This window comes from Psychrobacter sp. 2Y5 (assembly GCF_051847375.1).
In the GTDB taxonomy this organism is placed as follows: Bacteria; Pseudomonadota; Gammaproteobacteria; order Pseudomonadales; family Moraxellaceae; genus Psychrobacter.
Genome location: NZ_JBPYDA010000001.1, coordinates 230,687 through 454,200, shown reverse-complemented (window position 1 = coordinate 454,200; position 223,514 = coordinate 230,687). Strand labels below are relative to the sequence as shown.

Here is a 223,514-nt window from a genome sequence, read left to right as displayed (position 1 = left end):
AGCGAGCTTTATCCCAACTGGTGCCACTTCTGTAGTAGGAACATCCACGGGTAGCAATGTCGTCAGTGTCGGCAGCGTTGGTAATGAGCGGCGCTTAACCAATGTAGCAGCGGGCGGCGCGGATACGGATGCGGTCAATGTGTCGCAGCTCAGCGCAGTCGATAAGCAAGTCGCGACAAACACCGGTAGTATCAATAAAGGCATCAACTTCAACGTCAACAACAAACTTAAAAAGACCTTCGCTTTAGGCGAAGAGATTAAGTTTAATACTGACGCTAACCTAACCACCACCGCGCTTGGATCAAATGATGGCATTACCCTAGGACTTGCCAACACTATTAACGTAGGTGCACCAACGGATAACCCTATCACTATCAACGGTAGTGTAGGCACTGTCAGTGGTCTAACCAATCAAAGCTTTGATCCAAGTAACTTCATCTCAGGCCAAGCGGCGACAGAAGACCAGCTAAAATCAGTCAGTGATGTCGCCAATGCAGGTTGGGGTATCACGGTTGGACAAAACGGCGGCACCACCTTTAATGGTGGTACTACCAACATCGGGCCGGGAGATCGAGTAGCGATTGACTCAGGCAAAAACATCAACTTCCTTGTAGATAGCACAGAAGGTGTCCCCACCTTAACCGTCTCCACCAAAGACGAAGTTGAATTCACCCAAGTCACTATTGGCGATACCTCAGGAGACAACACCGTTCTCACCAGCGGCGCTAACGGTCTTGACGTCGGCGGCGACAAGCTCACAAGCGTAGGCGTTGGAGCTGTTGAAGCAGGCTCAACCGATGCCATTAATGGCAGCCAGCTGTTTGACACCAACCAAAACGTTATCGGTAACACTACTGCATTAGGCGGCAGCTATGATGCGGACACCGACATTTATACCCCACCAAGCTATGTGTTAGATGATGGCACTAATAGTGGAACGAATGCTCCTGCTTTCAATAACGTAGGCTCGGCATTAGGCAACCTTGATGGTCGTACTATTAGCAACACTGCCAATATCGCCAAAGGCATCAACTTCAACGTCAACAACAAACTTAAAAAGACCTTCGCTTTAGGCGAAGAGATTAAGTTTAATACTGACGCTAACCTAACCACCACCGCGCTTGGATCGGCTGATGGTATCACTCTTAAATTAGCTGACACCATTAATGTAGGGGGTACTAAGGCTAGTGCTGTCAAAATTAATGGCAACACCGGCACAGTGTCTAACCTCTCTAACACCACTTTCGATGCTGGCGCTACTTATACTGGCGGCGTCGCAGCAACCCAAGAGCAGTTAAGTCAGCTTAGCGGCAGTGTCACTACCCTAGGTTTCGGTATCAAAGCTGCTGATGGCAAAACGGTACAAAAAAACCTAGGCGAAGCAGTAGAGGTGATCGGCTCTAACGCTAACATCACCACTCAAGAAAACGAAGGTAAGGTTGAAGTAGTACTGAGCGATACTCTCGATCTAGGGAGTAAAGGTAGCGTGACTACTGGCAATACTTTGCTTAATGATAGTGGTGTTACGCTCAAGGGTGGTAGCAATCAAGTCGTTAGACTGACCAATAACGGTCTAGATAACGGTAATAATAAGATTAGCAATGTTGCAGCTGGTGATATCGCCGCAGGTAGTACAGAGGTTGTCAATGGTAGTCAGCTGTATAATGCGGCCAATGCACTAACTAACGTTATGGGCGGCAGTACGGTCAATAACGGCGGCATCATCACTACCTCCAACATAGGAGATACTGGCAAAGACAATATCCACGATGCTATCAAGTCAGTGAATACCGCTGCTGTCCAAGCAAAAACTACAGTAGAGCAGGGTAAGAATATTACCGTGACTCAAGACAAAAACCAAGACGGCTCTACTAAGTACATTGTCGCCACAGCCGATAACCTCGATGTGACTAGCGTTAAAGCAGGTAACACTTCGCTTAGCACTAACGGTGTCACCGTTGATGATGGCAAAGGCAATAGCACCACGCTTACTACCGCAGGCAGTACGGTGACTAATGCCGAGGGTAGTACCTCTTATGGCGCTAATGGTCTAAGCGCCAGTGATAACAAGGGTAATAGCACGGTAATTAACCAAGACGGCTTGAGCTTTACAGGCAACGATGGGTCAACAGGGCCTAGCGTTACAGCGAGTGGTATCGATGCTGGCAGCACTCAGATCACCAACGTAGCAAGTGGCGGTATAGTCGGCACCAACGCGGCAAATATCAACGATGTACGAACCGCCGTCGCTAGTGCCAAACCAGTGTTTGTTAATGGCACTAATATAGCACCAGTAGTAAAAACCTTAAGTGCTGATGGCCAAGATACTTATGTCATTCATGCTGATGGAGCTAGTGCCTCAGCTGGCTCTACTGCTATGACGGTTACCGCAGGTCTCAAAGACGACAATAACATTACCAACTATGCGGTTGATCTTAGCGACATTACCAAAGCAAGCTTAGTCAGAGCCGATAGTGCTATGCAGTCCCTTGTCACTCAAATCGATGGTAAGAACGTCAAGACCGTCAATCAAAGTAGCAATACCGCCAACTTTGTGACTGGAGACAATATCGTGTTAAGTGATGATAATGGCAGTATTAAAGTCGCCACTTCTCAAAACCTAAAGGTCACTAGCGTCACGGCGAACACCCTCACCGCAGGCAACACGACAGTGAATAATAATGGCTTGTCCATTGTCAACGGGCCTAGTATTACTGCCGATCAGGGTATTAATGCTGGTGGTCAAACGGTCACTGGTGTTGCAGATGGTATAGCGCCTAAAGATGCGGTCAACGTCGGTCAGCTCAGAGCCGTTGAGAGTAACTTTGGCAGTGCGTTCAATGAGCTGGGCTATAGAATCGATGATGTCGAAAAAGAATCTAGAGCCGGTATTGCTGCGACTTTAGCACTAGAGTCAGCGCCTTACGTGCCGGGTAAGTTCACTTATGCGGTAGGAGCAGGCTTCCATAGAGGCGAAAACGCAGTCGGTGCTTCGCTACGTCATACTGCGGTTAGTGGTAGATGGAGCTTGACCGGTGGTGTCGCAGCAGACTCCGAGGGCGGTGCAAGTGTCCGCGTTGGTGTCAGTGGCGTTATTAACTAAGTGTTAATTGATTCATTAACTAAGGAATCAACTCTAGCAGAAGAATAAAAGTAATAGAGGCGATCTACGAGATAGATCGCCTCTATCGTTTTGTAGAAAACCTGAGTAATAAGCTTCAACTACCTTATTAACTGCTTCATTATTAGATGCACGTTCAAACACCTTCGTTTCAGTGAAAGTCTCTTGTACTTTCCTCCATTGCTTCTTCCATATGGCTTTGCTTTAGGCTACAACAATCTAAAATGCATTCTTTATCTAATCGACAAGATATTTATGAGTCGCTAGTCGAGCATTTTTCATGGTTTAGCCAACCACTATTTAGTTATTTTATCGAGCGATAGTTGATTAGAAGTAAAACGTATTTAGCCGTTTTGGATAATTAATTCGGCTACTAGAACGCCTCTCAAAGGTTATAAAAAGCCAATAATTATTGAGTTTTTCTCTAAGCGGTAGTCATCTAACGATGACTGGTTAGTTATAGGGATGCTAATAGTTGACTTAGTTACTATAATAGCAGGCACTAAAGCTACCATGTAAATTGCCTAATAGGTAAGGCAAGATAGTTTAGGAAAATTAACCAAAGTCTAGACTTATTATTAACGAACAATGAGCAGCTCACAATAGTAATTTTAGACAAAATACGGCGCAAAAAATCACTTTATTATAAATATAAAGCATATGTGCTTCATAAATCGTAAGTAATTAGGAAAATAAAATGTCAAATATCGATCAATCTTTAAAAGAATTAATGGAAGTAGACGGCGCTATGGGTACCTGTATTGTCGACTACATGTCAGGCATGGTACTAGGTATGGCTGGTGGCGGTGTTGATTTAGAGCTAGCAGCTGCAGGTAACTCGCAAGTGGTCAAAGCCAAAATGGCAACGATGAAATCCCTAGATATTCAAGGTGAGATTGACGATATCTTAATCACTCTAAGCTCGCAGATTCATATCATTCGTCCAGCGGCGCAGCACGAAGGTCTATTTTTGTACTTAGTGCTTGATAAAGCCAAATCAAACCTAGCTCTGGCTCGTCGTAAAGTACAAGGCATCGAAGCTAAGCTGGAAGTATAAATAAGCGATAGCCAATCCGATGTAAACAGGTTACAGCGCTACTAGGATGCTTTTTTAATATTGTTGTGCAGCCTCGCACCAGCAGTACGCCAGAAAAGTTTATCCTTGTAGCGTTTTTGATGGATGACCGTTATATCATGAATGGGCTATAGAATCACGCTTCTCGTTATTGAGTCATTGCTTGTTGCTTATACTTCAAAAAACGATGACTCAATACTTACCCTTTAACTATCAGTAGCTAGCGACATAACTGACCGAGCTACTTTATATGCCTTATTTAAGTGAGGGCAACATGAAATGTATTGCGTATGTCAGTAGAACGACTGCTAACGAGCGCGGTATCACTCTACCTGCGGGTTTGTCAAACATCGTGCAGATGTCTCGCAAACGCAATCCGGCCGCGCAAATCACTGGTATTTTATCTTATCGCCACGGCCAATACGTGCAAGTGTTAGAAGGGCCTGCTATTGAGATAGATAATCTAATGGCAAAAGTGGCGGCTGACCCTCGGCATAGAGATCTGTGGGTGTTTGTCAGCGAACAAGTGACGAATCGTAGCTTTGATAGTTGGGGAGTCAGTGTCTTTGATTTTATCGATCAAGGCCCTATTTTTAAGACATTTATCGAACATCATCAACAGACGCTGAGTACTTTTACAGATGAGCAAAAAAGACGTCTGCAAGATTTTATCACTTTAGATAAAACCAATACTGTAGCGACTCACCATTACGACGGCAAGCACCTCAGACTACTGGCATGGCCGGATCTCAACCGTACCGATCAGCCTCAGCTTATCATGAGTTTGTGCGTCAAATTGACCAAAAGCCCTTATCCCTTCGACAGCTTAGTCACAAGTGGGGAGTTTGGGACTTATCAGCAGATCACTGACATTATCAAAGATTTTGAGTCAACGGGAATACTAACGGTGAGCGAGCCTGCGATTAATACTGCGCCGAAGCCTGCAAAGCGGCAAGAGACACCAACCAAAAAACCGAGCAGGTTTTATGGTGCGATTAAAAGATTTTTAGGAATGGGATAAAAAGTGGACTATCAGAAACTAGCGATAATTGGGGAAGTAGGTGCTGGCAAAACTCGGTTGGTCAAGACTTTAAGCGAGATAAGTCCTCTTGAAACCGAAGCAAAGTCCAGTATTGATATAGGTAAAGAATATACGACCGTCGGTATCGACTATGGACGTATCACCTTAGCCGATGATATGGCATTAGGTATTTATGGCGTACCAGGGCAAGAGCGTTATTCTTTTTTATGGGAATTTGTCAATCGCTCTTTATGGGGTCTGCTTATTTTGATTAAGTACGGCGACATCCCTGATTATAATAATTTGGACAAGCTGCTTACTTTTTTTGCGCCAGAGAAAAACCAGACCACTTGTATTGTAGGGGTCACCCACTGTGAGGACGCTGACGCTATAAGCTTAGCGGCACTAGGACAAGAGGTTAGAGCCGTACTCATGCATCATAATGTAGTCGCGCCAATCATCAATACCGACCCTAGAAGCCGAGAGTCAGCTATTGGTCTATTGCAGCTATTTAATACTCTTAATAATGAACAGTAATATTAGATACGATTATGGTAAATGAAAACTCCCAAGCAAAAGTGGCACTCTCACGTTGTATCAAAGATCTTTGTGAGACTAATAGAGAGATTGCGCTCGTGACTTTGTGTACCACTGATGGCTTTCCTATTAGTTGCTTTTCTGTCAACGAGCTGAGCAATCAAGCAGATAAGTTTGCAGCGATGAGTAGTACGCTTTCGGCGCTCAGCGATTCGTCTGCTAGTCAGATGCAGCAAGGTCAGTGTGAGATTACCATTGTAGAGGCCACATCGGGCAACATGCTCTTTGTCAAAACGGACTATCTGAGTCAGCCGTGCGTGCTGACTGTGGTTGCTCAAAGCAAGATGACGTTAGCTGAAGCAAGATATAAGACCAAAAGGCTCGCTAGTGAGATATCGACTATAAGTGAATAAGGTTATTTGAGAGATATCGTCAAATAATACGGCCAATAAAAAGCGCTGACTGGATATGATAATCAGTCAGCGCTTTTTATTGGCTGGCATAAGTTAAGTGCTGTAAGTTAGGTGCTATACTCGGTAAATAGAAATATTATAAGAATCATAACAAACCCTAATCTAAAGGGTAAATATAAGGGCGTCATATTCTGGTATTAGGCGGCTTATATAAGGTGTATTATAAATCAAGGTATAAAATCAATATCGAAATAGAGGAAGAGCCATTATGGAAAGATTTCAAGATATTAGTATGTTGTTAGGTCGGGTGTTCTTATCGCTAATTTTTATCGTGTCGGGATTTAATAAGATCACTGACTATGCTGGAACCCAAGGTTACATGGAGTCTATGGGAGTACCAGCCTTGATGCTACCGTTGGTCATTATACTTGAGCTGCTCGGCGGCATTGCTATTCTTATTGGCTTTAAGACTCGAATTGTCGCTATCTTATTTATAGGGTTCAATGTGATATCCGCGCTCTTATTTCACAGCGATTTTGGCGATCAGACACAGATGACGATGTTTATGAAAAATATCGCTATTGCTGGTGGTTTTTTATTATTATTTGCGCACGGAGCAGGCTCTTACTCGGTCGATAATCATAAATACTACTAGTATAGATAGCTAGTTATAGACAGCAAATAGCATAGACCGAAAAACAGGTAAGTGCTAGCAGCGGTGTCTTTATAAAATTATCTATTGTTCTTATTATAAGAATAGTTATTTGTTGTTAGTGCTGTTTATCTGCCTATGGTTAACAATTATAATAGACCCATAGCTTAAACAAGCCACATAAATATAAGGATAATTTATGAAAACCATCTATCATGCAGCAGACTCTCGTGGTAATGCCGATCACGGCTGGCTCAAAAGCCGTCACACCTTTAGTTTCGCTAACTATCACAATCCTGAGCGTATGGGCTTTGGTGCTCTTCGCGTCATCAACGACGACCAAGTGATCGCCGGTCAAGGCTTTGGTAAGCACTCGCATCGCGATATGGAAATTATTAGTATCCCGCTAGCGGGTAAGCTTGGACATGGTGATGATATCGGTAATAACGGTATCATCGAGACTGGAGAGATCCAAGTGATGTCAGCGGGTACCGGTATCACGCACAGTGAAATGAATGCTGATAATAATGAGCCTGTGAAGTTTTTACAAATTTGGGTCATGCCGAACAAGGGCGGCGTTGAGCCACGCTATCAGCAGCTACGTATAGACGAAGAGCCAAAGCACAACGAATTTAATCAAGTGCTGTCACCTAATGCAGATGATGCTGGCGTGTGGATTCATCAAAACGCTTGGTTTCATATGGGCCGCTTCGATAAAGGCGTCACCGAAACTTATGAGCTAAAAGATACCAATAACGGGGTCTATGTGTTAGTACTAGAAGGTCAAGTGACCATTAACGGTAACACATTAGATACTCGTGATGGGCTCGGTATTTGGGATACTAAGAGCTTTACGATGGATGCCAATGAAGACGCTCGCGTACTGCTTATGGAAGTGCCCATGTAATAGTGCCCCGTGTAGTAATGCTCCATGTTGTGGTGCCTCGTGGGGCAGCGTACTTATGCGGCAGCTTAGATTATAACTTCACAACTGATGTCATTAAAATAGCTATATGCTATATCACGTCTATAGCTATTTTATCTTAATAATCGACAACGAATAATAAGAGGTGGATGATGAGTATTCAAACCCTAGAACCAAGACTAGCAGACGTTGGCGGTATTCCTATCGCCCGTTTATTACCTAATACGGGCAAAAAACCTATCGGTGCTTGGTGCTTTTTGGACCATGCTGGCCCCGCCGAATTCGGTCCTGATGAGAGCGGCATGCAAGTCGGTCGTCATCCCCATACCAATCTGCAAACCTTCAGCTGGATGCTCAATGGTGAGGTGCTGCACAAAGACAGCTTAGGTAATGAGCAAGTCATCACCAAAAACCAAGTCAACGTCATGACTGCAGGCACAGGTCTGAATCAAGGTATTAGCCATACCGAACAAAGCGTATTTCCCGATACGGGCGGCTCACCGGATGCAGCGCGCGCGTTGAGCATGGTACAGCTATGGATCGCTCTGCCTACCGATCAAAAGATCGAGCGCGGTTTTCATCATTATCCTGAGCTGCCAACTTGGACAGAGGGTAATGTCGAGATGATCCTGACGACTGGTAGCTATACTACAGCGGCAGGCGATCGTCATCAGGCGCCTACTATTCAGTACTCAAAAATGGTCGGTATTGATGTCTATTGGCTTGAGGACGGTGAAGTGACGCTAACGTTAGAGCCCGGTTTTGAGTACGGTATCTTAGTCTCAGAAGGTGAGATTGAGTCTGAAGGCAACGTTTGTAAACAAGATCAATTATTTCGCTTCCACGATAGCGATGTCGCGAATAACAGCAGCATCAAATTAGTCGCCAAAAAAGGCACTCGCGTGATGTTCATCGGTGGTGAGCCGCTCAATAATCAAGTGCTGCTCTGGTGGAACTTTGTCGCGGACAATAAAGAAGAGATTGAGCAATCTATTATTGACTGGAACAACGGCCATGAGCGCTTTGGTAACGTTGACTCAGATATGAAACGTCTGCCTGCCCCTGAATTACCAGAAGGTTTTAAGGGCTAAAGAAAAGCTAGAAAATACAATTTGTTAAATTAACTTCTAAATTGTAAGGTATTGGTTAGTTCAATTACAAAAAGAGAATATGGCTTGAGTCCAAACTTCTTTACAATACCTTCATTACATTAAGTTCCATATTTTATTTTTAATCAAATTCTTATTGGAGAAAATATATGTCAGATTTACAAACGCTAAAAAAACTAGTTGAAAAACGCCGTTCTATCTATGCTTTAGGTAGCGAGTTACCCGTCTCCAACGATGAGATCGTCAAACTCGTTGAACATGCAGTACTACATGTGCCCTCTGCATTTAATTCTCAATCAACACGCGTCGTGGTGTTATTTGGTGATGATCACAAAAAGCTGTGGGATATCACTGAAGACAAGCTACGTACTATCGTCAATGATGATGAGCAATTTGCTTCGACAAAGCAAAAGCTAGATGGTTTTAGAGCAGGTGCAGGCACAGTGATGTTCTTTGAAGATCATAGTGTTGTCCGTGATATGCAAGCGGCAGCTCCTTTATACGCTGATAAGTTCCCTATTTGGGCTCATCAAACTAGTGCAATGCACCAGTATGAAATCTGGACGGCGCTAGCTAGCCTAGATATTGGTGCCAACTTACAACATTACAATCCCGTTATCGATAAGGAAGTGGGTAGCACTTGGAACCTAAATGATGACTGGGAGTTGAACGCGCAGCTTGTGTTCGGTAGCATTGAGCAGCCAGCAGGCGACAAAGAGTTTAAGCCCTTAGATGAGCGTATGAAAGTATTTGGTGCGTAATTTTAGAATGGTTTAATAGTTAAAAATTACCAATATCTAAACCTCGCTACTGTTGCTTACAGTAGCGGGGTTTTTCATGTAGGGCTATTTTATTTGTCACAATAAATTCTTGTAGATAAGTTAGCTTAATAACGGCTTCTCTAAATCTTGATATAAACCTCTACTATTTTATCTATATTATAACTTAACCATTAACATGATTTTTTTTCATCTTATATTAAAATAGTATCGTTTTTATTCATGTCGTACTTTAGGTATGATTCATCCCATACACAAATTAGCTTTTATCTGATGCTTTGGCAGACTGCCCATCAGGGTAGCAAAGGGGACAATCATGACACAGCCATTTACCTATTCTATATCCAGCATTCGCTTCGACGAAGACTATCAGCCAGCAGATAGCACGCGGCTGACGACGAACTTTGCCAATTTAGCACGCGGTGAGAATCGTCAAGAGAATCTGCGCAAGACCTTAACTATGATAAACAATCGCTTTAATGATCTAGCGCATTGGGATAACCCAACCGCCGATCGTTACACGGTAGAGGTCGATATCATCTCCGCTGATTTGGATGTTGAGGGCAATGGCGACACTTTCCCCGTTATTGAAACCTTAAAAACCACTATTGTCGATCATAAGACTAATGAGCGTATCGATGGGATGATCGGTAATAGCTTTTCCTCTTATGTGCGCGATTATGATTTTAGTATTGTGTTACCAGAGCATTTTGATAGTCACCCAACATTGCCGCCGCCAGCAGAGTTTGGCGTGCTGCATGGCAAGCTATTTCAGCATTTACTGCGCTCAGAGGTGTACCTCGAGCAGTTTGATAAGCAGCCGGTGATTTGCCTAAGTGTCTCAAGCACCAAGACCTATCAGCGCACAGGCAATCAGCATCCGGTATTAGGTGTGGAATACAAGCAGGACGAGTATTCGCTCACCGATGACTATTTTCATAAGATGGGTCTGACCGTGCGCTACTTTATGCCAGCGGGCAGCGTTGCGCCATTGGCGTTTTATTTCGCCGGCGATTTGCTCAGCGACTACAGTGATCTTGAGCTGATAAGCGCCATTAGCACGATGGAGACCTTTCAGAAGATCTATCGCCCGGAGATTTATAATGCCAACTCGACAGCAGCTCAGGTATATCAGCCAAGCTTAAAGTACCAAGATTACTCGCTAACGCAGATTGTCTATGATCGCGAGGAGCGCAGTCAAATGGCGGTGAAGCAAGGCAAGTTCACCGAAGATGACTTTATCAAACCGTATCAAACTATCCTTGATGAGTGGGCAGCAAGCTTTGTGCTAGACAATGATAGCGTGAAAAAACGCGCGGCTTAATGATTTAAATAACAAAAAATAGAGACAGTGAATATTATGACATTATTATTACCCACCTCAACCGCAGGCAGCTTGCCAAAACCCTCTTGGCTGGCCGAACCTGAGAAGATTTGGTCGCCTTGGGCGCTAGAAGGCGAGCAATTAGTCGAGGCCAAACAGGATGCACTACGTCTGACGTTGCAGGAGCAAAGACACGCTGGCATCGATATCGTTAGTGATGGCGAGCAGACCCGTCAGCATTTTGTGACGACCTTTATTGAGCATCTCGATGGCGTGGATTTTGCGCAGCGCGAAACGGTCAAAATTCGTGACCGCTATGAGGCGAGTGTGCCGACAGTGGTGGATGCGGTGAGTCGGCCCAGAGCCGTTTTCGTTGATGATGCCAAGTTTTTGCGGGCACAAACTGATAAGCCAATCAAATGGGCGCTACCTGGTCCCATGACCATGATCGATACGCTGTATGATAGCCATTATAAAAGCCGTGAAAAGCTCGCATGGGAGTTTGCCAAAATCCTTAACGCCGAGGCGCGCGAATTAGAAGCGGCGGGCGTGGATATTATCCAGTTCGATGAGCCGGCGTTTAACGTGTTCTTTGATGATGTTAATGACTGGGGTATCGCCACATTAGAGCGCGCTATCGAAGGCTTAAAGTGCGAGACGGCGGTGCATATCTGCTACGGCTATGGTATCAAAGCCAATAATGACTGGAAGAAGACACTGGGTTCAGAGTGGCGTCAATACGAGCAAGCCTTTCCAAAGCTGCAACACTCTAATATCGATATCGTCTCGCTTGAGTGTCAAAACTCGCACGTGCCGATGGAGCTGATTGAGCTTATTCGTGGTAAAAAAGTGATGGTCGGTGCTATCGATGTTGCCACCAACGAGATTGAAACTCCGGAACAAGTCGCGGATACCTTACGTAAAGCGCTACAATTCGTCGATGCTGATAAGCTCTATCCGTCGACCAACTGCGGCATGGCGCCATTGTCTCGTGAGGTGGCGCGCGGCAAGCTAGCAGCGCTGAGCGCAGGCGCGGCAATCGTGCGGCAAGAGCTGAGCGTTTAGCAAAACTTAACAATTACGAGCTTGTTTAAGCGTGCGCGTGGCCTCAGTTATAAGCATACTAATACAAATATGCTTATCAACTTAAAATTTGGAATTGCAGCAATGATGAAAGATAGGATTGAAGCCACTGATTTTAGAGATGCCATGGCGTTATTACCCACGGCGGTCAATGTGATTACCACAAACGGCCGATCTGGAACTCATGGGTTTACCGCTTCTGCGGTATGTAGCGTCACCGATAGTCCGCCGACACTGCTGGTCTGTATGAATCAGGCGGCGCGCTCACACGGGCATTTTATAGATAATAAAGTCTTGAGCGTCAATGTACTCAGCGCCCAGCATGAACACATATCCAACGCCTTTGCTTCCAAATTGTGTTCAGATCAGAGATTCGAGCAGGGGTCTTGGACTAAGCTTGCGACAGGCGCGCCTATTTTAGAAGATGCGCTGGTCAGCTTTGATTGTGAGATTGAGCACATTCAAGAAGTAGGGACGCATAGTGTGCTTATATGCCGAGTGGTCGCCATTAAACCTCCAGAATCGCAAAGTGGGCAAGATGAGAGTTTGGTATATTTTAACCGCGCTTATCATTACGTCGGTCAAGTAGAACCCGTCTAAAGGATGAAGGTCTCCCAAACTCTTATTGTCTCTTAGCTTATAGCTGCGCACGAAATATTTTTGAAATAGCATTTGCGTATACGATGACTCTGACTGGCCCCTAATAATTACTCCATTAATCACTATTCAACTAAGAAGATGCTATCCCGTGGAACTACTCATTTTTTTAATTATAGGCGCGCTAGCAGGATTCGCAGCCGGACTGTTTGGCGTGGGCGGTGGCACCATTATCGTACCGCTGTTATTTATCGTCTTTACCCAAATGGGCTATAGCCCTGACAACATCATGCATCTCGCGCTAGGTACATCGCTGGCGACTATCATCGTCACCTCGATCAGCTCCTTAATGGCACACAATAAAAAGGGCGGCGTCATGTGGCCGGTCTTTAAAAACCTAGCACCCGGTTTAGCCTTGGGTTGTTTTTTTGGCGCTGGGATAGCAGGGCAGATATCTGGGCTATATCTTCAGCTTATCGTTGGGGTGTTTTTGCTGTGGGTCGCCTATAAGATGTTTTTCGGTGTCAAAAAGAAAGTCGCTAGTCAGACTGATAATATTGGTGGGCTTGAATATGCTCAGACTGAGTTACCGTCAAAACCTAAGCAACTCGCGGCAGGCGGCGTTATCGGTATCGCGTCTGCCATCTTTGGTATTGGTGGTGGCAGCTTAACCGTGCCTTATCTCACTCGCTATAATGTCGTCATGCAAAAAGCGGTGGGCACCTCAGCAGCGTGTGGCCTGCCGATTGCCATAGCTGGCGCGTTAGGGTTTATGTTCTTTGGGATGCAGCAGCAAGTTGATGTGCCTAATACTGTTGGCTTTGTGCATATTTATGCGTTCTTGGGTATTGCGAGCATGAGCTTTTTTACCGCGAAGCTTGGCGCAAAGGTCGCGCATATCTTATCGCCAGAGATTTTGAAAAAGTGTTTTTCGGTATTATTATTTGTAGTGGGGATTTATTTTCTTTATAAGGGTTTGGTTTAGGGGTGGCTTAGGCGTCATTGATGAAGCTCATTGCCTTAAGGTCTCGTAAAACGGGTTCCAGTAAGCGTTCTATTTTGAATGGTCTATTGATTGATTAAGGCCCTTAATTAGGTGGTTCTGTTGAGTTATAGCCTATGTATTGCGCGGTGCAAACATAATAATAGCCATGCCTAAAAGTGCCACTGATGTACCTAATAGGTCCCATGTCGTTGGTCGAATATCATCGACAGCCCATAACCATAGAATTGCCATCGTTACATATACGCCACCGTAGGCGGCATAAACTCTGCCAACGGCGGTTGGATGTAAAGTCAGCAGCCAAACGAAGGCGGCCAAACTAAGCGCGCTTGGGACAAGCAGCCATATTGACTTACCCTCTCTCAGCCATAAGTATGGCAAATAGCAACCTACAATCTCTGCTAATGCAGTAATGACAAAAAGCCCAACGGTTTTTAATTCAGACAAAAAACTTACCCCTTTAGTCATTCATAATGTAGCGCTAGAGTTTATCATCTCAATGTAAAAAACATCCTCAAAAAATACACTGCTATGTACACTGAGCTGCTATAAATAATATAGGCTATTGTTATCAGTAGCCTGTATCCTAATTTTCAATTCCTTACTAGGGACTTGAATCTTCAGCACTCTCAACCCAAGAAAACTCCTCCAAAACCTTCATCCATTGCTCATCCAATCCTGCTTTTAAGAGTAACGGCTCACCAGTAACCGGATGGCTAAGCGCTAACGTCTGCGCATGCAGTAGCATACGCGCGCAACCATATTGACTCCGAAAAAATCGATTATGCCGTCCGTCGCCATGGCTAGTATCGCCCACAATATGATGAAAGATATGCCTCATATGCCGACGCAGCTGATGCTTGCGTCCGGTCTCAGGTATTAAGCGCACGAGGCTATAGCGCGTTGTATCATGCTTTTTTGATACCGCAAAGGGTAGCTCAATTTGTGCCAAAGATTGCCAATGGGTCACCGCCTCTTGCGCGGGTTTGTCCAAGTCCGCAAACTTATCGGCAATAGCGTCAGGCTTAAAGCTTAACGCATAATCAACCACTCCTTTCTCGGGCATAAACCCGCGCACTACGGCTAAATATTGCTTAGTAACCTTGTGCTTAGTAAAAGCCTCGCCAAGGCTGCGTGCAACGTTTGGGCTTTTGGCAAAGAGCAACACGCCTGATGTTGGTTTGTCTAACCTATGCACGGGAAACACGTGGCAACCTACCGCATCACGAGTGAGCTGCATAGCAAAGCGTGTCTCGCCTTTATCCAGCCAACTGCGATGCACGAGTAGACCCGCTTCTTTATTTATCGCTACTAGAAACTCATCTTCATAGATGATCTTTATTTGGTCGGTGGTGTCATTTTCTATATTCATGCTTTCAGTGCTTTTAATCTTAGCAGAGGTCGCCATAATAGTTTGCCTACTTCATATCAAATACTAAACAAGTGGTTGTGGCATGAGCATAGAGTTTGCCATCAGGCCCTACGATGCGACCTTCAGCAGTCGCTGTCTGCCGACCGACATGGATAGTATTGGCTTCGGCACGTACTAATGGGATATTTTTAGTCAAGGCACGAATCATATTTACCTTGATCTCAAGTGTGGTATAGCCTTTGCCAGCAGGTAGGGTTGAGTGAATAGCGCAGGCAACAGCAGAGTCAAGAATAGTACAAAACCAACCGCCATGTACGCTGCCTAATGGATTGTAATGTTGTTGACCGGGTCGACCTTGAAAAATGGCACTACCATCTGCTATATGGATGGGAATAAAATCAAGCGTCTCTCCTATTGGTGGTGAAGGGAAGTGACCAGCAAACATACCATCAAAAAATGCTTTACCATTGATACTGACCATTTTATTAGGTGTTATTACTCCTGCAGAACCTAACGTAGCCCGTACTTGCAACTCGTCAGCTTCCCAAGTGGCTGTCACATCGGTAGCGTCTATTTTTACATCATCCATTTTACTATCCTTTTTTATCATGTTTATATTTAAATGAGTGGTTATTATGATCTTAAAAACTTGCTCATATACTATATATTAAAAAGCCTCGCTACTATTAAGACAGTAGCGAGGCTTTTTTACGCTCGGTTTTTATGATTTGAACTATTCGACCGTCACTGATTTTGCCAAGTTTCTTGGCTGATCGACGTCGGTTCCGCGCATTACTGCCACATGATAGGACAATAATTGTACAGGCACGCTATAGACGATAGGCGCAAGATCCTCGCAAACATCGGGAACATAGACCACATGCAGACGATCTTCCGCTACCATCTTGCTTGATTCGCCAGCAAAGACAAACAGCTCGCCGTGACGCGCGTGCACTTCTTGCATGTTGGCTTTAAGCTTATCGAACATACTATCTTTTGGCGCGAGCACAACGATAGGCATGTCCTTATCCACTAGCGCTAATGGCCCATGTTTTAGCTCGCCTGCAGCATAACCTTCCGCGTGAATGTAGGAGATTTCTTTGAGCTTGAGTGCACCTTCAAGCGCAATCGGGAACTGGAGACCGCGGCCTAAAAATAGGCAGCTTTTTCTATCTTCGAAGTTCGTACTCATCGCTTTGATATCTTCATCAAGATGGAGGCTAGCGTACAGCTGACTAGGCAGCTTGTGTAGCGCGCCGAGTAGAGTCGTTAAGCGCTCATCGTCTAAACGCGATTGGATAACGCCAATCTTGAGCACCAGTAGCATCAACGCCACCAATTGGGTGGTAAATGCCTTAGTCGAGGCGACGCCAATCTCAGGGCCTGCATGCGTAGGCAGATAAATATCAGTCTCACGCACGAGCGACGAGGTCGGTACATTACATAAAGCTAAGCTGACAAGACCGGTAGGCGCTTGCTTTTGCGTATCGCGCAGTGCCGATAGTGTGTCTGCTGTCTCACCCGATTGTGAGATGCAAATCACTAAAGAGTGATCAACGACGACCGGATTGCGGTAACGAAACTCGCTCGCCACTTCGACCGAGCAAGGCAGGCGCGTTAAGTTCTCAAACCAATATTTGGCCACCATACCCGCGTGATAACTCGTACCGCAAGCGATGACTTGAATGTGGCGGATATCGGCAAGCTTGGACTCGTGACGCTGCAGAAAGTCTGATTTTAATTGGTAGCTATTTTGAGCTTCATGGTTTGTATGCTCGCTTGTGACACTGCTCTCTAGCGCCATCTCTAAAGTGCGTGATACGGCATCGGGCTGCTCATAGATCTCTTTGAGCATATAGTGCTTGAACTCGCCTTTATCGGCATTGTGCTGCTGGGCGTCAATCTCATTGATCTGACGATTGACCTCTGCGCCATCGGCATAAACGGTAACCTTATCACGCGTAATGCTAGCGATATCGCCTTCTTCTAGGTACATAAAGCGATTGGTGACAGGTAATAGTGCCAACTGATCAGAGGCAATAAAATTCTCACCGATACCGACACCAATGACCAATGGCGAGCCGAGGCGTACCGCGACAAGCTCCTCTGGGCAATCGACATGAACGATACCTAAAGCAAACGCGCCGTGCAGCATAGGAATGACGGCGCGAACCGCTGCTAGTAAGTCCTCGTTTTGGCTATATAAATCATTGATAAGATGAGCCACCACCTCAGTATCAGTCTGTGAGGTAAACTCATAGCCTTTAGCAATGAGATCTTCTTTAAGCTCGGCGTAGTTCTCAACGATACCGTTATGAACGACAGCTATTTTACCCGAAATATGTGGATGAGCATTGCGCTGTGCCGGCTCGCCATGCGTTGCCCAGCGTGTGTGTGCAATACCGATATGACCATCAAAGAACTGCGGATTGACTGCCACGGCATTGACCAATTCTTGCACTTTGCCCACTTGGCGCTCACGATGTAGTTCGTTATTACGAATCACCGTTAGACCGGCAGAATCATAGCCTCTATATTCTAAGCGTTTAAGCCCTTCTAGTAAGATATTAGCGATATTACGCTCAGCGACCGCGCCTACGATTCCGCACATAGTAATTCCTTAAATTCGATGTTTTCATTTTAAAGTGACAATACTTTGATATTTCGATAGCTATTCTGGTAAATTTCTTTAAAACCATATAGCAGTAAGCAGCACCACAAGTGTTGTCGCGCTGCTTATTTTTGGCCGGTATCGTGTTGCAGGCCGACTATTTAGCTACTGCTACTTTTTGGTCGGACGTTGAAAATTGTCTTTTTGTACTTGGCGTCCTCGGCCCAGTGCTAGCGCATTAGCATCGACATCTTTAGTGATGACTGAACCGGCTGCTACTGTCGAAGTATGACCGATAGTCACTGGCGCGACTAAACTTGAGTTAGAACCGATAAAGGCGTTGTCCTCAATAATAGTCTGCGACTTATTGACGCCATCATAATTACAAGTGATCGTCCCTGCGCCGACATTGACATCCGTACCGATAGTGGTATCACCGATATAGCTTAGGTGGTTTACCTTACTGCCTTGACCGACGACGGACTTCTTAATCTCAACGAAATTACCGATTTTGCTATGGTCAGAGAGCACCGTATTAGGACGTAGATGCGCAAAGGGACCGATATCCACGCCTGCACCGACTTTTGCTTGATCGATGACGCAGTTTGGCTTGATATAGCAAGCATTACCGATTTGCGAGTTTTTAATCACATTGCCAGCTTCGATGTAGACGTTATCACCTAACACGCAGTCGCCTTCGAATACCACATTGACATCGACAAACACATCTTGACCAGCGCTTAAACTACCGCGAATATCGACGCGGGTAGGATCGGCAAACTGTACGCCAGCCACTTGCAGGTCATGGACTAATTTATTCTGCCAAGAGCGCTCTAAACTAGCTAATTGTTGACGGTTATTGACGCCCTCAATCTCAAACGCATGTTCAGGCTCGATAGCGGCAATAGCGATGCCATCAGCGACTGCCATTTTGACAATATCAGTGAGATAGTACTCTGCTTGCGCGTTATCATTCGACAGCTTAGGCAGATATTTATGTAGTAGGGCATTATCGACGCAATAGATACCGCTATTGATCTCAGTGATCTGTTGCTCTGCGTCGCTGGCGTCTTTTTGCTCGACGATAGCTTCGATGTTACCGGCATCATCGCGCTTGATCCGGCCAAGTCCAAACGGATTATTCACTCTCAACGTGAGCATCGACATGCCATCGGTATTAGCGGATTGTAATGCTGATAGCGTCTGACGGCTGACTAGCGGTACATCACCATAAAGAATCAGACTCTGGCCTGTTTGTGGTAATTTATCCAAAGCGACTTTTACCGCGTGACCAGTCCCTAACTGCTCAGTCTGCTCTACCCAAGCCAAGTTATAAGTGCTCATCGCTTCCTTAACTTGCTCACCGCCAAAGCCATAAACCACGATAGTCTCGTCAACTGTCAAATGATGACAAGTATCTAGTACGTGGCTAAGTAAGGGCTTGCCGGCTAGGGTCTGCAGCACTTTGGGCTTAGCCGACTGCATACGTGTGCCTTTGCCGGCAGCGAGGATAATCACAGAAAGAGAAGATGTCATAATTACTCTACAGTTGTAACAAAATGTATTTTTAGATTATAGCTTAAAGCTGAATAAAAATCACATAAGCTTTGTATGGGTTTGGCTTCAAATTTTGCAGGAGGCATCTCATTGAAACTATAGCAGCACCCCAGCCATGATAATCAGCCAGACCACGGCAGCCATGATACCGGCGATAATATCATCGAGCATGATGCCTAAGCCGCCAGCGACTTTTTTATCCGCCCAGCCAATCGGCGGCGGCTTGATAATATCAAAGAAGCGAAACAAGATGAAGGCGATAATGAGCGCAAAGATAGCGATAGGTTGGCTAATATCTGACAAAAAGCTGGTGGTACTGACGCCTAAATAAGAGAAGGGCAGTAAGGTAATCCAAATACCTGCCCACTCATCCCAAACGATATGCGGATCGTCATGGACGCCCATCAACTTAGAGCTGCGATCACAGATCCAAACTCCAATCACACAGGATAAAATAGTAACTATCAGAAAAGTGGTAAACCCTAAGCTCAATAAAGGAATAGCGACAATCAGCCCACCAACGGTGCCCCAAGTGCCCGGCGCCCGGCGCGGCAGCCCACTGCCTAAACCCAAACCGAGCCAGTAGACGATAGTATCGAGCAGACTGGCATTAGTAGGCAGAGGCGGGCAGTCATTGGCCTTGCTAATGTCAGGCTTATGATGGTGGGGATTAGAAGAATCATCAGTCATGGGCTAACCTATAAAATGTTGATAACCCGTAAATGAGGGCAGCGAAGAAAAAGGGGCAGGATGAGCTGCGGTGACGGCTAGTCCATTATAAAATAACTGCGGCTGTGGTCGCGCCGAATCAGTCGCGGCTACTTCGCCGATACAGGTCACTGGTGTATTGGTTGTATGCTCAAAAGGCGGTGCGATATCAGCGGGCATCGTGAACGCCAATTCGTAATCATCGCCGCCTGCCAACTGGCATAATAAGCGCTCAGCTTCATCCGCCTGTAATAAAGGCTCGCTAGTTGGCAGCTTTTCTATATCGATACGCATGGTGACACCGCTTTGCTGACAGATATGCGAGAGGTCCTGATACAGGCCATCGGAGATATCTATCATCGATGTAGCGTCAGTCTTTGCAAGCGATGCGCCAAGCTGAATGCGTGGTGTCGGCATATGTAACCTGTGCGCTAACTGTCGCCCCGTCTCACTATCAGGATGATTGAGTGCATAAGCGGCGTCACCAAGCGTCCCTGAGACATAAACCTTGTCACCGACTTGTGCACCAGAGCGGTAGATAGCTTTCGTATCGGCCGCCAATAGGCCTTGCGCGCTTACGCTTAATACTAAAGTATCACTACGCGTGGTATCGCCGCCGATTAAGGTGACGCCAAACTGTTGGCAGGCATGAAACAAACCTTTAGCAAAGTCGCTCAGCCATGGCTCGTTTGCTAAGCGTTCAGGTAGTGCTAACGCTAGTAAAATACTATGCGGCGTCGCGCCCATCGCGGCGATATCTGAGACATTGACCGCGACGGCTTTATAGCCAATCTGAAAGGCAAGCTCATTGACTTGGCTCCAATCAGCGCCAAAGTGGCGGCCTTGTACTAAGGTATCGATACAACTGACCAAGCGTGCGCCTGCTGGCAGACTCATAACCGCCGCATCATCACCGATGGCTTTTTCTATACCAGCAGAAGGCGACTCAGCTTGCAGAGTTCGGAATATACGCTCGATCAGCTCAAACTCGTTCATGGCTAGTCTTTATTATTTGCTTCAGTGTTTTTTGCGTCATTATCAGAGATTGACGGTTGCACAGCCGCTTTTTTAATAGCTTGTTTGGTCGCAGTACTGGCTTTATTCGGGCGGTCGCGCTTAACGTTCGTTTTATTGGCGCTGATCCGCGGCTTATTAGAAGCCGTAGGTTTATCGGTAGGACTGGCAGCTAACTCGGTATCGGTGTCCGCTTGCGACACGGCTTGCGGCTGAGCGGCAGCTTTCTGCGCAGTGCGTTTATTAGCCTTAGTATCGGCGTCAACTTCAAGCGCGCGTAACTCAATTGCGAGTCTATCGAGGACGGCATTGATCAATTTGTGCGCGTCAGTCGCGCCAAAGTGATTATTGAGCTTCATCGCTTCATCAAGCACTACTTTATATGGGATCTCAAGACGGTTTTGTAGTTCGTAAGCGCCAATCAGTAAAATCGCGTGTTCTACGGTATCGAGCTTATCGACTTCGCGATCTAGATGTTGCTCAATCAAAGCGTCTAACGCTTCTATCTGCTCTGGGATATCACGCATCATCTCATGATAGTAGCCAATGTGCACGGTATGCATAGCATTGGTCGCACGCGTGCGCGCGGCGATATCATGCGGAGCGTTGTCTTTCCAGCCAAGCTTATCTGTGGTCTCAAAACGGCGATCAGTTACTAGCCACTCATATAAGCCTTGCATGGCAAAGCGACGAGCTTTACGAACTGCAGTATGGCTAGTCTTATAAGTCGACTCACTCATATCGAAGTTTTGTTCATCACTGCTAGTACCCGCGTGATCAGTAGAATTGATAGTAGTTTTTGCCGTCTTTGCTTCATTGATAGCGCGTTTGAGTTGGTCAGTCATGAAAAATACCTAAGGTTTAAACAAAAAGTTTAACTAAGTTAAAAAATAGCCAATAGAATGTTAAATAGTAGTCGACTAGCCAAGATAGCCAGTCAGTTTTAGAGCTATAACGCTATGATCCATTATCATAGCGTTATTTATAATTTAGTTAACGAGCTAGTTTTGCTAGATTAAGTCATCTAAAACTAAGCATCATCGCTATCGTCATCGATATCTAATTGTGATAATACGGCTAACATCTCTAGCACCACCATTGCCGCCTCAGAGCCTTTATTACCAGCTTTAGTACCTGCACGCTCAATCGCTTGCTCGATGCTGTCGGTGGTCAGTACGCCATTAGCGACTGGAATGTTATAGTCGATCGCGACAGCGCTTAAGCCTTTAGCAGATTCACTCGCGACAAAATCAAAGTGCGGAGTGCTACCACGAATGATCGCGCCTAAGGCAATAATGGCGTCAAAACGATCAGACTCTGCGGCGCGCTGGGCGACCAAGGGCAGCTCAAAAGCACCAGGGACGCGCACGACCGTGATATTGCTACCTAATACACCATGACGCAGGAGCGCATCGATCGCGCCGTCGACTAAGGACTCAACGACGAAGCCATTGAAACGACCGACGACGATACCGATACGCGCGTCTTCATTCTGATGCAAATTGCCATCGATATGAGTCACATCATTGCGCTGCTGCTGTAGATTTGACATAAAAATATCCTTTGATTTTAGTAGAAGTTATAGAGTAAGTTAACTATGCTTTTTATTAATTTTTTAAAAGTAGAATGAGCTAAAATAAGTGGTTGACTATGATAGCATTTTTTCGCGTTAAGGGTTTACTTAAGCGCCGATTATAAACGCATTTTAATACCTTGCGCTGCCATATACTGCTTGGCTTCTTGTACGCTGTACTCCCCGAAGTGAAAGATGCTCGCCGCGAGCACCGCATCAACACCGCCCTCAAGTACGCCGTCGACTAAGTGCTGTAGATTACCGACACCGCCTGAAGCGATAACCGGGATATTGACCTGATCGGTAATGTGCTTCATTAGCGCTAAGTCATAGCCTTGCTTGGTGCCATCACCATCCATCGAGGTGACCAGTAGCTCGCCTGCGCCGAGCTCCGCCATTTTGCGCGCCCAGACAACGGCATCGATACCGGTAGGCTTACGACCACCATGAGTGAAAATCTCCCAACGTGGCATTTTGATACCGTTAACGTCGATGTCGGCGACGCGCTTGGCATCGATGGCGACAACGATACATTGATTACCGAATTTTTGCGCCGCCTCGCCAACAAACTCAGGCGTGAAAACTGCCGCGGAATTGATCGCCACTTTATCAGCGCCAGCATTAAGCAAATTACGAATATCGCTAATTTTACGCACGCCGCCGCCCACAGTGAGCGGCACAAAGACACTCTCCGCCATACGCTCCACCGTATGATAAGTGGTATCACGCGCATCGCTGGTAGCGGTAATGTCCAAAAAGGTAATCTCATCTGCGCCTTGCTCATTATAGCGTCTAGCGACTTCGACTGGATCGCCGGCATCTTTAATATCGACGAATTGTACGCCTTTGACCACTCGGCCATTATCCACATCCAAACAAGGAATGATACGCTTTGCTAACATAGGGCCTTTCACCTTATAATCAATGCATCCAAGGCGCTAGTCTACCAAAATCGCCGCCATATCAGGCAGGTTTTCGCTAAATTTATCTGCTTTTAGTGACTGTTGACTCAGACAGCGTATAATTACTGGCATTATCTGCCAAATTCACCTTATTTTATTGCACAAGTGAGATATCATGTCTGTCTACACCCAGTTAACTGATGATCAATTTGCGGCCTTTTGCGCAAGCTTTGGCGTGTCCTTTGTCCGCGCTATTCCTATTACTCAAGGGATCAAAAACTCGAACTGGTTTATTCAGACTACCGATGATACTGAGGGCGATTACTCTTACGTTTTCACGTTATTCGAAGAGCGTCCACCGGAAGATATTGAAAAGATGGCGGTCATTCTCAATCAGTTAGACGGCAAACTACCAGTCGCGGCGCCATTAGCTCTCGTTGAGGACAGTACTGATACTAGTGAAGATAAACGCTATGTCATTCGTTATGAAGATAAAGCGATCACTATCGTCCCTTGCTTAGCAGGCGAGCATCCTAAGCAGACCACGCCAGCGATGTGTCATGAGATTGGCGCGGCATTAGCGATGCTGCATGAGACGCTGCAAGAATTGCAACCGGCGCATGATTATGGTGTACCTTTATATCCGTGGGATGAGGTGCGCGACCGCGAAATTCAGTTTATGCCAAGTGATGAAGCCAAGCTGATGCATGATATCTGGCAATCCTATAGCGATTTACCTTTAGCTGAGCTGCCGCAAGGTTTGTGTCATCTCGATATGTTCGCTGATAATACCTTATGGAATTTAGCGAAAGATAATGAGACATTAACTGGTCTGCTAGACTTTACTGAGGTCAGTGTCGAGCATTACGTAATGGATATTGCCATTACTATCAATGATTTTTGTACCACGTGGGGCGATGCCGAACAAGGCGAATCAGTAGACTTTGATCGCCAAAAAATGAGCGCTTATTTGCAAGGTTATGAGTCAAAACGTGCGCTGACTAATGATGAAAAGCAAGCCATGCCAGTGATGCTAGCCAAAGCGGCAGTGATATTTTGGCTACTGCGCCTCAACGTCATCTACTACAATCGTTCTGAGGGACGCACCGGCGACAACATCATGGTCAAAAACCCTGATCTTATGAAGCGCTTAGCCGCTTATCACTGGGCGCAGGTCGAAAAAGCGCAAGATTCGGTATTTGTGCTAGAGCATACCCGCTATGAGGACGATAATAGCGATAACGACATCGAAGATTTTAAACTCATAGGCGTGTTTGCAAGTTTAGAGCAAGCGCAAGCAGCGATAGCGCAATTAAGCACTCAGCCCGGCTTTAAAGATTATCCTAACGGTTTTCATATCGACGAATATCCGCTAGGTCAAATCAACTGGTCATCAGGGTTTGTGGTTTATTAAATCCTAGTTTATAAACCCTTATCCGCTCATAAAAATAGCTCTAGGACAAAGGCGTAGCTAACGTGACCCTACTAGTTATCCAAGCTTTGATCACAAAAAATGTCAATAAGGCGGCGGTTCGGCCCATAAGCAAGCGCGTGGTCGCAAGCCCTACACTGCCTAATTCTTCAACCCTTCACGCGGCACCCTCTAAGGATAACTCTATGACCGACCAAGTCGATAACTGGCATAAGCTAGCGCGCTACGATACCAATATGCAAGGCGAGCTGCACGCTAACTTGCTACGCAATAATGGTATCACCGTGTCCTTGCAACCGCTAAGCGCCATCCCCGGGATGAATTCTGGCGTCGTGCTGTGGGTAGAAATGAGCGATCTGGCGCAGGCTCAACGTATCTTAAGCGGCGTCGAGGGCGATAGTGATGGCGAGGCGTTACTCAATACTATGAGCGATGCAGAATTAGGCATCGTCTCAGATACGGCGATAAGTAGTACAAATTCAGATAATCAGGGCGGTAATCGATAAATGTGTCAGCTTTTAGGAATGAACTGTAATACCCCAACCGATATCGGCTTTAGCTTTGCCGGATTTCGCAAGCGCGGCGGCATGACTGACAGCCACGAAGATGGCTTCGGCATTGCTTTTTTTGAGCGTAGTGAATGCGCGGTGCAAAACGATTCTACTGGCCTACGTCTATTCCATGATAATCGTCCGAGTCACTTGTCTCCCGTTGCCGACTTAGTCAATAATTATCCGATAAAAGCGATGAATGTGATTGCTCATATTCGTAAGGCGACGCAAGGACAGAACTGCTTAGCGAATACGCATCCGTTCACGCGCGAAGTCTGGGGCGAGCAGTGGGTTTTTGCCCATAATGGTCAGATGAATAAGGCTTTTATCGAGCGCTGTCAGCGTTTACAAGATAATGGTAACGCCGAGCACTGCCAACCTGTCGGCTCGACTGATTCTGAAATGGCGTTTTGTTATCTCATTAATCGGCTAAAAAGCAGCTTTAAGTCGCGTCCCGATGATAAAACTTTATTTAATTTTTTGACTACTCAGTGCCGTTATCTGTCTGCCAATGGGCTTTTTAATTGCTTAATATCTAACGGACGCTGGCAATTGGCTTATGCCGGAAGCTTATTGTTTTATCTCACTCGTCAAGCGCCATTTGGCGAAGCGAAATTAGCCGACGATGATTTAGCCATTAACTTCGGCGATGTCACGACCGATACGGATAAGGTGACGATACTGGTGACGGTGCCTTTAACAGAAAATGAAAAATGGCAACAGATTGCGGTGAATGAATGCCTGATATTCCAAGATGGTGAGATACTGTTTAAGGACAGTCCTAGCCTACGTAAGTTTTTGACCATTGAGGAGGGAATAGCGATTGCAAGGTCGGTTGGGGCGAGTGTTTAGGGTTTATGGTAAATAACCACCACAACACCTTTTAAACTTTTCTCCAGAGCCGCAAATGCAGGGCTGTTTTTGACTAACAGTCATCGCTACTGTCGGATCTAAGAAACACCAGCGCTCATTATTAGATTCTTCTTTCACTTTTACGAAAGTAGAGCGCTCATGATGTGCTTGCTGCCCATCGGGCGTATCAAAGTAAGCTTTAAACTCAACCTGTGCGTGACGTTTACCAAGTTTTGGCGTGTGCCTGACGATCTCCAGCCCCGCCCAAGGCGTCTGCCTTGCCCATTCTTCAATCGCTGCAACATCAAGCAAACTTTGCTGCGCGGGCACGGTAGTCTTGACGATATACTCGGGCTTTACTAGTACAAAGGCGCTATAACGGGTACGCATCAGCCGCTCTGCGGTCTCAGCTTTAATGCTATCTAATTTATCACTACTGTCGTCAAGCAAACTATCATGATACGGTTGGCAACAGTCGCTATAAGCGATAGCTTGGCTCAAAAAACTTAAATTGCTTGAGACTTGGCAAGGGCATAAAGTCATAGTTTTCTCTAATAAGTATTGGTTGGTTCTAACGTAAATAATCTTCTAACAAAGCAGGCAATATCCCCATTTTTAATTGAGCCCAAGGAGCAGGATCACGTAGCTGTTGCCAAAACTCGGTAACGGGCGGCGCAAAATAGACCAATAGCGCAATGAGTACATACAATAACAGATACCACCATTTGTCTTTATGCTGGTAGAACTTCATCGCCGTACCTGATGAGCGCTTCATTCTCATGCCCATTAGATTGACGCTATAAAGCTCATCAAGAGCCAGATGCACCATAGCCCCGCCGAATAAAAACAAGCCAAAGAACCAGCTGGCTGTCAAAGCATTGCCCAAAACATAGTAGCTCAAACTCACCATGCCCAAACCCAATACTGCCATGTAAGGCACCGAATGAATAATACCGCGATGCACGGTAATACTGGTAAACAAATGAAAGACGATATAGCGCATAAAGCCATAACCGGCTAGCCATAATGCTATCAAGGCCACTAAGCTCAAGTCATCGCGCCAGTGCATCACTAGCCCAAAAGCAAACACAAAAGACGCCATGTTAAAACCAAGCTTAATCGGGGTCGAGTTATCAGAGTCCAAATCAGGGAGCAAGCCGCCCACAGTCCCGAGCGCTACACACAATAAAAAACCTGAATCCTCAATGAGCCCTGCTTTATAAACGGTCAGCGCCATGATACCGCTTACGGCAAAAGCGCCGTTTAGATGGGTGTTAAAATTTGCCATGTTTCTTTGCTATCCATCCTCTTAATAAAAGTTATCAGGCTAGTTTGGCAGGCGTTTACCTAGCGCCAAAAAAGCGCTCTATGATAGCATAGGCCACTTTGCTATAGGCTCTTAGATAATTATTGCGATGATGCTTCTATGACTACTTCTGCTTCGATAAATCACTATTTTTCTAGTGCTCATACTGGGCGTCAACTAGATGCCAGCTTTGCTACTATCGACTGGCAAGCGCCTTGGCTATATCATTTAAGTCAGCTGGACTATCTGCGTGCAACGATAAATAAGTTAAGCCGCTCAGCTGATAAACAGGCCGATTCTGATAGTCATAGTGATAATCATCAAACAGATATTATCGCTAAAGTATTAAACCAAGCGCTAACGCAGCAAGGCGAAGCGGATCAACAGTCGTTACCAAAGATTAAACCTAGCGCTGATAATCACCCTCACACTCTGCAGTTTGTCTCGCAAGACGCTTTACTAGAAGGCCAAGGCTACGAGCAGTTTATTGGTACGACCGGCAAGATTCCGACTCGCGATAATTTGCATGATTTATTTAATGGTAGTATTTGGCTGACCTTTCCCAAGACCAAAGCATTACTCAATTATCATCATATGCTCGAGATCACTAATGATAACAGCGAGCCTAATAACAGCAAAAATCGGGGGCGCGTGCGCGATACTATCACGGTGTTCGATGAGAATGGCGCAGTTTTAGTCACCGCTGATGCTAGCATTGGCAAGGCTTTGATTAACTTCGATTGGCAAAATAGTTTGGTCAAACCGAGAAGGAGTTGGGATAAGCCGGATGCTCCTAATAAAGACGCTAAAGCTGCAGTTTACATATTCGGTCACGCGTTACTTGAGCAATTGATCGAGCCACGTAAACCCTTATGCGCACATAGCGTGATCATTAATGTTGAACCAGACTTCTTTACCTTATCAACAGATGAACGTATCCGTTATCTAGATAATAAGCTTAGCGATTATATGGATGATTTGCTCTCTCAGCAGAATATCACCCCGCGTCAGCTTGCGCCTTTACCGATCTTAGGTGTCCCGCATTTTTGGTCTGACAATAGCGAGGTAGGCTTTTATGATGATAGTTTTGTGTTTCGCAGTGGTCGCCATCGGCAAAAATGATGGTAGCGGTAAATAATAAGCCGCCGCGCGCTTTGATATAGGACTCCTCTGGTTACGATTCTGCCACCATTTGCCTACGCCTAGGCGTTAACAAACGCCTGCTTATTTGCTATGGTAAAAGAACGCTGCTATTACTAGCGAGACGTTTGCCATCAGATTTTTAAGTCAGCACGTTATCCGTCTTAACGAATGATACTGTTTTACGAAACTCTATAGCTCTGCTCTTGGCTGCTAATAGCGTAATCAACAGATAAACCCGATCAACCCATTAGCCACCGTGATAACAATAAATTCATAATTTCTATTCTGTAGATAAGGAAGCTACCCATGAGTGATATTTTTAATGTAAAAGACACCTTGAGCGTCGATGGCAAGGAGCATGCTTATTATAGCCTGCCTAAACTTGCCGAGACTTATGACAATATTAATAAACTACCCTACTGCATGAAAGTCGTATTAGAGAACCTACTACGCAACGAAGATGATGGTCAGTCTGTGGGCAAAAATCATATCGAAGCGGTCGCTAATTGGGACGCTGGTGCTGAAGCGTCAAAAGAGATCGCCTTTATGCCGGCGCGAGTGGTATTGCAGGATTTCACTGGTGTACCCTCAGTCGTCGATCTAGCCGCGATGCGTGATGCAGTGGTAGAGCTTGGCGGAAAAGCCGAGCAAATTAACCCATTCATTCCTAGTGAATTAGTGGTCGATCACTCGGTACAGGTTGATGCTTATGGCCGCGAAGATGCGCTAGATCTGAATGAAAAAATAGAATTTAAGCGTAACAACGAGCGTTATGAGTTCTTACATTGGGGCAAAAACGCCTTTGAAAACTTTGTAGTAGTACCACCAGCCACGGGTATTGTGCATCAGGTCAACCTTGAGTATTTGGCTCGTGTCGTCATGGCCGCTGATGTCGATGGTGAGCTTACCGCTTATCCTGACACCGTGTTTGGTACCGATAGTCACACTACGATGATTAATGGTATTGGTGTACTCGGTTGGGGCGTTGGCGGTATCGAAGCCGAGGCGGCGATGCTAGGACAGCCGTCTTCTATGTTGATTCCACAAGTCGTTGGTTTTGAATTAACCGGTAAGCTTAATGAAGGGGTTACCGCGACCGATTTAGTATTACGCGTGGTCGAGATGCTACGTGCTCATGGCGTCGTGGGTAAGTTTGTTGAATTCTTTGGTGAAGGCTTGCATAGCATGCCGCTTGCCGATCGTGCGACGATTGCCAATATGTCACCAGAGTATGGTGCGACATGTGGTATTTTCCCCATTGACCAAATGGCAATTGATTATCTGCGTCTATCGGGCCGCGAAGAGAGCCAGATTAAGCTGGTTGAAGAATATGCTAAAGCGCAAGGCTTATGGCATGACGCCGATACCCCTGCAGCGACTTATTCTAGCAAATTAGAATTAGACCTATCCTCCGTCCAGCCGGCACTAGCGGGTCCAAATCTGCCGCAGCAGCGTATCAATTTATCTGATATGCATGAAAAGTTTGGCGAGACTCTAGAAAAAATGACTAAAGATCGAGAAGCTGAAGTTAAAGGTAAAGTCCGTTTCGATCAAGAGGGCGGCGAGCAAGAGCAAGCCGATAGACTCTATGCCAAGCCCAATGTCTTTTCCGACGTCAATATCAATGACAAAAAGCACAAACTGCGTGATGGTTCAGTCGTTATCGCCGCGATTACCTCTTGTACCAACACCTCAAACCCTGCGGTAATGATTGGTGCAGGACTCGTCGCCAAAAAAGCGGCGGCCAAAGGTCTTACAGCCAAGCCTTGGGTCAAGACTTCACTAGCACCTGGTTCAAAAGTGGTCACTGATTACCTAGAAAAAACCAACCTAATGGATGAGCTTGAAAAGACGGGCTTTTATCTGGTCGGTTATGGTTGTACCACTTGTATCGGTAACTCAGGACCACTGTTAGAGTCTATCGAAAAAGGCATTGAAGAGAACGACTTAGTTGCCTCTGCTGTCCTTTCTGGTAACCGTAACTTTGAAGGCCGTATTCACTCGCATGTCAAGGCAAGCTATCTTGCGTCACCACCACTTGTTGTCGCTTATGCGCTAGCAGGTACGGTCGATATCGATTTGACTACGCAGCCATTAGGACAAGACCAAGATGGTAATGATGTGTATCTCAAAGATATTTGGCCGACGTCAGATGAGATCAATGAGCTGATCGCCAATAACATCGATGCTGATATGTTCCGTAAAAACTACGGCGAAGTATTCGACGGCGGTAAAGCTTGGAACGCAATCACCTCAGCCGATAGCCAGTTATATCCATGGGATGAAGGCTCAACTTACATCAAGAACCCACCATTCTTCGATGGTATGACCATGGAGCCTGAAGGTATCCCCGATATCGAAGGCGCGCGTATATTAGGTTTGTTCGGTGACTCGATTACCACCGACCATATCTCACCTGCTGGTAATATCGATCCTGATTCTCCTGCAGGCAGATACTTGCAAGAGCGCGGCGTCATGGAAGCGGACTTTAACAGCTATGGTTCGCGCCGTGGTAACGATGCGGTTATGACCCGTGGTACTTTCGCTAATATCCGTATCAAAAACCAAATGATGGATGGTAGAGAGGGCGGTTATACTTATTACTTCGAAGGCGACAAAGCGACCTTAGCGGATGGTGTTGAGATGGCTATGTACGACGCGGCGATGAAGTATAAAGAAGATAAGCGTCCGCTCGTTGTGCTTGGCGGTGCGGAGTATGGTTCAGGTTCAAGCCGTGACTGGGCAGCTAAAGGTACCATTCTGCTTGGTGTAAAAGCGGTATTAACCACTTCATTTGAGCGTATTCACCGCTCAAACTTAGTGGGCATGGGCGTGTTGCCATTGACCTTTAAAGAGGGTGAAAGCGCAGAGACTTACAAGCTTGACGGCTCAGAGGTCATTAGTATCACAGGTCTCGACAATGGCGAGAGCAAAACTGCTCAAGTGACTGCTACTCGTGCTGATGGCTCAACTGAGAACTTCGAGGTCAACGTCGGTCTACAGACGCCAAAAGAGCGCGAATACGTCCGTCATGGCGGCGTACTGCATTATGTATTACGTCAGCTAGCAAGCGAGAGTAAAGACGCGGCTTAATGGTGAAATAGAGTTAGAATGAAAGAAGGCCCAATCTTGACGATTGGGCTTTTTTTTGTCTGGTCGTTTTGTGGTGGTGGCGCTTATTCTTCTAACTCTAAACCCTCTCTGTCAACAACTTAATTCCCAAACCAATAAACACAACCCCGCTGATCTTATTTAAGATAGTCTCAATCGCTGGATTTTCCCGCAAGCGCTGACTAAATCTTGAGGCCAGTAGTGCTAAGCATAAGCACCAAACTAGACCGGTGACAGCAAAGGTGAGACCCAAGATCAAGAACGATAGCGTGCTATGCGCGTAGCTTGGATCGATAAACTGCGGAAAAAAAGCCAAGAAAAATAGCGCGACTTTTGGGTTAAAGGTATTGGTTAGTACACCTTGCTTATATATTTTTCCATAATCTAATGACTTTACTTGCGCGGCTTTGTCATTATTGAGCAAGCCGTCTGCTATGACAGCATCCGACTTTTGCGTTAACATTTTAATCCCTAGATAGCATAAGTAGATGGCTCCAATATATTTAACAATGGTGAAAGCTAACGGTGAGTTGGCTAAGATAATGGATAAGCCAAGTGCTGCTAGTACCGTATGCACCAGAATGCCAGAGACGATACCTAACACCGAATAGAGTCCCGCTTTATTGCCTTGTGCCACACTACGAGTGATGATGTACATGGTATCTGTGCCTGGGGTAATATTTAACAAAATACCAGTCAGAATAAATCCCCAGTAGTTTTCGATACCAAACATAGCACAACACCTTTTGCTTATGGTTATTATTTTAGTCTATGACACTGTCAGCTTATTTATTATACAAATGATTTATTATAGACATGATTGAGAAGATACTTTTGAAGGACGCTAGCGGCTGCTGTCAAACAGTGTGTTAGATATCCCTTAAAAATAGCAAATACTGACGCTAAATCCACAGATAAACCACCCTTTATACGCTTAAAAAGTTATCATCAACTTATTTTTATTGCTTTAAATTCTCTTTAGCAATATTGTCCATCTATCCTATCAGACAACCGCCAAGCTGAGTAGCTCATGAGTAGACGCGATCTTATTATCTTTATTAGCTTATCCTTTATGTGGTCGCTATCCTTTATATTTTATAGAGTCGGCGTACCTGAGTTTGGCTCTATGTCGTTTGCCAGCTTACGAGTTGTATTTGCCGGCGTCACGATGCTCGCTTTTGTTGCGTTCAATCCTTCCCATTTAATTGCGGTCCGACAGCACTGGAAGCTGCTTACCGTAGTGGGCCTGATCTCTACAGCAATTCCGTTTGTTTTATTCTCTTATGCCGCTCAAGCCGTCAATGCTGGCGTGCTCGCGGTGCTCAATGCCGCGGTTCCGATGATGAGCGGCTTTATCGCCAGTACATTCTTCAATGATAAGCTCTCAAAAAAGCAGACCTTAGGTTTATTTATCGGCATCGTAGGCGTCGTGATCTTAATGAGTGAAAGCTTGTTTGGCGGTGCGGCTACGGAATTAAGCTCAGGGCTGTTACCGATGGGCTATGCGCTATTAGGCTGTGTGGGTTATGCAGTAGGGGCAAACGTCACTAAGAACTATTTGCAAGACACCTCGCCTGTCGCTATTACTATTGGCGCTATGCTAATTGCTAGTGTGGTAATGCTACCAGTGGCGATTTATGAGTTTCCGTACGGTCAGAGTATTAGTGTTAAGGCTTGGGTATCTGTCGTTTGTATCGGCGTATTCTCAACCGCTATCGCTTTTATCTTTATCAATGAGCTAATAAAAAGTATTGGGCCGATGCGCGCGACTAGCATTACGCTAGTGATTCCAATCTTTGCTATTATATTTGGTTATATTTTATTAGGTGAGGCTTTAGATATGCACGCTATTATAGGCTCAGCGGTGATACTTATCGGCACTTACTTATCTTTGAACTTGTCTTTGGCTAGCTTTACTAAGTCCTCGCAGTCATTAGACGTAGAGCGTTAATAGCATTATACAAAGTGTCTTGACGCATAAAAAAGCTCAATCCCTTATTTTATTGGGATTGAGCTTTTGTTTTTTAGTAGCTAGCTTTAGTAGTTAAGTTTTAACTTATTAAATAAGTGTAATCGATTATCGAACGTTATCACCATAAGTGACGATAGGACGCTCTAAGCGATGACTGGTAGCGGCGCTTTTTGCACCTGCTATAGCAGCTACAAAGGTTAGCAAGGCACTAATCAGCCAAAATAGACCACTGTATAGGGCAGCTTTACGAGCAACCTCTTCAGCTTGTTGTAAATTCTGGTCGACAGTTTGCTGTGCTTGCGCGATATACTGCTCAGTTTTCATCTTATATTCGTTAAACGACTGAGTAGCTTCATTGCGTACTTCTAGCGCTTGAGCTTCAGTAAGACCTTCTGCCTGCAGACGCGTGATAAGCTCATCACTTTTTAGCGTTTGTTCGATTGATGCCATACGCTGTTTTGCGTAGTCATCAATGTTACGCCAAGTATCAATATTCGTGAAGTCCATATCAGCAACATCACCTCGAGTATTATTGATCATCTCTTCTAATACGTTAGTTGTCGCTGCGATTTGAGTTTCGTTCAGGCCTTGCGTGTTCTTAGCGACTAAAGCATTAAGATCTTCTTGGCTAATATTACCTGAAACGGTTTGATAAGCTTGCTGGGCTTTTTGCTGCATCTGCTCAATAGCACTATCAGGTGCGGCAACTGCTGCCGTTCCTACCGCTGAAGTTCCAGCTGCGGCAACACCGCCAGCGGTTTTAGCAACCGTACTCACCGTACCGCCAACCACATTACCTGCAGTTGCCAAGATACTAGTAGCACCGCTCATAGCAAAAAAGGTGGTAAATAGTACGATTAAAGCAGCAGTCAACATACCAGTTAAAGACGCATCTTTTTGGTCGACTTCTGTGCCATCACCAAAGATAGCTTCTGGCGCTGAGAATTTGATAGCATAGTAGCCAGCGACAAAGGCACTGACTAGAGCGGTGATAGCGGCATAAATTCCGCCAGCAATGCTAGTTCCTTTTAGATCAAAAGGTAAGAACGAGCTTAACACTAGCGCTAAAGCAACCATCGCCATAACGACGATCAATCCCATGACGAGACCTGCTAGCACACCGCGCCAAGACGGACGGCGCTGAGGGGAGTAAGTAGTAGGTAACATAGCTATTCCTTATATTTTATTCTAAATGCTAATAGGTTTCTGTGACTAGACCATCGAAATGATCTAGCCAGTGTTAGTTGTCTACAGGTTTATCTATAACTTAAATAAAAAGAGACCTTTTATAAATATAAGCCAAGCATAAGGAATTAAAAGTAATATTAATAATACAGTTAAGTATAAAAACAAAGCTATCGTGTATAGGAGTGTTAAACAATGTGAAAGAAGCAGACAGATGTAAAGTTGTGTTGATACTAAGTTAATTTATTATAAGGTATTGATATTCATAAATATGTTGATCATTAATGAATGGTATCTTAACAGCTTCGCGGTTAGCTAAAGAGATTTATAAAATAGAAGCATAAAAAAAGCTCAGTCATCCTCGATGACTGAGCTTTTAGTAGTGTATTTATTAGTCTTACCAGGTGCTTTACAGCAAAATCGCTAATAAATGACGCCGTATAGTGGCGTCCCCAGGGGGATTCGAACCCCCGTTACCGCCGTGAAAGGGCGGTGTCCTAGGCCTCTAGACGATGGGGACGCATAGAGTGTTATAGCTTAATAAATAGGGCTATAACGGTACTGCACAATATCAGAGCGCTTATTCTATATAAACAAGCCTTGCCTAGGTGCTGATACTGCCTCTTAACTGTCTTATCTAAGATAAAAGAATCTAACGATAAAAAATATGGTGGAGCTAAACGGAGTCGAACCGTTGACCCCTTGCATGCCATGCAAGTGCTCTACCAACTGAGCTATAGCCCCTCGTTAAGAGTGAGCGTATTTTAGGGAATAGCAGGATGGTTGTCAATAGCTATTTTTAGAATAGTGATAAATAATTATCTACTAAAGCCAAATGTAGGGTAAGCCTCGCGCACTATTGGTCAAGACCTTAAACTTCCGGTGCGCGAATCTCACCAGACAAAAAAGAGTAGCTTTTTGAGTCAACTATTCAGCATCAGCCAAAAAATCAGGCAGATCTGCGGCTTTTTTCTCAAGCTTTTTCATTTTTTTCTTACCAAGGCCGCCTAGTACTTCAACCGCGTGGCGCAAGCGATTTAAGGTCATATCGGCACCGATGATCCACATCGAGTTCATCACTGGCGTGGATGAGGAGCTACCGGCAATAGCGATAAAGAAAGGGGCGATAAAGTCGCGCATCTTGAGATCGAGCGCCGTAGACAAGCCTTTGATAGTGGCATAAATATTTTCTTCAGACCATTCAGGCAATGACTCAAGTTGCCATAGCGTTAACTGGAGAATCTCCATGATTTGCTCAGGTGTGAGATTTTTGTGCTCAAAGTCATCGCTGGTAATCTCAGGTAGGTTTTGGAAATAAAAACCACCCCAATTGACCGCATCAGAGAGCAGTTCAATACGCGGCTGAATTGCGGCTGCCATTGCAGTGAGCTTATCGCTATTATTAGCCCAGTCGAGAATTCTGTTTTTTAATTCTTCAGGCGTCAGCTCGCGTAGCCATTCGCTATTGAGCCAATTGAGCTTTTCGATGTCAAAGATAGGGCCACCTAAGGAGACGCGCTGAATATTGAAGCTCGCTATCATCTCCTCAAGGGTGAACTTCTCTTCATCATTCGGCATCGAGTAGCCCATACGTCCAAGATAATTGAGCAGAGCTTCTGGCAGCACGCCAGCATCACGATAATAAGTGATAGAGGTTGGGTTTTTGCGCTTAGACAGCTTTGATTTGTCAGGATTACGCAGTAGCGGCATATGGCATAGCACTGGCATCTCCCAACCAAAATACTCATATAATAATTGATGCTTAGGCGCAGAATTTAGCCACTCTTCTCCGCGCATCACGTGACTGATTTGCATCAAATGATCATCGACGACGTTGGCTAAATGATAAGTCGGCAGACCATCAGTTTTTAGCAGCACTTGCATATCGACTTGCTCCCACGGAATCTCAACCGTACCGCGTAGCATATCCTCAATCTTACAAACGCCTTCGGTAGGCACGCGCATGCGGATGACAAAAGGTTTACCCGATTCGACAAGCTTGTCCGACTCAGCGCGCGGCAGATCAGCATAACGACCATCATAGCGCGGCGTCTCACCGCGAGCCATTTGCTCCGCTCGCATCGCATCTAATTCTTCGGGTGTACAAAAGCAGCGAAACGCGTGATCATTATCGAGTAGCTTTTGCGCATGTTCTTTATAGATATTCGCGCGCTCGCTTTGACGATAAGGGGCATGTGGTCCGCCGACATCAGGACCTTCTGACCAATCAAGTCCCACCCAACGTAGCGCGTCCAAGATCATTTGCTCGGAAGCTTCAGTGGAGCGCGCCTGATCGGTATCTTCGATACGCAGGATAAACTCGCCACCATGCGCCTTGGCGAAGGCTAGGTTAAATAGCGCAATATAAGCCGTACCGACATGCGGAAAGCCAGTAGGCGAGGGCGCAATACGAGTACGCACGGGACGAGTGGAAGGAGCTGGGTTGTTTGAAGTGGTTTGCATCAGGTCGCCTTACATAGAATGATCAGTTAAGAAGTTTTTGGTTAAACAGGTCTGTTTAAAAATTGAGTCAAGAGGGTTATAACTAACCGCAAAAAATAGCGTAAAATAGAGCGCTAGTATAACAGACAGCCAAGATATTTTTAGTGAAAAGCCCAGTTGGTGCTTGACTAGCTGTGTATCCTTGCGATAATAACGCTAGCGGAGCCTAACTTGTTTATTTTTATCTTGTTTTTTTTATAACATTACTGGCCCATAGGGTCGTCATCTATTGAGTTATTTGTGTCATTATCGAAGCCAAAACCAAGTCCAAAATTAGATGCTCAAGCAGCGACGCAGTCTGCTATTCCTAATGAAGCAGAGTTTAGTCATGAAGCGGTACTGCTAGAAGAAGCGGTCGCAGCTGTACTCGGCGTCAAATCCCTGCCGAAAGCGAATAGCGACAACAGTCTACAAGCGCGCGGCATCTATGTCGATGCGACTTTTGGGCGCGGTGGTCATAGCCGCCTACTACTCTCGCAATTAGCTAACGATGCGCAGTTGATTGTCTTTGATAAAGACCCGACTGCCATTGCTGTAGCTAATGAATTGGCGGCTGCAGATAGCCGGATCAAAGTGGTGCATGACAGCTTTGCCACTTTAACTGACAGCTTAGCCGCGCTTGGTATTAGCCAAGTCGATGGCCTCATGGCAGATTTAGGCATCTCCTCACCGCAGATCGACGATGGCAGCCGCGGCTTTAGTTTTATGCGGGATGGCGCAGTGGATATGCGCATGGATACTAGCCGTGGACAGTCGGTTGGGCAGTGGCTTGCGCAAGTCGATGATGAGACTTTGGCCAATGTATTATATGAGTTTGGCGAGGAGCGACACAGTCGCCGTATTGCGCGGGCGATCAAGCAAATGGAGAGCTATGAGTCGACATTAGAGCTAGCAGAGGTTATCAAAGTAGCGCATCCCAACTGGCAACGCGGCAAACATCCGGCGACCCAAAGCTTTCAGGCGATGCGTATCTTTATCAATAACGAGCTTGGCGATGTCGATAGCTTTTTGGAGCAGAGCCTTACGGTGTTAAAGGCGGGCGGTCAGCTATCGGTGATCAGCTTTCATTCGCTTGAGGATCGCCGCATCAAGCAGTTTTTGCAGCGTCATAGTAAGGGGCAGTATCCTGAGGATGAAAACTTACCGATGCCGCCTAAGCGCCCGCGCTATTTTAGTAAGCCCAAACGCATTGGCCCTAGCAAAACTGAGATCGCTCAGAACCCGCGCTCACGTAGTGCTTGGCTGCGTGCGGCGACTCGTACTGATATCGCTTATGAGCAAAAATCTGATTGAGAGTTGATTTACTATCAGCTTTTACGCTGAGCAAATATTTAGCTAAAACTGATTATAGTAAGAATACAAAATTGTAAAAACACAAAGTTTTCAGCCACTGTTGCTTAGTATAATGTTTCAACGGATACGTAACCGTTAAAAAGCCGTAAGTAATAGCGGTTAAACTAACCGGCTAGTTACCTTTAGGTTTTACTAACTAATGGTTTTTACTGACTATTAGCTTTTTATTAAAAAGTAGCTGTTAGTTTTTCTTTATCTTTAAGTCCACCTTTTTGAGATCGTCATGGCAATATCTGGCAAACCTAAATCTGGCCGCGTAGCAAGCTCAACTCATAGCGATGTGGGCGAGATGTTTGCGCAGCGTTTTAGTGTAATAAATATCTATGTGATGGTGCTGTTATTGTTGGCGGCGGGTATTGTTTGGAGTGGTATCAAAACGGCTGAAGCGGTACAGCAATACCATCAGGACTATAAGACCTTGCAAGATATGAAAAAACAGCAGCGTAAATTACAAGTTGAGCATCAGCGCTTGCTCATTGAGCAGCAAACCTTTAGTGCGACACCGCAGATTGCCAGTCGCGCAGTCGCAGAACTAGGCATGTATTCGCCAACGCTGAAAGATAAACTCATTATTCAGCCAGGCGCTCCAGTGATAGCGGGTGACACTTTTGCTAGCGCTGATACCGATAATAGTAGCACTGATGTTGCCAACACTGACCTGAGCCCAGAAAACCCGTCCGCTGCAGACTCTAGAGGGGATGGACAATGAGTAGCAAAAAGCCATCAACCGATAAAAAATCAGCTAGCGGTAAAGTGATAAAGCCGCTACGTCCTGCTAGCAAAGCGAAAGCTCAGCAAGAAGCTAAAGGTAACTCTACTAGCGCGAGTAAAAAAATATTCTCTCGTAAGAAAAAGAGTGACTCGCAAGGCGCTTATACCAGTGTAAAGAATCGCAAATCTAAACGCACCATTATGAGTAAGGCCTCAGGCGCGTCTTCGCGTGGTGGCTTTGAATATGACAAAAACCGCTTTCGGATGGTGTGGGCTATCGCCTTAACAGTTTTGGTGCTACTGATAGGCCGTGCCTATTATCTACAAGTCGCCAACGCCCAGTTTTATCAAGACAAAGGCAATGAGCTGATCACCAGCGAGCGTACACAAAAGTCGTATCGCGGCATGATTACCGATCGTAATCAGCTACCGCTAGCGGTCAGTGCGCCATTAGCGACTGTTTCCTTTAGTCCGCATGACTATGCGCGTGAATACTATGAGCTCAATAGAGTCATCATCGAAAATCCCAGTCAACCGGTATTACGAGCACGGATGCAAAAGCGCTTGGATAATATGGATCTGACTGTGTTAGCAGCAGCGGCCAACATTCCGGTGACTGAGCTTGAAAAGGCTGCTGCTATCGACAAGAGCGTCGATGTCACCGATGATGAGGCGGTCAAAGCAGCACTACCTTCAGGTCCAGGGTCGCACTATATGCCGCTACTCAATAAAGTCACCCCTGAGATCGCCCAAAGCGTCAGCTCGCTTGACTTCCCGGGCGTATATGAGAAAAATTTCTTTCAGCGTTATTATCCGCAGCCGCAGCCCAACGCGCAGCTGCTTGGATTTATGGGTCAAAACGCCAATGACCCTGAGGGCGGTTATGAAGGCCGCGCGGGTATCGAGCGTCAGTTTGAGCAAATATTAGCAGGGGAGGACGGCAAAGTCCTAGTGCTAAAAGATGCCAAACAAAACAGTCTCAAAGAAATTAAACAATTAAAGCCAGAAGTCGCAGGTAAAAACGTGGCTTTGACTATCGATTCGCGCTTACAGTACTTGCTCTACAAGGAATTAGAAAAAGCCGGACGCTTGCAGCAAGCGCGTTGGTCAACGGGTATGGTAGTAGACGTCCAAAACGGTGAAGTGCTAGCTTTATCGACTTGGCCTTCTTTTAATTCTAATAATCTCAATGAGATGACTGGCGAGAATCAGCGCAATCGGGCACTGCTCGATGTCTTCGAGCCGGGCTCAGTGATGAAGCCTTTTACCGTAGCAGCAGCGCTTGATTCAGGAAAGTATACCGCCAACTCTTTGATCGATACTAATCCTGGCTCTATCCGCGTCCGTGGTTATACTATTCGTGATCATAATAATTTAGGTACGATTAATCTTGCGACCCTACTACAAAAATCTAGTAACGTGGCTTCAACGAAAATCGCCCTCTCTTTGCCTGCTAATGGCATCACTAGTATGCAAAAGAAATTTGGTTTTGGCGCAAAAACCCCGCTACAGTTTCCAGGCGAAGGTAGTGGTAATGTCACGACACCCGAAGAGAAAGAAACCGCGCGCCGTGCCACTGTCAGTTATGGCTATGGTATGGAAGCAACGCTTGCGCAAGTTGCGCAAGCTTACGCGGCACTAGCAGCGGGCGGGGTTATGCATCCTCTGACGTTGACTAAAACCGATAAGCCGCTGCCAAGCAAGCGTATCATGGAGCATGAGCAAGCGATGGCCATCGTCGAGATGCTTGAGTCGGTAACGCTGCCGGGTGGTACCGCAAAAGCTGCTAATATTGATGGCTATCGCGTGGCTGGCAAGACCGGTACTTCGCGCCGTATTAACCCTGATGGCGGTTACTATACCGATCAGTACCGTAATATCTTCGCCGGTATGGCGCCAGCGTCCAATCCAAGGCTAGTCAGCGTTATCTTGTTGGAAGATCCGCGCGGGCTGCATTATGCCGGTTTGACCGCCGCGCCGGTCTTTCATAACGTGATGAAAGAAGCGCTACGCCTGTATAATGTGCCGCTTGATAAGCCGTTACAAACGCAAGAGTAGTCGCTCGCTTGAGGCGAAGTTTTTAACTTTTATTTCATTTTAAAGCTCTAGGATTTTTCATGACTGACGCTTATCAGGCTAATATTAATCAAAACAGTATTGATCAAAACAAGAATAACCAAACCAGTACCGTGACCTTACAGCAGCTACTAAACAATAAACACCAAGACAGCACTCCTGCAAGCAAGCGTTTGTCACAACAATTAACGTCCATTACTGCCCTGAGTCCAGTGATGGGCATTTCTTTTGCACAGTTACGACTAGATAGCCGGAAAATGGCCGAAAACGATGCTTTTATACTGCTAAAAAGCCAGACACCGAACTGCCAACAGAGCCGTCACTACCTACAACAAGCGGCAAACAGCGCTGCTTTTATTTTATCTGAAATAGACCCGCAAGCCCTGCTTAGCGAAGCTAACGTACCAGCCAATGCTAATATTCAGCCAAATGATAATAAATTGCCCGCTGAGCAGCAGCTATCGAATTTTCCTTGTCCTGTCGTTTATGTGCCTAATATCCGTGATTTTCTCGGTGACTTAGTGCAGCTGCGTCTGCAATACGAGCAGCCCACAACGCTACCCATGGTAGCCGCGGTTACTGGTACCAATGGCAAAACCACGATTAGCCAATTGGTAGCCCAATTAGCGCAATTAGCGGGCATGAGTAGCGCGGTTATGGGCACGGCAGGTAATGGTAAGTTAGAGGCGCTGGTGCAAGCCAGCCACACTACTGGTGATGCGCTAGCAGTGCAGCAGTTTTTGCAGCAAATGGGTGCGCAGCAAGTGGATTTGTTAGCGCTAGAGGCCAGCTCGCATGGTCTCGATCAGCAGCGTTTGCAAGGCGTACCTATTAAAGTCGCTATTTATACCAACCTGTCTCGTGATCATTTAGATTATCATGCGGATATGGATGAGTATGTCGCGGCTAAAGCCAAGCTGTTTGATAAGCAGCATTTCCCCAGTCTCACTCATGCCATTATTAATATCGATGATGCGTACGCACAAACTATGCTAGATATCGCGCAAGCGAGTGGTCTGAGCGTGTGGACTTATAGCCTAGATACTGCCAAAAAAGCCACCTTTAGTGCCGCTAGTATTCAGCCAAGCTTGCAAGGCGTGATGATAACTATGCAGAGCGAATTTGGCAATATCGACATGGTCAGTCCGCTCTTAGGGTACTTCAATGTCGCCAATCTATTGGCCGCTATTGCAGCAGCGGTGGCGCTCGGGATAGATATTGGGCGCATCGGCGAGTTGGTTCCTAAATTGCACGGCGCAGTCGGACGTATGCAGCGTGTGCCATCAAGCGAGGGCTGCTTTATCGTTGATTACGCGCATACGCCGGACGCGCTCAGTCAAGTGTTGATAAGCCTTAAAGCGCATTGTGAAGGTAAGCTATGGGCGGTATTCGGCTGTGGCGGTGATCGTGATGCTGGCAAGCGTCCTATTATGGCGCAAGCAGGGCTGGCGGGCGCTGATCGAGTCATATTAACCGCGGATAACCCACGTAGTGAAGACCCTAATGTTATTTTGCAAGACATGCAAGCGGGCATGACGGATGAGCAATATCAGCGTACTCATATCGAGCCTGCCCGGCAAAAGGCGATAGAGTATGCAGTTGAGCAGGCAAACGCTGCTGATATCGTGGTCATCGCTGGTAAAGGTCATGAGACTTATCAGGAGATCAAAGGGGTGCGTTATGACTTTGATGACAGTGTGATCTTGCAACAGGCCCTTAATCAAGTAGGGCGTGCCTAGCTCATTAAGCTTTCTTTGAGCGCATATCAGGCGTCTAGCTAATAAGCCTCAATAGACCATTCATAAAAAGTAGTCGTTAATAATTAATATAAAAGGTATTCACTATGACAGCTGACCACCACAATACTATTCAGTCGCAAGGACTGTATGTCTGGCAAGCGGATAACTTGCTGACAGCGACAGCAGCGCTTAGTGGACATTGGCAACAAGCGCAGGCAGCGCAAGACAGTCAAGAGCTGGAGGTGACGAGCAATCGTATCACCACTGATACGCGCACCATTCAAGCAGGTGATATATTTTTAGCGCTTAGTGGCGATAATTTCGATGGTCATGATTATATCAACATTGCGGCTTCTAAAGGCGCTATCGCCGCTATCGTCTCGCGTCCTATTTCAACGAGCATTCCGCAGTTAGTGGTTGATAACACGCGTTTGGCTTTGGGTCAATTAGGCGCTTATCGCCGTCAGCAGCATTCAAATCTAACCGTTATTGCAATTACAGGCTCAAGTGGTAAGACAACTTGCAAAGAGATGCTCGGCAGTATCTTCGGTCGCCTAGCGCCGACGCTGATTACCCGCGGTAACCTGAATAATGATTTGGGCGTGCCGATGATGCTGCTTGAGCTATCCGATCATCATCGCTATGCCATCATGGAGCTTGGGGCCAATCATATCGGTGAAATCGCTTATACCACTGAAATTGTGCGTCCTGATGTGGCTTGTATTCTCAATATCGGTACCGCGCACTTAGGCGAGTTTGGTAGCCGTGAAGGTATTTGCCAGACCAAATCTGAGATTTACCACACCCTAAGCGATAACCAGTTTGCGATTGTGCCGGACAAAGATGACTTTACCAATCAGCTACGCCGCACTGCTGAGAAAAATACCGCAAAAGTAATCGGTTTTGGTAATACCGATGTCAGCGCCAGCCATCTCGATGTCGAGCCTGAGCGCAGCGAGTTTAAATTGCATATCGGCACACAGGTCAAAGATATCTGTCTACCGCTCGCCGGTGAGCATAATGTCAATAACGCCTTAGCGGCGGCAGCTTGCGCTTATGCGTTAGCTATTGATATTGAAGATATTGTCATCGGCCTAGAAAACGCCCGTCCGGCGAAAGGCCGCCTTGATAGTCAGTTATTAGGCAATCATCGCTTGATCGATGATACTTACAATGCCAATCCGCACGCCGTACGTGCCGCTGCCAAAGTACTAGCCGCGCAAACGGGTACGCAAGTGATGGTACTCGGGGACATCGGTGAGCTGGGCGACGCCGCGGTTAGCGAGCATCAAAGCTTAGGTCGTACCATTGCGGCTAGCGGTATCGATGTGCTACTTTGCGTTGGTGAATACGCTCAATACACTGTTGCCGGAGCAGAAGAGATCGGCGGTATTACTGCGCATGATTTTGAGGATAAAGACAGCTTATTACAGTATTTACAGCAGTATCTACAAGCGCAGCAAGCACATCCTTGTACTGTGCTATTCAAAGGGTCTCGTTTTATGGAAATGGAAACCCTCATCAATGCGCTAATCGAGGAGTAAGCGGTGTTAGTTTGGTTATTTGAATGGCTTAGCCAGTATTATTCTCCGTTTTCCGCGGTCTCATCCTTGACGCTGCGCGCACTATTAGCCGTCATTACTGCCTTAGGGTTTAGTCTGCTCTTGGGCGGGCGGGTGATACGTCATTTACGTACGCTTCGATATGGACAGGCTATTCGTGATGATGGTCCGCAGTCGCATTTGGCCAAGACTGGCACGCCAACGATGGGCGGGGTGCTTATCCTCACTTCTATCGGTGTGGCAAGCTTATTATGGGCGCGCTTAGATAATCCTTATGTTTGGATTTTACTTATTGTCATGGTTATTTTTGGCGCGGTCGGTTGGGCAGATGACTGGTTGAAGATTAAATACAAAGATCCCAAAGGGCTGATTGCGCGTAAGAAGTACTTTTGGTTATCGGTCGGTGCTATCTTCGTCGGGGTCTCTTTATACTATATTGCCACTTTACAGCCTGATATCGCAACCACTCGTATGATGCAGGATCTACTGCTGCCTATATTTAAAGATTGGTACATTCCTTTTTCTGCAGTGCCTTTTGGCATTGCCTTTATTGTCTTTACGTATTTTGTGATTAATGGCGCTTCTAACGCGGTCAACTTGACCGACGGCTTAGATGGCTTAGCGATATTACCGGTAGTATTAGTCGCCGCAGGCCTTGGCGCTATGGCTTATGTCTCAGGTGACGTGCGCTTCTCAGAATACTTGCATGTACCTTATATTCCCTATAACTCTGAGGTTATTATCGTCTGCGGGGCGATGGTGGGTGCAGGACTTGGATTTTTGTGGTTTAACGCTCATCCCGCGCAAGTGTTTATGGGCGATGTTGGCGCGTTAGCACTAGGCGCGATGCTTGGTACGATCGCGGTGATGACGCGGCAAGAGATTGCCTTTGCGATTATGGGCGGCTTATTTGTCGCTGAAGCGGTATCAGTGATATTGCAGGTGGGCTCTTATAAACTACGCAAAAAACGTATCTTTCGCATGGCACCCTTGCATCATCATTTTGAAGAGATCGGCTGGAAAGAGACAAAAGTGGTGGCAAGATTTTGGATTATTGCTATTGTGCTAGTAGTGCTTGGCTTGATGACTTTAAAACTGCGTTAAATGCTAGCTTTACTAGGCTCAACACCCCTTAATAACAAAGCCAAAAAGCCACTCTAGATAATTTTAGAGTGGCTTTTTTATCGCTTATCCGTAGTAACTTTTGTTAAGATGCTAATGTCAAAATAATGAGCAAATTTAGAAGAGGTTAAGATACTTGTGTCACTATTTATATGTCCTATTTGCCAATCACCACTATTTCCAGCAGCAGACACTTGGCGCTGTGATGGTAGCTTAAACCCTAAAAATGTTTCTCATCCTTTTGATGTGGCGCGTCAAGGCTATGTCAACCTATTACCGGTCAATCAAAAAAAATCCAAATCCCCCGGCGACAGTAGCAACTCTATCCTTGCCCGGCAACGGTTTTTAGCAAACGCTCACTACCAGCCGCTGCGTGATCTAGTTTGTGCGCAAATCAACGCTTTACTATCAGCAAAGCACAGTACTGGACAAACAGACAAATCATCCGTCGATTGGTTAGATATCGGCTGCGGCGAGGGGTATTATACTGGGGCAATTGCGCAAACTAAGGGCATTAATAGCTTAATCGCCGCGGATATTAGCAAGCCTGCGGTTATAGAAGTCGCTAAGGCTAGCAAAGCGGCTAAGCGCTTATGGTTAGATATTGATAAGCAAGATGACAACAAGGAAGCTATTTATCCTATCGTCACTAGCGCCGCTCATCTACCACTGAGCGCCAATAGTTTGACTGGCATTACTAGTATTTTTAGCCCGATATTGCCGACAGCGTTTGCAGATGTCTTGCAAGAGGGTGGCTATTTAGTGATAGCTAAACCCGATATAGGACATTTGACTAGCGTGCGCGAGGCCTTATTTGATGAAGTACGTGAGCATAATTCGGATAAGTTTTTGACCGAGCTTGCGCCCTTTTTTGAAGTATTAGATACTCAGCGAATAAGTGCTGAGTTAACTTTACCAGCAGCAGACTTAGCGGATTTATTAACCATGACCCCTTATGCTTATCGAGCTCAGCCAGAAAAGCGGCAAGCGCTATTGGCAAAAGCGGCAGCGGCGAGCTTTAATACGGAGGCAAAATTTGTGGTTTATGTCTTAAAAAAACGCCCGTTATAGCCTATTATAGTACGGGCCCCATTGTCGCGACAATATTATGCCAAATTCGATAATATAACGGCCAATTTTCTACCTGTTCAAGACTGACATGATCAGAATCAGTAATATACTGCTGTTGACGCTCGATAATTTGCTCAGTCAATTCTCTATCGCTGAACACTACGTTATTTTCATAGTTTAAATCAAAGCTACGCAGATCTAAGTTAGTTGAGCCGATCAAGCTGATTTCACCATCGACGGTCAAAGTCTTAGCATGTAGCAAGCCCGGCTTATACTCATAAATATTCACTCCTGCCTGTAATAGCTCCCAATAGTAGCTGCGAGAAGTGGCCGCCACGATCAAAGAATCGTTATGTCTAGGGAATATCATCGTCACCTCGACACCTCGATAGGAAGCCGCGCATAAGGCGCTAACTAAAGAGTAGTCAGGGACGAAGTAGGGGGTAGAGATCGTTAGAGTGCGCTTGGTCTGGCCAATCAAAGTGTTTAAAAACTGTGGCGTCGTGCCGCGGCGCTGAGTCGGCCCGTCAGCGAAAACTTGCGCCGCTATGCCGTATGCTGCAGCAATATTTTTAGGCTGGTGCTGCTGCTGATTTTGAGAATTGCTTTGAGCCTGATTCTTTGGTTCAACAAAATAAGGAAAGCTGTCTAACGGGGTCTCTGGGTTTTTCATTAGCCAGTCGCTAGCGAATAACATCTGGTTTTGCGCGACGATAGGCCCCTCAAAGCGCAGCATAATATCAACCCAAGGCGCAAATCGAGGCTTGACTCGAAACTCAGGATCAGCGCAGTTGCGACTACCGTTGTAGCTAATCTTACCATCGATGACAGTGATTTTTCGGTGATTACGTAAGTCGATACGGCTAAAGAGCAGCACCTTAATGATATTGCGAATGGGCAGCGCCACACTGACTTCCACGCCAGCCTCTCTCATCTCGCGCCATATTTTGGAGCGTACCATCTTACGCGAGCCCATGCCATCGACCATCGCCCGGCATCTCACCCCGCGCTTGGCTGCACGCATGAGTGCTTGCGCGGTATCTATCCCCATACCATCGATCAACCAAATATAGTAAAGCACATGGATATGATCGGTCGCCGCATCGAAATCAGCAATCATTCGCGCTTCGGTTTCAGCAGCATCCGCCATCAGCTCAGCGCTATTACCGACAGTAGTATGGAAGCCGGTAACCTCAGCAGAGTAAGCAAAAGCCGCTTGGTACTCAGGTTTGACCGCTTTTACTAAGTCGACGTCATGACCAAGAACTTCAGGATGATTATGATACAGCTCATGTTTGATGCGCTCATAGTTCTGTGTAAATTTGCGCCCCAAGTGAATCTCACCAAATAACCAGTAAACCACAACGCCAATATAAGGCAAGACGAAGAGGATAACTATCCACGCCAATCGAGCTGGAGCGGTCAAGTCATGGCGGGCGAGCACTCGAACCGAGATCAGCAGCAGCAGTAAAAAGTGAATAGTCAGGAGAATGTCTAGAAACATAAAGCGGTCCGTTGTTATTTTTATCGTTGGTAGCGAGTCTTTTACTCTATTTCTACATAAGTATCTACACAGGTTCTACTTAGTGTCTAATTAACTTTTACATAGAATCTGTATAGCCTCCGAGCAAATAAAAGCTCGTTTCGTTTGTAGATATCCGTTGACTATACCGTATTTTATAGCGTTAGATATATCAAAACGTAAGTCAGAGTTTGCTGCTGCTTGCTAAGGCTTTATTGCGAGCGATTTGATTGCTTAATACCCTGCACTATGAGTATGATAAAGATAACTTTGGTCGTACGCAGCGCCTAGATAGACCTACCACGGCGTCTAACATAGGAGAAGGTTATGAATAATTGTCATTTATCTATGCTGTTGCTTACTAGTGTGGCCTTATCAATGTCATTGTCCGGCTGTAATAATGAGGCCCAAGATCCGAACATCGTCTATTCAGAAGAGCATCTAGATCCAATCGAAAACTTGGAGATGAGCTCAGAGGTGGATCGCAGTCAATTCACTTATAAACAAACCTTCTATGTACCCATCTATTCGGATATCTATACTGATAAAGACAACCGTAAAGTGTTGCTCTCAGCGACTTTGAGCGTCCGTAATACCGCGCTAAAAAACTCTCTTTATATCAATAAAATTGATTATTATAGTACGGATGGCACCTTTGTAAAATCATACGTTAATAGTCCTATCGAGCTGCCAGCGATGGGCACGCTGAACTATATCGTCGAAAAAGAAGAAGATAAAGGGGGCTCTGGAGCGAATTTTATCATTGAGGTTGAAGGCATTAATGATACGCTCACGCCAGTTATTGAAGCGGTGATGGTGGGTAATTTTAGTAATAAAGGCTTTGCTTTTAGTACCCAAGGCACGCCCGTGACTCATTAGCATTTGCTTGTTTTTATCACTGAGCTTAAAAGACACTGAGCTAAAAGAAGCGCAGCCGAATTATATCGGCTGCGCTTCTATGGTTAAAGCTAAAGTGAGCCTCATTGGTTCATATGACTGTTTTGATTCATGTGGCCTTTGTTCATCATGTGGCCCTCTTGATTCATATGACCTCGTTTCAACATATGACCGCCTTGTTTCATGTGCTGCGCGCGCATTGTCGCAAGCTTCTGGCGTTGCTCTGGGGTTAGTATATTCATCATGGCTTCACGGGTTTGCATGTGATCACCACGCTTGTTCTGTTTAAGCGCTTGAATTTGCGCTTTTTGTTGGGCTGTCAAGTCCAGCTCAGCCATCATAGTGTTCATGCTGTTACGCATATGTTGACTGCTGTTATTATGATGTATTTGCTGCATATTGTTATGAGGCATAGTGTTACTAGCGTTCGTATTGGCACAAGCGCTAATCACTGTTAGGCTTGATAGTGCTAGCGTGGCGCTTATCAATAGCTTTTTCATAAAAGCTCCCTATTTTTAGTAATAAATTAGTTTTAGTAAAAAATTTATATTATATTTTTAAATACTCTATAAATATTGAAATTATCTACAGTGTAAAGGATATTGCCGTCACTAATGTTTAGAAGACTTTAATAAAGGTAATCAATATCCATGAATTGTATACTAATGAGCCTTTTAGTAAATCCTTGTTATAATAAGGGTATTATGAATTGCTTATAACTATGTGTTTTATATTCTATCGATAGCTTAAGTCACAATCTCATTATTGATGGCTTTCGCCCAACGCCGACTTTTATTATGGCAGCGATTACAGAGCTCATGCGCCTGCGTCAGATAAGCGACATTACCGCAGTACATGCAGGCGTAGTGATAATTGGGCTCGACTTGCTGCACCGCTTGATAAGGCTTAGGAAATAGCGGCAGACCGTACCGGGTATCATCGAGCGGATAGAGCACCAGACTGAAATTGCCATCGACCTCTAACAGACCAATACGCACTTGCCCTAAGTGCTCAACGCCTTGCCGACGCATCTCAGAGAAAAACTCATCGTGCGACATCTTGCCTTCTTTGATTTTCTCTAGTACCAAGCGCCCGTTTTCGACGATATAGACCGGCTTGCCCTCTAACAGATATTCAAAAGGCTGATACTTCATCATAAACCAAGTGCATAAGCGGTACAGGCCGATGACCACGCTCATAATTATCACCGCTTGGATAATGGGTAAATCCTCAGTGAACATCGGATCGCCTGCGATAGAGCCAAGCGATAGGATAATAGTCAGCTCAAAGATAGACAGCTGACGCACGCCACGCTTACCGGTGAAGCGCAAAAACACAATAATCATGATAAACATGATCGCCGCGCGCAGGGCGACCTCAAGCGCAAAACTCCAAGTGGTATCGTGAATAAAAATGCTCGCCCAATCCATTTTATAACCTTAACTTTTATTATTTGTATTTTAGGCCAATCGTTCTAAAAGCGCCTTTTTCATCTATCTCTTTCACCACCAAAGACCAGTCATTATTGATCGCCACGGTATCGCCTGAGACCGGAGCCGTTTCTAAATTCTCGATGATATACTCGGCCACGGTTTGCTGCCACATATCTACAGCAGGCGTCTCTCTTTTCGTTCTAGGTTTAGTGTTGACGGTCTCTGTTTGCATCAGTTCATCGAAAAAAGGCAGGCTGCCAAGTTTAGCGCTAGGCGATAATAGCCAGTCGCCATAAAAGTCATCCATCTCTTTATTATTGAGGCTAGTATCATTGAATATTTGCGCAATTTTGCTGGCATGTTTGCCTCTAAGCGCATACCAGACATGATCGCCTCGTTTGAGCTCAGTATTGTCATCGACCACGACCAAATACTGGCGCCGCACAAGCGCAAAAATTTTTATCTCGTTAGCATTAATATTAGTAGAGATGGTTTGCGGATGGCGACCTATCGCAAACGCGCCATCATTGACTTCAAACTCATAGAGCGTGATTTTGGCCCTATCAGAGACCCAAACCTCGTGCTGCTCTTTGGGCTCTTTGTTATTGGGAATACGCACCCTAAATAGATTAGCCATAATAGGAATAGTGCTGCCTTGCAAAATCAGCGATAACACCACCACGCCAAAGGCGATATCGAACAATAGAAAGGCATCCTCGACCAAGGCTATGACCGGTAAAATAGCTAAGGTAATCGGCACCGCGCCGCGCAGGCCAACCCAAGAGATAAAACCAATCTCCTTATCTTTAAATTTGAAGGGTTTGACACTAGAATAGACGGCGATAGGGCGCGCAACCAAGATCATAAAGGCGGTAATCGCGACCGAATAGTACCAAACATTGAGCACGTTGGAGGGCGTGACTAATAGCCCTAAAACCACAAACAGCACCGCTTGCGATAACCAAGCAAAGCTATCCATCACCCGCAGCACATGCTCGGTGGAGCGCACTTTATTATTACCAATGATGACCCCTGCCAGATAGACTGCCAAAAACCCGCTACCACCAATAAGGTTAGTAGCGGCAAATACCGCCAGCCCCGCAGAGAGGATCAAAATAGCGTACATCCCTGCCGCTAGATTGATCTTGGGCAGTAGCTTGGATAATAGATAGCCGGCAAGCAGGCCTAATAGTAAGCCAAAACCCAACTGCTGAACGAGTAAACCCAAAAAGCCAAGCACCGTCTGACCTTTGGGATCGACGTTTAGCGCGATCAGGCCGGTGACTAACAAAATAGCAAAAGGATCGTTCGCGCCAGACTCAAGCTCCAGTGTCGCTTGCACCCGATCGTTGAGCTTGACGCCGCCATTACGAAGTAGCGAAAACACCGCCGCCGCATCGGTCGAGCCTACGATAGCCGCCATCAACATACCCACGCGCCAGTCGACATCGAGGAGCCAAGTAACGAAGAGTCCTAAAACTACTACCGTCGCAAAAACGCCCCAAGTGGCTAGGGTGACTGCCGGCTTTAGTCCGACTCGAAACGACTGAAAGGAGGTACGCAGGCCGCCATCGAGCAAAATACAAGCTAAGGCAGCTTGACCGATGAAGTTGGCAATATTGTACTGTGAAAATTCAATACCCAGCACACCTTCTTCACCCGCGAGCATTCCTACTATTAAGAACAGCAGCAGCAAAGGCACGCCTAAACGTGCCGATAAGGTGCTAGCCATAATGCTAGCAAAGATCAATAATGCCCCTACTAAATATAGGACGTTTAAAGTATCCATCTTTTTTATCCTATTTATACTGAGCGTCAAAAGGCTCGTCTGCGTCATTATTCACAACAGTAGCCTCAGCGTCAAACTTAACTTTGCTAATAATTAACAAGATCAATAATTAGCTCTGTCAATAAATAGAGTGCTGTTGACGACCTCTTTTATTTTGGAGTAAAAGAGCCTGTTTTGTGCTGAAGTAGTAGGGACAAGGCACTGGTGATAATAGTTATTTACTAAGATAATGAATGGTCTTAGTTCCGTCGATAGTTGGCTGGTTGACGGTCAGTTTGCTATCTAGTATGTCACCTTTGGCATCGATGTTATAACAGTGTGACGAGCTACCTTTACGCTTACCATTGGTCAGCTGGTTTTCAGAGGTATTTAGACAGAACCAAGCGGTATGGTTACTAGCTTGCGATAGTGTCCATGCTTGAGTGAATTGGCTCACTTGCTGACGCTTACTGCTATCGGTGTAGACCGTCTCAGTGAGTAGCTCGCTAGCAGCGCCCGTTTGCGCTCGTTTAGGCAAGGTAGCCGTTTGCGTCGCTACTGAATACTGGCCTAAATTATTGGTAAATCCGTAGAACTTCAAAGGGTTCAAGCTATAATAATTTAGATTTATCGCATTGCCTACCACTTTTCCCTCTGTCGTGGTCAGAGTCGTCATCTGCGCCGTCTGCAATTGTCTACCCTCAAAGCTCATAAAGCCCTTAGGCACAACCTTGATCTGTGACACTAAAGGTTTTGTCTCATCGACGGCATATAGAGTCTCAGTACGCTCGCGAGTATAGATATTGAGCAATGCGGTCTCAATCGGATATTGAGTGACGACGCTATCATTAGCGTTATCCATGCCATCCATCGGCGCGTTGATGGTTACACAAGCGCTTAAGCTCAGTCCTACTAGTCCTGCTAAGGCTAAGTTTTTCATCGTTCATCCTTGCTATTATTTTGCGTTGACGTTCAGCCGATATCGACCGCTGCTATCTACTATAATCGAATTTTGTAGCGCTCGCGTCTGACATTCGTTATTTATAGCGCTACAGCTATAAGACTAGCATCATCAGCGCTATAGTGATGACTGAATAGTTAATGTCTGGCTAATCTGTACAAGTTTTATTACTCTACTAGACTAAGTTTCATAAATTTCATGGTAAGTGCAATAGGTGACATATGGATGTGTTCTCTTACTGGCAAGGCTTCTACAACGATCCTTGGTTTTGGCAGTTTCCGATGGCGACGCTAGCCATCAGCATGACAGCGTTTTTGGTGGTGGCGATTCCGTGGACGATTATCGCTTGGCGTGATCCTATTGCGCTGCGTAAATACAAAATACAATCCAAGCCCTTTGAGATGCAGAAGTTCTTACTGCCGTCCATTGGCCGTATCATCATCAATAATATTATCTTAGCGGCCTTATTAGTGCTGGTTTGGCCGCTCCTTAAGCTCACCGGCGTACATAATGGCGCGCTACCTGCGTGGTACATTATTATCGCGCAGCTGGTGTTTTTTGTGCTACTCGATGATTTCTTATACTACTGGATGCACCGCTATATGCATGAGAATAAGTGGCTACTCAAGCATATCCATAGCGTCCATCACCGGATTCATAATACTTGCGGTATCAACGGTAACTACATGCATTGGGTCGAGTACTCGCTCACCGCGACGCTCACCTTGGTCGGGCCTATCGTGCTTGGCGCGCACATTTACGTGGTCTATCTATGGGTGATACTACGGCAAATTGAAGGCGCGGATGGTCATATCGGCTATGATATCCCGTGGAATCCTGCCCATCTACTGCCAGTTTACGAAGGGCCGGTGTATCACGATTTTCATCATGCCAAATTCAAAGGCAACTACGCGGGATTTTTGCCGTATTTGGATAAATATTTAGGCAAGACTCATATTCCGGCCTATTTGAATTATCTAAAAGAAAAGAAGAAAGGTCTGACACCCGTTGAGATTGAGGAGAGTACGAAGCTGGCAAAACGACAGGCTCAGGCGCTTAAACGGCAGGCGCGGGGTTAGCTGCTATAGTCAGTTTAAAGTAAAATTGTTATGAGACTAAGTGCGCTACTGGTATAAGTTTTACTTGCGTGCTGCGTTCCTTCGATGCTGCGTAAAATTCATCCCAACAGCGCTATGTCATTTTTAAAGTGAATCGACTATATAAGCATAAGCTAAATTTCAACAGACCCTAATACATTTTCAATAAAAAAGCAGGAAGCTTACAACGATAATAATGAAAACATGGAGAGAATTATGTCAGCCACTAAAGAAGAAATCGTTGCCTTTATACACTCAGAGTTTCCGAAATCTAGATATAAGATTGAGTCAGTAGGGGATAGCAAAGCCACTTTGTCACTCGCTGTTGGTAGCGACGAGCTGCGACCTGGCGGCACCGTTTCCGGCCCGGTATTGATGAGTATTGCAGATGTCGCGATTTATATAGCGATACTGGGTGAAATCGGTATCGTACCCTTAGCGGTAACCACTAGCCTAACCATTAACTTTTTGCGCAGACCAGTAGCAGAGGCGAGCATCATTGCTGAGTGCAGCTTAATAAAAGTAGGACGCGCATTAATCGTAGGCGAAGTATCTCTCTATTCCAAAGGCTCTGAGGATATGGTGGCCCATGTGGTTGGGACTTATTCGGTGCCGCCTAAGCGTGACGAGCTAAAATGAAAAAGGCTTTGCTTGAAGAGTAGTGCAGGAATGTTTAAAAAGGCTAGAAAAAGTGCCAATCAAGGAAGCTTGATTTAACAGAAGAGAAATGGCGGTGACGGAGGGATTCGAACCCTCGATACGCTATGAACGTATACACACTTTCCAGGCGTGCGGTTTCAGCCACTCACCCACGTCACCTTTTTTAGACGGCTTAGTATAACGGATACGATTTGAATTGTCACGGTTTGCGCTTTATCTTTCTTTATTAATAAGTGCCTGCTAGGATAGCGCATTAGTGAGGACAGCAGCATCGATTATATCGACGAAGGGTACAAAATAACGTGATGAGTTTTGCAATAATAAATAGTAGGGCGATGAGTCGTGTCAAACATAGTATAACAGCCAGTGCAGGAGCGATGATAACGGTATGGCTACTCGCGATAGCGCCTGCTTATGCCGATGACTTAAGCCAGTGTAATGAGTCATTTTATGGCGGGGTTTATCCTGAATTTATCAATGATAAGCTCAGAGCTAACACCCAAGCGCTATGTATGGATGGCTTTGCGGTCATGTACTCAGGGGTGACGCGCACACCTTTATGGTCCGCAGAACATCTGACTCGAACCCGTCTCAATCAGGCCAAAACCATTGATCGTGAAGACAGCTTTCATGAAGAGAGCCGTCTGCCAGAATCTGCTAGAGCGTCATTAGACGATTATTCAGGCTCAGGCTATGATAGAGGACATCTTGCGCCCAATGCCGACATGGCCACGCGCTCGCAGCAGTACGATAGCTTTAGTCTCGCTAATATCGCGCCGCAGTCGCCGCGCAATAACCGCTACATTTGGCGCAATATCGAATCCGCTACGCGCTATCTCACGCAGCAATATGGCGAAGTTTATACCGTGACAGGAGTGGCCTTTACGGATAAAAAAACGAAGCGCTTAAATAGGCAAGTGCTCGTACCTAGTCATTTTTTTAAAGCGGTTTATATTCCAGCTCTCAATCAAGCCGGCGTCTACTACGCGCCTAATGATGAGTCCGAACGCGTTGAGGTGATTAGCCTTGATGAGCTTAGCGAACAGGTAGGGGTGGAAGTGCTCCCTGTGTTAGATAGCGCGGTAAAGCAGCAAGTTTTGGCATTGCCATTAAAAGCGGGAGAAAAGATAGATGCCCCTACTGAGCCTAGCGAAGAGCCATTATGGCTAATATTCGTTTTAGCTTTAGTGGATTGGCTGTTGACACAGCTGCAAGCGTAATTACGATAAGTCGTACGATCTAAATCATAGGCATTAACAGGCACTATAAGAATATACTGGTGAGATAGATTGCTTAATGAATATAAATGATCGTTGCTGATCACTATTTTTGATAATTGGAGTAACTTATGATCGATCCTTTTGCAAATAATCATCAAAGTATGCAAATTGGTGAATTGGTTATCGAAAATCAACAAGACAAGATTATTATCTACGGTGATTTGGATTTATACTTGACCGAAGCTGGATTTGAGCAGGCAAAGCAGCTACACGAGCTTACCAATAAGATATTAAAGCAATTTGAAAGAACTGGTCAGTACACATATATAGATGAAGTGTCAAAATCAAATGATGACTGGTCAGATGACAATATTGATAATCCGTTTTTGTAACTATTTGATATAGTTATGAATTAGAGAAAGAAATCTTTATAAAAAATTACTAGGCAAAATGTTTTTTTTGCCTATAATGTAATCAGACAGCGCTTGTACTGTTTTGATAAAGACTATTTTAGTCGTTATTAATCTAAATAATAAGTGGAAAAGATAACTCACAGAAATAACTTCTTTTTTATTTATGTTGGATACAAACAGTTCTAGTCGTAGAGATTTTTTAAGGACAAGCGCAATACACGCAGTTTATTGCACAATCATTGAAGGGAGTCGATATATGAAATTATTTACAAAAACCGCTTTAGCAGCCGCTGGTATTAGCATGGCAACTATGGCATTTGCCGCTGACCCATTGCATAATACTACTTGGCAAACTTATGATGATGGCAAGCCTAAAGGCACGGTCAAAATCACTGAGTCTAACGGCGTATTGACTGGTAAGCTTATTGGTACCAACTCAGCCAAAGGCAAAAAGCACGTTGGCATGACCATTATCTCTGGTCTAAAAGCTGACGGCGGTGGTAAATATAGCGGTGGTACGATTACTGATCCAGAAAAAGGTAAAGACTATCGCATGACAGCTAGTTTGAGCGGCGACACCTTAAACCTAAAAGGTTATATTGGTCCGTTTTCACGCAGCCAGCAGTGGAAAAAGAAATAAGGTAAATTTTAGGACTATTAGTAATAGTTAAGACTTACTAATCAGTCTATAAAACAAACCAGTAAAAGAAATCCCGCGTAGCCAGTAGGTTATGCGGGATTTTTATTTTGATGACTTTAGAACACTGATATTTTCAAATCACTACTCGCTGCATCTATCGGACAAATTCAGGATAAGCTTCCATCCCGCACTCAGCGATATCCGCACCCTCATATTCCTCTTCTTCAGAGAGACGCAGACCGAAAACGGCTTTGATTACTAGCCAAACTACTAAGCTTGCCACATATACCCAAGCAAAGATGGTAACCGCGCCAACGAGCTGACCTATGAAGGTAGCTGCTGGGTTCGTAATAGGTACAATTAATAGCCCAAATAGACCGACCACGCCATGCACCGAAAGAGCGCCAACAGGGTCGTCAATTTTTATTTTATCTAAAGCGAGGATAGATAACACGACAATGATACCCGCAGCCACTCCAAACAGAGTAGCTTGTAGGGCAGAAGGCGTAGAAGGCTCGGCGGTAATAGCGACTAGCCCCGCTAGTGCACCATTTAAGAGCATAGTCAAATCGGCTTTACCAAAGATAAGCCTTGCTAATAACAGCGCTCCGATAGCGCCGCCTGCTGCCGCGGCATTGGTATTTAAAAACACCATAGCCACAGTGTTAGCGCTAGCGATATCTCCTAGTTTTAGTACTGAACCACCATTGAAACCAAACCAGCCCATCCATAGGATCAAAGTGCCAAGCGCCGCTAGTGGTAAGTTGGCACCAGGAATGGCTCGTATCTCACCTTTAGAGCCATATTTTCCGTGGCGCGCTCCTAATAACAACACACCCGACAATGCTGCTGCCGCTCCTGCCATATGTACAATGCCTGAGCCGGCAAAGTCCACAAAACCTATAGCGCCCAAATTATACAAACCAAAGACATCCTGACCGCCCCAAGTCCAGCGGCCTTCCATAGGATAAATAAAGCCAGTCATGATTACGGCAAACAATAAAAACGACCACAGTTTCATGCGCTCAGCGACTGCGCCTGAGACGATAGACATACAGGTCGCGACAAACACTACCTGAAAGAAAAAGTCAGCGGCTGCTGAGTAGACTGAGTCACCGCCGAAGCCATTCTCCGCGGAAGTGGCTAGCGCGTCTGCTGCTAGCGCGGCGTCGCCTACGATGCCGCTTAAGAATAGCTCGCCGCCATACATAATAGCGTAGCCACAGATCATATACATAGTACAGGCGGTCGCAAACAGCGCGATGTTTTTGGTCAAGATCTCAACGGTGTTTTTTGAGCGCACCATTCCTGCCTCTAACATCGTAAAACCAGCGGCCATCCACATCACTAGAGCGCCGCAGACCAAAAAATAAAACGTATCAATCGCGTACTGTAACTCAAAAATCTGACTTTGCATCTTAATTCCCCCTTGAATTGACAATGCAGCTATCGGGCTTGCCGATAATTAAGGCTTTTACCGTTTCTTGCACCAGTAGTGGGCAAGTACGGTTTTATACTTCTACAGCTTTATACTTTATATAGCATCAGGACCTGTCTCGCCGGTACGAATACGAATAACTTGTTCTAAGCTAGTGACAAAGATTTTACCGTCGCCAATCTTGCCAGTGCTAGCGATACGAGTGATAGCTTCGATAGCTGGTTCGACCATCTCATCAATGACAGCGACTTCTACTTTTACTTTTGGCAAAAAATCCACCACATATTCTGCACCGCGATACAGCTCAGTGTGTCCTTTTTGACGTCCAAAACCTTTTACTTCAGTGACAGTAACGCCTTTGACACCGATGTCAGAGAGCGCTTCACGTACATCATCAAGCTTGAAAGGTTTTAGAACCGCAGTGATTAACTTCATAAGTGTTATCCTTACATGAGTGAGGCTACAAAGAGGACACTATCAGGAAGTATTCGCTGTATTACTCCTCTTTTATGCTTACTAGTAGTCATTCAAGAACTGTGCCAAGCCTACTCAAGGGGGAGGTAAGCTTGGTGCCTTAAACGACTTTAGCGCGTCATAAACAAAGGGGTAAACAATACGACCAGACGATTTATCGATGTAGCACTGGCTTAAAAAGAGCTTTATTATAACGAACTTATAAGCCTTCGGGGAGGCTATACCCTACTGAGTTACTAAAACATCATATAGAGCAGGGAATAGCGATTATCAGAAGGCTGTAGCATAGACAGGAGCAGAGGTAAGTGCAAAAACAGCCGTCTATTGTCAGCAAAAATGAATACAGTGAGGCGAGATAAAAGCAAAGTGATCGCAAGATAAAACAGCGCTTATCGCCTAAGAGCGGTAAGCGCTGTGCAACAGTGGATTGAGCGTAGAAGATTAATGATAGGGTATTGATGGATATTCGCTGATTCACAGTCAGTTGGGTTGAATGTGAGAATTAGCTCTAACAGACTAGAGCTTCGGAAAAAGTAGATACGGCGTTTTGGTACTGACGAGCAGTTTTTTAGTATCGCTACCTCGTAAGATCTCCCGCAGACGCGATTGCCCAAAAGCACCGCTCATCAGCATCCCAATCTCATGCTCGTTTTGATAGTAGGTGAGAGCAGCACTGACATCACGGCAGTCTAACAGGGCTTTTTTGGCGTTGATACCTGCTTGCTTGAGACGCGCATAAGCTTCACGCAGTGCGTCGCAGTTATCATTATTATCTTTGCCGACCATTACGATATGAATGGTTAATGCGCGCACTAAAGGCGTTTTGCACAGCCAATCGAGCATCCGGTGGGTGGTAATGCGGTTATCAAAAGCGAATAGTGCCGTAGTAGGGAGCAAAAATGGTGCATGAGTCACCAAAATGGGGCAATGACTCAATCTGACTAGCTGGCTTAAGGTGGTTTTACAAGTGACGTGATGACCGATAACGATCAATTGCGATTTTTCATCCACATAGTCGATACTCTCGCTGAGGTTTTCATGGCGATGTAAGGTATAGACGGAGCGTTTGTGCTGATGCTCTTCGCAGTATGCTTTAGCTTGATGCAATAGCAGCCTACCTTGAGCTTTAAGCTCAAAATTACTTAAGTGCTCATGACTAGTAAATTGATCTAACAAGTGACTTTCATCATCGATATTTAAGCAGCCAGAATAGTTCACCGCTGCTTTTTGCTGCATGCTTGGTACAGAATGCAACAAACCAATCGGCGCTTGCAGGCGATTGGAGGCCCACATGCTTGCGTCCAATACCGCTTGCACGTGATCAGGACAGTCTAGACAAGCAATGACACTATCTGGCTTTAAATTACTCATAAGGCAACCGTATTAGCTAAATGACATGAGCTATCTAATCAAGCAATCCAATATCGCGGCGATCATGGATAGAGAAGCGATCGATCAAAGTACGACTGGCATTGTTTAGTCCAACTACTTTGACATCAATACCCTCGCGTTGCAAGCGCATGACGAGCTTATCAAGCGTATCGACGGCGCTAACATCCCAAAAATGCGCTTGGCTGACATCGATATGAATGATATCTAACGCTTCTTTGGTATCGAAGCTGTTTAGAAATTGCGTGGTCGAGGCAAAGAATACTTGCCCTTGCACATAATAATAGCGCGTATTGGTGCTATCGTCATAATCGCTATATATCGTCAAGAATTGCCCGATCTTATTGGCAAAGGCTAAGGCGGATAATAGTACGCCGACACCGACACCATACGCAAGGTTATGGGTGATGACGGTTGTCAACACTGTCGCTAGCATCACAATATTAAATGACATAGGGTGGGTTTTAAACTCGCGAATGGATTGCCAGTTGAAGGTACCGATAGAGACCATAATCATCACCGCAACTAGCGCTGCCATCGGAATCTGGCTGACCCATTCGCTCAAGAACACCACCATAATCAGTAGCACAACGCCCGCTATTAAAGTCGATAAACGAGTACGGCCGCCAGACTTTACGTTGATCATCGATTGACCGATCATTGCACAGCCAGCCATACCGCCAAAAAACCCAGAGACGACGTTAGCGATACCTTGACCGCGGCACTCTTTATTTTTATCACTCGGCGTATCCGTGAGCTCATCGACGATGGTCGCGGTCATCATCGACTCAAGCAAGCCGACGATAGCCAAAGCGATAGAGTAGGGGGCGATGATAAGTAACGTCTCAAGGTTGAGCGGAATATCTGGCAATAAGAATACCGGCAGCGAATCGGGCAGATCGCCCATACTGCCGACATTACGAATGTCTAGATTCATGTACATCGCCACCGCTGTCAAACCGACGATACAAATCAGCGGTGAAGGGATAATGCGGCCAATCTTTGGAATAAGTGGAAACAAATAAATGATCGCTAAGCCTACCGCCGTCATGATATAGACGGTCATACCGACCCGCTCCGTCATCGGATTGAGTTCAGGCAGCTGGGCGGCAAAGATCAAAATCGCTAGCGCATTGACAAAGCCTATCACCACTGAGCGCGAGACAAAACGCATGAGATTGCCAAGCTTTAAGATACCCATCACCACCTGAATAGCGCCGCATAGCAAGGTTGCCGCTAGCAGATATTGGAGCCCGTGATCAGCAACGAGATCGACCATGACTAATGCCATCGCACCGGTGGCCGCCGAGATCATCCCTGGGCGTCCGCCAACGAAGCTTATGACGACAGCGATACAAAAGGAGGCGTACAAACCTACCTTCGGATCAACGCCGGCGATAATAGAGAAGGCGATGGCTTCTGGAATCAAGGCGAGGGCGACGACGAGTCCTGACAAAATATCGCCGCGAACATTAGAGAACCACTCATCACGTAAGTTATCAATAAAAGATATCATAAGAAAGCTGCATAGAGTAAGAGGCAAAAAGGTAGTCGCTGATCATGAGCCTATTATCTACTGATAATAGTCACTGACAAGAGAGCTAAGACGTGGCTCAACAGACTGAGCCTGTCAAAAGATATGACACTTGCATATAAGCAAAAGCCAATAACGAATAGTGAGATAATAGGGCTTGATACTAGTTGCAGAGGCATGCTGCTAGTGACAACATGATAAACTAATAACAGCTAAGATATTAGCCATTCGTTATTAGCTATAAAAACATGGGCATAATAGCACAAAGTGGCAAAAAAGCAGTACCGAAATATCAACGATACCGTTATGATGCTTATATTAATCGCTCAGAATGACGTGATTGCTCTCATCCGTGATTCGCATTTCAGAGCGCTTCCATAGTTTAAGATAAGGAAAGCATATGTCGACCTCTGAGGCACCAGCGACATTGATTCATAAAGGCAGTGGCCTACAAGTGGTCGTTGGCTTAGGACAGTCCGGATTATCAGTAGCACATTATCTCACCGAGCAAGGATATCGTGTTGCAGTCACTGACAATCACCCTACGCCAGTATTGGCTGACCAGCTACCGGCTGCAGTCGAGATTCGTCAATTTGGCGGCCTTGACAGCGAGTTATTATTACAAGCAGCGCGTATTATCATCAGCCCTGGCATCTCATTAACAACCCCAGCAGTGGCGCAAGCGCGGCAAGCTAATATACCAGTCGTCAGTGATATTCAGCTGTTTTGTGAAGCTTGTAGCATACCAATAGTCGCTATCACCGGCTCCAACGCCAAAAGCACCGTCACCACTTTAGTGGGACAGATGGCAAGTGATGCTGGGGTCAAGGTAGGCGTCGGTGGCAATATTGGCGTGCCGGCTTTGAGCTTACTAGCCAATAAAGACATGGAGCTGGTGGTCCTTGAGCTATCCAGCTTTCAGTTAGAAACTGTCAGCAATTTAGGCGCGCAAGTGGCGACTGTGCTCAATATGTCTCCTGATCATCTAGACCGACATGGCGATATGCTCGGCTATCATCAGGCCAAACACCGTATCTTTCAAGGCGCAAAATCGGTAGTCGTCAACCGTGAAGACGCCTTGACTCGGCCTTTAGTCGCGGACAATTTGCCTCGTATCAGTGTTGGCATTCATGCTCCTGATAAAGATCAATATGGTTTGATTACCGATCCTGATGGGCAGATCTATTTGGCTCGCGGTACCGAGCGCCTCATATCCTCTGATCAGCTACCGGTCAAGGGTCGTCACAACTTGCTTAATGCGCAGGCCGCGCTTGCTTTGGGTGAGTTGGCAGGGTTGCCTCTAGAGAGTATGATCGCCACGTTACAGCAGTTTACGGGGCTCGATCATCGTTGCCAGTTTGTAGCTTCAGTGGCTGATATCGACTTTTTTAACGACTCAAAGGGCACTAATATCGGCTCGACTATGGCGGCGGTTGAAGGCCTAGGAGCCGTCTATACACCAAAAGATGGTAAGCTGTTGTTGATATTAGGCGGTCAAGCAAAAGGCCAGCAGTTCGGCGAATTGGCGCCGCTCATTAACCACTATGTCAGTCAAGTGCTCATTATCGGTGAGGATGCCAAGCTCATTGAGCAGCATTTGCGCGAAGCCGAACTTAGCGACGATGTCAGATTGCATCAGTGCCAGACGCTAGATAACGCTTTTAATTGTATTCAGCAAGTGACAGATAGCAGCTTATCGCAAGTGCAAGCGGTACTCTTGTCTCCAGCCTGTGCCAGCTTCGATCAGTTCAGTGGTTATGCTGAGCGCGGTAAGCATTTTAGTCAGTTGGTGCAGCAGCTAGTGACGCAAGATACCGCTGATAGCTGAATGAGCTATAAATCTTTATAAGTGATAGATATTACTGATTATTTATTCTATAGTTTATAATAAAATTTGGCATGAGTTATTTTTTAGGTTTTGATGGTGGTGTTCGCTGAACGCCGTATTTTTTGTTTGTTAGTATATTTGAATATTATGGCGCTCTCTTTTTTTTCTCGCTCAAACTCCAGCTCTTATGCCAAAACCAGTAGTGACGGCGTGTTGTCCCTACCTTCAGCTCGCGCTATTTTGTTAGCTAGCGTGGGTTGCATGCTGGTACTGAGTTTGCTAATGGTCGCTTCTGCCTCTATACCTTTTGCACTCAGTCGCGGGATGACAGAGCTCTATTTTTTCAAAAACCAACTGCTCTATATGTGCATTGGTCTATTTTTGGCATTTTTACCTTATAAGTTTGTACCGCTTAAGATGCTGTATCAGACGGGTACGCAGTTCTTTTTATTGATAGTGACAGCGCTGTTGTTAGTCGCCACTTTATTTGGCACGCCGATCAATGGCTCAAAGCGTTGGTTGAGTTTAGGGGTGTTCAACTTCCAGGTCGCTGAACTTGCTAAGCTAGTCGTTATTATTTTTGTTGCCGACTTTGTGGTGCGCCGCTCTTTTGAGGTGCGTAATGGTTGGGATGGCTTTTTGCGAATCTCACTAGTCATCGGTATGATGACTTTTTTACTATTATTGCAGCCAGATTTTGGCTCATTGGTGGTCATCGTTGGGACGGTATTTGCGATATTTTATATTGCCGGCGCGCCTTATAAGCAGTTTATCGCGCTAGGGGCGGTAGTTGGCGTACTTGGGGTATTAGCAGTAACCTTGGTTCAATATCGACTGACGCGAGCTTTATCGTTCTTAGATCCTTTTGATGATATTCAGGATACCGATTATCAGTTGGCGCGTAGTTTGATTGCCTTTGGCCGCGGTCAGTTTACCGGAGTCGGTTATGGCGAGAGCGTACAGAAGCTCTCACACCTGCCAGAAGCGCATACGGATTTTTTGTTAGCCATCACTGGCGAAGAGCTGGGGTTTGTTGGCGTAACTTTGGTACTGCTGCTCGAAGCTTTAATTATCGGTAGCGCCATGCGTATTAGCTATAACGCGCTGAAACGTCGGCAGATGCGCATGAGTTATACCGCTTTTGGTATTGGTATTATCTTTATTGCGCAGACGATTATCAATGCGGCAATGAATATGGGTGCGATGCCGACGAAAGGTCTAACTATGCCGTTCTTTAGCTATGGCGGCTCCTCGATGCTGATTAGCTTAGTGATGGTAGCGTTATTGCTGAAGATATATAAAGAAAGCCCTGAGATCGAAAAGAGCCAATGTCGTCATTATTAATAAGGTGAATCAGTTGACCTGTAATGAGCAGCAAGCATAAATAATAGCTTTTGTATGGTGCGTAGAACGCTATTAGCAATTAGCTATTAAAAAATAGCTAATTGCTGTTTATTTTGTAGCGGTGCGTTATCCCACTGGCTAATAGCTTGTCTTAGCATCCGCTCTGGCGTATCCAAATCAACGGGCAGTTGTTGTAATAATTTTAAAGCTTCCGCAATGAGTGCGCTTGGATCACGAGTATCGATAGGCTGAGCTAGATTTTGTTTAGAGAGTTTTTGCCCATTGGCATGACAGATCAGTGGCAAATGATACCAGTGGCTGACTGCAGACAGGTCTAACATTTGTAATAGGCTGATTTGCGCGGTAGTCATTGGCAAGATATCTAGCCCACGCATAATGTGGGTAATACCTTGTAAACCATCATCGATACTCGCGGCTAAAATATAATTGATCATGCCGTCTTGCCGACGTACTACCATATCGCCCAAAGTCTGTTGTGGATTATCCCATTGTATCCCTTGAATACCATCCATAAAGCCAATGGCATAATTTGGTAGCTGCAAGCGTAGCTTATGCTGTTGTTTATCTAAATCCTTGGCAATACAGCAGCGCGGATAACGTTGCTTGTTAGGTATCAAGTCACTCAAGTTTTCTATATTATCCCAATATCTAGCTAAGCTTTTACGTGAGCATTGGCAGCCATAAGTCAAAGGTGCTAGCGCTTCCCGTAGGTAATCGTTATAGATATCGATGCGCTCAGATTGGTGGATAACATCACCATCCCACTGTAGACCAAGCGTCTCTAGATCTATCAATATCTGTTCGGTAAACTGCCGATCACAGCGCTCAGCATCCGTATCTTCTATACGTAGTAACCATTCTCCACCCAAAGATTTGATATGACAGTAGCTCGCCAGCGCTGTCGTCAAAGAGCCTAGATGTAACTCACCCGTAGGAGAAGGGGCAAAGCGGCCTATAGGCCTTTGAGTAAGCAGGGAAGCTGAAGGCTCTATTAAAGCTGAAGGCCCTGCTAAAAAAGGATCGTTATTATTTGTAGGATAATTCACAGTATTCGGCTGCCGAGATAAAATAATGGCACTAGCATAAACAAGCTGGCTTTGAAAATATATTAGTTTTTAGTAGGGCTAAAGGCGCATTTGCTGGTTCGAGCGTATTTAATTCTGCGCATAAAAAAGCGAGCGACTCTATCAAGAGCGCTCGCTTTGAGAATTTATAGATATCGCTAAGGACTCGCTATTGACCTTGGTTTTGACGCTCTTTCATTTCTGATAAGGTTTTGCAGTCGATACACTGCGTAGCAGTCGGACGCGCCTCTAGACGGCGCAGGCCAATCTCAACCCCGCAAGTTTCACAAAATCCATAGTCGTCATTTTCAATCTCAGCCATCGACTTATCAATCTTGCGAATCAGCTTGCGCTCACGGTCACGAGTGCGCAGTGCTAAGGCGAACTCTTCTTCTTGAGTCGCTCTGTCGTTGATATCTGGCATAGCGCTTGACTCATCTTGAATATAAGTCTTAGTACGGTCAGCCTCACCGATAAGCTGGCTTTTCCAGTCGAGTAAGATCGCTTTAAAATGTTCAAGCTGCGCATCAGACATATACTCTTCGTCTTTGGCAGGAACATAAGGGGTAAATTTTACCTCAGCTGGAGACGTCGTTGAAGTGCTCATAAGGGTATCCTATTTTTCCAAATTAATTCAACAAAACGATGTTGCAAAAGACAAGGCTTCAAAAATCATCTATCGCCCTACGACTTGTCCTTTCTAGAACGTTTCACCACGGGGTACGCCAATCATATGATAGATAAACCTAGCACCAATGTGATGCGATACGTTATCAATCGCTCATATTAAGCTAATAACGATTACTTCCTTTATCATTATTATACTAACCAACGTCCACTGTTTGCTATTATTCATTATGCCACTAAAAACCGGCTACCAAGTATCTAGTCTTTTGACCCAGCTTGCAAGATTACCATTGTTGGCTAATTGCAACCAGCGATAGCCGGCATGTGCTTGTTTATCATAACTAAAGTCATCCTCATAAGGCATAAACTGGTAGCAAGTCGATGGGGTCGAGTAAACTGTTACCCCATTTCGATGACGGACTTGCTCTTGATGCGTATGACCACTAATAATGACCTTTAAGTGCGGATAAGAGGCTATACGCTGCCAAAAATAATCGGCGTTTTCTATCATGTGCGCATCTATCCACTCAGAATACATCGGTAGTACGTGATGGTGTATTGCTAGTAAAGCTGGCTTATTACAAGTCTCAAGCTGCGCGCACAGCCAGTCCATATCCGCCTCAGTCACCGCACCTGCAATCTTGCCAGGGATTGAAGAGTCTAGCAATAACACCTGCCAATAGTCCGTCTCAATCACATGTTGACTCAGCAGCCGCGAATCCATAGTACAAGCCGTCAGCTCGCGTTGCTCAAAGGGCAGGTCATGACTAGACTCGTCGGTGACATCATGATTACCGGCAATACAAGCAAAAGGTATCTGCGTGTTATGAAGTACATCAAAAATATAGTCATAAGTTGATGTCTCAACTTTACTGAGTAAGTCTCCGGTTACTATTATCAAATCACAACGAATATCTTCAGCAAGCGCTTGCGCGAGATTGGCTTCAAAGCAGTGCCGACAGTTGGGTTTTTCATCGTCATGGTCTTCAGCATTATCTGTACTAGCTAGTGGCAATAAATGCATATCGGTAATTTGCAGAATGTTTAACGGTCCATCCGGCTTGTTTACTCGATAAGTGGGGTAGCTCAGCATGAGTAAGATCTCTTAGGTCATAGTAGATAATAATCCTAAACGCTCTGATAACCTTAACACTTCCTGGTCGTCTATTAACCGTTTAGCGATTAGATATCTGCCTGTTTATAGCACAGTTTTATGCAGCAACCAACTACTTAGTAAAAGAAAGTCGATAAAGGTAAGCGCGATGATCAATAATATCCGCTCGTAGTTTACTTTTTATTTGCGATTAGTTAGGGTCAATCTAGTAAGCAGTTTTGAGAAAAATAACGCGATAAAAAATAAAATAGCGAGCACTAATACAATTGAAAGACCGGTTTGTATATCCATCCAGACACTGCCCCATACTCCCAAAGTCACCCCACACTGGGCGATAATGAGCGCAAAGACGACCATCTGCTTCGGTGATGTTGTCCATAATCTGGCGCTTAGCGCGGGCAGTACCAAAAGCCCACTAATTAATAAGCTACCGACCGCTTGTAAAGCGATCGCACAAAATCCTGCTAGTATTCCCATAAAAAACAAGCGCTGCCGGGTCGGGTTTACGCCTTGAATACGAGCTAAGGCTTCATGGGTAGCTAGTTTGATTTGCGCGGGCCAAATATAGATAAGTAAGGCCAATCCTATCAGGACACTCGCTGCTAATATCGGCAAATCCGCCCAATCTAGCTCTAATAAATTACCAAATAAAAACCCTAAGACGTTGGCTTGTTGGTCCGTTAATTGAGTAAGTGTCAGCAAACCCAAACATAATAAAGTAACTGCAACTACGGCTAATACCGCATCCATTGGCAAACGTTCATCGTCAATCACCACTAAGCCGAGCACTACCAGCACGCTGACAATACCGACGCCAAACCCCATCGGTAACTGCCAAAGAACCGCGAGTCCTACACCCAAGAGCGTACCATGCGCTAAAGCATCGGCAAAAAAAGCCATACGCCGCCATAACACGAGACAGCCTAAAGGGGCTGAGAGCAGCGCGAGAATACTGCCGGCAATCCAAGCCGGGGCAATAATGGCTAACCAAGCAGTCATAACTGATATCCGTTAAATAGGCACTAAAAGGTATTTATAGAAGCTTCAATATAAAGTGGTATTCATAGCGACTGAGGACTTATGGTGCCAAATCGCTAGGGGCATGATGCTCACAAGCGTGATGCTGATGCACATAAGGCTGCTCATAATGATGACCAAAGAGCTTTTGAAACTCGCTGGTGATAGCAAGCTCGCTCGGTTGCCCTTCACAGCAAATGTGCTTGTTGAGACAAATGACGCGCCGGCTACCTTTCATCACCCAATGCAGATCATGCGATACCACGAGCATCGCACAGCGTAAGAACTCCGGCAGCTCATCGATGAACTGATAGAGCCAAACTTCAGTATCAGGATCAAGCCCCTGCATCGGCTCATCTAAGATTAATAGATTTGGCTTATCTAGTAAGGCTCGCGCTAACAGCACCCGCTGCGTCTCGCCACCAGATAAATGACCCATTTGCCGTGATAACAAATGATTCAGAGACAACTTATCAAAAATAAACTGCCGCTGCTCCGGCTGTAGTCGGCGTTTATCCGCTTGCGCTAACAAGTCTTTGACTCGCAGAGGTAAGATAGGCGGTATTGAGAAACGCTGAGGCACATAGCCGAGCTGTAGAGGCTGATGAGCTTTTATAGTACCCGCGCTAGGCGTAATAAGGCCTAAGATAAGCTTAACTAAAGTCGATTTGCCCGCGCCATTGGGACCGATAAGGCTCACCGTTTCATTGACAGCGATATCGATACTGATATGTGATAGCAGTCGCTGCCTATCGATATCGTAGCTGACATTGTTAAGGCTCAGCAGCTTAGCGCTATCATTTGAGTGAAGCGGTAAGAGTGAAGGTCTAGATGATAAATTATTTGAGATCATAGCTGACCTGTTGGTTAGAGAACGGCTTTAAAGGCAAAGGGCATAAAATCATAATAGAAGGCCTTAGCAGAATTATGAGCTGAATAAAAAACTACTGACAAGCTTGGCAGCGACCGCTTAATTCGATAACGCTATGATTGACCATAAACCCCACATCTTGCTCGGCAAAGCTCATCATCTCTTGCACCGGTAAGCTGCTACATTCTTGTACCCGCTGGCACTGCTCACAAATCAAGAATGCCGCGGCGTGCTGAGCCCGAGGGTGACAACAAGGCACATAAGCATTAATGGAGGTGAGCTGATGAATCAAGCCCTCAGCCAATAAAAACTCTAAGCTACGATAAACCGTTGGCGGTGCGACATTTTTGGTTCGATGCTCGTGGTCTTTGTCTAGCAGGCGAGCTTGCTGCAACTGGGTAATCAAATCATAAGCGCCAACCGGTCGCTCAGCTTGCAATACCAGCTCATAGATCTGTTGACGCAGCGGCGTAAATCGCACACCGCGAAGGCGACATTGCTCTATAGCGGCAGTCAGACGCGCATGCACCTCATTAGCACTGAACTGCTGGACGTCATGGAGATGATGACTAGCTAATGAAGAATGGACCATAACCGCTCCTAAAATAATAGTGCACTTTTTATTGTTATAGTATAACATAATGATAGTTAGAAAATAGATTATTTAATGACAACTATCAAAACCAATTGGCTAAAGTGACATTATGAAACCGATGCAAAAAAAAATACTATCTTTGAAGTCTTGGCTTAAGAGCCTAGTTGCAAGTTTTCTAGTAGCAGGCTTGTTTAGTACAAGCGCGCAAGCGGCCAACACCGTAAGCGTCAGTAATTATCCTTTATTTTTGCTAAGTGAAGCGGTAACAGCAGGCGCAGCGTCCGCCAAGCAACTCCTAAACCCAGGTGAAGTAGGGCATCACGGTAGCATCAGCCCAAAAGATATCAAAGCGATTCAAGACAGTACCTTTGTGGTTTGGTTTGGCGCGCCACTAGAGAACAATTTAGCTGCAAGCCTGGATACTGCGCCTAATGCTATCTCTTTATTTGCTTTTGATGCTTTCAAGCGTTATCCCATGCGCGATGTCAAGGGCAAGCCAATAGCCAATACGTTAGACACCCATATTTGGTTAGATCCTCAAAACGCCAAAGCCATCACGCGGGCCTTAGCTGTTATCCACAGTCATGCCGACCCAAAAAATAAAACGCTCTATCAAGCCAATGCACAGAAATTTGCGCAGCGAATGGATAGGGCAGTCACGGCTCAGCTACAAAACGGAAAACAGAGACGACCTTACTGGGCTTACCATGATGCTTATCAGTACTTAGAACCCAGTCTCAATTTGCAGCTGGTTGGTAGTCTCAGTAGCGATCATCATTTAGCGCCAAAAGCGAGTCAGCTACGTTGGCTGAATGAGCAGCGTCCAAACAAACGCATGTGCTTGGTGACGCAGAGCAAGCCAGCTAAAGGACTTATCACGAAGCTGCAGCCGGTTAAAACGACTATTCAGTTAGAGGATATGAGCGGGAGCAACGACTTTGTGACAGGCTGGAGCGAGATGGCGCAGCAGATAATGAAGTGTACGTCTTGATAGCATCAATAGCCTGTTTTTGGGCGTTAGCGTTTACTTAACGAGAACGCCTCTTTTTGCTTGATCTATTGAATATTTGCTTGTTTAGTTATTATATGGCGGTTATGACGCGGCAGTTATTATAATTAGCTTGCTAAAGAGTAGCAGAGTACTTACAATAAGCGACGTTTTGTTTTGGTCAGATGACAATTACGCGATAGCGAACTGATGAATGCTAATTTCATGGTTTGACTTTTGGTAATTTGGATACGATCTGCGCATTAGGATTGATAATGACCAAGCCCGCTAAACGTACGCAAAACCAGCAAATCAGTATCTATATCAAACGCCAAGCTTGGATACTATTTATCCTGATCATTATCACTTGGCTGATAGATAAAATCTGGCTGCATAGTGAGCTTTTAGTAGCAAAAAGCACCGCCATTGGTGCTTTGCTTAGCTTTGTAACCCAAGCCGTTTTTGCTGGATTTGTTTTTTGGCACACGGGCTACCGTGCTCGCTTGCATATTGTCAATCAGCTCTATCGAGGCCAAATGGCCAAATGGCTATTGACTCTATTTGGTTTCGCACTAATCTTTATCACCATAAAACCCCTATCGGCCCCAGCGCTATTTATCGGTTTTATGGTCATGCAGATTAGTCACAGTTGGATGTTATGGCGTATACGCTAAAGGCTTATTTATATGGCGACCTTTCTATGTTATGGAGGTCCCTAAATATAAAGCAGTTTTGTCTATAGTGTGATGCTTTTACCTTACTATTTGTTTATAAACTATAAAGTAAATTATTTATAAATTATAAAGTAAAAAGCTATATCGTAGAAAAGCCATCCTGCCGTCCAATTTCTCCATGACTAATGATATCCCTTAATTGAATACTAGCTGAGTGAACAGTCGCTGCTTTAAAGCGACAAAATGAGCTTACCGCTAACGAATAGATACATTGTTTTTACTTTTCATCAGTCAAAAAGTAGCATGAAACGTTGAAATAACTAGAATATGTTGCAAATTAAGTCAAAAATATCAGTTATAAACGCCATTTAAAGAGTAAAGCACTGATGTTTTATAAATTATTTTTGGGCGCAAATGTCCATCCCTATCGGCTATCAGTAGAAACGCTACTTATACCTTTGATAAAATATAAATAATTGACTTTACATGATTACTACGCTGCATTAAGATATACAGCTAAATATTTTGCTTGAGTGTGTCTCAGTGAGCACCATTCTCACTATGAGAGACAAGCAAGAGGCCACATAATAGGATTATGTGTCAGTACCAAGGGCTGGTAAGAACTACTCATAAGCCCTTTTTTGCTAGCTAAAATTTCTGCAACTCAGTGAAATGCTATTAAAAACAGGTATTTGTAACAGTGCTAATCTTCTTGGTACTGCTTATCCTGGTACTGCAAATTACCTTAGTATTACAAGTTAGATTAGGTTGGCTGTTATAAGCTTGAGGTAAATTTAAATATTGTAAGATGGCAAGAGTATTGCTGCACATTTAAATGACTATTTTCTTAGTTTATAACGACCGTATTTTTGGTAATTGATTAAATCGTTGATTAATGAGAAGCTGACACTATGGCAGGCGAACAAACAACAACAGAATATATCTCTCACCACTTAACAAACTGGACGTACGGCTATTTGCCGGGCGAAGGTTGGAAAGTTGCCTACACCGCTGAAGAGGCGAGTGCCATGGGCTTTAATGCTATCCACCTTGATTCTATGTTGTGGTCAATAGGCTTGGGCATAGTGTTCTGTGCTATCTTTTGGATGGTTGCCAAAAAGGTGACTTCAGGAGTACCTAGCAAAACGCAGGCTGCCGTTGAGATGATCGTTGAGTTCGTTGATAATAACGTTCGCGATTCTTATAGTGGTACCTCAAAACTGATTGCGCCTTTAGCATTAACCATCTTCGTCTGGATATTCCTGATGAACTTGATGGATCTATTGCCGGTTGACTTTATTCCAGCGCTTGCTGGCCAAATCGGCGCGATGATGGGTCATGATCCGCATCATGTCTTCTTCAAAATCGTTCCAACGACTGATCCTAACATTACGCTTGGTATGTCATTCGCGGTCTTTGCGTTGATTATTTTCTATAGTATCAAAGAAAAGGGTGTCGGCGGCTTTATTGGTGAGTTAACGCTACATCCGTTCAGCGCCAAAAACCCAATCTTACAAATTATTTTAATCCCAGTTAACTTTATTTTAGAGTTTGTGACTCTGATAGCGAAACCTATCTCTTTAGGCTTACGACTATTCGGCAACATGTATGCCGGTGAGTTGATTTTCATACTGATTGCCCTGATGCCATTTTGGATTCAATGGGCGTTGTCAGTACCGTGGGCTATCTTCCACATCTTAATTATTACCCTTCAAGCGTTCGTATTTATGATGCTGACGATAGTTTACATGTCATTAGCATCATCAACTGAACATTAATTAGACATTCAATAGGCATAAGAGGATACATCAATGGATCCAGTATTAGGTGGTTACACAGTTATCGCAGTAGCGCTACTAATCGGTTTAGGCGCACTTGGCACAGGTATTGGTTTTGCGATCTTAGGTGGCAAATTCTTGGAAGGCGTAGCCCGTCAGCCAGAGCTTGGTTCACAATTGCAAACTCGTATGTTCATCGTAGCAGGTCTACTTGATGCGATCCCAATGATCGGTGTCGGTATCGCTATGCTATTGTTGTTCGCTAACCCTCTAGCAGGTTAATCAGAAAGCTCAGTTGTAACTGTTTGACCGTCTTAAGTTGTCTGCTAAGTTATACAGATTCTGACGGTTAGACAGGATCAATGACACTGATTTTTCATTAACAAAGAGGTGATCACGTGAACATCAATTTTACCATCGTCGGTCAAGCCATTGCTTTTGCAATATTTGTGGTTTTTTGCATGAAATTCGTGTGGCCACCACTTATCGGCGCAATCAATGATCGTCAGCGTAAAATCGCTGATGGCCTAAATGCCGCTGAGAAAGCAAAAGCTGACTTGGCTACGGCAGAGCAAGATGTCCAGCAAGAGCTTGAACTGGCTAAGACTAAAGCTGCAGCCTTAATTGAGCAAGCGAATAAGAGCGCTAATCAACTGGTCGAAGATGCAAAATCACAAGCGCAAGCGGAAGGTGAGCGTATTCGCCAGCAAGCTCAAGCAGGAATTGATCAAGAGATCAATCAAGCGCGCGAGACACTGCGTGCGCAAGTGGCAGAGCTTTCTGTCCTTGGTGCTGAAAAGATTTTGCAAGATAGAGTCGATGAGCAAAAACATGCTAGCATGTTAGACCAACTGGCGGCGAAGCTGTAACTGTGAGGATATAATGGCTGATTTATCAACCTTAGCACGACCCTACGCAAGAGCCGCGTTTGACTATGCCAATGAAAACGGGGCTATAAACGAGTGGGAAAATTTCTTGTTTATTGCAAGTAACATTGTCAATGACAAAGCGTTTCGTACTTGGCTAGAAAACCCAGCCATCACGGCTGAGCATAAGTCAGCTGCTTTGGTTGATCTTTATGACTCACAAGTGGCTGGTGATAACGATTCTGCTTTTAAGCAACTACTAGGCGAGAGCAAAGGTTCTCGTTATGGTAATAGTATTAGCTATCCTAAAGTGTCACCAGCGCTAAACAACTTCGTAGAGCAATTGGCGCAGCAAGAGCGTCTAGCCCTACTTCCTGAAGTTTATCAGCACTATCGTAGCCATAAAGCGACTAGCTTAAAACAACTTGATGCTTATGTAACGACCGCTTATCCATTGACTGAAGCCCAACGTGAGATGATTCAAACGCGTCTAGCTGCCTCGCTCAATGCTAGTGTGGTGATTCACGAAACGGTTGATCCTAGTCTATTGGCAGGCGCTACCATAAAAGTCGGTGACAAAATCATTGATGATTCGATGCGCGGCAAGTTACAACAGTTAAAAACACAGCTAACTGCCTAATGCCAGTCACAAGCGCAGCGCTACTATATTAGTAAGGAGTAGCGGCTGCGTGATAGTAAGAGCATTTAAGTCAGTGGGCGGGTTATCATAAATTAAAGGAAACAAGGCAATGCAACAACTGAATCCAGCGGAAATCAGTAATCTGATTAAGCAGCGTATTCAAGACCTTGATGCAGGTGCAACTGCAAAGAATGAAGGCACGATTGTCAAAGTATCTGACGGTATTGTGCAAATTCATGGTCTTGAAGATGCCATGTACGGCGAAATGATTGAGTTTGAAGGCGAAATCTACGGAATGGCGCTTAACTTAGAGCGTGATTCTGTTGGCGCAGTCGTACTCGGTGATTATCTGCAATTGCAAGAGGGCCAAAAAGCTTATTGCACGGGTCGCATTCTTGAAGTACCAGTAGGTCCTGAATTATTAGGCCGTGTTGTTGATGCTTTAGGCAACCCTATTGATGGCAAAGGTCCTATCAATGCCAAGATGACGGATAAAGTCGAAAAAATCGCCCCAGGCGTTATCGACCGTCAATCAGTAGATCAGCCAGTTATGACCGGCTATAAAGCCGTTGATACCATGATTCCAATCGGTCGTGGACAGCGTGAGCTTATCATTGGTGACCGTCAGACGGGTAAAACCGCTATGGCTATCGATGCGATCATCGCGCAGAAATCTTCTGGCATTAAGTGTGTCTATGTCGCTATTGGTCAAAAACGCTCTACTATTGCTAACGTCGTTCGTAAGCTTGAGCAAACCGGTGCCTTAGAATACACCACTGTCGTTGTTGCTTCTGCTTCTGAGCCGGCTGCTCTACAGTATATCGCACCGTACTCAGGTTGTACCATGGGTGAATACTTCCGTGATCGCGGTGAAGACGCGCTAATTGTCTTTGATGACTTATCAAAACAGGCGGTTGCTTATCGTCAGATTTCACTGCTATTACGTCGTCCACCAGGCCGTGAAGCTTATCCTGGTGACGTTTTCTACCTACATTCACGCCTACTTGAGCGTGCATCACGAGTCAACGCTGACTACGTAGAAAAGTTTACTAATGGTGAAGTCGTTGGCAAGACTGGGTCTTTGACTGCTCTACCTATTATTGAAACCCAAGCCGGTGACGTCTCAGCATTCGTACCGACTAACGTGATTTCAATCACTGATGGTCAGATCTTCTTAGAGTCAAGCCTATTCAACTCAGGTATCCGCCCTGCAGTGAACGCTGGTATTTCAGTATCGCGTGTTGGTGGTTCAGCTCAGACTAAGATTATCAAAAAGCTCTCTGGTGGTATTCGTACCGCACTAGCTCAGTACCGCGAACTTGCAGCGTTTGCTCAGTTTGCCTCTGACCTTGATGATGCGACTCGCGAGCAGCTGGATCATGGTGAGCGCGTCACAGAGCTTATGAAGCAAAAGCAGTATCAGCCCATGTCTGTTGCTGAACAAGCGGCGGTTATTTATGCATCAAACGAAGGCTTCTTATCTGATGTACCGGTAGAGAAAATCGGTTCTTTTGAAGAAGCTTACTTACGTTATATGCATGACGAACAGAGCGAGCTTATGACGGAAATCAATGAGACTGCAAATTACAATGATGATATTGCTTCTCGTTTGAAGTCAGCTGTTGAGACTTTTAAACAAAATCACAGTTATTAATTTAATGGGTTAAGCCGATTTGGTTTTAGCTTATCGTATACCAAGTGGCGCGTTGTCTGAGTAGATAGTTGCGCCACTGCTTTAACCCTTATCGGTATTAGATCGCGTTATGCTCGCATATAACCCTTGTTATTAAGTGTTAAATCTCTATCATATGCGGCATGCGCCACTGCTTTTTAACCCTCTTATATTGGAATCATTATGGCAAGCTTAAAAGAGATACGTGCCAAAGTCACCAGTATTAAAAGTACCCAAAAGATTACTCGCGCTATGCAAATGGTTGCAGCGAGTAAGATGCGCCGTGCCCAAGAGCGCATGGAAGTGGGTCGCCCGTATGCTGATAGTATGCGCCGGGTTATCTCGCATTTGGTACATGCCTCATCAGATTACAAACACCCTTATATGGTAGCGCGTCCGGTTAATAAAGTGGGCTATATTGTTATTACCTCGGATCGTGGCCTAGCGGGTGGTTTGAACATTAACTTGTTCAAAGCTTTATCTAAAAGTATTCAAGACTATCAAGATCAGTCTGTACAAGCCGAATTCGCCGTTATCGGTGCCAAAGGCGTCAGCTTCTTTAAGAATTTCGGCGGTAAAGTCACCTCTGCGGTGACAGATTATGGCGATAAACCGACTTTCGAGCAGGTGAATTCACCGGTACAAGCTATGCTTGATGATTATGCTAATGGCAAGCTTGATCGCATTTATGTAGTCTATAATAAATTTATTAATGCGATGACGCAAAAGCCAACAGTCAATCAGTTAGTGCCTCTGCCTGAAGGGTCATTTGATGATGATGCTAGCGGTATGCAGACTGAGCTTAGCTGGGATTATATCTACGAGCCTGATGTCAAGACTTTGATTGATGAATTACTTGGACGCTATATTGAATCGATCGTTTATCAAGCGGTCATGGAAAATATTGCCTCTGAACAGTCGTCACGCATGGTTGCTATGAAAGCAGCAACTGATAACGCTGGTGACCTAATTAACGATTTACAGTTGGTTTATAACAAGCTGCGTCAAGCGGCGATTACCCGAGAAATCTCGGAAATCGTTGGCGGTGCTGCTGCTGTTTCATAATTGACTACAACCATATATAGAAGTTCAAGGAGAACGCAATGAGTAGCGGTCGTATTGTACAGATTATTGGCGCGGTTCTTGACGTCGAGTTCAACCGTAACGAAGTTCCTCAAATTTTTGATGCCTTACAAGTTGATGGCACCGAAACCACTCTAGAAGTTCAGCAACAACTAGGCGATGGCATCGTGCGTACGATTGCTATGGGCTCAACTGAAGGTCTTAAGCGTAATTTGCCAGTGACGAATACTGGTGGCCCAATCGCAGTACCTGTAGGTGTTGGTACGCTTGGTCGTATTATGGATGTACTAGGTCGTCCTATCGATGAAGAAGGTCCTGTAGCTGCTGATGAGAAATGGTCTATCCACCGTGAAGCACCAAGCTACGCGGATCAGTCTAACAGCACTGAGCTATTAGAGACTGGTATCAAAGTTATCGATCTACTTTGCCCGTTCGCAAAAGGTGGTAAAGTTGGTCTGTTTGGTGGTGCTGGTGTTGGTAAAACCGTCAACATGATGGAGTTGATCAACAACATCGCTCTAAAACACGAAGGTCTATCGGTATTTGCTGGTGTTGGTGAGCGTACTCGTGAAGGTAACGACTTTTATCACGAAATGCAAGAAGCGGGCGTTGTGAACACTGAAGACTTTAGTAAGTCTAAAGTTGCCATGGTATATGGTCAGATGAATGAGCCACCGGGTAACCGTCTACGTGTTGCGTTGTCTGGTCTAACTATGGCTGAGTACTTCCGTGATACTAAAGATCCTGCTACTGGCAAAGGTCGTGACGTACTACTATTCGTTGATAACATTTATCGTTATACGCTAGCGGGTACCGAAGTATCAGCTCTACTTGGCCGTATGCCTTCAGCAGTTGGTTATCAGCCAACACTCGCTGAAGAGATGGGTATGCTACAAGAGCGTATTACTTCAACCCAGTCAGGCTCTATCACTTCAGTTCAGGCGGTATATGTACCAGCCGATGACTTGACGGATCCATCACCAGCGACGACGTTTGCGCACTTGGATGCGACTGTCGTACTAAGCCGTGATATCGCTTCACAAGGTATCTACCCTGCGGTTGATCCACTAGATTCAACCTCACGTCAGCTCGATCCACAAGTCATCGGTGAAGAGCACTATAACGTAGCTCGTGGTGTGCAGGAAGTATTGCAGCGCTATAAGGAGCTAAAAGACATCATCGCCATCTTAGGTATGGATGAGCTATCAGAAGAAGATAAACTCGTCGTTTATCGCGCGCGTAAGATTCAGCGCTTCTTATCTCAGCCATTCCACGTCGCTGAAGTATTCACTGGTGCACCTGGTAAATATGTACCACTACGCGATACCATTGCTAGCTTTAAAGCGATTATCGCTGGTGAGTACGATGACCTTCCAGAGCAAGCCTTCTATATGGCTGGCGGTATCGACGAAGTTGTCGCTAAGGCCGAAAAAATGAAATCTACAGCGGCATAAATCGCTAGAGAGTCAGCCTAGCGAATAAAGTTGGCTTATCACTTTCATTCGCTAGTTGGCTTTATAGAGAGCTAGCTGTTTTTGAGACTTTTTCATAATAAGGATTTAGGTATGGCAACGTTACAATGCCGCGTCGTAAGCGCCCGTGAAGAGTTATATTCAGGCGAGATCAGTATGCTAATTGCCACTGGTAGCGAAGGCGAGATTGGTGTTCTACCAGGTCACACGCCATTGATTACCTTGCTAAAGCCTGGCTCAATGCGAGTACAAACACCAGACGGTCAAGAGGAAGTCATCTACGTGTCCGGTGGCGTACTTGAAGTACAGCCAAAAATGGTTACGGTACTAGCCGATACTGCTATGCGTGCGCATAATCTTGATGAAAGTAAAATCGTCGAAGCTCGTCGGCAGGCTGAGCAGTTATTAGTCAATCAAACCGACACACTGCAGACCAATGCAGCATTAGCTTCATTGGCTGAGTCAGTTGCGCAGCTACAGACTATTCGTAAGTATCAAAACCGCTCTTAATTAGCTTGATGCGCTAGACAGGCATCTAAGTTACTTTAAGGTTTTGCTAAAAACAGTCCATAGGGGCTGTTTTTTTTGTTTATAGACCCTAGTAGTCAGACAAGAATTTAGTTATATTATTAACATAAAAGTATATAGCTGGCTTAGTATTTTATCATTCGGCTACTTATATTAGGCTTATCTAAATAATTAGATAATACTTAGCTTAACTATTAATTTTTAATCAAAACCTATAAATGACGTCACTATCTATTTTTTGTTTTATAAAAGATCTGTATTTATCTGATTTTGGACGAAAACTAAGATTTTAGGCGGGCTTCTTTATAGGTTTTGTTAACGACAATAAGCTATAGTAGGGTAAGTTATAAGTTTAGTAGTATACTAGCTTGCTATGACTGAGCTGCACTTACAAACAAAATATACAAAGATATTGAGGATAAGCAGTAGCATTTTTAAGACTATTGCTGCCTTGATACTTATTTTCCGCTGCAAATTTTCTGTTTTTAATTGAGATGTATTAGAGGATATAACGATGACAACACCTGAAGACGACAACACCCCGCGAATTTTGATTGTAGAGGATGACGAGCGTCTGGCTATGTTAACCCAAGATTATCTGGTTAAAAATGGGTTAGAAGTCGCAATTGAGACAGACGGCAACCGTGCTATTCGTCGTATCGTTAATGAACAGCCTGATATGGTAGTACTTGATGTCATGCTACCAGGTAGCGATGGTTTGACCGTCTGCCGTGAAGTACGCCCGCATTATCAAAACCCAATTTTGATGTTGACCGCTCGTACTGAAGATATGGATCAAGTATTAGGTCTTGAGATGGGTGCGGATGATTATGTTGCTAAGCCCGCTCAGCCGCGCGTATTGCTTGCACGTATTCGTGCACTACTACGCCGCTCAGAAAATGCACCATCAGAAGATGTGCCGCAGCGTCTTGAGTTTGGCGAGCTCGTCATCGATAATGGTGGTCGTTCAGTCAATTTAGGCGATGAGTTGGTCGACTTTACGAGTGCTGAATATGATTTATTGTGGTTGTTAGCTTCTAATGCTGGCCGCATCTTATCACGTGAGGATATTTTCGAGCGTCTGCGCGGTATTGAGTATGATGGTCAAGACCGCTCTATCGATGTGCGTATCTCACGTATTCGTCCGAAGATTGGTGATGATCCAGAAAATCCAAAACGTATCAAGACGGTCCGCAGTAAAGGCTATCTGTTCGTCAAAGAAGGCAACTAAGCCTTTATTGAGAGTCTATAAAAAGCCAGCGCTATGCTGGTTTTTTTATTTTTTAGCCAAAGCTCTTAATTCAGGTTTTAATGCAGCAAACTCTAACATATTTATGAGCGTTGCTATAGAATAGCAGCAGTAAGTGTTACTCATAACTCATCCCATGCTTTGGTTACGGCAATTATGTCATTAGTCTCATCCTTGAAACACAGTATCTTTGTTCGAATATACGCTGGGCTATTGATAGTCTGCTTGTGTGTTGCTCTTTTTGCGCAGTTATTGATGGATACTATCAATCAAGAGCGTATGCAAACCTATCGCGAGAATATGGCGACAGGCGCTTTTTATTTGGTGAGCGAGGGTCTTGCGCATCAAGAGACGGAAACCCAGCGCGAATATTGGCTATCTGATGCCAGTAGTTTATTTGGTTCGACCTTTCGTATAGTAGCGCTAGAGAATATAGATTTCAGCGCCAGTGAACGGCGTCGTTTCGAAAATGGTGAGACGGTAGTTCGCTATGTGAGTCAGCCGGCTTATGCCGATGTTTATCACCGTTTACCCAATGATAAAGTGTTGACAGTAAGAGTCTCGCAGGTCACTGAACAGCAAGTACGCGCTATGGCGGTGTTTTTGCTAGATGATCTCTCTTATTACGCTACGCTTCCTGAGAAGCGCGCACGCTTGACAGAGCTCGAAAACAAATTCTCTTATCCGTTGTCTTTAGACACTATAGATACTTTTAATCTAGATGATGACCAATTGGCACGCTTGCGCCGTGATGAAGTGGTTATTTTGTTGCAAGATAGCAATAGTAGCCAAGGCAACTCTTCTATCAAGATTGTTATTCCCTCTGAGATCAATGATATGGCCGTTCTTATGGGGCCGATACCTTTATTTAACTGGTTTCCACTGAATTTGATTATCAGTATGGTATTGATTAGTATGTTTCTAATCAGCTTAGGCGTCTATGCGCTCATTTTCCCACTTGAGCGCAAATTACAGCTGATACAAGTTGGGGTTAATGAAGTTAGCGATGGCAATCTTGATATTCAGGTACAAGTTATTGGTCAAGATGAGATTGCGCGCTTATCCGCTACCTTCAATGCGATGACCTCCCATATCAAGCGCTTGATTGAGTCGCAGCGCGAGCTGACACGCGCGGTATCGCACGAACTACGAACACCGGTTGCCCGTATTCGCTTTGCGGTCGATATGCTAGCCGATACCGACGATGAAGACTCGCGCTTTATGCAGCGGGATTATATCGACGAAGATATCGAATCTTTGAATGGTCTAATTGATGAGATCTTAACCTATGCTAAATTAGAGGAAGGGTCGCCTAAGCTCGACTTAGAGTCGGTCAATTTAAAGGAGTTAGTTGAGCAAATCGTCCGTGAGACTAACGCTCTAGGCAAGGATATCAAAATCGTTGGTAATCCACCGAATAGTAAAGTGACCGCCGTCGCCGATCGGCGCTACTTGCACCGAGTGATTCAAAACCTTGCGGGTAATGCGCTGCGTTATGCCGAAGGTACGATCATTATTAGTGCTTGGGTGAAAAAAGGCAATGCATATGTCAGTGTCGAAGACGATGGGCAGGGTATTCCAGAGGAAGATCGCGAAAAAGTCTTTATTCCTTTTGCACGCTTAGATGACAGCCGTACCCGCGCTTCAGGTGGTTATGGGTTGGGGTTGTCTATTGTTTCGCGAATTGCTTTTTGGTTCAATGGCAATATGAGCGTTGATGAGAGTCCAGAGCTTGGCGGTGCCCGTTTTATCATGACTTGGCCTATCAAACCCTTAACCCAGACCATTGCCGCTGACCAAATCACGCAAGAAAAGAGCGAGCGCAGCTTTGAGAGTTGAGCTTAAACAATTAGCCTATGACAGGATGTTTGCTAAATATTATAGCTGCGCTTTATCAATAGGATGACAATAGAGGAGAGCGAGGATGCCTTATTTGTTTGGTGGCTTGATAATACTCAATGCGGCTGTACTGATCAGCTATTTGTTTTTTCAACAGCCCAGTACTACGCAAAGCTTACAACAAGCGCAAGATGAGCTAGTGCAGCCTATAGACTTTATCAACAGCTCAGAGCATATACCGCCGCCTATTGGCACTACAAATTAACTCTTGGGTTACCTGTTAATCAGCAATCTTTTATTTTCACCGTATCTTAACTCTTTACCACCTTAAGAGTGTCGCCGATAGCATTTAAATAATAGCACTTAGCTATTTTCGGTTGTATCCTCGGTCTCTTTGTAGCTAACCTCTTTATCGACAGTTTCTTTATCTGTAGCTGCTGCTTGATCCACTTTAGATATCAGCGGTATTTTGATACAGACTTGTAAGCCGCCTTCGGGGTGATTAATCGCCTCTACCGTACCGTGATGCAATCTAGCAATACGGTTCACAATAGCCAGACCTAGACCACTACCTTGAGTGGTACGAGCAGTTTCGCCACGCTCAAACGGCTGCATAATACGCTCTAATTGATCTTCTGCCACGCCATCACCGCAGTCACGAACACAAATGACAAGCTGCTCCTGCGCCTCACCCATGACCTCGCTCTCGCTAACCACATCGCTTTCACTTGTGGCTAGCGTTTCTTTGAAAGTTGGTACGACCGTCGCTGACAAATAAATAGGCGTCTTTCCGTAACGATTGGCGTTATTGACTAGATTGATAACCATACGCTTGATAGATAAGGGTCTTACCGGTACTTGCTTATCAAGTTGGTCTTCGTAAACGAATTCCATTGGTGCAAACTGTACTATAACCTCATTAAATATCGTATCTAAATCAGTCAAGCGCACCGGCTCGTCAGAGCCATCTTTCATAAAGGAGATAAACTGCTCCAAAATCGCATCCATATCTTCAACATCATAAATCAAGCCTTCCCGAAAAAAATCATCCGGTAACATCTCAGCGGTGAGGCGCATGCGTGTCAGCGGCGTTCGCAAATCGTGCGAGATACCCGCAAGCATAATCGTGCGCTCCTTTTGTGCTTGATTAAGGGTGGTGAAAAGCCGGTTAAAAGCCAAATTGACTTGTCGAATCTCAGTAGGTCCCGCTTGAGTCGGAAGGGTAGTGGCATGACCACGACGAATATAGTTAGTCGCGGCTCGTTGTAAGTGCCGCAGCGGCCGGTTCAACTGTCGTGCTATCAGGATAATGGTTAGCAGCGTGAGAATAGGAATACCGAGTAGAAAAAAACCTAACAGGGTCGGACTGTACTGGGAGTAGTAGATAACAGGCTCACGTATCCAAAAACTCGTATCCCGGCTATCTTGCACCCATAACTGCGGGGTTGGCTTAAACTTAAAATAAACCTCTACCGGTCGGCCTAGCTGCGCACTGATTTCACGTTGTAATACATTGGTAAAAAAGCCGACAAAGACTTTTTTCTCAACTTGCGGAAAGTCGCTAGGATTGTCTATCGTCACCACATGTGAGTGCTCATAGATCCAGCGTTGAACCTCAGGGTTATCTCGCCAATCTTGTTTGGCACTATTCATCAATTGTAGCTCACTGGTCAAATAGCGGGCATGGGTTTTTAGCTCAGGTAAATAAAGACTACGCCAAAAAAACCAAATAGATAAACTGACGCTGATAATGACCATAAAGGTAATCATAAAAGTGGTCAGCCAGCTGTTCGACCAACTACTAGAGCGACGTGTCGGGATATTCGCGGTACTCATAGCAGACGATTGCTCCAAAAGAGGTACAAAAAATAGTTAGAAATAAGATAAAGACGTTCTGAGATGAGTATAGTGCAATCGCATAAAATGCGCTATGGCTTGCGTTAAATGCTCAGCAAAAACAGCTCAGCTAAGTGATTGTTATCAAACAACTAAATAAACACAGATTATGTTTTCAAAAATAATAGACTATGATATAATTGTGCCCTTTTTGGTATACCTGCGAAAGAGAGAAATCAGATGGTTGTTATTCGTTTAGCACGGGGCGGTGCCAAAAAACGCCCATTTTATCAAGTTGTAGTTGCTGATCAACGCCGCGCGCGTGATGGCCGTTACATCGAAAACATTGGCTTTTTTAACCCATTGGCTAAAGAGTCAGAAGAAGCGGTTCGCTTAAACATGGAAGCATACAATGCGTGGGTCGCAAAAGGCGCACAGCCTTCAGATCGCGTTGCTTCATTAGCGAAGTCTTACAATAAGACTGCTGCTGAAAGCGAAGCGACGGCTTAAGTTTTAAGTGATGATCTATAGATAGCTTACGAGCTATTTTAAGGTCTGAATTTAAAAACTAAAAATACTGACTTAAAAATCTAGCGTTCCATAGCATATCGTTATCTTCTTTATCCTACACTGTATTTATAACATTTAGAGTCGTTATGTCATCAGCACCTGCTAATAACCTTATGAAAATAGGTCAGCTCAAAAAGCCTTACGGTATAAAAGGTTGGCTTTGGGTTTTTAGCGATACCGATGATCGAACCGCTATATTTGCTATGCAGCCTTGGTATATGAAGACAGCTATGGGAATGAAGCCTTTGACTGTCAAAGCTTGGCGAGAGCAAGGATCGGGCATTGTTGCGCAGTTTGAGCAAGTTCCTGATCGCAATGTTGCAGAAACCATGAATGGGGTAACCCTTTGGGTGGAGCAAGATGTCTTGCCTGAGACTGGTGAAGATGAGTACTATTGGTCCGATCTGATCGGGGTACGAGTATTTAATGAGCAAGATGAGTATTTAGGCGATATTACTGAGATGTTTGAAACTGGTGCCCATGACATTATGCGGGTAGCGGCTACCTCAGACAGTTTAGATAATGAAGAGCGTCTCATACCTTGGCATAAGCAAACAGTGCTTGAAGTCGATATAACGGCTAAAACCGTTATAGCGGCTTGGCCTAGTGACTATTGACCAGTGATTAGTGATTGCTGATGTATTTTGCCGTTATAAGTATCTTTCCTGAGATGTTTGCCGCGATTCGTGATTTTGGTATCACTGGCCGCGCTGTGACTCAGCAGCAAGTTCTGATTGACTGCATCAATCCACGCGACTATACCACGGACAATTACCGCCGTATTGATGAACGTCCTTATGGTGGTGGTCCTGGTATGGTGATGATGGCTCAGCCATTGTCGCAAGCGATTGACGATGCGAAAGAGCGAGCTGGTCTGCAAGGTTGCCGTACTGATAGCAAACACTGTCCGGTGATCTACTTGTCACCACAAGGGCAGACGCTCAGTGAAGATAGCGTGCTTGAAATGGCTGATTATGACGGCATGATTTTATTATGTGGTCGTTATGAAGGCATTGATGAGCGCTTATTAGCACAATACGTCGATGCGGAAGTATCGCTTGGTGATTACGTCTTAACCGGCGGTGAGCTCCCAGCTATGGTGTTGATGGATAGTGTGATACGTCGTCTACCTGACATTATGGGTGATGATAAATCCGCGATGCAAGACTCGTTCGTCGATGGCTTGCTCGATTGTCCTCACTACACTAAGCCGCATGAGTTTGCGGGTATGGCGGTTCCGGAAGTACTGCTTTCAGGCCATCATGCCAATATTGCTAAGTGGCGCTTTCATCAGCAAGTACAGCGTACTCAGACCAGGCGTCCGGACTTATGGCAAGCTTTTAGTCCAACTACTGAACAAGCACGTTGGCTAAAAGAGCAGTCAAAGTAGCCTGTCTAAATATCTAGACGCTAACTAATATAGTCAGTATAAGTATAGCTAAACCGTTAAAAAAGAATTTTGCGCAATAATTAACCGGCTATAGTGTAATGGCCGTTTAACCAACCCCATTTACCTTGTATCTACCTACTATTGATTAAAAGAGTAGGCAGAGACAATTAATTATTACAAACAGGTGATATGCGCTTAGCCTCTATTATCTAATGTGAGGAGATAACTCTCATGAGCAACAAACATCCATTAGTTCAAAGCGTTGAAAATGCTCAACTAGTAGAACGCCCAGACTTTAGCGCTGGTGATACCGTTGTCGTACAAGTAAAGGTACGTGAAGGCGAGCGTGAGCGTCTACAGGCCTTTGAAGGCGTCGTCATCGCTAAGCGTAACCGTGGTCTGAATTCAGCCTTTACGGTTCGTAAAATCTCAAGTGGCGTTGGTGTTGAGCGTGCTTTCCAATTGCACTCTCCTATTATCGACAGCATCGAAGTGAAACGTCGCGGTGCCGTTCGTCGCGCGAAACTATACTACTTACGTGAGCGTTCTGGTAAATCAGCACGTATCCGTGAGAAGCTTGGCGCACGTCCAGCAAAACAAGGCGCTCAGAAGAAAACTGACGCCGGCGTACCTGACGCTGTCGATACCGCACCTGGTATCTAAATTCGTAACGAAGTTCAGTTTGAGCTTCGTTACCAGCCCTTATTCATAGGTTTATTATATAAATAAGTAGGCGTACCAAAAAAGACAAAACCCCAATCTATGCATAAGCTAGATTGGGGTTTTTGTATTTATAAGGCAAAAACTTACTAACTTTATTTAGTGTCTGGTTTGCCGCTTGCTTTATCAGCTGCTTGGTCGCTTGGCTTATCAGGTAAATCTAGACGACTGGCTTGACTCTTAGACTTACTGTGCTTACGCAGACGAATGTAGACGGTCTTGGTCACGATAGCGATGATTTTTTGATTGTTATCGACGATTTCAGTGCGATAGTCGCGAAATACCGGCTCGCCGCTCTCAGCTAATTTACGAATAGTCGTCGCTTCACTGCTCGATACCTTTATCCGCGCAGTTACTTTACTAGTTCCTGGGGCGACAAATTCAATGTGCGAGCTTTTATCCCACACCACATAGTTGCTACCCAATTGCTGCATCAATAGCAGCATATAAAAAGGGTCGGTCATGGCGTACAAACTACCGCCAAACTGCGTGCCAACGATATTCCTATTCAAAGCCGTCAGATCCATACTGACGACGCATAACCCTTGATCGGTATCTAAGTACTCAAGCTTGATACCGGCACCCACATAAGGCGCATAGGTATTGATACGTAGTTTTAATAGATGCGGCGTCAGTATCGGCATAATGTATTGCTTGGCTTTACGATTGAGTATCTCGAATTTTTTTGGAAATAGCTTCATTTTTTATCCTTCAATCCCTAATATTTATAATAATATCAATTAGTTACAATCAGCTGTGAGTAAATAAGCTCTCGCAAGTAGAGGTTTGCATAATGAAAAGCATCCGTTACTTATCATTCGTTAGCATGTCTAACGTACAAGTGTACACTTAGAATGCTCAAATTTTATTCTATAATAGAAAATAAAGCGAGAGAAGGACAAAAGGAGACTATCTATGTCAAAGATGAATAGTGAGCACAAGGAGGCAGCGTTAGAGGAGAGCTGCGAGCTCTGTGGACGTACGAATCTGCCCTTAACCCGACATCATCTTATTCCGCGCTCACGCCATAATAAAGCCCGTACGCAGCGCCGTTTTAGCCGTACGGAGATGAGCGATGATATTGCTATGCTCTGTCGTCCTTGCCACAGCCAAATCCATAACATTTTTGCTAATCATGAGTTGGCAAATTACTATCACACGGTAGCGCGCTTACAAAAGCATAGCGAAGTCGAAAAATTTGTAAATTGGGTAAAAAAGCGGCCAACGGGGCTGAAAATAAGGATGAGAAATTAAAGCTACAAATCGTTCTAGAAAAACAACACTCGCATTATGGATACTGATGACCTACAATGGCCACCCCTTTGTTCGCGGTAGTTTAACCTTTAAGAATAGGTCTAGACAGCAGTCCTAACTATCGGTAATTGAAGCGAATAAAGGATTATCTAAGTTCTCAGTCAACATAAGGAGATGTGATGAGTAATCCTCAAATCCCCGCATCGAAAACCGCAGAAGCTAATCCCAACCTTGCCCAAGAAAACGATAATTTGCAAGGTAGCTATGAAGAATTACATCAACCCTACGCTAGTTTTGAAAGTCGCGACGCTTATCTCAACCATGAATTACAGATCATGCAGCCTAAGCGCTGGCGACCAAACTTACCCTTTAGAGATTATCGCTTCGAATTTGAAGATACCATCCCTGCGATGGCAGCCACTATCGGTAAAGTGGTCATGGTCGGCGCTATCGCTGCTACTTTTGCAGGTCCTCTTGGTTTAGGGGAGGCATTTGTTTTAGAAAACGTGCGTTATGAGCTGCTCATTGTTGCGTTTTTTGTCATTTTATTCTCAGGTTTTTTACTCCCCACTGCTAACCTTGCTGGTACTCATGGCCCGCTAATTCCTCTTATCCCAATTGTGGTCGCAGCTGGTGGCCATCCTATGGCTTTTGGCTTACTCATTGGTGCTTTTGGTCTGCTGCTAGCGATCAGCAAAGGCGGGAGCTTATTGGCCAATCTAACCAGTAAGGGGGTTTGTGGCGGTCTGCTGCTCTATCTCGGCTTTATTGGTACTACCTCGCAAGTCAAAAACCTCTTTGCTTGGGCAGAAGGCATCGGTATGGCGCATATTGCCTTTGTGGTGATTTTACTCACTATTGTGCTATATGCGGTGCTAGAAAACTATCAGAAACGTTGGCTTGCGGTGCCGCTAAGCTGCTTATTAGGGGGCGGAGTGGCCTTTGCTATGGGCGCACCGTTTGCGTTTAAAACCACGCCCGGCTTACCAAATATGAGCCCAATGTATTGGTGGGGTGAAAACACCGGCTGGATGTTAGGACTACCAACGATTGAGAGTTTCATCGTGGTACTGCCATTTGCGGTCTTAGCAGTGGCGATGTGGTCGCCGGATTTTTTGGGACATCAAGTATTCCAAAAGATAAGCTACCCTAAACGCACTGAGCGCGTGCGCATGGATATCGATGATACTATGATTAGCGCCTCGGTCCGTCAGGTAGCAGGCTCCGTGCTTGGTGGCTCTAATTTTGCTTCCTCTTGGGGCACTTATATTGTGCCCGCCGCGATTGCTAAGCGCCCTATTCCCGCCGGCGCGGTACTAACGGGACTATTTTGTGTGATTGCAGGCGTTTGGGGTTATCCAATGGACCTTGCGATTTGGGAGCCAGTCATGTGTGTGGCCTTAATCGTTGGGGTGTTTATTCCGCTACTTGAGGCAGGTATGGAGATGACTCGTGAAGGCAAAACAACGCAGTCGGCCGCGATAGTCGTTTTTGCCTCAGCGTTAGTAAATCCAGCTTTTGGTTGGTCTATTACCTTAGTATTAGATAACTTAGGTCTGATTGGCTCAAAAGAGCGCAGTGCTAGCTTATCTAAGATGAGTCGCTGGATTATTCCGGTAGTGACCTTTGTGATCTTGACTGGGGTGATGGCTATTGTGGGTATGCTGCCCGGTATTCCTGCACTATTACCAAACTTCCGCCATTAGGGTGGGGCTAAAGCTTTAAGATAACAGAGCCACAAACGTAAAAAGCCAGCTTGATGAAGCTGGCTTTTTATACTCTCAACGTTATGCACTCTCTGTCCGACGTATTTCCAGTATTATGTACCGATAAGGTGTTGGACTCAGTTGCTATTTAACGGCGCTGTTATTTTTCAGCACGTACTTTGTCGACTAAGAAATCTACTACTTTAGGGACTTTCGCACTCTCACCAGACACTACGTATTTGCCTTGCACCACGACTGCTGGTACTCCTGATAGCTGATAACGCTTGGCACCTGCTTGCGAGCGTCCAATTTTCGTACCTACCGCAAAAGAGTTATAAAGGCTGTTGAACTTCTTTTTGTCGACGCCTTGTGAGGCATACCAATTGGCGAGTGAGGATTGATCAAATAGTTTTTTACCATCCTTGTGGATCGCATCGAACAGCGCGTCATGAGTTTTGTTCTCATAGCCAAGTAGCTGCGCGGCGTAGAACCCACGAGCGCTAGCTTCCCAAACCGGGTTTAAAGCGGCGGGAGTTTTAAAAAAAGCGACGTCCTTATCTTTGCTTTTTGCCCATTTTTCCATATGCGGGTTCAAAGAGTAACAATGCGGGCAACCGTACCAAAAAAACTCACGAACAATGATAGCATCACCGCTGATTTTTTCTGGATTATCAAGAACTTTATAGTCTTTGCCGGCGACATAATCGGCCGCTTGTACGCCCATACTGGCGAAACCAACAGCGCAGGCCAAACCAGTCAATGCGAGGACACGTTTCATACTTTTTCCTTTGATTCTTAAGGCTTGAGGGTATTAAAAAACACTTATTCAAAAGTGTTAAGAAAAGATTAAATACAGTTCGGCTATAATAACGTAAAATCACAGTCATTGTGAACCGTATTCTTAACCAATAGTTGCCATGCTGTAGATATTATTTATAGTCAGATAACGAATAGACGCCAAATATTAGACAACTGATTATCTAATGCAGACGTTCACAATCAGTCACTAGGTGCCTAAGGTAAAACAACGGCTCTCATGTTAACATTAACCTTTGTTTCTAACGCTATTGATACTGGTAATAAGGTGTTTTTAGTATTAGCTTGCTAAGACCTTATCGCTATCATTGATGAATTCTTAGTTTTTTGAGCATAATCGCTACGATCTAATAACAACGACAATAATGGTACTAAAGGATATTTCTATGAGCGCAACGCAACCTCAGCAAAATACGACTAACAATGTTCAAGAGGATATAGCTGATCAAACGGTAACCAATGTGGATCCTAGTGAAGTCGATAAATTCAACAAACTTGCCGGCGAGTGGTGGGACAAAACAGGCGCGTTTGCGACTTTGCATGAGATCAATCCTTTGCGGCTCAACTGGATCACCGAAAATGTGGAGCGCGGTTATCAAAGCGCGGATACTAGCAAGACTGCAGCCGATGGCTTACAAGGTAAAAAGATACTCGACATCGGCTGCGGCGGCGGGATTTTATCCGAGTCTATGGCACGGCGCGGTGCGGACGTCACTGGTATCGATTTGGGTACTGAAAACCTAAAGGCGGCTACTGTCCATGCGCAGCAAAGCGGTCTTGCGGAGACGCTACGTTATCAGCATATCGCGGTTGAGGATTTTGCTGCGAAGCATTCAGGTCAGTTCGATGTAGTCACTTGTATGGAAATGCTAGAGCATGTCCCAGATCCGAGTGCCATCGTGCAGGCTTGTTACGATCTATTAGCGCCAGGCGGTGTTTGTGTGTTATCGACTATTAACCGTAATCCTAAGTCCTATCTGTTTGCTATCGTTGGTGCTGAATATGTGCTGCGACTACTAGATCGCGGTACGCACGATTACGCCAAATTCATCACCCCAGCTGAGCTAGATAAAATGGCGCTCAATGCCGGATTTAACCGCCAAGATATTATTGGACTGCACTACAATCCAATTACCAAGCGCTATTGGTTAGCACAGAATGTCGATGTCAATTATATGATGGCGGTGCATAAGCCCAATGCTGAATAAATAAGTTTTTCAATAAATAAAGCTTAGAAGTAAGTGCAAACGTGTTTTTTATAAAAGCATAATAATGCTTATCAATTAAGGCAGCTACTATGACTAATTTTGTAAAGGCGGTACTCTTCGATCTAGACGGCACTTTGATCGATACCGCTGCTGATTTTGTGCGTATCATTGGCAAGATGAGCCAAGAAAATGGTTGGCAAGCGCCAAGCGATGCCGATATTCGTCAGCAGGTTTCTGCTGGCGCCTCAGCAATGGTTAAGCTGATGCTAGAGCATAATGGTCAAGCTGGTGTCACTGAGGAGGAGCTACTCACTTATCGTCAGCAGTTTTTGGATGATTATGAAGCCGACATCTGTGTCGATAGTGGTGTCTTTACTGAGCTTGACGAGCTACTAGAAACCCTTGAGAGGAATGGCACACCTTGGGGTATTGTCACTAACAAACCACGCCACTTAGCAGAGTTACTACTGAATAAACTACAGCTCGAGGAGCGCTGCTCGGTACTGGTCTGTCCTGAGGATGTGTCACGTACTAAGCCTGATCCTGAGCCTATGTATCTGGCACTAGAGAAATTAGGAATAGCGCGTGGCGGCTCTGCTTGCGTACTTTATGTCGGTGATCATATTCGTGATATCGAAGCGGGAAATGCCGCTGGTATGCCTACCATTCTAGCGGCTTATGGCTATATCTCAGTAGATGATCAGCCTGCCCTAAAAAAGTGGGGTGCAACTCACATTGTCGAGACGCCGATGCAGCTTAAGCAATTATTATTAAGGTCTGGTAAGTTTGATTACTTGTAAGCGGTAGTGCTTTTTTAATAGTAATGAATCTCGTCCAAAATACATCGATAGCAGTGAGCAATACCATGAATAATACTATGAGCGGTACTGAGAAAAACTCTGAGCGTAATACGACAACCAAAAACAGTCATCAGCCTTTAAGTCATGAGCAAATCCGTAATTTTGTCGCAAAGGATAACAGCTTGGAGGGCAAGGTTATTCTAGTGACTGGAGCGGGGGCCGGTATTGGCCGAGTTGCCGCTTTAACTTATGCACGTTTTGGTGCAACAGTACTGCTCTTAGGCCGCACCACTAGTAAGCTTGAGACTGTTTATGATGAAATCGAAAATATAGGCGGTAAGCAGCCGGCTATTTTGCCTATGGATCTAGAAACCGCCAGTTATGATGAGATGCAAAAACTTGAGCGGCTTATTGATAAAGAGTTCGGTCAATTAGATGGTCTTCTCAATAATGCTGGCATCTTGGGAGCATTAACTCCGCTTGAGATGTATGATGTCGATATGTTTGCTAAAGTCATGCAGATAAACTTCACCGCTACCTTTAAGCTGACTCAAGCGTTACTGCCACTATTGAAAGATGCCAAAAACGGCTCTATTGTCTTTACCTCAAGCACGGTCGGCACTTATCCACGCGCTTTTTGGGGCGCTTATGCCTTATCCAAACAGGCCGTCGAAGGAATGAGCGATATCTTTACTCAAGAAACGCAAAACACCACCAACCTTCGTTTTAATTGCATCAATCCAGGTGGCACTCGCACTAATATGCGCGCACACGCCTATCCGGGAGAGAGTCCTATGAGTCTCAAAACACCAGAAGACATTATGCCAGGTTATATTTGCTTGATGAGCGATGAGAGTATCGATGTGCGCGGACAAGTGATAGCCCTGCAGCCCAAATAATATAATAAAGTATGCGCGGCTTTTACTGCCCAAATCCTCTTGTATATACCTAACGATCCATGTGTTGAAATCCTAGCTAATACGCCCCATCTATCTGTAATTAAAGGGTTTTATGATAAATATAGATAAGCTTGAGAGGAGTTAGATTATGGCAGGTGGATGGTCAAGAGATGGAGCAGAGCACGAACAAATGGATGCTACCGTCAACGATGCGTTGGACCGGGTACGCCAAGCACTACCAAAGGGCGAGAGTGCGCAGTATTGTGATGAGTGCGGTGAGCCAATACCAGAAGCGCGAAGAGCTGCGGTACCTGGTGTGCAGCACTGTATTGGCTGTCAGAACGATCTTGAACAAGACGCTAAGGCTTCTGAGCTATTTAATCGCCGTGGTAGTAAGGACAGTCAACTGCGTTGATAAGCGTATATCTATAAAAAAACCAACTCGATGCGGTTGGTTTTTTTATAAAAGCACTTGCGTAATCAAAAAACAAATAGTAGCCAAATTGAGCAATAAACCGGCTAAAAATACATAGCCATCTTCTGTAATTAAAGAGATGGCAAATAAAATCACCGAGGCCGCAGGTATCATAACCGCGAAAGGCACGAGCTCAAGCGGAATCATAGCAAGGGCGGCAAGAATACAAAGGGCTGCCGCCACCTTTTTTGCTTTATTAGAGGTTAACTGCTCAAGTCTGGGTTTAACGACTTTATCAATCTGTTTTGTGGCTTTTGATGCAATATTTACACCTTTATCCAGCTTGTCCTCATCAAAAGAGATATTATCGACAAATTGCGGTAGCCAAGGCCGCTCTTTGCCAAACAGCATCTGAATGCTTATCAAAATAATGATCACACCGCAAACCGTTGGCACCCCAGGGATGCCTCCCGTTGGCATGATGGCAATAAGTGCAGGGGCAAATATTAAAGGCCCAAAGCCTTTAGAGTTAAGCGTATCCATGATATCGCCGATATTTACCTTGCCAGCATCTTTATCAGGGTCTAATTGCTCAAGTACGGCAGTTAAACTGTGTTCTGATGAAGAAGGATTCGACTTTGCATCATCTTTGTCATAATGAGCATTTTCATGCTCATCTAGAGTCGCTTGAGTGTGGTCTGTACGAACGTTAGACTTGTGAGGGGGAGCGTTATGATCTGTCACCATAGTTCCTAAACGTTTACGCCTTACCTGTTTTCAACGTCAGCATCCGCCTCGTCTGGAACGAATACATAGCCGACGCCCCATACGGTTTGAATATAGCGAGCTTGCGAAGGATTATCTTCGATTAGGCGACGCAGACGTGATACTTGCACATCGATAGAGCGCTCCATCGCGCCCCATTCGCGGCCACGCGCAAGATTCATCAGCTTATCACGGGTCAAAGGCTCGCGAGGATGCTGTACTAAGGCTTTTAGTACTGAAAATTCACCAGTGGTCAGCGTTACCACATTGCCGTCACGTTTGAGGGTACGTGTAGACAAATCAAGCGTCCAGGGACCAAACTCAACCACCTCTAGCTGATGGCTTGGCGCGCCAGGTAACTCACGGTTCTGCCGACGCAATACTGCTTTGATGCGGGCGAGCAGCTCTTTTGGGTTAAAAGGCTTTGGCAGATAATCATCAGCGCCGGCATCTAGGCCAGCGATACGATCGGCATCGCCGCCTTTTGCGGTTAGCATAATGATCGGAATATCGGCGTTATCTTCGCGCAAGCGCTTACAGATACTGATACCATCCTCACCTGGTAGCATTAAATCGAGAACGACTAAAGAAAACAGTTCACGCTGCATGAGTTTATCCATTTGACTGCCGTCATGGGCGGTACGTACGACAAAGCCATCATCTTCTAAAAAGCGCTGGAGCAAAGAGCGCAGACGCGCATCATCGTCAACGACTAAGATACGCTGAGTCAGAGTATCGGAGCTTTTATTATCAGTCATATAGATATCCTCTAGTGAAGGTTATTATTATAAAAATAGCGGTAATGATTGGAGAACCCATCTATTCATAATTATGTAATGGTTCTGAATTTGTGTCATCGCTTTTACTGAGCTGTTTAATCCTTAAAACCTTATCTTTTTCCCTATTGTTTTTTCTTTCTTCTAGGGTTACTTTTAAAAGTATCAAAGTAGTACCTCAGTGTATAAGATTGCGCTACTAATTGCATCACTTGTTCACTGAAATGCTGTATGCGTTTGTTTAACAGGGTAAATAAAACATTTATTTGTTTGATTTTGCGTCATTTTAGCCTAAAAAAATGCTATTTCATCCATAAAATACAAGGATATACAGCGAAAGTATAAAAAGGATTATAAATCAGTCAGCTTTTGCTATAATGCCAATCACCATTTCTCAACGATTGATACGTATATGAGTAGCACTGATAGCTTAACGTCATCGGCAGTCTCAGCAAATGCGCAGGGATTAGATGCAACCACACACGCGAATATCCACGACAAGCTTGCTCGCGCGCTTGGCATTAAGACGGCTCAAGTCAACGCTTTTGTCAAACTTTTTGATGAAGGCGCAACGGTTCCTTTTATTGCGCGTTATCGTAAAGAAAAAACGCAAAATCTCGACGATGCACAGCTCAGGGCACTAGAAAAGTCGCTCAACTATGAGCGTGATATGGCCAACCGTCGCTTGAAAATCACTGAGCTGCTGCGCGCGCAAGACACTCTAACGAACGAGCTACAAGCCCGTATTGATAATGCGGCGTCGAAGCTTGAGCTTGAAGATATCTACTTACCGTATCGTCCACGTCGCCGCTCCCCGGCGGCTAAGGCCCGCGCTGCTGGTTTAGACAGCGCAGCACAAGCTCTGTTAACGCAAGAGATTACGCCTACGCAGGCGCTAGCAGAGTATCAGCTGCCTACGAGTGTCACTGATGATAGCGGCAATGAGATTGAAGTTGATTTTAGCGACTTCGATAAGCAGCTGGCGGGTGTCCAGGCCATTATCGTTGATGAGTGGACGCAAGCGCTTGACCTGCTCGATAACTTACGTAGTGGCTTTGCCAAAACGGCTAGCATCGTCACAAGCGTTGCCAGTGAAGATAAACGCGAAGTCGGAGAGAAGTTCAAAGACTATTTTGATCATAGTGAGAGTCTAGCGCGTCTGCCCAATCATCGCCTGCTTGCCATGCTACGCGGTCGTCAAGAGAATGTGTTAGGTATAAAAGTTGACGGCGAAGATACGCCTTTTATCGAAAAAATTATCAATCATTTCAATATTGATGCGACAGCGCCAAGCGAGCGCCGCGAGTTTCTATTAGAGGCGGCGAACAGCTTGTGGAAAGATAAATGGCGTCCACATATTGAGCATCGCTTATTAACGGAAAAGCGCTTAGCCGCAGAAGCTGACGCTATCGATGTCTTTGCTAATAACTTGCAGCATTTATTGATGTCAGCTCCAGCAGGCCCGAAAGTGATCTTGGGTGTCGATCCTGGTATTCGTCATGGCGTCAAAATGGCTATCATCGATGCGCAAGGCCATGTAATGCTTGATAGTGCTGACAAGCCTGTTGTCGCTACCGTGTATCCTTTTGCTCCTGATAACAAAATGAGCGAGGCCAAAACGCTTATCGATGAGTTATTAAGCACTTATGCCGTCGATTTGGTCGCTATAGGTAACGGTACCGCTAGCCGCGAAACGGACGCTATGATAAAAGAGATTTTATCGGCTAACCAATCATTAAAGGCCAAGGCTGTCATCGTTAATGAGTCTGGCGCTTCGGTCTATTCTGCCAGTGAGCTGGCTAGTGATGAATTGTCTGACTTAGATGTCTCGGTACGCGGCGCGGTATCTATTGCTCGTCGTTTGCAAGACCCGTTATCTGAGCTCGTAAAAGTCGATCCAAAAGCTATTGGTGTGGGACAATATCAACACGATGTTAATCAAAACCAGTTGGCCGATAGTCTGGATAAAGTCACTCAAGATAGCGTCAATGCGGTGGGCGTTGATGTCAATACGGCAAGCCCAGCAATACTGACGCACATCGCTGGTCTTAATCGCAATGTCGCGCAGCAGATCGTCAGTTATCGCAAAGAGCACGGCGCTTTTGCTAGTCGTGAAGCGCTAAAAGAGGTACCACGTTTGGGCGTGAAAACCTTTGAGCAAGCCGCTGGGTTTTTGCGAGTACATGGGGGGAGTAATCCTCTTGATGCAACTGGCGTACACCCTGAGAGTTACGATATGGTGAATAGCTTACTTGAACACACCAATAAAGACTTAAACGAGATTATCGGTAATGATGGGGTGCTTAATAGTCTAGATACTAGTACGATCGCTGCTAACGATGACAACATTAGTATTAAAGCGATAGTAGAAGAGCTTGCCAAACCCGCTCGTGATCCGCGTCCTGAGTTTAAGACCGCAAGCTTCCGCGATGACGTTAATAGCATCAAAGATCTAGAAGAAGGTATGCAGTTAGAGGGCGTCGTGACGAATGTAACGGCTTTTGGCTGCTTTGTAGATGTGGGCGTGCATCAAGATGGGCTCGTGCACATCTCGCAGATGGCTAATGATTTTGTCGCTGATCCGATGAATCGTGTCAAACCAGGCGACATCGTTTCAGTACGTGTCATCTCTATTGATGAGCCGCGTGGGCGCATTGGCTTTAGCATGAAACCCGAAGCCCAAAAGTCTGAAGGCCGAGTGAAGCCTGCAGCGGATATCAAGACTAAAGAGGCGAGTACCAACACTACTGATCGGCCTAATCGTCCCAAAGATAAGCGTTCAGCGCCGCGTGGTAAGCGTACTGACAAAGAGCGCAAAGGTTCGAGTAATCAGCCCAATCGTACGCCAAAACCAAAAGCGGAAACGCCTAGCAGAATCGGTACGCTAGGAGCTCTGTTACAAGAAGCTGGCGTCACCAAAAAGAAATAACTATATTATTATAAACTAGCACTAAAAAGGCAGCCATCAGGCTGCCTTTTTTGTTGAATCATCGATACCAACATTGTTTTTGACTAATGAGATATAGCAATGATTGCGTAAGTAAAGTTGATGAGCTATGTACTTATTGATCGTCTTCTTCCGAAACCTCCGGTAGATCTTCTGCTTCATCTAACAAAGCATCTTGAGAGGTCACTTCAGTTGTTTGCAACTCTTGGTCTTGCAAAGCATCTGCTGGAGCTTCTAATTCGGTAGTCATCGGCTGTTGGTTAGGATTATTAGTGTTTGCTCTAGATATGGTTTGGGTCTCGCTGATTTGAAACGAATCAGATTGATTTAATACTGACTCATTATTAGCGTTGCTAGCTTCAGTTTCAAGAGTGGTTGCAGTAGCAGCATCTTGTATATCTACTGGGGTAGTCTCAGTAGGTGCTGCCATTGCTAAACTTGGGATAGTAAGTGCAGCGCCAATAACTAACGATAAAGGTAGAGTACGGTGTTTCATCAATTGATTCCTTAGTTTGCATTTTTATAGTGTCAGCTTAAAAGACATTAAACTTAACCTGTATTTGGCTTTGTATATTACGAATTTATTTAGAATTTTAAATCTATATATTTATTATATCTAACATATTATCTCTAAATAAAATAAAATCATGATAATCGCTAAGCGACTATCATGATCGATTCGAATAAAGAGTATCATTAACCAATCTAAATCAGTCAAAAACTCTAAGCGGCAGAATACCAATTAAGTTACCGTTAATTCAGTAGTGCATAGATTAAAAATCTAACACATTAATGTTCGTAAGTGACTTTGTGCAACTATTGTACTCTTATTGTCGGGTATGAAAATATAGTAAAACTACATTAACTTTATTAATTCATATCTTCCATATCATCCATTTCTACATCTGCATCAGGAACTCGAATAACTGGGAAGGTTTGATCGACTTCAGTTTGATTTAATATAGCAGGATCCACTTCTTGTCCTACGATAGCTGTCTGACGACCATCTTGAATAGCAATGGCAGTGCCTGTATTCGTATTAACGCGCTGAATCTGATCTGCAGGAGCAACAATCACTTCTTTTACGCTATAAGTAGAAGGGCGGATGACACGTCTGGTCTGCACAACGACTGGCTCGACAGTACGCGCTTCAGCGATAGCAACTTCAGCTTCTGGAGCTTTCATCTCACTGATGACAGGCGTTGGAAAGTTACTACCAAAATGGTTATCACATTGCTGCATAGTAACGCGTAATGGATTACCGCTGCTATCCATATAAACGTTCACAGGCATATCCGCAGCGAAAGGAACGTATTTGCCTACTAATGCACCAGACACGCCATAACGACCATTTGATTGACCCACACCTAGATCACAAGCACCTGCTTCATAATCACCAGTACGCAAGTTATTATCGCTAACAACGCGCTGAGGAATCATCACCTCTGATAAACGCATTTTTGCCACGCTAGCTTCACCAGCACGCGGCATAGGCTTTTGGTAAGTATAAGGAGTATAGAACTTGGCAGAACCGTCTTTTACCGCCATGACGCATTCATCATAGCTGTCATAACCGACGTTACCGTGACTATCTGTCGTCATAGCAGCGTTAGCGCTAGTTCCAGCCATAGCTAGGCCAGAGGTGAGTAGAGCTGCTGTCAATACATTGAATTTCATAATTATTCCCTCTCAATTATTATCATTAATTTTTAGCAAAGTTTGTGGTCATTCTTAAGCGTTAGTCGGTTTTTATTTCGTTAAAACAACTCTATTAATTAGAACTATCTAGCTGAGATAATCTTTCTTAGTATTTAGCTTTTACTGACTAATAAGTGCTTGTTTTCAATAATTAACGCCTAGACACAAACAATATTACTTGAGCGCTTAAATTATCGCTGTGTCATTCGGCTAACAATATGTAGCATTATGTGTTTAATATCTAAAAATTAGCAGCGTCAATTACGCAAGTGATACGTTGTTATTATTTGATAACATTGTATATAGCTGTAATAGAAGAGAAGTGGTAAGAGATGGCTTAATTGCGTTTATTTATTAGTACTGCCTCAAATACAAAAAAGACCGCACCCTATTTATGAATAGAATGCGGTCGCCAGTCATATATCAGACTATTATTAGTTGTCTGCTCAGTAGAATTTATTGATAGGTTATTTCTATTCTACGACTTCAAAGCTAAGACCAGAATGCTCTTCAAGACGAGCTATGAGCTGATCACCCATGGCTGATGCGGGTGTCCAAAACCCACCTTTAACGTCTTTATGCGAGATGTCTTGTGCCAAACACAAAGCGGATTGTGCAAGCATTCTTGAAGTACTACCATAACCTGGATCTCTATCGCCAGTAACTTTGGTACTGATAGAGTCATTTTTTGCGGTGTGACCAAAGAAGCGAATATCGAAATAACCATTCTCTTGCTCTGATTTAGAAGGACCTGAGCCTGATTTTGGCAGTACATGTTTAGCAAGTAATTCGCGGCTAGGCTTGAACATCATCGTAGTGGCAAACCCGAGTAATCCTGCACTCAAAGCGTAGCTGGTGAGTTGGCCTTTGACGCCATCTTTCATCCACATCGCTTCGTCATATTTGAACTCACGGCCATACTCATAATCTGTGAGCTGATTGGTACGATGGACGATACGCGTGTTGATACTAGCCATCACGAACGGAGCCAACCAACGGCCGTGCTCACTGTCATATTCAGGCTTACTGACGTTTTTTTGACGCACGTCTGGTGCATCCGTGTCATCGTTGAGCAAATAAGGATTAGCGACTTGCTTGCGGCGCGACTTATCTTTACCAACCTCTTCAAAGATAGTCGCCATAGAAGCAACCGTACCGCCAGATAACCCGCCCTTGGCTGCTTTGACTCGCATATGAATCTCTTCACAAGCGTTATCAAATCTCTCTTCAGCCTGCTGCTGAGTAAAATATACTCCCAAATCTGAGGGAATGGAATCAAAACCACAAGAGTTAACAATACGAGCTCCGCTCTTGCTCGCGGCGTCTTGATACTTGTCCATCATATCTTTAATAAAGATAGCTTCGCCCGTCAAATCGACATAGTCTGTACCGTTACTCGTGCATGATTTGATTAACGGCTCCCCGTATTTAAGATAAGGACCGACGGTTGAGATCACCACTTTAGCTTGCTTGGTCATCGCATCGAGGCTCGCGTCATCGTTACTATTAGCGATGATAATATCAACCTTTTTGGCTGAGTCCGAATCAATAATCTCAGATTGAAGTTTTTTTAATTTTTCTTCGTCGCGTCCAGCGATGGCCCAGTCGACATCATTAGACTCTGCTAAAAATTCTGCTAAATACTTAGCAGTAATTTGCCCTACGAAGCTTGTGGCACCATAGAGGACCACAGCGTAGGGACGTTCGTCTTGTTTTGCGTCAGTCGCTTGTTTTTCTATAGAGTTAGCCATGTTCAATTTCCTTATATATTAGATGATAAATCTAGTCTTACTCATTAAGATAACGATACTAAGAATGATGCTAAATAATAATGAAGCTAAGTTAGTAAAACTCTTAGTAAAAATAGAGTAGTGTCAGTTTTAACTGTAATAGATGATACTACATGTGATAGCTACACATTGTATTTTAAAGGTCTAAAGCTTTTGCCAAACGTTAAACGAGTCACCTACGCAGTCATTCAATAGTATTGTACTTAGTTCTCTATTTTGCCTGTACTTGCAAGCTTTGTAGCCATATATACAAGTAAGCATAATGCCAAGAAACCTCGTCAAAATGCTACAAAACTAAAGCTCTGGCTACACAGAATACACAATACAGCGCGTTATTTACCAAAATCAACGTAGCTAGGGTTTAAAGTAACTATAGATTATTGCTAATCTATTCTCGTAAGCCAAATCTCGTAAAGAAGAGTAAGGCTACTAATAATAATTTTTATTTTTATGATGTAATAAATACTTTATAAATTAAAAGCTTTAATCATTTTGGGTCTTTAGTACTACGCTTTAAGCACTACTAAAAGCAAGCTACTGTTCACATAAGTGACTAGACAGCAATCAAGTTTATTAAAGCTTTAATTTTAATTCGAGGAGAAGGGATATGTTTCGCTGGGCTATTATTTTCGCTGTTATTGCACTTATCGCTAGTTTATTAGGTTTCGGCGGTGTTGCAGGGTTATCGTCGAACTTGGCATACATTTTCTTAGTGGTCGCCGTCATTTTATTTATCGTGGCCTTTGTTGGTCGCAAAATGTAGTTACTAAGATAAGTATTAAACAAGCAATGATTAAAAAGAAAAACGTCCTTTAAAAGGACGTTTTTTGATGCTTGTTATTTACGTTTAATAAACAAGTTCTAAAGTCTTTTGGGCTGCACAATATGCTGCATACGTTTTGCTAAGCGGATATCTAAACTACTAATACCACCTGTATCATCGGTAGTCAGGCGTACTCTAACAATATTATAAACATTCTGCCATTCAGGATAGTGCTCCAGCGCTTCAGCATAAAAAGCCGCTTGAGTCATAAAGCTAATCGCTTCTACAAAATCATTAAACTCGAACGATTTTACAATGCTATTCCCATCGCGCCGCCATCCTGGTAAATCTTGTAGCTGCAGGTCGACTTGTTTTTCAGATAAACTACTCATAGCAATATCCTTTATTATTATAGTGGTCACTATAGTACTCTATACTATAGTGCCTATGGTGATAGTAATCATTGGCAATATTCGTCAACACAACCTATGCAAGACCGATTATACTAAATCCTGGTATTCAGGATGTCTGTTGATATAAGCGTCTACAAAGGAGCACTGGGGCACGACTTTTTTATTATGCTCACGCGCATAGTCTAAGGCATGTTTGACTAATGCTGAGCCGACGCCGCGTCCGCCTAAAGCTTGTGGTACGATAGTGTGATCGTAGACTAAGGCATTGCCTCGATCTTGGTAGCTGATATAACCCGTTTGACCATCAATAGTGGTCTCAAAACGATTGGCTTGTTCGTCATGACTGATCTGTAGATTGTTTTTTGTTTGTTGATTACTCATAAACATTCCTCAGTTATTTGTTGTTGTCGCCCTACTTGTCTATAGCGCCCTAGTTGTAATGTTTATTATAAAGCCATTAGCAACCTTCATACTAGCAACTTTACTGTAGTTATAGTAAGAATGGTTACAGCAAATGTTAAAACAACTATCGTACTTATGTTGAGCGGTATTCTATAGGCCAACTAAAGTACAAAACACACTACAAAGCACGCTGTCAGCTTGCAGGGTGTGCGCTTCAATGCGATAATGAGTGATAACTAATATTCTTTATTCCGAGGCCTCATAAACGCTGTTTTTATTCAGTTTTTTGATAAAAATGTTTTTGTTCGCCTCTTTTATATAGTCCATCGGAGTGTTAATGGCTCAATATATTTACACGATGAACAACGTGTCAAAACTTGTTCCGCCTAAGCGCGAAATTCTAAAAAATATCAATCTGTCTTTTTTCCCGGGTGCCAAAATTGGTGTTTTAGGTATTAATGGTGCCGGTAAGTCAACTTTGCTGCGTATTATGGCGGGCGTGGATACTGAGTTCAGCGGTGAAGCACGCGCGCAGACAGGTACTAAGATTGGTTATTTACCGCAGGAGCCACAACTGGACGATAGCAAAGATGTCCGTGGCAACGTCGAAGATGGGATGCGTGAAGCGTTAGATGCGCTAGCGCGCTTAGATCAAATCTATGCCGAATATGCTGAGCCGGATGCCGATTTTGATAAGCTTGCTGAAGAGCAAGGCAAGATGGAAAATATTATCCAGACTTGGGACGCGCACAACCTGGAGCCACAACTAGAAAAAGCAGCTGATGCGCTACGTCTACCACCTTGGGATGCCGATGTCAGCAGATTATCGGGCGGCGAAAAACGCCGTGTAGCCTTGTGTCGTCTATTGTTATCACGTCCTGATATGCTACTGCTTGATGAGCCTACTAACCATTTAGACGCCGAATCAGTCGCTTGGCTTGAGCAGTTTCTGCAGAACTATAGCGGTACTATCGTCGCCATTACCCATGACCGTTATTTCTTGGATAATGTGGCGCAGTGGATCTTGGAGCTGGACCGTGGCCATGGCTATCCGTATGAAGGTAACTATACTGAGTGGCTTGAGCAAAAAAATATCCGCTTAGAGCAACAAAACAAGCAAGAAGAATCATTTGCTAAAGCGCTGAAAAAAGAGCTTGAGTGGATTCGTAAAAATCAAAAAGGCCAACAGGCTAAGTCTAAGTCGCGGGTGCAGCGTTTTGAAGAACTGAACTCACAAGAGTTCCAAAAACGTAATGAGACCTCAGAGATTTATATTCCGCCCGGTCCGCGTCTAGGCAATAAAGTCATCGAAGTAAATAATATCTCCAAATCTTTTGGCGATCGTCTCCTTTATAAAGACCTTAGCTTCAATGTGCCAGCGGGGGCTATCGTCGGTATTATCGGTCCGAACGGGGCGGGTAAAACCACGCTATTTAATATGATTACTGAGCGTGACACCCCTGATACTGGCTCTGTAGATCTTGGCGAAAGCGTTAAAGTCGCTTATGTCGGTCAGGTACGTGATAACCTCGATGATAAGAAAACGGTCTGGGAAGAGATATCTGATGGTTTAGATATTATCACCGTTGGCGACTACACCACGCCAAGCCGCGCCTACATCGGCCGCTTTAACTTTAAAGGTTCAGACCAACAAAAACACGTCGGTCAACTCTCAGGTGGTGAGCGTAACCGCTTACAGCTGGCGAAGACCTTGAAGCAAGGCGCGAACGTATTATTACTCGATGAGCCCTCTAACGACTTGGATATCGAGACGTTGCGTGCGCTAGAAGACGCTATTCAAGTGTTCCCAGGTACAGTGATGGTGGTCTCGCATGATCGCTGGTTCTTGGACCGTATCGCTACCCATATTTTAGCCTTTGAAGAAGAAGGTCCGATTTGGTTCGACGGTAACTACACTGAGTTTGAGGCTTATCGCAAAAAGACCATGGGCGATGATGCTGGTCCCAAGCGTATGAAGTACAAAAAAATCACGAGTTAAGCTAAAAAGTCGCTTTATGTTAGTATACAAAAAGACCGCTAATTGATTAGCGGTTTTTTTTTGAAGCGTTATAGATAGTAAGGTAATTAACGCTTACGGCCAAACTTACGCTGTTTTTTATTACTGATCTCTGTAATAGCGTGAGTAATCTCTTTTTCATCGAGACTGGCCACTTGCTGCAAGATTTGCATCATATCTGGGGTCAAAATGTACTTGGCATGATGAGCAATATTATTGATACGCTGATCGAAGCTTAGCACGCCAGTCTCTTCGTCTTTTTGTACATAGTCGAGACGGATGAGGGCATTGACGAAGCTTGTAAATAGCGAGCGATCAAAGAAATCAGGGATGTCGTCGGCATAGAGCACAGATAGTCGCTGACCTAATAGATGGCACAGATCGACTACCTCGCTTTCCGTTAGATTTCCTGAGCCTTGCTGCGCTAATAGCGCAAGCGTCATAAAGTAACGCTCAAGGCTTTGTTCCACAGGAGTCGCAAGCACTTGCAGTTGCTGATAGCGGCTACTGTTAGTTTCAGGGGCACTGAGCACACCATCTTCTAACTCAACGATTAGCCCATGTTCAATCAAGTTATCTATCTTTTGATTGAGGACCGCTTGCAGGCTCTGCGCTGAATAATATAAAAACAGCTCACCTTGCAGAAACGGATACAGCTGCGAGACGATATTATCTAAGCGGCTACGCTCAATACGGCCATTACGAGCGACGAGCGCAGCTAAGAAGGATAACAAGATAAAAACATGCAGGATGTTATTGCGGAAGTAACTGAGTAGCGCCGCTTGTTTGCCCGCGACTTGAATGATATCTCCTAAGATATGCGGTATCCGCTCAATGAGCTTGAGCTTGATACCATAATCGATGATGTCTTGCGGGTTCATATCGGTCACGACCGTATCATCAGCATAAGGCAGATAACGAGCGATACCTTGATACAGGGCGATTTGTTCGCGGCAGATGACTTCATCAAGCGCGGCTTTTGGCGCTGATAAAAGCACTAATGATAATAAGGAGATGGGATTAACGACCGCTGCTTTATTGATATGCTGCATGATCTTGACGCCGATATTATCGACCATAGCATTGGTTTTTTTATCAAGAGGCGTATCTGTCCGGTCTTTCGGTAAGCTATCTGCTGCAACTTCAAACTTCTGCATAAAATCGCTCAAATGTAGCGGCGTACCGAAGCTCAAATGCACATTGCCAAAGATCCGTTCGATCTTCTTGGTGGCTTTTAATAAGCCAACAACCGACTCTGACTCTTTCGGCTTACCTTTGAGCTCACCGATATAAGTGCCGCCTTCCATAATGCGCTCGTAACCAATATAAGTGGGGATAAACACGACTGGCTTGTTGGTTTTGCGCAGTTGACTATGCACTGTCATTGCAAGCATTCCCATCTTTGGCGGCAGCAGACGACCTGAGCGCGAACGCCCGCCTTCAATGAAGTACTCAATAGGGGTACTACGACTGATTAAGGTATGCATGTACTCGCGTAGTACCGCTGTGTACAAAGCATTACCACGGAAGCTACGACGGATATAGAAAGCTACCGCGCCGCGTAATAAAGGTCCCAATACCGGTACATCTAAGTTATCACCCGCCGCCACATAAGGAATACTCAAACCGCGCTTATAGATAACATAAGACAATAATAAATAATCAACGTGACTGCGATGACAGGGCACATAGATGATTTCGTGATCGGTGGCCAGCTCTCGTACGCGCTCGAAATGATGCACTTCCACACCGTCATAAAGCTGTGTCCATAGCCAAGTCAAAAAGCGCTCAAACACTCTAATAATCGAGTAAGAGTAGTTATTGACCATCTCATTAGCATAACCGCGAGCGACGTCACGCGCCTCGTGCTCAGAGACTCCTGTGTCACTGGCTTCTTTTTCGATAGCATGCTTGATAGCGGGCGAGTAAATCAGCTTATCGACCAAATTACGCCTATCAGAGAGATCAGGCCCGAGCATGCTAGCGCGCTGCTTATCTAAATAGAGATCGAGCTGATATTGCAGGTTACGCAGTAGTTCCCGGTTAGCATCGGCTATAGGAACCAAAGCCGTATTGGCGTTTGTCGTTGAAGAACTAGTCACTAAACTGCCAATCTCTGAACTGCTAAGCAAGATAGGGTCGCTTGGCGCTTGCTGTTGGTGACTAGGCTTAGAGTCATCCGCTCCCTCTAAGTCATCGTTTAAATGGTTATAAACGATAGTACGTAAGTTCTGCGGAGTATGAAACTGTACAAAGGTATCGCGGCCCATGACCCCAATATTAAACAGCTGCTTGGTGATACTAGGATCTTCCCAGTTATCGGTCATTAATAGCTTAAATAAAGAATCTTCCTTTTCAGGCGCACGTCCCCACAGAATCGATACCGGTACTAATCTGATGTTGAGGTCAGAATGCTGCAACGTGGCGGCAACCAAACGCGCTAGACGCGGTGAGAGCTGATCGTCGGTCGCTTTTGGATGGTTCAAAAAGATAATAGCAGCGTTTTCATCGAGGTCATGAGCTAAATCTTTTACCCCGACTAGAGCCGGTGGCAGCTGATGTTCTTGGGTCTGCAAATCGATAAGAATACTGTTGGAACGAGAGTAATCTTGTAGCACATAAAAAGTCAGGGTCTGCTCATCATTGGCAAGTTTGGGGAGCTCGCCTAGCAGTTTAGGTTTGACCGTTATGCCCAGCGCTTTTCCTGATAGTTTGCGGTAGATCTGGCTAATGGGTGTTTTGCTATAAGAGGTGCTCGCCAGTTTATCGTTGTCATCATAGACATCGATATTTTCATTGGCCTCTTGAGTATTTTGGTGATGCGCTTCAGAAGCTGCTGAGTTATCGGAAGTCTTAGCGCTCGACGATCTAGAAAAGCGTTTTTTTAGGAAACGGGGTATCATAATTAAAATCATATCTGCAAAATGTAATACGCTTATGATGCCACAAAAGTACATAAAGCGATATATGACCTCAGTATCTATCTTAGTATTAAATCATTATTTAGAGCTAATATTATTAGCTTGTCTTGCATCTAAGCGCCTATGTCAGGCTATGTTAATCAGTACAAAAATTGGTTAAGATAAATAGCTTTTCAGTGCTTTATTCTTTACCTAATCTTTGGAGCAGCTGCTTATGACTCCCGCTATTAACCTTGCCAAGAAACTCAAACTCACTTACAAAATATATGAATATACGCATGACGCTAGTGCAAGCTCTTATGGCCTAGAAGCCGCTGAGAAATTGGGCGTTGCGGCTGAGCGAGTATTTAAGACCTTAGTAGTTAAGGCTGATAATGGCCAATTAGCGGTCGCGATACTGCCCGTGGAAAACACTTTAAATTTTAAAAAAATGGCTAAAGCGCTATGTATTAATAAAACCTTATCTTGCAAAAAGGTACAGATGGCTGAGCCGCAAGAAGTGCAGCGTAGCAGCGGTTATGTGCTCGGCGGGGTCAGTCCTTTAGGACAAAAAAAGCGTCTAGCGACGGTGATTGATAGCAGCGCGCAGCAACACTCAACTATTTATGTTAGCGCTGGACGCCGCGGGCTAGAGATTGAGCTGCCGGCTAGCGAGCTTGCGGCAACCCTAAAGGCTCAGTTTGCTGATATTATTGATGAGTGACTGTACTCACCTTGTATAAATGTAAAAATCTCATAAGGAAAAATTCTATGCCGCATCTCACTATTCAAGCCACGCCTAATGTCAGTATCGACCGCCCTGAGACGCTGCTAAAAGTACTAAACCAAGCGCTGTGGCACAGCGGACATTTCGGCAAGCCCACTGATATTAAGGCGCGCATCTTACCTATAGATACTTTTTTAGTCGGGGTCGAAGATGATGAGCAAGAGTATGGCTTTATTTATGCGCATCTTAAGCTGATGAGCGGGCGCGATACCATAGTACGTAATCAGCTCGCTGAGCTATTAGTGACGGCTATAAATAGTGAAGTCGCAAGTGACCAATCAGGACGCGCGGCGCTGCAGATATGCGTAGAAGTGGAAGAGATCAGCGCTGTATATCATAAACAAATCATGAGCGACTAGTCTAGACAAAGCATCAGCTACTCACATAGAGACGCACTAGCGTATTTTGGAAGTACGATAATGTCAGCGTTATAACCTGCTGTCTGTCCTTGAGTCGCCATCAGATTACGCGCTATGCGTAAGCGATAAGTGCCGTTCGTCGGCAAGCAACCTTGGTAAATAATACCGCCTTTATTGCCGTCTTGCTCACCGTTTGGCATATGCAGCACGCCAACGTTAGCGGTCTCAGCACTACCGGCAAGTGCTGAGAGGTTGATAATGGCATATTGAGAGCTCCTAGCCTCAAACTGATACCAATGCTCATTCTGCTTAGGGCTTAATTCACCACTAACAGTAGCGCTGATTTTGCCTTGGGCAAAGGTGATAGGAGTAGCAGGAGTATGAGTATGAGCAACCGCGTTATAGCTAATAGCAATGAGTAATAAAGTGCTGACACTAGTCATAGGTGAGTGCTTGGCTAATGTGGAAAGGATAGTTTTTTGCATTATCATCGGTAGCTCCGGTTTGATTCTTAGGGCATTTAGCTTTAGCTCATAATTACTAATTAATAATACTCTTATTTTTGCCCATAAAAAAAGCGCCTAATGAATAGACGCTTTTTATTGATTTCATTTTATTAATTGGTTTTTAACTATAATACTCTAAATTTTAGTCTAAAAACGCAAAGTTTTCGATATCCATCGCGGTCATGCTCTCGCTTGGCGCGACCATACCTTCGGCGTGGCCTGAGGTGCGAGGCAGAAGCTTATCGAAATAGAATTCAGCCGTTTGGATCTTCGCTTGATAGAATTCTGGGGCTTCTACACCACCATTTTCTAGCTTGTCATAAGCGACAGCTGCCATACGTGCCCAGTGGTAGCCCATCATTACATAGCCTGAGTACATCAAGAAATCTTCTGAAGCCGCTGAGATGATTTCACGATCTTTACGCGCCATCAGCATCAAGCGTACAGTTAGGGTGTTCCACTCAGCACATAGCTTAGTCAAAGCCCAAACGAATTTACGCATGTCTTTATCAAGGGCATGCTCGCTGCACCATTTCATAATGCTTGAGGTATAGTCGCGGATGATCTTACCTTTCGACTGCAAGATAACTTTACGGCCTAATAAATCTAGAGCCTGGACGCCGGTGGTGCCTTCGTACATAGTAGCGATACGCGCGTCACGAGCGATAAGCTCCATGCCCCATTCTTTGATATATCCGTGGCCGCCGTAAACCTGCTGACCGTGCTTCGCCGCTTCGATACCCAGCTCAGTTAAGAAGCCTTTGAGGATAGGCGTGTAAAAGCCTAATTTATCATCCCACTTTTCAAACTCGGCATCATCACCATTAGCAACGCCTTGCGACATCTTGTCGGCATAGCGAGCGGAGTGATAGATCATCGAGCGACCTCCTTCAGCAAAAGCTTTTTGGGTAAGTAGCATACGGCGTACGTCAGCGTGATGGATAATGGCATCCGCGACTTTTTCAGGATCTTTCGTCCCTGACAGGGTACGCATTGAGCGGCGCTCTTTGGCATACGGTAGCGCGTTTTGGAAAGACAGCTCAGTATGCGCTAAGCCTTCGATACCAGTACCGATACGAGCGGTATTCATAAAGGTGAACATGGCTTTTAGGCCTTTGTTCGGCTCACCGATGAGATAGCCAGTTGCGCCGTCGAAATTTAGGACACAAGTCGCTGATGAGCTAATTCCCATTTTGTGCTCGATAGAGCCACAAGTGACACCATTGCGCTCGCCAGCTTCGCCATCGCTATTGGGTAAGAATTTTGGCACGATAAATAGTGAGATACCGCGAGTGCCTTCAGGTGCATCCGGTAGGCGTGCAAGAACGATATGGACGATATTGTCCGTCAAGTCGTGCTCACCACTCGAGATGAAAATCTTAGTACCACTAATCTTATAAGTACCGTCTTCTTGCGGAATGGCTTTTGACTTAACTTGTCCTAGATCGGTACCACACTGCGGCTCAGTCAAGCACATAGTACCGGCCCAAGTGCCTTCAACCAATTTATGTAAATAAGTTTCTTTTTGCTCATCAGTACCATATTGCATAATGGTATTAATACAACCGGTAGAAAGGCCAGGATACATTGCCCACGGCCAGTTAGCGGTACCGATAATTTCCGCTTTGATCAAGTTGATCGACATCGGCAGATTCATACCACCGTATTCTTCAGGATATGAAATACCTTGCCAGCCGCCTTCTACAAACTGATTGTAAGCTTCTTTAAAGCCTTTAGGCGTAGTGACGACACCATCTTCAAAATGACAACCTTCTTCATCAGCAGGCTGATAGATAGGAGATAAGATGTTTTCGGCAAAATCAGCCATTCCTTGCAAGATCATATCGACTGTTTCAGGATCAGCATTTTCGCCATTGTCTAGGGTCTTGTAATGTGACTGAAAATCAAAAACATCATTTATCAAAAACTTAATATCACGTAAAGGGGCTTTGTAAGTTAACATAGGGGCTCTCTTTGGTAAGTTGGGACAACAGACGATAGTAGACCGTTAGATCTTTATCGGCTATTTGGCTTTAGAGTTTATAAGTCAGGCTAATATAGGAATAAGATAGTTTTTCGTATCTTGACTATAAAGGGGTATTGCTATGACAATTATGATAAGCCCAGTATAAAGAGTCTGCGGCCACAAATATACCATCCATAACTAATATTCATGTTTCACAAATTTTAATATTACTTTTGGTTATTACTGAGGCTGAGTTGAATAGATAGCAATGAAAAATAAAGGCTTAGAGCAAGCAAGTAAAATATAACACAGTTCTTGCAGCATTAGAGTCATGAAATCATGCAAAAGGTATAGAGTAATTTAGGGTTTTATATATGTCAATAAAGCACAGTCGCAACGTTCACTATCGCTTTTTTCAGCGACTATTGGCGACTATCAAGCGCTTGATTAGCGGTGAGATTGAACATTTAATGACCGTCAATCAAAGCCGGCGGCCTTGGCATATGCCCATTATCGCTGCTATTGCGATTAGCTTTCCGGTATTTGTTGGCGCTTATTTTGACGCTCTATCTGCAGGGATAAAAGCTTCGCTTGGGGCGATGATTATTCTTAACTTACCCTTTATAGGAAGTCTGCCTCAGCGTATGGTGACGGTGATGGCTTGGGGCTTTGCGATGTCGTTATGTTTCGCGTTAGGGCTTATAGCTCAGCAGCTCCCTTTTATGAAGATTCCTGTATTTGCGTTAGTGGCTTTTGCTATTGTGATATTTGGGCGCTATTACAACCAGCCACCGCCGGCAGGACTGTTTGTGATGATGTCTACCGCTATTGCCTTATTTATCCCAGTGCCTTTGACACAAATTGTCGCAGCGACTGGCCTCGTGATGCTTGGTAGCGGTTTTGCTCTCATCATGGCGTTGCTGTACTCGCTGTGGTTATTAGCGACACGCGAGCGTACTAACCTGCCAGCCCAAAGCTATCAGCCGGAGACAATCAGTGAAAGTATCATGGTGGCTGCTTTTGTCAGTCTATCTTTGTCCCTCGCTTTAGTGCTTGCGATGCCCTATCCGTATTGGGCAGCGGTGAGCTGCTTTATTATTATTCAAGGCATTCATCTACGTACAATGTGGATTAAGCAGTTCCATCGTCTGCTAGGCACGCTTATAGGTATGGGGGTAGCGGCATGGATGCTGTCTTGGCATCTGACATTATGGCAAGTCGCTGCTGCTATTTTTGTGCTGATGCTTTGTATTGAGTCCTTGGTCGATCGCCATTATGGCCTCGCGGTGATATTTATCACGCCATTAACTGTATTTATCGCCGAATACGGCAGTGGTCTATCACCTTCGCAGCAGCTTTATCAAGAAGTCATTCGAGCACGAATGCTAGATACCGCGCTAGGGTGTCTTATTGGCCTGATGGGCGGTATGGCGATGCAATCTGCAAAGCTGCGTGTATCTCTAAGTCGCTTGGAGCGCTGGCTATTAGCGCGTTTTGGTGTCTAAGATTGTCTGTTACTCTAAAGCGCTTTATAGCGATGGCAATTCTTTTGTAGCTGCCGCGATATCTACGGCCTTTCCGGTCCAGCATTCAAAGCTTAGCGCTGCTTGATTGATAAGCATGCCGTAACCGTCAGACACTTGCGCGCCTCGCTGCGCAAAGTGCGCTAAAAAGGGCAGGGCGCGCCCGTACATCATATCGTAAGCATAGTGAGTGTTAAGACTATCGGCTATCGGTAGGGTATGTTCCGTTAGACCGATGGAAGTGGCATTGATAATCAAGTCAAACTCGCCAGTTAGCTCCGCCGTCGTACAAGTCTCAATAGCCTGCTTCTCAATCGTTTGGCTGGCCGCGCTAAGCTCAGTGACTAGTGTCTGCGCTTTGCTTAAAGTACGATTGGCAATCGTTAAGGACGCGATACCCGCTTGAATGAGAGGTAGTACCACCCCGCGCGCTGCACCGCCTGCCCCAATAATAGCCACGCGCGCTTTTTTCAATGGCCATCCTAAGCTTATGATGTGATTGACTAAGCCTTGACCATCGGTATTGTCACCATAAACTGCATCGCCTTTTATCAATAAGGTATTGACTGCACCTGCCACGCGGGCGTGTTCAGATAAGTTTCCTTGCTCCTGACAGTGAGTAAAAGCGATTTGTTTAAAAGGTACGGTGACATTAGCGCCGCCGCCGCCACCATTAAAAAAAGCTTCTACTACCGCGATAAAGCTAGCCTCATTATCTGGACAATACTGGCGCTGATAGCGAATATCGATCTCGGATTGAGCGGCAAAGGTCTGATGAATCTGAGGGGACTTGCTATGGCTAATGGGGTTGCCAATAACGATGAAATGCTGAGTCATTGCTAAAATCCTGTTAGGCGAGTTTGAGAGCGCTTCTGATTTTGTTTTTGTTTATGCTGTTGGAGCTGTCTCTTAGAGCTAAGGTATCATAAGCGATAGGCAAATCTTTGACAAACTAGCATTGCAAGCGGTCATAAAACAACAATACCGTTAACAAATCTGTACTCGCTCGTATTGTTATCAGTAAGGTAAAGGCTGGTCAAGGCTAAAACAGTTGGGTAAACTATCAGCATTAAAGTTTTGTTAAAACCCTATTTATATCAATTCGGTCTGACGACTCTACATTCAATATTTTAGATAAAATGAGTAAATTGCCCATGCAGAAAAAAAGCCTTCAACCTTTGATGGTCAGTATGCTAATGATAGCGGGCGTCTCTTTGAGCGCTTGTAATGACTCAAACCAAGGCGCGGAGAGCGAAGCCGAGGTGTCGACAGCCACTGAGGAGGCCGCCACCGAAGCTGCTAGCAACTCAACGGATGCCGCCGATCTCGATGGCGCAGTTGCTAATCAAGGAACCCCCGTCAGCTACGATATGTCGAGTTGGGGCAGCACAGCGGTCGAGCCGGTCAGTATCGATGAGTTAGATAATATTCAAGCGACCTTTGGTAAAGTCGTCACTACCGACAAAAACAGCCTCGATTACGCTAGTAATCCGGCGACCAAATACCGCTTTATGCAGACCGATGCGCCATATCTAGATGTTATCGACTCGCAGAAATATCTAGAGCTGGGCTGGTATTATGCCAATCCTACTGATACTGACAAAGAAAAAGAACTCAGTAAGGCGCACGCTCAAAAAGCCTATACATTAGCCCGTCAGTTGATGGGTGATGAGGGCGGCCGAGTGCTCGCTGATATGCTCAATGGTCAAATCGTCAAAAATAAAGCCGCGGGCGGTCAAACCGTTGAGCTTGCCAAATGCGAGTTCTATAGCTGTATGATTATCTTCAATAAGTCAAAGGCACAAGCGAGTGCAGGCTAGGCGGTGAGTATCGACGATAGTGACAAGGCTCACAATGCTGACAATGCTCATAACACTTGTAATCATAGCCTACAGGGCGGCTGGTACGCTATACGCCCGAAGCCAAACAGTGCTGAGCTAAGCATATCGTCGAGAGCTGAGCGGTCAGACAACTTGTTATCCGCTGGGCTGCCATTAGACAATCGCGGTCTGGCCTATGGCGATGGTTTTTTCACCACTATGGCAGTGCTTGATGGTGAGATACTGTGGGCGGACTATCATTGGCAGCGATTAAAGAGTCATGCACTTGCGCTGCAGCTCGATATCCCTAAGCCCGACTTAATAGCGAATTTAAAGGGTTATGCTCAGCAGCTCCAGCAAGGGATGATGAAGCTCATCGTCACTCGCGCGAGCCAGTCGCTGCGCGGTTATGGCTTTGCCGCGGGTGCAGACGGACATGCTTGCGAGATTTGGCTCAAGCTTATGCCTAGTGAGGCACAAAGCACCACTCATGAAGCGGCTAGCTCTCACGATACCTTACTGTTGTCAAATGGCGCCCCTGTTATTCAGCAAGCGCCGAGTCGCGCCATTTGTCTTACCTCGCAAATCTCTGTGCTGCCGCCTACTTTGGCCGGACTAAAATCTCTAAACCGTCTTGATAATGTGCTAGCCAGTGGCGAGCTCTATCGGCTTAAAGCTAAAGCTACAAACTTGTCAGCTAAGACGGCTGTCATTAATGAAGGGCTAGTGCGCGATATGAGCGGGCAGTGGGTGGAGGGTGTGATGAGCAATGTCTTCTATCAGCTAGTCGCATCTAACGCTAAAAACGGTAATCACCTAGATCATATTGAAAATAGCGACAAAAACTATCTAACGCACGGTCAATGGTACACACCATCTATGACGCAGTCGGGTGTCAAAGGGGTCATGCGTCAAGTTATCATCGATAGCTTAGCTGGCACCGACAATCCGGTGATTATTAGATCATTAACCGATGAGGATTTGCCTAAACTCAGCCAAATGTTCTTTTGTAATGCAGTACGCGGTGTCATGCCTGTGTCCGCTTTAACCTTGCTGTCGGGTGAGGTGGTTGAGTTTGGTTAATCGGTCATTCCACTTCAAAAATATTAAATTTAGTATCAATTAAATCATCATAATTTAACTCAATATCTTCGTTCCTATACCTCTCTTGCGCTTGCATAACTGCTGAAGAATCATCCTTAGCACTTATTTCTATAATAGCGCTCATCGTTTCAACGATTTCTATCTGATAATTTTTTAAACCTGTTTCACTTTTCATAACTGTTCCCATTCTTGCTGACGAGTAGTGCTGTCGATCCTAACAAAAAGAGTTTTGAGAAGTGATCGTCTTTTGTTAACTAAGCTTGTGCATTGACGTTAATCGATCAATGCTAGTGTTTTTACCAAAGGGTGATAGCAAATGGGCTCAGTCTACGAAGATGAACGCATACCTTTACAAATCCGTCGACTATTAATTTTTAGCGAAGTTTGTCGTAAGGCTAGAAAACATCCTGATGAAATCGTGTATTTAAACTCTAAGACAAAGCTTGCTTTCAGCGTTATATATTTTGAGAGAAATAAGAAGTATGTCGCTTACGGTGGAGTTTTTAAATACGCGCATACTAGGAAAGAAGTGCTAGAAAAGGAATTAGATAAAATTCATCACGATGAATTCGTAATGTGTGCGATGACTATTAGCAGGCAAGCTTTTACAAAACCTGTTGGGACACTATTAGCTTTATTATGGCAGTGGAATAAATATGTTAAAAACGGACCTTATAACTATGTGAATGGTAATCCTGCTGCCTTTTTTCCAGTTAATGATGAGTTGGAAAAAGACTACCTACCATATAAGTATCATAACCATTTATTAGCGATAAAAAACCTACCTCTTTGGGATAATTATAAGAATTAATATGACTTCCTATAATATCCACGCCCCAAAAACTCAATAATCCCTTTGTCTCGTAGCACTTGTAGCTGCTGGCGAATTTTGTCCTTAACATGATTATTATCAGGGTGCTTACCCTGTAGTTCATCTGCAAAAGCATAGACTTGTTTTAAATTAAATTTGTCATCAAGTCTGTCAATGCAGTGCCAAACATCTAGTGTCCAACCGCGAGAGGTTATAGATTGCTCACGTAAAAAAAGCGTTTTTTGAAATTGCTGCGTGACAGTGTCGCGCGCAATGACGGTTTTATCTTTTACTAGAAATACTTTGCCCGACTCAGGCACTTGCCGCAAATCAATATTACAGCCAACCCAGCCTGCGCGTTTGGCAGTAGCAGCTAAAGGCTTACGCTTGATTATAATTTCAGGTTTAAAAAACTGCTTGGGAATAATTAAAAAGTTATTGACCGTAAACTCTGGCGAGTACGTCAAAAAGAAAAAACTGGGATTGTCGTCGCTATTGATACGCGCAAGCATAGTCTTGTAAGCGCCATCATTGATAATATTGCTTAATTTGGCCTTTTTACTCTTTAGCTCAAATTGTTCACTACAACTACCGCAGTAAAAATCAGCCACAGGTTGATTGTTACCGAATTCAATTAAAGGTTGAGCACTACAGTTTGGACAGTAGCTTTGCTTGGCTACCCAATCTTCACTGAGCACTCGTACAATTTGGCTAGGAGACTTATAAGCGCTAGCAAGCTGCTGATTAAAGTTTAAATTCATAATGAAATATCTTTATTAACTGGGGACGATAGAAGGATAGCTATTAGGCCATAAAACTTGCTAGAAACCCTAAGATAATCCATAAGCTAAGCAAATACCATTGAAAAGCTTACGGTTCAGTGCTAAATTCTAGCAAACTTCTGCCCTTTGAGTTGCCATGAGCACGCCGACCCCTGAAAACCCTGATAACAAACCTAATGACAGCGCTTCTACTGATTCGACTCAGTCAAACCCTGAGATAGTCGACTCATCACGCGTAGAGTCAACCTCTGAGCGTGACGCTACTGATGATCTAGACAAAGCGCCAGCGACAGACGTCTCCCTAATTAGTGGCGGCAGTAAACCGCGGCGCTACAAAAAAGACAATCCATCGTTTTTTATGCAACGCGGCTATCAGATTTTGTTAGTGCTTGGGCTAATTGCCGCTTTTTTGCTAGTGATGGTGTATCAAACGTTATTTGGCCGTATCACTCAGCCTGCCCAAAAAGTTACTATTGAGCAGGGCGATACTTATTATGGCCTGCTACCGCAGTGGCAACAACAAATCCCGCTGTTCTCGGCTAGTATTGCCAAGCTCTACATCAAGTCGCAAGTCGATGCGCCGCTACACGCGGGTATCTATCCGCTGCCTGAGAACCCAACGATTGCAGAAGCCTTGCATATATTTGGTCAAGGCGCAAAAGTGGCGATGGTCAAAGTACAAGTCATCGAAGGCAAGACGGCAAGCGATCTGTATCAGAACTTGCGTGACAATGAAGGTATCGTCAAAGAAGTGCTAGTCGAGGGTGCAGATAATGCCAGTATCGCCAAAGCGCTGGATTTGGCTGGGATACTGCCAGAGTCGGTGACGACGAGCGATGATCCTATCGTCAACTACAATCTTGAAGGCTGGTTTACCCCAGATACTTATTATTACGGGGAAGGCGCAACCGACACCCAAGTCTTGACCGATTTGTACAAGCGTCAGCAGCAGGCTCTAACTGAAGCATGGGAGAATCGCGCGCCAGATCTGCCTTATGACAGCCCTTATCAAGCGCTGATTATGGCCTCTATTATTGAGAAAGAAACCAGCGTAGCCGATGAGCGCCCGCTGGTATCGGCGGTGTTCAATAATCGTTTAAAACAAAGCATGCGCCTGCAAACCGATCCAACGATTATCTATGGTATGGGTAGCCGCTACAATGGCAATATCCGCCGTAAAGATATCGATGAGAAGACCGGTTATAACACCTATCAAATCGACGGTTTACCGCCAACGCCAATCTCCTTGCCGTCGCCTGCCTCTATCGAAGCGACTTTGCATCCTGCTGATAGCGAGGCACTGTATTTTGTAGCGACGGGCATGGGCGGTCATAAATTCACCAATAGCTTGAGCGAACACAATAAAGCGGTGCAAGAGTATCTAAAAGTTATGCGTGAGAAAAAATCACAAACCCCGCCTGGTGAGTAATAATCGCGCTCAATCAAGCTCAAATAAGCATAAAAATTGGCTTAGTATGATTTAAGGAATAATGTGACAACAACAGTAGGTCGGTTTATTAGTTTTGAAGGTACAGAAGGCGTTGGTAAGACCACAGCTATTGATGGCTTATGCCAGCGCTTGCAGGCCGCTGGTATCGACTACATACGTACCCGTGAGCCAGGCGGTAGCCCTTTTGCAGAGCGTCTACGCGAGATCTTGCTAGATCCGGCGACCGATATCAACGACGATACCGAGCTACTGCTATTATTCGCCGCGCGCGCGGATCATTTACAGCACGTTATCTTGCCAGCCTTGCAGCGCGGCGCTTGGGTGATTTGTGATCGCTTTACGGACTCGACCATTGCTTATCAAGGCTATGGCCGCGCCGATGGCGATAAGCGAGTTTTAGCAAAAATTGATAGTCTTATCGCGCTGTTTATCGCGCCTCTACCTGAGCTGACGTTATGGCTGGATTTGCCTGTGTTAGAAGGCATGGCCCGCGCCGGCAAACGTAGCGCGGCTGATCGCTTTGAGCAGCAGGCCACGGAATTTTTCACCCGCGTTCATCATGGGTTTAGTACGCTTGCCGCACAGTATCCTGAGCGGATTGAGCGTATCGATGCTAGCGGTAGTAGTGATGAAGTCGGTATGCGTGTTTGGCAAACTGTGCAAGCTCGCTTTGATTTAAACTAATCGCTTTTGTCAGGGCTTTTATAAAGCAATGACTCAATAAAAACGCCAACTCAGATCAAGGAGTTGGCGTTTTTATTTGTGCTAGCTTTCAGCGAATAACAGTGTTAAGACTCGCTATTTATCAGTGCTATTATTACTACTGCTATCATTACTGCCAGGCAGACGATTGGGGTCGAGCGCTCCCGTTTTCGTCTTTGGCGCTCGTCCGCTGACGTTAGTACCAGTGTTAGTCTTGGTCGCGGCTTGGGCGTTATTCGCCTTTACGCCTTTAGCCACTGTGTCTTCTGCAGCTAAGGTAGTCGGTTTTACAGTGCTTTTATCAGAAATAGGGTCCGCCTTAGAGGCTTTATTGTCGTCGACTTGGGAAGCGGCGCTTTGCTCATTATTACCAGAACCGTTAGCGCTGGCGTTGTCAACGCCACCTTCTTTAACATCAGCCGTGTTCGCTTCTGTTGCACTATCAGTAGCAGCATCTTCTACTAACTCTTTTTCTTTACGTTTTTCAGGCGCTTTATAGCTGGCCTCAAAGTCTGCATCGGCTGCGGCGCGAGCTTGTTCTTGCTTGGCCGTGACGTCCACTGGTTTTGGCTTGATGCCATCATCAACCACTAAGGCGATAAGCTTACGATCACGTGGGACATTACCATCGAATTTATCAGTGATGACGTGCAGCTTACCTTCTTTATCGATAGTATAGAGCGGTACAAATTGCTTGTTATCGGCCTTATACTGCTCATAATTATAACTATCAGTGATATTAGTGATCTTAATCTTGGCTTTTTTGGAGATCATGCTCGCCAGCTTGGTATAAGTCACATCCTTGCCAAATAGCCACTGCGAGCTGAAGTTCGATTGTTTGTCATCGCGCTCGCTTTTAACTTTTTCTTCGCTGAATTTGAGACGATACAGCTTACGCTCACCGAATTCATGACGATAATGAATCTCAGATAAGGTGTTCATCTCTTTATCCATACTCATAGCGAACAGACGACCGATACCGATGAGATCGAGATGATGATCGGCATGATCTGAGATGGGATTGCCAAAATAAGTTCGCAGCCCGCTCATACGCGCTTTGGCAATATTAGTATAGTTGTTATGGGCGACGATGACATCAAAGCCTTGTTCTTTTAGAGATGTCGCTACTAACAGCGCAATGGGGTTAGAACCGACAATCAAGATACCGTTGGTCTCAGGCTCACGTACGCCTAATAAATTACCGACGAATTTGGCCCCTAAACCTTGAATCATTACCGTACCGATGATCACCATAAAGACTAATGGCACTAATAGCTCAACGCCTTGAATATCATACTCTTGTAATCGAATGGCAAATAAGGAGGAGATAGCGGCGGCTACGATACCGCGCGGACCAATCCAACTGATCATCAGCTTCTCATTAGTCTTTAGGTTGGAGCCAATAGAGGAAGCCCAAACCGAAAGCGGTCGCGCGACTAGCATCACAATCGCTAGTAAAACTAAGCCTGCAAAACCGACACTGAGCAGACTGGAGAGCTCGACACGAGCGGCAAGGATAATAAATAGCACAGATATCAGTAGTACCGTCAGCGACTCGTTGAACTCTAGTATGTTGTCGCGCGGGAATTTTGGCCAGTTGGCTAATGCCACACCTAAGACAGTCACCGTCAACAGTCCAGACTCATGCTCTAGATGGTTGGAGATCGAAAAAAGCACCAATACAAAAGCTAACGTAAAGACGTTGCGCAAAAACTCAGGTATCATATGGCGGCGCATTAAGAAGGCCAATACCCAAGCACCGACTAAGCCCAAAGCGGTAGCCAATACGACAATTTTGGCAAATAAGAGAATGCTGTTGGCTTGTCCACCTGAGATGATGTATTCATAGACCAAGACTACGGCGATGGCGCCAATAGGGTCGATAATGATGCCTTCCCACTTTAGAATATTGGAGATGGTCTTATTGGGACGAACGCTACGTAATAGCGGCATGATCACTGTCGGCCCAGTCACACAAACGAGCGCACCGAAGAGTAAAGCGATCAGCGGATCGACATCGAATAGTAAATAGGTTGAGAGCGCAACGATGGCGATAGTAATAACCACACCTACCGACACTAGCATCTGTACGACCGTGCCATGCTGCTTGATTTCATCAAACTCTAAGGTCAAAGAGCCTTCAAATAGAATGATGGCCACCCCCAAAGAGATAAAGGGGAACATCAGCTCGCCTAGTACCAAATCAGGATCGAAAATACCAAGGATAGGTCCAACGATAATGCCAATTAATAATAAAAACAAAATGGACGGTTGCTTTAAGTACCAAGCTAGCCATTGGGCGGCGATGCCGACGCCAACTACGCCAGATAGTAATAGGGCGGTATCCATAAATTAATCCTTTTTATAAACCTGTCACATATCACAGATTAGCGTCGGTTTAATAATGCTATAAAGCGCTAATGAGGTTTTATTTTAAAGTTAAATTTTAGCCTGACCACTTCATGACGGTCATAGCAAATATCAAAGGATGATAGCTGACTTTTGTTTGCCGTAGATAGTATTCGGTTTATCATAATAGCATGATTTTATTTCAGTTGTATCAGCACGCTACCAAGCTGACGGTCATTCTTTAGTCATAAAAGCACTTATGGCTTAGACAACCAGAATAATGACTCAGCAAGAGACTGACAGACAATACTCAGACGACACTCAGACGACACTGTTATTAACGTTAAAATTACCTCATACTAATAGGAGTTTTCATGCCAATAAGTTGATATTGAGCATAAAAACCGCAAATAATAATATAAAGTTAGCATAAGGGGAAGAATATGCAGGGGCAAATGGCCGATTATAACCTCAAATATTGGTGGCAGCGCAGCTTACTAGCCGTAGCGATAGGGGTCGGCGCTGCTACTTTGAGTCCCTTGATGGTTACTCCTGCCCAAGCCGCGGTCGCTAGTACGGACTTCTCAGATTTAGTACAGCAAGTGACACCAGGGGTAGCTCGGGTCAACGTGACGACCAATATCAGCGATGAGGAGCTGGCCCAAGCGCAAACCGCAGAGCTGCTACGTCAGTTCTTTGGTGATCGCGTGCGTCTCCCAGACCGGCCGCCCACACCCGCTATCGAAAACGCCTATGGTACTGGGTTTTTTGTCACTACTGATGGTTATATGCTGACCAATCATCACGTCGTTGAGGGGGCCGATAAGATTACTGTGACTCTCAATGATCGCACTGAGTTAGATGCGGTGTTAGTGGGTAGTGATGAGCGCTCAGATGTTGCGGTGCTAAAGGTGAAGGGCAGTCAGTTTCCTGCTTTGAGTATTGGCGATTCCAATCTGTTAAAAGTGGGTGAGCCTGTACTCGCAATAGGCTCGCCCTTTGGGTTTGACTACTCTGCTTCAGCGGGTATCGTTAGTGCCAAGTCGCGTAGCTTTTCGCGGGAGACTAGCGTACCGTTTATTCAGACGGATGTAGCACTCAACCCTGGAAACTCCGGTGGCCCGCTCTTCAATCAACGCGGAGAGGTCATCGGTATCAACTCGCGTATCTTTAGTGGTACTGGCGGCTACATGGGACTATCGTTCTCTATCCCAATGAATGCGGCAATGGATATCTATGAGCAGCTCAAAACCAATGGCGAGGTGACTCGTGCTTATTTAGGCATCTATCCGCAGGATATCGATCGCAACTTAGCAGAAGTTTATAAGTTATCGCGGCCACAAGGTGCCTTATTGACCCGAGTCTCGCCAGACTCGCCAGCGCAAAGAGCCGGACTCAAGACTGGTGATATTATATTGCAGTATAATGAGGTGCAGATTATACGCGCCGATGATTTACTGAACTTACTGAACCGCGCGCGTCCAGATGATTCTTTTCAAGTCCAAATCCAGCGTGAGGGTAAGCGCTTGATGTTGACCGGCAAGCTCAGCCGTGCGCCGGGTGATGTGCAAGCGCAGAGCCGCGATAAGCAGAACAATGAGGTACAGCTAGGCCTACGTCTACGCGACTTGACCACCGATGAGCAAGCACAGTTTGCCTCAGAAAGTCAGGTTGGTGTCTTAGTGACAGCCGTTGATCCTACTGGCTTAGCCGCAAGATCTGGCATTATGGCTGGTGACATCGTCACTAATCTGCACCAAAAACCGATTAAGACTGTGACTGACTTTACTAGCGCTATCTCCTCACTACCTAAGCAAGGCGTAGTGACTATCGAGGTTGTGCGTCAAGGCATTCCCGCTATTATCGGTCTGCGTATAGAATAGGGCTTGTTTATCACCGTTATAGCCTTTTATAATGACCGATTTTATAAAAGGAGCGCATAATTTTAGTGCGCTTCACAGATAGGTAACCATGACTGAGCCATTACTCACCACTTTGACGACGACGGCGGCGGCACTACTGCTAGCGTATATAGTGCTGTGGTCTTGGCTACAAACCTTTAATGCCAATCCTACCAAGCGCTTTTTCGCTATTTGGCTAAAATTGATATTGTATTACGCCGCTTACACTATGCCGTTTTGGGCGGTGCTCACGGTAGTCGGTTGGACTTATGGTTTGACGCCAAAGCTGATGGGGTTAACGACTTCAGCGGTGTTATTTATTCTAGCTGCTATGGCGCTGTACTTTTATACCGTCGTGGTACAGCCCAATCGTCTGCGCCTGCATCATCAGGCGGTTGATTTAAGCCTAGATAAGCCTTTGACAGTAGCGGTGCTGGCGGATCTACGTATTGGACTATATAGCGGCAAGCCTCGACATATCCGTAAGCTGATTACCACTATCAATGAGTTGTCGGTAGATGCGGTATTGATTACCGGTGACTGGCTTTATTATCCAGGTGCCGACTTAGTAGGGCAGATGATGTTATTTAAAGGGGTCAATAAGCCCATTTATACCGTTATGAGCATCTCAGATCTACGTTATCAATCGATGAATACCACTAAGCAAGGTAAGCCTTTATTAGAAGATACCTTAGCAAGCGCTTTTGATGTCTTGGACGTTACCTATATAGGTCAGCAGTGCTGGCCGCTACCGACCCAAAGCACAACCCTTGATCAAAAGCAAAGAATAGTCGGCGCTGAAGCGAGTCTAGCTATGCTATGCGGCTGGCAAGACTTGCCGAATCAGGCTACCAAACAGGCCAGCGCTGAGGTCAATAAAATGCAGGAAGTCGCCACAGAGACAGACGCGCCTTTAGATTGTTACCATAAAGTCAAAAAACACGACGCTACTCGCTTGCTAGATGACAAAATCCCTAGTAGAACAGAGCTGAGCAAAAAAGAGCTTAGCCAAGAGGTTATCGTGACTGCTAATAAAGCTGAGCTTTGCGAAGAGATCAGAAGAGCACAGCGACCAGTCGTTATTTTAGCTTCACGCTTCGATAGTATCACCGATCTGCCTAATGACTTGCAGCCAAGACCGCTACTGATAGCAGGCGCGGCCAAAAAAGCAAAGTCAAAAGCGTTAACCCGTGAACAACGTCGATCGGTAGCTACTGATGAGAATAGCCAAACCGTCTTTAGCACTTTTAACAGTAAATTCAGTAAACGCGGCTTATATCAGCATGGTAGTGCGCAAGTATTTGTCAGTAGCGGTATCGGTACTCGCAGCTTACCGTTTCGCTTATACCGCCCGACTATCGATGTGTTGACGATTCGTTAATACAGGATGAAACCTAAGGTTAGGTACTTTATTATCTTCGAAGGTTTACGCTAGAATTGGCTTATAAATAGTGTCTTAAGACTGCTCTCGATAGTTTACGTAGATGGCTTGAGTCTATCCTAGACAGAAAAGATAATGATTAAAGCGGGTTACTGCTATAAATTGTCCTAGCGTGCGACTCATAAGTGGGGCCGCCGCTAATTGACAGCTAGTAGCTCAAGCAAAATATGCTACACTATCGGGCATTTAATTATACGTGCAGCTCGTAGTAGCTATAAACCAAAAATACGCTCAAAAGCTAACGTTTCCTTTATATAAAATTGATAATATTACCGCAAAAAAAACAGTAAGGCATGGTTATGAGTACAGCATACGACGATATCAAAACCCAATTACAAGGCTCAATGGTAGCCTTAGTCACGCCTATGCATCCTGACGGTAAGGTCGATTATAAACGTCTAGCAAATCTCATAGATTGGCAAATCGAGCAGGGCACGCATTGCTTAGTAGCGGTAGGAACCACTGGTGAGTCGGCTACCCTATCCGTACCTGAGCATAGCGAGGTTATTCGCTTCTTCGTCAAGCACGTCGATGGTCGTATCCCTGTGATTGCTGGCACCGGCGCTAACAGTACCGATGAGGCTATCAAACTTACTCAAGAAGCCTACGACGCTGGCGCCGACTGTGCACTACTTGTGGCGCCTTACTATAATAAGCCGCCACAAGAAGGTTTATATCAACATTATAAAACTATCGCTAAAGCAGTTGATATTCCGCAGATGCTCTATAACGTACCAGGGCGTACCGTTGTCGATATCGCTCAAGAAACCGTTGAGCGCTTAGCAGACATTGATAACATTGTGGCTATCAAAGATGCGACAGGCTCAGTTGGGCGCGGTGAGCAGCTTATCAAAGCCGTTAGCGATAGATTAGTAGTCTTGTCTGGCGATGACGGTACCGCGCTTGATCTCATGAAAGTCGGCGCCAAAGGCAATATTTCAGTCACCGCCAATGTCGCACCAAAAGCGATGAGCGAGACTTTCGCAGCCGCCTTACGTGGTGATTTTACCGCCGCCAAAGCCGCTCATGACGTCATCGAACATCTGCACCGTGATTTATTTATTGAGTCCAGTCCTATCCCTGCCAAATACGCGCTACATAAAATGGGTATGATAGATAAAGGGATTCGCTTGCCCCTAGTTTGGCTGGCTGAGCCGCATCACGCGACCATCGATAAAGCCTTGGTAAAAGCAAACTTGATCTAATATCTAAGCATGAGCCAATACCTAAGCATCAGCGCAAACGCGCATTTAATGCTAAACGTTAAGTTACAACCCAAGCGCAATCACCAATGAGCGCCAACGCTTAAGACAATACAGAGACAATATGATGAAAACATCATTAAATATCCTAAAATTAAATATCTCTAAAATCACCCCTGCTATGCTAGCGGTTATTTTAGGGAGCACTTTAGTCCTCAGCGGTTGCCAGTCTCTAAAAGAGTTCGTGGGAAAACGTGATAATGGTAGCTTGGACTATCAGCAAAGCCAAAAGCTTAAACCGTTACAACTGCCTGCCGATGCACAAACAGCGCCATTCGTGCCTCTATATCCGACTCCAAACGCAGGGGTTAATACGCTGAATTTAGAAAACGAAGCGGGCAAGCAGTATCAATTACCAAAACCTCAGCGCACTGTGGCTACTACCACGGTTACTGAATAGACCATTTTTTACTTTAATAGCATCTAAATAGTCTGTTCAAAATAGTAAATGCGTCAAACGTTTAGCGTGCTGTTGCTATAAGCCTTTGCCGGGCTGTCATCGTTCAGTGCAGCAGCGCTTAGGTTTTATAGTCAGTATGGCAGCTGCACTTATTCTGCCTACATTGAACCGGCTATTATTCTTTTAGATGTCTTATATAAGTTTGCAAGAACAGGATTCTTATCATGCAAAAACAACAACTTTTATATAAAGGTAAAGCCAAATCAGTCTATGAGACTGAAGATAACGATCTGCTGATTCTGCATTTTCGTGATGATACCTCAGCGTTAGATGGCAAGCGTATTGAACAGCTAGCACGTAAGGGTGAAGTCAATAACCGCTTTAATAGCTTTATTATGCAAAAGCTAACCGAAGCTGGCATTGAGACCCATTTTGAGCAGCAGCTCTCTAGCGATGAGGTGCTCGTCAAACGCATGGATATGCTGCCCGTTGAATGTGTGGTGCGTAACTATGCCGCCGGTAGTCTAGTGCGCCGCTTGGGGCTAGAAGAAGGGCAAGCGCTCACGCCGCCGACCTTTGAGCTGTTTTATAAAGACGACGCGCTAGGCGATCCGATGGTTAACGAATCTCTAGCCGTCACTTTGGACTGGGCAACCGACGAGCAACTTGCCAAGATGAAAGCCTTAAGCTATCAAGTTAATGAGGTACTAAAAGCGCTGTTTGATCAAGGCGATTTGATCTTAGTTGATTTTAAATTAGAATTTGGCGTTTTCCATGACCGCATTGTCTTAGGGGATGAGTTCTCACCCGATGGCTGCCGTATCTGGGACAAAATCACTAAGAAGAAGCTCGATAAAGACCGCTTCCGTCAGTCTCTAGGCGATGTGATTGAAGGCTACGAAGAAGTGGCTCGCCGTATTGGGGTACCTTTAGACTAAACTGTAAATAGCAGTTCTATAACAAAACTGAGCCGCGCGCTCAGTTTTTTTATGCAAAATTTTACTTAAATGTTCTTAAGATGCGACCGTTATCTTGGCTATATTGCTTATACTAAAAGCTATCATCTGATTCGGATCAAATTTTATCATGTCCATAGCGAAGACGATCCCAGTTATCCTAGAGCCTTCTTGGTTTGCTCGGCCGACTTGCGTGGTAGCGGCGGATCTGATTGGCAAAGTCTTATGCCGACGAATAACCGACACGGATAACGTGCAAAAAACATTACGCATGCGCATCACTGAAACCGAAGCTTATATAGGACAGCAAGATGGCTCAGTTGCGGCGCACTTAGCCAAAGGCGAAAAAGGCAGTTCGCTAGCCGATATCATGTACGCTGAGGGCGGCGTGTTTTACGTTTATCTGACTTATGGCGTACATTTGATGCTCAATTTAGTCAGTGGTGCTGCTGAGTCTCCAGAGTCGGTGTTGATACGAGCCGGATTTCTAGCTGAGGATAGCGAGCGTTTGCTTGAAGAGCGAAATTTAAGTTCTGATAAGCAGCTCTCTTATATCAAGCAGTTCGCTGGTCCAGGAAAATTAAGTAAACGTTTGCAAATTAACCGTGCGTTATACGGTGCACCAATTGCGCCTGAGTCTGGTGTTTGGGTCGAAGATGATGGTTGTTTGCCGTCAGTGTCATTGCGACCGCGCATCGGTATCGATTACGCAGGGGAGGCGGCAGACTGGCTATTGCGTTATGTATGGGCGGATCATCCGTCACTATCAAAAAAATAGGCTGATATAAAATAAGGATGCATCATGTATAAACTTACCGTTTTTATTCCTGATGAAGCGTTAGAGGATGTTAAAGCCGCGCTATTCGCTGCAGGGGCGGGTACTATCGGTAACTATCAGCACTGCGGCTGGCAAGTACAAGGTCAAGGGCAGTTTATGCCAATGGCGGGTAGCAATCCGCATCTTGGTAGTCAAAATAATATTGAAAAAGTCGATGAGTGGCGCGTCGAGATGGTGGTTAAGACGTCAGTGATAGAAGAGGTGATTAAAGCCTTAAAACAAGCGCATCCTTATGAAACCCCTGCTTATGATGTCATTGAAGTATTGAATTTTTAGCTATTAAAATGACTTAACGGACATAAAAAAAAGGGTCAAACAAAAGCTAAGCGCTTATATCTGACCCTCAGCATCAAGACTGTATGTATAACAGCGATGCGAAAGCGTATCACTCTACTATTGCTCAGCGTGCTCATCAATCCTTTTCTATCTTAATGACATTTAGATTTGGATAGCTGAGCAGAATCTCATAATCTTGTGAGCCTTTTTTAGCCTCGATCTCGAATACGCCGCGATTGTTTCTCTCATCGAGTTCGATATCCTTAACACGGTACCCCATAGCAGTTACCTTTCTAATAGCGCGCTGTCTAACCGCCGAATAGCGACTTTCTTGTTTTATTCTATCTTCGACATCATCGTAGCGCTTATTGTTTTTATATTTTTTATTGCCTTTTTTATGATCCTTATCTCGCCACACGTCATCCCATTGTTTTTTATTTGAATTGAGCAGCTTTAAGTTAGGATAGGAGTAAGTAAGCTCATAAGCCTGATTGTTCTTTTTTGCATAGGCTTTAATCACTCGCTTACCGCGATAAGTGTCAGGCCTGATATCCATTAACTGATAGCCTTGACGGCGTAGGTCTTTACGCAGCTCTTGTTTAGCGCGATTATAGTTAACGTTTTTATAGCCATCATTGCCCTGATATATCGGTTGATTATTATAGCCTGGACTAGCAACCGTACAACCAGCCGACACGCCAAACAACGTCAAAACAAGACTTGCTGAGAGTAGTTTTTTAAGTGGGAGAGTAGAGAGTGTTTTCATATTTTAAGCTCCTAAACCTGATAGTAGCGACTTTATTCATATCGCTTGAAAAATATTTTTGAAATATTTTCTTACATCATCATAGTAAGTCGCAAAACCTGTTAGTAGATGTCTTTTAAGTCAGCAAGTTGTAAGCAATGCAACAGCTTGAGTAATGAGTGAGAGCTTTTAGTTATAACAGTATTGCTAAGTAGTGTTTTTTTCGCTAAAACTATTTTAGAGCAAGCCTAATCATCAGGTGAATAATCCTAATAGGACATTGTAGGAAATATTAGTTATGCTATTCAAGCTCATTTTATATTCAGGCTTCGCCGGAGCGACGGTATTTATCGGCGGATTATTGGCCAATTTGTTTAATCATCACGTCAAAGATAGTCCCATCAAATACGAGATTACTCATACTCTGATGTCGTTTGGCGCGGGAATTATATTATCGGCATTAGCGCTAGTGTTAGTGCCAAAGGGTATGGAGGAGCTTAGTGTTTGGGGTGTGATAGGCTCGTTCTTACTAGGCGCGATAGTCTTTATGGCTATTGATTATCGTTTGGCAAATTCGGGCGGGCGACAAGCGACTTTACTGGCGATGCTGATGGACTTTATTCCTGAATCAATCGCTCTTGGCGCAGTATTCGCTATTGAGCCGCAAATGGCTGCCTTATTAGCAGTATTTATCGGCTTACAAAATTTGCCTGAGTCTTTTAACTCTTTTCGCGACTTAGTACAAAGCGGTTTTAGTGTCAAAAATACCTTAGCTATCTTCTTTGTATTAAGCTTCTTTGGCATACTATCGGCGCTAGCAGGTCATTTTTTATTGAGTAAACATCCTGATTTAACCGCTCATCTAATGACCTTTGCCAGTGGCGGTATCTTATATCTGCTGATTCAAGATATTATTCCTGAGAGTAAACTCGCTAAAAACTATCTGACACCGCTAGGTGCAACGTTAGGATTTTTAGTAGGAATCGTTGGTGAGATGCTGCTCTGACAAAGTAAATCGCTTTCTTTATTTAGACCTAGATTTTACCTTGTAAGCATATGCTTACAAGCATTGACGTTAACGCCTCTTAACAAGACAATTACATTTGGGCATTATAGTCACACGGCATCAGGGAATGTGACTCAAGGATTGAGTTAACCGAATTAGGGATAATATTTCAGTAATTTAAGTCAGGATGACCAGAATTAGTGAAGTAAGGATACATGACCCATGCTGATGGCAGAAATGCTGGTAGCTAGTTGTATTTAGAGCAGGATGCTCTGCTATCACGCTATACTCGATGTGCTGCAAGGATGCAGTGGAATGAGTTGTGATAGGTAACAAGGATAGTTAACGATAAGACCGCATAACAATGATTGTTATGCGGTCTTATAGTATCTGAATTATGGTTTTTAATTCATTATTTTCTAACTGTATTTAGCAAAGAGTCAAAATATCTTCGTAAGTTAACACTGGCATATCAAAAACCGTACTGGCTACGCCAATACGGTTTAAATCTAAATTATTTACTCAAAAACGATTTAATTGTAATTAGTAAATTTACTTATTAGTAATTATTCTCACGGCGCCAGTCGTCCACCTCGCGTTCAGCGGCGTCTTTGCTATGACCATAGCGCTCTTGCACACGGCCTACTAATTTATCACGGCTACCTTCAATGTGAGTTAAATCATCATCAGTTAAATCCGCCCATTTCTGCTTTACTGAGCCTTTCAGCTGATTCCATTCGCCTTTGAGAGTATGTTCATTCATAGTGATTATCCTTGTATTAGCGGCTAATTTGGTAAAATAAAAGTCCTTCTGCTTACCTGTTTTTATAATATAGCCGATTAATGAATTTATATTCTCTAGCATTTGATGTACTGCTACTAAGCTGAGCAGTTAATCAATAACTAGTGATTTCCACTATATAAATTATCGCTCGCACTGTCTGTATTAACGGTGTTTTTAGTGTTGCTCAACGACAATAGAAACCATAAATTTATTATGGCTATGTAACCTTTGTAAGGATAAGCAAAAATTAGAATAAAACGTACATCTACATAGCTCATTATCTCAGTGAGGTATAGGATATGGCACATATAAGATTTAGCTATTTTAAGTCAGTTTATTACTTTGCTAGATAATATCGTTTTATAGAGCCCAACCCTCTTTGAATTTTCATGGCACCCTTCTGGCAGCCCTACTTAATCCACCGCTAGCTTATTCATCCAATCTGATAATCAGAAAAATTAAATAATAGACAGACAGCTTAAATGACTATAATCTTATAGTTGAGATATTCGTTAGGTATGAAGATAATAAATAAAGGGCCAGTCTTTGAAAGTGAAACAAATAATTGATGATGTAGATGGTAAGGAAGAGGGGTGTGAAGAAGCGACTGACGCATCACCGCGCAACCTTGCCAAGGCTAAGACGCGTAAAGCGATAATGCAAAGTGCCTTGCATCTGTATAGTACTGAAGGCAGCGCTGGCATGAGTATGAATAAAGTCGCTAAAGGCGCGGGAATTGCGCAGCCGAGTTTTTATAATCATTTTGCGAGTTTAGATGAGTTGCAACAACAGCTAAGCGCGCAGCTCAAGGACAATTATCTCTCGCCCATGCGCGCTGCTTGGATAACCATGATTAAAGATTATGCTTGGCTCAATGAAACCCAATTCAATCAGCGCTGTGAGCAGTGTCTCACTCATATCTTTGATGCCGCCTTTATCAATATTAACTTATTCCAGCGCTTGAATGAGAATCGTCTGCGCTTGAGTCCTAGTACTGAAACTCAGTTGTCGGCAAATAGCGGTTTAGGGCAGTTAATCAATGAGATTCAAGAAGAGTGGACGCAGATATTCATTGAAGGTTTGACACTATCTGACTGTGATTTTTTGGAATCTGAAGTCAATCTATGTGTCGATATTGCGGCGGCGCAAGTCCATGAGCTGATATTAGGCTGCCATCAACAGCGTTATACTCGAGCACAAGCTATTACTGTTTTATGTCAAAACTTAAATGCTTTATTCACACGTTTTTGGCAAAAAGAGAGCTTTTTAAAATAACTTGTTTAGAATAAATTTTAAAGAAAATTATAAACGGAATTTTTTAGCTAAGGCTATAAGCGCTAAAACAACAAGGAAGCAAAACTATGAGCAAGCTAAAGACAAAATCAACCGAGCAAACCCACTTTAGAACCTGTAACTTGTGTGAAGCGATGTGCGGTATCGTCGTCAAGTATGACGGCGAAAAAGTACTGTCTATCAAAGGCGATAAAGAGGATCCGTTCTCGCAAGGCTATATCTGTCCGAAAGCAACCGCCTTGCAAGATTTGCACGAAGATCCTGATCGCTTGCGTCATCCTGTCGAGCGCACCGCTGATGGCTGGAAAAAGATCAGTTGGGAAGAAGCGTTAGATAAAGTCGCCGCAGGTATACAGTCGGTGCAAAAAAAGTATGGCAACAACGCTTTTGGGGTCTATCTAGGCAATCCTAACGTGCATAACTTGGGCGGTATGCTGACTATTAAGCATTTACTTGGTAGCATAAAAACGCGTAGTCGCTTTTCGGCTACCTCTATCGATCAGCTACCGCATCATATTATTAGCTTGCATCTCTTCGGTCACATGCTGCGTATTCCTGTGCCTGACGTCAATCGCACTCAGCACATGCTGATCATCGGCGGTAATCCGCTAGCCTCTAACGGCAGTATCATGACCGCGGCTAATATGCGCCAGAAACTAAAAGATATCAAAGCTCGCGCTGGCAAAGTGGTGGTCATCGATCCAAGGCGTACAGAAACTGCTGATATTGCTAGCGAGCATCATTTTATTCGTCCTGCGACCGACGTATTATTGCTATTAGCGATGCTCAATGAGATCTACGCGCAGGGTTATGCTAAGAAATCACTAGCTAATAATAGAGCAGCGGATTTGGCACCAGAGATTGAGCGTATGGCAGATTTTGCCAAAGGCTATAGCGCGGAATCCGTCGCTAGTATTACCGGTATCGCAGCTTCAGAGATCAAGCGCTTGGTGAAAGAGTTCTGCGAAGCCGAAAGTTCAGTTTGTTATAGCCGTATGGGCGTCTCGGTGCAAGAGTTTGGCTTATTAAGTCAGTATCTAGTGATGATTATCAATATCGTCGCGGGTCGCTTGGATGAAGTGGGCGGCTTGATGTTCCCTAATCCTGCGGTCAACGTGGTGCAAAATACCGGTCCCGGTTATCTGGGTAAACGTCATAGCCGCGTCAGTAATCTACCTGACTTCAACGGCGAGTATCCCGTAGTGGCTATGGCGGATGAGATGCTAGTAGAAGGAGAAGGGCAGCTCAAAGGTTTTATGTGTGTCGCGGGTAATCCAGTACTGAGTACTCCTAATGGCGAGAAGCTAGATAAAGCGTTTGAGAATTTAGAATTTATGGTGTCGTTTGACTATTATGTGACGGAGACTAGCCGTCATGCCAATATTATCCTGCCGCCAGTCTCTTCCTTAGAGCGTGATCATTACGATGTCACTTTTAATGGGTTTGCCACCCATAATGTTGCCAAATATTCGCCTGTGCTATTTACAAAGCCTAAAGACGCTAAGCACGATTGGCAGATATATTTAGAGCTAGCTGAGCGTTTGGATAAAAAAGCGCCGCTAGCGACCAAAATTGAGCGTAAACTCATCCAAAAGCTAGGGCCACAGTTTGTGCTCGATCAAGGCCTGCGCCGTGGCCCTTATTATGGTCTCACTCTGCGCAAGCTTAAAAAATACCCTCACGGTATGGATTTAGGGCCGCTAAAACCCATGCTGCCAGAAGCGATCAAGCACAAAGATCAGCAAATTAATCTCAATGTTGATTTTTATCAAGCCGATCTTGCGCGGGTAAGGGATGTAATGGCTAGCTATGACGATAGCCAGATTTTACTGATTGGGCGTCGTCATGTGCGCAGCAATAACTCTTGGCTACACAACAGTCATCGCCTAACCAAAGGCAAATCGCGCTGTACGTTGATGCTGCATCCAGATACCGCAAAAGCTTATGACATCGAAGAGGGTCAACAAGTCAAAGTCACCTCGCGTGTTGGTGAAGTCATTATCGCCGCTGAGGTCACCGATGAGCTGATGCCAGGCGTGGTTAGCATTCCGCACGGCTTCGGTCATGGTCGCAAAAGCGTCAAACAAAAAATCGCTCAGGCTAATGCTGGCGTTAGTGTCAATGATTTAACCGATGATACTCTCATCGACAAGTTAAGTGGTAATGCGGCAGTGAATGGCGTACCTGTGACTTTGCAAGCGCTCGCGTCTACCCGAGAAGATAACGAGATAAATAGAGTTAAAGATAAAGTAGTGGCTTAAATTTTATGTAGAACGCTACTGACACTAAATCAAGAAAAGACGCTTATCTAAGATAAGCATTTTTTCTTGTCATTCCTCATAAACGGTTTTTATAAAATATTAGCGCCTATTAATACCAACAAAACCAAATTTCACCTTTGGCTTTTCATTTTGCATCAGCAGGCTAATGGCTTTAGCTGAGCCACAAGCGTGTGTCCAACCCAACGTACCATGCCCGGTATTGAGCCATAAATTATCAAAAGTTGCCTCGCTATTTTGGCTACCGTGACGGACTTGACCTAAATGCGCGCGACCTATTAGTGGTACATTCGATGGCGTCATAGGACGCAGGCCTGTCCAGTACTCAGCCGAGTTAGCGATAATACCTTTCGGGAAAATCTGCTGTACGCGCTCAGTAATGGCTTTACAGCGCGTCATATTCAGATCCATATTATAGCCATTAAATTCTGCGGTGCCAGCCACGCGTAACTTATCGCCAAGTCGTGACATGACTAGCTTGTACTCATCATCGATTAGGCTAATAAAGGGCGCTAAATGCGGCGCGCGCGGATTGACGCGGTAAGTGGCTGAGTAGCCTTTGGCTGGGAAAATTGGCAGATGAATATCTAGAGGTTTTAGCAAAGGCACACTATAACTACCCAAAGCGATCACAAAGCTATCAGCGCTAAAAGTCTGCGCATTTTCGCCAGCAGGGCGAACAGTAATACTATGCACATGTGGATGATTAGAATGAGCATCGGCGTTCAAAGCCAGAATCTCAGTATCATATAGGAAGTTGACGCCTGCTTGCTCGCACTTGGTCGCTAAACGCTGGGTAAATAGATGGGCGTTGCCAGACTCATCGCGACTAGTATAAGTCGCGCCAATAAGCTTGTGCGCGATAGGGTAAAGCGCTGGCTCGAGACTGGCGGCAGTATTGATATCGATAAAGTAGCGCTCACAGCCAAGCTCCTGCATGCGCTCGGTCGGTGCAACCGCGTCATCGAACTCCGATTGGCTCGTATAAAAATGCATGATACCGCGCGTTTGCTGCTCGTACTCAATATCGATATTGCGTCTGAGTTGCTGCAGCGCCGCGCGTGAATAAAGCCCTAAATTAACCATTTGCACTAGATTGGCATCGGCACGATCGGCACGGCATTCCGCTAAAAACTGCATCGCCCATTTCAGCTGGGCTTTGTCGGCGCGCAAACGGTAAAGCAGCGGTGCATCTTCGCGGAACAGCCATTTGAGCGCTTTAAGCGGCGCTTTAGGGTTGGCCCAAGGGGTGGCATGAGAGACTGAGATTTGTCCGCCATTAGCAAAAGACGTTTGCATACCAGCGGCCGACTCGCGCTCGATCACTGTAACTTTATAGCCTGCCTTTTGCAGATACCAAGCGGTCGTCACACCTACCACTCCAGCTCCGAGTACCGCGATATGGCTCATAAGTAAAAGTCTCTAGTGGGCTATGGTTTTTAGGGTAATATCACGGCAGTAGTGACATCAAACTTTTTATACTAACCTTTAATCCATAACTACTGCGGACGCGCAACGTCAGCTTGCAAGGCAGTTGGTAGATCCAAAATAGTCATCTCGCTCTCTGCTAACTGCTCTGGACGCGCGACTACTAAAGCTTCAAAGCCACTATCGCCATTGCCTGCTGCTATAGCATTGACCACTTGAATCTTGCCAAGTTTTTCGCCTGCTGTTGGCGTATCGCCTGTACCTTTTACATAATGAAGAAAAGCTTTAGGTGCCGCTTTAAAATAAATACGAGCGATGACTTCTTGACCTAAATAGCAGCCTTTATCATAGTCCATACCGCCGCGTTGATGCAGACGCAGCTCTTGCGGTTGAAACTGACCTTGCGTCGCCGCTACTATCCAGTAGTTACCCGTAGCAATACTTGCTTGCATCCAAGCCTGTGTCTCATCGGCAGTGTTATGCTCTTCTTTATGACTAAAGGTAGGCTCATCGGCTACGATACAAGGGTAAATCGGTGATGGCGCGCTAGTTTCTAACTTAAAAAAAGCACCGTACTTTTTTAAATGCGCTTGTAGAGACTCGGCACAATCGGTGCTGAGGACCAAATCAAACTGATTCTCGTCCTGTTTTTTTATCCAAAGACCAAAATCAATACGCCCCTTAATATTACTAATAGCAGTAGGCTGAAAGCTAAGACCGATTTTGGTGACGTCAGAGGTGACTTGGCCTTGCAAGAATTTCTCTGCATCTTCACCTTGCATCGTTAGTTGGGTAAATGTAGGCAGCTGACTATGATCAGATAAGAAAGTAGCGTCACTCATTGGTATTCCTATTATAATTTTTGATTGATGAGGTTTGAATTATTCGCATGACTAGTTAAAAGGCTTAAGAAGAGTAGCATAAAAACTTAGCTCAAAAAAACATAATGAGTACCTTTTACATTGGGTATTATCAGTGTTTTTCAAGCCAAACGAATACGGGCGATCATTGGTCAAAGATGATGACTTACGCTACAATGAGTACTAGACAGACGACTTTATATTCTATTAATAATACGCCCAGTATTGTGGCGGTCATATCGCTAATGAGAGAATTATGAGCTTACCCAATTGTCCTAAATGTGATGCGGATTATACTTATGAAGATGGTGCGCTATTGGCGTGCCCCATGTGTGCTCATGAGTGGACGGCTGCAGAAGCGGATGCTGCTGAGACTCAGGCAGAAGAAGACAGCATCGTCCGTGACGCTGTCGGTAATGCGTTGCAAGATGGCGATGCGGTGACCGTCATCCGCGATTTAAAAGTTAAAGGCTCGTCAACGTCCATCAAAGTCGGCACTAAAGTCAAAAGTATTCGTCTGCTTGATGATCCCGTAGACGGACACGATATTGACTGTAAGGTCGATGGTTTTGGGCAAATGAAGCTCAAATCCTCCGTTGTGAAAAAAGCTTAATTCTCTGCTCTTTTAGTTAGTAGTCAATAAAGATAGCTTAATCTAAGCAGTGATTTTACCAAGCTTTAATAAGCGTGAGTTGATCGAGCCTCTAGTGCGCCCATGCTGCGTCATTAGTACGCTAATAGCGTCGCCGTTATCAAAAGCCTCGGCTAATCGCTGGTCTTCATCATCGCTCCAAGGGGTTCCGGCATTAGCAGGTAATTTGGCTCGGCGCTCATCCGTTTTGATCTGATTACGTAGGGCGGGGATAGCCGTTTGTAGCGCTCTGTGGATATCGCTATCTAAGCACAAATGCTTATCGCTGAGCGGCTCATCTGATAGAGGATGAATGCCGTCGATAAGTTTTTGGATAATGGTTATCGCTTCATGATCTTTCATAGGAATGGCTTCTGGCGCTGTCGTTATATTAGTATTAGCAGACATAGCGAATAACTCCATTATCGATTTATGTTTATTATTGCTTATACTACCTGTTAATGAGTCTGATAGGAAATAAATCGTTTATAAACAAAACTTATCTAAAACCTTTTCTTTTAATGCCTTCTAAGTAAGCCAAAACCAAGCAAGACTAAAAATGAACTTCAATAAAATAATAGAGACTAATTATGAGTACTAAAAACGAACAACTCTTCGCCCAAGCCCGCAAACATATTCCTGGTGGTGTCAACTCGCCAGTCCGCGCTTTTGCAGGAGTAGGCGGTACGCCGGTGTTTATGCACAAGGCTTCTGGCAGCAAGATTTACGATACCGAGGACAACGCTTACATCGACTATATCGGTTCATGGGGGCCGATGATCTTAGGGCATGCGCATCCCAAAGTGATCGACGCGGTCAAAAAAGCGGCCGATGATGGTTTAAGTTTTGGGACGCCAACGCCGTTTGAAACTACTGTCGCGGATAAAATCTGCGACATCGTGCCGAGCGTTGAGATGGTTCGCATGACCAGCTCAGGCACTGAGGCGACGATGAGCGCCATCCGTCTGGCACGTGGCTATACGGGTCGTGACAATATCGTCAAGTTCGAGGGCTGCTATCATGGGCATTCTGACAGCTTATTGGTCAAGGCGGGCTCTGGTATGCTCGATATCGGTGAACCGACCTCGAAGGGCGTGCCTGCTGACTTTGCTAAGCACACCATTACTTTGCCTTATAATGATCCACAAGCGATCAAAGACTGCTTTGAGAAATGGGGCGATACTATTGCTTGCGTTATCGTTGAGCCGATCGCGGGTAATATGAATATGGTCATTCCTGAGCAAACCTTTCATGACACTTTACGCCAAGAGTGCAGTGCTAATGGCGCAGTGCTTATCTTTGATGAAGTGATGACGGGCTTTCGTGTTGGTCTGGGCGGGGCACAGGCGCATTTCGGTATTGAGCCGGACTTAACATGCTTTGGTAAAATTATCGGTGCAGGTCTACCGGTAGGCGCTTTCGGCGGTAAGCGTGAGATTATGGAATGTATCGCACCGATGGGCGGTGTCTATCAAGCGGGTACTTTATCGGGTAATCCACTGGCTATGCGTGCGGGTATTGCGATGTTTGAAGATCTAACCGTTGATGGTTTTTATGACGAGTTAGCCGCTAAAGTCGATCAGCTAGTCGATGGTATCCAGGCAGCAGCTGATAAGCACGGTATTCACCTGCGCACCAATAAACTGGGCGGCATGTTCGGTATTTTCTTTGTCAAAGACAGCGACACCCCAACGCCGCTTAACTTCGATGACGTGACCGCTTGCGATATGGATACATTCAATACTTTCTTCCACGGTATGCTAGATCGCGGTATCTACTTAGCGCCTTCTGCTTATGAAGCGGGCTTTATGTCGATTAAGCATAGCAGCGATGATTTGGATAAGTCGATAAAAGCCGCTGATGAGATCTTTGCAGAAATGGCAAAGGCATAAATGCATATAGTACGAGTAAATTTTAAGCTATACAGTAGCCGGCACTAACGGCATATCCTGAGGCTAAAAAGAAGCCAACATCGTTAAAGGTGTTGGCTTCTTTTGCTTTTAAGGTATTATGTGCTAGCAGCAGTCATTACTTCGCGCGCTTATCGTATTTGATATCTCTCAAGCTCAAGTTACCGCGCAGTACGTCAGTATACATACGAAAATCGCTAGCGAAACTTTTTAGAGGAAACTTAAAAGAGGCCGGTTTGTTTTTTTCAAAGAAAAAATGGCCAACCCAAGCACAGCCGTAGCCTGCGGCAATACCTTTGAGCAGAGGCTTAGGCGATCGGGTCTGTATGGACTTTGCTAGTCCTAGTAGACCAAAACTGCTACCAGCAAAGTGCAAACGGCGACAAGCCATGTTTTGATGCTCTTCTAAATAAAAGTCATAAAAATTTTGTTGCGCCTTACGCTTAGTTTCTGTCATTTCTTGACGACTTTGATTAGCTAGATGCTGATCAGTGCTAGCCGCGTTGCTATTATTAACGGTTTGGGTATCCTGTCGAGTAGTCATAGTAGCTTCCTTTGCTAAAATTACTTTATTAAAATTATTGTTAGGCTTTGGTTAATCGCCAATTCGATAATATAGGTTGATATTTGAACTTAAGTTCTTGTTATCTATCGTATATTGCTGAATTTAAATGTAGCAAATACTTCTTAGCAATACCAGCGTTAAGCATTACTTGAAAGTCAGTTTTACACAACCTTTCGGTAAAGGTTTACATTGTTTGCTAGGATTTGGCATAAATGCTTTAATAAGCACTTTTATTTATAGCGCTATTTATCACTAGCGTTTGCTAACCCTTTTTATGCTAACTTAATATTAGTATTTATCTCAAACCTGTTATTTAACCCCTATTTACGGTAACGCCACTTTATGCTCAATAACTACCTTGAAAACCCGCCTCTTGCCGAAGACGAACTGATGGCAGCGATAGATATCGGCTCCAATAGTTTTCATCTAGCTATCGGTCGGCTCGATCATGGTGAGGTGCGTAAAGTAGTCTCTATGTCTGAAAAGGTACAGCTAGCAGCAGGACTCGATGAGCACAACATTCTCAGTGCAGAAGCGGTGCGCCGAGGGCTTGATTGTCTGAGCCGTTTTACCGCGCGCTTAGATTCAGTACCGTCAGAGCGGGTGCGTATTGTCGCTACCAACGCCTTGCGTCAAGCCAAAAATGCTGATGATTTTATTACTCGCGCCAATGAGATTTTGCCCAATCCCATTGAAATTATTGCGGGGCGTGAAGAAGCACGGCTGATTCATTTGGGGGTCTCACACACTAATGCCAGTAGCGATAAGCGCTTAGTGATAGATATCGGTGGCGGCTCGACTGAATTTATCATTGGTACAGGGTTTGAGCCGTTATTGACAGAGAGTTTGCAGATGGGCTGTGTGGCCTTTACCAAAAAATTCTTTGCTGATGGTCAAATCACTGACAAAGCCTTTACTAGTGCTATCGCTGCGGCGCGCAAAGAAGTGCTCGCTATCAGCGGTCAGTACCAAAAAGCGGGATGGACGAGCGTCATCGGCTCAAGTGGTACCATCAAGGCGGTGCGTAATGTTCTCGTTTCCAAAGGCTGGGCCAACGAGCAAGAGTGCATCACTTATAAAGGCGTGAAAAAGCTAGAAAAATTATTAATTACCATTGGTGATGTGAAAGATATTGAGCTCGAAGGCGTGAAAGAGCACCGAAAAGCGGTGTTTCCAGCGGGGGTAGCGGTACTGCGCGCCTTGATGAAGGTGCTCGGTATAGAGACCTTAGCTTATTCTGACGGCGCGCTACGCGAGGGGGTGATGTACGATATGCTCGGCCGCTTTGCTAGTGAAGATGTGCGTGATCGTAGCGTGCTCGCCCTGATTAAGCGCTATTCAGTAGATAAAAAACAAGCCCGGCAAGTGGTCAGAACCAGCCGTCATCTCTTTAGGCAAGTGCAAGATGACTTGCAGCTAAGCAATGGTGATGGCGATCTATTGAGACGCGCGGCCTATCTACATGAGATAGGGCTGGCGATTAGTCATAGTAACTATCATCGCCACAGCGCATATTTGCTAGGAAATTCAGACATTCCAGGCTTCTCGCAAGTCGATCAAAAGCGCTTGGCACAGCTGGTGCTCAGTCATAGGCGTAAACTAAAAGGCGACCTGCTTGAGCAAGCCTGCAAACTTGGCGGCGATCAACTGGTCTATTTGTGTTTGCTCTTAAGACTTGCAGTATCCGCGCATCACAGCCGTAGCGAGTACGAGTTACCTTTAATGGAGTTGGTCATTATAGACGCCACCCATTGGCAGATTACCGTTAGCACTGATAAAAAACACTACGCCTTCTTGTACTCCGATCTTTACGCCGATATCGAGCAGTTTGCAAAATGGGGTATTCAGCTTAGCGTTATTGAAAGATAATTTTCTCTAAAAAAGCAAGGGTATCTGCGCTGCCATAGTCGTTAAGATGTGCTACTATAGCCTAATTGAGTTTACACTTGTACTGCCACCTTCTATAAAATCAATAAGGATAAGTCTATGAGTACCGTTTGGGACAGCGTACAGCTGGCAAGACACGCAAAACGTCCACTGTTTATGGACTACGTCAATCAGCTATTTACGGAGTTTGATGAGCTGCATGGTGATCGCGCTTTTGCTGACGATAAAGCAATTTTGGGCGGCCTTGCGCGCTTTAATGGTCAGCCTGTTATGGTGATTGGTCAGCATCGTGGTCGTAGTACCCGTGAGCGTATCGCCCATAACTTTGGTATGGCGAATCCCGAAGGCTACCGCAAAATGATTCGTTTGGCGAAGATGGCTGAGCGTTTTAATATTCCGCTCATGAGCTTTGTCGATACTCAAGGCGCTTATCCTGGTATTGGCGCTGAGGAGCGTGGACAAGCGCAAGCGATCGCTGAAAGTATTGCGGTATTTACGAGCCTAAAAGCGCCTATTATCGTCACTATCATTGGCGAAGGCGGTTCAGGTGGAGCGCTAGCGATAGGTGTTGGCGATAGAGTAAATATGTTACAAAATAGTATTTATTCGGTGATCTCACCTGAAGGCTGCGCTTCTATTCTATGGAAAACGGCTGAAAAAGCGCAAGATGCGAGCGAAGCATTAAAACTAAATGCGATTAACCTTTATCAGATGGGTTTGATTGATGCCGTCATTGATGAAGGGGAAGGCGCGCATGTGCAGCCGCAGCCGGTAATGGATGCGTTAAAGGCGTTGTTAGAAGAGCAACTGGCCGAGATAGTCGATATGGATGCCGATGAGCGCTGTGAGCAGCGTTACCAGAAGCTAAAATCTTTCGATTCAGAAGTGATGCTGCCTTGCTAATCTTTCACTAAAAGACTTGGACTAGCTAGTCGGGTTTTTAGCTTAACAGGCTGACTTAATGCTAAACTAAAACGTGCTATTTATTAGCGCGTTTTTTTTGGCTACCTGTTTTTTAGTTCAAGGTTTCCTTTTAGACGTTAGCATGAATATAGGTGAGTCACCCTAAAACTGATACCGCACGCAAGGAAAACCTATACCAGTAGCACTGGTAAGATGAGCGTGGTAATTTTATTCCCAATTGGCTATATAAGAATAACTATGACAAATAGCGCTATTAAGCCTTATCCGATCAAGCCGATAGCAGAGTTAGCTGTCGATCAGCAGCTGACAGCGGCATTGTTGAATAGTTTAGCAGATTATCATCAGCAGCTACTGGGTCGACGTATTTGGCTAGCGTGTAGCGGTGGCCGTGACTCTTTGGCTTTAGCCGCGCTATGTGTGCAGCTTTATCAGCAAGGTAGATTACCGTTTTTGCCACAGCTGTTGCATGTCGATCATGGCTTGCAAGCGAATAGCTCGTTTTGGGCAAGTCATGTTGCTAGATGGGCCGCCGTTCAGCAGCTACCTTGTACGGTTCTAAAAGTACAAGTGCAAGGCCGAGATGAACAAGCAGCGCGGCAAGCTCGCTATACAGCGATGCTCGATCATATCCATCAAGGCGATGTATTATTACTCGCTCATCATGCCGATGACCAAGCAGAAACCGTAATCATGCGTTTGATCCAAGGCGCAGGTATTAAGGGTTTAGCCGCTATGCAGCCATGGCGAGAGCAAGCACAGCAAGGCCAAGATCAAAACCACCATTATGCGTTATGGCGTCCGTGGTTGACGGTAACTCGCGCCGCGATTAGTGATTATGCGCGGCGCTTGCAGCTGCCTTATATCGATGATCCAACCAACGTGAGCGGTGATAACGTACGTAGCGGTTTGCGCCGTGAGGTTATGCCGTTACTAGCTAATTATAACCCTAACGTCATAGGCAATATCGCTCGTAGCGCGCAACTGCTTAGCGAAGCGCAAGCGATAGTGGAGGCGCAAGCTGAGCAAGATTTGCAAATGACAGCGGTAGAGGCGCTTAAATTCTCTACCGCGCAGCGGGTGTTAGCTATCGATAAATTACACAGTTTATCAGCGCCAAGGCAAAAGCAATTACTGCGTTACTGGTTAGCGCAGGATGAGCCGCTACCGCCAGCGAAGCAATTAGTCGATGATGTCTACGCGCTCACTCAGCGGCAAGACAATGACCATCAAACCGAGCTTGACTGGTACGCCAGCTTGCAGCACTACCGTATCTATCGCTATCGTCAGCAGCTTTATCGTTTGAGCTACGATTTTCTGAGTTGGCTTGTATTAGCAACAATTGGAAACAGCTATTCTTTGTCAAAAAGTCTAACTATTGATATTCGTGAGAGTAGGGATACGGGCTATCTTTGGCAGCTACAAATCGATTTGACTAAGGCAGATAACGCTCAATATTCATGGCTTATGGATAATAAAAATAAAATGAGTCTCAAGATAACGCCATTAGATAGACAGCACAAGATACAAACCATGACCATGGGACAAGCGCAAGCGGGCAAAAAGCTCTATCAGATGCTAGCTATCCCTGTTTGGTTGCGCAGTAGTTTAGTCGTAGTTAGCGCGGTTATAACAGACACTGAGATTGTAAATAATGATGAGCATGCAAAAACAGTAGTGCCGTTGCTACTTTTATCACCGTTTCATAGCTGGACTTTAAAAAGCGAGCTGTCCTATCATAAAGCTGACGATCAATTCACTTTTTTAAACGAAGCTTGCGTTAATGTTTTGCAAGAAACCAGCCAACCCTAAGCCTGTGAATTTATCAAACGACAATAATAGCAGTATGCTAAACTAGACTCCATTTTAGAGCTATCACTTTGAATACTTTTAACTATTTCTAACAAAGTTATATTAGAAATTGCTAATTAGGAGATTATGATGTCAGAACAAAATAATAACTCAGTTCTTAATAATAAAAGAATCAGCTTTATCGGTGGCGGTAATATGGCGCAGGCATTAATCAGTGGCCTTGTTGGCTGCGGTGTCAAGCCTGAGATGATTACAGTCGCTGATCCAAGTACCGATATCCGTCAGCAACTAGATGCTAAAGGCTTGAATACAGTAGATCCTACTGCCGATGCTACGACTGCGGTAAAAGACGCCGATCTAGTAGTACTAGCAGTGAAGCCACAAGTGATGAAAGCGGTCGTTAGTGGCTTCACGGATGTGCTCGATAAGCAATTAATCGTCTCGGTTGCCGCTGGTCTATCAACAGAGCTTTTAGCAGATATGCTCGGCGGTTATCAAAACATCGTTCGTGCTATGCCCAATACTCCGGCGATGATACAGATGGGGGCGACGGGTCTATATGCCACTGATAGCATCAATGCAGAGCAAAAGCAGCTTGCGACTGCAGCTATGGAAGCTTCAGGTCTCGTAATGTGGGTGGAGGACGAGGAGCACTTGCATGCGGTAACGGCGGTGTCTGGTTCAGCGCCTGCTTATATGTTTTATTTTCTTGAGTCGATGATTGATCAGGGTGTGGCGCTAGGGTTAGATAAAGAGCAAGCCTCAGCACTGGCTATGCAAACCATGCTAGGCGCGGCCAAGATGGCGATGGGTAGCGATGATACGCCTGCCGAGCTACGTCGCAAAGTTACCTCACCGAATGGCACCACGCAAGCGGCGATTGAATCGATGCAAGCCAATGAGGTCGGCCGACAGATAGGCGAGGCGATGCAAGCTTGTTATGATCGTAGCCAAGCACTTAGCGAAGAGATGAAATAAAACGTACGCGCTCACAGTGCTCAGTATTGCCATTATTTAGTACAAGTAGCGAGAACTAGTGATAAGTATCGATAATAGAGGTCGCTGCGAACAAAGCGACCAATAAATGAATTGTGTAGTCTTTTTATACCGACGTCTTGAGTAGCCTTTAATGAACAACGTACTATTACAGATTTTTGATTTGGTCACCACCTTTGCGATGCTGCTGATTTTTATCCGCTTTATGCTGCAGTTTGCGGGGATGGATGCGCGCGATCCTATGATTGCGCCTGCCTATAGAGCGACGCATATCGTCGATGTATTTGGCCGTATCTTTCCGACGTTAGGAGGTGGGCGCATTAGTATTGCTGCTATCGTGTTGATGTTTTTGATTCGACTGATAGATATCTCAGGTAAAGCGGCGTTAATGCATAAAGGTATTGCCCCGATTCCACTATTTTTTCAGGGTACACTTAGCCTGATTCTAGACTTTTTAAGATTGAGTCGTTATTTGATTATTGGTTCTATCATCGTCAGCTGGATTGTGGTGTTTACTCAGTCCTCGCATCCGATTATTGGTATCATCATGCAGCTTGCTGAGCCTATTCTAGCGCCATTTCGCCGCATCACGCCGAATTTAGGTATGCTTGATCTGTCACCAATTATTGCTTTTTTTGCCATTTATTTAATAGAGATTATGGTTAACGCCGTAGCGGTTAGTTTAATGCCGATGTTGGGTTAAGTTTTTTTAACCTGCCTTAATATAATAAAAGCCCTACCGTCATGTTATGAGGGTAGGGCTTTTTGTTGTGTGATTATTTTGGTTAAACTTTACATGTTTATCAACTCTTAGCTTTAACAAAGCGGTTGGGTATCAGCTGCGCTTGCAAATCATCAGGATGGGGATTGTCCGCCGCTGTTAACGTCTGAGTAATCCAAGTATCCGCGGCCTTTACCGCGGCGACTACCTCGTCGCCTATCGCTAAGCGTCCTGCAATGTAGCTGGCAAGTGAGCAGCCAGAGCCATGAAACTCACCGTCTAAGCGCGGCAACACACTCTTATGTATCATATCGCCCTCTATATACAGATACTGTTCAATATCGCCGCTATCGAAGTCATGCGAGGTTTTGACGAGTACGGCGTGGGTACCCTGAGCGCAGAGCTTTTTTGCACCCGTATGTAAGTCTTGCTCACCACTTAAAGCCCGTAGCTCATGAGTATTCGGCGTAATCAAAGTCGCGTAAGGAAGTAGCTGCTTAAATGCTGCCACTAAAGTCGCCTCATCACCTAAGCTGCCACCACTATTGGCGACTAGTACTGGATCAAGCACAAAGGGTGTATTTTTTTTAATCACTTTGTTAGCGAATAATCGAGTCAGCATTTTTATATTATCAGTCGTTCCAAGCATGCCAGATTTGATCGTCTTGACCGGCAAATCATTGAGTACCGCCATCGCTTGGTTTCTGACTAATTCGGAGTCACAAGGCTCAAAGCCTAAGACCTGCTGCGAGCTTTGAATGGTAATAGCGGTGCAAGCGACAGTGGCATGAGCGCCTGCTTGCCCGATGGCTTCGATATCGGCTTGCAAGCCTGCTCCGCCAGAAGGATCTAGACCTGAAAAACAAAGGACGACTGGACGCATAAGGTTTCCTTAGAGTTGTTTCTGTAATAATCCATAAGATAAAAATTAAATTATAGCAAATACGGCTGCAACGCTTGCAATTCGTTTTGGCTTTGTTATAATACTCGCCCACAGCATAAGACGTATCGTTAGCATCGATACCGTATTCTATACTATAGAAGTCTTATCTTGTTCGGTGAAGTGGGTGAGTGGCTGAAACCAGTTCCCTGCTAAGGAACCATACGTGTAAGCGTATCGAGGGTTCGAATCCCTCCTTCACCGCCATTTATTCGGTTTATTGTAGATAACTTAGATTAAATGCGAAAATAATCTTGTTTATATGAGCAAAGTTATTGACAACAGCGAAATTATCTATATAATGACCAACCTAATTTGCTACAAAAGTTATATACTGCGTAGTAGATGATGTGCAATAAGCGCCTGTAGCTCAGTTGGATAGAGCACTTGGCTACGAACTAAGGGGTCGGGAGTTCGAATCTCTCCAGGCGCACCATTTGCATTATCACTGTTTTAAAAGTTAGCACAGAACACCCTAAATCAATCGCCTGTCTTCTGACATTTGGCGGTTTTTTTGTGCTTGTTGGTTTTATCGCTATGGTTCTTAATATCTCTCATAGCTTTATGATAAACCTCTTAATTACGGTACAATAGGCTATCATTTGATGCCTGCTATGAGCTTAAGCTATGCCAAAGAGTAAAAAAAGAGCCACTGTCAAAACCAAAAGTCCACGCCGCCAAGCGTCTGCGCCTATGCCAGCGGTAGAAGAGCCTACTATCGCCAAACCAACCACTAGGCTTGCCGCTATCGTTTATGATGGCATGCTTATACTGGCCTTGCTCTTCTTAGTAGGGACGGTACTGACGGTGATAGGCACGCTACTGACTATGCAGACGGGTACAGAGTCCGCACAAGCCCGCTCACTACCTGTTTGGTATCAAAATATAGTGATGACGCCATCGTTTATCCTAACCTTAGTGGGTTTTTATGGACTGTTTTGGCGTCGCGGTGGCCAGACTTTAGGGATGCAGACTTGGCGACTAAAAACGGTCAATGACTCAGGCCATCTACTCACTTGGGGCCAGTCTTTTAAGCGAATTATGGCGGCAAGTTTAATGCCGCTGGTCTTCGGCGTTATCGGCAGCTTAATCGGTGGGTCACGCGCTATCATCTTGACTAGCGCGTTTTTGGGACTGGTGTTCAACTATGCTTTTTGTCTGTTCAATCGCCGCGGTCTGGCTGTGCAAGATATGATCTCTAATACTATCACCTTAAAGATGCCAAAGACTGAAAATGAGAGCTTATGGCGAGTGATTAGAAATCGTAAAGGCTAACCGTGTTTTTATATGCGACTTAAATGGCCAGCCGTTTATATTAATTAATCCTTTGTATTAGCCGACTGTTTGTATTAACTAACCGTCTGTATTAACCACACCGTATAACCGACAAAGAACAAGACTAAAGTGGCACCAGAGCTGCGGCCAAAGCTGCGTTTGGTGTTAAAAGCAAATAAACACATTACAAACAGCAGTATAGTGAGCAGCCCCATTGCCAATATATCGCGTGACAAAATAATGGCATTCGGAGTGATTGGCGCAATAAGTGCTGCAAGTCCGACGACGGCTAAGGTATTAAAAATATTAGAGCCGATAATATTGCCCAAAGCCATATCGTGCTCGCCCTTACGCGCCGCTGACAAGCTTGCAACGAGCTCTGGTAGGGATGTGCCAACAGCGACAATCGTCAGACCAATAATCAGCTCACTGAGGCCCCAAAACGTCGCCAGCTCTACTGCACCCCACACAATGGCACGTGAGCTTAATATCAGTACTAGCAAGCCTAGAAATAGCGCACCAATACCGCGGATAGCGCTCGTCTCTTCTGCACTCTCTAAAGCAGGATCATCTTCGTGCTCATGATTGCCTTCTCGTAGGCTTGAGACGATCTGAATAGCTAATATCAGCACCAACAGGACGATGAGGACAATACCGTCAGTATGACTCAAGATGCCATCGCTGAGCTGCTGTGCCGCGACTGCTGTCACTGATAATAGTAGCGGCATATCACGCTTGATGATGCTTTTGCGAATGATGATTGGGCTTATTAATACTGTCGCGCCAAGCACTAGCGCTATATTGATAATGTTGGAGCCGTAAGCATTACCTAAAGCCAGATCAGGGCTACCTTCCAACGCCGCTAGTACCGATACCACCATCTCGGGCGCGGAAGTACCAAGCCCCAAAATAATAACGCCGATCAAAAAGCTAGGAACGTTTAATTTATTGGCCAATACCACTGCGCCATCGATAAAGACATCCGCGCTCCATACCAAAATAGCTAGTCCTATCAGTACCGCAATCGTTGCTAACCACATCGTTGCAAAATCCTATTATTTAATAACTTGAGTGCTAAAATTTAGACAAAAAAAAGGCTGACCCACGAATGAGGTTCAGCCCTTATAATAACACGTGCTTAATTCATCATAAGAAAACCAAATTTAAATAGCTGACCGTTTGGTGTTATAAATATCGCCATGACATACCATTAATTATGGCAAAAAAGCCACAGCGATTAATAAATGCGAAGCTGAAGCGACTAATAAGCGCTATGCGACCTGCACCGGAATGATATTAGCAGTGTCTTTAACGGTATTGTCTTCGTTGCAGTACACTAGCTTGGGCTGGTAAGTAGCCGCTTCCACTTCATCAAAGTGCGCGTAGGCACAGATAATGACGATATCGCCTAAGTCTGCCATATGCGCTGCAGCCCCATTCAAGGAGATAATGCCAGAGCCTGCTTCCGCGCGAATCGCGTAAGTGCGAAAACGCTTACCGTTAGTGACATTATAGATATCAATCGATTCATTCTCGCGTAGGCCTGCCAGATCTAATAAGTCGCCATCGATACCACATGAGCCTTCATAGTGTAGCTCGGCATGGGTAACACGGGCACGGTGCAGTTTGCATTTGAGCATATTAAGTAGCATAAAGTGCTTCCTTAGGGTAACGAATATTAAAAACGAAACGAATGTTAAGAACAGATTAAATGAGCGAAATCAAAAGGTTAATGGGGACAGATGTGCAAAAATAAAAGGCTGGCGCAATTTTATAGCATTATTCTGGTAATTTAAAGCTATTGATTTGCGAGCGCGCCTTTTCGATATCACCGTCTAAGAGTAATGGTAGCGCTTCAAAAGCCGCCATTAACGCACTCTCAATAGCGATTTGCTCATTGGCAGCGGGCTTTGAGAGTACATGACCGGTAACTTTTGACTTATGGCCAGGATGACCGATACCAATACGCAAGCGATGAAAGTCATTACCGATATGCGGGGTAATATCGCGCAGACCATTATGACCGCCATGGCCGCCAGCGGTTTTGAGTTTAATGCTACCGGCGTCGATATCGAGCTCATCATGAGCGATAAGCAGCTCATCGTTGGCGATGTTATAGTAATTAACCATTGGTACTACGGACTGTCCCGATTTATTCATAAAGGTGAGCGGCAGTAGCAAACGTACATCATGACCGTGCACTTGTCCGCGACCAGTAACGCCATGGAACTTCTTATCCGGACTCAGAGTGATATTGAACTGATGAGCGATATGCTGTACAAACCAGAACCCAGCATTATGCCGCGTGAGCATATACTGCTCACCAGGATTGCCAAGACCAACGATGAGTTTTATCGCCATAATACACTCTGCCTAAAAAAGATAAATAAGCTCGATCTATAAAGCTAAATATAAATAGTCTAACAATAAATATTATTTGAATAACTTGCCACTAGCTTTTCAAATAATACTCACAAAAACAGCAGGAGATCTCAATCACCTGCTGTTTTTTATACCACAAACCTACTCATAGTCGAACTAGAGTAGGGGGTTACTAAAGAATAATTACTCAGCGTCTTTATCATCGCCATCTTTATCTTCAGCAGCTTCTTCACCTTCGCCGCCTTGCTCAGTGGCTGGTACTTCATCAGCATCCACTTCGTCTGCATCTTCGTCCACTTCTTCAAGCGTTGGTGGCAACATGTTGACGATAGTACGGTCATGCGCATCTTCCATATCAAGATCGAAGATAATGACGCCTTCAGGCAGCTCGATATCCGATAGACGGAAAAGATCACCGATCTCCATACCTGAAACATCAACTTCGAGGTATTCAGGAAGCTGTGAAGGTAGAGCAACGATTAGAACTTCAGAAACTGAAGTTGATAGAACGCCACCTTCTTTGGTACCAGGCGCTTCTTCACGGCCTGAGAAATGTACAGGGATGTTCATGTTGATTTTCTGGCCTTTAACAATGCGCTGGAAGTCAGCATGCATTGGGAAGCCTTTAGCAGGATGACGCTGCAAGTCTTTGATAACGACTTGGTGCTCATCGCCTTTGTCAGTAGTGATAGTCAAAACTTGCGAGAAAAACGCTTCGTACTCAAGCGACTTTACCATCTCGTTTAGTTTGATAGAGATAGCCGTTGGCTCCTCATTACCACCATAAATAATAGCGGGTACTAGATTCTGCTTACGTAGGCGGCGGCTCGCACCTTTACCTTGTTGTTCAGCAGAGCGGTCAACCGCGTTAATTGCAAAATGATCAATAGCCATGGATATAATCCTATAGAGTGTATGTGAAGTATCTACCAATATTAGAGACTTGCGACCAGTCTACTACTGGATAATTGATACTTTAAAAAGTGCTGAGTGAACTACCTATATCTATAAAATTCATCTGTAAAACTATAGATAATAAACAATGAGCAGCACAGGCGCGCATTATACGTGTTTTTGTCGCAATAATAAAGGGTTGAAAAGATTATAAAAATTATTAGGTGAATGAAAAAAAGCTCATTTTGTTAATTTGAGATCTAAAAACCATAACAAAGAATAGCAACCAAGAATTTTAAAGCAAAAAAAAGCGCTAAAGGGTTACTTTAGCGCTAATTTTCAACATTAGAGATTCAATTTAAATAGCGAGCAAACTTAAGCATCGAACATAGCGCTGATTGACTCTTCGTTATTAATACGGCGCAGACTCTCAGCGAGCATCGGCGCGATAGAGACTTGGCGAATTTTGCTACACGCTTTGGCTGCGTCCGATAAGGGGATAGTATCCGTTACTACGATCTCATCTAGCTCTGAATCACTGATATTTTTTAGCGCATTGCCAGATAGTACCGGATGCGTAATATAAGCCAATACTCGGCGCGCGCCGCTTTCTTTGAGTGCTACCGCCGCTTTGCATAGAGTACCTGCGGTATCGACCATATCATCAACGATGACACAATCACGGTCACGGACGTCACCGATGATATGCATCACTTGTGATTCGTTAGCGCGGGCGCGGCGTTTATCGATAATTGCTAGATCGGCGTCGCCTAGTTGCTTTGCCATCGCGCGGGCACGCACTACGCCGCCCACGTCTGGTGAGACTACCATGATATTATCATAGTCGTGCTTGAGTAGTTCGTTCAATAATACTGGCGTACCGTAGATGTTATCCACTGGAATATCAAAGAAACCCTGAATCTGATCCGAGTGTAAATCGACCGTCATCACCCGATCGATGCTGACGATGTTTAGCATATCGGCAACGACTTTGGCTGAGATAGGTACACGGGCTGAGCGTGGACGACGATCTTGACGGGCATAACCAAAGTAGGGCATAACTGCGGTAATACGGCCGGCACTTGAGCGACGTAGCGCATCGGCCATCATCATAATTTCCATCAAGTTGTCATTGGTCGGTGCACAAGTCGGCTGCATGATAAACACGTCCTTACCGCGCACGTGTTCTTTAATTTCTACAGCGATTTCGCCATCAGAAAAACGGGTGATGTCAGCTTTCCCAAGCGGGATATGGAGATGATCGGCTACGGTTTTCGCAAGTTCAGGGTGGGCATTACCCGTAAAAATCGCCAAATAAGGCATGACAAAGTCCTATTGAGTGACTCAAGCAGTGACCGCTAAGCAGTGTCAAACTGCTCAAATATAGAAAAGAGTGGGTAGTAAAAATTTACAGAAGATGAAATAACGTAATTACAGAAAATGGCAGGGGTAGCTGGACTCGAACCAACGGATGTCAGGATCAAAACCTGATGCCTTACCAACTTGGCTATACCCCTGTAATGCTCGGTATCATAGCAGCTATCGCTACACTTACCTAACGTGTCATCCTTACGAGTTTACACTCTTGGCGATGACCGAACTTTACGGTGTTCGTTGCGAACTATACCGAAAATACGAAGGTGTTGTCAATTGTTATCACTGACAGCAAGATCACATTAGCGATCATAACTGACTATCAATGCTTAACTCACATGATAAACAATCAGGACAAACAAAAAATGGCAGGGGTAGCTGGACTCGAACCAACGGATGTCAGGATCAAAACCTGATGCCTTACCAACTTGGCTATACCCCTATTGTGGCGACCTATTATAAGTAAATTTTCAGATTTTGCAAGACTTTTCGGCGTTTTCTTTGGATTATTAGTAATAAGACTAGTTGTTATGTCTCATTTTTCGATTATAAGCTGTTAACCAGATAAGCATGGCAAGGCGCATCTGCCACCCACTTCGCTAACAGCGCTTTATCGTCAATCACACTCTCATCTAAAGGCAAAAACACCGCGCTTCCCGAACCGGTCATCCGTGCTGTGCCTAACGCATGCGACTCTAAATTCTGTAAATAACTCAAAGCTTCTTCAACCGCAGCAGCCAGACTCGTCACTACCGGGGTAAAGACATTGTCATAAGGCGGATTTAGATTTTGCAGATAATCCTGACATTGATTAGTAATAGTTTCAGTAGATAAAGGCGCAATGTCACGGCGTAGTTTAGGATGAGCAAACAGCTCAGCAGTATTGACATGAGCGTTTGGCGTTAAGATAAGGTAGTGTTGATCAGGTAGGTCAATAGCGGTTAATTCTTCGCCAATACCTGTCGCAATGGCATCTTGGCCAAAGATAAAAATCGGTACATCAGCGCCAATAGTGGTGGCTATTTGTATCAGCTTATCTTGACCCAAAGCAAACTGCCAAAGCTCATTTAAGGTAAGCAGCGTAGTAGCAGCATTGGAGGAACCGCCACCTAACCCTGCGCCCATGGGCAATTTTTTCTCAATAGCGATGTTGATAGCTGGCAAGAATTGGGGCAGTTTTTCTATCGAAATAATATGAGATAGCAGAGCTTTTGCGGCTTTAAAGATTAGATTTTCTTCTAGGTTTTCAGTAATGCTATCTGCGCCCGTAAGGCTGATTAACTTTTGGGCAAGAGCAGTAGCTTGCTGGTCGACATAAGCATCACTTTGGGTTACTTTACTAATACTTACTATTTCCGTCGGCAAAAAATGCAAATAATCGCCCCAATCGAGCAAGCGAAAAACCGTTTGCAGATTATGATAACCATCAGCACGCTTGCCAACGATATGCAAAAACAGATTGATTTTTGCCGGTGACAAGCGTCTGATAGTAGCCTGAGAAGTTAGAGAGTTTTGCATAGAGTTTTGGCTCATTATCAGCTCTATCTGCTTAGCGGCTTAGATGATTAATGGTCATCACCACTTTTTGGCCTTGTGGCTGAGTGGCGATAATTTTATTCGGTAGTTTTTCATTACCGTCATAAGCGAATTTAGCGCTCCAGTTACCGTTGACTGAGCTTACTAAACGGTTTTGATTATCCGTTTGTGGCGCAGTGTCCGACGGTGCGGAGCGTCCTGATATCCAGTAAGGCATTTGCGAAATAGGCGCTTGCCAGCCCGTGGCTTTCTGTAATAACGCTTCCGGATCTTCAGCGCTAAGGCTGCCGGTTTTTTCGCTAACTAGAGTCGCGGTTTGACCATCATATTCGATATTGGTTTTGCCAATGCCCAGCGCGCCCATGAGCTCAATAGCGAAGCGATTATCTTCTTGTCCCCAAGTATAAAAAGCGCTACCGCCTTGCGTGCCAGCATTGCTATCAGCAGTAGAAGAAGGCGCAGAAGGCATTGTCACACCGATTTTACCATTAATAGTGAAGCTCTCAAGCTTCTGCGCTTGCAAGGTAGGCGTGGTAGTAGCGCTAGCTTGCGAGCTAGGTATGGATTGACAACCAGCGCTCAATAATACAGCACTAACCACGGTCGCTAGTAAAGCTGGTTTTTTTAAATTTTTATTATTTTTAACTGACAACGCTGTGGATAAAATTTTCGACATAAATTCTTCCTTAAAAAAAGCAACTCAAAAAGAGTCGCTCAGCATACAATAATTAATAAGTCTAAAATCAATCAGTCTAAACTGAAGATGTTACTCGATTATGGAGTATGTTAGTAAAGTTGAATACGATCATTGACGTTTTGTTGACCAAAAGCAAAGCGCTGCTGCAAGTCAGCCAATAGCGCGGCGACTTTTTTGTTATTCTCCAGCCCTTGATACGCTCGCAGCAATAGCACGCCTGAGCGTAGTGTTGGCAGTACATCATAAGGCGTCTGTAGATAGTCAATAACTTGCGTGAAGTTGTCATTAGCTAGAGCATTACTAGCTAATACATTCAGCGCTTGCAGATGTAGCTCATTATCATAACGCGGATCATCATAGCGAATTTGAATGATAGTTTGCGCTAGATCTAAGCCTTGAGTAGAATTGCGATCATTGGCTAACAACAGCTGTGCGTAGCTGAGCTGATACGATAAGTTATTCGGATTGAGCGTTTGTAGATGGTTGAGCAAAGTGCGCTTCACCACATAATCATTGCGATCATCGAGCAATTGTACCCGCGCAAATAGTATCGCTTCGCTATCAGGATACTTGCGACTGGCACGGCTCAGTAGCTCTAGCGCTTCATCAGCCTCACCTTGCTGCCACAAAATATCGGCCTGAAGCACAAAGGTTTCAGGCGCGAATACCTCAAAATCCTCACGCAGATTGCGTAAGGTTGCTATCGCCGCATTAGTATTATCTGCTAACAGCTCAAGTTCTATCACTTTTTTACGCGCGGCGAGTACTAAGTCCTCTTGCATGACACTGTTTAGATAGCTTTTTGCTTGCTCAAAACGCTGTTGGCGCTCGGCACTGATGCCTAAATAATAATAGGCTTGATCCAAATAAGTAGGAGTTTTTGCTAAAGTATTCAGCAGCTGATCGGCACTAGGATATTCTTGAATATCCAAACTGACTAACGCGGCCAATAAAGTAATCTCAGGATCATCCGTGAAGCGGCTATGCGCCTCCAAAAGTAGTTCCCAAGCCGACACGCTTTGTTTTAAATCGAGCAAGTAGCGAATCTCATAAAGGTACAGACTTTTGCTATCAGGATTACGTAAGCGCGCTTGGCTGACGTAACTAACCACCGTTTGCGCTGGTTCAATCTTGCGTAAGATATCCGCTTTTAGAGTAATAAAAGGCACGTAGTCAGGCTGGGTCGCTAGCGCGCGCTCGATATGAATAAGAGCAGCTTCGGGTTCATCAAATTGATAGAGCAAGCCCGCTTTGAGGACAGAGATCGAGGCATTTTGCTCGCTATCGATAGGCTGCAGGGCGGCTAATAACTCGCGTCTGTCCGCATCAGTGCTCGGATAGATACCAATAAGGATCTCGCTTAAGTCAGCGCGAGGATCATAGCGAAGAATACGATTGAGAGTCTCGCCTGCCAGAGCATAGTCATGAGCTTTTAGGGCCAAATGCGCCACATAAAACCAAGCAGGCACATGGTCTGGGTTCTGTTCTTGCCAGTTTCTAGCAAAGGCTAAGGACTCATCAACGGCTTCATAGTCTAACGATAAGCTTAAGGCACGTTCAAACACCGCGGTCGCATCTCTTTTGAAGGCTTGCTGCTTATAAAGCGTCAGGCCCCGCTCAATATCGCTGCGATCCGCTGCAAACTCAGCATCTAATAAAGCGTAGAGACTAGGCTCATCTTCAAAGTCTGTGAGCTCACGCTCGTCAGTCGCTAAGCTTAAATTATCGCTCTTAAGCTTAGCGGTAGGGGTAGCCTGATTGCTAGAGCTGTTGTTATCGCTAACCGAATCAGCAACAACGGAGGCTGATAGTGAGCGATACGGTTTCCATAGTTTCAATAGCGGATCGAGCACATCTGCTTGAGCAGAAGTAGATAGGCACAAACAAGTCGCCAACACTAAAGCTAGCTTTCGCTGTTGCCGTAGACGCCGTATCATCGAGCGCAATAACGCCTGAATACGAGACTGCTCTCGATAATCAAGGCTTAAAGCGGCGTCCGGCGTAGATCTTGCTTGAAACACTAATCCAAAAAACATCATAACTGATGATCATTACCTATAAGTCCGCGCAGTATTGAGTCATTATAAGAGGCTAGATTAATCCTAAACAATAGCACTCTTGTTATCTTATACATAAGATACTGATTATAAGAATACCACAAACCTGAGCGCAAAAAGCAATTCGCCGCCTAAGCGGTAGCGTGCGTTAACCCATTCATTCTAAGGCTATAAATTACTATTAGGAGCTGATTGGAGCGCAGGTTAAGTGAAAGGAGCGATCAGTTAAGGCTATGGGTTAAAACTTGCGGTTGAGTTGATTTTTTCTGATAAGCCCAGATAGAGTATAAGCTGCCCACGCATTCTTTGAGTAATGATGGGTCGCTATTAAATAAAGCAGATAACAATGGTACAATAGCTAGCTTTATATTATCACCATTGCTATGAGCGGCTATAGGTCACTCGGTAGTTTGCTTAAATCAACAACGCGGCCTCCATCATCTGCGCTTATATCAAAGCGTGATGGGCCGGCTTTTGCTTTTTATCACGACGCCACTCACTGGTTTGAGCTCAGTCAGTAAACGTTATGCTTATGGTCAATCAATAATGAGATTAGTGGTCATTGGGGTCAATCACAAAACTGCACCAGTCGCTTTGCGTGAGCGCTTGGCACTTGTGGGCGCTGATGTAAATATTGCGCTTGAGCAATTAGAGCAGTTCACTGATGGCAGCATTATTGTCTCAACCTGCAATCGCACAGAAATCTATGCCTTAGTCCCTGAAAAAACAGCTCCTGAAATAACATCAGGACAAGTTAATGATGTCACGCCAACGCGCGCTTCCGCTAGTATAACTGCTGCCAATAAAGCGGCTAATTCTAATAACAGCTCTAGCGTTTCGCCAGCTGCCGTCAGCGCTCATATTCTAAAAATAAAAAACTGGCTTGCGGAGTTTAAGCAATTACCGCTTAGCGAGGTAGATCCCTACCTTTATGTGCACCGCGATGTTCATGCTTTAACCCATTGGCTTAGAGTAGCCGCCGGACTTGACTCGATGATATTGGGTGAGCCGCAAATATTAGGCCAAATAAAACAAGCGGTGCATCTAGCGCAAGATGAAAAGGTACTCAATAATCAACTGGGCTGGATCGTCGATCAAGTATTTGCAGCGGCAAAACGCGTACGCAACGAGACCCATGTCGGCGCCCAAGCGGTGTCGCTTGGCTTTGCCGCGGCGAAACTAGTCACCCAGATATTTGATGATTTTGCGAAGCGTACGCTGTTAGTCGTGGCGGCCGGCGAGATGAACCGCCTAGTCGCGACGCATATCGCAGGGCTTGGTGTCGGGCGTATCATTATCTGTAACCGTAGCCCAGAGCGCGCCGAAGCCTTAGCTGCCGAGCTGCGGCAGCCGGGCCGTAGCGTCGAGGTGCAGCCCTTAGACGCTTTACCGCAGCTACTGAGCGAGGCGGATGTTGTCAGTAGCTGTAGCGGTAGCATGAACCTGCTAATTGATAAAACCATGACCGTGCAGGCGCTTAAGCGCCGCCGTTATCAGCCGATGCTGATGGTCGACTTAGCCGTACCACGTGATATAGATTCCACTATCAGTCAGATGGACGATATCTATTTGTACTCTGTCGATGATCTGCAACACGTCATCGCCGGTAACCTTGAGCAGCGTAGACAAGCGGCGGTTGACGCGGAGCTACTCGTCAGTCAGTTAGTGGTTGAGATGGAGCAGCGCTTTGCGGTGCGCAAGGTAGGCCGTGATATCGAGCAGTATCGTAATCGCACGCACACGCAAGTGGACAAAATCCTATCTGAGTCCATCGCTAGACTAGAAAATGGTGAGGTCAATGCCGAAGAGGTCATCACTGAGCTGTCTCGACGCCTCACGCAGACACTCACGCATGCACCCTCAAAATTAATGCGCAAAGCGGCTAGTGAAGGCGATAGTGCGCTGTTAGACTTTGTGGTGTCAGGGTTACATGATGCCTATCGCAATAAAGGTTAAATAAGGTCAAGATACAAGGGCGCAGTAGGTGGACAAACGCTAATCTAAGCCTTCAATAGAACCCCTAGCAGACTATTGCCAGTGTGGCACAACAGTGATAATATCAAGTGACATCGCCTATATTATGCACGCGCTCTGTACACACAGTTAGCCTTGCATAAACCCAGATAGCTCACCTGTAGTATCTCTGGCCTGTAGTACCTCTGGTAATATCTACCAACGGCAATAGCGCTAGGATAAAGCGCTATATCGTCTATTCTAATTTACATTTTTTTGAGTTGAAACTTAACCGTCTCAGCCCTTACTATTGTCTCAATAACGCAATTTGTCTTAACAACACAATCTAAATAATCTAAAAACAAGGAGTGTCTCATGCCTGCATTACGCCAAGATATCGATCCAAACGGTCTATTAGAGTATTCGGTGGTCTATACTGATCGCGCCCTTAATCACATGTCACAAGTCTTTCAGCAAGTGATGAATGATTTATCTAGCGACCTAAAATCCGTCTATAACGCTGATGCTGTCGCCATAGTTCCAGGTTCTGGTACTTATGGTATGGAAGCGGTTGCCAATCAGCTAGCCAAAGATCAAGACTGCTTAATCATTCGTAACGGTATGTTTAGCTATCGCTGGACGCAAATTTTAGAAAAAGGCAATCTTGCTAAATCCTCTACTGTTCTAAACGCTCATCGCGAAGATAGCGATACGCCAAAACCTTTTGCACCAGTGGATATCGATGAAGCGGTCGCTAAAATAAAAGAGCATAAACCTGCGGTCGTATTTGCTCCGCACGTTGAAACCTCAGCGGGTATGATTTTACCTAATGATTATATCAAAGCTTTGAGCGACGCCACTCATAGCGTTGGCGGCTTACTGGTTATTGACTGTATTGCCTCAGGTTGTGTCTGGCTTGATATGAAAGAGCTTGGCATTGACGTGCTGATTAGCGCCCCGCAAAAAGGTTGGAGCAGCACGCCTTGTGCCGGTCTGGTAATGATGAGTGCCGCAGCTACCAAGCGCGTAGAAAACACAGAATCTAATAGCTTTAGTCTGGATTTAAAGAAGTGGTTAGAGATTATGCGCGCGTATGAGAATGGCGGTCACGCTTATCATGCCACTATGCCAACCGATAGTCTACGTCAGTTCCGTGATGCGATTAATGAGGCCAAAGCAGTTGGCTTAGATGAGCTCTTTGATGCACAGTGGGAGCTGGGTAACCGTATTCGCGAAGTACTACAAGCCAAAGGCATTGAGAGCGTCGCGGCTGAAGGCTTCAAAGCCCCAGGCGTCGTGGTATGCTACACCGACCGTGATGATATGCATAAAGGTAGTGCCTTTGCCGAAGCTGGCGTACAGATTGCCGCTGGCGTGCCTTTGAAAGTGGGCGAGCCTGACAGCTTCAAAACCTTCCGTTTAGGTCTGTTCGGCTTAGATAAATTGACCGATATTGATGGGGCGGTACAGCGTTTTGAAACTGCTCTTGAGCAAGTATTGGCAGAGCAATCTGCTTAATAGCTACTTTGGCGCTTACATGCTTCATATTGAAGAATATAACCGTCAATAACTCAAGAATTTAAAAAATACTGAGCCTGTTAACGCAGTCGCTCAGTATTTTTTTGGCTATTTATTATATTTTAATATATAATGTATTTATGTAATATAAACTGGTTTTTGGATTTCTCATTATGGGTATACAAATAGATTGGCAAGCTTTTACGCCTATTTCCTTGGTAGGCGGTCTCATGCTAGGTGTGGCGACGGTCATCTTGCTCTTGGGTATTGGTCGTATAGCCGGTATTAGTGGAATTACCTCCAGCTTACTAAAGCCAAAGCGCGTTGAGATATGGCAAGTGCTGTTTGTTGCAGGTTTAATCCTCTCACCTTTACTCTATAGCGCGTTCAGACCCTTGCCGGATATAGAAATCAGCACCTCTTTACCGCTACTCATTGCGGCAGGATTACTAGTCGGTTTTGGCACGCGCCTAGGCTCAGGTTGCACGAGTGGTCACGGCATCTGCGGCAATGCGCGCTTGTCACCACGTTCGATGGTAGCCACAGCGACTTTTATGGCGTTTGGTATTATCACTGTGTTCATCGGTCGGCAAGTATTAGGTTTGATTTAAATAGCTTTTATACCTAAAAATCTTTAATAAAAAAGAATATAAATAGCGAGAACGAACTATGCTAAAAAATATCATTGCCTTACTAACAGGATTATTATTTGGTTTGGGACTGCTGATATCAGGCATGACTGACCCAGTTAAGGTGCAAGGATTCTTAGACGTCTTTGGCGCTTGGGATATCTCACTGGCCTTAGTGATGGGCGGCGGCCTTGCTGTCGCTATCGTTGGCGTACAGTTGGCTAGGCGGCAGCGCAATAGCTGGGTAGGAGATGAGATTGAGATGCCCACTAAAACCAAGATTACCAACAGACTGATCATAGGCGCGATGCTATTTGGTATCGGTTGGGGTTTGGTCGGTATTTGTCCTGGTCCAGGTGTCGTGCTACTTGGTACGGGGCAATGGCAGGCTTATGTGTTTATCCCTGCGATGCTAGTCGGGATGCTGGCATTTCAGTGGCTTGAGCCAAAATTGAGTTGATATTTACGCTTTGCAAACTATTCGTCCGTTAACAGTAAAAAGCTCAGTCTAAGACAATTAGACTGAGCTTTATTGTTTAGCATTAATAAGTATTTTGTAGAGTGCTATTCGGAGCTAGCCGTCACTTTTGACGTCTCATGGGCTAAAGATTTAGCCGCTTGACGTAGCTCAAACTTTTGTACTTTACCGGTACTGGTCTTCGGAATTTCAGCAAAGATAATATATTTGGGCACTTTAAAGCCTGCCAAATGCTGCTTGCAGTGTGCCATGACGGTATCGCGCTGTAAGGTGCTGCCCTCGTGAATCTCGATAAAGGCAACGGGTACTTCGCCCCACTTGTCGTGAGGGGCGGCAACGATAGCACAGCTTTGCACTGCAGGTAGCTTGTATAAAACGTTTTCGATCTCGATGCTAGAGATATTCTCTCCGCCTGAGATAATAATGTCTTTGAGCCTATCCATGATTTTGATATATCCATCAGGATATTTAACGCCCAAGTCGCCGGTGCGAAACCAACCGTCTTTAAGCGCTGCATCAGTGGCTTTGCGACTTTTTAGATAGCCTTTCATCACCATGTTGCCGCGCAGAGCCAGCTCGCCCATCTCTTCGCCATTGGCTTCGACAGGATCAGTGGTCCCTTGTTTAAAGACGTCGAACCCTGTCATTAAGTGCGAGACGACGCCTTGACGCGATTTCTTTTGTGCGCGTTCAGTGACGTCCATATCTTGCCATTCAGGCTGCTCAGCGCAAACGGTGACAGGACCATAGACTTCGGTCAAGCCATAAACATGGGTGATATCAAAATCCATCGCTTCCATCGCTGCTAGCATCGTTTCAGACGGCGGCGCGCCTGCGACCCAGCCTTTGACTTTATGGTTAATCGCGTCTTTGTGCTCAGTTTTGCCGCCCGCTATCATATTGTGCACCACAGGCGCGGCGCAGTAATGAGTCACTTGATGTTTAGCGATCAATTGCAAAATTAGATCGGCATCAATCTGCCGCAGGCAAACATTGACGCCCGCGCGCTCGGCGATAGTCCAAGGGAAACACCAGCCATTACAATGAAATAGCGGTAGCGTCCATAGATACATGGGATGCTTAGGCATATCCCAGTCCAAGATATTAGACAGCGCATTGAGCGTCGCGCCGCGATGATGATAGACCACGCCCTTTGGCTTGCCAGTCGTGCCAGAAGTATAATTCAGCGATATAGCTTCCCATTCATCCTCAGGTCTCTCCCAGTTATCCAAACCATCTGAGCTGGCAATAAGCTCTTCATAACTCATGTGCCCAAAGCGCTCCACATCGACAGCCTTATCTGTAGCGTGAATGACAATTAGATTAGGAAAAGTCTCATCAATAATCTCAGCTAGATCGGCAAATTCGCTATCCATAATCAGCACTTTGGCCTCAGAATGCTGCACACAAAAGGTCAAGGCGTTGATATCGAGTCTGGTATTTAGCGTACACAGCACGCCACCTGACATCGGTATGCCAAAGGCAGCTTCAACCATGGCTGGGGTGTTGGGCATCATGACCGCTACCGTATCATTTTTATCGATACCGAGTTTGCGCAGACCATCTGATAACTGACGGCAGCGCTCAAAGGTTTCACCCCAAGTCTGCACCAGATCATTATGCTCAAAATCATCATAAATAATGGCAGTTTTGTCAGGATAAACTTGCGCGCTACGAATGATAAAATCGATAGGAGTAAGCGGCTGATAGTTAGCAGAAGTTTTACTGAGGCCAGTATGGAAGTCAGTCATAGTGATAGTCCTTTATCTTATTGCGGGTTTAGCTATGATTTTCATAAAATTTTAGTGATGGCTTGTTTTTGCCAATTAAGTTTTTGTCAATTAAAGACTCATTTATTATAGCCAAAGACAGTGCAAAAGTCGGCTAGATTTGTAAGGAGTGCTTGTCTCAAGACACTCTAGATGATTGTTAACTAGCTTGTGCTCACTCATCAGTCGCCTGCCGCCATAGCTGACTACAAAGCGGGTGTGTTACGATAGCAGCCATATAAAGTTTAGCTATTTTACCCTATTAACTCCTCATCAACCTGTATCTACAAGGATCGTCACATGAGCGCCAGCAGCACTGAGAATCGCAAAGCCAGCAGTAGCAACACCATTAATACCGCCAATAGTAATGAACACTATCCGCATCTCTTTGAGCCGCTAGACTTAGGTTTTACCTCACTGAAAAACCGCTTAGTAATGGGCTCTATGCACACCGGCTTAGAAGATCGCTTCTACAATTATGGCAAGCTTACCGCCTACTTTGAAGAGCGCGCCAAAGGCGGGGTGGCAATGATGATCACCGGCGGTATCTCGCCTAATCGTGAAGGTTGGCTGCTTCCTGCTGGCGGCACCATGAATACCAAGATGGACGTTATCAATCATCAACGCGTTACCCGCGCGGTGCACAAGCATGACAGCAAGATCATTATGCAAATCCTGCACAGCGGTCGCTATGGTTATCATCCGTTTATCGTCTCATCTAGTCCAATCAAATCACCGATTACCCCGTTTAAACCACGTAAAATGAGCGTAAAAAATATTGAGCAAACGGTCGAAGACTATGCACGCTCAGCGAAACTGGCCAAGCAAGCGGGCTATGATGGCGTTGAGATCATGGGCTCAGAGGGCTACTTACTTAATCAGTTTTTATCGCGTCATGTCAATCAGCGCAGCGATCAATATGGTGGCGATATCAATGGCCGTATGAAGTTTGCCGTCGATGTGGTCAAAGCAGTGCGCAAAGCTGTTGGCGAAGACTTTATCATCGTCTTTCGCTTATCCGTCATCGATCTGGTCAAAGATGGCAACGTCATGGACGAAGTCATCACTGTCGCCAAAGCGTTAGAAGCTGCTGGCGTGAACATTATGAACACCGGTATTGGCTGGCATGAAGCGCGCGTCCCGACGATTGTCACTAGCGTGCCGCGCGCGGCTTTTGTCGATTTCACCGCTGAGATCAAAAAACACATCAGTATCCCGATGATGGCGGCCAACCGTATCAATATGCCGGATACGGCAGAGGGTATCGTCGCTAATGGTCAAGCGGATCTGATTCAAATGGCGCGTCCGTTCCTCGCCGATGCGCACTGGGTCAATAAAGCCGAAAAGGGCCAAGCCGATCGTATCAATACGTGCATCGCCTGTAACCAAGCCTGCCTTGATCATACTTTTGAGAATAAACGCTCAACTTGCTTGGTCAATCCGCAAGCTTGTCATGAGACCGAGCTGGTCTACAAAAAAACCAAAAAACCGCAAAAAGTCGCTGTCGTTGGTGGCGGTGTCGCTGGGATGTCAGCCGCTCATGTGGCAGCGCTACGCGGTCATGAGGTTACGCTATTTGAAGCGCGCGATATCTTGGGCGGTCAGTTCAACTATGCTAAAGTCATCCCGGGTAAAGAAGAGTTCTTTGAAACCATTCGCTACTATATCAATGAGCTTGAGCACTTAGGCGTTGAGATTAAGCTCAATACCAAAGTCGATAAAGCCATGCTTGAAGACGGTAAATTCCAGCATGTGATTGTCGCTACAGGCGTCGTACCGAGAAGCCTGGAAGGCAAACTAGAAGGCGCAGACCTGCCACAAGTGATTAGCTATGCTGAATTACTCTCTGGTGAGAAATCAGTTGGCGATACGGTGGCGGTCATCGGCGCTGGCGGTATTGGCTTCGATGTCAGCGAATACTTAACCGCGCGTCATGGTCAGCCGCTGCATGAGCTAGGACCTGAAACCTTAAAAGATCCAAGCTATCGCCCTGAGCCGCAGTCTATTGAGGAGTGGCGCGAAGAATGGGGCGTCACTGACGATACCAACTATCAAAGCGAAGGCGGTCTCATCAAACCTGAAGGAATTACACCGATTCGCCAAGTTTATCTGATGCAGCGCACCAAAGGTCGCTTGGGCGCAGGACTTAATAAAACTTCAGGTTGGGTACATCGTGCACATATCAAGTCACATGGCGTTATTCAAGTGGCGGGCGTGCAGTACGAAAAAATCACTAACGAAGGCATTTGGGTGACTAATCCGCAAGGCCAAAGCCAATTATTACGTGTCGATAGCGTAGTGGTCTGCGCCGGTCAAGAGTCAGTCGTAGAGCTGATGCCAAACGTCGGTGACGCGCCAGATGCGCAGTATCATCTAATTGGTGGCGCAAAACTGGCCGCTGAGCTGGATGCCAAACGTGCCATTCGTGATGGGGCAGAGGTTGCGGTGCAGATTTAGGGTTTTAATTGTTTAGGTTAAATGACGAGGCGGCGAGATTGATTATCTCGCCGTTTTTTTATTTTAAAATTTGCATTTAGTGAAAGTTTAATATTTCAGGTTCTAAGTTTATAAAAACCACCGTCCAAAACATCCCATCCATGATAAATTAAACCTTACCCGCGATACTCAATCGCATCCCTCACTCATGCCATAAAAAAAGGATTTTATAATGGTCGTGTTAAAGACCCTGTTTAAATGGATTATTTTACCAATCATAGCGCTACTGATTATTATCAGCTTAGGTCTAGTAGTGACGGGGAATGCTTATATTTTTCGTGGTTTGCAGCTGACTTACCTTAAAGGTGAAGCCACAGCCAATATCGATGATTATATCGATTTTGATAATCGCACCATTCGCGCCAGTGATCCTATCCTTTGGGAAAAAGACCCTAATTTCGGTCAAGTCGCCCTCACGCCTACTTTACAAGGTGCCTTAGATGCCGATGAGACGGTGGCCTTTGCCATTATCAAAGACGGCAATCTGGTGTACGAAAACTATTGGCAAGATTACGATACTAATTCGCATACCAACAGCTTTTCGATGGCAAAAACTGTCACCACCATACTGTATCTTAAAGCCGTAGAAGATGGATATATCAGTAGTGTCGATGAACCGATTACTAAGTGGCTGCCAGAATATGCAGACAGCGAGTACGCACAGAATTGTACCCTTGCGGATTTCTCAGCGATGACCTCAGGCTATGACTGGACCGAGGATTATTACTTTCCGATTAACCCAACCGCCGAGTCCTATTACGGTCATGACTTGGTCAAGCAAATGGTCAATCGTGACTTCGTTGAGCCATGCGGTGGTCAGTTTGAGTACTCATCAGGCGATACGCAGATGCTAGGTATTGCATTATCAAGAGCGCTTGCGCCGCAAGGTTATACGGTATCAAGCTATTTGCAAGAGAAGTTTTGGCAACCATTAGGCATGCAAGGCGATGGCTATTGGTCGCTTGATGGCGCTGAGAATATTGAAAAAGTATACTGCTGCTTGAATGCCAGCGCTTTAGATTTTGCTAAGTTTGGGCAATTATTATTGAACGGTGGTGAATGGCAAGGTGAGCAACTGCTTAGCAAAGAGCATGTTGAGTTTATGGTTACGCCCAATAGCCAAGCCTTTGTAGAAGGGCAAACGCCAATATATGGACACTCAGTGTGGACCGATATGGACAGTCCGATACCTTATTACGCGATGCTGGGGCATTTAGGGCAGCGCGTGCTAGTGCTACCAGAAGAGAATGCTATTATCGTTAGATTAGGGAAGCAAAAGGGCTTACCAACGCCAGTAGCGGGCTTTCATCTAGAGCCAGATTTGGGTCAGTATGTGACTGAGGTGAAGGCTGTTTTGGATGGTTTGAAGTAAGAATAGCAGCGGTCATAAGCTTATAGTTCGCTTATAACCGCAAAACCTAAACTTCCATCTCATCAAGCAACCACTCAGAAACATCATCAACTTGCGCGGCCAACTCAGTATGCACTTTGGCTAGCTCATCAAGCTTAGCTTTTACCTCACTTCGATTATATTTAATGTCCGTCAGCGTTTCTTTTAATAGCTCGATCAATTCCACATTTAAAGCATCAGAGAAGATGACAGCATCAGTAATCAAGGCTTGCTGAACATCCATATGTAAATCAATAATACCCCAATCAAAACGAGTCTCGATATGATGGCTAAATTGTGGCGTCTTACCAAAGCGCCAATCCCAATCGGCCATTTGTTGATAGTATTTATTCAGGTTAGGCTGCTTGGCGAGACTGGCTTCATCCAACTCTTCTACGGGCGTAGTGTCGCCATAATACTCACAAAACGCTTCGATAATAGCCTCAGATAAAGTCTCATGATTAATATCTTCGTTAAACTCTTTTAAGTTAGCCACACGAGAACGCACCGATTTAATGCCTTTGGCTTTAAGCTTCAATGGATGCGGATTGAGATAATCGCCCAGCTTTTGCATATTGGCGTTCACCAGCAACGTGCCGTGATGAAAGCTACGATCCGCCGCATGTTTAAAGGCGCTGCCTGATATTTTCTTATCACCGACTTGCATGTCGTTACGCCCAGATAACTCAGCGTCTATGCCAAATTTTTTTAGCGCATTAATAATGATGGTAAAGTTCGCTTCTTGGTCGTAATCGTCTTTGGGCGATAAAAAAGTAAAGTTGGTATTGCCCAAATCATGAAACACCGCGCCACCGCCACTCTGACGCCGCGCCAAAAACACCTCGTCGGCTTCCATCTTATCGATTTTGCATTCTACCCACGGATTTTGCGAGCGTCCAATGACTACGGTCTCGCTATTGCGCCATAAAAATAATGTGTGCGAGTCGGGATTGAGCGTATTAAATATCCAATCCTCGGTCGCAAGGTTAAACCAAGGGTTAGTCACGGCAGACTTTAAGATGCGCAGTTTCATTTTTTGTCCTTTTTTAATTATAAGAAAGTAATATGAAAATTAACTCGGGTTTAAGTGGACTTATGTCTTTAAATAGATTGTTTTGTTAATTTTTATAGGTATAATATTGCTATAAAGTAACGCTCAATATTAAACTTTATTTTATCATTAGCTTTAGCAACCCACATTCCATTTAGGACATTAGACCATGAATTCGCTATTATCATTTGATTCTTTTATTACACCCAGAGTTATCACTATTATATATTGGTTGTCCCTTTTTGCCGTTTTTGTTGGCGGCATTAGTGTGATGTTCTCAGGTATGGGCGCGGCAGGGTTCTTTGCAGGGTTAATGGTTATGGTATTTGGTGCCATTTCTGTCAGAGTTTATTGCGAGCTTATCATGGTTATCTTTCGCAATAATAAATACTTAAAGACAATCAGCGAGAAGAGTCAACTGTAGACAAGCGCTTGGAAAATGTTCGGTCTTAATAGACAGTGCCTAGGGTGGGTTAGCTCAAGCGTAATCCGCCGTTTAAGATTAAATATAACTTTTAGTAGGTAAGAGGGTCTTTACAGAACCTAAAAAAACGCCCTAAAGAGCGTTTTTCATCTATCTAGTCCCAACTCACTACCCAAAATCTTCCTTCAAAATAGCCGTCATATTCCGCTCAGCAAGTCCGGTGATAAATACATACGGATTAACGCCAGCACTACCCGGGATTAACGCGCCGTCTTGCACATAGATATTTTTATGCCCTTTGACGCGACCAAATTCATCGGTTGCCAAGCCTAATACACAGCCACCAAGCGGGTGATAACAAAAGTCATCGCCGAAGCCTTTGGTAAATAGTAGGCTAGAGGTCGCGCCGCCGTTTACTTTAGCGAGCTTTTCGATCAGCTCTTTAGCAGCATTTACCGAGTACTCGTTTTGCTTACGTTTCCAGTTGAGCTTGACCGTTTGCGTGGCTTTGTCATAGTAATAATTACCGCGTTCAGGATTGTCAGTGATGGCAAGATAGAGCGTTGTCCACGTTTCAAGTCCCAATGGCAGGGGCGCAAGTTCGGCAAATATTTTATACTTAGAGCCGTCTCTATCGCCGTCCCACATATTGATGCCTTTGACGGGGATGGTGGATTGGGTCGTGCCCGCCGCATGCACAAAATTGCGCCCCGTCATGATGTTGCCGTTTGGCCCCCAGTGCTGTCCGATGTGTTCGTTTAGCTTATTAAGTTTGCCTTCAGCTTGGCTTTTAAGCAGTAGCTCTGAGGTGCCAGTACTGCCTGCATTAAGAAATAACTTGTCGCAGGTATAATGCTCAACTTTATCAATGCCGCCAGTAGTATTGATGACATGAACTTCTAATCTGAGTTGCTCATTATCGAGCGCTTGAATGCTATTAACTTTGCGTAGAGTTTTTACGGTGACGTTGCCCGTTGCTTCAGCGTCTTTGAGATAGGTTAAATCGAGTGAGAACTTGCCCGCGTTATTGCCATAGATGACTTCGCCGCCCAATCCCGATTTATAGACTTCACCTTTGGCTTCACGTTGCATATAATCAAAGTCGTAGCTATTACCGAAAAACTCGGTTTTAAGTCCTGCTCGTTCAGCTTGGCGTTCAGCGGCGCGAGTGAATTCGTAATGCTCGGATTGATTAAAAAAAGATTCAGGAATTTGACTGACTTTTAATTCCTTCATTGCGCGCGGAAAGTAAGTGTCGTACATCTCATCACTATTAATCCATGGAAAGACGGCTTCAAAATGCGAGCGTCTTGGGGCAATGGCAATCGCGCCATTGACGATAGAGCCGCCACCATAAGCGCGACCAGCGAAGACTTTCATCTCATCGTATTCAATTAAATCTAACACCCCAGGATATTTTCTGATAGGAATTGGAATCGGGATAGGGGCATTTGGCATATTGCTAAACCAGCTTGAGCGTTTATCGGCAGTAATCATTTTGCAAAAAGTATCATGCTCAGGCGTTCTATCCCAGCGCATACCCATCTCTAAAATCAATACTTTATGACCTTGTTCGCTCAATCGCAGCGCTGATACCGCGCCGCCATAACCACTACCGACGATGATATTATCAAAGTGTCCCGCCTCAGTGATGGTGCTAGGTAGTTTTTGCCGTCCAGGGAGGGTTTGGCAGCCACTCATAGAAGCCGTAGCGCTGACCGTGGCGACCCCTAAGCCCATAGATTTGATAAATTTGCGTCTTTGCATGCTCGCTCTAACCTTAAACGTTTGTTTCGACGAGGCTAGTTTAGCAAACTATTTTTTCTCTATTGTGTCACTAACGCTACCTAGACCATCTGGAGTAAAAAGTTATTTCTCTAGTAAAAGCTCTTATTATTTACTTTTGCGCTAGATAACAAAAAGCTGAACCTAAGCTGAGCCTATTTTTAAAATTGCGGTCTTTCAGCTCCACGTGAGAGAATTATTACTCAGAACAAATCTCCCACTGAGATTTTTTGCTTAAGTAGCACTCTAAGACCTCTTTGCCAGACTCTGCATAAGCTTGGCTGACTATTTTCTGGTTAGAGGGTAGGCGATATCTGATAATAGCAGGCTCATCATTGACGGTGGTTGTCCAGCCTGTGAGGTTATTATTGTCATCATAATCTGCACTGTTTGAGGTCGCCATTTTACCGAATCCTGGCAAGTTGTAGTCAACCTGCTTAAAGGCGTAGCTCATCGCTGCTCCTTCCGCACCGTCATACTGGCAAGTGAGGTTTTTTTGCAGTTTATCTTGCTTATAAACATAGCAAGTGGTTTCACCCGAAAACTGTCCAACAGCGCAAAACCCTGCTGTCGCTACCGACATAGTGCCTATAAATAAAGCTATTTTTTGAGTGACCATAATTCATCCCTAAAATTCTATGATTAAAATTAATTATACTATTTTAGTAAACAATTATTTGCAAATAACATATTTAATTTTTATCATTAAAATCTATTACCCTGACCCAAAAGTTTGAAAAACCTGCAAAGATTGCGTGTCATAAACAGACTTACCAGCCAATTGATTGATAATACACCCTGATCGATAAGCGCCGAGACCTAGATCGCCAGCGCCAACGCCGTGCGTATGGGTTTCTTGATTTTGCACAAAGATTTTACCTGTGTTTTTAGCATTATGACTAGGGTCTTTATAGCTCAAGGTATAGTTGCGATTGATTTTTGGTTGACCAAACTCATCGTATTCGATGTCAGCTAGCAAGGTATTCAAGCACGCTGGCAGGCCATCTTTATAGCCCGTTCCTGCAATGATGCAGTCGTATTTTGCCGTAAAGGCTACGTCTTGTTCATGTTGTCTTAAATCCAAACGAATCATGTTAGGATTATCAGGGTCAAACTCAGCCGCTAATAGTTCGCAGTTGGAGGTAATCGAAGAGTAAGTGGGCTGATTACCAATGCTACGCTCATAGAGCTTGTGATAAATATCAACAATGGTAGGAAAACCTATACCTTTATGCAAAAGATCTTGCTCAGCCACTACGTTAACTTTGGTAGGCGTCTTTAGACTATGAAAATAATCAATATAAGCGGGGCTAAAATGCTCAAGCCCTAAAGGCGCATACTCCATAGGAAAAAATCCTGCTGAGCGCGTCATCCAGTCAAGCTGAAATCTAGGCGCATCATGCTCGTTTAACTGGCGCTCAAACAGTGCGCGATAAACTTCGGCTGAGGACTGGCCTGAGCCTAATACGAGAACTTTAGGCAGCTGATCGCTACGGGCAATCTGATCCAAGTCAAAATTGTTAGCATAGTCAGCGGTGTGCATACAGCGCTGCGGATTTTGCTGGGCTAGAGCATATAAAAAAGGGGGTAGGGTAGGTTTTGAGCCTGTACCTACAACGATGTTTTTTGCGGTATAAAGGTTTGTTTCGCCATGCTCGCAAACCGTCACTTCAAAACCTTGGAGGTTGGGGTCATCGCTTTGAACACGAGCGACATTGGTCACGCGTGCATCGAATACTAAGCTGTCAAGCTGCTGGGCAACCCACTGGCAGTAGAGATTATATTCTTGCCGATAAATGGCGTAGTCTTCTAAAAAGTAAAACTTAAGCAAGCGGTGCTGAGTGTGTAGATAATTTAAGAAGCTATAAGGACTGGTAGGATCAATAAGCGTAACGAGATCGGCCATAAAGGACACTTGTAGCGTGGTATGCGGCAAAATCATACTTTTGTGCCAATTAAAACTGCCTTTTTGCTCAAAAAATAGACTTTTAATCTCTGGTTGTTTGGTCAGCAGCGCTGCCAAACCTAAATCAAATGGGCCAAGGCCAATACCGATAATATCTAACATCCCGTTCCTCTATTTGACTCTATCCAGTGGCTTATAAATGATAATTTATAGTAATGCTAGAAGAAAGCGAGCAATTTTGCGTACATAGATTGTGTCTTTTTTAACCTTATAAATTTATAGTTTACAGCGTCCAAATAATGTTAGATCTAACAGTATAAAGTGCAAAATTTAACTATTTAGCCTTTATTCATACCACTACTTACCTGTGCTAGAGAGTAAGCTAATGACTGATTGTTTTTATTACAGTAGTATTCTTTTAAAGGTCAATTTGCTATAAATATAAAGGCATCAAATAGTGAATATTAAAAGAGTAGCAGCTCATTCTAAGTAGAGGTTAATAGCTAGACTGATATCTGCTTAATTCAATCAAAAAAAGGTTTGATAATGACAACAATGATTAGTGAAAACAGCAGTGATACTTACGGCTTGCACGAGTCTATTCTGCCGAGCCTTGAGGGTTTATATGGCGAGTTTGGTGGCAAAATAGAACATCCTGAGTTGGCTATCGCTATGGAGGAGATCGAAAAAGGTTTTCGTGCCATTATTCAAGACGAGGACTTCATCGCTGAGATGACTCGTCTGCGTCAGACTTATATCGGTAGGCCAAGTCCGATATTTCATGCTAAGCGCTTAACCGAGCATTGCGGCGGCGCACAGATTTATTTTAAGCGTGAAGATCTCAATCACACCGGCGCACATAAGATTAACCACTGCATAGGCGAAGTGTTATTAGCCAAAAAGTTGGGGAAAACCAAAGTCATCGCCGAAACAGGTGCGGGACAGCATGGCGTCGCATTAGCCACGGCAGCAGCGCTGATGGGGCTTGAATGTGAGATTCACATGGGCGTAATCGATATCGAAAAAGAGCATCCTAATGTCAGCCGCATGAAAATTTTGGGCGCCAAAATCGTCCCCGTATCGCGCGGTGCAGGAACGCTAAAAGAAGCAGTCGATAGCGCGTTTGAGACCTATCTTGGTGATTTAGATAACAGCATGTTTGCCATTGGATCTGCGCTCGGGCCGGCGCCTTATCCGGAAATGGTCAGCTACTTTCAGTCAGTAGTGGGACGCGAGGCGAGGGCGCAGTTCTTGGAAACGACCGGCGTACTGCCTAACAAAGTCGTCGCTTGTGTCGGCGGTGGCTCGAATGCTATTGGTATCTTTAGCGGGTTTTTAGGCGATGAGAGCGTCGAAAAAGTCGGGGTAGAGCCAGCAGGCGAAGGATTAGAGACGCCCAATCATGCGGCGACCATGACACTTGGTACTAAAGGTGCGATTCACGGTTTTAAGTGTTATGTACTACTAGATAAAGATGGCGAGCCTGCACCTGTGCATTCGATTGCCTCCGGTCTTGATTATCCTGGAGTGGGGCCACAGCACTCACTTCTGCGCGATATGGGCTTAGCGACTTATGAGACGGCAACGGATGCCGAATGTTTAGACGCGTTTATGGCGTTATCACGACTTGAGGGGATTATTCCTGCACTAGAAACCGCTCATGCGATTGCGTATGCTATGAGAGTGGCGAAGAATATGTCGCCTGATAAGACTATCCTAGTCAATTTATCAGGGCGCGGTGACAAGGATATTGATTTCATTTTGGATAAGGTGAATTTGTAGATTCATTGTGCAATAAATCTTGTCAACCAACCGCTATTGTTAATGAAGACCTTCTACTATAATCAGCTGAACCGGAAAGGTAATGATGTCAAAAGCTTTGGCGAATGGCATCAGTGCTTTTAGTCTTTTTTCTTCTGCAATAGCTTTATCTGGTTGATAATGATAGAACTTGAGGGTCGTCGGTGGGCTCAAGCGATATTGTAAAGTGTCTATATTCTCTACAGCAGGTGCCAGGGTAACGGGCAGCCGCCACAAGTTTTTTGTGCAGCGGGTCATGCCTCCGGCAAAGCCATCGTGACAAGTGAAATCAAACCCTTCAAGCTTAGCAGTTTCACCTGCAGCTAGCAGATGTGTTGGCTTTTCAAACCATAATATGGTGGCGATACAGCCTTGTACTGAAGTGCAGCCCTCTTCTCCTACTCGTATTCTAAAATAGGGCGCATCAAATGCTGGCATCGGTTTGAAAGAAAAATAAGCCAAATCGACGTAGTCTAAAATATCCGTCAACTCACTATCTCTATTGGTGCTCTGTACCAAATAGCTGCGCTTTTCTCCGGCAAACACTAGCGTATTATCGACGCCTTCGATAGGCGAGCTGGGCTTGCCAACAGCAATTAAAGTATCAGTCAACGTCTCATTGGCCACCCATTTAGCATCCTCCTGCTTCATCAACTGATAATCGAGCTTTTCTGTCGCAATACAGCCGCTTAAGCTTAAGGCTAAAACGCTAGCTAAAAGTATTCTTGAGCTGGAAGTTGAAATCATTTTTTCCTACTGAGTAAGATGACTGATAATAAAAAGGTTAAGTCTTTGAAAGTGAGTACTACTAAAAATGGTGCTACCTTCTAAATATAAAACTTATAAGGGTGATGATATTGACACTGGTATATTGACAATAGTTAACATTCTCTATTTAATCAAGAAATGAATTTTAGTCTCTATACTTTAGTTTGTTATTATTATTTTTAGAGAGTTAGTCATTTAACTGACAAAAGGATATTGTCATGACCGGTAAGTTATCTTCAAAATCAAGTTTTTCTACCACAACCTCGCGCTATCTATTGGCAACGGCTACGCTCACTGTTCTTAGCATAGCTATCAGCTCCGCCCATGCCGCAGGTATAGAATATAGCAAACAATCGGTCGCGCCGTTTTTTGAGCCGGGCAACTATGCCGAGCTGTCTTACGCTTATATCGATCCAAAAATCGAGGGGACCGATGCTACTGGCAACGATATCGATGACATGATGGATGATTTTGATTTACCAGGTGCCGCCATTAAAATAGCACCCACGCCTAATACAGCTCTAGCGGTCATTTATGAAAAACCTTTCGGTGTTGATACCGAGTACCAAGAGGGTAGTATTTTTAATAATCGCTTAGGCACGACCGAAGCGCGAGTCGAAACCACAGGCATCACCTTATTAGGTGGTGGTAAGATCATCGATAACGTTTGGCTATATGGCGGACTTGAGTATCAAAAACTTAAAGGTAAGGTGACAGGCGCTCAGCCAGTTGGGTTAACAACAGCTATCTCGCAAGTGGGCGAGGTTTTGGGCGTATCAGTGGCAGACTATTATAATTTGGTCGATAAGCAAAACGCCGGCACTATCAGCCCAAGCGAAGCTGCTACTTTAGAGACGGTAAACGGACTAGCAAACCCTGTGGCTGAATCGCCCACTTACTATACTTTAGATTTTGAAGACAAAAGTACGCTAGTACCAGTCATTGGCATGGCCTTTGAAAAACCAGAAATCGCGCTACGAGCGGCGTTGACCTATCGAGCACCCGCAAAATATAAAGTATCAGGGGTAGAGAATTTGCAAGTCGTTTTACCGACTTTCGCCGGTGGTGATGGTGTCACACCGATGCCAGCTGCTGAAGGGTTGCCTTTATCAGGCAAAACGGAAGTCAAAATGCCGCAGTCCGTTAATTTGGATTTTCAGACCGGTCTTAGCGAGGAGTATCAGTTACTAGGCATGATCAATGCGCGCTGGGTCGATTGGAGTGAGTTCAATGTGGCACCGCCATTGGCCGCTGAGTCAACGCAAGAGCCCTTAGCTGCCTATAAAAAAGACGGTTATGCCGTAGAAGTGGCGTTAGGTAAGCAGTTCAATCCAAAGCTGTCAGGCGAAGTTCGACTCGGTTATGATCATGGTACGGGTGCGCCTTTGAGCTTATTGGGACCTTATGACTCTATAAAAAGTTTAGGTCTAGGTGCTGAATACCAGCTGACATCACAGCTGAGTGTCGCGGCTGGCGCTCAGTATTTATGGTTTGAAGGAGGTCCTGTCGATACGGTAGTAGATGGTCGCGTAGCTGATATAGATGATGGCACAGGTTATGCTTTAGGCGCAAAGCTGGGCTACCACTTTTAGGTCTTAACCCTATAGGATATTTGTAATCAGTGATTGATCATGACACCTGTTTTTATTAGCAGGTGTTTTTTATGCGTTTCTTCTGTAGGGCGTGTTAAATACTCATAAATAATGAGTGCTGCTAGTTTAGCAAAGCTATGTGCTGGACTTGCAGCACACCTTAGATAGTGCTGAAGAGTCGTTTTAGCATTAGCGCCAACAAAATTGCGTGGTTAACATCACCTAATAATTATAATTGACACAAATGATGCCGCTTAAGCAGTCGCGGTTATTATTATTTTTCCATGGAGAAGGCAGAGATAAGGCTTTATTAAGTTGATAGCGCGGCGTGGCCCAGTCAGATATCTCATAACCCTCCTCATCAACCTTAGGAACCGGATAGGCTTGGTCTCGTTTGCTATTTGCCATGGCCATAAAATCCAGCAACGTACGAGCGTCTTGCGCCAAGAGACTATTGGAGCGTTTGGCGAGGTTGTGTAGTGCTTGCTCGTACTCTGGACTCACAAACTCGCTGATATCGTCATTGGTCCATTGAGTATTATCAGACCCCAAAAAGAGTACGTAACGATATAGGCTAAATAAGCGAGTGGCGTCTTGAATAAAATAACTATCTGGATACTGCTGTATATAATTCTCCCAAAAAGTCGCGCGTTCGATCAGCTGGTCAACAGAGATGGCAACCGCCGCATCATTCCAAAAGATATCTTGGTTATCGGTGGCCATGCGCTCAATAAACTCGGCTTGATCTCTAGGTAAATACGGGGCAAATAGATCTGCCATCGCCTGCAGGTCATGATGAAAAATATAAAAGCCTTCGCCTAGGTAGAGTATGCTGACGTCGGCTTTACTCTCAACTAAACTAATAAGATAACGAATGCGCGGATTAAACTGCTTTAACTGCGCTACGCTCGCTTTTTTGCCTCGCTCTAAGGTTTCGAATACATCATAAAAATTGGCATCATCCATATAGAGGTCAGTACCCAAAAACCGATCGTACATTGCTTGATATTCGCTTAACCATTGCAGTGTCTCGCTATTAATCGCGGTTGGCAAGCAAGCCTTTAACTGCCGCTGAACCCCATGAATGTCTTTGATGCTACTGCTATCATTGACGGCTTTCATAGTATCGCTGAGCTTAGTGCAAATAAGCTGATCTCTTAATTTACCTTCAGAGAGCTCGACTATAGAGGTGGTAAGCTCCTTCGGTGTTTTTGCCTCTAGTAGTGTTGGCGACTGTGAGCCCTCGTCGACTTGTACAGACGCTGGCGTGTCTGTTTGGTCGGATGATGGCGGCTGACAAGCACAGAGCAGTAGTAGGCTAGCCATCATTAGCACAGGAGTTAAGGGGTTTTGCATAAATCACTACTCACAAATACACGTTAAGCTGAACAGGCGTATAGTATTCAAAGCTCATTATTGTTATTGTCATTATTAGCGCTAGGGCCGAGTCCTATAACACCTCTAATATCTTAGTATAGTCAATCCAAGACAGAAAAAATACAGGAGCACTGGCTAGTAGTCGGAGCTATTTTAATTAGGATTAGCCTTATGCTCATAAGTTTTGTGCTAATAAACCTCATTGAATAATAACTTGTATAAGCGAAAAAATAAGTTCGATGGGCTGTTTTCGTTTGTAACGATAGATTGAATAATCCAAGCGATCCCCTATAAAGAAAACGATTTAGCTTACTTTTTAATCGGTCTGTTTTCTAAATTTTAAATCATAATCGATAACAACAAATAAGGCTTTTTATGGCACACGATAATTTATTCGAACCTATTGAAATGGGAGTGCAAACTCTCAAGAATCGCATCATTATGGCACCACTTACGCGTCTGCGGGCAGTAGAACCAGGCGATGTACCAACTGCATTAGCTAGCGAATACTATGCGCAGCGCGGCGCTAGCGCGGGACTGGTTATCACTGAAGCCACCCAAGTATCCTTTCAAGCTAAAGGCTATGCCGGTGCCCCAGGTATTCATACTGAGGATCAAGCCGTAGCGTGGAAAACTATAGTCGATAATGTCCATGCCAAAGGCGGCAAAATCGTCGCCCAGCTTTGGCATACTGGCCTTGTCGCCCATGATAGCGTGCAGCCTGATGGCAAAGCGCCTATCTCAGCTTCCGATGTCGAAGTTGGCGCTCGTACCTCACTGCGTGATAGCGATAATCAAGCCATACGCGTGGAAACCACACCGCCGCGTCCGGCAACTCTTGATGAAATTAAGCAAGTCATCAAAGACTTCGCTCATGCGACAGTCGTTGCCCGCGAAGCCGGATTTGATGGGGTAGAAGTGCATGGCGCACATGGCTATCTATTGCATCAGTTTTGGGTCGAACAAACCAATAAGCGCGATGATGAATACGGTGGTAGTAAAGAGAACCGTGCGCGTCTAACGCTCGAGGTGGTTGATGCTTGTGTTGAGGCTTGGGATAGCGATCACGTTGGTATTCGCATCTCCCCGCAAGGTACGTTTAATGGGGTAGAAGCGGGCTACGAAGAAGAAGACAATATCTGGCTCATTGAACAGATTAATAAGCGCGATCTAATGTATTTGCATCTCTCGGAGCCTGATTGGGCTGGTGGCACGCCTTATAACGATGGTTTCCGTCAGCGTATTCGCGATGCTTTTGATAATATGATTATCGCCGCGGGCGGTTATGATGCCGAAAAAGCTGAAAGAAATGTGAAGGAAGGCTATATTGATGCCGTTGCCTTTGGTCGTGACTTCATTGCCAATCCTGATTTGCCTGAGCGTATTCGTCAAGATGCACCATTGAATGAGCAGCATCCACAGACCTTTTATGGTGGCGGTGCTGAGGGCTATACGGATTATCCTTACTTAGAACAAAAGCAGGCCTAGTAGAAACATGCTGCTTTAAAGGAGTTGTCAAAAGTTTAAAACCGCGTTACTTATAAAGTAGCGCGGTTTTTTGTATGAAAAGTTACTCTAAACGGCTAAGCCATATTAGCTATGATGAGAAGAAGAAAAGCTAAACCACTTCTCCGCAAACAAAGCCGCTGGCCCAAGCCCACTGAAAGTTATAGCCGCCAAGCCAACCGGTCACATCGAGCACTTCGCCGATGAAGTACAGTCCCTCTTGCAACCTACTTTCCATAGTCTTTGACGATACCTCATCAGTATTGATGCCGCCGCGCGTGACCTCAGCGGTGCGATAGCCCTCGGTGCCAGAAGGTTTGAGCTGCCAGCCATTAATGGCTTGTCCAATTTCAGTTAAACGCTCATCTTTTATATTGGCAAGTTCGGTATCTTTGACGTCTTCCCATAGAGTTGACTGCAATGCTAGCAGTAATTTTTTGGGTAGCGCATGATCGGTATTGTCGCTTAGCACCGTGCGAATAAGCTGCTTAGGATGACGACTTTTATGAGTGAGTAATAGCGCGGTGATATCAAAATCAGGCAATAGGTTGATCTCAATAGTCTCTCCCGTGTGCCAGTAGTTCGAGAGCTGTAGCATAGCAGGGCCGGACAGGCCGCGATGAGTAAACAGCAATGGCAGCTTAAAAGAGGTACGCGTATTACTCGCCACTACAGGCAAACTGATACCCGATAGCGCCCGCAGCAGCTCGCCAGTCTTATCGGTAAAGGTAAAAGGCACGAGGCTAGCATCAATAGGCGTCAACGTATGCCCGAACTGCTGTGCTAACTCATAACCTAGGCCGCTTGCTCCTAGAGTTGGGATGGAGAGCCCACCAGTGGCGACAACTAAGGACTCGCAGCTGTACAGAGCCTGCGTAGGTTTTATACCGTCCGCTATCTCTTTCTTACTGAGCTTTTTAGTCGTGGCTATTTTAAAGCCTTTATTTTCATGACCCGCGTTGGCTACAACGTTGTCAATCTGGGTGTTAATGCGTACTTGTACACCAACAGCGGCGCATTCATCGAGTAGCATCGTCACGATATCTTTGGCTGAGTCATCACAAAATAACTGCCCATGTTCGCGCTCGTGATAGGCGATGTTGTGCGCCTCAACCATCCCAATAAATTCCCAACTGGGATAACGACTCAAAGCCGATTTACCAAAGTGCTCGTTAGCACCGATGAAATGCTCAGGCTCGACAAAGTAATTAGTAAAGTTACAGCGCCCGCCGCCTGACATTAGGATTTTTTTGCCGACTTTATTGGCGTGATCAAGCACGAGTACACGGCGACCACGCTTGCCAGCCGTTAGGGCGCAGTAGAGCCCCGAGGCTCCCGCGCCAATTATGATGACATCGAATTGACTAGCAGTAGATAACTTGACTGCTGCCGCTTGGTTTGGCATTTGGCTCATGATAATGACTTATAAAGTAGTTAGAAAACAAAGTAAAGGAATGTAAAAAGAAGCGAAGGGAGCAATTATACCATGCTCATAACTTGGGTATTTTGGCTTGTCTATTACATGTTCAACGACTCTTAGCGTATAGTCAGCTCGAAATAAAATCGATACGCTGATGTTATCGTGTAGTTGGTATAAATTTTCCTTGCGTGCTGTTATCTTTCGATGCTGCGCAAAGTTCATCCCAACCGCACTGTATCGTTTTTAAAGTGGGTCAACTATAGTAAAACGATAAATTCTAATAAATTAATATACTTTTTTATAGACAAGGAATAAGGGTTACTATAAAGTCAAAGTCACAGCATTATTTATTAGCAGCGTATTTTTGTAGGTTTATCTTGTTCATTATTAACGTATTTTATAGTTTTAATTTAAAGAAATACTGTTCTTTTAAGGTAGTTTGATTAAAGAATTAGCAAATCTAACGGCTTTTTCAAACATTGCAACGGATGACAATGCTAAGACAAAAGGGAATTTATGGATATCCTACAACTGCTCATTAGCGGGATTGCTAATGGTTGTATCTACGGGCTTTTAGCACTGGGTTTTGTACTTATTTACAAAGCTTCTGAGGCCGTAAATTTCGCTCAGGGTGACATGTTGATGCTCGGTGCTTTTTTGGGCATCGCCTTCATTAACACCGATGAAGCAAACCTGCCTTTTTTATTAGGAATTACTTTTGCCGCCGTCATTATGGGAGTGTTCGGTTACTTACTCGACCGATTTGTGCTCCGTGGCATCTTCGGTCAGCCGCAATTTGCTATGGTGATTCTGACCATCTCAATCGGGTTTTTAATCCGCTTCGGCGCAGGTGTAGTCTGGGGGCATAACCCCGTCTCTCTACAAACTCCATTTTCGGGCAAGATGTTGGCGTTAGGCACGCTAAGCATTGCTTATGTCGATATCATCATCATTGTATCCACCATCGCCTTGACGTCTATTTTATATTTCTTTTTTGCGCATACGCGGCTCGGTATTGCAATGCAAGCGAGCAGCCAAAACCAAATGGCAGCCTACTACATGGGCATCCCCGTCAAACGCGTCAACGGTATCGTTTGGGCGCTATCGGGCGTTGTTGCTGCCCTTGCTGGCATATTATTTGCCGCAAAAGGGGCGATCGAACCCTCGGTCGGTTTACTGTTTGGGATTAAAGCGTTCGCCGCGGCGGTGATTGGTGGTTTGGGCTCCTTGCCAGGGGCGCTAGCAGGTGGACTATTGGTGGGGGTGATAGAACCCTTTGCAGGTCGCTATCTACCTCTAGGTTTAAGTCAAATTGCACCTTATGTGGTCATGCTCATTGTGCTAATCGTACGTCCAGGCGGTATTTTTTCTCAAGTTAAAGAGAAAAAAGTATAAAGGTTTTAATACTAGGATAGTTAAGCTTTCTCTAAACCATTTCAAGGATGAGAATTGTCAATGAAAGCCCAGTTTAAACACAGCTACGATCAAGATATCAATATCTTTGAGGACAAGCGCCAACTTATAAAATATGGCTTGCTGCTCTTGTTACTTATCATTGCGCCTTTACTGCTTAGTAACTATTACATAAGCGAGCTAAGTGCCATATTTATCTGGTCCATCACCGGTCTTGGTTTGATGCTCCTAACCGGACATACCGGACAGGTCAGCTTAGGTCATGCTGCCTTTATGGCGATAGGCGCTTTTAGCCATATGGCGCTGATGATCCGCGGTTGGAATTTTTTCCCTGCACTGATTGCTTGTGCGCTGATTGCCGGGGTTATCGGTGCCATTATTGCCAGACCTATTCTGCGCACTAGCGGCATTTATTTGGCGATTGCAACCTTAGCTCTAAGTATCATCGTCGAGGATATTGCTATCGTCGCCGAGCCTATCACTGGCGGTATCTCAGGTACCTTTGCTTCTCCTATCAATATCTTTGGGTTTACCATTGATCGTTACATCACCCCAAAAGCCTTTTATTACTTGTGCTTGGCATTAGTGGTGCTGATCACCCTTGGCTATATCAATTTGCTCAGAAGCGGTACGGGTCGCTCCTTTTTGGCTATTAGAGATAGTGAAGTCTCGGCTCGCGCCCTTGGTGTCAATGTACCGCAGGCCAAAACCTTAGCTTTTAGCTTATCCTGCGCGATTACCGCTATCGGCGGTGCTATGTACGGGCATTTTGTGCAGGCGGTCAACTATGAGAGCTTCACCGTTATTATCTCTATTACCATACTGCTGCAGATTGTCATCGGCGGTTTAGGTTCTATCCATGGCGCGTTTTTTGGAGCAGTGGTAGTTGTCTTATTACCGCAGCTGATTGCTATTTTAGGCGATGCTATTGCTCAAAGCACCGGCGCTAATATCGCCAGTATTGCTGGGGTGGATACGGCACTGTTCGCCTTAGTAATTGTGATCATGATCATTTATGAACCACGCGGTATATATGGTATTTGGATAAAAATCCGTACTTGGTTTGAGATGTTTCCGCTATATCGAAAAGGGCTATTTCGCCGTTCCAAAACTTACTTAAAAACGGAGCGCATGCGATGAGCTTATTACAAGTGGACTCCTTATCTATCGCTTTTGGCGGGGTCAAAGCGGTTGATAACGTCAGTTTCGAAGTGAATGAGGGCGAGATATTCACCATCGTAGGCCCTAATGGCGCTGGTAAATCGACTATTTTTAACTTGATTAGTCGTTTGTACGAGCCGCTTAATGGTCGCATTGTCTTTGATGGTAAAGACATTACGCGTCTGCCGGCTCATGATATCGCCAAACTAGGCATCGCCCGTACTTTTCAGAATATCGAATTATTCGATCACTCAAGCGTGTTGCAAAACCTACTTATCGGTCGTCACTCGCAGCGCAATACTTCTTGGATACAAGATTTGCTATTTTTACCAAAGGTGCGTCGTAGTGAGCGCGAGCATCGTCTGCAAGTCGAAAAAATTATTGATTTTTTAGAGTTAGCGCCTTATCGGGATAAGCTGATTGCTGGCTTGCCTTATGGGATTAGGAAAGTCGTTGAGATTGCGCGCGCTTTAGCCGCCAATCCAAAGCTTATTTTGCTCGATGAGCCGGCGTCAGGTCTCAGTGTTGAGGAGACCTCAGAGATGGCGTGGTGGATTGAAGATATGCAAAAGGATCTTGGCTTGACTATCCTGATGGTGGAGCATGACATGAGTCTCGTCAATCGGGTGTCAAATCGCGTGTTAGCAGTGGCCGAGGGCAAGTTTTTGGCTCAAGGCACGGCAAGCGAGGTACAAGCCGACCCACAGGTCATTGAGGCCTATCTTGGTCAGGAGGGCGCGTGATGTCAAAGGTCAAAAAACCCCTGTCCTCTGCTGCACCTGCGACCGATATGAGCTTAGTCGATTCTGAAGTAGCAAACAATGTACTCGAAGTGCGCAACTTAGAATCTGCTTATGGCCCTGTTATGGCGCTGCGTGGCGTAAGCTTAGAGGTGCCAAAAGGTAAAGTCGTCACTATTTTGGGCGCGAATGGCGCGGGTAAAACCACTTTAATGAAGACCATCTCAGGCGTCATCAATCCTCGCAAGGGCGCCGTCTGGTTCCATGGCGAGCGTATCGACGGCACTGAGCCTGATCGCTTAGTCAAAAAGGGTCTCTCGCATGTGCCTGAGGGCCGAGAAGTGTTTCCCTTTTTGAATGTCGCCGAAAACCTAGCGATGGGCGCTTATACCCGACGTGACAAGGCTGAGATACAGCGCGATGTTGAGATGATCTATGAGTATTTCCCTATTCTCAAAGAGCGCCGCGATCAAGCGGCTGGCACTATGTCTGGCGGTCAGCAGCAGATGCTAGCGATTGGGCGCGGGCTGATGTCACGCCCCTCATTAATGCTACTAGATGAGCCCTCGCTTGGACTGTCGCCCTTACTTGTGCAAGAGATATTTGCCATTATCCGTAGGTTAAATAAAGAGCAAGGGGTGACTATTTTATTAGTTGAGCAAAACGCTCGGGTCGCTCTGGCAGCAGCGGATTACGGTTATGTGCTCGAGACCGGGCGTATCGTTATGGCAGGCTCAGCGGACAAACTGATGCACTCTGATGATATTAAAGAGTTCTATCTGGGACAAACCAAAGACAACACTGCGCCGGCCACTCGCTGGAAGCGCAAAAAGACTTGGCGATAATAATCATGACGACCTCCATCAATACTGTAACGGATACTTTAACGAGTGATTCACCTGCTACTGCTGACACTAGCCGTAAGATAAACAATGCTCCTTATAATCATGCGCCGCAGCTCTTAGAGGGCTGTGATACCTTGACCAAACTGTGGCGACAGGTCTGCTTAGATCGAGGCAACAAAATCGCTCATCGCGAAAAAGCTTTTGGTATCTGGCAAAGCTACAGCTGGACGGATTATTATCAGCGCAGCTGTGATATCGGCATGGCGCTCGTTGAGCTTGGTTTAAACAAAGGCGACACCGTCTCTATCTTGAGTGAAGACAATAAAGAATGGCTCTATTGTGATTTAGGTATCTGCGCAGTCGGCGGTATACCAAACGGCGTTTATACCACCGATAGCCCAGAGCAGCTGGCCTACATATTAAGCGACAGCCATTCTAAGTTTTTGATTGTTGAAAACGATGAGCAGCTACATAAGTTTTTGGAGATTCGTGAGCAGACGCCTAATGTCAAAAAAATCATTGTATTTGAGGATAAAGGCCTACGTAGCCTAAAAGACGAGCAGGTGATGTTCTTAGATGAGCTTTATCAGCTAGGTCAGAACGTAAGCAATGCCTTAGAGCGCTTTAGCGACTATATCGATCAAAGCACAGCGAATGATATCCGCACCTTGATCTATACTTCAGGTACCACAGGTGACCCAAAAGGCGCCATATTAACGCATGCTAATGTGCTGTTTGGGCTAAGAAACAGTATTGAGGTGCTCACTATTTTGCCCACCGATGAGCAGCTGTGTTTTTTACCACTCTGTCACGTGCTAGAGCGTCTTACATCAGTTGACCTGCCCATTCATCGTGGCTGTATCGTCAATTTTGCCGAGAGTACCGAGACGGTCTTTGAGAATATGAAAGAAGTCTCACCAAATACCTTTACTGCCGTGCCTAGATTGTGGGAAAAGATGTATGCCGTCATCAGTAATATGCGCAGCGACGCCAGCGCGCTTAATGGCTGGGCATTTGATAAAGCCATAAAAGCAGGGTATGACTATGCGGATGTGATTATGGCAGGTAACACGCCTACAACGTCTCAAAAGCTGCTTTATGAGTTTTGGGACAAGCTAGTATTACGCAAGCTGCGCGACCTTATCGGTATGACCAATATTCGCCGCGCTGCAACTGGGGCCGCGCCTATATCGTTAGATATTATCCGCTGGTTTCATGCTATAGGCGTACCTATCTATGAAGGCTACGGCATGACTGAAAGCTCAGGCGTCATATCGATAAACACCCCAGAGGAAAACAGGCCGGGTAGCGTCGGTAAGGTATTGCCAAACTCCGAAGTGCGTATCGCCGATAACGGTGAAATACTCGTCAAAGGCGGTAACGTCTTTGCAGGATATTGGAATAAACCTGAAAAAACAGCGGAGGACCTACGCGACGGCTGGCTATACACGGGTGATGTTGGCGAGTTAAAAGACGGTTATCTATTTATCACCGGGCGTATCAAAGACATTATTATCACCGCCGGAGGTAAAAATGTCACCCCAGCCGCGATAGAGAGTAAGCTTAAATTTTCGTCTTATATATCAGATGCCATCATCATCGGCGATAGGCGCAAATATTTGAGCTGCCTGATTATGATAGATCAAGAAAATGTCGAAAAGTTTGCCCAAGACAATCAGGTGATGTTCTCAGATTTTCGCTCACTGTGTCATGCGCCAGAAGTCATCGCTTTGATAGATGAGGTGATACAGTCTGTCAACGAGAGCTTAGCGCAAGTTGAGAAGATTAAACGTTTTCGACTCATTGATGTGCTCTTAAACCCTGAAGATGAAGAGCTTACCGCTACGATGAAACTAAAAAGGAGTTTAGTTGAGAAAAAACACCATACGCTAATCGACGCTATGTACTGATTTAAGTCGTTTTTAGTATAGATCGGCTTTATTGGATTTACCTAGTATTAAAGGTGTTAACAGTAATAAAAGTATCGAGAGTAGTAACAGCATCAAACTAACAGCGACTTAGTCGCAAGGAGATATGCAATGAAATGGACAGTCAAGACGACGTTAATGGCACTAACGGTTACCGTAGGTTTGGTGGGCTGTAGCGACCCGAAACCTACAGAAGCGACTGGTACGGATACTGAGACCGCTGCCTCGACTAGCGATATACCCGTACAAGGCGTGACTGATACGGAGATTATCCTTGGTAGTGCGAATGACTTATCAGGTCCGTTTGCAGGATTTGGTAATCCTGCGGTAGCTGGGGCCAATATGTACTTCGATGAGGTCAATGCAGCAGGCGGCGTCAACGGTCGCACCATTCGCTATATCGTTGAAGATCATTCTTATCAAGTACCAAAAGCAGTACAGGCCGCTAATAAGCTCGTGAGCCGCGACAAAGTATTTGCTATGCTGATGTCGCTTGGTACCCCGCACAACTTAGCGAGCTTCCCTATTATGGATCGCGCCAATGTACCGAGCGTCATGCCGCTCACTTTTGCTCGGGCCATGCAAGAAGAGGGGGAGTTTGATCGCCGTTATACTTCTGGCAGTACTTATTATGACTCCATCAAGTTAGGTATGGAGTATCTAATCGGTCAAGATAATATTAGCAATTTATGTGTCATGTATATCCCTTCAGACTATGGTGAGGAGACCAATGAAGCAGCGATGGACATTGCTAATAATAGCCCTAATGTCACGTTAGTTGAGGCCAGCTCGCATCGTCCTGATGAAACGGACTTTTCTGGTGCGATCGCTAAGCTCAAGGATTCTAACTGCGAGCTAGTGGCTTTATCCTTAACGATACGCGGCGCTATTACCGCCGTTGGAACGGCTAATGCCATGGGCTGGGATGATGTGAAATTTATCGCTCCGGTTACCGGTTTCCATCCTGCAGTAGCCGAAGCTCCAGGCGGCGCTAGTGAAGGACTGTATGCGGTTTCTTATTATAATGATTTGGCGCTAAGAGCCGATGAGCCCGAGACCAAAGCTTGGGTTGAAAAATATGAAAAAATCACAGGGGAAGACGTATCAGCAGGTGCTATTCTCGGTTATCTTTCTGCAAAGGTGACTGTTGAGGGCTTAAAAGCGGCAGGTCCTGAATTAAATGCCGACACTTTTAATACCGGTCTTGAGACCGTCAGCTTCGTTGATCCGATCACAGGGTCTTCGGTCGCTATTACTCCTGAGAGCCATGTCGCCATTAACGACATTTACTTATCGCAAGTACAAAATGGTCAATGGAAAACGGTCACCCAGCTTAAGTAACTGAAGTTCGTGTGTCCTAACCCTTGAATGCCATTGTGCAAATGACAAGCCATACTTAAGTATGGCTTGTTTAGGCTATAGACTTTGAGTTTTATAGGTTATGACGGCCTAGTTTTTAGGTGTACAGTTGTATATTGAAATTGTTGTCATTGATGGTCAATGGCTTGCAACCTTCCTTCTTATTTGCCAAACTAAGGTTAAACGTCATACATTATGGATGATGACTCTGCATTACCGATATAGACGTGTGGCTGTTATTAATCGCGATTTATAGGGTAATAATAATCAAGAAGGAAGATGGCAATGACCCAAGAATCGTTTTCTATTCCGGCTGAATTTATCGCCACTGCTAATACCAGTCCTGAACAGTATAAGAAGGACTATCAGCGCTCTATTGCTTCGATTGAGGACAACGATGCTTATTGGGCCGAGCGCGCTGAAGACATCGATTGGATGACCAAACCTACCAAAATCGGCAATGTCAGCTATGACTTGGATGATTTTCGTATTAAGTGGTTTGAGGATGGCGAGCTCAATATTTCTGTCAACTGCCTCGATCGTCATCTAAAAAGCAATCCTTACAAACCCGCCATCATTTGGGAGGGCGATCACCCCTCCTTGAACAAAATTATCTCTTTTAAAGAGCTACATGCTGAGGTATGCCGCTTAGGTAATGCTATGCGCAATTTAGGAATCAAAAAAGGCGACCGAGTGACCCTTTATATGCCGATGATACCTGAGGCTATGGTCGCTATGTTAGCTTGTACACGCATTGGCGCAGTGCATTCAGTAGTCTTTGGAGGTTTCTCGGCTGAGAGCTTAAGTAGCCGCATCGTCGATAGTCAGTCTAAACTAGTGATTACGGCCGATGAGGGTTTGCGTGGTAATAGCCGTACGCCGCTCAAGGCCAATGTCGATCGCGCTTTAGATGCTGAAGATACTGACAGTGTGGAAAATGTCATCGTAGTACACCGTACTGGCAACTCAGTGCCAATGAGTGGTCGCCGTGACCACTGGTATCATAACCTTATCGAAGCGCAAAGCGAGCACTGCGAGCCTGAGGTCATGAACGCCGAAGATCCGCTGTTCTTATTATATACCTCCGGCTCAACCGGTAAGCCAAAAGGCGTTGTGCATACTACCGGCGGCTATATCGTCTATGCGCTCTCGACCTTTCGCGATGTCTTTGATATAAAAGAAGATGACATCTACTGGTGCACCGCTGATGTCGGCTGGATCACCGGCCATACTTATGCCACTTACGCGCCGCTAGCAAATGGCACCACGACAGTGATGTTTGAAGGTGTACCAGAATATCCCACTTGGGCGCGCGTCGGTAATATCATTGATAAGCACAATATCAGTATCCTATATACCGCGCCAACCGCCATTCGCGCGATGATGAAAGAGGGCGATGCCTTTGTCCGTGAGTCAGACCGCTCAAGTTTGCGTTTGCTTGGCACGGTCGGCGAGCCGATCAACCCTGAAGCTTGGGACTGGTACTATAATGTCGTCGGCGGCGCCCGTTGCCCTATCGTCGATACGTGGTGGCAGACAGAAAACGGTGGTATTTTGCTGGCGCCCATTCCAGGCACGGTCGCGCTCAAACCGGGGGCTGCGATGAATCCGCTATATGGTATTGAGCCTGCCATCATGGAGGATGATTATGAGCTTGAGGGGCCAGCCTCAGGTAATCTAGCTATTAGTAATAGCTGGCCGGGTCAAATGCGAACGATTTATAATGATCATGCGCGCTTCTTGGAGACTTATTTTGCCCAATATCCGGGTCATTACTTCACTGGTGATGGCGCGCAGCGTGATGAAGATGGTCACTACTGGATCACAGGGCGCGTCGATGATGTGCTCAACGTCTCAGGGCATAGGCTCGGGACGGCTGAGATTGAAAGCGTCGTAGATGAACACCCCTCCATCGTAGAGGCTGCCGTTGTTGGGATGCCGCACGAGATACGCGGCGTCGGTATTTGTGTTTTTGCTATCTTAAAATCAGGTGAGAGCGCGGATGATAGTCTAAAATCTGAGCTCAATCGTCACGTCCGTAGTGAGATTGGCCCTATTGCCAACCTAGATGCTATCTTTATCGTTGATGCCCTCCCCAAAACTCGCTCTGGCAAAATTATGCGTCGTATTTTGCGCAATATTGCTGCCGGTCAGTATGTCGGGCTTGGCGATTTATCAACGTTAGCGGATAGCTCAGTCATTAATAAGTTAATCGAAGTAGTCAAGTCAGAGCGCAAAGATTGCTTATAGTTGACCATATCGCTATTAGACACTCAAAACAAATCATGCTATTTATGATAAAAATAAAAAGTAGCATGATTTTTTTGAGTGTTATTTTGTCTATACAGTCCCAAAGGTACTGTTCGCCAGCTTTGTTTTTATCCTTTTACAAGGTGTATTCTCATCATGACTGACCACGCAACATATAACGAGCAAAACAATAATGATAAAAAGTTAACCGCTAAAGCCTCCTCTAAAATAGCCATCATTGGTGGCGGCTTGAGTGGTTTATTTACCGCAACTTTATTAGAGCGTAAATTTGCTCAGCACTCAGATCTGCAAATCACCCTCTTTGAGAAATCGCGCGGCGTAGGACGGTTAGCGACTCGCTATCGCAGTGATACAACGACAGATAAAAACTGGCAGTGGAGCTTTGGGGCACAGTTCTTTACTGCCAAGACAGATAGCTTTCAGCAGTTTATCACTCCTTGGTTAGACTCAGGGTTATTACAGCCGTGGCGCGCGCAAGTGGTCAGTTTATCTATCGCGGATGAGGACGGTCAGCCGCCGCGCATCAAGCAAAGAGAGCAATGGGGTACCGAGCAGGCTCGTTATGTTAGTACACCAAAGATGACCAGCTGGGGCCGAGCATTAGCAGATCAGCTGCAGCAGACGACTATGCAATTCAAAATCCGCGTGGCTCCTTTAGCGCAATACTCCAATCCGCAGGCGGGTCAACCGACCGAGCTTTTTGATGATAATGGCGAGAGCTTAGGACGCTTTGATTGGGTCATTTGCACCGCGCCTAACGGCCAAGCAGCTGAGCTAATGGCGGATAGCGGTTTTACTGAGCACGCCAAAATATTGCAGCCTGAGATGCTAGCTTGCTATACCTTGATGCTAGGTTGGAATGATGAGTCAAAGCTACCTGATAGCTTAAAAAGCTCAAATAATAATCAAGGTCTAAAACTGTGGGATGTCGCTTATCTACAAGACTCTATTTTGGCTAAGATATTTGTTGAGTATCACAAGCCTAATCATGATGGGCTATTACCAAGCGTTACTATTCACGCGGATAACGACTGGTCACAGCAGCAAGTTGAACAAGATATCGAAGAGATAACCGCTCAACTATTAGCAGCAGCAGAAAATGCGCTGAACTGTACTGAGCAAACCGCGCCGAGTCAAATTGACTGTCACCGCTGGCGTTATGCAGCAACATCGATGGCGTTAAATGACGAAGGTGATGAGCAGCCATTAGGCATCTTAGTAGACAAAGCACAGCGATGGATAGTTAGTGGTGATTGGTGCGGGCGCGGCAATATTGAGAGCTGCTATCAGATGGCTGAGGAGGTAATAACAGTAATCGCAGCGACTTTGGAAGTATAGACTAGGCTTGCTGGAGAAGGCTTTATAGCTTATTTATTTAGGCGGTTGCTGCATTTAAAGTTGGGTATATCAGCGCAAAAAAAAGCCCACAGAGGAGGAGCTGCGGACTGAGGAAAAAAGGTTGTTTCGCCGTATAGCCAAGCTTATCAAGCCCTAACTATGGCTTATTATTGTTTTGTTTAACCGTGATCGTATAAGTCTATTCACAAACGGTTATATTATTAAACATAGGGGCTATCGCCGCTAATTCAATTCTTTCTTACATCTGCTTACAACTTACAGTAAACACTTGTACCAATGCTTTTATCTATTTTAAATAGAGCTAATCAATATTTAAAATTATCGCAAATTAAAATCAATAAGTGTTTTGCTGTCTATCCCATACTATCTAACTATTTTGAATACTCTGATATAGATAAGCGAAAATAGAATTCATGACGACAAGCCTAAAAAATGCTAAGCTAGCGCCCATCATTATGTTGATATAGAACTGGTTTTGTCATGACCGAGACTACAAAGTTGCACACCCCGCCATCGCCGCCGATGCAAGATGATAAAAGTATCTTTAACTTGCCCAATAATCTGACGATTGCGCGGATTTTGATGATTCCACTCTTTGTGGCGATTGCCTATTGGCCGCCCGCGATGGGCATTGGCATGCCCGCTATCTCCGACAACGCGATTGCGCGGGTCGGCATGAGCGAATTTAGTGACAGTCTGCTACGCCATTTGTTATTGACAGCTGTGTTTATTATCGCGGCGATTACGGATTGGCTCGATGGCTATTTCGCGCGTAAGCTCAATGTGATGTCCGCTTTTGGACGTTTTTTGGATCCCGTTGCTGATAAGCTCATGGTGGCTGCCGCGCTCATCATTCTCGTGCAATGGCACCCCAATATCATTATGGCGATTGCCGCAATTGTGATTATCTCACGCGAGATTGCGGTGTCAGCGCTGCGCGAATGGATGGCAGAATTGGGTAATAGTACGAGTGTTGCCGTCTCTTATGTGGGTAAGCTCAAAACCACCTTTCAGATGGTTGCTATCACCGTATTACTACTCAATTGGGAGTCGCTTGAAACTATCGGCTATACCTTGATGGTGGCAGCGGTGGTACTAACGCTTTGGTCAATGATGATTTATCTAAAAGCCGCTTGGCCTTATCTAAAGCGTAGTGGTTAACTTTTTCACTCTGACAACATAAAAAAACGCCAGAGCATAATGCTACTGGCATTTTCTATAGATAAAAATTAACTTCAGTATTTTTTGACTCAAAATTACAACTCTATAGAGAAATTATCTCCCAAGCTTTTATCAATAGCATTATCGCTCACAGCAGCGGCGGTCATCTTAAAGGCACTAGCAATAGCATTACCATTGGCCCAATATTCTGCGCCATGAGGTACGACTTTGATCAGCTGCACTTTTGGGTCTTCCTTACCTTTTTCGAAATAAGCGTTGTACATTACCGACCATAGCTCATCTAGTTTTTCCTTATCTTCGACCAGCTCGGCTTTACCGGTAATAGATAAGTATTTCTCATTATCTTGGGTCACATAAGCTAAGTTTACTTGTGGGTTTTTTTCGATATTATCGACTGTCTCAGAAGGCTTATGACCGATAAACCAAATCTCTTTGGCCCCAATACTGGTCTCAGTAGTATTCATCGGGCAAGAGTGTAAGTGGTCCTCATGAGTGCGAGTGGTCATCATAGTATATTTAATTTCATTCACCATCGCTTGAATGGTATCCATTTGCTGTTGTTTACTCATAGTTATCATCCTTGTTAGTTGTCTTTAGAGTTGTAAAATCTATCTGTATCAATATAGCCAAATCAATCGCTAATGCGCTACAGAGAGTCTGTAAGGTGCTGTGAAAGTTTGTAATATCAACATACCCAAATAAAAAAACGCCAATAAGATAATTCTTACTGGCGCTCAAGCTGTTTATTACATAGATAAGGTTAACACTAGTAATAACCTATAGCTCAATTTCAAAGGTTTCACCGATATTTTCTACCGTTTTGTCATCTTGCACAGCAGCTGCGGCCATCTTAAACATATTGACAGTTGAGCTACCACTGATCCAGCACTCTACCCCATGAGGAACTGCTTTAATCAGCTGAACATTATCATCCTCAATACCCTTTTCAAAAAAAGCATTGTACACTGGTGACCAAAGCTCTTCTAGCTTGGCTTTATTATTTGATAACTCAGCATTGGCACTTACCGACACATAATTCTTCGCGTCTTGGCTCGAATACGTTAAACCGATTTTTTTATTGTCTTGAATATCTTTCACCACATCTGAGGTTTTGTCACCGATGAACCAAATCTCTTTACCACCAATACTTGTTTCACTAGTGGTCATCGGCCAAGCATGTAGATCACCTTTTTTATTCACAGTTGTCATCATCGCAAATTTAATGTCTTTGACGATCTCTTGTACTTTATCGATATTATCTTGCTTACTCATAATATATCCTTTTTCGTTAAAATTATTTTGGTGAGTTGTTCTAATTATTGATATTCCATAGCGGTTAACGCTTTATAGCATAGCGACAAAGGATAGCTGAGTTATATAGGTTGCCCGTAAGGCGATGTGAGTGTTTGTAAGCTTTATAAAGGTTAAGTAAAACAAACTGTTCTCCGATTCAGACAAATGATTTGAGAGTCGATTCTTATTGATTCTATCGACAACGCTCAGACGATCTTAGCGGGTGTAAAACAAAATTGTGCGGCTTTACTCCTGCTTATTTTGCCTCTTCTTGTTATAATGCAGCGACCATTTACTTTGCATGGCAGTAATGCCTGTTACTGCTCATATATTATGGAATATGCCTCTATGATGACCATCGCCGGACAGCCGTTTTTGACCGATTTTCAGACCCAGCAACTTATCAATCAATTTGCACAAAAAACCGATCTAAACGTGACCCAAATCAGCACTCAGCAGGTTTTTGTACTCTCAAGAGAGCTCTTGGGTGAGGAGCAAAAAAAGGCATTGGATCTGCTAGGGGTAAAACAGGAAACCTCTCTAGAAACCACTACAGCCAATCAAATCCAAGTCATCGTTAGCCCACGCTTTGGCACCATATCGCCATGGGCGAGTAAAGCGACCGATATCTTTAATAATTGTGAGCTGAAGATAAACCGAGTTGAGCGGGTGATTGTTTATACGCTAACACTAGAAGGCAATTCTAATGAGAAGCTATCAACTGTCGCTGAACGCTTATTATATGATCGCATGACGCAAAGCTTGGTTTATGATCTATCTAAGGTCAGCCAATTATTCGATGATGAACCGCCAGCGTCATTGAATCATATCGATGTGATGGGTGCAGGAAGAGAGGCGTTAGAGTCTGCCAATACGACTTTTGGTTTTGCCTTATCGAGTGATGATATCGACTATTTGCTGCATGCTTACGTCAATGACTTGCAGCGCAATCCAACTGATGTTGAGCTGATGATGTTTGCGCAGGCCAACTCTGAGCATTGCCGTCATAAAATATTTAATGCCGAGTGGACGGCTGATGGTGAAGTACAGCCAAAATCTTTGTTCCAAATGATTAAGAATACCTATCAATCAAATCCAGAAGGCATCTTGTCTGCTTACAAAGATAACGCGGCGGTGATGGCAGGGGCTGAAGGGATGCGTTTTTACCCCACGCCTACCGACGCTCAAGACAGCACTTCAGCGCATCCGTATGGCTTTAATCAAGAAGCTATCGATATTCTGATGAAAGTCGAAACCCATAACCATCCCACGGCTATTGCCCCTTATGCGGGTGCGGCAACGGGTGCGGGCGGTGAGATTCGTGATGAGGGCGCAACTGGTCGCGGCGGTAAGCCAAAAGCGGGTCTGACTGGCTTTCATGTGTCGCACTTGCACATTCCAGAGCTGCCTGAGAAGTGGGAGCAATCTGGCCAAGTTAGCACGCAGGATTACGGTACGCCGGAGCGCATGGCAACGAGCCTTGAGATTATGACGGAAGCACCACTCGGTAGCGCCAACTTCTCCAATGAGTTTGGTCGTCCGAATCTGTGCGGTTATTTCCGTAGTTTCCAGCTCGATAGCTCAGCGGCCAAAGACGGTAGCGAGATGCGCGGCTATCATAAGCCGATTATGCTAGCGGGCGGGTACGGTAATATCAAACGTAACCTCATTGAGAAAAATCCAATTCGTGAAGGGGATTTGCTTATCGTCCTTGGCGGTCCTGCCATGCAAATTGGTCTTGGCGGCGGCGCAGCTTCTTCGGTCGATAGCGGCTCACTTGATGAAGGTTTGGACTTTGCATCCGTGCAGCGTGATAACGCCGAGATGGAACGTCGCTGTCAAGAAGTCATTGACCGCTGTTGGGCCCTTGCTGGTAATGATATTGAGACAAGCAACAACAGCGCGGACGGCAATCCAATCGTTTCCTTGCATGATGTCGGTGCAGGGGGTCTATCAAATGCTATGCCGGAACTGGTCAATGACCATGAAATGGGTGCGGTGCTCAATTTGCGTCATATTCCATCGCTAGAGGCGGGCATGTCACCGATGGCGATCTGGTCGAATGAGGCGCAAGAGCGTTATGTGCTGGCGATTCGCCCGGAGAGCAAAGCGCAGTTTGACGCGATTTGTAAACGTGAGCGCTGTCCGTATGCCATCTTAGGAGAAGCGACTGAAGTGCGCCAGTTGGCGGTCAATGATGAGCTATTGGATGATCAGCCTGTCGATATGCCGATGCAAGTCTTGCTCGGTGGTACACCAAAAATGCAGCGTAGCTTTGAGGTACAAGCAAACCAGCTGCCACCGCTCGAGCTCAATAATTTTGATTTAGCCCAGTCTATCAAAGACGTGCTGCGTCATCCGACTGTTGCGAGCAAGTCGTTCCTCATTAGCATTGGTGACCGCTCAATTACCGGTATGGTGGTACGCGATCAATATGTCGGTCGTTATCAAGTGCCCGTCGCCGACTGTGCAGTGACCGCATCAGGTCTTATTGCGCTTGATGGTCAAGCGATGACCGGTGAAGCGATGAGTATCGGCGAGCGTACGCCTGTAGCGCTCATTGACTCAAAAGCATCAGCACGTTTGGCAGTCGGTGAAGCCATTACTAATATCGCCGGTGCCCGTATTGCGCAGTTATCAGATATCACTATGTCAGCGAACTGGATGGCAGCATGTGGTGATGACTTTGAGGACGCGGCGCTATTTGATGCGGTGCATACCGTTGGCGAAGAGCTATGTCCTGCACTCGGTATCGCCATCCCCGTGGGCAAAGACTCGCTATCAATGCGTGCTAATTGGACAGATAGCGAAACAAATGAAGACAAATCAGTCGTCTCGCCAATGAGCCTGGTGATTACTGCTTTTGCGCCTGTCGTTGATGTAGCAAAAACCTTGACGCCTGAGCTTATCAACGGCGATAGCGCGTTTTATCGTATTGATTTATCCAGAGGCAAACTACGTCTTGGTGGTTCTATCCTAGCGCAAACGGCCAGCCAACTCGGTAACGAATGCCCTGATCTGGATAAGCCAAGCGACCTAATCGATTTCTTTAACTTTATCCAAGCCGGTAATGAGCAAGACCTAATCAGCGCCTACCACGATATCGGTGATGGTGGTTTGCTTGCAACGATTGCAGAGATGCAGTTCACCAGCCGTCAAGGCATCAAGCTGTCATTGACCGATGACAATCTACTCGGTCAGCTGTTCAGCGAAGAGCTGGGCGCGGTTATTCAAGTCATGCCAGAAAACGTCGCCGATCTGATAGCGTTGGCAGACGAGCATAATGTCAGCGATATGCTTAGCCTCGTCGGTCAAAGCTCGGAGGAAGATAGCTTAATCATCCAAACGCCTTTGCATCAAAATGATAAAACCTTACGCTTTAGCCGTAGCGAGCTACAGCAAGAGTGGAGTCAGGTCAGCTATCAAATCGCCCGTCGCCGTGATAATCCTGACTGCGTGCAACAAGAATATGACCTGATCTCTGACGCCAGCTATAAGGGTCTAACTGCTGCGCCAAACTTCGATCTTAATCAGAAGGTCGAGACGCCGTACTTAAACAGCCGCGAAGACAAACCAAGAGTCGCTATCCTGCGCGAGCAAGGCGTCAACGGTCAGCTCGAGATGGCGGCAGGCTTCACCCAAGCAGGCTTTGAAGCGATCGATGTGCATATGAGCGACTTGCTAGAAGGTCGTATTAACTTACGCGACTTCGACGGTCTCGTCGCTTGTGGTGGCTTTAGCTACGGTGATGTATTGGGTGCAGGCTCTGGTTGGGCCAACTCTATCTTATTCCATGACGAGCTGCGCATGCAGTTCGTGCGCTTCTTCGCCCGTCCAGATACCTTTTCACTGGGCGTCTGTAATGGCTGTCAGATGATGGCGCAGCTCAAAGACTTGATCCCAGGCGCGGAGAATTTCCCACGCTTCATCGCCAATAAGTCGGCACGCTTTGAAGCGCGTACCGTCAATGTCAAAGTCGAGCGCACCAAGTCGATTCTGTTCAAAGGTATGCAAGACAGCATCTTGCCAATCGCCGTTGCGCATGGTGAGGGTCTTGCCACCCTTAACGCTACTGAGATCGATGGAATGTCTAAGCACGGTCAGCTGGCGATGCGCTATGTCGATAGCCAAGGTCATCCAACCGAGACGTATCCGCTCAATCCAAACGGTTCAGTCGGCGGTGTCACGGGTCTATGTAGCACAGATGGTCGCGTAACTATTATGATGCCGCATCCTGAGCGTAACCTAAAAGCCTACAATCACAGCTGGAAACCTGAGCAGTGGGATGAAGACGGCGCGTGGATGCGCATGTTCCGTAATGCGCGGGCTTGGTTACGTTAAGATAGTTTGATTTAATTTAGATAATAAAAAAGGTGGGCTTCGGCTCACCTTTTTCGTGTTTGGGATTTGGTAATCTATGGAAGTTTGATGTGGAGCTTGCGACACCCAATGATTTTAGGGAAGCTAATCCTGCTTTTCGCTACTATCAGGGCTAGCGGTGACATCGTGTTCTTGCAGATATTTGTTGTGGTTTGAGCCCACAAATTAGAAGGAGTAGGATGGACGATCTCATAAACTGCCGTCGATATGACAAACTAACCCAACTTACACGGTTGTATGATTTTCTAAACCCATTCATTCTATACAAGACTTATGCACAATAAACTATCTTACGTAAATTTATAAATATATGGTATTTAGTTAGAAAGTTTTTCATTCAACTACTCACCCTCTGATGACCTCCGAGCCCCAGCCATTAACTCCCGAACCCTAGCACTCTCTCTTAGCACACAAGCCTCATATTCAGATAGCGACTCAGCCTCCTGTTGCTGCTGACTTTCCTTCTCCTGCTCCTCTCTAGCCTTCGCTTCTAGATACTCTTCAAGTTTTTGCTGCTCATCTTGTTGTGAATTACTCATGACTGACTCCTTATACTATTTATTTGCTGACGCTGCTATTCGATTAAACATAGCAGCTAATCGTTCATTATTTTCTTCAATATATTTATCGCCTAGCGCTAGTATCTTATCCGGTGCTTGTACCGTTTCAGGATAATCCTTCAGCCCACTTTGGATAGCTGCATTACCATTAGAGACCATTTTGGGTAGGCTCTCTTTGGTGACTTCAAAATGACATTGCCAAGCCAGTACCCAAGTGCCACGCTGTTTATGTTTTGGCGTTTGATAAATAAAGCCTTGATTGGCCCAAGCGTCTGTCTCAGCAATGATACTCGCGCCTTTGGGACAGTCAAAACCTTCACCGTGCCAATGAAACACCGTAAAGTCTTTAGGCAAGTCCTGCAATAACGGATGGGCCTGACCTACTTCGGTAAGCTGCATCGGCAACCAACCGATTTCTTTGACTCCAGACGGCTTAACCTCAGCGCCCAAACAATGGGCGATAATTTGCGCGCCTAAGCAAACACCAATCACCGTTTTGCCCGCATCAATGGTTTGAGTAATCAACCGTTTCTCAGCAATGAGCCAAGGGTGCTTATCCTCATCATGCACGCTCATCGGCCCGCCCATGACGATCAGCCAATCAAAGCTATCTGGCTCAGGCAAAGCATCGTTATCGTAAGATCGACTAATCGTAATGGGATAATTATGACTATTTGCCCACTGTTTGATAAAGCTTAGATCCGCATAGTCAGTATGAAACAAGGCGTGAATACGTAGGGTCATAAGCGTTACCTTTTCTATTCTTTAATATCAAACAATCTAACGACAAATCTCTAAATACTGACCAACCACGTTATCCATGCCTTGCTCTAGCGACTCAATGGTAAAGGCATGACCAATAGATACCTCAGCGATGTCGCCCAAACTGAGCAAATCGGCTAAATTCTCTAGGTTTAAATCATGACCAGCGTTAACGCGCATACCGTTTTCGCTAGCAAGGGTGATACAGTCATTAAAGCGCTTTTTAACTTCATTGAAGTTGCTGTCGTTATTACCGGTGCCATCATTCTTATTTTCATAGGCACGCGCCCATTCCTCAGTGTACATCTCTATGGTTTGTACGTCGCTATCAATGACCGCTTTAATCTGCTCAATGTCAGGATCGATAAACACCGCGCAGCGCGTACCGAACGATTCAAGCTCATGGCTTAATTCTGATAAAAAATTATGATGTTTGATAATATCAAAACCGTGATCAGAGGTCAGCTGCTCTTCGCTATCGGGTACAAGGGTACATTGATGCGGCTTTACCTCGCGAATCAGCGTTAAAAACTGCTCGTTAGGATTGCCCTCGATATTGAACTCTATATCTTTATACTCTTTGAGATACTCACTGATATCATAGACATCTTGGTATTTGATATGGCGCTCATCGGGTCTCGGATGTACGGTAAAACCTTTGACCCCGAGATCGATAAGCTTTTTTACAAAGGTTAATAAGTTAGGATAATCGGTGCCACGTGAGTTGCGGATTAAAGCGAGTTTATTTAAATTGACGCTAAAGAGGGTGCTCATAGGAGGTCCTTTTTCATTATTGTTATGGATTGGGCATTAGTCATTGAAAGTTAGTAAAAGTCGTCACGACCTGCATACTTTTTATTCAGTGCTTTTAGGATAGCATAGGTCTCTATATCCATTATGCCTGTTGGATTGAGCGGGCGGAAATGCAATTGAAAGGCATAGATGACATCGCGGCTGGCTTTATCCCATTCGTCAGTGCTATTTATCTGATAGCCGTAGTCGCGGAAGGCCTGCTTGACCTCAGGTATAGTAGGCGTTGCTAATAGAACTTGATCGATAAATAGTTGCTTATCGGCTTCATCATACCAAGCGCCAATACCATAATCGATATACAAACGTTGCCAAGGAAATTTAGCTCCCGGGTCAATCTTGCGCGACGGTGCAAGGTCAGCGTGACCGATGATATTCTTCGGTGAAATCTCATAGCGCCTCGCAATATCTTGCACCAATTGCGCGACCTTTTTGATCTGTAACTCGTCAAATTCTACAAAATGCGAGTAGGGATGATACTCTAGCTCGCTATCTTTGAGCGCTTTTAAGTACTGCGGTTGAATGCCTTTATTGACAATCTCAATGCCGATAGAGGTATCATTCAAGATGGTTCTGCCTGCAAAACCACCATCACCCGCATGCCAAGCGCGCTCAGACTCAGGCACTAAGCTATAAATCTTATCATCATCGCTATCCATAATCAGATAGTGCGCACTGACTTGACCTTGGGTTAATAGCTGAATGGAGCGTTCGTTATCGCTGACGGTATAATGCAGCACGATAGATTTAATACGTTGGCTCTTACCGGTTGATTGATAAGTCTCGCTATCTACGATAAAAGACTCGGTAGTCGCTACTTGCTGCTTAAGGGTTGTTACGCAGCCGATTAAGGGTAGCGTTAATAAAGAAGCTAATGCTAAAGTGGTAAAGTTTTTTGCCATGAAAGGCCCTTTTCAACAGATAGGGTTTTATGATTTGACGGTATGATTATTAAACTGACTCTTTCTTAATTTTCTTTTTAAGCACCGCCTTCCAGCTCTCCTCCAAACATTCAATCGCCAACCAAGGTTCAATCACCTCAGCGGCAAATTTGTCTTTCGAGTTTGAGAGCTGCCAAAGTTTTTCAAGCGTAGCGAATGGATAGGGGCGTTCCACCAAATAAACCGGCAAATCCGCATCAATTATGCCTTCGCGGACCACCTCAAAATACCAACCTGCAATACCTTGTTTACTGATCCAAGCGGCAATGTTCGGTACTTTAGTAAACTGACCGATTTGATCGTTAATTTTGTAGCAAGGACGACGCGGTTGTACGATACGTAATTGCACGCTCCCAGTATTCTCGACTTTACCATATTGAAAAACATCGCCAATACAAACGGTAGATTCCGTCATCTCAGGCATACCATTCACTGCTTCAGTGATGAGATTTTCGCCTAGAGTTCCTTCTCGCACTTTTAGATTAAACTCATTATTTATTTTGTCATAAGTTGCTGTCGGCAATTGGTGCACCGCTTTTAGAGGACCACCATGATGCTTACGATCCGCTTGCTCATCGGTAGTCAAACCCATAAAGTTAACTGCAACTGGCGCTTTGATCGGCGCTTTATCGATAGCGCTCATGGCTTCACGGGCGAAGGGCATAGCTTTGCCCGCTCGTACCTCGATTAAGGTGGCGATATGTAGAGGCAAGGATTGATTAAAACTAGCATTAGACTTTTGGATAGTAGAGTTAAGATTGACACTGCTCATAAGTTGTCCTAACAGATAGTCGCGAGAATAACGATATAGTAGCGCAAACTTAAGGCGATTTTTCGTTTAATTACCTTTCTAACGTAGAGAAAACTCAAAGCATAAACCCCATAAAAAAAGACCAGATGAATTATCCAGTCTTTATGTCATTTAAATGAATTGGAAATTTTTAAAATTAGTTACGGCGACCGGCTTTTTTCTCACGTGGGGTTGCAACTAACTCCGCTAAGCTCTCAGGCGATGACCATAGGCCTTCTAAATCATAGAACTCACGCGCAGCTGGTGTCATCATATGCACGACCACAGCGCCTAAATCGATCAAAGTCCAGTCAGAATCCGTGCCACCTTCGCGGCCTAAGGGCATAAATCCCGCTTGCTTAGCATCAGCGCCTAAGCTATCAGCCATAGCGCGGACGTGGCGCTTGGAGGTGCCCTCAGCGATAACCATACGCTCCATCACGTCGGTTAAATCCTCCACATCGAGTACAGTGATGTTCTTGGCTTTCATACCGTCCAAAGCGGTGGTTACTAGCGTTAAGCACTCTTCTAAACGTTCGTTAGTCATAGTGTTGGTCATAAATTTGGGTCTCTTTAATCGTCATTAGCTATAGAAAGTGAATCGTCATCGGCCAAAAATAAGTGGTGATGACTATAATAAGGTGATTTTAACGGAATTAGCCTACGGAATATAGCTTATGCTGCACAATATAGTCATAAACCGCAGGATGTAGGTGTTTAGATAGGTCATGGCAGTCTTTAAGCAGGCTATCTTTTGTAATGGGGGCGGTAACAGACGCAAGTAATTGGTTGCGAATTTCGCTGCTAGATATTTTTTGTACTGGTCTTGAGTCTATATAAATGAGTCCTTTGCGTAGGGTTTTCAAGCCTTTATTTTCTAAGTCTTGGGCTTCTAAGCCGTCAATAGAAGTAGCAATCAGTTCGCTAACAGATTCAACCACTTGCTCTTGTAGCGAGTCGGGTAGTTGACTGATTAAAGTAGCTCGCTGTTTAGCGCTTAAGGCTTGTTTATTATCCAAGGTTTTATGCTTGAAGTTAGTATTTGTAGGATTAACACTGGCACTGCGATCAAATACCCAAAGGTGAACATATTCAGTCAGCTGTAAACCCTGTTTCCACTTACGCAGACTACGGACGCTATCCATACCCATAATAAATATCAAGATATCCTGCGGATAGCGCTGCCGTAAAGTGCGCACACTATCGATAGTATAAACTGGCGGTGGTTGCCAAAGCTCAAGCTCATCTACGTGTAATGGTGTGTCTGTTACTGCCAGTTTTAGCATCGCTAATCGATGCTTAGGATAGGTGGTTTTTTGTTTAAAAGGCGAGCGCGCGTTGGGTAATAACGACACTTGTAGCTCACAATTTTGCTGAGCCGCTAAGGGCGCAAGAGCAGCATAAACCTGCATTGCCATCTCGATATGAGCACTATGCACCGGATTAAAAGAGCCGCCTAAGTAGGCACGAATCGCTGGTTTATGATTTTGTTTAGTATAAGAAAGGGTAGGGTTTTTGTTCATGGCGTCATTATAACGCTTGTCGATAGATTTTTCTGCTTAATAAGCGCTTATCATTTGTTCATAATAAAAAGCGCTCAGCATAATAATGATGAGCGCTTTTTTGTGAAAATAACCATAATTTAAACAATGTTAGATCAAGTCGCTATATGCCTGAATAGCAGTCAAAGCTATTGTATAGACAATATCATCGACTAGAGCGCCGCGCGATAGATCATTAACCGGTTTATTTAGCCCTTGGAGCATAGGACCGACACTGATGACGTTAGCGCTACGCTGCACCGCTTTGTAAGTGGTATTACCAGTATTGAGATCAGGGAAGATAAACACATTGGCTTGACCGGCAACTTTTGAATCCGGCGCTTTTTGTTTACCGACGCTCATTACCGACGCAGCATCGTATTGTAGAGGCCCATCAACAGCTAGACTTGGCTCGCGCTCACGGACGATTCTTGTGGCTTCAATGACTTTTTCGACATCAGCGCCGGTGCCTGATGAGCCGGTCGAGTAGCTGATCATCGCGACTTTGGGATCGATACCGAAGGCGGCGGCAGACTGCGCCGATTGAATAGCAATCTCAGCCAGCTCTTCAGCATTTGGATCTGGATTAATGGCGCAATCGCCGTAGACGACGACTTGCTCAGGTAATAGCATAAAGAATACCGACGAGACTAAGGAGTACTGCGGCGCGGTCTTAATCAGTTGAAACGCGGGACGTACGGTATTGGCAGTGGTATGAATCGCGCCAGAAACTAGACCATCGACTTCGTCCATCTCGAGCATGATAGTACCTAGATAGACGGTATCTTGCAGATACTCAGCGGCGACCTCGCTAGTAGTTTTACCTTTACGGCGCTCAACCACGGCATCGATATACTTGCCCATATCGAGACTAGCAGGATCGATAATCTCTAGCCCTTCTGGCAGTATTAAATCACGGTTTTTGGCGACTTGCTCGACTTCGCTACGCTGAGCTAGTAGCACGCAATCGGCGATACCGCGACTCTGACAGATACAGGCGGCTTCTACGGTGCGCGGTTCGGAGCCTTCTGGTAACACGATGCGTTTTTTGGCATTTTGCGCTTTTTTGACCACTTGATGACGAAAAGCGGCAGGCGAGAGACGCGGGGTATAGTCACCGCTGAAGTAGGCTTTAATCCAGCTCAGATCCAAATGCGCGGCGACATAGCGCGTGACTTCCTGCGCGCGTTCGGTATCATCGCTCGGTATCTCAGCGCTCATTTGTAGTAGGTTTTGTACCGTCTCAAAGCTATCGGTCTCGACACTCATAATGGGGATACCCGTCTTCAACGCCGATTGCCAGAGCTCAGTCACGGTTTCGTTAGGGGCAACGCCACCTGTCAACACTAGACCCGCTAATGGCACGCCATTGATACAAGCCAAACCTGCTGCTAGCAGTAGATCATCACGATCGCCTGGCACTACGATAAGCGTACCGCGCTTAAAGACTTCATCAACGCGCGAGACGGAACGTGCGGTCAAGCTGATATCATTAATACGCCGCGATTTGGCTTCGCCGACGTTCAGCCAAGTCGCGTCAAGCTCAGCGGCGATATCCCAAGTGCGCGGCACTGATAGCGAATCACTGAATGGCACGACACCAATTAGGCGGAAACGCTCGCTATGGAAGTGCGGTGATAGACGCTGCACCTCTTGTATAAAGCTTTCATCTAGGCTGACTACCGCTTCACCAGGAGCAACGGGCTGAGTCTCAAAGGTATTGGGTACATCATGTACCCGCATTAAGATACAGCCGAGCGTACGCTCATGGGCGATACCGCCGAATTCGCGCGCGTGCACATCGAGCTTGTCTGCTAGATAAGCAGGATTACTCGTATCGACGGTACTGACAAAGATAATCTTCGCGTCCAAAGCGTGAGCGATGGCTTGGTTGATTTGTGAAGCGTAAGAGGCTTCGGTCGTTGGCACTAAGCCTTCACAGATAATGACATCTGGGTCGCCCTCGATACTGTGATAATTGCCAATGACTTCTTCCATCAGCTCATCGAGGTTACCATCGCCGATCATGCGCTCAACGCGCTGACGGTTGATAGATTTGGGCGGCGTTAGGCCAAACGCATGCATGATAAGGGCGCTTGAGCTGTCTAAGCTGTTTTGTTTATCGAGCGTATCATCTTGCAAGAAAGGCTTCATAAAACCGGCTTTAATGCCATTATAATCAAGCGCGCGAATGAGGCCAAGAGCGGCTGACGTCACGCCGATACCGCGACTGATAGGAACCAATAAAATAGTTTGCATAGTGTATCCTACGGTTTGTTATATTTTTAATGACTGGGTATGTATGATGAGTGACTATTATTCTGCTAATTAAGTGACTGGGCTAACAAGCGACTGGCTTGAGCGTTTAAAAAAAGCGCCATAATGATACAGCGCTTTTTTAGTTTACCCCTGTCTTAGGCTAGGCCGAGCGTTTGCCGCGTTTCTTTAGCGATTTGGCGCTCTTCGTCAGTCGGAATAACCCACAGCTCGATACTGCTATCGTCACTTTCAAAGCGTCCTTCCGCGCCGCCAACGAGCGTTTTGTTTTTGTCTGCATCGAACTCAATACCGAAATGTCGCATGACGTTTAGAATGCGTGCACGCGTGGTTGCTGAGTTCTCCCCGATACCGCCAGTGAAGACAATACCGGTAAACTCAGGCAGCGCGCAGCTGAGGCTCGCTAAGTATTTACCGACGCGATAGGAGAACATCTCGATTGCTAGTTCAGCATCTTTATGCCCTTCATTGGCGGCTTGCTCAACGGTACGTAGATCGTTAGAGAGACCAGAGATACCAAGTAGGCCGCTTTCGCTATTGAGCATTTTATCGATCTCTTCTAAGCTCATACCTAACTGACGTTTTAGGTGAATGTGCAAGCTGGGGTCGACATCACCACTACGTGTGCCCATCATTAGGCCCTCAAGCGGCGTAAGCCCCATACTAGTATCTAGACTTTTGCCATCATAAACGGCAGTCGCTGAGCAGCCATTACCTAGATGCGCTGTTAGCCAACCATGTGGGCCTTTGGCATCCGTAATTTCACTGGCTCTTTCTGAGACATAAGCATGTGAGGTGCCATGGAAGCCATAACGGCGGATTTTTTCTTCTTCGTAAAGGACTTTTGGAATCGGATAACGATAAGCGACGGGCGGCATGGTTTGGTGAAAGGCAGTATCAAAAACCACGACTTGCGGGACATCAGGATAGATAGCTTGTACCGCCTCAATGCCCAGAGCGTTGGCTGGGTTATGTAGGGGTGCTAATGATTTTAGACGTTTAACTTCGGATAACACGTGATCATCGATTTTGACCGCCTCTGAATACTCGCGGCCGCCATGAACCCCGCGATGACCGACGGCTATAAAGTGATATTGCTCTAGCAGCTCAAGCACTTTTTGTAAGGCGAGTTTATGACGACCACCTGGAATAGCAATTTCAAGCTTTTCACCATTCAAAGCGGTATGTTTGATACGAGCGGTATCGAGGCCTAAGTTTTCGGCCAGTCCAGTAATACGAGTCGATTCATCCTCGCTAATCAAAGCGTATTTAATAGAGGAAGATCCACAGTTGAGGACTAAAGTGGGATTGGTTAATGCTGAGCTGCCCGAATTATCATCGCTAAAAGTGGGAGTGCTGACGCTGTCATTCATGCTCTATCCTTAGATTATGGCTGTTGGATTATGGGTGGAAATAATTAGTAATATAATGAGTAGGGGTTTGAATTATTAAAGCTATTTGGAACACTAAAGCTGAGTAAAAAAGGTAGAAGATAAAGACAAGGTAGCATACTTTATAACAATTACCACGCCCGCTATTAAGCGCTATACCACAATAACTATAAGGTTTAAGACAAGCATTCGTCAAGTATTAGTTACAGCCGTACACTGAGTGTATAAAAAAGCGGTAGAGAAGGTATTATTAAATGTAGCACCTATAAAGAATAATGATAGGCAAATATTGCAACTAAAATTATCGCTAAACTAAGTCAAGCGCTACCAATTAATGCTATGATTACAGGCCTATTTGATGCTCGAGACTGGCTAGCGTTTTGCTGTTACCGAGTAGGATTATTTAGCTTTAAAATATCAATAGCTGATTGTTAGTTTTGAGCATTCAGTGACGCATTGTTAATGGCTTACAACTTATGAAAACTCAAAAACCAAATTTTATATTACCAAAAATTACTGCTATTAGCATTACTCTAGTGGCTTTGGGCTTAAGCGGCTGTGGACAAAAAGGTCCACTATATTTGGCAGATAGCGAGCAAGAGCTAGTAACCAGCTCTGAGGTCTTAGAGAGTACCAGCCAGCCGCAAGATGCTGCTTTTGCTGGGGTGAATGATGGCGAGTATGAGCGAACACGTTATCTTGAGGAGCAGCAAGTGCTGCCTGAACCGAGCGATGATCCAAACGATTACTGATCGGTGCTGCAGTTTTGATAATTTGATACCTTAATAATTTTCTTTGAAAACCTGAATAAATTAAAGAGATGACTATGAGTGATGCTGAATCGCAAAAAGAGGCAGCTGTGGCAGATAGCCAAGCGATTACCCTGCAAACTGAGCAAGGGTTATATATCGATCCTCAAGCTTTGAGCGCCCATCTACCAGCGCTGAGCTATCGTAATAACGAGCTCTATATTGAGGACGTTAGCGTGAGCGGTTTGGCTGAGCAGTACGATACGCCCTGTTATGTCTACTCCAAGCAGGCGATCTTAGAGGTTTATCAAGCTTATAGCGACAGCTTTGCTAGCCTTGAGCATCAGATATGCTATGCGGTAAAAGCTAATTCTAACCTAGCCGTATTGGGCGTTTTGGCGCAGGCGGGTGCCGGCTTCGATATCGTCTCGCGTGGTGAGCTGATGCGTGTGTTAGCGGCTGGCGGGCAAGCGGCTCGCGTCGTCTATTCAGGCGTAGGCAAGACGCGCAGCGATATAGAGTTTGCGTTAAATCAAGGCATTAGCTGCTTCAATGTCGAGTCCATCAGTGAGCTGTCATTGATTAATGAGGTCGCCGCGCAGCTAGATAAGCCGGCGCCAATATCGCTACGGGTCAATCCCGATGTCGATGCAGGCACCCATCCTTATATCTCAACAGGGCTTAAGGATAATAAGTTCGGCATCGCTCACGATAAGGCACTCGCCGTTTATGCGCAGGCTGCCGTGATGTCACATATCGAGATTGTCGGTATTGATTGTCATATTGGCTCTCAGCTCACCGAAGTTGCGCCGTTCGTTGCTGCTTTAGATAAAATTATCGAGCTGGTGCATGCTTTAGCCGATCAAGGCATTGATTTGCAGCATGTTGATTTGGGTGGCGGACTAGGTGTGCGCTACATTGATGAGTCGCCAGTGTCTATCGCTGATTTTGCCGCGGCGCTGTTGCCGAAACTCACTGAGCTTGGGCTAAAAGTATTCTTTGAGCCGGGGCGTAGTATGGTCGCTAATGCCGGCGTGCTACTAACCAGTGTTGATGTGCTCAAGCCAACAGAGCATAAGAACTTCGCTATCGTTGATGCGGCGATGAATGATTTGATCCGTCCGGCGCTGTATCAAGCGCAAATGGCAGTGATTCCGCAGAGACTGCCGGATGCTGGTATAGCTACAGCTAACACCCAAGCTTGGGATATCGTCGGCGCTATTTGTGAGACGGGGGATTTTTTAGCTAAGGATAGAGTGCTATCGCTTGCAGCAGCTGATATTCTAGCTATCACTGGTGCTGGCGCTTACGGTTTTACTATGAGTAGTAACTATAATTCGCGCCCGCGTGCAAGCGAGGTTATGGTGGCAAAGGATCAGCATCAATTGATTCGCAAGCGCGAAATGATCGAAGACTTATACCGTGATGAGATGCTTTGGCAAGATCAATAGCGAAACGGCTAGCTTGTGATTAGCTAAGTCATAAAAAGTAGCATCTAAAAATGTCATAGCGATTTAAAAGAACCCATTTTAAAAAAACCCACTGTCATGATGACAGTGGGTTTTTTATGGCGACTACTTCATGGCTATCTCTACCATTCATCACACGCTGATAGTTATCATTGTATAGGGTAGCGTGCTAATATAACCGACATATAAAAACAGCATAGGACACAAGGATATGTTAATAGAATTTACAAAAATGCATGGGCTAGGTAACGATTTTATGGTTATCGACTTGGTGACTCAGCGCTTGGATTTAACCAAAGAGTTAGTAGAATTATTGGGAGATCGGCACTTAGGTATAGGCTTTGATCAGCTGCTAGTCGTTGAGCCGCCAATGCGTCCGGATGTTGATTTTAGCTATCGTATTTTCAATACTGATGGTACTGAGGTTGAGCAGTGCGGCAACGGCGCGCGCTGTTTTGCCCGTTTTGTACAAGCACGTAAGCTGTCATTCAAACAGCGGTTGCGGGTTGAAACTGCTAGTGGTGTTATTGCTTTGACCACCGACCGCTATGGCTGGGTTGAAGTTGATATGGGTAAGCCCAAGTTTGAGCCGGACGAGATTCCTTTTACCCCAAAAGCCACTACTAAAATCCAAAACGCTTATCACCTCGATGTGGCAGGCACGCCGGTACAGCTTTATGTGGCCAATATGGGCAACCCGCATGCAGTTATTAAGGTCGATGATGTGTTAGATGCTGAAGTTGCTACTTTAGGTAAAGCTATTGAGTCGCACCGAGCGTTTCCCAATCGGGTCAATGTCGGCTTTATGCAAGTGATGAATCAGCGTCATATTCGTTTGCGGGTTTATGAGCGCGGGGTTGGCGAGACTCAAGCTTGCGGCACCGGCGCTTGTGCGGCAGTCGCTATCGGTATCCGTGAAGGCTGGCTCGATGAAGGCGAGGATATACGAGCGCAGCTTTATGGCGGCAGCATGATTGTGAAGTGGCAACCGGGCTATGCGGTGATGATGACCGGCCCCACCGCCTTTGTATATGAAGGGGTATTCAGTCCCGATGGTATTATGGCGCAAGCGGGCATCAAGCCTAGTACGTCCTAGCTAAGTACGGTCCAATTAAGAGAGCATTTATGAGCGTCAAAGACTATGTCAATCCGGCAGCGGATATAGAGCCAGATGCGGCATTACGCGAGCTATTGACGCCGGTGAACCGTTGGTTAAATATCTTATCAGTACGCAATCACTCTGAGCATACTTTAGCGGCGTATTTTGCTGGTGTTAATCAGTTGGCATTATATCTGCGCGGTAAGCGTCTGACTTGGACGCGCTGCGATAAGCGGCAATTGGCTCAGCATATCTCTCAGCGCCTCGATGAAGATAAGCTTGCTCTAGCTAGCGTGCAGCAAGAGCTCTCCGCGATTCGTCATTTTTATAGTTGGCTTATCGAAGAGGATATAGCGCGTATCAATCCGACGACTGGCTATCAGCTCAAGCGTAGTCCGCGGCCGCTGCCCTCTATTGCCGATATTGATTTGCTCACCCAACTTCTAGAGCAAGAACTACCCGATACCCCCGAGCAGGCGCGATTGTGGCTGCGTGATAAGGCTATGTTTGAGCTGCTCTATAGCAGTGGTTTACGGGTAGGCGAGCTGGTCGCGCTCGATATGATGGATATCGATTTAGCTGATCTACGCGTTCGGGTGACCGGTAAAGGTAATAAAACGCGCCTGGTTCCTATCGGTAGCAAAGCCGCTGCAGCAATTGAGCGCTACTTACCGCATCGTAACCTTTGGGTCGAACAACAAGATAGCGCCTTATTTATCAGTGAAAAGCTCGGTACGCGGCTGTCCACTCGCGCCGTGCAGCAGCGTTTAAAGGTCGCGGCCAAACGCGCCGGTATCGCGCAAAATCTTTATCCGCATCTACTGCGCCACTGCTTTGCCTCTCATATGCTATCTGGCAGCGGTGATTTGCGCGCGATACAAGAGATGCTTGGCCATAGCGATATTAGTACCACGCAGATTTATACGCATGTCGACTTTGCTAAGCTGACGCAAGTCTATGATCGCGCCCATCCGCGTGCGACTCATGCTCAGCAAGATAGTGAGTGATAGTAAAATTAAAAATGACACTGCGTTTAATATACAAGTTATGTTCGTGGAACTGGGATGAGTTTTATGCAGCCTCTGTGATAACAGCACGCCAGTAAAATTTATACCAGTTCTACGTGATAATATAGCGTTTTTAGTTCAATTGAATTTACACCCATTTATTATAAATACTATTAGGCCAAGCGGTGACATTGAAAAATAGGCATTTTCTCACGGCCTTGTTGCTGCGCTGACTTATCCAAACTAGCAAATACTAAGGCATAGCCTTTGTTATCCTTAGCTTTAATCTCACTACTCTCATAACTATCGATAATCGTGCCGTCAAAGGCGGTAATGGCACTATGTCCCCAAGTCTGCCGCATTTTATCGTCCTTATAATGATGCTCGCCCCCTTGCGCCGCGCCTATCACTAGACACTGACTATCTAGCGCCCGCGCTCGTAGCAGTAGCTCCCAATGCGCTTGTCCGGTCAGATATGTGAAAGCCGAAGGGGCGCTCAACAGCTCCGCACCGGCTTGGCGTAGGCGCTGAGCAAGCGCTGGGAAGCGCAAATCAAAACATACCATCATTCCTAGTTGATAGATCTCTCCTGCGACTTCTATAGGAGTGACTACTGTCTGGGTTCCTGGCTCAAATGTTGCCGCTTCGTTATAACTGCCTTGCTTATCGGCAACCGTCGCGGTGAATAGATGAATTTTGTCATAACGGGCTACTCGCGTGCCATCGGGCGCAAACAGCTGACTGACTTGACGTAACCTACTATCAGGAACGACAACGCCATCCGGACGAAACGGACAAGGTAGTGAGCCGGCTAACAGATGCACGTTATGCTCGCGGGCATAGCTGGCAAGCGTCGCTGATAACGACTCAAAACGCTCCGCAGTAGCAAACTGACGGCCCATGCTACAACAGTTCTCAGGCAAGACGACGAGCTGCGCGCCTTGAGTGCTCGCTTCCCCAATCCCGGCTTTTATAGTGCTAAGATTGGCTTCGATATCTTGCTGACTATTCATTTGCAGCGCCGCGACGCTTAATAATTTATTCATATGGTTTCTCGTTTAATAGCAATAAACATTATTTTCTAGCAATAAAAAAGGCTATGACGCTATATATGTTATAAATTATCATAGCAAGATTACTATGAAAAATGCTATCGTCATGGCCCAATAGGGTTAATAGAGTTATAAGTCAATATCCATTGTTATTATTAAACACAACCACACCGATATTGGAGTGCAATAAACTGCTCATGAGTATGTCATTTGGCTTGGGCGCCACGCTAAACACCTCACAGAAGCTCACCCCGCAGATGCAGCAAGCTATCAAGCTCTTGCAGCTCTCTAGCCTTGAGTTAGCGCAAGAGGTGCAAGCCAAGCTCGAGAGTAACCCATTACTTGAGCGTATTGAGGACGAGGAAGACAGTTACGACAGTGATGATAATAGCGCTCTAGAAACGGCTGAAGATCCGTCAACGCTCGAGATGTGGAACAGTGGCACTAACGATAATGACGATAGTTATGACAGTTATGACGGTTACGATAGTCAAGACAGTGTAGATAGCTTCGATAAATTGCAGCAAGCCCATATCGACGGTAGCGCGATGGATATCGATAATGAGGCGATGGCTGACCCTACTCATGATAGCGCCTACGCTGACCAGCACGCTTTCGAGACGACGAGTTTTACGGCAGCACCCTCAGATCAAGCCGCTTCCAGCCATATCGATTTTGATGATTTGGAGCGCTATCAAGGCGCAACCAACGCCAGTATCCAAGACTACATACGTTGGCAGCTCAATTTTAAACGCCTATCAGACACCGATACTATGATTGCCGATTATCTGATCGACGCTATGGATGAGATGGGTTTTATCCGTTTAGATATCGATGAGTTACTGCAGAGCTTTGCAACTATGGCAAGCTTTTATCAGTGGCCAGAGCCAATAGAGTACGATGAAATAACCGTCATGATTAGGGTCATTCAGTCTTGTGACCCCTTAGGGGTAGGAGCGCGTGATCTGAGTGAGTGCTTGGCCATACAGCTCAGCAAGCTTGATCTTAATACAGAACATCTAGCCGACGCGCAAGCCCTACTGTCTGCCAGCGAGCATTTAGTAAGCAATAATATTAAGGCGCTAACGCAGTCAACAGGCCTAAAAGCAGAACAGATCACCCCAGCGCTAAGCTTATTACGCCAGCTCAATCCTGCGCCGGGTCTCGCCTTTCAAAGTAATCAGCCCAGCTACGACCAAACTCCTGAGAGTTATGATATTCCGGATGTCTTGGTTACGCCCATTCGTCGCCACCGAACAGCGGCTCTTGAAGCGGATAGGGCAGTTGATGACGAGCGCTGGCAAGTCAGTCTTAATCCAGAGACGCTGCCGAAACTACGTATTAACAAAGACTACGCCAATCTAGTCAAGCGCGGTGATGATAGCTCGGACAATCAATATCTGCGTGAAAACCTCACCGATGCCAAACTATTTATTCGGAGTATTGAGGAGCGTAACCAAAATCTATTAAAGGTGGCGACCAGTATTGTAAGACGTCAGCAAGAGTTTTTACGTCATGGCGCCTCCGCTATGCAGCCTCTTATCCTAAAGGATGTCGCTGAAGAGGTGGATTTACATGAATCTACGGTCTCCCGTTTAACCACCAGCAAATCCATCTTAACGCCTCAGGGGCTATTTTCGCTGAAGTACTTTTTTTCATCGCATGTTAGTAGCCGTGAGGGCGATATCTCGTCGACCGCTATTAGCGCTAAGATTCAACAGCTCATCGCTAATGAAGCTCCGAAAAAGCCTCTTTCTGATAGTCGTCTGCAGCAGCATTTGCATGAAGAGGGTATCGACATCGCCAGACGTACGGTAGCCAAATATCGCGAAGCTATGGGAATTGGTTCCTCCACCCAGCGCAAACAAAAATATTAGCGCGGGTGAGGATCAGTTTAGAAGATATAATAATCGCTACGAATAAAAATAAAATTTTTTGATTATATAGACTTTAGCAATAGATAACAGTTAACCTTACATTTAATTACAATATAGCGTCTTGCTACTCTTAGGTATTCATGACAAATTAGAAGGGCATCAACAGCGAAAACTGAGCGATATTTAGCAATTTAGAATCGGCGATTTAAAGCCTTTAAAAGACGGATTCAAAAGTATTCTAGGGCGTTAGTAAGGCCTGATAACGAGTTTTGACAAAAGGAGATTTGAAGAAGCGATACTTTATATAGAATGCAGTATTTGCTATATCGTCATTGATTTCTAGGACTGCCTTTTAACATCAGTTTTTGACAGTTTGATTGCACTAGCTGATAACGGTTCGTTTACCGTACTATCAGTTCACTATAAGTGGTAATAAATATAAGGATAAGTATATGAACGTATCTATTAGTGGTCACCATATCAGTGTTACCGATGCCATGAATACCGCAGTTCGCGAAAAGCTAGAAAAGATTGAACGTCATTTTGATCAAATTCAGAGCATTCAGGTTATTTTGTCTTTAGACAATAGCGGTGCAAGCGATGGTGGTAAAAAAAGCCACAAAGCCGAAGCTATCATGCGGGTCTCAGGTCAAGAAATGTTCGTTCAGGCAAAAGACGATGACATGTACAAAGCCATTAATGAGATGGCTGATAAGCTCGAGCGGCAAGTACGTAAATATAAAACCCGCCAACAGGATAAGAAGACTCGCGCGACTGGACGTGACAGCAGCTATAATAATAGCGAAGCTGCTGACGCTGCATCGGCGATGTAACGATAAACTTGCTATCAAGATAAGTCTATTATACAGATATAAACGCTTTGACTGGTTTGGTTGTACTTATAGCTAATAATAAACATAACAACAAAACTTAGTTATGCTTATGCCAGGCCAGTCAATCAGCTGTATGTAATGGACTACATCATTAATGAGTAGAGAAGTTAACCACAAGACTAGAAGTGAAATAACTAAAGGTGTAGCGCATTTTTAGCGCTAAATTTGTAGAGCAAGTTATTGCAGAAATAAAAAGACCTCAATCGTTTAGTCGATTGAGGTCTTTTTTAGGCTTAGAATTTATCAATTGAGTTTACAAGAATAGAGCTTTATTTATAGACAATAAACGTTTTAGCCACCACCAACTGCTTGTACCACCTCGATAGTCATCCCTTCTACTACTCGCAGCTGCGCCAACTCGCTTTTAGGAATGAGATCACCATCGACCTCTACCGCATAGCGCCCTTTACTTAAGCCAAGCTCATTGACTACTAATTGCACCGTTTGATGCGTGGTTTGTAAGGTCTTACCGTTGACGGTGATGGTGCTCATAAGATGCTCCGTAATCCTGTTTTATAATAATTAACCAGTGCTTTAGCCGTTTTAACCTGTTTATACTCTTATTGACATTGGCAGACAGTTTTAGCTTGCTGCAACGTTATTTACTTAAGTGAAAGGCGTTGACCGCTAGCCATAGCCAACCTGCTATCATTAGCACCCCGCCTATAGGGGTAATAGCGCCAAACCAACGCGGTGCTCCTAGGGTCATAGCGTAGAGACTACCGGCAAAAATGATAACTCCGAGCTGTAACAGCCAAGCCGTCGTCTGAGTGGCGTAATTAAGGCGCAATAATATGCCAACCAATAACAGTCCAAGTGCATGAATAAGCAGATAAAGCGTAGCGGTATGCCACCAAGCGAGCTGCTGCTCATTGACTAAGCTTTTGAGTCCATGAGCACCAAACGCGCCTAGAGCAACTGCGATAGCCATATTTATGGCAGCAATACCTATCCAATTAACCATTCTCAAACTCTTAGTTTTTATAAAAAATAGCGGTATGTATGATAAATAGTTAAACCACTAATTCAATCATTACTGGATATCGTCGGGCAAAATAACACTCTCAATCGTCATGGCATCGCGAATTTTGTCCATCGCGTTCTTTTCGATCTGACGCACACGCTCGGCCGATATAGAATAGACCGCTGCCAATTCATGCAAGGTGGATTTTTGCTCACTAAGCCAGCGCTGCTCAACGATATCACGAGAGCGATCATCCAACGTACCCATCGCTTCTATCAACGCGGATGAATTATTGGCTTCCCAATCAGACTCTTCTATCATCTCAGCCGGGTCTATCCCGTCCTCTAAGAACAGCTGCGGCGCGTAACGTCCATCGTCATCATCGCTTGATTGGGTCTCAAAAGAGGCGTCATAAGAGGTCAGCCGCGATTCCATCTCTAGCACTTGTTTGCGCGTGACGTTGAGATCGTTAGCAATCGCGTCAGCTTCTTCTAAAGTCAGCTGGTTGTTGGTCTTTTTCAGGCTGCGCAGGTTAAAAAATAACTTACGATGCGCTTTGGTGGTAGCTACTTTGACAATGCGCCAGTTACGAATCACAAACTCATGAATCTCAGCTTTGATCCAATGCACGGCAAAAGATACTAAGCGCACGCCCTTATTTGGATCGAAACGCTTGACCGCTTTCATCAGACCTAAGTTGCCTTCTTGAATCAGATCCGCTTGCGGTAGGCCATAGCCTGAATAGCTACGCGCGATATGTATCACGAAGCGCAGATGCGACATCACCAATAACCGCGCCGCCTCGACATCGCCCTCATCATAATAGCGGTGCGCAAGCTCTTGTTCTTGCGTCGGAGTGAGAATAGGAATTTGGTGCACGGTATTAATATAAGCGCCCAAATTTACCCCAGGAGCCGACAGATGAGTTGGCATGGCAGGAACTAAGTCGCGAGTGCTGGTCTTTTCTAAAGCACTAGCATCGTATGGCGGACGCTTAGCCGCTGCTTCCAATGCCGCTTTGCGCGCGGCATTTTGCTCAGTAGTCACCTTGTCATTACTGCGAGTTTTTTTGGGTGGTGAAGATTTTTTTGTCGCAGAATCAGTGGTAGGAGTAGTCATATCTTTGACCTTAATCAAGTAAATAGGCAAATAAATAAACAAGTATGCAAAATAAAATAATTATGGTAATTGTAAAGGATAGCAGTGCTTAGTTGCTATCGGTTTTGGTAATGATGAAGTGAAATATTGTATCGGCTGCTTGTGTCTTTTTGTCATCGCTAACGGCGTTATCAGTGACTGTATTCACTAAAATAACTAACGAAGTAGCACTATTAGCTTGAGATTGTCGACAAAAAGCAGTGATGTCCGCTTGCGAGTTGGGATCAGTAGCAACGATATATAAAGACTCACCTACCGCTACCTCTCGTAGAGCTACTTTAGTCTTTAATAATGGCAGCGGACAAGCCAAACCGCGACCATCAACGAAACCTTTTATAATAATGGTAGAGTCAGTTTTTATGCTTATTTCATTATCTAAGTTTGACTTTACCTCACTAATATAAGAGTCAGGTAATAGCGCTAACAAATTAGCGATGACTTGTTGCTCATCGGCAGACAAAGCCGATGATACCTTTATGCCATAAGGGGCAGATACAGGAGTTTTAGACGCAGCTGACATAAAACAAACCTTGAACGATAAATGCTTATTATAACAAACTGCTAGGCTAGGAGAGCAGTTGAATATCATCATCACTATGTTTGATAAATATAGCTTTAAATAAGCAAAAATATAAGGCAAAGCATTGCACAATAATGTTACTTAACCGTGACGCTTGCCTAGATATTAGTAGTTAATTATGACCAATAATTGACGTTATACCGCCAAGCTTATATAGTCGAAAAGAGCCAAAATACTTAAAGTAAGCGGCTGGGGCATTTGCTGGCGCTATTCAAAAATAGGATACTCATTTGAAGGTTATTCATCGTTCATCGACTCATAGTTTACTTATGCTGACACTGCTATTTAGTAGTGTTAGTTATGGTGCGAGCGTGCAGCAGAGTCGCTCTGAGCCACTAGCAGCGATACCAGCGGCGCAAACGTCAGCTTTTGGTACCTGGCAACAGCCGTCCAATGAGCTTGAGCTCCCCAACCTACAAGGACAGTCGCTCAGTTTTGCTGATCAATATCAAAATAAACTCATTGGTGAGTGGTCGCTACAAAACATCAATGGCCGTACTAAGATGGAACATGATCCTTGGATTCAAGAGACGATCAAAGCGATGACTTGGCGACTCAACGCCCAAGCTCGTCAGCAAGCGCCGTTAGCTTTAGTTATTATTGATAATCCAAGTATTAATGCGTTTGCCGCGCCCGGCGGTATCATCGGCATCAATACTGGTACTATATTAGCGGCGGATAGCATGGACGAATTAGCAAGCGTCGTCGCTCACGAAGTAGCCCATATTAGTCAGCGCCATTATGAGAGCGGTGCAGACGCGCGCAAAAAAGCGCTACTGATGCAAATCGGCGGCATGCTAGCAGCGATTGCCGCCTCAGCGGTCGATGGCGATGCGGCCGCGGCAGTGATGATGGGCTCACAGACGGCGACTATGAATAGCAGTATGGCCTTTAGCCGTAGCAATGAGCGCGAGGCGGACCGGGTTGGCATGCAGATTATGACGCAAGCGGGCTACGATCCCCGGGCTATGCCTAGCTTTTTTGCGACGATGAACCAAAAAAGTCAGCTCAATCAAATCGAAAACCGTTATTTGCCAAGCTTTGCGCGCTCGCATCCTTTAAGCAACGAGCGCTTAAGCGAGTCCCAAGCCCGCGCTCAGCGGTATGCGCCTTTATCTTTGACGCAGCAGCAGCGCCATCAAGCTTTATTCGATTTATTATATTGGCGGGTGCAAGTCATGGGCAAGCATACGTCAGAGACAGCGCTGACCACCGCCGCCAACAGCAGTAATGGCGCCAAGCTAGCATTAATGTATTGGTACAGTCAGCAGCAACGCTTCGACGATGCTGATAAGCTGATGAAAGAGCTTTCAGCGCTACCAGCATCCCAGCTACAAATACTAGAGCCGTTATTGTCTATCACCTATAGCCAAGTGCTCAGTGAACAAAACCGATGGCAGCAAGCGGTCGAAGTCTTGAGCGCGCAGCAGCGCCTCTATCCGGAGCGCCGTGATTTGCGGCTATACTTAGCAGAAGCCCTCACCAGTAATAATCAACCGCTGCAGGCGCAAGCGTTACTCAAGCCATTAACGCAAGAGCAAGCTAGTGACCGTTATGCTTGGCAAAGCTTGCAACTGGCTAACGAAAAACTCGCTAAAATGTCAAATTCAGCTTCTATAAAAGCGATTGCTACTATTAATGCCTTACGTTATCGCAGTCATGATCAGCTCTGGAATGGGCGCTATGACTCCGCGTTGACGTCTTTGACGC

General features: G+C 45.1%; 199 protein-coding genes and 7 tRNA genes (1 of these 206 cut by a window edge). 115 read left to right on the top strand and 91 right to left on the bottom strand.

What is annotated here, in order from left to right; genetic code table 11:
• The 13 genes from ACS8E3_RS01975 to ACS8E3_RS01915 all read left to right on the top strand — a co-directional run.
• Positions 1-3,103 (top strand): YadA-like family protein (locus ACS8E3_RS01975; protein WP_439240647.1); only part of this gene is annotated, 3,103 nt, incomplete at its 5' end.
• 715 nt (positions 3,104-3,818) lie between these two features.
• Positions 3,819-4,178, top strand: a complete 360-nt coding sequence (locus ACS8E3_RS01970; RefSeq protein WP_439240645.1) for a roadblock/LC7 domain-containing protein — start codon at positions 3,819-3,821, stop codon at positions 4,176-4,178.
• Between the two features lie 292 nt (positions 4,179-4,470).
• Positions 4,471-5,217 (top strand): BLUF domain-containing protein, encoded by a 747-nt coding sequence (locus ACS8E3_RS01965; RefSeq protein ID WP_439240643.1) that lies wholly within the window; start codon positions 4,471-4,473, stop codon positions 5,215-5,217.
• 3 nt (positions 5,218-5,220) lie between these two features.
• Positions 5,221-5,754, top strand: a complete 534-nt coding sequence (locus ACS8E3_RS01960) for a GTP-binding protein (RefSeq protein WP_439240641.1) — start codon at positions 5,221-5,223, stop codon at positions 5,752-5,754.
• Between the two features lie 14 nt (positions 5,755-5,768).
• On the top strand, positions 5,769-6,167 hold the full coding sequence (locus tag ACS8E3_RS01955; RefSeq protein WP_439240639.1) for a roadblock/LC7 domain-containing protein: 399 nt from the start codon (positions 5,769-5,771) through the stop codon (positions 6,165-6,167).
• Between the two features lie 268 nt (positions 6,168-6,435).
• The gene (locus ACS8E3_RS01950; RefSeq protein WP_439240637.1) at positions 6,436-6,822 is read left to right on the top strand and encodes a DoxX family protein; all 387 of its coding nucleotides are present in this window, start codon (positions 6,436-6,438) and stop codon (positions 6,820-6,822) included.
• 196 nt (positions 6,823-7,018) lie between these two features.
• Positions 7,019-7,726 carry a pirin family protein gene (locus ACS8E3_RS01945; protein ID WP_439240635.1) on the top strand — a complete coding sequence of 236 codons (708 nt, stop codon included), beginning with the start codon at positions 7,019-7,021 and terminating at the stop codon, positions 7,724-7,726.
• A gap of 170 nt (positions 7,727-7,896) precedes the next feature.
• Positions 7,897-8,835, top strand: coding sequence for a pirin family protein (locus ACS8E3_RS01940; protein WP_439240633.1), 939 nt, complete (start codon positions 7,897-7,899; stop codon positions 8,833-8,835).
• Positions 8,836-9,002: 167 nt separating this feature from the next.
• Positions 9,003-9,614 (top strand): nitroreductase family protein, encoded by a 612-nt coding sequence (locus ACS8E3_RS01935; protein WP_439240631.1) that lies wholly within the window; start codon positions 9,003-9,005, stop codon positions 9,612-9,614.
• A gap of 334 nt (positions 9,615-9,948) precedes the next feature.
• Positions 9,949-10,956 carry a DUF1852 domain-containing protein gene (locus ACS8E3_RS01930; RefSeq protein ID WP_439240629.1) on the top strand — a complete coding sequence of 336 codons (1,008 nt, stop codon included), beginning with the start codon at positions 9,949-9,951 and terminating at the stop codon, positions 10,954-10,956.
• Between the two features lie 36 nt (positions 10,957-10,992).
• Positions 10,993-12,021, top strand: coding sequence for a methionine synthase (locus ACS8E3_RS01925; protein WP_439240627.1), 1,029 nt, complete (start codon positions 10,993-10,995; stop codon positions 12,019-12,021).
• A gap of 105 nt (positions 12,022-12,126) precedes the next feature.
• Positions 12,127-12,639 carry a flavin reductase gene (locus ACS8E3_RS01920; protein WP_439240693.1) on the top strand — a complete coding sequence of 171 codons (513 nt, stop codon included), beginning with the start codon at positions 12,127-12,129 and terminating at the stop codon, positions 12,637-12,639.
• Between the two features lie 148 nt (positions 12,640-12,787).
• Positions 12,788-13,621, top strand: coding sequence for a sulfite exporter TauE/SafE family protein (locus tag ACS8E3_RS01915; RefSeq protein ID WP_439240625.1), 834 nt, complete (start codon positions 12,788-12,790; stop codon positions 13,619-13,621).
• Between the two features lie 132 nt (positions 13,622-13,753).
• Here ACS8E3_RS01915 and ACS8E3_RS01910 read toward each other — a convergent pair whose 3' ends face one another.
• From ACS8E3_RS01910 to hisF, 10 genes are all read right to left on the bottom strand, one after another.
• Positions 13,754-14,086 (bottom strand): YnfA family protein, encoded by a 333-nt coding sequence (locus tag ACS8E3_RS01910; protein ID WP_439240623.1) that lies wholly within the window; start codon positions 14,084-14,086, stop codon positions 13,754-13,756.
• Positions 14,087-14,243: 157 nt separating this feature from the next.
• Positions 14,244-15,011 carry a tRNA pseudouridine(65) synthase TruC gene (gene truC / locus ACS8E3_RS01905; RefSeq protein ID WP_439240690.1) on the bottom strand — a complete coding sequence of 256 codons (768 nt, stop codon included), beginning with the start codon at positions 15,009-15,011 and terminating at the stop codon, positions 14,244-14,246.
• 46 nt (positions 15,012-15,057) lie between these two features.
• Positions 15,058-15,600 carry a PaaI family thioesterase gene (locus tag ACS8E3_RS01900; protein ID WP_439240620.1) on the bottom strand — a complete coding sequence of 181 codons (543 nt, stop codon included), beginning with the start codon at positions 15,598-15,600 and terminating at the stop codon, positions 15,058-15,060.
• Between the two features lie 144 nt (positions 15,601-15,744).
• Entirely contained in the window at positions 15,745-17,622 is a 1,878-nt protein-coding gene (gene glmS / locus ACS8E3_RS01895; protein WP_439240618.1) for a glutamine--fructose-6-phosphate transaminase (isomerizing), read from the bottom strand.
• 171 nt (positions 17,623-17,793) lie between these two features.
• A complete protein-coding gene (gene glmU / locus ACS8E3_RS01890) occupies positions 17,794-19,158 on the bottom strand; it encodes a bifunctional UDP-N-acetylglucosamine diphosphorylase/glucosamine-1-phosphate N-acetyltransferase GlmU (protein ID WP_439240616.1) in 1,365 nt (454 codons plus the stop codon).
• Between the two features lie 117 nt (positions 19,159-19,275).
• Entirely contained in the window at positions 19,276-19,869 is a 594-nt protein-coding gene (locus ACS8E3_RS01885; RefSeq protein ID WP_439240613.1) for a phosphatidylglycerophosphatase A family protein, read from the bottom strand.
• A 3-nt stretch (positions 19,870-19,872) separates the two neighbouring features.
• Positions 19,873-20,883, bottom strand: a complete 1,011-nt coding sequence (thiL, locus tag ACS8E3_RS01880; RefSeq protein WP_439240611.1) for a thiamine-phosphate kinase — start codon at positions 20,881-20,883, stop codon at positions 19,873-19,875.
• Between the two features lie 2 nt (positions 20,884-20,885).
• A complete protein-coding gene (nusB, locus tag ACS8E3_RS01875; RefSeq protein WP_439240609.1) occupies positions 20,886-21,746 on the bottom strand; it encodes a transcription antitermination factor NusB in 861 nt (286 codons plus the stop codon).
• A gap of 185 nt (positions 21,747-21,931) precedes the next feature.
• Positions 21,932-22,453 carry a 6,7-dimethyl-8-ribityllumazine synthase gene (gene ribH, locus ACS8E3_RS01870; RefSeq protein ID WP_439240607.1) on the bottom strand — a complete coding sequence of 174 codons (522 nt, stop codon included), beginning with the start codon at positions 22,451-22,453 and terminating at the stop codon, positions 21,932-21,934.
• Between the two features lie 140 nt (positions 22,454-22,593).
• Positions 22,594-23,376 (bottom strand): imidazole glycerol phosphate synthase subunit HisF, encoded by a 783-nt coding sequence (gene hisF / locus ACS8E3_RS01865; RefSeq protein ID WP_439240605.1) that lies wholly within the window; start codon positions 23,374-23,376, stop codon positions 22,594-22,596.
• 175 nt (positions 23,377-23,551) lie between these two features.
• On the opposite strand from hisF, the gene ACS8E3_RS01860 reads away from it, so the two are divergent.
• The 3 genes from ACS8E3_RS01860 (at position 23,552) to ACS8E3_RS01850 (ending at position 26,211) form a co-directional block, all read left to right on the top strand.
• Positions 23,552-24,790: a homoserine kinase gene (locus tag ACS8E3_RS01860; RefSeq protein WP_439240603.1), complete on the top strand. Its 1,239-nt coding sequence runs from the start codon at positions 23,552-23,554 to the stop codon at positions 24,788-24,790.
• A gap of 62 nt (positions 24,791-24,852) precedes the next feature.
• Positions 24,853-25,314, top strand: coding sequence for a hypothetical protein (locus tag ACS8E3_RS01855; protein WP_439240601.1), 462 nt, complete (start codon positions 24,853-24,855; stop codon positions 25,312-25,314).
• A complete protein-coding gene (locus tag ACS8E3_RS01850; RefSeq protein ID WP_439240599.1) occupies positions 25,315-26,211 on the top strand; it encodes a class II glutamine amidotransferase in 897 nt (298 codons plus the stop codon). It abuts the gene before it with no gap.
• Between the two features lie 3 nt (positions 26,212-26,214).
• Here the strand turns inward: ACS8E3_RS01850 and ACS8E3_RS01845 are convergent, their stop codons facing one another.
• Together ACS8E3_RS01845 and ACS8E3_RS01840 are read right to left on the bottom strand one after the other, a co-directional pair.
• Positions 26,215-26,754, bottom strand: coding sequence for a YchJ family protein (locus ACS8E3_RS01845; RefSeq protein WP_439240597.1), 540 nt, complete (start codon positions 26,752-26,754; stop codon positions 26,215-26,217).
• Positions 26,755-26,782: 28 nt separating this feature from the next.
• The gene (locus ACS8E3_RS01840) at positions 26,783-27,499 is read right to left on the bottom strand and encodes a metal-dependent hydrolase (RefSeq protein WP_439240595.1); all 717 of its coding nucleotides are present in this window, start codon (positions 27,497-27,499) and stop codon (positions 26,783-26,785) included.
• Between the two features lie 138 nt (positions 27,500-27,637).
• Between ACS8E3_RS01840 and ACS8E3_RS01835 the strand changes: the two genes are divergently transcribed.
• Both ACS8E3_RS01835 and acnA read left to right on the top strand, forming a co-directional pair.
• Positions 27,638-28,639 (top strand): DUF3025 domain-containing protein, encoded by a 1,002-nt coding sequence (locus ACS8E3_RS01835; RefSeq protein WP_439240592.1) that lies wholly within the window; start codon positions 27,638-27,640, stop codon positions 28,637-28,639.
• Positions 28,640-28,966: 327 nt separating this feature from the next.
• Positions 28,967-31,753 carry an aconitate hydratase AcnA gene (gene acnA / locus ACS8E3_RS01830; protein ID WP_439240590.1) on the top strand — a complete coding sequence of 929 codons (2,787 nt, stop codon included), beginning with the start codon at positions 28,967-28,969 and terminating at the stop codon, positions 31,751-31,753.
• Positions 31,754-31,850: 97 nt separating this feature from the next.
• Here the strand turns inward: acnA and ACS8E3_RS01825 are convergent, their stop codons facing one another.
• Positions 31,851-32,504 (bottom strand): LysE family translocator, encoded by a 654-nt coding sequence (locus ACS8E3_RS01825; RefSeq protein ID WP_439240588.1) that lies wholly within the window; start codon positions 32,502-32,504, stop codon positions 31,851-31,853.
• A 297-nt stretch (positions 32,505-32,801) separates the two neighbouring features.
• Between ACS8E3_RS01825 and ACS8E3_RS01820 the strand changes: the two genes are divergently transcribed.
• Positions 32,802-33,722, top strand: coding sequence for a DMT family transporter (locus ACS8E3_RS01820; RefSeq protein WP_439240586.1), 921 nt, complete (start codon positions 32,802-32,804; stop codon positions 33,720-33,722).
• Positions 33,723-33,848: 126 nt separating this feature from the next.
• Here the strand turns inward: ACS8E3_RS01820 and ACS8E3_RS01815 are convergent, their stop codons facing one another.
• From ACS8E3_RS01815 to gltX, 4 genes are all read right to left on the bottom strand, one after another.
• Positions 33,849-34,910: a hypothetical protein gene (locus ACS8E3_RS01815; RefSeq protein ID WP_439240584.1), complete on the bottom strand. Its 1,062-nt coding sequence runs from the start codon at positions 34,908-34,910 to the stop codon at positions 33,849-33,851.
• 462 nt (positions 34,911-35,372) lie between these two features.
• Positions 35,373-35,448, bottom strand: a tRNA-Glu gene (locus ACS8E3_RS01810).
• Between the two features lie 148 nt (positions 35,449-35,596).
• Positions 35,597-35,672: transfer RNA gene (locus ACS8E3_RS01805), tRNA-Ala, on the bottom strand.
• Positions 35,673-35,855: 183 nt separating this feature from the next.
• On the bottom strand, positions 35,856-37,394 hold the full coding sequence (gene gltX, locus ACS8E3_RS01800; RefSeq protein ID WP_439240687.1) for a glutamate--tRNA ligase: 1,539 nt from the start codon (positions 37,392-37,394) through the stop codon (positions 35,856-35,858).
• A gap of 339 nt (positions 37,395-37,733) precedes the next feature.
• On the opposite strand from gltX, the gene rsmH reads away from it, so the two are divergent.
• The 7 genes from rsmH (at position 37,734) to ACS8E3_RS01765 (ending at position 47,064) form a co-directional block, all read left to right on the top strand.
• Positions 37,734-38,723 carry a 16S rRNA (cytosine(1402)-N(4))-methyltransferase RsmH gene (gene rsmH / locus ACS8E3_RS01795; protein WP_439240684.1) on the top strand — a complete coding sequence of 330 codons (990 nt, stop codon included), beginning with the start codon at positions 37,734-37,736 and terminating at the stop codon, positions 38,721-38,723.
• Between the two features lie 283 nt (positions 38,724-39,006).
• Entirely contained in the window at positions 39,007-39,492 is a 486-nt protein-coding gene (ftsL, locus tag ACS8E3_RS01790) for a cell division protein FtsL (protein ID WP_439240581.1), read from the top strand.
• Entirely contained in the window at positions 39,489-41,552 is a 2,064-nt protein-coding gene (locus tag ACS8E3_RS01785) for a peptidoglycan D,D-transpeptidase FtsI family protein (RefSeq protein ID WP_439240579.1), read from the top strand. Before ftsL ends, ACS8E3_RS01785 begins: the two co-directional genes overlap by 4 nt.
• 59 nt (positions 41,553-41,611) lie before the next feature.
• Positions 41,612-43,309, top strand: coding sequence for a UDP-N-acetylmuramoyl-L-alanyl-D-glutamate--2,6-diaminopimelate ligase (locus tag ACS8E3_RS01780; RefSeq protein WP_439240576.1), 1,698 nt, complete (start codon positions 41,612-41,614; stop codon positions 43,307-43,309).
• 104 nt (positions 43,310-43,413) lie between these two features.
• Positions 43,414-44,853 (top strand): UDP-N-acetylmuramoyl-tripeptide--D-alanyl-D-alanine ligase, encoded by a 1,440-nt coding sequence (locus tag ACS8E3_RS01775; RefSeq protein WP_439240573.1) that lies wholly within the window; start codon positions 43,414-43,416, stop codon positions 44,851-44,853.
• A gap of 3 nt (positions 44,854-44,856) precedes the next feature.
• Positions 44,857-45,975 carry a phospho-N-acetylmuramoyl-pentapeptide-transferase gene (gene mraY, locus ACS8E3_RS01770; RefSeq protein WP_439240570.1) on the top strand — a complete coding sequence of 373 codons (1,119 nt, stop codon included), beginning with the start codon at positions 44,857-44,859 and terminating at the stop codon, positions 45,973-45,975.
• Between the two features lie 150 nt (positions 45,976-46,125).
• Positions 46,126-47,064: a putative RNA methyltransferase gene (locus ACS8E3_RS01765; RefSeq protein WP_439240682.1), complete on the top strand. Its 939-nt coding sequence runs from the start codon at positions 46,126-46,128 to the stop codon at positions 47,062-47,064.
• A 4-nt stretch (positions 47,065-47,068) separates the two neighbouring features.
• Here ACS8E3_RS01765 and cls read toward each other — a convergent pair whose 3' ends face one another.
• The gene (gene cls, locus ACS8E3_RS01760) at positions 47,069-48,568 is read right to left on the bottom strand and encodes a cardiolipin synthase (protein ID WP_439240568.1); all 1,500 of its coding nucleotides are present in this window, start codon (positions 48,566-48,568) and stop codon (positions 47,069-47,071) included.
• Between the two features lie 345 nt (positions 48,569-48,913).
• Here cls and ACS8E3_RS01755 point away from each other — a divergent pair, with 345 nt between their 5' ends.
• A complete protein-coding gene (locus ACS8E3_RS01755) occupies positions 48,914-49,465 on the top strand; it encodes a DUF3124 domain-containing protein (RefSeq protein ID WP_439240566.1) in 552 nt (183 codons plus the stop codon).
• Positions 49,466-49,566: 101 nt separating this feature from the next.
• On the opposite strand, the gene ACS8E3_RS01750 is transcribed toward ACS8E3_RS01755, so the two are convergent.
• The 4 genes from ACS8E3_RS01750 to ACS8E3_RS01735 form a co-directional block, all read right to left on the bottom strand.
• Positions 49,567-49,983, bottom strand: a complete 417-nt coding sequence (locus tag ACS8E3_RS01750; protein ID WP_439240564.1) for a hypothetical protein — start codon at positions 49,981-49,983, stop codon at positions 49,567-49,569.
• Between the two features lie 246 nt (positions 49,984-50,229).
• On the bottom strand, positions 50,230-50,913 hold the full coding sequence (locus ACS8E3_RS01745) for a DUF421 domain-containing protein (RefSeq protein WP_439240562.1): 684 nt from the start codon (positions 50,911-50,913) through the stop codon (positions 50,230-50,232).
• Between the two features lie 19 nt (positions 50,914-50,932).
• Positions 50,933-52,705, bottom strand: a complete 1,773-nt coding sequence (locus tag ACS8E3_RS01740) for a potassium/proton antiporter (protein ID WP_439240560.1) — start codon at positions 52,703-52,705, stop codon at positions 50,933-50,935.
• Between the two features lie 214 nt (positions 52,706-52,919).
• Complete coding sequence (locus ACS8E3_RS01735) at positions 52,920-53,624, bottom strand: hypothetical protein (protein WP_439240558.1); 705 nt, start codon at positions 53,622-53,624, stop codon at positions 52,920-52,922.
• 242 nt (positions 53,625-53,866) lie between these two features.
• On the opposite strand from ACS8E3_RS01735, the gene ACS8E3_RS01730 reads away from it, so the two are divergent.
• Together ACS8E3_RS01730 and ACS8E3_RS01725 are read left to right on the top strand one after the other, a co-directional pair.
• Positions 53,867-54,724 (top strand): sterol desaturase family protein, encoded by an 858-nt coding sequence (locus tag ACS8E3_RS01730; RefSeq protein WP_439240556.1) that lies wholly within the window; start codon positions 53,867-53,869, stop codon positions 54,722-54,724.
• Positions 54,725-54,958: 234 nt separating this feature from the next.
• Positions 54,959-55,381 (top strand): PaaI family thioesterase, encoded by a 423-nt coding sequence (locus ACS8E3_RS01725; RefSeq protein WP_439240554.1) that lies wholly within the window; start codon positions 54,959-54,961, stop codon positions 55,379-55,381.
• An 89-nt stretch (positions 55,382-55,470) separates the two neighbouring features.
• On the opposite strand, the gene ACS8E3_RS01720 is transcribed toward ACS8E3_RS01725, so the two are convergent.
• A tRNA-Ser gene (locus ACS8E3_RS01720) sits at positions 55,471-55,561 on the bottom strand.
• Between the two features lie 176 nt (positions 55,562-55,737).
• Between ACS8E3_RS01720 and ACS8E3_RS01715 the strand changes: the two genes are divergently transcribed.
• The 3 genes from ACS8E3_RS01715 to ACS8E3_RS01705 all read left to right on the top strand — a co-directional run bounded on the left by ACS8E3_RS01715 (position 55,738) and on the right by ACS8E3_RS01705 (position 57,675).
• Complete coding sequence (locus ACS8E3_RS01715; RefSeq protein ID WP_439240551.1) at positions 55,738-56,622, top strand: DNA/RNA non-specific endonuclease; 885 nt, start codon at positions 55,738-55,740, stop codon at positions 56,620-56,622.
• Positions 56,623-56,750: 128 nt separating this feature from the next.
• Positions 56,751-57,014, top strand: coding sequence for a hypothetical protein (locus ACS8E3_RS01710; RefSeq protein ID WP_439240549.1), 264 nt, complete (start codon positions 56,751-56,753; stop codon positions 57,012-57,014).
• A 277-nt stretch (positions 57,015-57,291) separates the two neighbouring features.
• Entirely contained in the window at positions 57,292-57,675 is a 384-nt protein-coding gene (locus ACS8E3_RS01705; RefSeq protein WP_439240547.1) for a DUF2147 domain-containing protein, read from the top strand.
• A 154-nt stretch (positions 57,676-57,829) separates the two neighbouring features.
• Here the strand turns inward: ACS8E3_RS01705 and ACS8E3_RS01700 are convergent, their stop codons facing one another.
• From ACS8E3_RS01700 to ACS8E3_RS01685, 4 genes are all read right to left on the bottom strand, one after another.
• Positions 57,830-59,092 (bottom strand): ammonium transporter, encoded by a 1,263-nt coding sequence (locus ACS8E3_RS01700; RefSeq protein ID WP_439240545.1) that lies wholly within the window; start codon positions 59,090-59,092, stop codon positions 57,830-57,832.
• A gap of 117 nt (positions 59,093-59,209) precedes the next feature.
• The gene (locus tag ACS8E3_RS01695; RefSeq protein ID WP_201611156.1) at positions 59,210-59,548 is read right to left on the bottom strand and encodes a P-II family nitrogen regulator; all 339 of its coding nucleotides are present in this window, start codon (positions 59,546-59,548) and stop codon (positions 59,210-59,212) included.
• 555 nt (positions 59,549-60,103) lie between these two features.
• Complete coding sequence (locus tag ACS8E3_RS01690) at positions 60,104-60,958, bottom strand: universal stress protein (protein WP_439240543.1); 855 nt, start codon at positions 60,956-60,958, stop codon at positions 60,104-60,106.
• Positions 60,959-60,992: 34 nt separating this feature from the next.
• A complete protein-coding gene (locus ACS8E3_RS01685; RefSeq protein WP_439240541.1) occupies positions 60,993-62,492 on the bottom strand; it encodes a SulP family inorganic anion transporter in 1,500 nt (499 codons plus the stop codon).
• A 418-nt stretch (positions 62,493-62,910) separates the two neighbouring features.
• On the opposite strand from ACS8E3_RS01685, the gene murD reads away from it, so the two are divergent.
• Both murD and ftsW read left to right on the top strand, forming a co-directional pair.
• On the top strand, positions 62,911-64,338 hold the full coding sequence (gene murD, locus ACS8E3_RS01680) for a UDP-N-acetylmuramoyl-L-alanine--D-glutamate ligase (protein WP_439240538.1): 1,428 nt from the start codon (positions 62,911-62,913) through the stop codon (positions 64,336-64,338).
• A gap of 147 nt (positions 64,339-64,485) precedes the next feature.
• The gene (ftsW, locus tag ACS8E3_RS01675; protein WP_439240536.1) at positions 64,486-65,682 is read left to right on the top strand and encodes a putative lipid II flippase FtsW; all 1,197 of its coding nucleotides are present in this window, start codon (positions 64,486-64,488) and stop codon (positions 65,680-65,682) included.
• Positions 65,683-65,768: 86 nt separating this feature from the next.
• Here ftsW and gluQRS read toward each other — a convergent pair whose 3' ends face one another.
• From gluQRS to ACS8E3_RS01645, 6 genes are all read right to left on the bottom strand, one after another.
• The gene (gluQRS, locus tag ACS8E3_RS01670) at positions 65,769-66,695 is read right to left on the bottom strand and encodes a tRNA glutamyl-Q(34) synthetase GluQRS (protein WP_439240680.1); all 927 of its coding nucleotides are present in this window, start codon (positions 66,693-66,695) and stop codon (positions 65,769-65,771) included.
• Between the two features lie 241 nt (positions 66,696-66,936).
• A complete protein-coding gene (dksA, locus tag ACS8E3_RS01665; protein WP_439240534.1) occupies positions 66,937-67,374 on the bottom strand; it encodes an RNA polymerase-binding protein DksA in 438 nt (145 codons plus the stop codon).
• Between the two features lie 267 nt (positions 67,375-67,641).
• Complete coding sequence (locus ACS8E3_RS01660; protein WP_439240532.1) at positions 67,642-68,487, bottom strand: metallophosphoesterase; 846 nt, start codon at positions 68,485-68,487, stop codon at positions 67,642-67,644.
• 201 nt (positions 68,488-68,688) lie between these two features.
• Complete coding sequence (locus ACS8E3_RS01655; protein WP_439240530.1) at positions 68,689-69,507, bottom strand: metal ABC transporter permease; 819 nt, start codon at positions 69,505-69,507, stop codon at positions 68,689-68,691.
• A gap of 79 nt (positions 69,508-69,586) precedes the next feature.
• Positions 69,587-70,378: a metal ABC transporter ATP-binding protein gene (locus tag ACS8E3_RS01650; protein ID WP_439240528.1), complete on the bottom strand. Its 792-nt coding sequence runs from the start codon at positions 70,376-70,378 to the stop codon at positions 69,587-69,589.
• A 91-nt stretch (positions 70,379-70,469) separates the two neighbouring features.
• Positions 70,470-70,988 carry a transcriptional repressor gene (locus tag ACS8E3_RS01645; RefSeq protein ID WP_439240526.1) on the bottom strand — a complete coding sequence of 173 codons (519 nt, stop codon included), beginning with the start codon at positions 70,986-70,988 and terminating at the stop codon, positions 70,470-70,472.
• Between the two features lie 112 nt (positions 70,989-71,100).
• Between ACS8E3_RS01645 and ACS8E3_RS01640 the strand changes: the two genes are divergently transcribed.
• The 13 genes from ACS8E3_RS01640 to ACS8E3_RS01580 all read left to right on the top strand — a co-directional run bounded on the left by ACS8E3_RS01640 (position 71,101) and on the right by ACS8E3_RS01580 (position 84,045).
• Complete coding sequence (locus tag ACS8E3_RS01640; RefSeq protein WP_439240524.1) at positions 71,101-71,982, top strand: metal ABC transporter solute-binding protein, Zn/Mn family; 882 nt, start codon at positions 71,101-71,103, stop codon at positions 71,980-71,982.
• A 272-nt stretch (positions 71,983-72,254) separates the two neighbouring features.
• Positions 72,255-72,653: an ATP synthase subunit I gene (locus ACS8E3_RS01635; RefSeq protein ID WP_439240522.1), complete on the top strand. Its 399-nt coding sequence runs from the start codon at positions 72,255-72,257 to the stop codon at positions 72,651-72,653.
• Positions 72,654-73,564: 911 nt separating this feature from the next.
• On the top strand, positions 73,565-74,431 hold the full coding sequence (atpB, locus tag ACS8E3_RS01630) for a F0F1 ATP synthase subunit A (RefSeq protein WP_439240520.1): 867 nt from the start codon (positions 73,565-73,567) through the stop codon (positions 74,429-74,431).
• Positions 74,432-74,464: 33 nt separating this feature from the next.
• Positions 74,465-74,713, top strand: a complete 249-nt coding sequence (gene atpE / locus ACS8E3_RS01625) for a F0F1 ATP synthase subunit C (protein WP_010197960.1) — start codon at positions 74,465-74,467, stop codon at positions 74,711-74,713.
• Positions 74,714-74,829: 116 nt separating this feature from the next.
• A complete protein-coding gene (locus tag ACS8E3_RS01620; protein ID WP_439240518.1) occupies positions 74,830-75,300 on the top strand; it encodes a F0F1 ATP synthase subunit B in 471 nt (156 codons plus the stop codon).
• A gap of 13 nt (positions 75,301-75,313) precedes the next feature.
• Positions 75,314-75,937: a F0F1 ATP synthase subunit delta gene (locus tag ACS8E3_RS01615; RefSeq protein ID WP_439240515.1), complete on the top strand. Its 624-nt coding sequence runs from the start codon at positions 75,314-75,316 to the stop codon at positions 75,935-75,937.
• A 109-nt stretch (positions 75,938-76,046) separates the two neighbouring features.
• Entirely contained in the window at positions 76,047-77,591 is a 1,545-nt protein-coding gene (atpA, locus tag ACS8E3_RS01610; protein ID WP_439240513.1) for a F0F1 ATP synthase subunit alpha, read from the top strand.
• A 201-nt stretch (positions 77,592-77,792) separates the two neighbouring features.
• On the top strand, positions 77,793-78,674 hold the full coding sequence (gene atpG, locus ACS8E3_RS01605; RefSeq protein WP_439240510.1) for a F0F1 ATP synthase subunit gamma: 882 nt from the start codon (positions 77,793-77,795) through the stop codon (positions 78,672-78,674).
• Positions 78,675-78,712: 38 nt separating this feature from the next.
• Positions 78,713-80,146 (top strand): F0F1 ATP synthase subunit beta, encoded by a 1,434-nt coding sequence (gene atpD / locus ACS8E3_RS01600; RefSeq protein ID WP_439240508.1) that lies wholly within the window; start codon positions 78,713-78,715, stop codon positions 80,144-80,146.
• A 111-nt stretch (positions 80,147-80,257) separates the two neighbouring features.
• Entirely contained in the window at positions 80,258-80,674 is a 417-nt protein-coding gene (locus ACS8E3_RS01595; RefSeq protein ID WP_439240506.1) for a F0F1 ATP synthase subunit epsilon, read from the top strand.
• Positions 80,675-81,206: 532 nt separating this feature from the next.
• Positions 81,207-81,923 (top strand): response regulator, encoded by a 717-nt coding sequence (locus tag ACS8E3_RS01590; protein ID WP_439240504.1) that lies wholly within the window; start codon positions 81,207-81,209, stop codon positions 81,921-81,923.
• 174 nt (positions 81,924-82,097) lie between these two features.
• Positions 82,098-83,780 (top strand): ATP-binding protein, encoded by a 1,683-nt coding sequence (locus ACS8E3_RS01585; protein WP_439240502.1) that lies wholly within the window; start codon positions 82,098-82,100, stop codon positions 83,778-83,780.
• Between the two features lie 85 nt (positions 83,781-83,865).
• A complete protein-coding gene (locus ACS8E3_RS01580; RefSeq protein WP_439240500.1) occupies positions 83,866-84,045 on the top strand; it encodes a hypothetical protein in 180 nt (59 codons plus the stop codon).
• A gap of 98 nt (positions 84,046-84,143) precedes the next feature.
• On the opposite strand, the gene ACS8E3_RS01575 is transcribed toward ACS8E3_RS01580, so the two are convergent.
• Complete coding sequence (locus tag ACS8E3_RS01575; protein ID WP_439240498.1) at positions 84,144-85,616, bottom strand: ATP-binding protein; 1,473 nt, start codon at positions 85,614-85,616, stop codon at positions 84,144-84,146.
• Between the two features lie 240 nt (positions 85,617-85,856).
• Between ACS8E3_RS01575 and rpsP the strand changes: the two genes are divergently transcribed.
• From rpsP to rplS, 4 genes are all read left to right on the top strand, one after another.
• Complete coding sequence (gene rpsP, locus ACS8E3_RS01570; RefSeq protein WP_439240496.1) at positions 85,857-86,126, top strand: 30S ribosomal protein S16; 270 nt, start codon at positions 85,857-85,859, stop codon at positions 86,124-86,126.
• 146 nt (positions 86,127-86,272) lie between these two features.
• Positions 86,273-86,803, top strand: a complete 531-nt coding sequence (rimM, locus tag ACS8E3_RS01565; protein WP_439240494.1) for a ribosome maturation factor RimM — start codon at positions 86,273-86,275, stop codon at positions 86,801-86,803.
• Positions 86,804-86,823: 20 nt separating this feature from the next.
• Positions 86,824-87,576, top strand: coding sequence for a tRNA (guanosine(37)-N1)-methyltransferase TrmD (trmD, locus tag ACS8E3_RS01560; RefSeq protein ID WP_439240492.1), 753 nt, complete (start codon positions 86,824-86,826; stop codon positions 87,574-87,576).
• A gap of 231 nt (positions 87,577-87,807) precedes the next feature.
• On the top strand, positions 87,808-88,239 hold the full coding sequence (gene rplS / locus ACS8E3_RS01555) for a 50S ribosomal protein L19 (protein WP_439240490.1): 432 nt from the start codon (positions 87,808-87,810) through the stop codon (positions 88,237-88,239).
• 152 nt (positions 88,240-88,391) lie between these two features.
• Here rplS and ACS8E3_RS01550 read toward each other — a convergent pair whose 3' ends face one another.
• Positions 88,392-88,997 (bottom strand): DUF4442 domain-containing protein, encoded by a 606-nt coding sequence (locus ACS8E3_RS01550; RefSeq protein WP_439240488.1) that lies wholly within the window; start codon positions 88,995-88,997, stop codon positions 88,392-88,394.
• A gap of 214 nt (positions 88,998-89,211) precedes the next feature.
• On the opposite strand from ACS8E3_RS01550, the gene ACS8E3_RS01545 reads away from it, so the two are divergent.
• Together ACS8E3_RS01545 and ACS8E3_RS01540 are read left to right on the top strand one after the other, a co-directional pair.
• A complete protein-coding gene (locus ACS8E3_RS01545; RefSeq protein ID WP_439240486.1) occupies positions 89,212-89,550 on the top strand; it encodes an HNH endonuclease in 339 nt (112 codons plus the stop codon).
• A gap of 179 nt (positions 89,551-89,729) precedes the next feature.
• Positions 89,730-91,256, top strand: a complete 1,527-nt coding sequence (locus tag ACS8E3_RS01540; protein WP_439240483.1) for a DUF3360 family protein — start codon at positions 89,730-89,732, stop codon at positions 91,254-91,256.
• A 160-nt stretch (positions 91,257-91,416) separates the two neighbouring features.
• Here the strand turns inward: ACS8E3_RS01540 and ACS8E3_RS01535 are convergent, their stop codons facing one another.
• Positions 91,417-92,034 carry a thiol:disulfide interchange protein DsbA/DsbL gene (locus ACS8E3_RS01535; protein WP_439240480.1) on the bottom strand — a complete coding sequence of 206 codons (618 nt, stop codon included), beginning with the start codon at positions 92,032-92,034 and terminating at the stop codon, positions 91,417-91,419.
• A 424-nt stretch (positions 92,035-92,458) separates the two neighbouring features.
• Here ACS8E3_RS01535 and ubiG point away from each other — a divergent pair, with 424 nt between their 5' ends.
• The 4 genes from ubiG (at position 92,459) to ACS8E3_RS01515 (ending at position 95,394) form a co-directional block, all read left to right on the top strand.
• The gene (gene ubiG, locus ACS8E3_RS01530) at positions 92,459-93,280 is read left to right on the top strand and encodes a bifunctional 2-polyprenyl-6-hydroxyphenol methylase/3-demethylubiquinol 3-O-methyltransferase UbiG (RefSeq protein WP_439240478.1); all 822 of its coding nucleotides are present in this window, start codon (positions 92,459-92,461) and stop codon (positions 93,278-93,280) included.
• Positions 93,281-93,369: 89 nt separating this feature from the next.
• A complete protein-coding gene (locus ACS8E3_RS01525) occupies positions 93,370-94,080 on the top strand; it encodes an HAD family hydrolase (RefSeq protein WP_439240476.1) in 711 nt (236 codons plus the stop codon).
• Between the two features lie 77 nt (positions 94,081-94,157).
• Positions 94,158-94,979, top strand: coding sequence for a YciK family oxidoreductase (locus tag ACS8E3_RS01520; protein WP_439240678.1), 822 nt, complete (start codon positions 94,158-94,160; stop codon positions 94,977-94,979).
• Between the two features lie 148 nt (positions 94,980-95,127).
• Complete coding sequence (locus ACS8E3_RS01515) at positions 95,128-95,394, top strand: DksA/TraR family C4-type zinc finger protein (RefSeq protein WP_439240474.1); 267 nt, start codon at positions 95,128-95,130, stop codon at positions 95,392-95,394.
• A 45-nt stretch (positions 95,395-95,439) separates the two neighbouring features.
• On the opposite strand, the gene ACS8E3_RS01510 is transcribed toward ACS8E3_RS01515, so the two are convergent.
• Positions 95,440-96,138 (bottom strand): exopolysaccharide biosynthesis protein, encoded by a 699-nt coding sequence (locus tag ACS8E3_RS01510; RefSeq protein ID WP_439240472.1) that lies wholly within the window; start codon positions 96,136-96,138, stop codon positions 95,440-95,442.
• Positions 96,139-96,161: 23 nt separating this feature from the next.
• Positions 96,162-96,917 carry an osmolarity response regulator transcription factor OmpR gene (gene ompR / locus ACS8E3_RS01505; RefSeq protein WP_439240470.1) on the bottom strand — a complete coding sequence of 252 codons (756 nt, stop codon included), beginning with the start codon at positions 96,915-96,917 and terminating at the stop codon, positions 96,162-96,164.
• Between the two features lie 430 nt (positions 96,918-97,347).
• Here ompR and ACS8E3_RS01500 point away from each other — a divergent pair, with 430 nt between their 5' ends.
• Positions 97,348-99,864 carry a Tex family protein gene (locus ACS8E3_RS01500; RefSeq protein WP_439240468.1) on the top strand — a complete coding sequence of 839 codons (2,517 nt, stop codon included), beginning with the start codon at positions 97,348-97,350 and terminating at the stop codon, positions 99,862-99,864.
• A 133-nt stretch (positions 99,865-99,997) separates the two neighbouring features.
• On the opposite strand, the gene ACS8E3_RS01495 is transcribed toward ACS8E3_RS01500, so the two are convergent.
• The 3 genes from ACS8E3_RS01495 to ACS8E3_RS01485 all read right to left on the bottom strand — a co-directional run bounded on the left by ACS8E3_RS01495 (position 99,998) and on the right by ACS8E3_RS01485 (position 103,331).
• Positions 99,998-100,378 (bottom strand): hypothetical protein, encoded by a 381-nt coding sequence (locus ACS8E3_RS01495; RefSeq protein ID WP_439240466.1) that lies wholly within the window; start codon positions 100,376-100,378, stop codon positions 99,998-100,000.
• Between the two features lie 374 nt (positions 100,379-100,752).
• A complete protein-coding gene (locus ACS8E3_RS01490) occupies positions 100,753-101,559 on the bottom strand; it encodes a hypothetical protein (RefSeq protein ID WP_439240464.1) in 807 nt (268 codons plus the stop codon).
• Positions 101,560-102,053: 494 nt separating this feature from the next.
• A complete protein-coding gene (locus ACS8E3_RS01485) occupies positions 102,054-103,331 on the bottom strand; it encodes a saccharopine dehydrogenase family protein (protein ID WP_439240462.1) in 1,278 nt (425 codons plus the stop codon).
• 646 nt (positions 103,332-103,977) lie between these two features.
• On the opposite strand from ACS8E3_RS01485, the gene ACS8E3_RS01480 reads away from it, so the two are divergent.
• A complete protein-coding gene (locus tag ACS8E3_RS01480; RefSeq protein WP_025646712.1) occupies positions 103,978-104,133 on the top strand; it encodes a DUF1328 domain-containing protein in 156 nt (51 codons plus the stop codon).
• A 98-nt stretch (positions 104,134-104,231) separates the two neighbouring features.
• Here the strand turns inward: ACS8E3_RS01480 and ACS8E3_RS01475 are convergent, their stop codons facing one another.
• Positions 104,232-104,525: a 4a-hydroxytetrahydrobiopterin dehydratase gene (locus tag ACS8E3_RS01475; RefSeq protein WP_439240460.1), complete on the bottom strand. Its 294-nt coding sequence runs from the start codon at positions 104,523-104,525 to the stop codon at positions 104,232-104,234.
• A 108-nt stretch (positions 104,526-104,633) separates the two neighbouring features.
• Positions 104,634-104,927 (bottom strand): GNAT family N-acetyltransferase, encoded by a 294-nt coding sequence (locus tag ACS8E3_RS01470; protein WP_439240458.1) that lies wholly within the window; start codon positions 104,925-104,927, stop codon positions 104,634-104,636.
• Between the two features lie 358 nt (positions 104,928-105,285).
• On the opposite strand from ACS8E3_RS01470, the gene ettA reads away from it, so the two are divergent.
• Entirely contained in the window at positions 105,286-106,947 is a 1,662-nt protein-coding gene (gene ettA, locus ACS8E3_RS01465; RefSeq protein WP_439240456.1) for an energy-dependent translational throttle protein EttA, read from the top strand.
• A gap of 86 nt (positions 106,948-107,033) precedes the next feature.
• Here the strand turns inward: ettA and plsB are convergent, their stop codons facing one another.
• Positions 107,034-109,868, bottom strand: a complete 2,835-nt coding sequence (plsB, locus tag ACS8E3_RS01460) for a glycerol-3-phosphate 1-O-acyltransferase PlsB (RefSeq protein WP_439240455.1) — start codon at positions 109,866-109,868, stop codon at positions 107,034-107,036.
• Positions 109,869-110,100: 232 nt separating this feature from the next.
• On the opposite strand from plsB, the gene ybaK reads away from it, so the two are divergent.
• Positions 110,101-110,589 (top strand): Cys-tRNA(Pro) deacylase, encoded by a 489-nt coding sequence (gene ybaK, locus ACS8E3_RS01455; protein WP_439240453.1) that lies wholly within the window; start codon positions 110,101-110,103, stop codon positions 110,587-110,589.
• A 47-nt stretch (positions 110,590-110,636) separates the two neighbouring features.
• On the top strand, positions 110,637-111,011 hold the full coding sequence (locus tag ACS8E3_RS01450; RefSeq protein ID WP_439240451.1) for a 5-carboxymethyl-2-hydroxymuconate Delta-isomerase: 375 nt from the start codon (positions 110,637-110,639) through the stop codon (positions 111,009-111,011).
• 17 nt (positions 111,012-111,028) lie between these two features.
• Here ACS8E3_RS01450 and ACS8E3_RS01445 read toward each other — a convergent pair whose 3' ends face one another.
• Positions 111,029-111,454: a hypothetical protein gene (locus tag ACS8E3_RS01445; RefSeq protein WP_439240449.1), complete on the bottom strand. Its 426-nt coding sequence runs from the start codon at positions 111,452-111,454 to the stop codon at positions 111,029-111,031.
• A 205-nt stretch (positions 111,455-111,659) separates the two neighbouring features.
• On the bottom strand, positions 111,660-113,480 hold the full coding sequence (locus ACS8E3_RS01440; protein WP_439240447.1) for an acyl-CoA dehydrogenase C-terminal domain-containing protein: 1,821 nt from the start codon (positions 113,478-113,480) through the stop codon (positions 111,660-111,662).
• 377 nt (positions 113,481-113,857) lie between these two features.
• Here ACS8E3_RS01440 and ACS8E3_RS01435 point away from each other — a divergent pair, with 377 nt between their 5' ends.
• Positions 113,858-114,988, top strand: coding sequence for an FUSC family protein (locus ACS8E3_RS01435; protein WP_439240445.1), 1,131 nt, complete (start codon positions 113,858-113,860; stop codon positions 114,986-114,988).
• Between the two features lie 24 nt (positions 114,989-115,012).
• On the opposite strand, the gene aroE is transcribed toward ACS8E3_RS01435, so the two are convergent.
• Positions 115,013-115,843 (bottom strand): shikimate dehydrogenase, encoded by an 831-nt coding sequence (gene aroE / locus ACS8E3_RS01430; RefSeq protein ID WP_439240443.1) that lies wholly within the window; start codon positions 115,841-115,843, stop codon positions 115,013-115,015.
• 317 nt (positions 115,844-116,160) lie between these two features.
• Here aroE and ACS8E3_RS01425 point away from each other — a divergent pair, with 317 nt between their 5' ends.
• Positions 116,161-116,826, top strand: coding sequence for a hypothetical protein (locus ACS8E3_RS01425; RefSeq protein ID WP_439240441.1), 666 nt, complete (start codon positions 116,161-116,163; stop codon positions 116,824-116,826).
• Positions 116,827-116,829: 3 nt separating this feature from the next.
• Positions 116,830-117,909 carry an aminotransferase class IV gene (locus tag ACS8E3_RS01420; protein WP_439240439.1) on the top strand — a complete coding sequence of 360 codons (1,080 nt, stop codon included), beginning with the start codon at positions 116,830-116,832 and terminating at the stop codon, positions 117,907-117,909.
• Positions 117,910-117,913: 4 nt separating this feature from the next.
• Here the strand turns inward: ACS8E3_RS01420 and ACS8E3_RS01415 are convergent, their stop codons facing one another.
• Positions 117,914-118,105 carry a DpnD/PcfM family protein gene (locus tag ACS8E3_RS01415; protein WP_439240437.1) on the bottom strand — a complete coding sequence of 64 codons (192 nt, stop codon included), beginning with the start codon at positions 118,103-118,105 and terminating at the stop codon, positions 117,914-117,916.
• A 141-nt stretch (positions 118,106-118,246) separates the two neighbouring features.
• Here ACS8E3_RS01415 and ACS8E3_RS01410 point away from each other — a divergent pair, with 141 nt between their 5' ends.
• On the top strand, positions 118,247-118,741 hold the full coding sequence (locus tag ACS8E3_RS01410) for a hypothetical protein (protein ID WP_439240436.1): 495 nt from the start codon (positions 118,247-118,249) through the stop codon (positions 118,739-118,741).
• On the opposite strand, the gene ACS8E3_RS01405 is transcribed toward ACS8E3_RS01410, so the two are convergent.
• A complete protein-coding gene (locus ACS8E3_RS01405; RefSeq protein WP_439240434.1) occupies positions 118,738-119,502 on the bottom strand; it encodes a DpnI domain-containing protein in 765 nt (254 codons plus the stop codon). The genes ACS8E3_RS01410 and ACS8E3_RS01405 overlap by 4 nt on opposite strands.
• A gap of 157 nt (positions 119,503-119,659) precedes the next feature.
• On the opposite strand from ACS8E3_RS01405, the gene mltG reads away from it, so the two are divergent.
• Positions 119,660-120,952, top strand: a complete 1,293-nt coding sequence (gene mltG, locus ACS8E3_RS01400) for an endolytic transglycosylase MltG (protein ID WP_439240432.1) — start codon at positions 119,660-119,662, stop codon at positions 120,950-120,952.
• Between the two features lie 63 nt (positions 120,953-121,015).
• The gene (tmk, locus tag ACS8E3_RS01395; RefSeq protein WP_439240430.1) at positions 121,016-121,657 is read left to right on the top strand and encodes a dTMP kinase; all 642 of its coding nucleotides are present in this window, start codon (positions 121,016-121,018) and stop codon (positions 121,655-121,657) included.
• Positions 121,658-121,771: 114 nt separating this feature from the next.
• On the opposite strand, the gene ACS8E3_RS01390 is transcribed toward tmk, so the two are convergent.
• A complete protein-coding gene (locus ACS8E3_RS01390) occupies positions 121,772-124,024 on the bottom strand; it encodes a cation:proton antiporter (protein ID WP_439240428.1) in 2,253 nt (750 codons plus the stop codon).
• 443 nt (positions 124,025-124,467) lie between these two features.
• Between ACS8E3_RS01390 and ACS8E3_RS01385 the strand changes: the two genes are divergently transcribed.
• The 7 genes from ACS8E3_RS01385 (at position 124,468) to cutA (ending at position 131,098) form a co-directional block, all read left to right on the top strand.
• Positions 124,468-125,907 (top strand): Do family serine endopeptidase, encoded by a 1,440-nt coding sequence (locus tag ACS8E3_RS01385; RefSeq protein WP_439240426.1) that lies wholly within the window; start codon positions 124,468-124,470, stop codon positions 125,905-125,907.
• Positions 125,908-125,995: 88 nt separating this feature from the next.
• Positions 125,996-127,306, top strand: a complete 1,311-nt coding sequence (locus ACS8E3_RS01380) for a hypothetical protein (RefSeq protein ID WP_439240423.1) — start codon at positions 125,996-125,998, stop codon at positions 127,304-127,306.
• A 359-nt stretch (positions 127,307-127,665) separates the two neighbouring features.
• Positions 127,666-128,571: a 4-hydroxy-tetrahydrodipicolinate synthase gene (gene dapA / locus ACS8E3_RS01375; RefSeq protein ID WP_439240421.1), complete on the top strand. Its 906-nt coding sequence runs from the start codon at positions 127,666-127,668 to the stop codon at positions 128,569-128,571.
• Between the two features lie 124 nt (positions 128,572-128,695).
• Positions 128,696-129,028: a hypothetical protein gene (locus ACS8E3_RS01370; protein ID WP_439240419.1), complete on the top strand. Its 333-nt coding sequence runs from the start codon at positions 128,696-128,698 to the stop codon at positions 129,026-129,028.
• Between the two features lie 224 nt (positions 129,029-129,252).
• Complete coding sequence (gene purC / locus ACS8E3_RS01365) at positions 129,253-129,966, top strand: phosphoribosylaminoimidazolesuccinocarboxamide synthase (RefSeq protein WP_439240417.1); 714 nt, start codon at positions 129,253-129,255, stop codon at positions 129,964-129,966.
• A gap of 148 nt (positions 129,967-130,114) precedes the next feature.
• The gene (locus tag ACS8E3_RS01360; RefSeq protein WP_439240415.1) at positions 130,115-130,762 is read left to right on the top strand and encodes a DNA-3-methyladenine glycosylase; all 648 of its coding nucleotides are present in this window, start codon (positions 130,115-130,117) and stop codon (positions 130,760-130,762) included.
• A 24-nt stretch (positions 130,763-130,786) separates the two neighbouring features.
• Positions 130,787-131,098 carry a divalent cation tolerance protein CutA gene (gene cutA / locus ACS8E3_RS01355; RefSeq protein WP_439240414.1) on the top strand — a complete coding sequence of 104 codons (312 nt, stop codon included), beginning with the start codon at positions 130,787-130,789 and terminating at the stop codon, positions 131,096-131,098.
• Positions 131,099-131,234: 136 nt separating this feature from the next.
• On the opposite strand, the gene ACS8E3_RS01350 is transcribed toward cutA, so the two are convergent.
• Positions 131,235-131,864 (bottom strand): hypothetical protein, encoded by a 630-nt coding sequence (locus tag ACS8E3_RS01350; protein WP_439240412.1) that lies wholly within the window; start codon positions 131,862-131,864, stop codon positions 131,235-131,237.
• 277 nt (positions 131,865-132,141) lie between these two features.
• On the opposite strand from ACS8E3_RS01350, the gene ACS8E3_RS01345 reads away from it, so the two are divergent.
• A complete protein-coding gene (locus ACS8E3_RS01345; protein WP_439240410.1) occupies positions 132,142-132,849 on the top strand; it encodes a ZIP family metal transporter in 708 nt (235 codons plus the stop codon).
• 559 nt (positions 132,850-133,408) lie between these two features.
• On the opposite strand, the gene ACS8E3_RS01340 is transcribed toward ACS8E3_RS01345, so the two are convergent.
• A complete protein-coding gene (locus ACS8E3_RS01340) occupies positions 133,409-133,612 on the bottom strand; it encodes a CsbD family protein (protein WP_439240408.1) in 204 nt (67 codons plus the stop codon).
• Between the two features lie 573 nt (positions 133,613-134,185).
• On the opposite strand from ACS8E3_RS01340, the gene ACS8E3_RS01335 reads away from it, so the two are divergent.
• Together ACS8E3_RS01335 and ACS8E3_RS01330 are read left to right on the top strand one after the other, a co-directional pair.
• Entirely contained in the window at positions 134,186-134,908 is a 723-nt protein-coding gene (locus tag ACS8E3_RS01335) for a TetR/AcrR family transcriptional regulator (protein WP_439240406.1), read from the top strand.
• Between the two features lie 86 nt (positions 134,909-134,994).
• Complete coding sequence (locus ACS8E3_RS01330; RefSeq protein WP_439240404.1) at positions 134,995-137,187, top strand: molybdopterin oxidoreductase family protein; 2,193 nt, start codon at positions 134,995-134,997, stop codon at positions 137,185-137,187.
• A gap of 99 nt (positions 137,188-137,286) precedes the next feature.
• Here ACS8E3_RS01330 and ACS8E3_RS01325 read toward each other — a convergent pair whose 3' ends face one another.
• Together ACS8E3_RS01325 and ygfZ are read right to left on the bottom strand one after the other, a co-directional pair.
• A complete protein-coding gene (locus ACS8E3_RS01325; protein WP_439240402.1) occupies positions 137,287-138,615 on the bottom strand; it encodes a D-amino acid dehydrogenase in 1,329 nt (442 codons plus the stop codon).
• 89 nt (positions 138,616-138,704) lie between these two features.
• Positions 138,705-139,475, bottom strand: coding sequence for a CAF17-like 4Fe-4S cluster assembly/insertion protein YgfZ (ygfZ, locus tag ACS8E3_RS01320; protein ID WP_439240400.1), 771 nt, complete (start codon positions 139,473-139,475; stop codon positions 138,705-138,707).
• Positions 139,476-139,749: 274 nt separating this feature from the next.
• On the opposite strand from ygfZ, the gene ACS8E3_RS01315 reads away from it, so the two are divergent.
• Positions 139,750-140,106, top strand: coding sequence for a zinc ribbon domain-containing protein YjdM (locus ACS8E3_RS01315; RefSeq protein ID WP_439240398.1), 357 nt, complete (start codon positions 139,750-139,752; stop codon positions 140,104-140,106).
• A gap of 42 nt (positions 140,107-140,148) precedes the next feature.
• Here the strand turns inward: ACS8E3_RS01315 and ACS8E3_RS01310 are convergent, their stop codons facing one another.
• Positions 140,149-140,532 (bottom strand): hypothetical protein, encoded by a 384-nt coding sequence (locus tag ACS8E3_RS01310; protein ID WP_439240396.1) that lies wholly within the window; start codon positions 140,530-140,532, stop codon positions 140,149-140,151.
• 182 nt (positions 140,533-140,714) lie between these two features.
• Here ACS8E3_RS01310 and hemL point away from each other — a divergent pair, with 182 nt between their 5' ends.
• Positions 140,715-142,016 (top strand): glutamate-1-semialdehyde 2,1-aminomutase, encoded by a 1,302-nt coding sequence (gene hemL / locus ACS8E3_RS01305; RefSeq protein WP_439240394.1) that lies wholly within the window; start codon positions 140,715-140,717, stop codon positions 142,014-142,016.
• A gap of 136 nt (positions 142,017-142,152) precedes the next feature.
• On the opposite strand, the gene ACS8E3_RS01300 is transcribed toward hemL, so the two are convergent.
• Positions 142,153-142,491: an Mpo1-like protein gene (locus tag ACS8E3_RS01300; RefSeq protein WP_439240676.1), complete on the bottom strand. Its 339-nt coding sequence runs from the start codon at positions 142,489-142,491 to the stop codon at positions 142,153-142,155.
• Between the two features lie 450 nt (positions 142,492-142,941).
• On the opposite strand from ACS8E3_RS01300, the gene ppx reads away from it, so the two are divergent.
• The 5 genes from ppx to ACS8E3_RS01275 all read left to right on the top strand — a co-directional run bounded on the left by ppx (position 142,942) and on the right by ACS8E3_RS01275 (position 148,918).
• On the top strand, positions 142,942-144,468 hold the full coding sequence (gene ppx, locus ACS8E3_RS01295) for an exopolyphosphatase (protein WP_439240392.1): 1,527 nt from the start codon (positions 142,942-142,944) through the stop codon (positions 144,466-144,468).
• A gap of 117 nt (positions 144,469-144,585) precedes the next feature.
• On the top strand, positions 144,586-145,389 hold the full coding sequence (locus ACS8E3_RS01290) for an acetyl-CoA carboxylase carboxyltransferase subunit alpha (RefSeq protein ID WP_439240390.1): 804 nt from the start codon (positions 144,586-144,588) through the stop codon (positions 145,387-145,389).
• Positions 145,390-145,647: 258 nt separating this feature from the next.
• Positions 145,648-147,219 (top strand): tRNA lysidine(34) synthetase TilS, encoded by a 1,572-nt coding sequence (gene tilS / locus ACS8E3_RS01285; protein WP_439240388.1) that lies wholly within the window; start codon positions 145,648-145,650, stop codon positions 147,217-147,219.
• Between the two features lie 129 nt (positions 147,220-147,348).
• The gene (gene proC / locus ACS8E3_RS01280; RefSeq protein ID WP_439240386.1) at positions 147,349-148,197 is read left to right on the top strand and encodes a pyrroline-5-carboxylate reductase; all 849 of its coding nucleotides are present in this window, start codon (positions 147,349-147,351) and stop codon (positions 148,195-148,197) included.
• A 151-nt stretch (positions 148,198-148,348) separates the two neighbouring features.
• Positions 148,349-148,918, top strand: a complete 570-nt coding sequence (locus ACS8E3_RS01275; protein ID WP_439240384.1) for a YggT family protein — start codon at positions 148,349-148,351, stop codon at positions 148,916-148,918.
• A 100-nt stretch (positions 148,919-149,018) separates the two neighbouring features.
• Here ACS8E3_RS01275 and ACS8E3_RS01270 read toward each other — a convergent pair whose 3' ends face one another.
• Positions 149,019-149,819: a hydroxymethylpyrimidine/phosphomethylpyrimidine kinase gene (locus tag ACS8E3_RS01270; protein ID WP_439240382.1), complete on the bottom strand. Its 801-nt coding sequence runs from the start codon at positions 149,817-149,819 to the stop codon at positions 149,019-149,021.
• 174 nt (positions 149,820-149,993) lie between these two features.
• Here ACS8E3_RS01270 and ACS8E3_RS01265 point away from each other — a divergent pair.
• From ACS8E3_RS01265 to ACS8E3_RS01255, 3 genes are all read left to right on the top strand, one after another.
• A tRNA-Ser gene (locus tag ACS8E3_RS01265) sits at positions 149,994-150,083 on the top strand.
• A 152-nt stretch (positions 150,084-150,235) separates the two neighbouring features.
• A tRNA-Arg gene (locus ACS8E3_RS01260) sits at positions 150,236-150,312 on the top strand.
• Between the two features lie 257 nt (positions 150,313-150,569).
• A complete protein-coding gene (locus ACS8E3_RS01255; protein WP_439240674.1) occupies positions 150,570-151,151 on the top strand; it encodes an RDD family protein in 582 nt (193 codons plus the stop codon).
• A gap of 74 nt (positions 151,152-151,225) precedes the next feature.
• Here the strand turns inward: ACS8E3_RS01255 and ACS8E3_RS01250 are convergent, their stop codons facing one another.
• From ACS8E3_RS01250 to ACS8E3_RS01205, 10 genes are all read right to left on the bottom strand, one after another.
• The gene (locus ACS8E3_RS01250; RefSeq protein WP_439240380.1) at positions 151,226-152,191 is read right to left on the bottom strand and encodes a calcium/sodium antiporter; all 966 of its coding nucleotides are present in this window, start codon (positions 152,189-152,191) and stop codon (positions 151,226-151,228) included.
• Positions 152,192-152,422: 231 nt separating this feature from the next.
• Positions 152,423-152,803 (bottom strand): aspartate 1-decarboxylase, encoded by a 381-nt coding sequence (gene panD / locus ACS8E3_RS01245; RefSeq protein ID WP_045443274.1) that lies wholly within the window; start codon positions 152,801-152,803, stop codon positions 152,423-152,425.
• Positions 152,804-152,930: 127 nt separating this feature from the next.
• Positions 152,931-153,512: an aminoacyl-tRNA hydrolase gene (gene pth / locus ACS8E3_RS01240; protein WP_439240377.1), complete on the bottom strand. Its 582-nt coding sequence runs from the start codon at positions 153,510-153,512 to the stop codon at positions 152,931-152,933.
• Positions 153,513-153,716: 204 nt separating this feature from the next.
• Complete coding sequence (locus tag ACS8E3_RS01235) at positions 153,717-154,427, bottom strand: 50S ribosomal protein L25/general stress protein Ctc (protein WP_439240375.1); 711 nt, start codon at positions 154,425-154,427, stop codon at positions 153,717-153,719.
• Positions 154,428-154,802: 375 nt separating this feature from the next.
• Positions 154,803-155,750, bottom strand: coding sequence for a ribose-phosphate pyrophosphokinase (locus ACS8E3_RS01230; RefSeq protein ID WP_439240373.1), 948 nt, complete (start codon positions 155,748-155,750; stop codon positions 154,803-154,805).
• 118 nt (positions 155,751-155,868) lie between these two features.
• Positions 155,869-155,944 (bottom strand) — tRNA-Gln (locus ACS8E3_RS01225).
• A 223-nt stretch (positions 155,945-156,167) separates the two neighbouring features.
• Positions 156,168-156,243, bottom strand: a tRNA-Gln gene (locus ACS8E3_RS01220).
• 104 nt (positions 156,244-156,347) lie between these two features.
• Entirely contained in the window at positions 156,348-157,319 is a 972-nt protein-coding gene (gene ispE / locus ACS8E3_RS01215; RefSeq protein ID WP_439240672.1) for a 4-(cytidine 5'-diphospho)-2-C-methyl-D-erythritol kinase, read from the bottom strand.
• A 31-nt stretch (positions 157,320-157,350) separates the two neighbouring features.
• Positions 157,351-158,013 carry a lipoprotein insertase outer membrane protein LolB gene (gene lolB / locus ACS8E3_RS01210; RefSeq protein ID WP_439240371.1) on the bottom strand — a complete coding sequence of 221 codons (663 nt, stop codon included), beginning with the start codon at positions 158,011-158,013 and terminating at the stop codon, positions 157,351-157,353.
• Positions 158,014-158,123: 110 nt separating this feature from the next.
• The gene (locus tag ACS8E3_RS01205; RefSeq protein ID WP_439240369.1) at positions 158,124-160,073 is read right to left on the bottom strand and encodes a tetratricopeptide repeat protein; all 1,950 of its coding nucleotides are present in this window, start codon (positions 160,071-160,073) and stop codon (positions 158,124-158,126) included.
• Positions 160,074-160,637: 564 nt separating this feature from the next.
• On the opposite strand from ACS8E3_RS01205, the gene hemA reads away from it, so the two are divergent.
• The 4 genes from hemA to ACS8E3_RS01185 all read left to right on the top strand — a co-directional run bounded on the left by hemA (position 160,638) and on the right by ACS8E3_RS01185 (position 164,651).
• Positions 160,638-162,047, top strand: a complete 1,410-nt coding sequence (hemA, locus tag ACS8E3_RS01200) for a glutamyl-tRNA reductase (RefSeq protein ID WP_439240367.1) — start codon at positions 160,638-160,640, stop codon at positions 162,045-162,047.
• A gap of 372 nt (positions 162,048-162,419) precedes the next feature.
• Positions 162,420-163,562, top strand: a complete 1,143-nt coding sequence (locus ACS8E3_RS01195) for an aminotransferase class V-fold PLP-dependent enzyme (RefSeq protein WP_439240365.1) — start codon at positions 162,420-162,422, stop codon at positions 163,560-163,562.
• Between the two features lie 173 nt (positions 163,563-163,735).
• On the top strand, positions 163,736-164,173 hold the full coding sequence (locus ACS8E3_RS01190; RefSeq protein WP_439240363.1) for a YeeE/YedE family protein: 438 nt from the start codon (positions 163,736-163,738) through the stop codon (positions 164,171-164,173).
• Between the two features lie 58 nt (positions 164,174-164,231).
• Positions 164,232-164,651 carry a DUF6691 family protein gene (locus ACS8E3_RS01185; RefSeq protein ID WP_439240361.1) on the top strand — a complete coding sequence of 140 codons (420 nt, stop codon included), beginning with the start codon at positions 164,232-164,234 and terminating at the stop codon, positions 164,649-164,651.
• 104 nt (positions 164,652-164,755) lie between these two features.
• Here the strand turns inward: ACS8E3_RS01185 and ACS8E3_RS01180 are convergent, their stop codons facing one another.
• On the bottom strand, positions 164,756-166,420 hold the full coding sequence (locus ACS8E3_RS01180; protein WP_439240359.1) for an AMP-binding protein: 1,665 nt from the start codon (positions 166,418-166,420) through the stop codon (positions 164,756-164,758).
• A gap of 318 nt (positions 166,421-166,738) precedes the next feature.
• Between ACS8E3_RS01180 and ACS8E3_RS01175 the strand changes: the two genes are divergently transcribed.
• Positions 166,739-168,895 carry a 2,4-dienoyl-CoA reductase FMN-binding domain-containing protein gene (locus tag ACS8E3_RS01175; RefSeq protein WP_439240357.1) on the top strand — a complete coding sequence of 719 codons (2,157 nt, stop codon included), beginning with the start codon at positions 166,739-166,741 and terminating at the stop codon, positions 168,893-168,895.
• Positions 168,896-169,106: 211 nt separating this feature from the next.
• Positions 169,107-170,306 (top strand): serine hydrolase domain-containing protein, encoded by a 1,200-nt coding sequence (locus ACS8E3_RS01170; RefSeq protein ID WP_439240355.1) that lies wholly within the window; start codon positions 169,107-169,109, stop codon positions 170,304-170,306.
• Positions 170,307-170,352: 46 nt separating this feature from the next.
• Here the strand turns inward: ACS8E3_RS01170 and ACS8E3_RS01165 are convergent, their stop codons facing one another.
• A complete protein-coding gene (locus ACS8E3_RS01165; protein WP_439240353.1) occupies positions 170,353-171,357 on the bottom strand; it encodes a lipoate--protein ligase in 1,005 nt (334 codons plus the stop codon).
• Positions 171,358-171,544: 187 nt separating this feature from the next.
• Between ACS8E3_RS01165 and ACS8E3_RS01160 the strand changes: the two genes are divergently transcribed.
• Positions 171,545-171,799 (top strand): DUF4282 domain-containing protein, encoded by a 255-nt coding sequence (locus ACS8E3_RS01160; RefSeq protein WP_100748766.1) that lies wholly within the window; start codon positions 171,545-171,547, stop codon positions 171,797-171,799.
• Positions 171,800-171,967: 168 nt separating this feature from the next.
• On the opposite strand, the gene ACS8E3_RS01155 is transcribed toward ACS8E3_RS01160, so the two are convergent.
• From ACS8E3_RS01155 to ACS8E3_RS01145, 3 genes are all read right to left on the bottom strand, one after another.
• Positions 171,968-173,566: a GMC oxidoreductase gene (locus ACS8E3_RS01155; protein ID WP_439240351.1), complete on the bottom strand. Its 1,599-nt coding sequence runs from the start codon at positions 173,564-173,566 to the stop codon at positions 171,968-171,970.
• Between the two features lie 217 nt (positions 173,567-173,783).
• Complete coding sequence (locus tag ACS8E3_RS01150; protein ID WP_439240349.1) at positions 173,784-174,203, bottom strand: hypothetical protein; 420 nt, start codon at positions 174,201-174,203, stop codon at positions 173,784-173,786.
• Between the two features lie 96 nt (positions 174,204-174,299).
• On the bottom strand, positions 174,300-175,652 hold the full coding sequence (locus ACS8E3_RS01145) for a lysine N(6)-hydroxylase/L-ornithine N(5)-oxygenase family protein (RefSeq protein ID WP_439240346.1): 1,353 nt from the start codon (positions 175,650-175,652) through the stop codon (positions 174,300-174,302).
• 393 nt (positions 175,653-176,045) lie between these two features.
• On the opposite strand from ACS8E3_RS01145, the gene trpB reads away from it, so the two are divergent.
• A complete protein-coding gene (trpB, locus tag ACS8E3_RS01140; protein ID WP_439240669.1) occupies positions 176,046-177,272 on the top strand; it encodes a tryptophan synthase subunit beta in 1,227 nt (408 codons plus the stop codon).
• Between the two features lie 39 nt (positions 177,273-177,311).
• Here the strand turns inward: trpB and ACS8E3_RS01135 are convergent, their stop codons facing one another.
• Positions 177,312-178,037 (bottom strand): YidX family protein, encoded by a 726-nt coding sequence (locus ACS8E3_RS01135; RefSeq protein ID WP_439240345.1) that lies wholly within the window; start codon positions 178,035-178,037, stop codon positions 177,312-177,314.
• A 239-nt stretch (positions 178,038-178,276) separates the two neighbouring features.
• Here ACS8E3_RS01135 and ACS8E3_RS01130 point away from each other — a divergent pair, with 239 nt between their 5' ends.
• Entirely contained in the window at positions 178,277-179,650 is a 1,374-nt protein-coding gene (locus ACS8E3_RS01130; RefSeq protein WP_439240343.1) for an outer membrane protein transport protein, read from the top strand.
• 222 nt (positions 179,651-179,872) lie between these two features.
• On the opposite strand, the gene ACS8E3_RS01125 is transcribed toward ACS8E3_RS01130, so the two are convergent.
• Positions 179,873-181,006 carry a hypothetical protein gene (locus ACS8E3_RS01125; protein WP_439240340.1) on the bottom strand — a complete coding sequence of 378 codons (1,134 nt, stop codon included), beginning with the start codon at positions 181,004-181,006 and terminating at the stop codon, positions 179,873-179,875.
• Between the two features lie 396 nt (positions 181,007-181,402).
• On the opposite strand from ACS8E3_RS01125, the gene nemA reads away from it, so the two are divergent.
• Positions 181,403-182,515, top strand: a complete 1,113-nt coding sequence (gene nemA, locus ACS8E3_RS01120; protein ID WP_439240338.1) for an alkene reductase — start codon at positions 181,403-181,405, stop codon at positions 182,513-182,515.
• A gap of 130 nt (positions 182,516-182,645) precedes the next feature.
• On the opposite strand, the gene ACS8E3_RS01115 is transcribed toward nemA, so the two are convergent.
• Entirely contained in the window at positions 182,646-183,947 is a 1,302-nt protein-coding gene (locus tag ACS8E3_RS01115; RefSeq protein WP_439240336.1) for a BaiN/RdsA family NAD(P)/FAD-dependent oxidoreductase, read from the bottom strand.
• Positions 183,948-184,469: 522 nt separating this feature from the next.
• On the opposite strand from ACS8E3_RS01115, the gene ACS8E3_RS01110 reads away from it, so the two are divergent.
• The 9 genes from ACS8E3_RS01110 to pgsA all read left to right on the top strand — a co-directional run bounded on the left by ACS8E3_RS01110 (position 184,470) and on the right by pgsA (position 196,190).
• Entirely contained in the window at positions 184,470-185,348 is an 879-nt protein-coding gene (locus tag ACS8E3_RS01110; RefSeq protein ID WP_439240334.1) for a branched-chain amino acid ABC transporter permease, read from the top strand.
• A 60-nt stretch (positions 185,349-185,408) separates the two neighbouring features.
• The gene (locus ACS8E3_RS01105; protein ID WP_439240332.1) at positions 185,409-186,506 is read left to right on the top strand and encodes a branched-chain amino acid ABC transporter permease; all 1,098 of its coding nucleotides are present in this window, start codon (positions 185,409-185,411) and stop codon (positions 186,504-186,506) included.
• Positions 186,503-187,270, top strand: a complete 768-nt coding sequence (locus ACS8E3_RS01100; RefSeq protein ID WP_439240330.1) for an ABC transporter ATP-binding protein — start codon at positions 186,503-186,505, stop codon at positions 187,268-187,270. The genes ACS8E3_RS01105 and ACS8E3_RS01100 overlap by 4 nt, the downstream gene beginning before the upstream one ends.
• Positions 187,270-188,112 (top strand): ABC transporter ATP-binding protein, encoded by an 843-nt coding sequence (locus ACS8E3_RS01095; protein ID WP_439240328.1) that lies wholly within the window; start codon positions 187,270-187,272, stop codon positions 188,110-188,112. Before ACS8E3_RS01100 ends, ACS8E3_RS01095 begins: the two co-directional genes overlap by 1 nt.
• Before the next feature lie 5 nt (positions 188,113-188,117).
• Complete coding sequence (locus tag ACS8E3_RS01090) at positions 188,118-190,022, top strand: AMP-dependent synthetase/ligase (RefSeq protein ID WP_439240326.1); 1,905 nt, start codon at positions 188,118-188,120, stop codon at positions 190,020-190,022.
• A gap of 129 nt (positions 190,023-190,151) precedes the next feature.
• Entirely contained in the window at positions 190,152-191,381 is a 1,230-nt protein-coding gene (locus ACS8E3_RS01085) for an ABC transporter substrate-binding protein (protein WP_439240324.1), read from the top strand.
• 303 nt (positions 191,382-191,684) lie between these two features.
• Positions 191,685-193,649: an acetate--CoA ligase gene (gene acs / locus ACS8E3_RS01080; RefSeq protein ID WP_439240322.1), complete on the top strand. Its 1,965-nt coding sequence runs from the start codon at positions 191,685-191,687 to the stop codon at positions 193,647-193,649.
• 156 nt (positions 193,650-193,805) lie between these two features.
• A complete protein-coding gene (locus tag ACS8E3_RS01075) occupies positions 193,806-195,008 on the top strand; it encodes an NAD(P)/FAD-dependent oxidoreductase (RefSeq protein WP_439240320.1) in 1,203 nt (400 codons plus the stop codon).
• A gap of 543 nt (positions 195,009-195,551) precedes the next feature.
• A complete protein-coding gene (gene pgsA, locus ACS8E3_RS01070; RefSeq protein WP_439240667.1) occupies positions 195,552-196,190 on the top strand; it encodes a CDP-diacylglycerol--glycerol-3-phosphate 3-phosphatidyltransferase in 639 nt (212 codons plus the stop codon).
• Positions 196,191-196,285: 95 nt separating this feature from the next.
• On the opposite strand, the gene ACS8E3_RS01065 is transcribed toward pgsA, so the two are convergent.
• A complete protein-coding gene (locus ACS8E3_RS01065) occupies positions 196,286-196,780 on the bottom strand; it encodes a pyridoxamine 5'-phosphate oxidase family protein (protein WP_439240318.1) in 495 nt (164 codons plus the stop codon).
• A 208-nt stretch (positions 196,781-196,988) separates the two neighbouring features.
• Complete coding sequence (locus ACS8E3_RS01060; RefSeq protein WP_439240316.1) at positions 196,989-197,483, bottom strand: pyridoxamine 5'-phosphate oxidase family protein; 495 nt, start codon at positions 197,481-197,483, stop codon at positions 196,989-196,991.
• A 369-nt stretch (positions 197,484-197,852) separates the two neighbouring features.
• Between ACS8E3_RS01060 and purL the strand changes: the two genes are divergently transcribed.
• Positions 197,853-201,845, top strand: a complete 3,993-nt coding sequence (purL, locus tag ACS8E3_RS01055) for a phosphoribosylformylglycinamidine synthase (protein ID WP_439240313.1) — start codon at positions 197,853-197,855, stop codon at positions 201,843-201,845.
• Positions 201,846-202,225: 380 nt separating this feature from the next.
• Here purL and ACS8E3_RS01050 read toward each other — a convergent pair whose 3' ends face one another.
• From ACS8E3_RS01050 to ACS8E3_RS01010, 9 genes are all read right to left on the bottom strand, one after another.
• Positions 202,226-202,423: a hypothetical protein gene (locus ACS8E3_RS01050; RefSeq protein WP_439240311.1), complete on the bottom strand. Its 198-nt coding sequence runs from the start codon at positions 202,421-202,423 to the stop codon at positions 202,226-202,228.
• Positions 202,424-202,438: 15 nt separating this feature from the next.
• Complete coding sequence (locus ACS8E3_RS01045; protein WP_439240309.1) at positions 202,439-203,188, bottom strand: type 1 glutamine amidotransferase; 750 nt, start codon at positions 203,186-203,188, stop codon at positions 202,439-202,441.
• Positions 203,189-203,224: 36 nt separating this feature from the next.
• Positions 203,225-203,980 (bottom strand): pyridoxine 5'-phosphate synthase, encoded by a 756-nt coding sequence (locus ACS8E3_RS01040; RefSeq protein ID WP_439240307.1) that lies wholly within the window; start codon positions 203,978-203,980, stop codon positions 203,225-203,227.
• A gap of 50 nt (positions 203,981-204,030) precedes the next feature.
• Complete coding sequence (locus ACS8E3_RS01035; RefSeq protein WP_439240305.1) at positions 204,031-204,918, bottom strand: N-acetylmuramoyl-L-alanine amidase; 888 nt, start codon at positions 204,916-204,918, stop codon at positions 204,031-204,033.
• Positions 204,919-204,967: 49 nt separating this feature from the next.
• Entirely contained in the window at positions 204,968-205,729 is a 762-nt protein-coding gene (locus ACS8E3_RS01030; RefSeq protein WP_439240303.1) for an MOSC domain-containing protein, read from the bottom strand.
• Positions 205,730-205,904: 175 nt separating this feature from the next.
• On the bottom strand, positions 205,905-206,306 hold the full coding sequence (rsfS, locus tag ACS8E3_RS01025; protein WP_439240301.1) for a ribosome silencing factor: 402 nt from the start codon (positions 206,304-206,306) through the stop codon (positions 205,905-205,907).
• 97 nt (positions 206,307-206,403) lie between these two features.
• Positions 206,404-207,270: a nicotinate-nicotinamide nucleotide adenylyltransferase gene (locus ACS8E3_RS01020; RefSeq protein ID WP_439240299.1), complete on the bottom strand. Its 867-nt coding sequence runs from the start codon at positions 207,268-207,270 to the stop codon at positions 206,404-206,406.
• A 129-nt stretch (positions 207,271-207,399) separates the two neighbouring features.
• Positions 207,400-209,547 carry a phosphate acetyltransferase gene (gene pta, locus ACS8E3_RS01015; RefSeq protein ID WP_439240297.1) on the bottom strand — a complete coding sequence of 716 codons (2,148 nt, stop codon included), beginning with the start codon at positions 209,545-209,547 and terminating at the stop codon, positions 207,400-207,402.
• A gap of 155 nt (positions 209,548-209,702) precedes the next feature.
• Positions 209,703-210,938 (bottom strand): acetate/propionate family kinase, encoded by a 1,236-nt coding sequence (locus ACS8E3_RS01010; RefSeq protein WP_439240295.1) that lies wholly within the window; start codon positions 210,936-210,938, stop codon positions 209,703-209,705.
• Between the two features lie 494 nt (positions 210,939-211,432).
• On the opposite strand from ACS8E3_RS01010, the gene lptM reads away from it, so the two are divergent.
• The 4 genes from lptM to ACS8E3_RS00990 all read left to right on the top strand — a co-directional run bounded on the left by lptM (position 211,433) and on the right by ACS8E3_RS00990 (position 215,280).
• Positions 211,433-211,708, top strand: coding sequence for an LPS translocon maturation chaperone LptM (gene lptM / locus ACS8E3_RS01005; RefSeq protein ID WP_439240293.1), 276 nt, complete (start codon positions 211,433-211,435; stop codon positions 211,706-211,708).
• Between the two features lie 74 nt (positions 211,709-211,782).
• On the top strand, positions 211,783-213,156 hold the full coding sequence (lysA, locus tag ACS8E3_RS01000) for a diaminopimelate decarboxylase (RefSeq protein WP_439240291.1): 1,374 nt from the start codon (positions 211,783-211,785) through the stop codon (positions 213,154-213,156).
• A 229-nt stretch (positions 213,157-213,385) separates the two neighbouring features.
• Positions 213,386-214,270, top strand: coding sequence for a diaminopimelate epimerase (gene dapF / locus ACS8E3_RS00995; protein WP_439240289.1), 885 nt, complete (start codon positions 213,386-213,388; stop codon positions 214,268-214,270).
• Between the two features lie 29 nt (positions 214,271-214,299).
• Entirely contained in the window at positions 214,300-215,280 is a 981-nt protein-coding gene (locus ACS8E3_RS00990) for a tyrosine recombinase XerC (protein WP_439240287.1), read from the top strand.
• A gap of 173 nt (positions 215,281-215,453) precedes the next feature.
• On the opposite strand, the gene ACS8E3_RS00985 is transcribed toward ACS8E3_RS00990, so the two are convergent.
• Positions 215,454-216,326, bottom strand: a complete 873-nt coding sequence (locus ACS8E3_RS00985; protein WP_439240285.1) for a carbon-nitrogen hydrolase family protein — start codon at positions 216,324-216,326, stop codon at positions 215,454-215,456.
• 203 nt (positions 216,327-216,529) lie between these two features.
• On the opposite strand from ACS8E3_RS00985, the gene rpoN reads away from it, so the two are divergent.
• Positions 216,530-218,209 carry an RNA polymerase factor sigma-54 gene (gene rpoN / locus ACS8E3_RS00980; RefSeq protein ID WP_439240283.1) on the top strand — a complete coding sequence of 560 codons (1,680 nt, stop codon included), beginning with the start codon at positions 216,530-216,532 and terminating at the stop codon, positions 218,207-218,209.
• A 452-nt stretch (positions 218,210-218,661) separates the two neighbouring features.
• On the top strand, positions 218,662-219,042 hold the full coding sequence (gene hpf / locus ACS8E3_RS00975) for a ribosome hibernation-promoting factor, HPF/YfiA family (protein WP_439240281.1): 381 nt from the start codon (positions 218,662-218,664) through the stop codon (positions 219,040-219,042).
• 351 nt (positions 219,043-219,393) lie between these two features.
• Here hpf and thiS read toward each other — a convergent pair whose 3' ends face one another.
• The 4 genes from thiS to ACS8E3_RS00955 form a co-directional block, all read right to left on the bottom strand.
• Positions 219,394-219,594, bottom strand: a complete 201-nt coding sequence (thiS, locus tag ACS8E3_RS00970; RefSeq protein ID WP_439240279.1) for a sulfur carrier protein ThiS — start codon at positions 219,592-219,594, stop codon at positions 219,394-219,396.
• A 106-nt stretch (positions 219,595-219,700) separates the two neighbouring features.
• A complete protein-coding gene (locus ACS8E3_RS00965) occupies positions 219,701-220,066 on the bottom strand; it encodes a DUF423 domain-containing protein (protein WP_439240277.1) in 366 nt (121 codons plus the stop codon).
• A 69-nt stretch (positions 220,067-220,135) separates the two neighbouring features.
• Positions 220,136-220,999 carry an RNA polymerase sigma factor RpoH gene (gene rpoH, locus ACS8E3_RS00960; protein WP_439240665.1) on the bottom strand — a complete coding sequence of 288 codons (864 nt, stop codon included), beginning with the start codon at positions 220,997-220,999 and terminating at the stop codon, positions 220,136-220,138.
• A 274-nt stretch (positions 221,000-221,273) separates the two neighbouring features.
• Positions 221,274-221,744, bottom strand: a complete 471-nt coding sequence (locus ACS8E3_RS00955; protein ID WP_439240274.1) for a sulfurtransferase TusA family protein — start codon at positions 221,742-221,744, stop codon at positions 221,274-221,276.
• A gap of 290 nt (positions 221,745-222,034) precedes the next feature.
• Here ACS8E3_RS00955 and ACS8E3_RS00950 point away from each other — a divergent pair, with 290 nt between their 5' ends.
• Positions 222,035-223,514 carry the 5' portion of a M48 family metalloprotease gene (locus tag ACS8E3_RS00950; RefSeq protein ID WP_439240272.1) on the top strand. 113 nt of this gene lie beyond the right edge of the window, so 1,480 of the gene's 1,593 nt are visible here — the first part of the coding sequence; its start codon is at positions 222,035-222,037; the stop codon falls past the right edge of the window.

Coding starts and splice junctions, on each gene's coding strand:
- ACS8E3_RS01920 (WP_439240693.1), top strand. CDS start 12,127: ATGAAAGATAGGATTGAAGCCACTGATTTTAGAGATGCCATGGCGTTA.
- ACS8E3_RS01735 (WP_439240558.1), bottom strand. CDS start 53,624: ATGAAAAACTTAGCCTTAGCAGGACTAGTAGGACTGAGCTTAAGCGCT.
- ACS8E3_RS01515 (WP_439240474.1), top strand. CDS start 95,128: ATGGCAGGTGGATGGTCAAGAGATGGAGCAGAGCACGAACAAATGGAT.
- rplS (WP_439240490.1), top strand. CDS start 87,808: ATGAGCAACAAACATCCATTAGTTCAAAGCGTTGAAAATGCTCAACTA.
- ACS8E3_RS01955 (WP_439240639.1), top strand. CDS start 5,769: ATGGTAAATGAAAACTCCCAAGCAAAAGTGGCACTCTCACGTTGTATC.
- ACS8E3_RS01165 (WP_439240353.1), bottom strand. CDS start 171,357: ATGAAACTGCGCATCTTAAAGTCTGCCGTGACTAACCCTTGGTTTAAC.
- ACS8E3_RS01545 (WP_439240486.1), top strand. CDS start 89,212: ATGTCAAAGATGAATAGTGAGCACAAGGAGGCAGCGTTAGAGGAGAGC.
- glmU (WP_439240616.1), bottom strand. CDS start 19,158: ATGACATCTTCTCTTTCTGTGATTATCCTCGCTGCCGGCAAAGGCACA.
- pth (WP_439240377.1), bottom strand. CDS start 153,512: ATGGCGATAAAACTCATCGTTGGTCTTGGCAATCCTGGTGAGCAGTAT.
- ACS8E3_RS01095 (WP_439240328.1), top strand. CDS start 187,270: ATGTCAAAGGTCAAAAAACCCCTGTCCTCTGCTGCACCTGCGACCGAT.
- ACS8E3_RS00990 (WP_439240287.1), top strand. CDS start 214,300: ATGAGCGTCAAAGACTATGTCAATCCGGCAGCGGATATAGAGCCAGAT.
- dapA (WP_439240421.1), top strand. CDS start 127,666: ATGAGTACAGCATACGACGATATCAAAACCCAATTACAAGGCTCAATG.
- ACS8E3_RS01615 (WP_439240515.1), top strand. CDS start 75,314: ATGGCTGATTTATCAACCTTAGCACGACCCTACGCAAGAGCCGCGTTT.
- ACS8E3_RS01750 (WP_439240564.1), bottom strand. CDS start 49,983: ATGAAAAAGCTATTGATAAGCGCCACGCTAGCACTATCAAGCCTAACA.
- nusB (WP_439240609.1), bottom strand. CDS start 21,746: ATGACTGACCAACTCAAACGCGCTATCAATGAAGCAAAGACGGCAAAA.
- thiL (WP_439240611.1), bottom strand. CDS start 20,883: ATGAACGAGTTTGAGCTGATCGAGCGTATATTCCGAACTCTGCAAGCT.
- ACS8E3_RS01775 (WP_439240573.1), top strand. CDS start 43,414: ATGACAGCTGACCACCACAATACTATTCAGTCGCAAGGACTGTATGTC.
- ACS8E3_RS01635 (WP_439240522.1), top strand. CDS start 72,255: ATGACCAAGCCCGCTAAACGTACGCAAAACCAGCAAATCAGTATCTAT.
- lysA (WP_439240291.1), top strand. CDS start 211,783: ATGAGTGATGCTGAATCGCAAAAAGAGGCAGCTGTGGCAGATAGCCAA.
- ACS8E3_RS01255 (WP_439240674.1), top strand. CDS start 150,570: ATGCCAGCGGTAGAAGAGCCTACTATCGCCAAACCAACCACTAGGCTT.
- ACS8E3_RS01785 (WP_439240579.1), top strand. CDS start 39,489: ATGAGTAGCAAAAAGCCATCAACCGATAAAAAATCAGCTAGCGGTAAA.
- ompR (WP_439240470.1), bottom strand. CDS start 96,917: ATGACTGATAATAAAAGCTCCGATACTCTGACTCAGCGTATCTTAGTC.
- ACS8E3_RS01715 (WP_439240551.1), top strand. CDS start 55,738: ATGAGTCGTGTCAAACATAGTATAACAGCCAGTGCAGGAGCGATGATA.
- ACS8E3_RS01050 (WP_439240311.1), bottom strand. CDS start 202,423: ATGAGTAATTCACAACAAGATGAGCAGCAAAAACTTGAAGAGTATCTA.
- ACS8E3_RS01695 (WP_201611156.1), bottom strand. CDS start 59,548: ATGAAGTTAATCACTGCGGTTCTAAAACCTTTCAAGCTTGATGATGTA.
- ACS8E3_RS01850 (WP_439240599.1), top strand. CDS start 25,315: ATGTGTCAGCTTTTAGGAATGAACTGTAATACCCCAACCGATATCGGC.
- ACS8E3_RS01900 (WP_439240620.1), bottom strand. CDS start 15,600: ATGGATGATGTAAAAATAGACGCTACCGATGTGACAGCCACTTGGGAA.
- pta (WP_439240297.1), bottom strand. CDS start 209,547: ATGCAAACTATTTTATTGGTTCCTATCAGTCGCGGTATCGGCGTGACG.
- ACS8E3_RS01475 (WP_439240460.1), bottom strand. CDS start 104,525: ATGAGTAGTTTATCTGAAAAACAAGTCGACCTGCAGCTACAAGATTTA.
- atpE (WP_010197960.1), top strand. CDS start 74,465: ATGGATCCAGTATTAGGTGGTTACACAGTTATCGCAGTAGCGCTACTA.
- ACS8E3_RS01685 (WP_439240541.1), bottom strand. CDS start 62,492: ATGATATCTTTTATTGATAACTTACGTGATGAGTGGTTCTCTAATGTT.
- ACS8E3_RS01065 (WP_439240318.1), bottom strand. CDS start 196,780: ATGAGTAAACAACAGCAAATGGATACCATTCAAGCGATGGTGAATGAA.
- ACS8E3_RS01425 (WP_439240441.1), top strand. CDS start 116,161: ATGCAGAAAAAAAGCCTTCAACCTTTGATGGTCAGTATGCTAATGATA.
- plsB (WP_439240455.1), bottom strand. CDS start 109,868: ATGATACCCCGTTTCCTAAAAAAACGCTTTTCTAGATCGTCGAGCGCT.
- ACS8E3_RS01340 (WP_439240408.1), bottom strand. CDS start 133,612: ATGAATGAACATACTCTCAAAGGCGAATGGAATCAGCTGAAAGGCTCA.
- ACS8E3_RS01535 (WP_439240480.1), bottom strand. CDS start 92,034: ATGAAACGTGTCCTCGCATTGACTGGTTTGGCCTGCGCTGTTGGTTTC.
- ACS8E3_RS01445 (WP_439240449.1), bottom strand. CDS start 111,454: ATGACTAGTGTCAGCACTTTATTACTCATTGCTATTAGCTATAACGCG.
- ACS8E3_RS01385 (WP_439240426.1), top strand. CDS start 124,468: ATGCAGGGGCAAATGGCCGATTATAACCTCAAATATTGGTGGCAGCGC.
- mltG (WP_439240432.1), top strand. CDS start 119,660: ATGAGCACGCCGACCCCTGAAAACCCTGATAACAAACCTAATGACAGC.
- ACS8E3_RS01940 (WP_439240633.1), top strand. CDS start 7,897: ATGAGTATTCAAACCCTAGAACCAAGACTAGCAGACGTTGGCGGTATT.
- ygfZ (WP_439240400.1), bottom strand. CDS start 139,475: ATGAGTGACGCTACTTTCTTATCTGATCATAGTCAGCTGCCTACATTT.
- acs (WP_439240322.1), top strand. CDS start 191,685: ATGACCCAAGAATCGTTTTCTATTCCGGCTGAATTTATCGCCACTGCT.
- ACS8E3_RS01170 (WP_439240355.1), top strand. CDS start 169,107: ATGGTCGTGTTAAAGACCCTGTTTAAATGGATTATTTTACCAATCATA.
- ftsW (WP_439240536.1), top strand. CDS start 64,486: ATGGCGCTCTCTTTTTTTTCTCGCTCAAACTCCAGCTCTTATGCCAAA.
- ACS8E3_RS01045 (WP_439240309.1), bottom strand. CDS start 203,188: ATGACCCTACGTATTCACGCCTTGTTTCATACTGACTATGCGGATCTA.
- acnA (WP_439240590.1), top strand. CDS start 28,967: ATGAGTGATATTTTTAATGTAAAAGACACCTTGAGCGTCGATGGCAAG.
- ACS8E3_RS01645 (WP_439240526.1), bottom strand. CDS start 70,988: ATGGTCCATTCTTCATTAGCTAGTCATCATCTCCATGACGTCCAGCAG.
- ACS8E3_RS01010 (WP_439240295.1), bottom strand. CDS start 210,938: ATGAATGACAGCGTCAGCACTCCCACTTTTAGCGATGATAATTCGGGC.
- ACS8E3_RS01180 (WP_439240359.1), bottom strand. CDS start 166,420: ATGACTGACTTCCATACTGGCCTCAGTAAAACTTCTGCTAACTATCAG.
- ACS8E3_RS01925 (WP_439240627.1), top strand. CDS start 10,993: ATGACATTATTATTACCCACCTCAACCGCAGGCAGCTTGCCAAAACCC.
- ACS8E3_RS01160 (WP_100748766.1), top strand. CDS start 171,545: ATGAATTCGCTATTATCATTTGATTCTTTTATTACACCCAGAGTTATC.
- ACS8E3_RS01145 (WP_439240346.1), bottom strand. CDS start 175,652: ATGTTAGATATTATCGGTATTGGCCTTGGCCCATTTGATTTAGGTTTG.
- dapF (WP_439240289.1), top strand. CDS start 213,386: ATGTTAATAGAATTTACAAAAATGCATGGGCTAGGTAACGATTTTATG.
- ACS8E3_RS01495 (WP_439240466.1), bottom strand. CDS start 100,378: ATGAAACACCGTACTCTACCTTTATCGTTAGTTATTGGCGCTGCACTT.
- ACS8E3_RS01705 (WP_439240547.1), top strand. CDS start 57,292: ATGAAATTATTTACAAAAACCGCTTTAGCAGCCGCTGGTATTAGCATG.
- rimM (WP_439240494.1), top strand. CDS start 86,273: ATGTCATCAGCACCTGCTAATAACCTTATGAAAATAGGTCAGCTCAAA.
- ACS8E3_RS01380 (WP_439240423.1), top strand. CDS start 125,996: ATGACTGAGCCATTACTCACCACTTTGACGACGACGGCGGCGGCACTA.
- panD (WP_045443274.1), bottom strand. CDS start 152,803: ATGCTACTTAATATGCTCAAATGCAAACTGCACCGTGCCCGTGTTACC.
- ACS8E3_RS00955 (WP_439240274.1), bottom strand. CDS start 221,744: ATGTCAGCTGCGTCTAAAACTCCTGTATCTGCCCCTTATGGCATAAAG.
- ACS8E3_RS01840 (WP_439240595.1), bottom strand. CDS start 27,499: ATGGCAAATTTTAACACCCATCTAAACGGCGCTTTTGCCGTAAGCGGT.
- ACS8E3_RS01250 (WP_439240380.1), bottom strand. CDS start 152,191: ATGTGGTTAGCAACGATTGCGGTACTGATAGGACTAGCTATTTTGGTA.
- ACS8E3_RS01195 (WP_439240365.1), top strand. CDS start 162,420: ATGCCTGCATTACGCCAAGATATCGATCCAAACGGTCTATTAGAGTAT.
- hemL (WP_439240394.1), top strand. CDS start 140,715: ATGAGTACTAAAAACGAACAACTCTTCGCCCAAGCCCGCAAACATATT.
- ACS8E3_RS01370 (WP_439240419.1), top strand. CDS start 128,696: ATGAAAACATCATTAAATATCCTAAAATTAAATATCTCTAAAATCACC.
- ACS8E3_RS01540 (WP_439240483.1), top strand. CDS start 89,730: ATGAGTAATCCTCAAATCCCCGCATCGAAAACCGCAGAAGCTAATCCC.
- atpA (WP_439240513.1), top strand. CDS start 76,047: ATGCAACAACTGAATCCAGCGGAAATCAGTAATCTGATTAAGCAGCGT.
- glmS (WP_439240618.1), bottom strand. CDS start 17,622: ATGTGCGGAATCGTAGGCGCGGTCGCTGAGCGTAATATCGCTAATATC.
- murD (WP_439240538.1), top strand. CDS start 62,911: ATGTCGACCTCTGAGGCACCAGCGACATTGATTCATAAAGGCAGTGGC.
- ACS8E3_RS01640 (WP_439240524.1), top strand. CDS start 71,101: ATGAAACCGATGCAAAAAAAAATACTATCTTTGAAGTCTTGGCTTAAG.
- ACS8E3_RS01650 (WP_439240528.1), bottom strand. CDS start 70,378: ATGATCTCAAATAATTTATCATCTAGACCTTCACTCTTACCGCTTCAC.
- rpoN (WP_439240283.1), top strand. CDS start 216,530: ATGAGTATGTCATTTGGCTTGGGCGCCACGCTAAACACCTCACAGAAG.
- ribH (WP_439240607.1), bottom strand. CDS start 22,453: ATGTCAAATCTACAGCAGCAGCGCAATGATGTGACTCATATCGATGGC.
- ACS8E3_RS01020 (WP_439240299.1), bottom strand. CDS start 207,270: ATGAACAAAAACCCTACCCTTTCTTATACTAAACAAAATCATAAACCA.
- ACS8E3_RS00985 (WP_439240285.1), bottom strand. CDS start 216,326: ATGAATAAATTATTAAGCGTCGCGGCGCTGCAAATGAATAGTCAGCAA.
- ACS8E3_RS01490 (WP_439240464.1), bottom strand. CDS start 101,559: ATGAAATTCAATGTATTGACAGCAGCTCTACTCACCTCTGGCCTAGCT.
- ACS8E3_RS01970 (WP_439240645.1), top strand. CDS start 3,819: ATGTCAAATATCGATCAATCTTTAAAAGAATTAATGGAAGTAGACGGC.
- ACS8E3_RS01405 (WP_439240434.1), bottom strand. CDS start 119,502: ATGAATTTAAACTTTAATCAGCAGCTTGCTAGCGCTTATAAGTCTCCT.
- ACS8E3_RS01825 (WP_439240588.1), bottom strand. CDS start 32,504: ATGTTTGGTATCGAAAACTACTGGGGATTTATTCTGACTGGTATTTTG.
- ACS8E3_RS01185 (WP_439240361.1), top strand. CDS start 164,232: ATGCTAAAAAATATCATTGCCTTACTAACAGGATTATTATTTGGTTTG.
- ispE (WP_439240672.1), bottom strand. CDS start 157,319: ATGCAAAACTCTCTAACTTCTCAGGCTACTATCAGACGCTTGTCACCG.
- ACS8E3_RS01175 (WP_439240357.1), top strand. CDS start 166,739: ATGAGCGCCAGCAGCACTGAGAATCGCAAAGCCAGCAGTAGCAACACC.
- cutA (WP_439240414.1), top strand. CDS start 130,787: ATGTATAAACTTACCGTTTTTATTCCTGATGAAGCGTTAGAGGATGTT.
- ACS8E3_RS01550 (WP_439240488.1), bottom strand. CDS start 88,997: ATGAAGCTATTTCCAAAAAAATTCGAGATACTCAATCGTAAAGCCAAG.
- ACS8E3_RS01755 (WP_439240566.1), top strand. CDS start 48,914: ATGAATAATTGTCATTTATCTATGCTGTTGCTTACTAGTGTGGCCTTA.
- ACS8E3_RS01190 (WP_439240363.1), top strand. CDS start 163,736: ATGGGTATACAAATAGATTGGCAAGCTTTTACGCCTATTTCCTTGGTA.
- proC (WP_439240386.1), top strand. CDS start 147,349: ATGTCAGAACAAAATAATAACTCAGTTCTTAATAATAAAAGAATCAGC.
- ACS8E3_RS01090 (WP_439240326.1), top strand. CDS start 188,118: ATGACGACCTCCATCAATACTGTAACGGATACTTTAACGAGTGATTCA.
- ACS8E3_RS01480 (WP_025646712.1), top strand. CDS start 103,978: ATGTTTCGCTGGGCTATTATTTTCGCTGTTATTGCACTTATCGCTAGT.
- ACS8E3_RS01030 (WP_439240303.1), bottom strand. CDS start 205,729: ATGAGCAGTGTCAATCTTAACTCTACTATCCAAAAGTCTAATGCTAGT.
- trpB (WP_439240669.1), top strand. CDS start 176,046: ATGATTAGTGAAAACAGCAGTGATACTTACGGCTTGCACGAGTCTATT.
- ACS8E3_RS01740 (WP_439240560.1), bottom strand. CDS start 52,705: ATGGATACTTTAAACGTCCTATATTTAGTAGGGGCATTATTGATCTTT.
- ACS8E3_RS01075 (WP_439240320.1), top strand. CDS start 193,806: ATGACTGACCACGCAACATATAACGAGCAAAACAATAATGATAAAAAG.
- ACS8E3_RS01350 (WP_439240412.1), bottom strand. CDS start 131,864: ATGAAAACACTCTCTACTCTCCCACTTAAAAAACTACTCTCAGCAAGT.
- tilS (WP_439240388.1), top strand. CDS start 145,648: ATGACAAATAGCGCTATTAAGCCTTATCCGATCAAGCCGATAGCAGAG.
- ettA (WP_439240456.1), top strand. CDS start 105,286: ATGGCTCAATATATTTACACGATGAACAACGTGTCAAAACTTGTTCCG.
- ACS8E3_RS01325 (WP_439240402.1), bottom strand. CDS start 138,615: ATGAGCCATATCGCGGTACTCGGAGCTGGAGTGGTAGGTGTGACGACC.
- ACS8E3_RS01235 (WP_439240375.1), bottom strand. CDS start 154,427: ATGGCTATTGATCATTTTGCAATTAACGCGGTTGACCGCTCTGCTGAA.
- ppx (WP_439240392.1), top strand. CDS start 142,942: ATGCTCAATAACTACCTTGAAAACCCGCCTCTTGCCGAAGACGAACTG.
- ACS8E3_RS01105 (WP_439240332.1), top strand. CDS start 185,409: ATGAAAGCCCAGTTTAAACACAGCTACGATCAAGATATCAATATCTTT.
- rpoH (WP_439240665.1), bottom strand. CDS start 220,999: ATGCCAACTCATCTGTCGGCTCCTGGGGTAAATTTGGGCGCTTATATT.
- ACS8E3_RS01415 (WP_439240437.1), bottom strand. CDS start 118,105: ATGAAAAGTGAAACAGGTTTAAAAAATTATCAGATAGAAATCGTTGAA.
- ACS8E3_RS01360 (WP_439240415.1), top strand. CDS start 130,115: ATGTCCATAGCGAAGACGATCCCAGTTATCCTAGAGCCTTCTTGGTTT.
- ACS8E3_RS01945 (WP_439240635.1), top strand. CDS start 7,019: ATGAAAACCATCTATCATGCAGCAGACTCTCGTGGTAATGCCGATCAC.
- ACS8E3_RS01585 (WP_439240502.1), top strand. CDS start 82,098: ATGTCATTAGTCTCATCCTTGAAACACAGTATCTTTGTTCGAATATAC.
- ACS8E3_RS01500 (WP_439240468.1), top strand. CDS start 97,348: ATGAGTAGCACTGATAGCTTAACGTCATCGGCAGTCTCAGCAAATGCG.
- ACS8E3_RS01060 (WP_439240316.1), bottom strand. CDS start 197,483: ATGAGTAAGCAAGATAATATCGATAAAGTACAAGAGATCGTCAAAGAC.
- cls (WP_439240568.1), bottom strand. CDS start 48,568: ATGTTTCTAGACATTCTCCTGACTATTCACTTTTTACTGCTGCTGCTG.
- ACS8E3_RS01815 (WP_439240584.1), bottom strand. CDS start 34,910: ATGTTACCTACTACTTACTCCCCTCAGCGCCGTCCGTCTTGGCGCGGT.
- ACS8E3_RS01205 (WP_439240369.1), bottom strand. CDS start 160,073: ATGATGTTTTTTGGATTAGTGTTTCAAGCAAGATCTACGCCGGACGCC.
- atpG (WP_439240510.1), top strand. CDS start 77,793: ATGGCAAGCTTAAAAGAGATACGTGCCAAAGTCACCAGTATTAAAAGT.
- lptM (WP_439240293.1), top strand. CDS start 211,433: ATGAAAACTCAAAAACCAAATTTTATATTACCAAAAATTACTGCTATT.
- ACS8E3_RS01580 (WP_439240500.1), top strand. CDS start 83,866: ATGCCTTATTTGTTTGGTGGCTTGATAATACTCAATGCGGCTGTACTG.
- ACS8E3_RS01860 (WP_439240603.1), top strand. CDS start 23,552: ATGTCTGTCTACACCCAGTTAACTGATGATCAATTTGCGGCCTTTTGC.
- ACS8E3_RS01435 (WP_439240445.1), top strand. CDS start 113,858: ATGTCAATAAAGCACAGTCGCAACGTTCACTATCGCTTTTTTCAGCGA.
- ACS8E3_RS01290 (WP_439240390.1), top strand. CDS start 144,586: ATGAGTACCGTTTGGGACAGCGTACAGCTGGCAAGACACGCAAAACGT.
- ACS8E3_RS01115 (WP_439240336.1), bottom strand. CDS start 183,947: ATGAGCCAAATGCCAAACCAAGCGGCAGCAGTCAAGTTATCTACTGCT.
- ACS8E3_RS01835 (WP_439240592.1), top strand. CDS start 27,638: ATGACTACTTCTGCTTCGATAAATCACTATTTTTCTAGTGCTCATACT.
- ACS8E3_RS01930 (WP_439240629.1), top strand. CDS start 9,949: ATGACACAGCCATTTACCTATTCTATATCCAGCATTCGCTTCGACGAA.
- ACS8E3_RS01660 (WP_439240532.1), bottom strand. CDS start 68,487: ATGCTGAGCTACCCCACTTATCGAGTAAACAAGCCGGATGGACCGTTA.
- ACS8E3_RS01485 (WP_439240462.1), bottom strand. CDS start 103,331: ATGGCTAACTCTATAGAAAAACAAGCGACTGACGCAAAACAAGACGAA.
- ACS8E3_RS01085 (WP_439240324.1), top strand. CDS start 190,152: ATGAAATGGACAGTCAAGACGACGTTAATGGCACTAACGGTTACCGTA.
- ACS8E3_RS01270 (WP_439240382.1), bottom strand. CDS start 149,819: ATGCGTCCAGTCGTCCTTTGTTTTTCAGGTCTAGATCCTTCTGGCGGA.
- ACS8E3_RS01040 (WP_439240307.1), bottom strand. CDS start 203,980: ATGAGCACCCTCTTTAGCGTCAATTTAAATAAACTCGCTTTAATCCGC.
- ACS8E3_RS01130 (WP_439240343.1), top strand. CDS start 178,277: ATGACCGGTAAGTTATCTTCAAAATCAAGTTTTTCTACCACAACCTCG.
- ACS8E3_RS01820 (WP_439240586.1), top strand. CDS start 32,802: ATGAGTAGACGCGATCTTATTATCTTTATTAGCTTATCCTTTATGTGG.
- ACS8E3_RS01390 (WP_439240428.1), bottom strand. CDS start 124,024: ATGGATACCGCCCTATTACTATCTGGCGTAGTTGGCGTCGGCATCGCC.
- ACS8E3_RS01150 (WP_439240349.1), bottom strand. CDS start 174,203: ATGGTCACTCAAAAAATAGCTTTATTTATAGGCACTATGTCGGTAGCG.
- ACS8E3_RS01655 (WP_439240530.1), bottom strand. CDS start 69,507: ATGACTGCTTGGTTAGCCATTATTGCCCCGGCTTGGATTGCCGGCAGT.
- ubiG (WP_439240478.1), top strand. CDS start 92,459: ATGAGCGCAACGCAACCTCAGCAAAATACGACTAACAATGTTCAAGAG.
- ACS8E3_RS01725 (WP_439240554.1), top strand. CDS start 54,959: ATGTCAGCCACTAAAGAAGAAATCGTTGCCTTTATACACTCAGAGTTT.
- ACS8E3_RS01035 (WP_439240305.1), bottom strand. CDS start 204,918: ATGGCAAAAAACTTTACCACTTTAGCATTAGCTTCTTTATTAACGCTA.
- rpsP (WP_439240496.1), top strand. CDS start 85,857: ATGGTTGTTATTCGTTTAGCACGGGGCGGTGCCAAAAAACGCCCATTT.
- ACS8E3_RS01590 (WP_439240504.1), top strand. CDS start 81,207: ATGACAACACCTGAAGACGACAACACCCCGCGAATTTTGATTGTAGAG.
- thiS (WP_439240279.1), bottom strand. CDS start 219,594: ATGAGCACCATCACCGTCAACGGTAAGACCTTACAAACCACGCATCAA.
- hisF (WP_439240605.1), bottom strand. CDS start 23,376: ATGTTAGCAAAGCGTATCATTCCTTGTTTGGATGTGGATAATGGCCGA.
- ACS8E3_RS01700 (WP_439240545.1), bottom strand. CDS start 59,092: ATGCAAAGTCAGATTTTTGAGTTACAGTACGCGATTGATACGTTTTAT.
- ACS8E3_RS01780 (WP_439240576.1), top strand. CDS start 41,612: ATGACTGACGCTTATCAGGCTAATATTAATCAAAACAGTATTGATCAA.
- ACS8E3_RS01275 (WP_439240384.1), top strand. CDS start 148,349: ATGAACAACGTACTATTACAGATTTTTGATTTGGTCACCACCTTTGCG.
- ACS8E3_RS01525 (WP_439240476.1), top strand. CDS start 93,370: ATGACTAATTTTGTAAAGGCGGTACTCTTCGATCTAGACGGCACTTTG.
- ACS8E3_RS01950 (WP_439240637.1), top strand. CDS start 6,436: ATGGAAAGATTTCAAGATATTAGTATGTTGTTAGGTCGGGTGTTCTTA.
- purC (WP_439240417.1), top strand. CDS start 129,253: ATGCAAAAACAACAACTTTTATATAAAGGTAAAGCCAAATCAGTCTAT.
- nemA (WP_439240338.1), top strand. CDS start 181,403: ATGGCACACGATAATTTATTCGAACCTATTGAAATGGGAGTGCAAACT.
- ACS8E3_RS01230 (WP_439240373.1), bottom strand. CDS start 155,750: ATGCCTTATTTGGCGATTTTTACGGGTAATGCCCACCCTGAACTTGCG.
- ACS8E3_RS01345 (WP_439240410.1), top strand. CDS start 132,142: ATGCTATTCAAGCTCATTTTATATTCAGGCTTCGCCGGAGCGACGGTA.
- ybaK (WP_439240453.1), top strand. CDS start 110,101: ATGACTCCCGCTATTAACCTTGCCAAGAAACTCAAACTCACTTACAAA.
- ACS8E3_RS01520 (WP_439240678.1), top strand. CDS start 94,158: ATGAGCGGTACTGAGAAAAACTCTGAGCGTAATACGACAACCAAAAAC.
- ACS8E3_RS01315 (WP_439240398.1), top strand. CDS start 139,750: ATGAGCTTACCCAATTGTCCTAAATGTGATGCGGATTATACTTATGAA.
- ACS8E3_RS01110 (WP_439240334.1), top strand. CDS start 184,470: ATGGATATCCTACAACTGCTCATTAGCGGGATTGCTAATGGTTGTATC.
- ACS8E3_RS01845 (WP_439240597.1), bottom strand. CDS start 26,754: ATGACTTTATGCCCTTGCCAAGTCTCAAGCAATTTAAGTTTTTTGAGC.
- ACS8E3_RS01470 (WP_439240458.1), bottom strand. CDS start 104,927: ATGAGTAATCAACAAACAAAAAACAATCTACAGATCAGTCATGACGAA.
- ACS8E3_RS01730 (WP_439240556.1), top strand. CDS start 53,867: ATGGATGTGTTCTCTTACTGGCAAGGCTTCTACAACGATCCTTGGTTT.
- ACS8E3_RS01965 (WP_439240643.1), top strand. CDS start 4,471: ATGAAATGTATTGCGTATGTCAGTAGAACGACTGCTAACGAGCGCGGT.
- trmD (WP_439240492.1), top strand. CDS start 86,824: ATGTATTTTGCCGTTATAAGTATCTTTCCTGAGATGTTTGCCGCGATT.
- lolB (WP_439240371.1), bottom strand. CDS start 158,013: ATGTCGAAAATTTTATCCACAGCGTTGTCAGTTAAAAATAATAAAAAT.
- ACS8E3_RS01935 (WP_439240631.1), top strand. CDS start 9,003: ATGTCAGATTTACAAACGCTAAAAAAACTAGTTGAAAAACGCCGTTCT.
- ACS8E3_RS01125 (WP_439240340.1), bottom strand. CDS start 181,006: ATGCAAAACCCCTTAACTCCTGTGCTAATGATGGCTAGCCTACTACTG.
- ACS8E3_RS01450 (WP_439240451.1), top strand. CDS start 110,637: ATGCCGCATCTCACTATTCAAGCCACGCCTAATGTCAGTATCGACCGC.
- ACS8E3_RS01100 (WP_439240330.1), top strand. CDS start 186,503: ATGAGCTTATTACAAGTGGACTCCTTATCTATCGCTTTTGGCGGGGTC.
- truC (WP_439240690.1), bottom strand. CDS start 15,011: ATGAATATAGAAAATGACACCACCGACCAAATAAAGATCATCTATGAA.
- pgsA (WP_439240667.1), top strand. CDS start 195,552: ATGCAAGATGATAAAAGTATCTTTAACTTGCCCAATAATCTGACGATT.
- ACS8E3_RS01595 (WP_439240506.1), top strand. CDS start 80,258: ATGGCAACGTTACAATGCCGCGTCGTAAGCGCCCGTGAAGAGTTATAT.
- atpB (WP_439240520.1), top strand. CDS start 73,565: ATGGCAGGCGAACAAACAACAACAGAATATATCTCTCACCACTTAACA.
- aroE (WP_439240443.1), bottom strand. CDS start 115,843: ATGACTCAGCATTTCATCGTTATTGGCAACCCCATTAGCCATAGCAAG.
- rsfS (WP_439240301.1), bottom strand. CDS start 206,306: ATGACCAACACTATGACTAACGAACGTTTAGAAGAGTGCTTAACGCTA.
- ACS8E3_RS01710 (WP_439240549.1), top strand. CDS start 56,751: ATGATCGATCCTTTTGCAAATAATCATCAAAGTATGCAAATTGGTGAA.
- ACS8E3_RS01310 (WP_439240396.1), bottom strand. CDS start 140,532: ATGTCTGCTAATACTAATATAACGACAGCGCCAGAAGCCATTCCTATG.
- ACS8E3_RS01745 (WP_439240562.1), bottom strand. CDS start 50,913: ATGGATTGGGCGAGCATTTTTATTCACGATACCACTTGGAGTTTTGCG.
- dksA (WP_439240534.1), bottom strand. CDS start 67,374: ATGAGCACTTCAACGACGTCTCCAGCTGAGGTAAAATTTACCCCTTAT.
- ACS8E3_RS00965 (WP_439240277.1), bottom strand. CDS start 220,066: ATGGTTAATTGGATAGGTATTGCTGCCATAAATATGGCTATCGCAGTT.
- ACS8E3_RS01410 (WP_439240436.1), top strand. CDS start 118,247: ATGGGCTCAGTCTACGAAGATGAACGCATACCTTTACAAATCCGTCGA.
- ACS8E3_RS01885 (WP_439240613.1), bottom strand. CDS start 19,869: ATGACTGATGATTCTTCTAATCCCCACCATCATAAGCCTGACATTAGC.
- ACS8E3_RS01300 (WP_439240676.1), bottom strand. CDS start 142,491: ATGACAGAAACTAAGCGTAAGGCGCAACAAAATTTTTATGACTTTTAT.
- ACS8E3_RS01575 (WP_439240498.1), bottom strand. CDS start 85,616: ATGAGTACCGCGAATATCCCGACACGTCGCTCTAGTAGTTGGTCGAAC.
- ACS8E3_RS01440 (WP_439240447.1), bottom strand. CDS start 113,480: ATGTTAACTTACAAAGCCCCTTTACGTGATATTAAGTTTTTGATAAAT.
- ftsL (WP_439240581.1), top strand. CDS start 39,007: ATGGCAATATCTGGCAAACCTAAATCTGGCCGCGTAGCAAGCTCAACT.
- hpf (WP_439240281.1), top strand. CDS start 218,662: ATGAACGTATCTATTAGTGGTCACCATATCAGTGTTACCGATGCCATG.
- ACS8E3_RS01135 (WP_439240345.1), bottom strand. CDS start 178,037: ATGATTTCAACTTCCAGCTCAAGAATACTTTTAGCTAGCGTTTTAGCC.
- ACS8E3_RS01690 (WP_439240543.1), bottom strand. CDS start 60,958: ATGAGTAATTTAAAGCCAGATAGTGTCATTGCTTGTCTAGACTGTCCT.
- purL (WP_439240313.1), top strand. CDS start 197,853: ATGATGACCATCGCCGGACAGCCGTTTTTGACCGATTTTCAGACCCAG.
- ACS8E3_RS01155 (WP_439240351.1), bottom strand. CDS start 173,566: ATGCAAAGACGCAAATTTATCAAATCTATGGGCTTAGGGGTCGCCACG.
- hemA (WP_439240367.1), top strand. CDS start 160,638: ATGAGATTAGTGGTCATTGGGGTCAATCACAAAACTGCACCAGTCGCT.
- atpD (WP_439240508.1), top strand. CDS start 78,713: ATGAGTAGCGGTCGTATTGTACAGATTATTGGCGCGGTTCTTGACGTC.
- ACS8E3_RS01330 (WP_439240404.1), top strand. CDS start 134,995: ATGAGCAAGCTAAAGACAAAATCAACCGAGCAAACCCACTTTAGAACC.